The following is a 201,824-nucleotide window of genomic DNA, read 5'->3' as shown; positions in this document are numbered from 1 at the left end:
GTCCGCCACCGGGACCTGTGTAAAGTCCACCACCGGGACCTGTGTATCTATCTCTTGGCCATTTATTCATAATCTATCATTTGTGAAGTTCTTTTCTTGCTATCCAAAAAGCATTGTTAGGTTTTATTATAAGTATGTCAACAGGACCTCCAACGGTTTTTCCTCGTTGTTGAAATTTCATCGTATCTATGGTTGTTTGAATTGCGTATTTTGCAAAATCAATAGCATCTTGTATCGTAAAATGATTAAAAGGAATAGGATAATCGGGCAGAACTGCCCCTTCTTTTGTACACATTGTAGTCAATACCCTGCCAAGTACATCTATCTCTCCATCCCATATTGCTCCTTGAATATTGGTATCAATGGTTTCTATTTTATCTATGGCGGTCAAAACCCTGTATAATTTCTGTTCATATGCCTTTTCTGAATTTATATACCCTCCTATTATAAAGTGTGTGTCGATCGTTGGGCACAATGCTTTAAAATATGGGGTTATTGCGTCTTTAATTGTTTCAACGTTGCCATCTTTATACTCATTTATAAAACTTTCTATATACCCAGCGATGGGCTTGTTATTTATGCTAGCTTGACCACAAGTAGATATTCCAACTCCTTTGGGAGTTAAAAAAGTTTTATATGAAGAATCACTATAATGAACCCCATTGTTTTGAACAATGGTTCCATCTTCCTTTCTGATGGTGGTACAGAATGTTGTTCTGCTATCGCTAGCCATTATAATACCTTCACCTAAATGTAATGCTATGATTAGTGACATCCTATGTAATATTATTCATTTGGCAAAGATAGCGATTTTGCATCATATAATATCAAAATCATAAAAAAATATGGCGAAAAAAATTGAAACTAAATTATTACAGTAATATGTTTTTCAAAAAATAATATTACCTTTGCATTTAGGAAAAGCGTTCTTTTGAAATAGTGCAAAATGAGGCGAAATACAGAATCTCGCAGGTTTCTAAATCGTTACCTGTCAAGAAATCGATCTCCGCAAGCTGTTAATTTTCAAAGAGAAAAATAATCTGTAATGTCTTATGAAATGGAAGGTAATATTTTTATTTATACCGCACAAATCCGCAATCTCTTTTAAGTAAGAATTAAGTTTTTGATTGCTCAGTACAGGCAGCAACTGACCTTTGGGGAGCTGACCTTCATATTTCTGGAGTATCGCCTGCGGTATCTTCAGCAGCGGTACGTTTACCGGAGTATCTGTTTTATGACGGTGCGTCATGATCCACGGCTTCCCGTCAAACGAGATTCTGATGTCGCTTGCCTTCAGTTCCTTCACGTCCACATATGACAATCCCGTGTAACAGGAGAACAGGAACACGTCCCGTACCTGTTCCAGTCTTTTAGTCGGAAACTTCTTCTTCATTATCTTTTGCAGTTCCGCATCCGTCAGATAACCTCTGTCCACACGTTTCAGTCTGATTTTATAATTTGAAAACGGGTCAGTATAAATCCAACCGTTGTTTTTGGCGATGATTACAATCATCTTGAACGTCTGCATGAATTTTGCCGTAGTATTCTCATTGCATTTGCTTTCCGTTCTCAGATAGTTCTCGAAGTCCGTAATGAACATGTGGCCGATTTCCTTCAGTGATATATCCGAAATATTGTATTTCACTTTCATAAATTCCTCCAGCCTTCGGTAGCAGCGGTCATACTTCGCGAGGGTGGCAGGCGTCTTGCTGATGCCGACCAGTTTTCTTGCATCCTCATTGTGTTTCTTGAAAAGTTCCAGCAGTGTTCTTTGTTTCGCCGTTATTCCCAAAAACGCATTGCGTATTTTTTCTACCGTTACGAATGACTCATGCACTTCAATATCCCGGTAGTGGTTTTTCAGCGAAGCACGGATGTCCTCCAATGTTTCATTCAACTGGCGGGCTTTTTGTGTATTTCCTTTCGCCTTGCCCAATGTGGTATCCCATTTATCAGGTTCTATATCCAGCTTTGAGCTGAATTGAGAAATTTCACCGTTAAGCGACAGACGAATCATAATACCCGCTTTTCCTTCCTTGTTCAGATAGTTCTTTCTTAGATAGAACAGAATCTTAAATGTACTCTTACTCATATCCTTTTTTTATTTAGCTCCGTTACAGTGGGTGTAATGACTTCCCTCTGCAAAGGAATAATTAATAATTGGGTTACAAGCAGACATTTGAACGTCAATGAGCGACAAATCAAGGACTTACATCGAAAATCGTTACAGAAGATTTTCCCGATTTTCCTGTAACGATTTTGTAACGGAACTTTGTCTGAAGTGGGCATTTGAATGTCTTTCGGTTGTCCACCGGATAAATAGAAAAAGTCCCGTAAAACGTTGATTTTACGGGACTTGTCTTAATTTGACTACCTAATGTCTTAGGTTTCAGCGGAGAGACAGGCTCTCGAACTTATACTTTCACAGAATATCATAAAACTGCAAACGACTGATAATCAAGTGTAAATTACAATATAGAGTAAAAGTAAATGTTTCTAAATGTCTTTTGCTATCTCAATAATTGGGTGTATATTTGGGTGTAGAATTTCAAACGCACCCAATTATGAATATCAAGCGCAACATCATTTTTGCATTGGAGAGCCGGAAAAAGAACGGTGTGCCAATCGTAGAGAACGTACCCATCCGTATGCGTGTCATCTTTGCCAGCCAACGCATCGAGTTTACAACGGGCTACCGGATTGACGTAGCCAAATGGGATGCAGATAAGCAGCGGGTAAAGAACGGATGTACCAACAAGCTAAAGCAAAGTGCAGCCGAAATCAATACGGACTTGCTGAAATACTATGCCGAAATCCAGAATATTTTCAAGGAATTTGAGGTGCAGGAGGTCATGCCAACGACCCAACAGTTGAAGGAAGCTTTCAACATGAGAATGAAAGACACCAGCGAAGAACAGCCGGAAGAAGCCCCTGTCAGCTTTTGGGAGGTGTTCGATGAGTTTGTAAAAGAGTGCGGTAACCAGAATAACTGGACGGCATCCACCTATGAAAAATTTGCAGCAGTGAGGAACCACCTCAAAGAGTTCAAGGAGGATGCAACGTTCAACTATTTCAACGAGTTTGGATTGAACGAATACGTCAACTTCCTGCGTGACACCAAGGATATGAGAAACAGCACCATCGGCAAGCAAATGGGATTCCTCAAATGGTTCCTGCGCTGGAGCTTCAAGAAAGGACATCATCAGAACATTGCATACGATACGTTCAAACCGAAACTGAAAACCACCTCGAAAAAAGTAATCTTCCTGACTTGGGATGAACTGAACAAGCTGAAAGACTACCAGATACCCAAGGATAAGCAATACCTGGAACGTGTGCGTGATGTTTTCCTGTTCTGCTGCTTTACGAGTTTGCGGTATTCGGATGTTCGCAATCTGAAAAGAAGCGATGTGAAGTCCGACCACATCGAAATAACCACAGTCAAGACTGCCGACAGCCTGACGATTGAACTGAACAAATACAGCAAAGCCATACTGGACAAATACAAGGACATCCATTTCGAGAATTACATGGCTCTGCCCGTCATCAGCAACCAGAAGATGAACGATTACCTGAAAGAGCTGGGCGAACTGGCAGAAATCAACGAGCCTGTACGGGAAACCTACTACAAGGGAAATGAACGTATTGATGAAGTCACACCCAAATACGCTTTGCTCAGTACCCATGCAGGAAGAAGGACATTCATCTGCAATGCGCTGGCTCTCGGAATCCCGGCACAGGTGGTCATGAAATGGACGGGACACAGCGACTACAAAGCTATGAAACCCTACATTGACATAGCGGATGATATTAAGGCAAATGCCATGAACAAGTTTAATCAACTATAAAAGTATCAAACAGTTTCATAGATAGTTACCAATGACTATATTTGTAGAAATTATCATCACAATATGAGCAACAAGGAATCCAACATAGAGAAAACGAATTTTGATGCATTCATACAAGCGGTCGGTTCGGAAATAGAACAGGCACAAGTAAGGCTGATTGTTGCAGCCAATGCACAAATGCTGTTCCATTACTGGAAGATAGGCAATTACATCCTTTATCACCAGCAGCTGCACGGATGGGGAAGCAAAATCATCAAGCAGTTGGCAAAGGCTATCCGACTGCATTACCCTGAAAAGAAAGGCTATTCGGAACGTAACCTTACCTATATGTGCCAGTTTGCAAAAGCATATCCTTTAAGAGCGTTGCAAAGTTTCATAGAAACAGATGCAAGCCTGTCTGTCCCAACCATACAGAGTGTGACCAATGAAGTATTAAAACTGAATGACAAGCAATTTACGCAGGAACTTACTGCGCAAATACAATCGATTGATTGTCAATCATTAGCAATTACGCAGGAAGTTCCTGCGCAATTTGAAGATGTGGGAAAAACCGTGTCTGCCATTTACAGGATGGGAATCAGGGAAATAGAAGAAGTTTTCTTGACCTCTCCTATAGCCAAAATAAACTGGACAAGCCAAATGACTATACTTGACAGTTCGCTACCTTTAGGTCTAAGCTACTGGTACATGAAGCAGTCTGTGGAAATGGGATGGAGCAGCAATGTATTGAAAATGCAAATTGACAGTGATTTGTATAGCCGACAAATCAGCAACAACAAGGTAAACAATTTCACGACCACACTTCCGGCTCCACAAAGCGACCTTGCCAATTACCTACTCAAAGACCCGTACATCTTTGATTTGGCAGGAGCCAAAGAAAAAGCAGACGAAAGGGATATTGAAGAACAGCTGGTGAAACACGTTACCCGCTACCTGTTGGAAATGGGCAACGGTTTTGCCTTCGTTGCCCGGCAGAAGCACTTCCAAGTCGGAAACAGCGATTTCTTTGCCGACCTGATTCTATATTCCATTCCGTTGCACGCATATATCGTGGTAGAATTAAAGGCTACCCCATTCAAACCGGAGTATGCAGGACAACTGAACTTCTACATCAATGTGGTGGATGATAAACTGAGGGGAGAGAATGACAACAAGACTATCGGGTTGTTGCTATGCAAGGGAAAAGACGAAGTTGTGGCACAATACGCATTGACAGGCTATGACCAGCCCATCGGCATCAGCGATTACCAATTGAGCAAAGCGATTCCCGAGAAACTGAAATCAGCGTTGCCCAGCGTGGAAGAAGTGGAAGAAGAACTGGCCTCTTTCCTTGACAAAGACAATAACACTCAAAAATAGTTGCGTCCATGAAAGATGTAATTACAACGCTGATTCCCCGATACGGAGAATTGAACAGAATATATAAAGACTGGTTTGATAATAAAGGTTTCTCTTTTGAAAAGCAGAAATTCATTACCAAGTTCTATCTGGACTACAATGATGTAACGGTTCTTGAAACAGCCATTCTTGAACTGGTGTTTCATCTTCCACAGGAGCAATACACACTGATTCTGAATAGCCTGAAAAAGGAAGTATGCGAAAACATAAGTTATTACAAGAAAGGATGTATGCCGGATGAACAGACCGTTTACAATATCTGCTTCCGAGTTTCAGAAATCTATAAAGAAGCCATAGAAGAACAGCAATACAAGACGACCAAGCTCCATGCTCCGCTAAACGAAGCATACCACCGATACGATTCCATAGGTTATCGGGAACACACTGCAGAGGATGAAAAGCGTGCGGAAATGGAATATGAACGGTGCAAAGATGAATACGAGGAGAAAAAAAACAAGCTGACCGAACTCTACGATCTGCAAAAACAGACCAGAGAGAAAGCCCTGCAATATGCAAAAAGCCGTTTCAATGAAATCTATCGGCTGGGCTGCCACCTCAAAGAGACACTGGCGAAATATGTATTTGATGAAACAAACGAGCCGGAAGAGCCAGCCGAACAAGAACCAAATGCCCCCAACATACAGGAAGAAGTGCTGGGAACGAAACAGACTGAGTATTTCAATATGGAACTGCTTTCGCTCATTCATGTAACCTGCGTGGGAGAACAGTTCGAGAATATTTCCGAACATGATTTCTATACCTGCATGAACCTGCTACCAAGCGACACCAAACCCCAAATCAGACCGAGAGAAAAAATACGTACCTGCTATCTGATATTCCTGATGAGCGAAAAACTGCCCAAACAGGACAGGGAGAATTGGAAGAGGAATATCCTGAAAATATTGGATATTGAGGAAAGCTACTACAAGTCAAAGTACAAAGAGCCTGTTTCCGATTTCCCCAGTGACAGCAACCGGAAATTTGCCAAAGAAATGGATGGTATATTCCGATAATCTGTGATATGCCCTGACATTTTACGAAACAACCACTTTTACCACTCAAATTAAATTTTTGAGTGGTATTTTTATTATCTTATATTCAGATAAATAACAAGATATTCCATTTATATCAACCACATCCTTACCACTTACAACCCTACCTAATTTTGCATCGTTCGAGAACAGAGATAACAGCCAGTGCGCAGGGCTGATTGTTAAACGACTAAATAGATTGAACGATGAAAAATCTTCAAGAATTATTATCAAAACCCGTCTGGCAGATGACAGGTGAAGAGTTCATATTCCTAAGTAAGCACGCTTCCCGTCAAACGGAAACGCAGCCACAGCCCATTACAGACACAGAAAGAAAATATGTGTACGGAATACTGGGCATAGCCAAACTGTTCGGGTGCAGCCTACCCACCGCCAACCGTATCAAGAAAAGCGGAAAGATTGACAAGGCAATCACTCAGATAGGACGTAAGATTATCGTGGATGTTGAGCTTGCCCTTGAACTGGCTGGAAAGAAAACAGGAGGACGGAAATAACGGGAGGCATGGCTATGGACTATATGAAAGAGACTAAGGAAATATCGGCTGAAGAAGCCATAATCCTTTGGCAAGCCTCACGTTTGAGCCTGTCGAAAAGTTATGAGAAAGCACCTGAAATCCTTAAAGTACATGATTCTGTCATTGGGACATTGGGTAATTTCAGCGCATCCATCGGCAAAGCCAAAAGTAAAAAAACGTTCAATGTATCGGCTATCGTAGCCGCTGCATTGAAGAACGGCACAGTGCTGCGGTATGTGGCTGAACTGCCTGAAGATAAGCGGAAAGTGCTTTATGTTGATACAGAGCAAAGCCCTTACCATTGTCTGAAAGTCATGACGCGCATTTTGCGAATGGCTGGTTTGCCAGATGATAGGGACAATGAGAATCTTGAATTTCTTGCCTTAAGAAAATACACGCCTGAGCAGCGTATCAGGATTGTGGAACAGGCTATTTACAATACACCCGAAATCGGTCTTGTAATTATAGACGGCATACGGGATATGGTGTATGACATCAACAGCCCCAGTGAATCAACACGCATCATATCCAAGCTGATGCAGTGGACGGACGACAGGCAGATACATATCCATACGATACTGCATCAGAACAAAGGGGATGAGAACGCAAGAGGGCACATTGGTACGGAGTTGAACAACAAGGCGGAAACCGTATTGCAGGTAGAAAAGGACAAGGGCAACGGTGACATCAGCCATGTTTCAGCCATTCACATCCGGGCAATGGACTTTGAGCCTTTCGCATTCCGTATCAACGACAAAGCCCTTCCCGAACTCATTGAGGGATACAAACCTGAAACAAAGAAGCCGGGAAGACCCGAAGAAGAGAAGTTCGACCCTTACAGGCATATCACCGAGCAGCAGCACCGTATCGCATTGGAAGCCGTTTTCGGGCTGAAAGAGGAATACGGCTACAAGGAACTGGAAGATGCCTTAATCAAGACCTATATGTCAGTGGGTGTAAAGCTGAACCATAAAAAGGCGGTATCGCTCATCACCATGCTCCGCAACAAACGGATGATAGTGCAGGAGACAGGCAGAAAATACACATTCATGCCTGACTTCCACTATTAGCCCATTTCCCTGCAATCACTTCACTTTATTCTCGGGGTGTATATATTAGGAATATAGTGAAGTGCTTGGGGAATGGGACTAAATCACTTCACTTTATTACCGTATCCTATATATACGAGAATTTAGTGAAGTGATTATAGACCGTACTTCCTAAAAAGGTACGGGCAAAAAGAAAAATAAACCAATTCACCAACTACTAAAACAATCATTTTATGGATATACAGACAGCCAAGCAAATCAGAATAGCGGATTATCTGCATAGTTTAGGATATTCTCCCGTCAAGCAACAAGGTGTCAATCTGTGGTATAAATCACCGTTAAGGGAAGAAGCCGAAGCCTCGTTCAAGGTAAATACCGAACGTGAACAATGGTATGACTTCGGTTTGGGTAAAGGTGGTGGTATCATAGAACTGGCTGCACACCTGTACGCTACCGACCATGTACCTTACATCTTGAAACGGATAGCAGAGCAGACACCGCACGTGCGCCCGGTATCTTTCTCTTTTGGAAAGCAAAACTCTTCCGAGCCGAGCTTCCAACAGTTGGAGATTGTTCCGCTGTCATCTACTGCCCTGCTTGCCTACTTACAAGGTAGAGGAATTAACATAAAACTGGCGAAAAGAGAATGTAGTGAAGCACGTTTCACTCACAACGGCAAGCGGTACTTTGCCATCGCCTTTCCCAATGGTTCGTGTGGATATGAAATCCGCAACCGCTATTTCAAGGGCTGCATCGCCCCAAAGGAAATCTCCCACATCAGGCAGTCGGGAAAAGCGAGGAATACCTGTTATGTGTTCGAGGGATTTATGGACTACCTCTCCTTTTTGACATTGAGACAAGAGAGCTGCCCAAATTATCCGGAATTGGACGGGCAGGACTACATTGTATTGAACTCCGTATCGAATGTAAACAAGGCTCTCTATCCGTTGGGCAATTACGAACGCATCCACTGCTTTTTCGACAACGACCATGCAGGACTGGAAGCACTCCGGCAAATCCGCATGGAATACGGCAGAGAGCGGTACATCCGGGACGCTTCGCAGATTTACAGAGGATGCAAGGACTTGAACGAATACTTACAGAAACAGATTGAAAGAAAAAGGCAGCTCCAGTCCGCCAAAGGGGTGCGCAGCCAATCACCGGAAAAGAAGAACGGCTTCCAGTTATAGCCCACTATAACTACACGCTTCGCTTTCGTAGTTGTGGGCTCTCCCGAGGGGATTAGGGCTTTGCCCTAATGACCCACTCAGGGCGTTTCACCCCTGAGAACCCCGAGCAAAGAGTGACCCTCTCTTTACAATCTCCGCTTATGGGTTACCCCTAAGAACCCCTCTGCGAAAGCGAGCAAAGTAAATCAATTGTAAACAAAGGAAAGAAGCTATGGCAACAAAATCAAGCATACATATCAAGCCTTGCAACATCGCATCGAGCGAGGCACACAACCGAAGGACTGCCGAGTATATGCGTAATATCGGGGAGTCCAGAATCTATGTCGTTCCCGAACTTTCCACCGATAACGAACAGTGGATAAATCCCGACTTCGGCACTCCCGAACTGCGAACTCATTATGACAATATCAAGCAAATGGTCAAGGAAAAGACCGGACGTGCCATGCAGGAAAAGGAAAGGGAACGCAAGGGAAAGAATGGAAAGATTATCAAGGTGGCGGGATGCTCACCCATCCGTGAAGGAGTATTGCTTATCAGACCGGACACCACACTGGCTGATGTACGCAAATTCGGTGAAGAGTGCCAAAGACGCTGGGGCATCACTCCGCTACAGATTTTCCTGCATAAAGACGAAGGGCATTGGCTGAACGGTCAGCCGGAAGCAGAAGACAAGGAGAGCTTCCAAGTCGGTAACAGATGGTTCAAACCAAATTATCATGCTCATGTCGTATTCGACTGGATGAACCATGAAACTGGAAAGAGCCGAAAGCTCAATGACGAGGATATGGCAACCATGCAGACCCTTGCTTCCGATATTCTCCTGATGGAACGTGGACAGGCAAAAGCTGTCACAGGTAAAGAGCATCTGGAACGAAATGATTTCATCATTGAGAAGCAGAAAGCCGAACTGCAACGTATAGAGGAAACCAAGCGACACAAGGAACAACAAGTAAGCCTTGCCGAACAGGAACTCAAACAGGTAAAAGCAGAGATACGCACGGACAAACTAAAGAAAACAGCCACCAATGCTGCTACCGCCATAGCAAGCGGTGTAGGTTCTCTTTTCGGAAGCGGTAAGCTGAAAGAACTGGAACATCACATCGAGCAGCTACATCAGGAAATTACCAAACGGGACAAAGCTACTGATGAATTAAAAATTCAGATACAACAAATACAGGAACAGCATAGCAGACAAATTCGTAATCTTCAAAGAATACATAATCAAGAACTTGAAGGCAAAGACAAGGAAATATCACGATTGAGCACCTTGCTTGAAAAAGCCCACAAATGGTTTCCCATGTTCAAAGAGATGTTGAGAATGGAAAAATTATGCGCTGTTATCGGGTTTACCAAAGACATGATAGAAAACCTCTTGACAAAGAAAGAATCCATACAATGTAGTGGCAAAATTTATTCCGAAGAACACAGGTGGAAATTTGACATCAAGAATGATATTTTTAGGGTTGAGAAACATCCGATGGATAGTGGTAAGCTTATGCTGACCATAAACCGACAACCCATAGTACAATGGTTTAAGGAACAATGGGAAAAGTTACAGCAGAATCTACGTAACTCGGTGCAGAGAGAGCAAAAATCCAGAGGATTTAGAATATAGAATAGCCTATTATTAATAAAATCAAGTATCTATGCATCCAAACAGATTGTTTTTATTACAGAATCAAAATCCTAAGAATTTATAAAAAATGAAGCCTAAAGAAGTTTTGGAAAAATGGATAGATTGCTTTAACAAAGCAGATGCTTATCATATAGCAGAGCTGTATGCTACTAATGCAGTAAATCATCAAGTCGCAAACGACCCAATAATAGGTAAAGAATCAATCTACAAAATGTTTGTGAATGAATTTGCCACTGCTAAAATGGTTTGTATGGTGGAAAATATTTTTGAAGATGGCGAATGGGCTATCATGGAATGGAAAGACTCTCTTGGACTTCGTGGATGCGGATTTTTTCATGTAAAAGATAACAAAATCGTCTTTCAAAGAGGGTATTGGGATAAACTTTCATTCTTGAAGCAACACAATCTTCCAATTGAATAAGTACTATCAGAATACGGACTGGGAAATTGAAATACCCAGTCCGAGTTATATAATGAATTTTACTTGTTAAACTATTTAAAGTCAGTTGGATAACAAACCATACCTTTCACATTCTCAGTAGCTCCAGGTATTAATTCAGCCACCATGCAATATTCATGAGAGACTTCGAAAGGAAATTCAATTCCTAAATCGATAGCCTTGCGATAGCCAAATCGAGGATAATACTCTTTATGCCCCAATACGACTGCTGTGCCGTAACCCAAAAGTGCTGCCCTCTGATGGGCTTACTGAATCAACATCCCCCCCAATTCCCTTACGCTGGAATTCCGGCAAGACTGCCAATGGAGCTACACTCAGGGATGTGACAGACTGGGTGTCACTGTCTATCTTTACTTCTGTAAGTAAGATATACCAGACAATTTGTTTTTCTGTCATTTTCTTGTTCTTATCTAATTGTTAGGCTCATTGTTGTTATACATTGTTTAATTATAGATAAATCGTGAATATCCTTCTCTCTTAAATCGTAGCCCGAATGGAATACTTGTTGCCCTTTTGCAGAAATGCAAGGGATGCTTCTGCCTTCAAAGACTGCTGTTCCAAAATAGTCCGGTTGAAATTCATACCAGCCTCCATCCAAGTCGGCTTGTTTGGAAGTGCCGTCCGCATTCAAGACAAAAGGATGGATATCAATATAGCCTAATTCTTTGCTATACAGTTCCATACGGGTGGGCAACCAATTTGTTTCAATTTGATATCCTCTCTCCTGCAAAAGATCAAGGAGTTGGTCTGTATAATTGGCATCAAAATCAATGTCAATATCTCTATGCAAGCGGGTTTGCTGTCCGTACAAGACATCCACTCCCCAGCCTCCATCCAACCAAAACTGCATGTCCAGGCTTTCCAACAAGTCCAAAACTTGAAATAACTCTGTAATCGTAGTGTGTTCTTTCTTTGTCATATAATAATTCTTTAATAAATAATACTATGCGTAATTATCCAACTGCTTGATTGAAGAAATAAAATTTGCACCCACTCCAATCAGAAAGATAACCCATCCGCTGATCATAAAGACGGATGTGATACCCCATGCTTCCACCCAATATCCTGAAGCTACGATACCCAGCATTGATGGAAAGGTACTCAAACTAAAGATGAGAGAAAAAGTCCGTCCAAGCATGTCCGAAGCCAAGTTCTGCTGAATAATAGCGATGAAAAGCGCATGGTAAATGGAATAGGCTATGCCTCCTGTAAATGTTAGGCAAACAAAACCTATAAATGCGCTTGATGGTAAATAACTGGCGCTAATCAGATACAATCCCAATATCACATAAGCCGTATGCATCACTAATGTTTGCTTGCTTTTCAAAGCCTTACAGGCAAGTACTAAACCGCCCAACAATGCCCCTGAGCCCCAACCCATTTCCACAACTCCCATTTGCAAAATGTTTCCGTTGAAATGCAGAAGCGTCATAAAAGGAAATAACGTAAAAACAGGCATAAGGACAAAAGTCACCAGCGTAAAGCATACGAATAAAGGCAAAATGCCCATTGTACGCCGCAAGGTATGCCAACATTCCGTCAGTTCTTTTTTGAAATCTGGAAGAACTTTCGTTTTTTGAAGAGAAGGAATCTGGACACAAAGTAAGGTCAGACAAGCAGCAACAGCTCCGATCACATCTATGAGCAGAATATACTGTATGGGAAGCCAAACAACGAGGCTTGCCCCTACAACGGGAGCTATCACCTCACTGAAGGATTGAATGGAATGGTACAAACCTGATACCCTGACAAGATGGTGCTTGGGAACCAGTAGAGGGATGCTTGCCTGTAAAGCAGGTGCATGAAACGTACTGCCTATTGAACGACAAGCAGTCAATAGATAAAAAAAAGAAAGGTCTTTATAACCCTTGGTTATCACAATAAAAAGACATAGGGTACAGAACGCGATGAACAAGTCCGAATAAAACATCGTTTTCTTTCGATTCCATCTGTCAACATAGACCCCGGCAAACAAGCCTAATACAAATTGTGGTAAAAATCCAGCTAAAATAGCCAGAGATAAAGCTGTCGGGGATTTAAATTCGTTGCTAATCCAAAAAATAATGGAGAAGCCAACAATCGTACTTGTTAAAATAGATATGAGTTGGCCTATTCCTATCACGGCCAAAGTTGATTTCCAATGATTCATTGTGCTAATATTTCATGCGTTTATAGATAAGTACTTTCGTACATTAAGCAAAACGAAATTCTATCCACACAAAAAACTTGTATTATAATCCACTCCTGACGTTGGAATACAATAACAAATACTTTCAGGACGATGTAAAGTCCTGAAAAATCAAACTAAATGGATAGATAAATATTAGTCTTTTCTCATCGGATTCTTTTAATATCGCTACTCTTTTATTATGTAGTGGTTGTATTATCTTAAATAAAACAAAAACACCCGACTTTACATTCTTGGGTGTAAAACTGGGTGTTTGTTTTACAATTTGCTGATTTTCAGCGTTTGTTGCGGAGAGACAGGGATTCGAACCCCGGGTGCCTCGCAGCACAACGGTTTTCAAGACCGCCGCAATCGACCACTCTGCCACCTCTCCAAAACTTCTTTTTCAGAAGTGCTTTTCTTTTAAAGCGGTGCAAAGATACAAATCATTTTTTATTCTACAAACTTTTCTGCACAAAAACAGAGCAATTATACCAAAATTCTTGTTTATACCCACTACGGAACGAACATAACGGCATTTAGGCTATTTGTTGAAATTTATCAAGGGCAAGACAGAATTTTATAACTTACTGGCTATCAGTATATTTACAAAGAGCCACATTCAGTATACGATTGAACCCTATTCAGTATACGACTGAATGGCATTCACTATACGACTGAATTAGGTTCAGAATACGACTGTTCCTTAAACCTACATCATTTGTAAATAATGCAGATTATTATTCGGTTCTTGTTTCAATTCATAAACCACATATAAAGAAAGTATTAACATCTCTACTCCCCCGGACATTCACTACCTAATAATAGTTATTTTATGCTGTTCAACATAAAAAGAGAAGTATCTCTTATAAAATTACGGAATTTATTCAGTATTTTTGCACGCTCTAAAGGATAACATTATCTAACCTACTAACAAAAACAAATTTTATGGAATTGAACAAAACCTTTACCAATGGGCTTTGGAATAAAGAAATCAATGTCAGTGATTTCGTCAGTAAAAACATCGCACCCTATACCGGGGATGCATCTTTCTTGCAGGGACCTACCGAACGTACCAAACGTATCTGGGACATCTGTCTGAAGGCTCTCGAAGAAGAAAGGAACAACAATGGCGTCCGTTCACTGGACAATACCACCGTATCTACCATCACTTCTCATAAAGCCGGGTATATTGATAAGGACAATGAACTTATTGTCGGTTTGCAGACTGATGAACTGTTGAAACGATCCATCAAACCTTTCGGAGGCATCAACGTGGTAGCAAAAGCATGCCGTGAAAACGGAGTGGAAGTGGACGATAAAGTAAAAGACATCTTCACCCATTACCGCAAAACACATAACGACGGCGTATTCGATGTATATACCGAAGAAATCCGTTCCTTCCGCTCACTGGGATTCCTTACCGGATTGCCCGACAACTATGCCCGCGGACGTATCATCGGCGACTACCGCCGATTGGCTCTCTACGGCATCGACCGTCTGATTGAAGCCAAGCAGGAGGACTTGCGCAACCTCACCGGCCCGATGACCGAAGCACGCATCCGTCTACGCGAAGAAGTGGCAGAACAAATCAAAGCTTTGAAGGACATCAAGGTTATGGGCGAATATTACGGACTCGACCTCAGCCATCCGGCTACATCAGCTCAAGAGGCCGTGCAATGGGTATACATGGCATATCTTGCTGCCATCAAAGAGCAGGACGGAGCAGCCATGTCACTGGGTAACGTATCTTCGTTCCTCGACATTTTCATCGAATACGATTTGGCTCACGGCAAGATTGACGAGACGTTTGCACAGGAACTGATAGACCAGTTCGTCATCAAACTACGTATGGTACGCCATCTGCGCATGCAGTCGTACAATGATATCTTTGCCGGCGACCCGACTTGGGTGACCGAAGCCATCGGCGGACGCTTCAACGACGGACGCGTGAAGGTCACCAAGACTTCTTTCCGCTTTTTGCAGACGCTATACAACCTCGGTCCTTCTCCGGAACCGAACTTGACCGTATTGTGGAGTCCCGAACTGCCGGAAGGCTTCAAGGATTTCTGCGCCAAAGTTTCTGTAGATACCAGCTCCATCCAGTACGAAAACGACAACCTGATGCGCGAAGTGCGCAACTGCGACGATTACGGCATTGCCTGCTGTGTATCCTACCAAGCCATCGGCAAGCAAATCCAGTTCTTCGGCGCACGTGCCAACCTTGCCAAGGCCCTGCTGCTTGCCATCAACGGTGGCCGTTGCGAAAACACCGGAACTGTCATGGTGAAAGGTATTCCCGTATTGACCGGCGAGACACTGAAGTTTGAGGAAGTTATGGCCAACTACAAGAAGGTACTGACTGAAATAGCCCGTGTCTACAACGAGGCCATGAATATCATCCACTACATGCATGATAAGTATTATTATGAGAAAGCCCAGATGGCATTCATCGATACCGACCCACGCATCAATCTGGCATACGGTGTTGCCGGCCTTTCCATCGCCATAGACTCACTGTCCGCCATCAAATATGCCAAAGTCACTGCACGCCGCAACGAAATCGGCCTGACCGAAGGTTTCGACACTGAAGGCTCATTCCCCTGCTTCGGCAATAATGACGACCGTGTGGACCACCTGGGAGTAGACCTCGTTTACTATTTCAGCGAAGAACTGAAAAAGCTGCCTGTCTACAAGAATGCCCGTCCCACCCTTTCCTTGCTGACTATCACCTCCAACGTGATGTACGGCAAGAAGACCGGTGCCACTCCGGACGGACGCGCCAAAGGTGTTGCCTTTGCTCCGGGTGCCAACCCAATGCACGGACGTGACAAGAACGGTGCCATCGCTTCCTTGAGCTCCGTAGCCAAATTGCGCTACCGCGACTCGCAGGACGGCATCAGCAATACGTTCTCCATTGTTCCTAAATCACTGGGCCCGACACCGGAAGAACGTGTAGAGAACCTGGTAACCATGATGGACGGCTACTTCACCAAAGGTGCCCACCATTTGAACGTAAACGTACTGAACCGCGAAATGCTGGAAGATGCCATGGAACATCCTGAAAAGTATCCGCAACTCACCATCCGCGTTTCCGGCTATGCCGTGAACTTCGTGAAGTTGAGCCGCGAGCATCAGTTGGAAGTCATCAGCCGTTCATTCCACGAAAGAATGTAATATGATAAATGTACACTCCTACGAAAGTATGGGAACATTCGACGGGCCGGGTCTCCGGCTCGTCGTTTTCCTGCAAGGATGTCCGTTCCGTTGTCTGTATTGTGCCAATCCGGATACGATTGATGTAAAAGGAGGCACCCCCACCCCCCCGGAAGAAATCCTGCACATGGCTGTCAGCCAAAAAGTATTCTTCGGAAAAAAAGGAGGCATTACCTTCTCCGGCGGCGAGCCTACCCTGCAAGCAGAAGCGCTGATTCCTCTTTTCAAGGAGCTGAAGGCGAACGGCATCCATATCTGCCTGGACAGTAACGGAGGCATCTGGAATGAAAAGGTGGAAGAGCTCTTTAGCCTGACTGACCTCGTGCTGCTGGACATCAAGCAATTCAATCCCGAACGCCACCGTACGCTGACGGGACGGAGCAACGAACAGACACTCCGCACCGCTGCCTGGCTCGAAGAACATGAACGCCCCTTCTGGCTGCGCTATGTACTGGTCCCCGGTTACAGCGATTCGGAAGAAGACATCCGCCTGCTGGGTGAAAGTCTCGGCAAATACCGGCAGATACAACGGGTGGAAATACTTCCTTACCACCGTCTGGGTGTTCACAAATACGAAGCCATGGGATGGGATTACAAATTGAAAGAAGTGAAGGAAAATGCTCCGGAACAACTGGAACGGGCAGAAAAACTGTTCAAAGAGTATTTCACGAATGTGATAACCAACTAAAACAGAAAAGCAAGGCTGTCCGGATATGATTCCAGACAGCCTTGCTTTTCATTTATAGGGTAAGAATCCTATTCTTTCAAGTTATAGGTAATCTGCTGTACATCATCACTACTGCCACCCACCATAAAGACGAAATCACCAGGTTCTACCATATAATTCATCTCATTGTCATAGAATCCCAGTGCATCGTCAGTTATCTGAAAAGCTACAGTTTTGCTTTCACCCGCATTCAGATGAATTTTCCTGAAGCCCTTCAACTCCTTTATCGGGCGCGTAACAGACGCTACCTTATCCTGCACATACAACTGGACTACTTCCTCTCCTGCACACTTACCGGTATTAGTCACTTTTACCGACACCTCCGTATGGACGCCTGCATCCTTGCCCGGCAGCAGTTTCAAATCAGAATATCCAAAATCCGTATACGAAAGCCCATATCCGAAAGGATAGGCAGGCTCAGTAGAAGCATCGATATAGGATGCCTTATAAGTCTGTTGCAATGCGGTAGGACGACCGGTACTCTTATTCTGGTAATAAATGGGAATCTGCCCTACGTGTGCAGGAAATGTCATGGGCAATTTAGCCGAAGGATTATACTCTCCCCACAACACATTGCATATGGCATTGCCGGCCTCACTCCCCAGCCACCAAGTACACAGTACCGCATCAGCATGTTCCCTTATCTCATTGAAGATTACCGGACGCCCACACATGACAAGAGCAATGACAGGTTTTCCAGTCTTTGCCAGTTCCGACACCAGCTTCTGCTGCCCCTCGGGTATGGCTATATTCACTTTGGAAGCCTTCTCGCCACTCTGACCGAATCTCTCGCCTACCGCCACAACAATGACATCCGAAGCCTCAGCAGCCTGCAATGCTTCCTGCAATCCGGTCAATTGATTGCTCTTCATATCATAGCCTTCAGCATAGCTCACCTCCAGTCCTTTCCGGACCAATGCATCATATAAGGTCACCACTTTGTTCCGGTCCGTAGTGGCAGCCCAAGCACCTGCCATATCGTACTGGGATTTTGAGAGTCCTCCTATCAAGGCTATCTTCCTCGTCTGTGCCGTCAACGGAAGTACGGATTCCCTATTCTCCAGCAATACAACGGAACGCTCGGCCATACGGAGCGAAGCATTGCGGACTTCGGGTGCATTGAGTATTCTGGCTGCTCTTTCCGGATTACAGTAGCGAAAAGGGTCCTCAAACAATCCCAACTCATATTTCTTCTCCAATATACGCCGTACTGCATCATCAAGCACACTCTCCTTTACTTTCCCTTCTTGAACAAGCTCCTTCAGATAAGTCAAGTAGCAGGTACTTACCATCTCCATGTCCAGACCAGCATTCAGCGCTTTGGCTGCGGCATCTTTCTTGTCAACAGCATAACGGTGGTTCACTAATTCCTCTACCGAATTATAATCGGACACAACAAATCCCTTAAATCCCCACTGCTCTCTCAATAGCCGGTTGAGCAAGAAATCATTGGCAGTACAAGGAATATTATTAAAATCATTGAAAGCACTCATCACGGTAGCTGCTCCTGCCTTTATGGCCGCCTTATAGGGAGGCATATAAAAATTGGCAAAGTGGCCCATTGACATATCCACACTATTATACTCCTTTCCTGCTATCGGTGCACCATATCCGGCAAAATGTTTCATACATGCCATGACAGTCGTCGTGTCTGCCAAATCGTCTCCTTGCAAGCCTCTGACACGCGCCTCCGCTACCCGAGAACCATAATAAGGGTCCTCACCGGCCCCTTCCATGACGCGTCCCCAACGTGCGTCCCACGAAATATCCACCATCGGGGCAAAAACCCAGTTCAAACCATCGGCGGCACTTTCCAAAGCATTGTAGCGTGCAGCTTCCTCAATCATGGCCAAATCGAAACTTGCAGCCTCGGCAAGCGGAAGCGGAAATCCGGTACGATAGCCGTGGATAACATCCAGTCCGAAAATTAAAGGAATGCGCAAACGCGATTGCAAAGCAAGCTCTTGATAACGGCGTATATCCTTTACTCCTATCACATTCAGCATAGAGCCTATTCTGCCTTGCCGGACATACTCTTCTTTAGGAATATTTCCACCGTCGGGTCCGGTAAAATTCCCTCGGTAGGTGCATTGTGCAAGCTGGCCTATCTTTTCATCCAGCGTCATCTGCTTCATCAAGCTTGAGATGAATTTCTCCTTCTCCGTAGTTTGTGCCGAGGTAAAGGTGTTACCAAGTCCCCACAGACAAACCATCAGTATTATTATCTTTTTCATACTGCCATTCTTGTTTTGATATTTATTTTATCATAAAACAACAGTTGCCTTCAATGGTAAATCAGCTGAAGAAGGACCTGCCAGAATCTCAAAAGTCCCCTTTTCCACTACAAACCGATGTGATTCCACATCATAGTAGGCAAAGGCTTCCTCATCCAGCAATATCCGGATGCGCTTGGTTTCCCCCTTCTTCAAGTAAACCTTATCGTAGCCTTTCAACTCCTTCAATGGACGCGGAACAGAACATTCCACATCCCGCACATATACCTGAGCCGCTTCTGCAGCATCCATCTTTCCAGTATTCTTGATGTCAAAGCTTACCGTAACCCGGTTTCCACCCGTCTTCTCAACACTCAGATTACTGTATTCAAAACTACTGTATGACAGTCCATACCCGAAAGGATAGAGCGGCTGTTTTCCATTCCGGTCATATCCCCTATAACCTACGAAAACACCTTCGGCATACTGCACCCGTTTATGAGGTACATTGCGATTGTCATAATAATTACCATATACCGGATTATCTTCCCATTTTTCCTCGATGCTGACTGGCAGTTTGCCACTTGGCGAAAGCTTGCCCGTAATGATTTCGGCAAGGGCCTTTCCACCCTCCTGCCCCGGATACCATGCCATCAAAATAGCTTGTACATTCTGCCCCCAATTGCGGAAATCTATTCCACCTCCGGCATTCACCACCACAGTCACATTATCATGAAGTGAAGCCACTTTATTAATGAGATATTCCTGCCCGTATGACAATGCAAACGGACGGTCGAACCCTTCACCTTCTGTACTGCTGTTGAACCCGGCACATACAATAACATTCCTGGCATGCTTCAGTGAAGAGGCCAAACGCTCCTCATCCATCATTCCTGCCTGGAAACTGACAGTCGCCTCACCCACATTATCAAAATATTCAATACGCAGCCGGTATATCTCCCCTGCACTGACCTGCATAAATGCACTGCGGGTACTGAATGAATGGTTCCCCCAATCTCCGGTAATCAGCTTATCGTTTACAAACAGACGGTATCCATCATCGCCAGCCAGCTGGAACTTTACAGTTCCATCCTTGTCAGCCTTGTAAACTCCCGTCCAACGGGCAGAAAACTGATCTACCGGCATGCCGTCGAACGGTGCACCGTATTTCCAGGCATAGTCTATGGCAGGCTCTATGGCAGCCTGAAAAAGTTCTCCGGTAAGATTACGAGTATTATAATATTCGCTCTTAAAACCGTTTTGCGTAAAACTGTCATCCGTATAAATCTGTTGGGACATATCCTTATAAAGAAGGCTGTCAGACAGCAGTTCTATCTGTCTGCCGCCCTTCAACTGAACCATACCGTCATAGAGCGACACTACCGAATAAGGAGTGACAAATCCGCTTCCCCCTCCTGTGGGAATAATATCGGCATTAGGCCCGATTACCAATGTTCTACCGTTCCGGTAAGGCAACGTACCGTTATCATTTTTCAATAACACTACTCCTTCCCTCGCCAAGTCAAGTGCAACTTCCTTAGACTGTGCATTGTCTTTATCGATAGATTTATCTTCTCTCGGAGTATCAAGTGCTCCAAAAGCAATCAATGTCTGGAGTATATGCCGGACTTTGGCGTCAATGGTCTCTTCCTTCACGATACCATTCTCTATTGCCGGAATAAGAATTTCCCTGGTCATGAATTTACCGACGGGCATTTCCAAATCCAACCCTCCATTAGCGGCTCCCACACCGGAATATACAGATGTCCAGTCAGACATCAGGATACCTTTAAATCCCCACTGCTTGCGTAATACATCAATGTTCAGCCAGCTGTTTTCGGTGGCATGTACCCCGTTCAGCGGATTATAGCTATCCATAACCGCCCCTACTCCTGCTTCCTGCACAGCTTTTCGGAACGCGGGAAAATAAATTTCCTGCAGCGTGCGTTCATCCACATCTGAGCTGGCATGATGTCTGCTCCACTCCTGGTTATTGGCCGCAAAATGCTTCACCGTAGCCATAACTCCCTCTTCCTGCACTCCCAAGATATATTCTTTAGCAGTTTCGCCCGTCAAATAAGGGTCTTCACCAAAATACTCATAGTTTCGCCCGCATAGAGGAGAGCGGTAGATATTGACTCCAGGCCCCAACAGAATACTTACCCCACGGGCCTTTGCATCCCGGGCCAAACCATGTCCCAGCTCTCTAGCCAACTTACGGTTCCATGTCGAAGCCGACAAGATGCCACAAGGATACAAGGTACTTTGAGTATTGTTACGTATGCCTTGCGGACCATCGGCCATCCTGATTTCGGGTATGCCAAGCCGGGGTACAGCCCGGATATAAAAAGATTTGGGACCGGAAATGTAATCGATTTTTTCTTCCAGCGTCATTTGAGAAACCAACTCCCTGGCACGCTGCTCCACCTGGGGAGTAATACACACTTGTGCTTTTGCCGTGATTGCACAACAAAGCAATAGCCCGCTTAAGGCTACTTTCTTTTTAATCTTCATTTTGTCTATTTTACTACGTGTTTGTTATATTGCCGGGCATGTCCCGACCTACTTTCTTTCTTCTCAATCAATAAAAAACCGTGTCCCTTCATCCACCAACGAAGAAACACGGCCGAAAGTTATTAAGAAAATTCTGAATCTACAAGAAAGTGGACAAAAACATGTCTGTCCTGCTATCAATAAGTAAGACGTATACCGGCCTGCAACGTAAAGCTACACGGGTTCTCCTTGCGTATAGTCTGTATCGACGAACCGTCATCAAAGAAATAGGATACTCCCGGTTCCACATACAGGCCCACCCTATTGCTTATGTTATACTGGGCACCGACAGCACCCATGACAGAAAGCTGTACCGGTTTCACAGTCTCACTCTCAGTACCAATCTTGCCATACACACATTTTTCAATGGCACCCCCCGCCGAAACGTACATCGTAAAGTTCTTTGCATCCACAAAGTTCCAGTTGGCCCGTACCGGAATGCCAATATAATGCAGCTTCTGGCTTATCTTTTCCGAGCTGCCCTCATACCTTACGTCAGAAGCAAGATAGGTATACGTCAGCCCGCTTTCCACAGAGAAACCCTTCGCCAAGTTTTTCCGCACCGAAACACCGAAACTGAGCGGTTGTTTATGGTCTATATCCGCAATTTTCTTTTCGCGTCTTTGCAGATAGGGCATACCATCCTTAAAAACCAGTTCCTGCCCGTCGGGAATAGTAACAATGCCATTGGCCGTAGAGGATAAATCTACGTTACCGCCATAAATAGGACTTCCAGGCATGTAGTCCGACATCACATTCGCTTCCCCTTCATTCGCCAATGAAAAACCTCCCGTATTTCCTACGGACAAGCCAACCGCCCATCCTTTAGTATCCCTACCAGAACTGTTTCTTTCCGGAAGATGCAGTTTGTCCCGGCCTGACGGACGATAGCGGTCTTTCCTTGTTCTCTCCGGTTCCTCTGCCTGCATTGCGGTCGCATGGTCCGTATCTTCCATTACCGGCTCTTCCGCCTGCTGCCCAATACCGCCAGCCTCACCTGCAGTTTCAACCAGCAACATTTCCTCCTGCCGCTCATCGTCAACCGATATTCTGATATGTTGTGCAACCAAAGGGCGACTTGCCTCCCTATTGGGTGCCGATGCATTTCCATGTGCCCGATAGGCAGGCTCTATGGGATTAGTCCGTACAGCAGGTACCGTCTGTTCCGGCAAGACATCCGGAGCCACAGCCAAAGCAGGCACTGACGTATGCCGCATTTCATTCCCTACCGGACTCTGCAACAGCCACAGACTGACGGACGATACTGCCACCAGCAGCACAGCTGCCGCAGCCACCGCCCAGCGACGGAAAGGTATCATCCTATGCGGTCCGGTTATCGGAGCTCCGGAAACGGACAATTCCTTCTCCAACCGCTCCCATCCGGCAACCGGCAGCGGTTCGGAATAGTCTTCCAGCTTGTCCTTTATCTTTTTCAACCACAATTCATCTTCCATACGTTCCTTCATTTAATCATTTCTTTTCATCCACTCACGTACTTTTGCCGCTAAAGTCGCTTTAGCACGCGTCAACTGCGAGGCAGAGGATTTTTCATTAATTCCCAATAGTCGAGCAATCTCCTTATGGGATTTCTCTTCAAAAATATATAAGTTGAATACGGTACGATAGCCGGCAGGCAATTCACTGATAAACTGCATCAGTACCTTTTGAGGAATGACATCTATTGACGAACCTTCCGGTTCCTCATAAGCTTCGGGTGCATTCTCCAAGGCCGATGACTGATTCATCACATCATTTTTCCGCAAATACTGCAACACCGTATTCACCATTACGCGTTCCATCCATGCCCGCAGAGAACCCTCTCCCCGCCAAGTGAACTTATCGAAAGAATCAAAAAGTTTCAGAAAACCGTCATGCATCAGGTCTTGGGCAGTCTCCCGGTCACCTGCATAACGGAGGCATACGCTGAGCATGCGTCCCGCATAGCGCTCATACAGTTCTTTGCGGGCAAGATTGTCTCCTTGCCTACAGCGTTCTGCCAATTCCTGTTCTTCCATTCTCTCTTTTAACACGTGTTTACCCTATAAATGCAATCAGCGCAAAAATACTGCATCAGGCAGAGAAGAAAATCATACTTTCATTTCTTTAACAGTATACTACGCAGTATTTAGCTTTTCACCGCATTTTCTGAATACAAAAATAAGTTTTAAACAGAAAAGAGCTAAAACCTACCACTTATGAAGAAACTGAGAATGACATTGGCAGCATCCATGCTTTTATTCCTGACTGCCATTGTATTGCAATCATGCCTGGACGATTGGGATGACAAATATGACACTTTGTTCGCCGTAGGTACGGTAAAGGTCATCGAAGGAAAAGACTACTATTTCTCACTGGACGAAGGCAGTAAACTATATCCCAGTGACACAACCTATGTTCACGACTATGCCGTAATAGACGGCCAGAGGGCTTTCATCTACTTCCGCGAACTGGAAGAGAAACTTCCAGGCTACGAATATAATGCCCAAATAAAGCACATCGAAAACATTCTGACCAAAGACATCTACTCCATGCCTGCCGAAAAGGCAGACAGTATCGGAGACGACAACATCAACGCCACGGATTTATGGATTACGGGCGAGTATCTGAACATCAAATATCAATTCTACCACAGCAACAACGAAGATAAGAAGCACATGCTGAACCTGGTCATCAATGAAGCATCCACCGGCGAAAACGACAAACCGGATTACGTCAATCTCGAATTCCGCCACAATGCCTACAATGACAGCCAGCTCACGCTGGGCACCGGACTGGCCTCCTTCAAGCTGGACAATATAGCGGAACAACTGAAAGAGAAAAAAGGGCTGAACATCCGTGTCAAAAGTCTATATGACGGTGAACGGTTCATGACCATAGACATTAAAAAAGAAAACAACTAAATCTCCTGAAAACACATCTTTCAACATCTCAATGAGAAGCGGAGTGACATTTCAATATGTTGCTCCGCTTTATTTTTCCATATCCCGCTTAAATTCATCTTTTTCTTTGTCTATCCACCGGGAAACCCCTACATTTGTAAGAATTTTCACAATAGCAAACATTAAAACGGTCCAAAGGATATGAAATACATACTGGGAACAGTAATTGCAATACTCTGCTCGTTCACCTGCACAGACACCCTATATGGAAAATCTCCCGCAACAGACGTCGACGATATTCTGATAATCAACACTTATACAGAAGCCAATCCCTGGAGTAATGATTTCATCACCTCCATTGTGAACATGGCATCACAGAACAGCCACATCGGAGTATACACCGCACACATGAAAATGCTGACACTTGACGAGGAAAATAAACTGGAGACATTCAAAGAGAGCTTGTTCAAGAGTTACAAGAACCCTAAACTTATCGTGCTTATCGGATGCGGAAGTTTCATCATGTGCGATGAACTGAACCGGCAGTGGCCCGATATCCCCATGATATTATGTGGTGAGAGGGATTATACCGGTCCTAAGGAAACAATGATACGCGAGCACGCCCTGCCCCGCACAGAGCGTATTCCCATCAGTGACCTACAGAAGAAGTACAATCTGACCTTAATGCAATCCAGTGTATACCTGAACGAGAACCTGCAACTCATGAAGCAACTCATCCCCAAAATGGATAAGGTCATGTATATAGGGGATGAAACATACATCTGCCAGCAGAACGACTATGACTTGTCCGAGATTATCCGTGAAAAGTATCCGGAGTTGGATTACCAGTTCCTTAGTGCGAAAGACATCCGAACGGACAGCCTTTTCAATATACTGAACCACGTGAATCCCCATACTACCGGAGTCATCTTTTCATCCTGGCTGTACAAGAGCTCTCCCCATGACAATATCATGAGGAGTAATTCCCACCGGGTCATCTCTACCGCCCCCATCCCTTTGTTTTCGCTAAGGGCCATCGGTATTGAAGAAGAAGGGGGGATTGTAGGCGGCTACATTTACAACAAAGAGAAATATAATGCCCGGCTACTAGAAACCATCCACAAGATATTGGATGGTACCCCGGCACGCAACATCCCGTTATACTATCCCGACGACGGAGCCCCCGTATTCAACTATAAATCCCTTCTGCAGCGTGACCTGAATCCGAAGCTATGCCCCAAGGGTACCATATTCTACAACATGCCTCCCACCTTCTGGGAGAAGTACGAATATGTCATTATCAGTATCACTGCCGCAATCATAACTCTGCTGTTCTTTTTCCAATATCTCCGCCTACAGTCACTGAGTAGAATCAAAAGATTACAACAGCAACAACTGGACAGCAATCTCAAATACCGAAATCTGATAAACAACATGCCCATCCTATACATGTATGAGAAACTTATAAAAGATGAAAAAGGGCGCATTACTGACACCTTATATATAGATGTCAACAATTTCTTCGAAGACAGATTTATCATGCGCAAAGAGGCTGTCGGCAAGCGGGGAAGCGAATTATTTCCCGAATCCATGAACGAGTTCCTCCATTTCATGAATATTGCATTGAAGGAGAAACGTTCCGTAACTTTCCCCTATTATTACAAGAAGATAGACACTTTCTACGACATTGTAGTCAAGGCAAGCGACAATGGCGAATACATGCACGTCTTCTGCGTTGACAGCACCGAGTTGCACCACACCCAAATACAGTTGAGGTCGACAAACCGGAAACTTTCCATGGCACTCGACGTTGCCAACATCGTACCATGGAAATGGAACCTCCGGACACACACCATACTCTGCGATGTCAACAAGCCGATAGAGCTCAGCAATAATGCCGGTATCATGGACGATGAACAGCTGTCCGTACCCGACAGCCAGTATTTCTCCAAAATACACAAGGAAGACCTGGAAAAAGTGAAACAAGCCTATACAGACCTGATTGAGGGACGTATCCAGAAAGTCAAGGAGGAATACCGCGTCATCAATCATGCCGACAGACACAAACACTTCGACTGGGTGGAGGCCCAGGCCGCCGTAGAAACCTACGACGAGAACAATAAGCCGCTGACCCTGGTGGGCTCTTCGCTGGTTATCACCGAACGGAAAAAGATGGAGACGGAACTGGTTTCCGCCAAGAACCGTGCGGAAGAGTCGAATAAACTGAAATCCGCATTCCTCGCCAACATGAGCCATGAAATCCGTACGCCGCTCAATGCCATTGTGGGATTCTCCGGAATATTGGCTTCCACCGAAGAGGAGGAAGAAAAACAAGAATACGTCAGCATCATTGAGAACAACAATACTTTGCTGCTGCAACTCATCAGTGACATTCTGGACTTGTCAAAGATAGAAGCAGGCACAATGGAATTCATTGATACGGATTTTGAATTGAACAAAGTGATGAGAGAGCTGGAAAGTTCGCTCTGCCTGAAGCTATCGCCCGAAAAGAATGTCACCCTCTCCTTTGAGCCCGGACTGCCCGAATGCCACATTCATTCCGAGCGTAACCGCTTGTCTCAACTCGTCATCAATCTGGTGACCAATGCCATCAAGTTTACCCAAGAAGGCAGTATCCGTTTTGGCTACAAGCTGCAAGACGACAAGATGCTTTATTTCTACGTATCCGATACGGGATGCGGTATCCCCGAAGACAAACAAGAGAGCATATTCGGCCGCTTTGTCAAGCTCAATAATTTTGCCCAAGGCACCGGACTGGGATTATCCATCTGCCAGATGTTGGTACAGCACATGGGAGGCAATATCGGACTGACTTCCAAGCCCGGCGAAGGCTCTACCTTCTGGTTCACCCTCCCCTATGTGCCGGCAAGCCGCATCCGGCAGGCAGAAAGCAAGACCGAACCTATAAAAGTAAAAAAGCAGAAAATCACCGTCTTGGTTGCCGAAGACCATGACAGCAACTTCCGGTTGATTGAGTCCATCCTACGAAAAGACTACAATCTGATACATGCGTGGAATGGTCAGGAAGCCGTGAATATGTTCAGGGAATACGACCCGCAGCTTATTTTGATGGACATCAACATGCCGGTGATGAATGGTTACGAAGCGACCAGGGAAATACGCAAATACTCTACACAAGTCCCCATCATAGCCGTCACCGCCTTTGCCTATGCTTCTGATGAACAGCAGGTCATGGAAAACGGCTTCGACGCATATATGGCTAAACCTATCAATGCCAATCAGCTGAGGACACAAATATCAGCTATACTGAAGCAGCATATTATCTTTATGTAAAAAACATCCGGACGGAAGAAGCATGCCAACGTCCGGATGGCGAGTATCAGAATTCATTGTTCAGGCAAGTCAGCCTCAACGAACCGTTGAACGCTTCGGCAGACAATCGCGTCCTGACCTGCACCTGCACGCTGCTCTTCGGCTGGACATCAAAATAATTGTCGCTATACACACTTTCATTGTCAGCAACGGACAAGCATACAGCACGGGCAAACTTGTCTGCCGATACCGTCACTTCATATCCGCCTTCAATGGAACGGACTTCAGTCTGCAAATCCACCTTCGGATAATCCATATCCTTCTGCTTGCCCAGACAGTAGTTATTATGGTACACCCTGCCCGATTTGTCCGTATAGTCTACGCGGACATATACTGTTCCTCTATTCGCCCCCTCCAGCAGCTTGGCAAGCGGTGCGGAAAAACAGACACGGCTGTCATTACCGGAGATGCCGACAGACTTGCCCCAGTGATGAACCACGGTTCCGTCGAACTGGCAGACCTGGAGTTGCAGCCGGCCGGAAGTATTCTCCAAGCGGTCGGACACTGCATATACTTTCAAATCATCCCCCTCCACTACCGGAGAAATCAAGATGTCATCATAGGCCTTGCGGACATAATAGTGCTGCGCCTTCCAGCGTCCGTAATAGTCACGGCTCGCCCAGGAAGCTACGGGCCAACAGTCATTGTGCTGCCAGAAAAGTGTCCCCATATTATACGGCATCTGGCGGCGGTGCGACTCGATGGCCGTCTTGATGGCATCTCCCTGCAGCACATGATTCATATAAAGGAATGCCCGGAAATCACGCGGTTTTTTATATTCATTCAACAGGTAAGTCTCAATCAGCCCGTTGGCATGGTCGCCACCACGCTGATGGGACATCATCACCTCGGAACGTATATCCCAGTCTTCGGGGTAAGGAGCATAGCGCTTGACGGACTCGAACTCTGGAAAAGACTGAAAGCCGTACTCGCTGAAAAAGCGGGATTTCTCGCTGTCATAATCAGAAATGGGTGCTTTACCATGCCAGACACTCCAATAGTGACGGTCCCCGTCAGTAGTACCGGACATCTCTCCCTCGAATGCGAACGGAGAAGAAGGCCAATAGAAGGTTCCGGGTGCATACTCCCTGACCACCCCGGGTAAGGTGACATGATACTGCTGCCGGTACTGTGCCCAAATCTTGTCGGCATATTCCTTGTTCTGCCGTTCTATCTCACGCTTCCAGCCCCAGCCCAGCCAGGCATCCTGGCATTCATTATTTCCACACCACAAAGCAATGCAAGCATGATTGCGCAAACGTTTCACATTGTCCACCGCCTCCTGATGGATATTATCGAGCAGGGCGCCTTCTGCCGGATACATGCTGCAGGCAAACATAAAGTCCTGCCAAATCATAATTCCATGCTCATCACACAAATCATAGAAGACATCGTTCTCATAGATACCTCCGCCCCAGACACGCAACATATTCATGTTTACACCGGCGGCATCGAGAATCGTCCTTTTATAATTCTCGGGAGTGACGCGCGGCAGGAAGTTATCCAAAGGGATGTAATTGGCTCCTTTGGCAAAAACCGGACGCCCGTTCAGCTCTATATAGAAAGTATGCCCGTCCTTATCCGGCTGATGCACCACCTTCAAAGAGCGTATGCCCACCCTTTCGGTTTTAGAGTCCAACAATTCCCCGCCTGCAATGATATCCGTACGGAAACGGTAAAGGAAAGGCTCCCCCAGTCCATTACTCCACCACAGCTTCGGCTTGTGAAGGACAAAATCAACGGTCACCCGATTGGTGCCTCGCTTCAAATCCGCTTGCCACTCGCCAAGCACTCTTCCGGTAGCCTCGTCTGTTATCGTGACCAGCACTCCGTCCATATCCTTATCGGCATCCAGCTCCACATGTCCGGCAATCACGGCCCTGCCTGCACCGACTTCCTTCTGCTCGATAAACACATCGTTGATTCTCAAATCGCTCCAAGCCCTGATATACACCGGACGCCAGATGCCGGAGGTAACCAGACGCGGCCCCCAGTCCCAGCCATAATGATAACCTGCCTTACGGGCAAAAATGCTTATCTTCTTGTTGAACAAGCCCCCGTTTTCAGACTGGTCATTGGATGCCGGATACTGGTAGGGAAGTGCATCCCATTTGGGGACGTCTATCTTTACCGGCGAATGGAAGTACACCTTCAATATATTATTCTCCTCCCTGATGTACTGCCTGACGGGGATAGACCAGCGGCGAAACATATTGTTCGCTTTCAGTATACATTCATCATTCAAATAAACGTCAGCGTAAGTATCCAGCCCCTCGAACACAAGCTCCATATTCTCTTTCCGCATCATGTCGGCAGCAAGAGTAAAGCAAGTTTCATAAACCCAGTCTTCCTTGTCAATCCATTGCAATCCCCGTTCGTTCAACCGGAAAAACGGGTCTTCAATAATCTTGTTCTGCAGTAAGTCCGTGTGGACTACTCCCGGAACTGTAGCCGGATACCAATTGGTCAGTCTCGCCTGCCGGAATTTCCAGCCTTCATGAAGGTTCTTTACCGCTGTTTTTAGTTTCATACGAGTGTGTTTCATAGTTTTCTTTGACTACTCTAAATTACGGATAGACAAAAATACGACATTCAAAGGATACTTTATAATATCTTCTTAACGAAACATGATACAATCCCGTACACACCTACCGGGTCAGCGTCGCTGCACATCTGCTGCAGTGTGACTGCAAACGTGTTGCAGCGCTACTGCATATATGCTGCAGTGACACTGCATATGTGTTGCAGCGCCACTGCAAAGCTGAATGCAGTAGCACTGCAAAAAGCATGCACTTGCTTTGCAGTGGCAATGCATTATCCCATCGCCTTATTATGAAAGGAGATGTCATCCAGCTTTCATTATCTATAATTAATTTACAAAGACATAGTTTCCAAGTCTTTCAAAGCAAACGGAGTACAAGCAAAAAAGGTCTACAAATCATAGATTTGTAGACCTTTACCCGCTAGTTTTCCATCTTATTCAGAACTGTTGCGGAGAGAGGGGGATTCGAACCCCCGATACCCTTTAGGGGTATACACGCTTTCCAGGCGTGCCTCTTCAACCACTCGAGCACCTCTCCTTGTTCGGGGCGCAAAAGTAAGGGAAGTTTTTGGAATTACCAAATGTTCGGGCAAATAATATTAAAAGTCCGTTCAAGCAACCAATGCCGGAACGGACTTTCAACACTCAATAAAACATACTTATCATTACCGTGATCTGACTTCCCGTCTCATAAATATGACATACGAAAGAGCAAAACAGATGACAGTAGCTGCAATCAGTCCGGTGAGCTGCGGCCACACCACCAAAAGACTCTGTCCCAATGGCAGCGGACTGGGAATGGCCCCCTGAACCTGCTCCATAGTAAGCGGCCCCAAACTTCTGACGGAAGGCATCAGCAGCGTTGTGGTCGCCTCATTGAACAGTTCGCTAGGTGCCAGACGCATCAGACCGAGAATAAATTTCTGGTAACTGACTATCTGATAAGGAGATGCCAGCTGCGAAGGGCTCAATGCCTTGGCAACCAGATTGACAATCATCGTATAGAACACGCTGAAAAACAACCATACCGCCACCGAAGCCAATGCCGAGGTGGCCGCCTGACGGAAGCAAAGCGAAAACAGAATGGCCAGATTCAGCCAGAATGCCACATAGAACACACTGATTATGAGAAAGAATACAATCCTCCAAAATTCTTCTGCTGTGGGAGGAATGCCTATCGCTATCAACCCGCAGCCCATTACGAGGAATCCCAGTACAAACAGCATGATACCTATCACAATCAATGCAGCCACGAACTTGGCATTGATAATGCAATCACGATGAACAGGCTGTGACAGCATACGGCTCAACGTCCCCTTGTTCTGTTCCGAATTTATAGCATCGAATCCCAGCGCAATCCCCAACAACGGCCCCAGAAAGTTGATAAACTGCACAAAAGAAGGCAATGTGCCATCCGAGGCTGTGAACAACTTCAAGAAAAGGAACGAACCGTCCGGGTCATTGGGCTTGATGGCGGCACCTATGTTGGTAAGCGAGGTATAGAGTGAGCCCATGCACGTAAGCAAAATGATTCCCATCAAGATAATGAACCGCCAACTTTTCACATGGTCGGATATTTCCTTGTTGACGACTACCCGAAAAGGATAATTGACTTTATTCATGCCTTTCTCCTCCTTCCTCCATATAATGGTTATAAATATCAGATAATTCCTGATGCTTGTCCTTCAAATCAGACATATCAATCAAGGTGACCAGCTTCCCACTGTTGAACAGTCCCACGCGGTCGCAAACTTTCTGCACCTGGTCCAGGTGGTGGGAAGAGAACAAGACGGTCAGTCCCTCCTTCCGGCTCAACTGCCTAATGAGCTCGATGAACTCCTGAACACCGGCAGGGTCTATTCCCGAAGTAGGTTCATCCAGGATTATAATTTCCGGATTTTTGATAAGCACGTCTGCCAGCCCCAATCGCTGGCGCATACCGCGCGAATATTTCCCGGTCTTCTTTTTCATCTGTCCGGCAAGCCCCACATGCTCCATCAGCTCCAGCGCCTTGACTTTCGCTTCGGCATCCGAAATGCCATTGAGACGCGCAGTATATATAAGGTTTTCCGGACCGGTCATGTCATCATAAAACCCCACATCTTCGGGCAGATAGCCTATTTTCCGCTTTACCTCGATAGGATGCCTGGTAGAGTCGATACCGCAAATCTCCACAGAGCCGGAAGTGGGTTCCGTCAGTCCCAGCATCATCAGGATGGTAGTTGACTTGCCGGCGCCGTTTGGCCCCAATAATCCGAAAATCTCCCCTTTACGGATAGTCAGGCAAATGCGGTCTACGGCAGTGAAGCGCCCATACTGCTTGGTCAAGTCTGTCAATGCAATCACTCGCTCGTCCATGCTCACCTCCTTCCATATTTACGGAACAGATAGCATACGGCACCTATGGCAACGATTATTATCAAAACGCCCACCCATCCCCATATCATCGGGGTTTTCACGGCAATGCGGAATTGGGCGTCTGTATTCACTTCAGGAGTTTTGGCCGTCATGGTAGCCACATAATCTCCGGGCAATGCCTTTTTGGATGCTTTCATGGTAGCTACGACATTGGCCGTTTCCCCCGCCTTCAGCATATCAATCTTCGAAGGCTCAAAAGACACTTCCCAGTCCACGGGCTTATTGGCAGAAAGCTGGATATCTTTCAACAATGAAGAACCGGTATTCCGGACCACCAACTCGATACGCTTCACATCTCCTGCTGTGATTTCGGTACTCAACAATCCTCTGGGCGTGGACAATTCCATCTCGTAGGAACCCGTGACAACAACTTCCAGCTCCAAGTCGGCAGAAGTCGTACCAGTAGCCGCACGTACCGGAATCTTGTAATTGCCGGCTTCCACATTGGCGGGAGGGACAATCTCTATACTCACATTCTGGCTGCTGTTCGCTTCCACCTGGGCAGAAGTGGCCTGCTTATAGTTAGGCTTGAACACGACACTCCAGCCTCTGGGGGCATTGGCCATCAGCGCATACAGCTGCTGGTCGGCCGTCTGGTTTTTCAAAGTGGCATTGAAGGTAAAGGTGGACTTGGAATTGCCCTGCATATTGGGCTGGTCGGTAGTGAACTCGGTCTGGTAAGTTCCTTTCTGGGCCACGATCACCTCCAGCGGCAGTTTGGTTTCTCCGGCAAATACTGTGAAATGATAACTTCCTTTATTTACTTTTAGAGGAACTTCCACTTTCAAATTGAACGTTTTCTTTTCCTTGGACAGTACAGAAAGCTGGCTGAGGGTCCAGCCGCCTGACTTGATTTCATGCTTCCAACTGCCCGGCAATCCGCTGACCGAGAGATTTGCATTTGTAACCCCGTCCGTGTTGTTAATCAAATCAATGCTGTAATCAATGGACGCTCCGGGCGTCACGGAAATTTTTGTGTAAGGAGTGTACAGAATTATGCTTCCAGATTCATCGGCATGTACACGATTTAAGGGAAAGGCTCCCAACAAAATAACTAACAATAAAATACAATTTGTTCTCATAGTCATAAAAAAGTTCTTATGGTTGTTTAATTATGAATATTTTCCAAATTTGTGTGTTGCAAAAATAAAAGATAGCTATATTAGTAGCTGTTAAAAGAAACAAAAGAATATAATTGCGGACACGATATACCCTGCGATGACCTGCTTTTCTTATCTTTGCGATTCCTATTGATACAAACGAATACCATACCGACATGAGAATCCTTGAAATACGCTTACAGAACCAGCAACTGTCCACTCCACTCTTCGGCCACCCGAAAGAACTGATCTCCTGGATGGGCGCCATGCAGGCACAAGACTATACAATGGTGAAATGGGCCGTAGGTATGCGGCTGAAGTCACCGGGAATTCAAGCCGTGGAAAAAGCCCTGCATCAAGGGGAAATACTGAGAACCCACGTAATGCGTCCCACATGGCACCTGGTAGCAGCAGAAGACATTCGTTGGATGCTGAAACTCTCTGCACAACGCATCAAATCTGCCAATGATTCTTATGCAAAAGGACATGGTCTGGAAATCACGGAACAGCAATATGACAGAAGCTACACCATACTTGGGAATATCCTCAGCGGGAAGCGAAGCCTGACGAAACAAGAGATTGCGGAACATTTTGAACGTTCGGGACTGCTTGCAGACAACTACCACATGACCCGCTTTATGTCGCGTGCCGAAGTCGAAGGAATTGTGTGCAGCGGAGAATGCCATGGACGGCAACACACCTATGCCCTTCTGGACGAAAGAGTTCCACCTACCCCCGAACTGACGAAAGAAGAAGCGCTGGCCCGCCTGGCTACAGCCTATTTCCGCAGCCATGCCCCTGCTACCCTGCAAGACTTCTCCTGGTGGTCTGGTTTGCCTTTAACGGAAGCAAGGCAAGCCATTTCTCTGATAGAACCGGAACTGATGTCCGAACAATGGAACAGCCAGACATGGTACATCCATGACTCCTGCCGGACATCTGGAAAGGCGACCGGTAACCTGCACCTTCTTCCCTCCTACGATGAATACCTGATAGGATACAAGGACCGGACGGACGTCCTACCCAAAGAGGACTATTCCAAAGCTTTCACCAACAACGGATTGTTCTTTCCGGTACTTCTCTATAAGGGGCATGTAGTAGGAAATTGGAACAAGGCGTCCAAGAAAAAAGAAATCTTCCCGGAGCATTCGCTTTTCCGGAAAGACATCTGCCTGAAAGAGGAGTTGCTGAACCAGGCTAAAGAAAAGTACGTCCGGTTCCTAACACATTAAAGGCGGTCATCGAAGATTTTCATTGAAGAATCTCTCTATTTTGCCGAATGGAATTACCTCTATATTGTCATACAAGTCTACATGGTTTGCACCGGGAATAATCAGCAGTTCCTTATTATCACCCTGCAACTTTTTAAAAGCATCTTCACTGAAATAACGTGAATGGGCCTTCTCACCGTGCAGCATCAACACTGCACTACGGATTTCATCACTATATGAAAGGATAGGCATATTGATGAACGAAAGCGGTGAAGTCTTGTTCCATCCGTGGTTAGAGTTGAGTGACCGCTTATGATAGCCGCGCGGTGTTTTATAATAGGCATGGTAGTCCTTCACAAATTGTGGAGCATCGGCAGGCAACGGGTCTACTACACCTCCTCCAAGAGCAAATGTACCGTTTCTATAATCCTCCGTACGCTGAGCATTAAGCTGGCGCCGCAATTCATGCCGTGCATCGGCATTCATAGAATCGAAATAACCGTTAGCATTGACCCGGCTCATGTCGTACATGGTTGCCGTAACTGTAGCCTTGATGCGAGTATCGATAGCCGCTGCATTAAGCGCCATGCCTCCCCATCCACAAATACCGAGAATGCCGATGCGCTCTGCATCTACATCGTCACGGGTGGAAAGATAATCGACCGCTGCACTGAAATCTTCCGTATTGATGTCCGGCGAAGCCACATAACGGGGCTGGCCGCTACTTTCTCCCGTATAGGATGGATCGAAAGCAATCGTCAGGAATCCACGTTCTGCCAATGTCTGCGCATACAAGCCCGAAGCTTGTTCCTTCACGGCACCAAATGGGCCACTGATGGCAATGGCAGGCAATTTACCCGTCACATTCTTGGGTACATACAAATCGGCGGCAAGTGTAATGCCGTAACGGTTGTGGAAAGTTATCTTTTTATGGTCTACTTTATCACTCTGTGGGAATGTCTTGTCCCACTCTTGAGTCAGATTCAAATTCTCTTCCATAAATTTATTATCATTATTAGGATTATTTTCTGTTGCAGACAAATGTCCTGCAGCACAAAGGCTAATAACCATCGCCGCACATATGTTTTTTACCATGTTCTTCATCTCTACTTCTTTAAGTTTCGGTTGGAAATTCATTTCTTAATCCATTGCTTGACAGTTTCCCGGCTCGCTCCATTCAGCAGCCTGCCTTTTCCCCAGTTTATGCCGGGGTAATTCGTCTGCAATTCCTTTTCTGCATTAGAAATACTGCTGCTTCCCGAAGTGGCGAATGGAATAACCGTTTTACCTGCAAAATCACCGCTTTCTATAAATGTATTGATGATTCTTGGAGCCAAATTCCACCAAATAGGAAAACCTATATAAATGGTATCATACTCCGCGAGACTTCCCAATTTAGAATACAATGCAGGACGTGATTTGGAATCCGACATCTCCACACTGCTGCGCGAAGCTTTGTCGTGCCAGTCCAAATCAGCAGCCGTGTACTTTTTCGCAGGCTGTATTTCGTAGAGGGTCCCATCAACAGCTTCTGCCACCAACTTGGCAGCCCTTGCCGTTGTTCCCGTTGCCGAGAAATAAGCTACCAGTGTCTTACCACCTTTTTTCTGTGCGTTAACAGTAATAGACAACAGCATAACTGCCATCATAAACAACACCAATCTTTTCATACGATATATTATTTAGTTGAAACATATAAATCCAATTGTTATAGCGATACAAAAGTAGCGGGTATTATTATTACATAGGTATCCAGATTACTGATTATATAACCCGAATTACTGATAGATGTCCGAGAAGAGAAATAAAAAATCCCGTAAAATCAAGGTTTTACGGGATTTGTCATACTTTGATCCATGATATGAAGCAAGGTCATCCGGTCATAGTTATCCACGCTCTGGAACAGGCCAAGCCCCTTCTCATTGTCCGGCAGCCGGGCATAATTCTCCCACGTGAGTGAAAGGTCATACACCTCTGTCTGTACGCTTTTAAGAGCCGATTTATCAAGGAAGGCATCCGGTGGAATCTTCTCCAATAGCAACAGGGTATCGTTATCATCATAACAGAGGTTTATCTTCCCCGCCATCAGCGAAGGCCATCCCCGAAGTTCATACACGGTCAGCGACTTTCCTTCAAAGTCCGGCTCAAAGAAACATCTCTCGATATTCTCCTCCATAAAGGCCCCATATTGGTGGTTCCCTTCATAGTTCCGGCTGAAAAGAAGCCCCCTTATCCGTTTCAACGCCCGTATAGAACTTGTTCCCGTGCCTCAAATCATCCAGCATATCAGCCACCACTACGGGTGATAACTTTATTTCCTCCCACATTTCCGGAGTGAGCCGGCGGGTATAGGTATCATCCTTCGAGAACGGTTCTGTTTCATTTCACAGGCAATACACCACTTCCGACAGACGCTGGAATCTCTGTAACATAATCCCATGACTACATATACACTGCCGTCTTTTAGCGTTCCATTCTGTTCATTTTCCATATATCAAAGAGTTAAATGTTCATACTCTGTTTTTTCTTTTTAAACGGTATCCTCGTCTTCACTTCCGGCGGCGGAAACCGGGCATTATCCGGTCGCGCAACCGGCGGCGAGACAATCCATCGCTCATTGAGAAGCGGCGCACAGACCAGTCGCAAGTCTCCCAGCCTGTTGAACTTTCTCAGTGTGGGTGCCATGTCGCACCGCTTCGTGCAAATCCCGTATCGGAATATATCCGGTGAGGCGGTCTTGCAGTCCCCGATTTCCGCCCGAAATTTCGCGTCCAACGGTGCCACCTCATGGAGTCTTAATTCCTTTGGTTTTCGTTTCTCGTCCAAAAAGTGTACGGTCAAATCGTTCAAAAACTCTTCATGCGTTCCGACAGCCAACATATCAGCAAGCGGCTACGGCTGCATATCATGTGTGAAATCCACGAGGCTATCTGCCGCCTTCGCTATGGCGGCGAGCCCGTGGACTGACCTGCCAACCCCACACCTGAATATCCATCTTAAAAAAGTCGGGCAATCCCTATGCGGCTGCCCGGATTTTCAATATTTTTCCATACCTCTTTCACTCAATATGATTGTCTATTCATGCCAGTTCTACACATAGTCCAACACGATGGTCGAGGAAGAGAGGCCGCTCCGCATGACCATCTTATCCACCGTGATCGGAGTAATCACGTAATCATATTGACAATAGTGTGGAACCCACCCTAAGCATTCACCCTACCTGATGTAACGACCAGTATCAAGTCGATAGTACTCTCTCTGTTTTTTATCAACTCATCAACGGCTTCCCACACTTCCTCCCCCATGGCACCGATAATCGGATAGGCTTTCTTTCGGATGCGTTCCCATTGCTACTTTGCGGTATTCACTAGGGCTTACACCATAATGTTTCCTGAATACTTCCCTGAAATATTTTGCATCACTGAATCCGGTTGCATCCGCAACTTCTATTATCGTGCACCTTTCCTGGATTAGCAGGTTTGCCGCATGTTGCAGGCGGATGGAACGGATGTAGTCGGCCGGTGCGTATCCTGTCAATGTCTTGAGCTTGTTGAAGAAACTCGAACGGCTCATGTGCTGGATTTCACAGAGGGTGTCCACGTTGAAATCAGGACTGGTAATATGTTCCATAACACATTCTCTCACGGTGGCAATGAATTTCCAGTCCAATGCGTTACTGCATCCTTCAGGTAACGGGCCGGTACCAGATTTTAGTCCGGCATATGTTTTTCGGAGCAATATCCGGTTGCGCAGTATGCTCCTGATGTTCGCCTTGAGCACATTCACACTGAACGGCTTGGTTATATATGCATCGGCTCCCTTGTCCAACCCCTTGAGCATATTTTTCTCATCGCTGAGTGCCGTCAGCAGGATGACCGGAATATGAGAGGTTTCAATGTCCGACTTGATGGCTACACATAGTTCATCACCGCCCATCTCCGGCATCATGACATCCGAAAGGATCAGGTCCGGGTTATATTCCCTTGCCACGACCAACGCGTCGCGTCCGTTTGTGCATGATTGGACGTGGTAGTCCTGTCCCAAGAGTCTCTCAATGTATCCCCGCAAGTCATCGTTGTCCTCCACTACAAGAATACGTGATGAACTTTTGCCATTTTTCATCGTTTCCATCCGCAGTTCGGCAGAACACGTTTCCGGTTGTGGCGGGGCTGCATCTTCCGTCTTTGCCACTGTTATGAAACGTGCCTTGCGCAAATGCCTGTTTCCCATGGGGAATGTAACACGTACACAGGTACCTTCCCCTTCCGTGCTTGATATAATGATCCTTCCCTTATGCAAACGTACCAGTTTGCAGACCAGCATCAGGCCGATTCCGCTTCCCGGCACTTTCTGATTAACGGCATTGCTGCCCCTGAAAAACCTTCCGCCCAGATATTTCCTCTCCCCGGCGGGAATTCCAATCCCCGTATCACTTACCTCTATGCTCCATGTATTCTGTTCAGTGTAGGCACAAACATGGACATTACCATTTCGGGGGGTATATTTCAAGGCATTTGACAATAGATTCTTCAGTATAGAATCCATTTTGTCCCTGTCAAACCAGACATTCATAAAAGGGAACTTACTTTCACATGAGAGGTTGACGTTTTTCTGTGACGCATATGTCCGGAAAGTTTCGCAAGTACTTTCCAGGTAGCTGTGCAGCTCATATTCGCCAACATACAATTGTGAGGTGTAAACGTCCGCCCTTTCGAAATTGATCAGGTCGGTAACCAATTGCAGGAGGTTATTCACGCTTCTCAAGGCCACTCCCACGTTATCCGTCCCTTCCTCTTTTACCTGCTGCCTTTCCACCACTTCTTCCAAAGGAGCTTTTATCAGGGTGAGGGGAGTACGGATATCATGGGCGGTATTTATGAAGAAGCGTGTCTTTTCCTCCGATAGCCTTTTTTGTCTGCGCAACATGACGATCCTGACTGCTATTGTAACGGCTGATATGGCAAGAAGTGCATATCCCGCTATGGCCCATGCGCTCGCCCATGGTGGACGGGCGACAACCACTTCAATACTTTTCTCCTCATAAACTTTGTATTTTTCTTCGTTGGATATGGCACAGATACGCAGGATGTACTTGCCTGGGGAAAGACCGGTGACCTGTATCTGCCCGTCCTGCAACGGGTGGCTCCAGCCGTTATAGGCGCCTTCCAATTTCCATGAGTACAGAATGTTTGAAGGATAATCATAGTTGATGGATATTGCTTCCAGGGAGAAGCTGCTCTGGTCATAAGCCAGTTCAAGTTTGTAATTACCGTCAATATCCTTTTTTAACGGTGACCCTTCCTCACCGGGATAGACCGGACATGAAGAGACTGCAAAATCCCTCAGGAGCATCTGTGAGAACTGTGGAACGGGAATCTGCAAGTCAACCGGGAATATGACGATGCCATCATTGCTTCCGAACACAAGACTGTCCCCATACTGGGTTGCAGCGCCGGCATTGAAGCATACGCTCATCAATCCTTGTTCCGCCGTCCAGTTTTGGAAAGTCCGGTCTTCACACAGGAAAGTAACTATGCTGTTTTCCGTACCGAGCAGCAAGCTGCCATCCGGTCTTGGAATGACAATATAAATGTTATCAGAAACAAGGGCACAGTTTTCCATGTGGTACTGATGTATAAATTTATCGTTTGCACCGTCATATACAAGCAGTCCCGCTCCTCTGGTCCCCACATATAGTGTGCTGTCCGCAGCCTGATACAAAGTACTGACATGGACTGTCTCGACCGGGAAATCTATGCGGCGGTAATCTCCCCGGAGCTTGTCCAACAGGTATAATCCCATAGTTGTACCTACCCAGATGTGTTCCGCGTCCTTTTCCAGTATGGCGGTAATGGACCCCAGTCCCGGGTAGAGTCGTATGTCACCGCTTTCAGGGTTGATGCGTTTGAGATTACAGTATCCGCCTGACCATATATCCCCTCCGGAGTCCTTTATTATGTCACTGATATATTGGTCAGGGCTTATTCCTGCCAGGGAGGAAGGTGAGATGTATTCCACCGTGCCTTTCTTCTTGTCAATCCTGTATATACCTGATGTATACCCACCTGCCCAGATAATGCCGGGTAATACCTCACAGAGGCTCAGGAAGATATTATTGTCATCGCCTTTCAAGTGCTCGGAACTGCTAAGGAAGGAAGTCCACTGACCGGTTGCGCTGTGAAGCAGGCTGATCCCGTTGCTGGTGGCGAACCACAGGTCACCCTCGCCGTCCCGGACTACATCATGGACCTGGTTATTGGCCAGCGAACTGTTGTTGCCCGGTGAATGCTTGAGCCATTTGTAACTTCTGTAATGGTCGTTGCGTATTGTAATCCCGGTAGGATAATTGGCCATCCATATCCGTCCGTCTCCATCCACATAAATATCATTGATGTTGTTCCCGTTCATACCGTTATAATTGCTGTAGTCGGCGGTTATATAAGGCCGGGCGGAGAGAGAATCAACGTCAATCTTGTATACTCCCCTGCCTCCCGTGGCTACCAGCAGTTGCCGCTTTCCAAAGGGGGTGATTCGTTTGATTGCCACGTTCTGTAGCGGACCGTCCGCGATGATGGTTGAAGTCGTGTTCATTCCGTATGCTATAATTCCTTCCTTGAAGGTTCCTATGAACAGTTTCTTTGAATCTTGGTGGAAATAAAGCTCACTTACCGGTATACAGATACTGTCAGTATATGTTCCGACCACAGTTTCCAGGACACCTTCCTTTTCTATGGTTTGCAGTAACCCGTTTGATGTCCCTATAAAAAAGTTTGTACTGTCGGTCTGCGTGATTGCAGTAATATCGTTCGAGGCAGGGGAGTCTATTCTGTCCGTAGTGCCTGCGCGGGTATCATAGCGTATAATACTGTCACCATGGCAGAGCCAGATACGGTCATTACTGTCCATATAGGTACAATTGACGGTGCCTGATGTTACGTCATCCCGCAGGCCGTTAAGCTTGTAGGTCATAACAAAACGGTCACGGGCGGTGTCGTACCGGAATATGCGTCCTTTTCTACCCACAACCCACAGCCTGTGCCTGCTGTCGGTATATAGCCAGTTCAGGTTGATTTGCGGCGCCACCTCCATACTTCCGTCAAAGACGGCATAATGTTTAATCTTGCTTCCGTCATAACGGTCTATCCCTTCCTGGGTAAGGAACCACATGTACCCGTGCCCGCCTTTCTGGATGCGGAAAATTCTCCGGTTGCTTAGTCCGTCCTCTATGCCCAGGTATTTATAAATTTGACCCTTGCAAGTAGTAAAAGTGGCTATTAGTAAAGGGAACAGAAAAAGCACCCTCTTTAAAATCTGAAAGTATGTCATTTGTAGTAAAAGTGTGTTAAGTTAAATGTTACCCGCAAAAATAATAAAAATAGTTTAAATTTAAAAAGGCAATGCAAGTTAGTCATTGCCTTTTATAATGCGGATATCAGTTGGCCCGATTTCAGAAAAGATATAACATGCTTAAAAATGACATCAACCTGTCATACTGTTTGGGGGACCGAACTTCTTACTTGATTTAATGAAATACTGTCAGATATCCACCCTTTCTTGGGTCTTCCTGCTACCGTAGGCACCTGCAATACAGCACAATACCGCTCCGGAGAGAATTGCAAGGAACGAAATCAGTGCGGACCTCGCTGCGGCATCCGTTGCCTTATCGGCAGCCACGAGTGCCTCATGCTTGATTTCTTTCCATTCCTGTGCAGCTTTCTTCAGGGTCACCTCCAGTTTGTCTATCTGTTTGCCGGCTTCCATACGTGCATTTTCCAGCAGGTTCATATATTGGTCAATAGTTTTATTTGCTTCTGCTTTTGACATATTGGTGTTGTTTGCTATAGCTTTAGCCAAATCATTCCGGTCTATATTTTTGCTGATATTTTCTGTACGTTGTTTCAATCGGTCAAGGAAACTGTCAATGCTCTCATCCGCTTGTTGTGGGGAACGTACTATTTTTTTTACGGACGCTTCCAGGTCATCCTTCACTTCCGCCAGTTGCTTCTGCAGGTAATCCGGCTGAAGTTCCTTCACGTCGCTTTTTAGAAGTGCGGTACGGATATTCTGCGGTATATTCCCTTCTTTCAGGGTTGCATTAAAATCGATTTCTCCGAACAGTTCCTTTGCGTCTTCTGATAATGCAGCAACTCCGTTTCCAACGGTATCACCTGTTCCAGACAAAACGCTGCCCGTAACGGACGAGACCGCTCCAAGAGTATTCACCGTCATTTTTGCCGCACCGACAGCCAGAAAAATTCCCAGTACCACAGCCACAATCAGTGTGGTCGCCCAGACCAGAAATCCGTGTATCATTCCGTCCATACCGGCCAGTTTCCCGGCCACAAAGCCTCCTGCAGCCATGCCGGCAACCAGAATGATAGCGGATCCGATTCCAACAGCAGTGCCGATGCCCGCAACCGGGTGATCTGATAATGGATCAAACATAAACAAACCAATACTTGAATTTAAAATAGACAGTAACACGGATATTGCCAATACAGTCATGACACCGCCGAAAACACTGCCCCAGGACACTCTACCCTTCAGTCCTGCGAAACTTAATTTTTTCATAATTGTCAGGTTTTTAATTAATACTATGATTTGTATCTCTATAAAAAAACAGCATTGAAAGAATATTTGTTTGATGAATATTTGTCATTTCAACAGATATTTGTGTTAAAAAACGCATGTATATATAAAGTTATATTTGATGCCGTTATATATAAATCCAAGAATTTGCACCTTATATATCTATGATGTGCTTTCACTGCCAATACAGGCTTCTGGTACCATCCGACTTCTTAAATAGATGTTAAATCCATTTCTATTTTTCGAACCATCCTTTTTAACGGGCTGTTTTTTAAACAAAGGTTATGACAAAGTAATTCATTAGATTATGCACAGTCATAACTACACAACAGACAGTACAACGTGTGTGACATATTTATTGTATCACTATTAATTTATTTAATTATGAAAAAATCTATCTTTGTTTTAGCACTAAGCATGAGTATTCTTACCATGCATGCGCAAAATGACCGTACGGCCCTTGAAGGCACACGCCCTGGTGACAACTGGTCTATTGAACTGAAAGCTGGTGCTGTAACCCCTTTGACTCACAGCTCCTTCTTAAAAAATGCCCGACCGGCCTTCGGATTCGGAATCGGAAAACAACTTACTCCTATATTCGGTCTAGGTATTCAAGGTATGGGATATGTAAATACCTCAGCCAGCAAAACTGCATTTGATGCTTCCGAAGTGAGCTTACTCGGTAAAGTCAACCTGATGAATCTCTTTGGAGGTTATATGGGCGAACCACGCATTTTTGAAATCGAGACTCTGACAGGTATCGGCTGGCTACATTACTATCAGAATGGCCCCGGTGATACAAATTCCTGGTCTACACGCCTTGGTCTAAACTTGAACTTCAACCTAGGTGAGGAAAAAGCATGGACACTCGGTATCAAACCAGCTATCGTATATGATATGCAAGGAGACTTCAGCAAAACTAAAAGCCGTTTCAACGCCAACAATGCCACTTTTGAACTGACTGCCGGACTGACCTACCATTTCATGTGTAGCAACGGCTCACATCATTTCACAACAGTGAAGCCTTACGACCCAGTAGAAGTAGGCGAGCTAAATAATGCAGTCAACCGTCTGCGATCACAACTGAGCGACAAGGACATGCAACTGAGCAATGCCGTACAACAGGCCAACAACTTACAAAAGGAGCTGGCAGATTGCAGAACCCAAGCTGCCAACATAGAAACCGTGGTAAAAACCAACCGCATTCCAGAATCCATCATTACCTTCAGACAAGGAAAGTCCGTGGTTGATGCTTCCCAACTGCCTAATGTGGAACGTGTAGCCATTTACATGAAAAAACATCCTGAAGCTAAAGTCGTCATCAAAGGATATGCCTCTCCCGAAGGTAACCTCGCTTTCAATGAGAAACTGGCAAAAGCACGTGCTCAAGCTGTGAAGTCCATACTTGTAAAAAAATACAAGATTAACGACACCCGCATTACCGCCGAAGGACAAGGAATCGGTGATATGTTCTCCGAACCGGACTGGAACCGTGTCAGCATTTGTACTATCGAAGAAGGCAAATAATCTACTACCGTAAACGGAAAGCAAATTTCAATAAAACGGCTTTCCCATTTCTCACTCCCCCCCTTACTTCACTCCTGTTTCTCAACAGGAAGAAAGTAAGGGGGAATTAACAAAATATATTATGGACTTACATTCAGGTTTACCCTATTGGATCGTCAGAAATTCCCTATTGGACTATTTCCACCCTTTGGAGGATGATCTGTCAACAGATATCGTCATCGTAGGTTCGGGTATAACAGGCGCTTTGATGGCACACGAATTGTGTCGTGCCGGAATAGAATGTTGCGTGATTGACAAACGCAGCATCGCAACCGGAAGCTCTGCTGCAAGTACCGCTTTACTACAATATGAAATAGACGTACCCCTCTGCCGGATGGCAAAAATCATCAGCGAAGAAAACGCCACAACTGCCTATCATGCATGCCTGCAATCCATTTCTGATATAAAGAAAGTACTAAAGGAAACAGGTGTCGATGCCGGATTTGAGCAATTGTCCAGCATCTTTTATGCCAGCAGCTCGGCAGACAACAAACTTCTGGAACAAGAATACGAAATACGGCAAAAGCATGAATTGCCGGTCAATCTGCTCAAGAAACAAGAAATCAGAAAACGATATAAGGTGAAAGTGCCCGGCAATGCCCTGGTGAATGAAACATCCGCACAGATGGATGCCTACAGAGCTGCAACCGGACTGCTCACCTATCATATGAAGGAGAACGATCTGAAGGTCTTTACCCATACCAACATAAAAAAGTGCACTGAAACATCTGATGGCTGTATCATGATAACAGACAAAGGAAATAAAATTAAGTGCGGATATGCAATCGTAGCCACCGGATTTGAGGCCGGACAATTCCTTCCCCAGAAAATTATGGATTTGACTTCTACTTATGCACTCATATCACATCCGGTAGCCCCCGAATATCTCTGGCCGGAACATTGCCTGATCTGGGAAACAGCCGATCCATATCTTTATATCCGTACCACCGACGGAAACCGTATTATTGTAGGTGGTGAGGATGAAAAGTTCAGCGATCCAGAACACCGTGACTCACTACTCAGAAAGAAAATCCGTATCTTGGAGAGAAAAATCAGAAAACTATTCCCCGATATCCCTTTCAAAACAGAAATGGCATGGTGCGGTACCTTCAGTAGCACCAAAGACGGGCTACCTTTCATCGGCAATTGGCCCGGCAAGGAACGAATATTTTTCGATCTGGGATATGGCGGAAACGGAATCACTTTCAGCATGATCGGAGCGCAAATAATTTGTCATAAGCTGCAAGATATTAAAGATGAACGTAGTCACGTTTTCGGCTATGATAGAATCGAAAAATATTGGTAAGACAGACAAGAAGAAAAGACCTCTCTCTCTGTGCATTCTTTTAGGTACGGATTTCACGGTTTTAATTTACCCCGCGTAATCCGTGCCTAAAATATTATCATAATGACAAGTCTCATATACTTTTGACATTACCTTTGTATACTCCTATACAAACATCCCAAAACAAAAATAAATCGGTCACTTCTATCAACCAACACATTTTTATTTTGGGATATTCCTATCTATTCAGCATAAACAGCTATGTGACCATCAATACCTTTCAAGACCGGTCCCCAGCCACTGTGCCATACGAGGCTTACCATAAAAGTAATAGAACAACAATCCTACCCAACTGGTCAAAACTACCAGGATAATGGCTATTAACCTTCTTTCCGCCGGCGCATGAATACGCCATATCTCTAGAGCAGCTTTGATAGTTAAGACCAATCCTATAATCCATATTACAAATCCAATCATAATTCTTCTTTATATAAGATATTACTACTAACAGAATGATATATAAAAAAATCAATCAAGTTTTTTACTTGCTTCTTTTTTTACATCTTCATACCCTTCCTTTATTTCTGTCTTGGCCTTTTCAGCTCCTTGTTTGACATCTTTCTTCGCATCTTTCAATGCGTCCTTTACAGCATCAGCGCCATCTTGAACTTTATCGGCTACCTTATCCACTACAACTTTTCCGGTATCCGCCACTTTTTCCTTAGCTTCATCTAACAGGTCTTCCGTCTGACCGGTTATCTTATGAAAAACGTTACATACTTTTTCCTTCAATTTCTTGGCTTTTGAAGTACGTGAGAAACGATAAGCCAGAGTACCGATGACCGTACCTATTCCCAGGCCGATCCATAAACTAGAATTTCTATTTTCCATAATTAAGTTGGTTTTAAACGATTAAAATAATTAAAGTTCAATTTTCTTTCTGTTATAAGACAGAGAAGCGATCCCGATAACAATGTACCATAAAAAATACATAAACTATTTTTTAAAGTAACACACTCAGTTCTGAGATTTACATGTAAATATATAGATAGATATATCATCCGCTTATTTCCAATATAAAGGCATATCCTGCGATCCTTTATTTTATTATCACTTTACCTACCTGCGGGAACTTGAAAAGAAATAAACTATTGCCCCGATGACAGAACTGGCTATTAGCCTGACCCGCAAATCAAAACTTAGACTTTTCATGGCTGTAGATTTTAATAATGAAACAATCCTGATATTTTATCCTTTCGTAACAATGCAGGTTCAGTCAGTTACGACAATGTAATATACCACTTGCTCCTTTCTCTACAAACTGGCAATTCAAATGTAACCAACTTTAATCCCTGCCATATACTAAAAACACAGCATTAAAAAAAATGGTTCGAGGCATAAAAACGGAATTAACATCATTTTTTGCTTTATAAAAAATTGAGAAAAGCGCTCGTATATTAACATCAAAAGTCTTTGTATATGTAACAATATATAGCAAACAAATGTAAGCAAACGTTTGTTATTTCCATTAAAAGGAGATCATTCTTCTTTTAAATAAATATTTTATTAACTAAATGCCTTAATTATGAAAAAATTATTCTTGCTGGCCATGATTGCATTGGCATCTGTGGGCATAAATGCCCAAACAGTTAAAGGTGAAGGCTCTTTGATGGGCAACATCGGTTATCAAACGAACTATGAGAGGTTCGGTTTGGGAGTACAAGGACGTTACGCGATAGCGAATAATCTCCGGATTGCTCCGGATGTAACGTTCTACTTTCCTAAAGACAAAGTTACCGGACTGGATGTAAGCGTGAATTTCCATTATGTATTCAACTTTAAAGAAGACGGCCAAGGATTTTCGGTCTATCCCCTTGCAGGTATCGGCATGCAGAACAACTTCTATGGCAAAAAGAGTGTTGAGATAGACGGGAAAGAAATGGAAATGGACCGGAGCAACTCTACCAAATTCGCTTTCAATTTGGGAGGAGGTATCACATTACCCATCTCCGAACGGAGTTATCTGAATGCAGAAGCCAGGTTTATGTTTGCCAAAGATGACAATGTGGCAATCATGCTGGGATATGGATACAGATTCTAAAAAGCCAGCACGCTGATAATCTAATTGTTTTTCAAATAATAAACACCTTTATCAGGCATTTACAGTGTCATTTTACCGTTAAGTAAAATGACACTGTATCTTAAGTAACACATCGCTCACGCTCTATATTACCTGCTCTTCCATTACACAAATTCAATGCAGAATGACGGGGTCCTGGTCTACCCCATAATCTTCCGGTTTATAATATCTATCTTTGGAAGGAGTCGCCAAAAAACAACTATTTCCCAACACATCACAAATAGCAGGATACACTTTTCCTCGGGGCGTTCTCAACAGTAAGATACAATATTCGTCCTTAACAACATATCCCAGCTGGAAGGAAGTTCTATCCGGGCTTTTAAGCATCCTGCTATGTATTTCGGGTTCCCCTCCTGCAAAGAGCAAATCCAGTTCTGCCACACCATCTTTTGCCAAATCCAACTTTAACAGATTACGATACGGAGAAGCGAACACGGCTCCCAAAACGTACCACTGCAAGCTATCCACTGCCTGTAGACCACCTGCTGCCTGCTCCGGTGCGGACAGCGCATCACATCTTTTTTCCCTTATGCGTTGCATCAGGGAGAAATCGAAAGGACTTAACAAGTGAGAATTTCTCATTGCACAATTCACAAACGAAAAATTCCCCTCCACATCATTCTTTATAGCCTCAGGACTGACATCAAAGATCTTATAACCCTGCTTTGCCACTTCGATGATACAGTTCGACATCTTCGCTTGAAACGGAGTCGCCGCCTTATGGTCCCGATAGAGGAAAGAAGTCCCGAAATCCGGCAAATAGGAATAGAAGATGTTCTTGTCCAGCACCAACGTAGGATTCCTGTCTGCCGCAACCACAATACCACGGTCCACCGTGTCATAATACACCTCGTTGAAAATGAAAAAGCCATCCGCTTCTACACGTATCCCTTCCGTAGAGCGGAAACCTTTCACCCCCAAGTCCAGACCGCCAGTGGTGTGCATGGAGAGAATATGCAGGTTATTCAAAATATGTCCCGCCGACTTTGTCACGAGTCCATACTTCGTGCTATATATGAAAGTATTGGAGATCTTACAGTCACAGCAGGCCTGATCTATATAAATACCATATACCTCTTCGTTGGACGAAATGCCTTGTATGGTCACATTGTCTATTTTGGTGTCACTGCTTCCCGTTCCTCTGAAGTCGTCGGTAACGCTGATGCGGATATGTGTGTTGCGCCCCTTAAACAGACTGATATACTTCAGGGAGACCAGCTGTTTTAAACCGTTGACCATAATTCCGTTGTCCACGTTAGAACAGTCGAACATCCCTCCTTCGATATAAGAGAAGCGCCGGTGAGTAACGTCGGGCGTTGTCATCTCCGAATAACCCACCTTCAACAGTGCTTCCATCGGTAAATCGGTCTTTATCAGCGCATTCTTATCAAAGAGGATGTTCACGTTCTTCGTATAGTCGTAGGGAAGGACAACGGGTTCCGACAGATTATATATGCCGGCGGGGAAATACAATGTCTTCCCGTAACTTCTCGTTACAAGTTCATTCAGTTCAGGGCCTATCACAGCCCCATCGTTCCGAATGCCATGCTTAATGACAGAAACAATGTCACTTCCCTGCCCCGCTCGCTTTCCCGCCCGGAGCGGCAGGAAAGTATACAGAAGAAAGCCACAAAGAATAATCAAACCATATTTCTTTTCTTTCATAATTCCATTTTTTTTATTTAAAAACTACTCTGCTTTGAACACCTTCGTCTGGACATCACGGCTGTTAGGACCGACCATCACTTGAAACTCACCCGGATCATACCCGTATTGCAAGTCCGAATGGTAGCATTTCAAGTCCTCTTCTGTCAACGTGAACACCACTTCCCGCTTTTCCCCCTTCTTCAAGAAGATGCGCCGGAAAGCTTTCAGTTCCTTGACGGGACGTGCCACCTCAGCCATCACATCACGCAGATAGAGCTGTACGATTTCCGTACCGTCACAAGTACCGGAATTGGTGACCTCCACAGAAACCGCCAGTTCTCCGTTCTTGGGAAGGCATTCCGAACCAAGCCGCATATCGCCATACTCAAAAGTCGTATAGCTCAGCCCGAACCCGAAAGGATAAAGCGGTTCATTACTTTGGTCAATATAGTTACTCTGGTAGCGGTTGAACACCCCATCTTGCGGATCGGGGCGACTGGCACTCAAATGGTTATAGTATAACGGCATCTGTCCTACGGCACGTGGGAAACTGGTAGTGAGCTTTCCGGCAGGCACGGCGTGCCCAAACAATACGTCAGCTATGGCATCGCCCGCCTCACTGCCCGCAAACCATACGTTCAGTATAGCAGGAACATGTGCCGTTTCCCAATTAAGCACCAACGGACGTCCCGTAAACAATAACAGCACCACCGGCTTTCCCGTCTTCACCAGTTCTTTCAGTAACGCTTGTTGCGCATCCGGCAGTTCCAGTTCCGTACGTGAGGCCGATTCACCCGACATATCCGCACACTCACCCAAAGCGGCAACAATCACATCCGCACGGGCAGCCACCTGCAACGCCTCCCGAAGTAATTTCCCATTGTCTCCACGCTCCAAAGGACGGAAGCCGACGGCGCCTTTCTCCATTTCCTCCTCGTAATAGATATTGCTGCCTTTGGCATGAAAGACTTCGCCCCTGCCCTTCATCGCGTCGCGCATCCCATCGAGCAGGGAACGGTGGTCGGAAGGAACACAAGTCAGACTCCACATGCCGCACATATTGTTGCGGGCATCGGCCATAGGTCCTATCAGCGCTATCTTCTTATCCATAGAAAGAGGCAGCAGACTTCCCTCGTTCTTCATCAGCACGAAGGTTTCACGTGCCACCTCACGCGCTTCCTTGCGGTGCTCGGGCGTAAAGATTTCCTTCTCCGCACGTACCGTGTCGCAGTATTTGTAGGGGTCGTCAAAAAGTCCCATTCTATACTTAGTCTCAAGCACCCTACGGCAGGCACGGTCAATATCAGCTTCAGAAATGAGTCCTTCCTCCAATGCCGACTCCAAAGTATCCAGAAAACCGGCGGTGACCATATCCATGTCCGTTCCCGCCTTCAGAGCAAGCACGGAAGCCTCTTTCTTGTCGGCCACGCCGTAAGTTTTCATCTCTCCGATGGAATAATAATCGGTAACGACCATACCGCCAAATCCCCACTCGTTACGAAGAAGATCGGTCAGCAGCCACTTATTGGCAGTGGCAGGAATACCATCCACAAGGTTGAACGCACTCATCACGCTCCCCACACCCGCCTCAACGGCTGCTTTATAGGGAGCCAGATAATTGTTGTACATGCTCAATCTGCTCATGTCCACCGTATTATAATCACGTCCCGCCTCGGAAGCACCATACAGTGCAAAATGCTTGACACAGGCCAGTATTTCATTATTAGCCTTCATAGCATCGCCCTGATAGCCATGTACGTATGCCCTCGCCATCAAAGCGCCCAAGTAGGGGTCTTCACCGTTCCCCTCGGCAATGCGTCCCCAACGGGCATCGCGGCAGATATCCACCATCGGACTGAAATTCCAGCAGATTCCGTCGGCACTGGCCTCAGTAGCCGCCACGCGTGTCATCCGTCGGATGGCGACAGTGTCCCAGCTACACGACATGGCAAGCGGTATGGGAAATATTGTCTCATAACCGTGTATGACATCCGCTCCTACAATCAAGGGAATCTTCAAACGGGTTTCCTCCACGGCAATACGTTGCATCTCTCTGATTTTCCGTACTCCCTTCACATTGAAGAAGCCCGTGATTTCCTGCTTCCGTATCATTTCCGTGAGTTCGCCGTTCATCACCGTACCAGTCACTAAATCGCCTCCCGAGGGCAGGTTCAACTGGCCCAGTTTCTCCCGTACAGTCATCCGGTCCATCAGTCCGGTCACAAAACCGTCCATCTCCGTGCTATCCTTTCCCCCAAACGAAGAACAAGCCTGCAGGAAGCATGCAAGCAGTACAACTGCAAAATATCCAACTTTCATATTTCTAATATTTTAATGGTTCACCTCTTCCAGATACAATATCCGACTGGCATAATCACTCATTTTATCTGCATCCACCCTATGTTCTCCGGGAATCTCCAGTCCGTGACTCATCAGGAAAGAGCCACTCAGTACCTTTCCTTCAAAGGAGAGAGGGACATTGTCAATGCGGTTCAGCTCACGAATACGGTATTGTTTCCCCACATCCAATCCCGCCATCCTGACACGCGGCAACTGCCGGTTGACAAACTGTTCCAGCTTCCACCAATAGAAGACGGCTTTCGACTTATCTTCGCTGGCATACAACAATGAGGCTACCCCCTGACCGTCATACGGTGACATCAGCCGATAAAGTTCACCAAACTGCACCACCGGACGAATCTCTTTGTAAGCAGCAATCGCCTCACGGCAAAGATTTTTCTCTTCATCCGTCATATTCCGGGGTTGTATCTCCATACCGAGCCTTCCGCTCATTGCCACATCAATGCGATATTTCAAGGGCAAGCTGCGATGCGTCTGATGGTTGGGCGCAGCGCTGATATGCGCTCCCATAGCGATAGCAGGAAAGAAATAGGACGTTCCCCACTGGATATAAATGCGTTGCAAGGCATCTGTATTATCGCTGGTCCAGAATTCATCAAAATAGGGTAAATAGCCGTAATTGACGCGACCGCCTCCACTGGCACACGCCTGAATCGTCACATCAGGATATTTTCTACGGATGCGTCGGCACACATCCTCAAATCCCTGATGATAAAGAATACTCAGATGGCTTTGCTCGTCCTTGTCCAAATGGACAGAACCGTGGTTCAGCACCGGCATATTGGCATCCCACTTGATATATTCTATTTCCGGATAGCGGGCCAGCAAGGTATCCACCGTATAAAAAATGAAATCCCGCACCTGGGGGTTGGTAAGGTCAAGTACTGCCTGCGTGCCACCGCGCGCCGTAATGAAGTCTTGTCCGGGGACTTTCATCACCCAGTCGGGATGCTTCTCGTATAGTTCGCTGCGTGTGTTAATCATTTCGGGTTCAATCCAGATGCCGAAACCAATATTATGTTTCGCGGCATCACGCAATAGTCCGGCAATGCCGTCAGGCAGTTTCTTCGGGTTCACCACCCAGTCCCCCAGCCCGGCGTTGTCAATATCACGCGGATGCTTGTCGCCAAACCAGCCATCATCCATCACAAAGAGTTCGCCTCCCATCAAGGCTATGTCTGCCATCATCTGCTCCATATCCTTCTGATTAATGTCGAAGTAAACACCTTCCCAACTGTTCAACAGTATCTTGCGAAGTTTGTCTCCATTGGCCAGTTTATGGTTCCGTCCCCATTTATGGAAATTACGGCTTGCGCCGCCCAATCCCTCTTCCGAATAGGTGAGCGCCAACGGGGGAGTACGGAATACCTCGCCTTTTTTCAGCCTGAAGGAAGCACCTTCCTCATCCATACCGGCAAAGAAGTGGTGATAATCGCCGTCATCCGTATTGATTTTCAGCCTATAGTCACCGGTATAGCAAAGGGCTGCGCCGATAGTACGCCCTGTGTTTTCCTGTGGTTTCCCGTCCAGCGAAAACATTACTTCGGCATGGGCAGTATGCGAATTGCGTACGCCATCGATATTCTTTATCAGCCTGATGCCGGGTTTTAAAGGTTCCTGAAGCAACCTTGCCTCGTTTCCCCACCCGCCGTAGAGGCTGGAAAGCCACACATCGCCTCTGCGGAGAGGAAGATAAGACGAAGCAAATTGAAGGAGCGTTACCGGAGTCTTCTCCGAATGGCTGAATTCAGTCCAGGTTTCAATCACATCCACATCCCGATATGCCTTGTAGCAGAGATTGACGTAGAAGGGATAAACACAATCCTTCAGTTTCACAAGGGTGAGCACAGCATCCGGCTCTTGCCTCACTTCCACATCCTGCACATAAAGCCGGGTGGCTATCACCCCATCGGCATGTCTGACACGGAGAGCGGATTCACCGGGCCATCCGATTCCATAAGAAGGATAAGCAACATGATGGCACGTACCTGCCACATTCATCTGCCGCAAATCATCCTCCGATAATCCGGTTCCGTAGTAGAGATACCTTAGTTCGCCTCCTACCGGAGCATCAAGCACCAATGCGAAGGAAGGGGTGGACACAACAATCTGCCCGGCGGCAGCGGGCAGTGCAGCCAACAACAGTCCTGCCAGACAGAGCCACAAAATATTTTTCAAATTTTCCATACCAATAATCTATAAACCAATTCATATCAATCAAGTCCCGAACAATGCGGCTCCCTGGCGTCACATTCAAGAAAGCATCATCGCAAAGTGTCGAATATCGCCTCGGCTATCTTTCGCATGCCTCGGTCGTCAGGGTGGGCAATAATAAACTCCTTGGTCACGGTATAAGGCTTTCCTTCCACATCATAGAGGGTATCGCCCACCTTGGGACGCGAATCATACAGACGGTCTATCCAGTCAATCGGAATAAAGGAAATACCGTGGGTACGGGCGGCATGAATAATGGCACGCTCCTTCTCGGCATCTTCCCAAAAGCAACCGGTGATGACCACCCTGCCCGCTTTCTGTTTGCAATATTCCACCAGGCGGAGAATGCCCGGACGGAACGCCTGCTTATCCTGCACATTCTCACCCAGACGAATCACGACAAGGTCTTTGCCGCGAACAGCCGAACCTATCAATGAATCAATATCGCACGTCAGATTGCGTTCCCAGTAAGCGATGTTGAGCGGGGTAACCACCGTGCCGGGATGTTCTGCGCAGAGCAGCTTCTGCAACTGGTGGCAATAGTCGTTCTCTTCCTTCGAAGCTGCCATGCCCCACTCCGAGAACCATTCGATATCAGCCTTATATTCATGCCGTGTAATGGAATTTCCCAGGCAAAGCACTTTAAGGGAAGCGCCGCCCGGTTTAGACTTCTTATTGTTTTCTCCCGAAGCGGGAAGACAGATTACGGCCATGATACAGGCCAGTAACAAATGTTTCATACTCTTGCTTGATAAAAATTAAAATTCATTCACCGTCTCTTTACCGTCCAGCCAGGCAGCCATGTTCAGCACCAGCAAGTTCCAGTTCTGGAAGCCCTTGTTGAGGATGGGCTCGCCGTTGTCGGGCATGTAATATTCGTGCAACGCACCGAAACGCTCATAGTCGCGTCCCAGCAGCAACACGGTCTTCTCCGCCAACTCCCGGGCATCTTCCGTATAGCCGTAGCGGAGCAGTCCCCGGAAAACAAAGTAGTTGACGCATATCCATACCGGTCCTTGCCAGGAAGAAGGATTGCCGCTGGCACGCACGTCGTACATTTTCTCCAATGGAGAAAGGGAACGCACACCTGCCGCCGCATTGAACAAACGGGAATCGCGATATTGCCGTTCCACGATTTCGCGCGCCTGCTCGGGAGTGGCAATTCCGGCCCACAACGCCATGAAGCCGCTCCACACACTGAAACGTTGTATCAGGCAGTCGTAAGTACGGGGTTGTCCGGTGTGGTAATGAAAGCCCGGCGTAGCGGGCTTTTCCACCGGAAGCAGGTTAAGGTCTACACTGTAGTAGAAGCCGTCGCGAGGGTCCCAGCAATGCTTGCGGATATCTTCTTTCAGTTCCTCCGCTTCGCGGGTGAACCGATTTTCCAGATCGGGCATGCGGAGCTGTCTTGCCAGATAAGCCATGGCAAGCAGTTCCCTATACATCAAGGCATTGAGGAAGATGGAGCCCGAGCTTCCGTGAGGACGGTAGAAGGTACTCGGGTCATTGTCCACGCCAATCATTTCATCGTTTTCCCAATAGAGCAATCCGGTGGCCTTGTGGCGATGGTAATTGAGGTACTTGCCCACAAACGTCTGCAAGTTATAAAACCCCTCACGCAGCCATTCGGCATCACCGCCCGTCTGCTCCACTACAAAAGCAGCATGCTGCGCCAGGACGGGTTTGTGCATATTGGTCTTCCAGGGATTGATTTTCTGCAGCAACTGCCAGCGCTCTTCCGTATTGTCAAAGATGCAAATGGGAATCCACCCGTCGCCTCCGCCATAGCTGAGGAAGTTGAGAATACAGCCTTTCTCGTAGGCAATCAGTTCCTCACGGTCGTCACTGGTGCCGTTTTCCACGATGATTTGCCGCAGGGCTATGTCGCTCAGCCATGAATCCCAGTCCCACAACTGGTTGGCATACTGCCCGCTGCCGGGCACAAGGAAAGGATACTTCAATGCACCGACCGGTTGCCGGTACATGCCCTTCATATTCTTATAAATATGCTGCCGACATATCGCTTTGTATTTTTTCAGGTTGTCGGCATTCCTTTCGGGTAATTGCGCCGTCAATGAAACGCTGACCACAAGCCCGAAGCACAAAAACAGTATCTTCTTCATATATTTCAAAACACCTATTGATTTTTCATCTTAATCCCTTCTTCTCCAAGGCTGCAATCAACTCGGCAGGCACGTCCGTCTGAATCATCCTCACAGTGGGAAATATGTCAAACAGTTCGTCAAGTTGCCTGTCATCCAGTGCATATTCGGGTATGGCCTGGTCGAGCACCCACAGCAGGCAGACGGAGGGAATCATGCCCAACTCTACCGAATCGCCCAAAGAGGGGCTTCTGCCTTCGGTGGCATACGATGTCTGTACGAAGAACGTACGCGGCAATCCCTCCAGCAACTTGTGCCCTCCTACCCAAGGATAGACGTTGGCATCCTCCACCACACCGAGCACCTCACGGGTACCCTCTTCCACGCCACTGTAGAAGAATACGGCTTCCATCATACCCGTCCGGCACACCACGTCCGCCACTTTCCCGAAGATACCTTGTCCGGTACATTTGTCGATGTCTACATACGCCCGTCCGCGTACGGCGGTCAGATACTCTTCCAATGTGGGCATCTTCTCATCGGTGGGTTTTCCGGCACGGTCTTTCAGGTTGTACTGCAGGATTTCGTCATAGGTCATGTCGGCAATCCGGCCTTGTCCGGTGGTAGTGGCGTCGATGGTCTCGTCGTGACATACCACGAGAACACCATCTTTTGTATGCCTGACGTCGCACTCCAGAATTTCAGCGCCGGCGGCCACGGCAGCCTCTATCGCACTGAGAGAATTCTCGGGAATGGTCTTGTCCTGCGTATGCGCCCGGTGGGCCATGACCCACACCTTCTTGTACGAGGGGTCTTTGAACCGCCGCATGGCAACGCTGAGCGCCGGCAAGTCGCAGACATGTATACCGGCAGTCAATGTTCCGGTTGCCGTCTGCGCCTTGATGGTGTAATCCCCCTCCTTGGCATAGGCGTGCGTCAGGAGTCCGTCGTTCCTGCCCGTTTCCACGGTTCCGTCTCCGAAATCCACCGTCATCTCCATGTCCGGAGCAACGTTGTCCAGCTTTATCTTTACTACCTCATGCAACATGGTATACTCACTGACCGATATGCGGGGTGTTTGTGTCTCTACTTCCTTTTTCGCTCCCTGGCAAGCCGTCAGAAGAACCAGCAGAAGGCCGATGCACAGATTCATTTTCTTGTTATAGCTCATATTTTATCTCTATAAAGGAATTTCTACCTGTTTTTCCATCAATATTTCCGGTAAGGTTCCGTCATCATGTGCAGGGTTTGCGGAATCCATACCTTGTAGCGGCCTTTCGGGGCCCAGTCGTTGCCCGCAGAGGCAAAGTCACAGAAGCGCACGGGCTTGGCCGTCTTGTTGGCGGCATCTTCCAGGTCGGTGCCCAGCACAGCGGGAACTTCCAACGTAATCCAGGCAAATGAGCCGGACATATTTTCGTGTACTGCGGCCTGCACCACACCCCGCTCATCGCTCCGGATGACGGCACACTCATCCACATCGCCGTCGTCGAAACGGCTGTCGCGGGCAAATACCAGCGGACCGCGCACCACTGCCTGGTGGTTATGATTCTTCACTACTTTGGTTTGAAGGTCGAATTCCAATGTCACTTCATCGCCCCGCTTCCACATACGGTCCAGGCAGAGATAACCGCCCCGGTGCAGCACTTCCTGCTCTTGCCCGTTGACAAAGGCCTTCGCCCCGTCTACCTGCGAAGGGATGCGCAAGGAGAGTTTAAAGCGTTCGTCCCTCTGCGGTTCCACTCCGATGCTTACCTTTCCGTTTACGGGATAACCGGTCTCTACTTTCAGGGCCACTGCATTTTTCCTGCCCGTCTTCACCGTAGCTTCCATCGGCACATAGAGATTGAGGAATACACCGTCTTCTTTTGTCGCCACCGCCATCTTCGGAATCAGGGCGAATCCCCGGGGACCATTGGCGTTGCAGCAGTTGATGTGCATGCCGCATTGCTCCTCACCCGGCTGTCTGCGTCCTTCCAACGGACTGTACTTGGAAATCTGTCCTCCGTCGTGTTTCATCGAGGCGAACAAGGCATTGTACATCGTCCGTTCAAACTCCTCGACGTAGAGCGGATTGCCCGTGTCGCGCCACAAACGGCTGCAGAACTGCATGTAGGTGAACGTCACGCAAGTCTCCATCGTATGATAAGCCGGCAGAGTCTGCTTGTCCTTGCCTCCATACCAGCACTCGAAGGCCGCACCCGAACCGGCAATGTTTATCTCGTCGCGCCGGATACTCCCGGCCGTACGCTCGGCGGCTTCCTTGTAAAGAGGGTCGTCCAGCACACGCCCCAGTTCTATCAGACCTTCGTAGCAGGACATCATCTCGTAAGCCTTCTGCCCGTTTTCGAACGACCACCACGATGCCGGATAAGCCGAACGTTGCGATACCGGCACATCTTTCAGCGCTTTGGCTATGAGTTGCGAACTGCCCTCCCGCTCGATGCCCGCCACGATGCTTTTGGCAAAGTCGAGGTAACGTCTCTCGCGGGTAATGTCATACAGATAGACCACCGGTTCCAGAATGGAACAACTTGCCATACCAAAGTAATTGCCGGTACGGGCAATGTCGATGTGCTGTTCGTGCAACTGCTTCATCAGGTAATCCACCGAACGCATAGCGGTCTGCAATGCCGCCTTGTCGCCGGTCAGGCGATAGTATGCCACCAAGGCAAGTGCCGAATATTTCCTGCCCCAGATGTCCCAGTTGGTCAGCCGGGCTTCGGGGCTGTAGTTACCTATGTAGCCTTCCGGAGTCTGGGTCTGCATGAAACTCCGCACGCCAGTCTTTATCTGCTCCAGCAACGCAGGGTCCTTGCAATACTCGTAAGACGAAATGGCCCCCAGCAGCCACTTGCCAAAGAATTCGGACTGCCACAGGCTTGTCTCCCCGCGATGACGGAAAGGCTCTACCAGATGCTCCACATCCTGCGATTTCACCCGCTGCTCGATGCAGGTATGAATGCGTCCGCCTACAAAACCGCCAATGCGGATGTCCTCTACCCTGCTCTCCTGCCCCAAAACCGGCAAAGAGCCCCAGGCACACAGTCCTAACAACAATACTCTATAATTCATCGTATATCCATATTTTGATAATATCCATAAAAAACATGCAAGTGCAAACAGTATTTTTTGTCCGAATTTATATACACGCAATCCAACATTCCGCAAACAGCTAAGCATCAACCATTTACGGATCATCCTATCTCAGTCGTATACTTAGGGTATCTCAGTCGTATAGTGAGATACCCTAAGTATACGACTGAGGTACCCTCATTATACGACCTTGCCTGAAAACAATCCATCTTGTAATCTTTTTATACCTTATTCCCCAAAAAGACGAAGTGCATAAAAAAAGACAAATCTCCCCCCGCAATCTTTTCCGGAGAACAGAATACGGAAGGAGATTCTTAGTGTTTGCATCCAATCATCATCCTGCTTTATCAATATCCGGGGTTTTGTTCAATCACACCGCCCGACTCGGTAATCACCTTCGGTGGAATGGGGAACAATACCATGTGGTCCTTGGCTGCGGTACATCCGCGATTTCTGGCAAACTCAATGTATTTACCGAAGCGTATCAGGTCCTGACGGCGCCAGCCTTCCATAAAGAGCTCGCGCCCTCTTTCCATCAGCAGGAATTCTTTAAACTTCTCCTTGCTGGATTGTATATCTGCCGGAATGGTATGCGTGACGCCCACACGGTCGGTAATCTGTTTCAGATAGCCCAGTGCCTTGTCCGTAGGTCCGTTCAGCTCGTTCTCTATTTCGGCCAGAGAGAGGAGTACGTCCGCATAACGGAAAGCCACGATATGCGTATTGCCATTGGAATACTTCTCGGAGTCGTTACACAGATATTTCACCGGAACAGCCCCCTGCTGGATACGGTCATCACTTGCGCCACCTCCCCCGGGACGGGTATAAAGCGTGCCGTCTGCGCTCTTGTAAGAGTCAAATATCACCTCCAAGCGTGCATCTGCCTTGTCGTACGTATCGTAGAACTCCCACGGCATCAGGTAACCTCCCCAACGGTTTGCACCGGATTTATATTCAAAGTCCTTTCCAAAGGTGATACAGTTGGGCGGGAAAGCATAGAAGAAATATTCATTGCCGGCAAGCTCGCCACTCGGAACAGCCCACACCGTCTCATCGTTCATTTCATTGATAAAGATATCCTTATAATCATCAGACAGTTTGTAGCCCATCGTCTTCATACTCTCGGCATAAGGCAAAGCCTTGTCATACTGATGGTCATTCATATATGCCTTCATCAGCAGCATGGTGGCAAGCCCCTTGTTCACACGCCCCCAATTGCCCGTACCGTTGGTCTTGTCATAGAGGTATGGAAGCGATTCCTGCAAATCGCTCACCATCCGGTTGAAATAGGTCTCTTTCGTGGGACGTGGCGTATAACCGATATTGCTCAATTCTTCCGGTTCGAGTACACAAGATACCGGACCGTACAAGTCATAGAAACAGAACATCAGCCATGCACGCAATGTCTTCGCCTCGGCTATCTTGGTAGCCTTTGCCGCTTCGGGCAGACCACCCACCTTCTCCAGCTGGTCGAGAATGAAGGTGCATCGCGTAATGTTACGGCTAATGGTATAAGTCATGAACGTGTCCCAGGCACCTGCCCAGTTGAAATCGTATAAGCGGTTGCCCTGATGGCGGCATTCGTCCGAAGTAAATTCCGAATAAGCCCACCAGCCATCGCCTGCCGCATAGATAGGCATGGCCCAGCCACCGTTTGAATCGTCCCACATACCGCCTGAATTGGCCTTGAAATTAGCATACATCCCTACCACCAACGCATCAATATCTTCTACCGTTTGCGGAAAGTTTGCATTTGTCAGGCTCGAAAATACTTTTTGGTCCAAGTCGCATGAATGGAGCATCACACCCATGCACAAGGCAACCGCCCAACTGATTATCTTTTTTGTTTTCATCTCTTCTTGGTATTTTTAGTTTAGAAATTAATGTTAACACCCAATACGACTGTAAACGGAATGGGGAACGGTGCAAAGTTGGTTCCCATTTCCGGATCCAGACCATCGTAGTTGGTCAGCATCAGCGTGTTCTGCAAATCCACGAATACAGAAGCATCCGAAGCAATCTTATTTCTCTTCAGGAATTTCTCAGGCAGCATATAGGTCAGCTTGATATCCTTGAAGCGCCAGAAATGTACGTTCTTCAGTGTAAAGTCGTGCATGCCGGTCTTATTGTTTCCGCCCGTCACATCTTGTGCAATACCGGGATACCAGCCGGTAGGATTGTAGGAAGTCCATCTGTCCTTTACGCGTACACTGGTGTTATCGTCGCCGATGCCTCTGAAGTGCCATGCATCGTGTGATTTTCTGCCCAATACACCATACGTGTCAATATCCAGCATCCAGTTTTTGAAGCGCAGGCTGGCACCCAGACCGAAATTGGCCTTCGGATCCCACGTACCCAATTTCACGATGTCATTATCATCCATCACGCCGTCTCCGTTTACGTCCACATACCTCAGATTACCCGGTTTGGCATCCGGCTGGAGCACCTTGCCATTCGAAGTATAGGCTTGCACCTCTTCCAAAGAGTGGAAAATCCCATTGGTTTTCCAGCCGTAAATCGGACTAAGGTCATCTTTTTCCTTCAGCCATGGGCTGATAGCCACTTCCGGATTACGTTCCACCCACTTGGAACGGTTATGCGCCATATTGGCATACGCCGTCAGCGTCCAGTCTTTCTTATCGATGAGGGTACCTTTCAATGACACCTCAATACCTTGGCTTCGGGTAGAACCTACATTCTTGGCAATATTCGTCACCATACCGGTCACGGGAAGCGGAGTGAAATTGAGCAAATCCTTGGCTGTACGCACGTAGTAGTCCACACTACCGGTCAAGCGGTCATCGAAGAAACCGAAGTCGAGTCCGGCATTTATGGTAATGTCCGTTTCCCACTTCAAATCCGGATTACCTTGCTGTTTCTGAATGATACCCTTATGATAAACTCCACCGAAGTAGTAATAGTCACCGTTAATGGCATTGCCATACGTAGTCAGCGAATAAGTACCGCCGGTCAGGATGCTTTCGTTACCGGATGTACCGTAACCGGCTCTCAACTTCAGGAAGCTCAAAGCGTTAAAGTCTTTCATGAATTTCTCCTCAGAGATAATCCATGCAGCGGAAGCACCGGGAAACCATCCCCACTTGTGGTTGTCGGCAAATACGGAAGAGCCGTCGTTACGGAGCGTAACGCCCAGTATATAGCGGTTCTTGAAGGTATAGTTCAAACGGCCGAAGAAAGAGAGCTTGTTGCGCCAGGTCTTCCACGAGCCCAGATTGCTTCTTTCAAGGTCGGCCGTAGAGCCGATGTTGTTATTCTCGTACACATCCGTAGGAAAGTTGTAGCCCATCACGTTGTGCGCCTTGGAAGTGGTGATGTAGTATCCCGTACCCACCACTGCATTCAGGTGATGATTCTTGGCGATGTCCTTGTCGAAAGTCAGGTATTCTTCTATTCCGTAGTTGTCGTTGAACGAATCGGAGAAACCACCGTAGTTCTTTTCTATCTGTGCCGGCAACTTAGCCTTAGATGAGCCGAAAATCTCGCGGTTCTCGTCTGTCTTGTCCACGCTCAACTGCACGTTTGCCTTGAGCCACGGCAGGAATTTCACTTCCAGATTGGGCGAGAACATCAGGCGCTTTGTCACAGTCTGGTTCTTGATGTGGAACCAAACGGCCGGATTAGGCGTCAGCGGAGAGATGGAAGTGGTCGTATTTCCGTTTTCATCGTATAGCGGCATGTTCGACGGGAAGTAAATGGCAGCGTTGGTCTGCACCGCCTCATTGGCATTCGAATGGGTACCCGCATCTCCCGCCGACGGATTGTTTGCCGACAAATGGGAGTACATGCTTGCCACGCTCAGCTTGACGTTCTTATTGAAGTTGGCCTCAAAGTTGAGACGGCCGCTGAAACGTTTCATGTCACTGACCTTCAGAATGGAATTCTGGTCGTAGTAGTTGAACGAAGCATAAAGCCTGAACTTCTCCGAACCGGCATTGATAGCCACATTGTGATTATGGATAAGTCCGGTACGCGTAATCTCGTCCACATGGTCGTAAGTCTGCGCATTGCGTATTTCCTCGGCCGTAAATGCCTCTGCCCACCCCGAAGCGGGAGCCGGTTCCGTACCGTAAGGGAAGTAGTTGCCGCGATAGAGGAACTGCTCCATTCTGGAAAGGTTGACGTTGGTCATGTATTCCTGAGCATTGAGTACGTCATAATATTTGCTCAGCCCCTGCACTGAAAAAGAGCCATTGTAAGAGATGCGGGGCTTTCCGGCCTGTCCTTTCTTGGTGGTAATCAGAATCACACCGTTGGCAGCAGACGAACCGTAAATGGCGGCAGCACTGGCATCCTTCATCACATCGATGGAAAGGATGTCATTGGGATTCAACGTAGCGAGCGGACTTCGGTCGGCACCGTCGCGCAAGCTCAGCTGGTTGGGACCTCCGTTGGAAGCCTTGTTTCCAGTGCTGCTTATCACTACCCCGTCAATGACGTAAAGCGGAGAATTCGAACCGTTGGGCGAAAGGTTTCCACGAATGTTCACGCTCATTCCCGCACCGGGCTGTGCAGAGTTTTGCGTAATGGTAAGACCGGCCACCTTGCCTTGCAGCAGATTGTCGGCACTCACCGCATTGGGCGCTTCAAGCTCCTCGGACTTTACGGAAGAGATGGCACCCGTCACCGAGCGCTTCAATTGTGAACCATATCCCACAACCACCACTTCTTCCAGCAACTCGGCATCGTCCTGAAGAACGACGGTATATTCCGACTTCGAGTCTACCGGAAAAGCGTAGGTCTTGAAACCGATAAACGACACCTCTATCACCTGCCCTGCTCCGGCAGAAATCGTAAAGCGTCCGTCTATATCCGTTATCACACCCGACGTAGTGCCTTTCACTATCACGTTGGCACCAATGACCGGTTCACCGGTCTTGTCTTTCACCACTCCAGTCACATTTCTTTTTTGTTGTACAACTTCCGTTCCATCTGCTGGAGGATTTACGGCTTCTGCGTGTAAGCCCTGAACCGAACCGAATGAGAACAGACCTACCATTCCCACCATCTGGAGAAAACGGCGGCCACGGTATGTTCCGTTCAGGATTGTGCTTACCAAAAGCGTTTCATGCTTTTTCATAATACGAATGTATTTAAGAATTAATTAAAAAAATTTTGCTGCAAACTTACCTGCAAAAAAGATTAAAAAAGGATAATTGCTCTTCAAAAAAGGCAAATATCCGCTCATTCATGCGTTTTGAACAGTTTGTTTTCATCCTTCACCACCTTCACCTTTTCCCTCAACCTGCCTATCCACAAGCTTTTCCGGTGAAACCGGTTTTACCCTATGCCGCTTTCCCGATGAAACCTCTTTTCTTCGCACTTCCAATTCCCGACAACTCCAAAAACATCTGCAGTTCAAATCTGTTTCACTATAATATAACTATGTATAAATCAACAGATAATTACTGCAAAATTCTGCAATAGTTTTGCAGTAACACTGCAACAGTTTTGCAGTGGCGCTGCAACTAACTTGCAGTAGCGCTGCAACTAACTTGCAGTAGCGCTGCAACCAATTTGCAATGATGCTGCAAATCGGTTACAGTGAAGTTCGCCGCCGGCAATTGACAACTCCCGAAACATAAACGCGAGAGCGAACACAGAATTAAACCGGTTTCACCGGAAAAGCCTATGAATAGAGGGATTGAAGGAAAAGGTGAAGGAAGTGAAGAATAAAAAAAACGCTTTTATTCCATTTGGTTTACTCAAGTTTCACAAGCTCACTTCCGTAGCAGACTACGAATACCTTGTCAACATAAGAAGTCGGGCTTGCGAAACTTAAAGGCAGGCTATCGTTTGCATTTTACTAAAAAAGCAATCCGAAAACGGGATTAAAAGACACCCCCTATTTACCGGTACGTTGAACCACCTCCTGATACAACCGGTCGAAAGCAGGTTTCAGATGGCAGCTTCCGGTCTTTACACCCGGCTGGAATCCGTTCTGGTTGTAAGTGGCGTCTATTTTCTTCATCAATACCTGGAGGGCCTTGGCATGAGAAGCGGCTTTCTCCAGTTCCGTCTTTTTGCCGTCACACTGTGCCGCCAACATGCACAGCACTTCTCTTCCATATTCACCCAGCAACTTAAACTGCATCAGCCAAGGGGTTATTTCCTTGATTAATGCCGGATTTTCATCGGAAGCCAGCAGCAGGTCGGCAGAAGCAATCATACGTTCGCATTCCTCGGTTACAGCCGATGCAGCGGCGACCTCCCGCTTTCCTTCGCGGCAATAAGCATCCAGCAACCGTTCCAAAGCAGGACGAATCTGTTCTGACTCTTCACGACGGAAATCATGTTCGTTCCCGCCAAGGTCGGAATTGTGTGAGGCAAAGACCTGAAGAGCTGCGGCATGGCCGGGCATCAGGTACCGGACAGCTCTTCTCCACGATGCATCACTCTTGTAGGCATCCATGTTCCAAGCATAATCGGCTATACTGAAAAGGGCGATTTTTGAAGCCTCGGCATGTTCCATAGGGTTGGATATAAAAGCACTTATATCGTCATCGATATCTGTCCCATTGCCATAGACAGCCCCCAGCAAAAGGCGGTCGCGCACATAGTCGGACACGGGGAAATTCCACCAAATGAATGCTTTGCGCTTCAACAGCGGATTGACAAACTGCATCGTAGGCTTATCAATACAAGCCACCACTTTATCGCCCGTCCACAAGATGCCTATGTCCGGATGAAGCTTGCCGCCCAGCGTCGCGAGATAACCTCCCTCGAGCTTAGTCCACAGACGGTTGTACTCCGTAGGACACATCAGCAACGGAGCAACATCCCCTTTCACTTTGACGAAGTTATGATAAATATCATTCAACAGCTCCACCTGCTTCTCCGCCGATGTCCCTTCGCCGGAAATATCATCAAAGAAAACGGCAAAGGCCCTTATCCCCAAACGATACATGCTTTCGAACTTTTCCATCAACAAATCACGGTCTTCCGTATTCCAGCGAATGTCCTTTCCCGGATGGATAGCCCAATAGAAAAGCACTTCGTTCCGCCGCGCACATTCCACCAGTTCTTTCAGCTGTTCGGCTTCCTGAGCAGGATAGGGCTTGCGCCAGTTGGGCGAACTGTGGTAAGGGTCGTCCTTAGGACCGTAAATATAGATATTCATCTTGTTGCGCCCATAGAAATCAAGCTGCGACAAGCGTGCTTCCCGGCTCCAGGGAACGCCATAGAAACCTTCCACCACACCACGGTAGGGTACGTCGGGATAATCCGTCACCTCCACCAACGGCAGTTTGGGCAATGCAATCAGTTGGACCAGCGTCTGCACACCGTAAAAAACCCCTCTACGGTCGGCACCGGCAACAACAATACCTTCCTTGTCTATCTTCAGATAATAACCCTCTGCCTGTTTAGGGATACGTGCAGCATACTTCCTCACAGACTTATCCCCCTTCATACCGATACAAACGGAAAAATCGGCAGTCACCGCAGCATCCGGAAAAAGACCGGCCAACAACTGCTCCGCCGCACTTCCCCGCAAAGTGGCTCCTACCTGCAAACTATATCTTGCAGGGATAAAAACAGAATCCTCACTTCCCACATATTTCTGCGGAGTGGGCTGGAGGTGAAAACCCTGCGCATCGGCTTCCGCCCATGAACAGAGAAACAAGATGCACAAAAGCAATACCATGTTTTTCATCAATACCATATTTTTTTAAGATTCATACTCACAGCAGAAGCACACGCAACTGCCGGATGCAAAATAAGGGCATTTTCCATGGAAAAAAGAAGAAATTCCGACCGAAAAAGGAGAATTTCCGCATCCATAAGGCAACTTCCGTGCCGATTTCAATCATCATTCGCATGTGGCGTCCCCGACGGCTTGCGCAACAGCGTATCCTGCCTTTGCGGACATCCCAGTATCGGAATACCGTCTTTGTCCCACTCCACCTTCTGCATACAGACTTCATACTTCTCTAAAGAAATGAACATATCTTCCAAGTCCTTACGCACCTTATACAGATAGTAATACTCCGTCTCGTCCGGCGAGGGTATGAAACAGACGATGCTGGGAGCATAGAGTTTATCGGTGGTGTTCGAGCTGAATACCGGAACCGGGCACTTCTTCCATGAAGCGGAATCAAGCAAATCGGCAGAAGCATCGGCCATCAGCATGCCTTCACAATAATAAGGGGTCCAACGGCCACTGGCAGCATAATAGAGCAGAATCTTGTCTTGACGAAGCGACCTGAACACCTGAGGACACTCATTCACATAAATCGGATAAGCCGTGCGGTTGCCGTCAATACCTACCCACTGGCACTCCCACTCATATTCGGGCCTCGATATCAGCACGCGCTCCGAAGACAAAGTCCAGGGATTCTCCATTTCGGCAATATAGATACACTGGTTTTCTTCATAAACCCTGCGGGAAGGCCAGCCGCACCACACCAGATACAAACGGCCGTCCTGCTGGAATACCGTAGAGAACATGGCCACATGATTCTCCTTATCGGTGTCAATGCGCCCTTTCAGCCTGAACGTACCCTTCAGCGGATCGGGCGAATCATTCTCCAGCACATAGATACAACGATTATCCAGGTTATTGTCATTCCCGGTGAAATAAACATACCATTTGGAATCAATGTAGTGCAATTCGGCATCATCTATGTTTCCGACAGAAGGATCGGCAGAACTCCACACATTCTTGAATTCTTTCTCCTTGAGCAAAGTGGCATCCTCAGCCGCACGCAGGTATATACCCGACATCCACCCCTGGATGCAATAATACATACCGTGATGAAACAAGACATGACACCCCAGAAAACCGGTAGAAATAGGATTGACATAGCACTGCAAAGAGTCTACTCCGTCCACGTTTTCAGAACGCTTTCCCGAATGGCAGGAACTGAACCACCCGACAAGCAAACAAAGAAAAGCACACTTGATTCTCATCATACGGAAATCATTTAATTTAAGGTATATATACTCAAACAGAAATATCCTGCGACTATTTCCGTTTGGCTCCAAATCTTCCAAAGCCATCGCAAAGTAATGGATTTTATTCTTAAGAAAAAGCAGCTGAAACAAAATTCGCCTTTTTTGGTCAGTTTTTATCCTTTCATAAAGACGAATTGGAGCACCTTTGCCCAAATTCCGCACGACAGACGGAAACAACTATAATTTATAAACAACAGATTGTTATGAGAATGAAAAAATTGGCGTTAGCATGTGCTTTGGCATTAGGCCTGCAAGCCCCCTCCCTCGCCCAATGGAAACCGGCAGGCGACAGAATAAAGACGGAATGGGGAGAGAAACTGGACCCTGCCAACGTTCTGCCGGAATATCCGCGCCCGATGATGGAACGAAAAGAATGGAAAAACCTGAACGGACTGTGGGACTATGCCATCCGCCCGTGTGGAGAAGCAGAACCGAAAACCTACGACGGCGAGATATTGGTGCCCTTCGCCGTAGAATCATCGCTATCAGGAGTAGGCGTGCACTTGGAAGACAGTCAGGAATTGTGGTATACACGGCAATTTGAAGTACCTGCCGGATGGAAAGGGAAAAGAGTACTGCTGCATTTCGGTGCCGTAGACTGGAGAGCCCATGTGTGGGTGAACAACACCAGCGTAGGCAAGCACGAAGGCGGTTATACCCCTTTCTGCTTCGACATCACCGATGCACTGCAAAAAGGAAGCAACAAACTGACCGTACGTGTATGGGACCCCACCAACAATGGTCCGCAACCCGTAGGAAAACAAGCCAACCGCCCGCAAGGCATCTGGTATACAGCCGTCTCAGGCATCTGGCAGACTGTGTGGCTCGAACCGGTAAACGAAAACCATATAGCCTCTATGAAAATCACACCCGACATCGACCTCAACCGGCTGCGGATTGAAGCCCGGACCGGTGAAGGCGAATGGAAAAAAGGATGCCGTCTGGAAGCGGAAGTATATGACAACGGCAAACTTGTAGCCTCGGGAGCAGCCATCCGTGGGGAGGCCATAGACATCACCATACCCGGAGAAGTAAAGCTGTGGTCGCCCGACACACCTTTCTTATATACACTCAAAGTACGTCTGAAACAAAACAGCACGGAAACGGATGCGGTGGACAGCTATGCAGCCATGAGAAAGTTCTCGTCCAAGCGCGACGCAAGCGGTGTGATGAGAATGCAACTGAACAACCGCGACCTGTTCCAGTTCGGCCCGCTGGACCAGGGCTGGTGGCCCGACGGCCTCTATACCGCCCCCACGGACGAGGCTCTGATTTACGACATACAGAAGACGAAAGACTTCGGCTTCAACATGATTCGCAAGCATGTAAAAGTGGAACCCGCACGCTGGTACGCACACTGTGACCGGATAGGCATCATCGTATGGCAAGACATGCCCAACGGCGACAAAATGCACGAATGGAACCAACGTGACTACTTCACCGGTGCCGACCTGACCCGCACTCCGCAATCGGAAGCCATTTACTTCAAGGAATGGAAAGAGATTATGGATTACCTCTACTCCTACCCCTGCATCGGCGTATGGGTACCCTTCAATGAGGGATGGGGACAGTTTAAAACAGAAGAAACAGCCAACCTGACCAAACAATATGACGGCACCCGACTGGTGAACGCTGCCAGCGGTGGCAACCATTATACATGCGGTGACATGCTGGACATACACAGCTATCCGGGTCCCGAACCGTTTCTGTATGATGCCCGACGGGCCAACGTGATAGGAGAATACGGCGGTATAGGCTATGTAGTGAAAGGGCACGTATGGGAGGCCGACCGCAACTGGGGATATATCCGGTTCAATACCTCAAAAGAAGTAACCGACGAATACGTGAAATATGCGCAAGAATTGAAGAAACTCGCCCTGAAAGGTTTCACCGGTGCGGTATATACACAGACCTCGGACGTAGAAATCGAAGTGAACGGCCTGATGACGTATGACCGTAAAGTAATTAAAGTGGACGAAAAGCGTATCAGGGAAATCAACCTGGAAATTTGCAATTCTCTCAAATAAATTCTATTTTCGCCATCACTATGAAAAGACTGTTTCTCATATTGTGCTTTCTTATCGGAATATCCGGTTATCCGGCCACTGCTGCCGAAATATTATCGGTAAGGAGGCTCAATGTGGAAAACGGTCTTTCATACAATACCGCCACTTGTTGCCTGCAAGACAGCTACGGCTTCATCTGGATCGGTACGGAAAACGGCCTGAACCGCTACGACGGCTGCAACAATCGGATATACCGCAGCAGCAACCATAAGCACTCCTTGGGCAACAGCCACATAAAAACACTTGCAGAACTAGACCAAGAGTTGTGGGTAGGAACCGAAAACGGCATCTATATCTACCGCCATGCCTCGGATGATTTCTCACACTTCGACATCACCACACAATTCGGCGTCATCATCAGCAGCGAAATACGAAAAATAGTCAAGACACACAACGGCCTCATGTGGATAGCCACCATAGGCCAAGGGCTCTTTATCTACAATCCCCAAACAAACACAATGAAACAGGATTGCGTATGGAACTCCTTCATCAACGACATCTGCGAAGACGAGGACGGCCGTGTCTATGTACTTTCGCGCCAGAAAGGATTGATGATATATGATGAAGACGGAAACCGGAAACCCGCCGACACCCCCTTGGCCGAAATTGCCGAAGGCACCGGAATAAACTTCCTGCAATGTATCGGCGGCAACCTCTGGTTCAACCAAGGCAGCAAGCTGTACTGCTACCAGAAACTGCTGGGAAAAACCGAAGTGTATGAAACAAACGGAAAACGGTTCGGAACCATCTTCTGCCTCATCAAGTATAGAGAGAAAAGCCTGCTGATAGGAACAGACAAAGGAATTTTTGCCCTGCAACTGCCACAATGCACCTTCGAAGAAATCAATCTGCCCACCAGCTTCCTGAACATCAAGCAACCGCATATCAATGACCTTATGTGCGACAACGAGGGCAACTTCTGGATAATGACCAACTACAATGGAGTGGAAATCATCAACAACCAGCTGAAACGCTTTGAATTTTATACCATTCCCACCACAAACACACAACCGGAAACCGGAAGGACTGAAATAAGAGCCTTCTATGAAGACAATCAGAAGAAAATATGGCTGGGCACCGATAAAGGCTTGTGGATATTCGACCCTGCCAGCAAGAACCTCGAAGAATACCGACCTGAAAACATGCCGCCACACCGGCCTGACATCTGCTGCCTGCTGCCAAGCAAGGAAGATCTGTGGATAGGTACTTACAAAGAGGGCATCTACAGACTGAACATGAACACCGGAAAATGGAAAAACTACCGCCACTCACAACAAACGCCACATACAATACCCAGCAACGACGTATTAAGTCTGTATCAAGGACATGATGGAACCATATACGTAGGCACAAATATCGGCCTATGCCGATACCGTGCAGAAACTGACAATTTTCTGCCTATCATCCAAGTGGGGGCAATGACAGCGGTAACGGACATTCTGGAAGATTCACATCAACACCTCTGGATAGCCACCTCAAACAGCGGGGTTTTCAAGATGATAAACCTCAATGCGGAAAGCACTGTGTGGAATCATTATAAAAAGACAAATCAGAATACCAACAGCATTATCAGCAATTCCATCACAAGTCTGTTCGAAGACAAAGACGACCGGATGTGGTTCGGCACCAATGAATCGGGCATATGCCGTTTTTCCGAAGCAACCGGACATTTCTCAACCCTTCTTCCCGGCAGCCGGACACCGCTGACCGGCAACATGGCATGTGCCATCAGGCAAGACCACGACGGAGATTTATGGGTGTCGAGCAATAACGGTATTTACCAGATTCCCCAAGATAACCGAAAAGATATCAGGCAGTTCACGATGAACGATGGCCTGCAAAGCAATCAATTCCTGCCCAAGGCATCGCTGCTCTCTTCAGACAACAAACTCTATTTCGGCGGTATCAACGGATTCAATATCCTGACCCCCGAAGACATTAAGAACAATCCATATATTCCTCCCGTATACATCATGGAGATAGGCTTCCCCCACATGAGCGACAAGGAGGGACAAACCGACTTTGGCAATGCACTCTATATGCGGAAAGAAATACGGTTGCCGTACGAATACAACACTTTTTCCCTACGGTTCGTGGCCCTCAGCTATGAAGAGCCGCTTAAAAACCAGTACAAATACCGCCTGAAGGGTGCCGACAAAGAATGGATTGCCAATACCTCCAGCCACTCGGCGTCCTACACTCACCTGCCGCCCGGAGAATATGAATTCCAAGTGAAAGGAGCCAATAATGACGGCTTGTGGAACGACCGGACGGCTTCGCTGCGCATCATCATCACTCCCCCGTGGTGGCTGAGCATACCGGCCTACATAACTTATGCGCTGGCACTCTTTTTCATCATCGGATATATCACCTATCGCTGGAGGATGCACGTCAAACGCAAGTACCATCAAATGATGGAAGACTTCCGCATCACACAAGACAAGGAAATCTACAAACAGAAGATAAGTTTCTTCATCAATCTGGTACATGAAATACGTACCCCACTCAGTCTGATATGCCTGCCACTAGAGAAATTGCGCGACGGGAAGATAGAGGAACATGGCAAACATCTCACCCTGATTGAGAAAAACGTCAGCTATCTGCTCGAAATCACCAACCAGCTTCTTGATTTTCAAAAGATAGAGAACAAAAAAATGAAGCTCGACCTGAAAAGACATGATATAAATGCAATCATAAAAGACATCGCCGAACAATTTAAAGATGCGGCATCCATCAAAGGCCTTGAGCTCTCCGTCAGCCTACCTGCACCCGAAATGGAAGCCATAGTTGACAATGACATCATCCGTAAAATCATGGTCAACCTGATGAGCAATGCACTGAAGTATGCCGCATCAATGATTGAACTGAGCCTGAAGGAATCTGACGGGCACATTGTCATTTGTGTCAGCAACGACGGTCCCCGGATTCCCGAAGGACAAAAGGAAAAGATATTCCAAATCTTCTATCAAATACCGGATGATAAAAAACAAATGCCAGGAACCGGTATCGGACTTGCTTTCTCCAAATCACTGGCAGAATCCCACCAAGGCACTCTGTCCGTAGAGAACCTGCCGTCGAGCGGATGTTCGTTCATCCTCTCACTACCCCTGAAGAGAGCTACGGAAAAACTTCCGGAAACGGAAAGCCATCCGGAAAGCGAAGGGTTTGAACCGGACCTGCCCCAGACAAAGAACAAACGCCACACCGTGCTGATTGTAGAAGACAACATCGAATTGCAGAATGAAATACGGGAAGCACTGGAACAATGGTATAAGGTATATACTGCCGGCAACGGAAAGGAAGCGCTGGAAAAACTTGAAACGAATGATGCCACAGACGTTATCGTCAGCGACGTCATGATGCCCGAGATGGACGGTATAGAGATGTGCCGCCACATCAAGACGAACCTTACTTACTCACACATCCCCATCATCCTATTGACAGCCAAGACCAATCTGGAATCAAAGACAGAAGGCATGGAGAACGGTGCGGAGGTATATATGGAAAAGCCGTTCAGCATCAAGCAACTGCACAACCAGATAGAAAATCTGCTGAAATTGCGTTTGGCCTTCCACGAGCTGATGCTCCGTTCGGCAGGAACCACACACGAAACGCCTATATCGGAATATATTCAGTCCGAATGCGACATCACCTTCATGAAAGAGGTGGATACTGCCCTTACAAAACATCTGGACGAGGAAAGTTTCTCCGTAGACAATCTGGCCGATGCCATGAATATGAGCCGCACGAATTTCTACCGGAAATTAAAAATGCTGACCGGAATGGCTCCCAATATCTATATCAAGAACTTCAGGCTCAACCAGGCAGCCGAACTGCTTGCCCAGAACATGCGCATCAACGAAGTGATGTTGCGCGTAGGATTCATGGCCCCATCCTACTTTGCCAAATGCTTCAAAGCCAAATTCGGCAAACTGCCCAAAGAATATCAAAACACCATCAACAAGCAAGAATGAGGAATCTGCTTGTGAAAAAACAAATATACATTGATATGAAACCACTATCACAGAAGCTCCGGAAAACCGGCTTATCCCTCCTTTGGGGCACAACAGTGTGGCTGTTCTGGAGGATAGTCTATCCGGGCCACCTCCAATACCACGAGCAATACCAACTTTTTTTGTTCGACATGGAATATTGGAAAGAAAGAATCGCCATCCCCGGCGGAATGGCCGACTATATAAGCGAATTCCTGGTGCAGTTTTATTATCATACGTGGATGGGTGCCACTATGCTGGCACTCTTGTTCATAGGGCTGCAACTCCTGACATGGAAATTAGCAAAAAGACAAGGAACACCGGAAGTGTATTACCCGTTGAGTTTCCTACCGGCAATAGCCGTATGGCACTTTATGTGTGACGAAAACGCCATGTTGTCGTTTGTGGTGGCCCTGCTGATGACATTGGTTGCCAACTATTTCTACACCTTCCTGCACACCAAATGGAAACGTGCGATGTACGTGCTGGTATGTTTCCCTGTCCTTCTTTGGATGGCGGGAGCAACACATCTCATCTTTATGGGCTGGATTATCATCAGCGAACTGCACACCTGCTTCAAAAAAAGGAAATTCCTCCAAGGAATCGGAATCGTGGTAGGGATGTTCGCATTGAAAGCCACCTGCACGCTATTGATAAGCATGCAAGTGCAGAACCCCATCTACCAGCTAAGCGGATTTCTCGGCTACTACCGTTTCCCTGCGGTGATTCCCCGGATGGAAATGACAATCATCCTTCTGTTCACCGTGCTCCCCTATCTGCTGGCCCGGCTCCCCCGGACGCACAAGCATGTATCTCTATATATGGCCTTACAGAGCATGGCATTAGTAGCAATAAGTTATCCCTATATTCTTTCAAGCTGCAATTTTGATAAGGAAGAGGCAATGGAGTACAATCAATTGGCAAGAAACCGGCAGTGGAACCAAATCATAGGAAAAGCGGAAAACAAGTCCCCGGTTTCCCCGCTCAGCGTAACTTGCCTGAATCTGGCTCTGAGCAAGACCGGACAACTGGGCAACCGAATGTTCGAGTTCTACCAGAATGGGACGGAAGGCCTGATAGCCAAGTTCCAGCGAAACTTCGTCACTCCGCTTCCTACGGGCGAAGTATTATACCATCTGGGGATGATTAACGACGCACAGCGTTTTGCCTTCGAAGCCATGGAAGCCATTCCCAACTTCCGCAAAAGCGGGCGCTGCCTCAAACGGCTGGCCGAAACAAACCTGATTAACGGACAGTATGAAGTGGCGGCCAAATACCTGCGTATTTTAAGCAAGACACTGTTTTATAAAGACTGGGCAAAAAACACGATGACCTATCTATACAATGAAGAGAAAATCGACGCACACCCGGAATGGGGACGGTTGAGACAAATGCGGTATACAGAGAACTTCCTGTCCGGAAGCCACGAAACGGATATCCTGCTGGCACGCTTGTATGAACAAAACCCGCAGAACCGGACGGCTCTTGAATACCTGCTGGCATATACACTGCAAAAACGCGACCTGAAAGGCTTCATGAATTACTATCCTTCAGACGCAAATATCAATCATGAACCCATTCCGCGCAGTTACCAGGAAGCGCTGGCATATATATGGGGACAGACTCACAAGGATTTCCGGGACATACCTTGGAAACTGTCTCCGCAAGTAATGCAGGATTGCAAAGATTTCATGCGGATTTACACATCACAACCGAATGGGCGGCAAATACTGCAAACTCTGTATACCGGCACATTCTGGCATTATCTGTTATTTCAAAAATAGGATAAAGAATGAAGAAGCATTTGATTTGCATACTATCGGTATGGTTGCTGACAACCTGCAGCCATCCGGTAAACAATCCGGAGAAGACGGAAGAATGGCCGGAAATCTATCCCGACTACATAGGAGTGACAATACCCGCCACCATTGCTCCGATGAATTTCGACTACATCGGCGGAAAACACGACCGCATAGACGTAATCGTAACGGGAAGCAAATTCGGAGAAATACACGTAAATGCCCGGACAGCCTCCTTTCCGGAGGACGAATGGCACAAACTCCTGGAATCCAACAAGGGAGACAGTCTGTTGTTTACAGTATCTGTCAAGAACGAAAACAAATGGAAGCAGTACCGCCCTTTCTCCATGTATGTCAGTGACGCTCCCATAGACTATGGAGTGGTATACCGCAAAGTCATTCCGGGATATGAAGTATATAGCAAAATGGGTATTTACGAACGGAACCTTTCATCCTTTGAAGAACGCGTTTTGCTGGAAAATGCGATGGTACCGGGCATGTGCCTGAACTGCCATGCCTTCAACCGGACAAATCCCGGTCACCTAAGTCTGCATATACGCGGACAGCACGGTGCAACCCTCATGCAGATAGAGGGAAACCGCGAACTTCTGGATACCAAGACAGATTCCACACTCTCCGCTTGTGTCTATCCCTATTGGCATCCGGAAGGAAAATACATAGCCTATTCGGTAAACCGGACCACACAGTCCTTCCACACAGCCAAGGTTGAACGCATCGAAGTGATGGACATGGCCTCGGACATATTAGTATACCAACCGGAAACGCACGAACTGCTGCTTTCTCCCCTACTGCAGAAAAAAGAAGTTTTTGAAACCTTCCCCGCATTCTCGGCAGATGGAAAGAAACTGTATTTCTGCTCGGCAGCGGGTAAACCGATGCCCGAGAAATACGATGAGATACGCTATAGCCTTTGCTGCATAGACTTCAATCCGGACAACGGCACGTTCGGTGAACGGGTAGACACGCTGATAAATGCAGAAGACCTGAAAAAGAGCGTTTCCTTTCCACGTCCTTCATACGACGGGAAATACATCATGTTCACATTATCCGACTATGGGAACTTCTCCATCTGGCACAAGGAAGCAGACCTATGGCTGCTGAACCTGCAGGACGGTACCATGCACGCCATTGAAGAAGCAAACAGCACCAATACGGAAAGCTACCACAGCTGGAGCAGCAACTCACGCTGGTTCATATTCAGCAGCCGACGTGACGACGGGCTATATACCCGCCTCTATCTGGCATACATAGAACCGGACGGCCGCGTATGCAAACCTTTCATGTTGCCTCAGGAGAAACCGCTGGAATATTACGACCGGCTGATTTACTCTTACAATGTACCAGAGTTTACAAACAAACCGATACAGCCGGAACCCCGTAAGATAGAAAATGAAATCGTATCAAATAAGCGTGTAAAGGTAAAAATACGTAAATAGCGGTATTACCATTATTGACTGGAATGCAAAACAAGGGCCTCCAGTTGTCAAGCCTCACGTACTTCAACTACTTTCGTTGCTACCGCATATTCATCTGGGAAAATTTTGCTTCCCATTTCATTAGCCCATGCTTTAGTGAACTCTGCACCTGCGTAGACAATAATAGCAGAATAATAAATCCATGTAATAAAAACAACCATGAATGCCGCTGCACCATAGATAGTTCCTACATTCGCAATTCCGATGTAAAAGGATATTCCCCATTGCCCTACCAACAATAATAGCGTTGTCACTACAGCTCCAATAAAAACATCCTTACTTTTTATTTTTGCATCAGGCAGAACCTTAAAAATCAATACAAAAATAATAACTGTAACACCTATGTTTAATATTTGTCCCACAACTTTCACAATAAACCCTGCCACTTCCGGATAGCTGGCCATAAACTTATTGCTCAAGTCTCCAATAATATTGGTTATACTAAATGTTATCAGAAGCACGAAAGCAAATACCAAAATTATCGAGAATGAAAGTAACCGATTCTGAATATATTTCAGCCAACTCTTCTTTGGCACGGCCTTTATTCCCCAAATCGAATTTAAGGAACTTTGTATTTCTGCAAAAATGGTAGTAGCACCAAATATAGAAATTCCCAGGCTAACAATAGCTGCAGATGCGGAAGAGTCCGTTCTTTCTGCATTTTCTATAATTAAGCGAAGTGCCCCAATTACCTCCGCTCCCACTATCGGTTCCCACTGAATATACAACTGATTAGCCAAATCCATATGCAAAGCTACCCCAATAGTAACTAAAAGAGAAAGAAAGGGGATAATTGAAAATAGTGTCGCATAAGCTAACGATCCGCTTAATCTAGTGACACTATCATCAATAAACCCTTGTCCGGTATCCTTTACAATCTTGATTAATAAGGATAGGCTTAACTTTTTCTTTCCTATGAATTGTTCCGTCATCTCATGCTTTTTTTACCCAAACAGCAAGATTACGCGCATCCACAGAGAACTCTCCATTTCCTTCTTTATCCAAAGTTACTTCATCCGGAATACTTCCGGTAATTTCGCACCACACTTCACCCGCATGTTCTTTCCCTAAACACATCGTTTTACTTCCCGCTTCATCATTCGAGATTAAAAATACCAAGCCTGAGTTAACATGTTCCCCATCTCCTGTACGAATAAAGCCTACGGTTGATGGATGGTCGAAATAATCAACTTGATCACCATACGCATACTTTTTCCTTGCATTCAATAGAATATCTATAATTTTAGTATGTGGCGATTTTTCTCCTTTCACCCCATAATAATCACCATAGAACAAACAGGGATAACCATCCTTCAGCAGAAAAATAAGACCATATGCCAATGGCTTGAACCAATCTTCAACCTGTGATTCCAAAGAACTTCCATGCTGCGAATCATGATTATCAACAAAAGTCACAGCAAGTTCACAATGGTGCTCCACTAAAGTATTCTTCAGAATATTCCGTAAATCATAATCTTTTCCTTCTTGTGATGCCTGAAACATATTATAATGTAACGGAACATCAAACAAGTTAACTTTATGCCCTACTGCTTCCAGATAATTATCCAATGTTTCCAAGTCACCGTTCCAATATTCTCCCACAGCATAGAAGTCATCACCTCTCTCACTTCTTACCGTATCCAGAAACTGTGCAACGAACTGATCTTTCATATGCTTAATTGCATCCAAACGCATTCCATCAAGATCAAGTTCATTTGAAACCCATTTGCCCCAACGATTCAGTTCGGCGACAACCTCAGGGTGATCTAGGTCAATATCATTACATAAAAGAAAATCGTAATTGCCATTCTCTCCATCTACACCATCACTCCAGGCTTTTCCTTCTCCTTGAATCTGAAATATACCACTTCGCTTTCGAGCATCATCAAATCCAGTCCCGGAAAAATGATAATAATGCCACTTAAAATCCGAATATTTATCTTTACGTCCATGAAAGCTATATCCGGTCCATCCTTGTATTTCATAAGATTTCCCCAAAGCTTTATTTCTTTGATCAGGATCTACTTCCACCACCATAAACTTTTCCGTAAAATCACCACCTGCTTTATGATTCAAAACGACATCCAGATATACAGCAATCTTATTTTTGTGAAGTTCATCAATCATCTCCTTCAATTCATCTTTCGTCCCGTATTTAGTCCTCACAGTTCCTTTTTGTTCAAACTCACCCAAATCATACAAATCATAAGTAGCATATCCTTCATCCTGCTGTTCATCTGCTTTATATGCAGGTGGTATCCAGATCGCTGTCACACCAATTTCATGTAGATGCGACGCATCCTCTTTCAACTGTTTCCACAACTTTCCGTCATTCGTAAGATTCCACTCAAAATACTGCATCATTACTCCATTTTCCATAACTATTTAATTTAAAATTGATGAGTAACTTAACAAAATAAATAATAAGATGGTTCCCACTATAAATGTAAATTATAGTTTAGTAAGAAAAAAGTATAACACAACATCACATTAAGCATTATAAAAACGCCTCCAAGGTTTTTAACCATCTCCAATAGAGTAATAAAAATTATCTTAATGTTTCTTTTCATATATATAATTTACTTGATTATGAATAGGATTTTTCCTTTATCCGTTTGTTTTTACATCATCCAAAATCAAGGATATTCCATAAAATGTTTAATTAAAAAATTTCCAGTTATGTTAGAAAGAGAAATCTGGGGAAATACTTTAGAAGACTGGGGTATTTCCATACTTATTATTTTAGGAACAATTGTTTTGATGAAGTTAATATCATTCTTCAGCAGAAAAGTACTCAATCCATTTATCACCCGTACCAATAATCGGCTGGATGATATAATTTATTATTCTTTAGAATCGCCCGTCAAGTTTGCAATTATGTTATTAGGTATTTGGATAGCTATTCACAGGCTTGTTTCTCCGGATAGTTTTGTAAAAGTAATAGATAATGCTTACAAGATACTGATTATTCTGGATATCACATGGATATTTGCCCGATTATCCAGTAGTTTATTGCAAATCTACTGGGGACGACAATCGGATGGACAAAACAACAAAATGATGCCCATTATCAGACGGACAATACTGGTCATTGTGTGGATAATCGGTCTTGTAATGGCCTTAAGTAATATTGGAGTCAATATTGGTGCATTATTAGGTACTCTGGGTATTGGAGGTATCGCATTTGCCTTAGCAGCCCAAGACACTGTAAAAAATGTGTTCGGCGCTTTCACTATATTGACAGATAAGCCTTTCAACATAGGTGATACGATTCGCGTGGATAATATCGAAGGTACTGTGATTGATGTTGGAGTTCGAAGTACAAAAATCATGGACTACAATAAACGTATCATCACTTTCCCTAATTATAAAGTTACAGATGCTTCTATCATAAATATCTCTTCCGAACCGATGCGTCGAGTCGTCTTGAAACTTGGATTGACATACAACACAACATCCGAAAAAATGAAAGAAGCTTTAAATATACTGAAAGCCATTCCTAAAAGAATAGAAAATGTATCTTCCAAACCATCAGATACCACAGCTGTTTTTACAGAATACACAGACTCTGCACTGAATATCATGTACATATATTTTATAGAAAAACAGGGAGATATTTTAATGGTAACTTCAAATGTAAATATGGAGATTCTAGACTCATTCAATAAAGCAGGCATTGATTTCGCATTCCCAACACGAACGATTTACGTTGAAAAGGATGAATTGGCTGATTTGGCAAAAGAGAAAAAATAGTACGCACACTTTATCCTCAAATCACCCCACTAATATAAATCCAATGTAACAAAAAAAATCCCGACGGTATATAATGATTTCTATACCGCCGGGATAATACAGATACTTTTTCAATTCTATCACACTCATACCACACCAATACTCAACCCATATCTACCTTATTTACAATCATCTGAAAAAGACTCAAGTACCTTTTTCGCCATTTCAACCCGTTTCTTTAAATACATGCAGACAGTTTCCCATCGATAATAAGGAAAACGGGAAGTTGAAACAGGAAGTGTCATTTCTTTTTCATTCAAAAGAAATGACACCCATATTTCTCGAGCCTTGTCATGATAAAAAATCCACTGTACATTAGCAGCCATCGGAGCAATCTCATAATCTTTCCAATATTTAGATACAGAATCAGGAACAACAACTTTAACATCCGTTCCTTCTATACCCATTAATGCTACAAAAGGAATAACTGTCTCTGCATGAGCAAAACGAAAGTTCGCCCTGGTATCCGACTTGCCCTTTATCACTTCATCAGCTGAATGAATAAATTCTGATAGCAGAGGCCATGCAATTGCAACAGGCAACATTCGCCCAATCGGCGAAGAACTTTTACTCATATATTGTCGCAAATTCTGAGTCTGCCAGTAATTATCCCATTCACCTATTGTGAAAAGACCATCCAAATTTATCGGAGTACCTGTATCTGGTAGTATGGCAGCAATGGAGAATAAAGCCATGACAAATTCCTCTGCCTCCTTATCTGTTTCCTGTCCTGATTCCAGAAAGAAGTTTTCCATAACAGAAGCAGAAGAAATCTTTCGTCGCACAAAAGTCTCGTATATAGGACGCCAATCACCATTTTCTTTATAATCAACATAAGATTGGTTTAAATCGAAGAAACGAAGAATATCATTATATTGCTTCCCTTCATTGCGTTGTATGTGTAAAGAAGAATTAAACTCTACCATACAAGCAAGAAATGCATCCATACTATGTATACAACGGGGAACATATGTCGCAATTGCCTGCACTTTGACAGAATCACTGAATAACTGTGGATAGCGTTCTATCATACGTCTGGCAATACCCCGTTGTTCCTCCTCTCCCACTACTGATAACTTCCCCCATTGTCCGTCAAAAGTTTCCGATAGATTCTGTATTGTAGAAAGCAAGGTTACCCCTCCTGATGTTAGCCTATTTTCCCGCTGAGCCAATTCCAGAATCTCCTTCACTCTATTCAAAGCCTTTCCTGAAGTTGGAAAACGCGCTCCATGTCTTCCCAAATGGTTAACATAAAACGGAACCATACTATCCTGAAAAAAAACAAACGAGTCTTTCACAATAGGATACGGCATGGCTGTCCCCGCGTATTGTTGTATCCTATCCTGTCCCCATAAGATGGAAACGGGGCAAAACATAAAAATTCCAATTAACAATAATCCTTTCATATCATAAATCTTATATGTGTAGATTATAACGATGAAAGAAGGATTATGTTTACTTATAAACGACTCTGAGAGAATTCAATACCATAGTATGAAGGCATCTTCGGTTGTTATACATCTTCAGCCAACGGCCATCAGAAAGAACGATATATGGAGTTATATCATTTATTATCAAAATATTAAGCCACAACTTTTATCTATTACAAGTTTGAAATATTGACTGCACGGCATAGTTACTTAGCAATAAAACACTACATGGGATAAACATATAAATAGTACTAATATAGCCAGCCAGCCTATTATTAAAATGAAAATTGTTGTTAAATCCTTTTTTTACACCCAAACCATTTTCTTACACAACATGTTTTTTTTCAAAACGGGACCGATGGTTTTCCGTCTGATATGATTCCTCAAACCATCTGTCCCAACAATATTATTTTAACTAAAACTTAATATTATGTATTTTATTTGGTACATTATCATTGGAATCGTTGCCGGACTCATAGCCGGCAAGATTATGAGAGGAGGCGGTTTCGGACTTCTCATTAACCTACTCGTAGGTATTGTAGGTGGCGTATTGGGTGGCTGGGTATTCGGCTTGTTGGGAATTACTACCACAGGCCTTCTGGGTAGCCTTTTCACCTCTGTTATCGGTGCAGTCCTATTATTGTGGATCATATCCTTCTTTCGTCATCCCAAGAGAACTGATATTTAAATTTTTATTAACCTAAACCCTTTTTGATTATGGAAACTAGTAAATCTAACTTTTTGATTGGGCTGGCAATAGGTTCGGCCATCGGAGCACTTGCTCAACGTTTTTCACGTACGGCAAAAGCCAAGATGCTAAAAAAGAAAATTCATAATGCCATGGCAAAGATTGCCGATCGCGCTGAAAGCCTTACAGAAACCGTGAGAGACAAAGCACTGGATGCAAGTACCAAAACCGCCGACAAGGTTGCAGATGCGACCTTTGACGTTGCCGAAAAGGCTGACACTCTGAAAAGTAAAGTCCATGCAGCTGCTTTAGAAGCCAAAAAATAGGCTACTATAACAAACAACTAAAATTACGGGATGTATTTTCAATGCTTCCCGATCCATTTCACCTGAATTAATGATTAATGAATATGAAATGGAACAATAAATGCCAATATACTCCCGCATCCCTGCGGGAAAAGAGTTATGAAGAACTGTACACGCTATGCCTGTCCGCCTATACAGAGGGCCGTACGGATGAGAGGAATAAAAGCTTGGAAGCGTATAGACTCAGGTGCAGCTGTCTGTTCGGAAACAAATGTATGGACTCTTCCCTTTCCGTGGGAGTGCGGAAAAGGATATGCGACGGAAATTGTCATTATATAAAGAAATATATGTCTGAACTGGACAAACTGGAGGAATAAAATTCATTTTCTCCGATCCTTTCTCATTTATATCTCTACCGACAACTTTACCCTCTTGACTTGATTGGACAAACCTCTTCCGGTCTGTACATACGGCCCGGCAAGGATATTCCTATCTTTAATATACAGATGTACATCTAAAATTAACCTGAATTATTAACTTAAAAATGAATCTGTTATGTTTTACCATGTAAAAGATCTTCAGTTCAATGCCCGTGTATCACAGCCGGATCCTCGTTTTGCTCGTGTGATGCTTGAGGCATTCGGAGGGGCCAACGGTGAGTTGAAATCCGCTCTACAGTACTTTGTACAGGCATTCAGTTGCCATAACCCCTACCCTGACAAATATGACATGCTCATGGATATTGCCACTGAGGAATTCGGCCATCTTGAAATCGTAGGTGCAACCATCCAGATGCTCCTCGGACCAGTAAACGGAGAAATGAAGGATGTATTGGAAGATACTCCTCTGCGTACCATGATGGGAGGAAAAGCAGGCAAAGAGGATCTTATCCACCAAGCCTTCACCAATCCTGCGTTTCTGGTAACAGCTCCCGGTAGTCCCGTACTGACCGATAGCAACGGGAACCCATGGTGTGCCACCTATGTATCGGCCAATGCTGACCTGACAGTGGACCTGCGTTCCAACATGGCGGGTGAAGCACGTGCCAAGATAGGTTACGAAAACCTTATCCCACTTACGGATGACCCACTTGTAAAAGAAACGCTCACATTCCTTATGACTCGCGAAGTGACCCATTTTCAACAGTTTGAGGCCGCTCTGGAAACTATTCAGCCTAACTTTCCTCCGGGAGTATTCCAAACATCCCCCCGATACAGTAACCTTTATTTTAATGATTCCAAAGGAAAGGAAGCCCGCGGACCATGGAACGAAGGCAAAAGTACGAGGCTCAAAGAAGAATGGCAATATATTGAGAATCCACTGGAGGAAGTCAGAAGTACTGACGGACTACTTCAACGTAAACCTAAAGGCACCAAACGTACGGAAAAGGAAGTACGCCAGACAGATGAAAAACTAGCCAAGGAACGGAGCAGCGAGATACTCTCCCATATCCCTAAAGGAGAAATGCGTTGGTGTGAATATGGAAATGCTAAGAACGGAAACAAATAAGACTTCCAGTTCTACTATTGTTTAACTTAAAAACTAAATTTTATGACAACAAAGAACGAAAAAAAACAGATGGAAGCAAAGGGTGGCAAAAAGTGTACCCAAAGCAAAGCTAAAGAAAGTAAGCCTGCTGCTTCAAACAAAAAATCGGAAAAGAAATAACTTGATCTTCCGACAGTATGAAGTCTAAATCTTCATCCCGGTGGAGAACTGGTTTCTCCACCGGAAATCCTAAAGCATATTGTATAACAAGCAAAAATAGAGAACTATATGAAAAAGATAATGTTTATCACACTGACAATTTTATTTGCACTGTCCGCATCATCCTGTCGGGACAAAAAAGAACAGAACCGGACAGAACAGCAGATTGAAAATGCAAAAGAAAACGTAAATGACGCATTAGACAAGGCCTCTAACAAAATAGAGGATGGTGCCGACAAAGTTAAAGATGCCTGGAAAGAAACCAAGAAAGACGTGCAACAAGGTACAGAAAAGGTAAAAAAAGAAATAAAAAAGGATTATAACAAAGCTAAAGATGAAGTAAAAAAGCAGCTTGATTAAGACTGCCATATAAGCCTTTATATCTCGATTTACTATCTCTCATTTAATTTATACAGGTATGAATATTCTTGCTATTTGGGTCGTTGGAATAGTTCTGACTATAAGATGCGCCTGGGAAATAGGTTGCCTGAGAATACCGAAAGAAAAAAAACTTATGGCAATCCTGCTGGTAGTCCTTACAAGCTGGATAGGAGCATTCCTCTATACTTTCTTCTTTAAAGAGAAGGTAGGAGCATGGCTAGACAGGTAATGACGAAAACCAAATTGGTAAGATATTCGGGTGTTTAAAGTTCTAATAAGAAAAGGACAGTGCGTGATGCATAGTCCTTTTGAAAATATGGCAAAAAAAGAATACTTGGATATGTTTATTTGATACAGTTTTAAGTTGTTATTTGACTGTAAACAGATTAAAAAGAATACACATGAAGTGTACACTGCGGGGGCGTAAAATAAACTGTGTCATGCGGCGTTTTCTTCCAAGCTCATCGGTCGGGGATCGGCCAGCGCCAAGGGGGTGCACCAGCACTCCCGACGAGCGTAAAGTTACAACAATTTAAATCTGTCTCCAAACTTTATCGCTAATTGTTGTGCGATGGCCGCCCAGTTGGCTATGGGCATGGTCCATTTCTTACGTATGTTGCGGTAAGCGAGATAAACCAACTTTTCAAGGGCGGTGTCGTTAGGGAACACGCCCTTGTTTTTTGTCACTTTCCGCACTTGGCGGTGATAGCCCTCGACTGTATTCGTGGTATAAATCATACGTCGTATATCCGACGTAAACTGGAAGTATTCAGTAAGCCTTTCCCAGTTATCCTGCCAAGACTTGATAACGATAGGGTATTTCTCACCCCATTTTTCTTCCAGATTAAGAAGTCCTGTCGCAGCGGATTCCTTATTTACCGCACCATAGACATGTTTCAGATCCCTCATGAACTCTTTTTGGTGCTTGCTGCCGACATACTTGACGGAGTTACGTATCTGATGGAAAATACAGAGCTGGACAATAGTATCAGGAAACACACTTTGGATAGCATCTGGGAAGCCTTTCAATCCGTCAACACAAGCTATGAGTATGTCACAGACACCACGGGTCTGCAAGTCTGTCAATACATTCAGCCAGAAGTTAGCGCCCTCATTCTTAGAGATATACATCCCTAACAGATCCTTATGTCCCTCGCTGTTCAGAGCCAGTACATTGTAAATCGCACGGGTTACGGCACAGCCTCTCTCGTCCATTACCTTATAATGGATGGCATCCATCCAGACTATCGGATAAACGCTCTCTAGGCTACGGGAACGCCATGCCTTTATTTCCGGAAGTACACGATCGGTGATGGCGCTAATCGTCTCGGCAGACACACGATTACCCAAGTTCTCCTCCATCCAGTCACTTATCTCACGTGTGCTGTTTCCCAAAGCATAAAGTCCGATGATGCGCTCTGCAACACCTTCCGCAAGAATGGTTTCACGCTTCTTTTCCAGAACCTTTCCTTTTGCCGCACTCCAGAATTCCGGAAGAATTGTTTTCTTCACTGAAGCATCAACCCGCACTCCATTCACTGTAATTCTCATCATCATCGGAGCCTCACCGTTCCGATTCAATTTCGTCCTACGAATGTAGAACAATAGACAAAATGTTGTTCTTTCCATCTTACTTGTTTTTTAATCACAAAACTAAATTTCCAGGAGCAACAAGTCAAGATGCAAAACACTGATAAACAATGAATTATTTACTTAATAGGTGTACCTGACATTGAAGGCAAACAGGTACACCGAATAGTACACCGAAAGAATGCTTTGATATGCTTATTTTTGCTATGCACCAAAAACAAAAAATCCCCGTAAAGTATTAATTTACAGAGATTTTCTTTGTTTTGCAATTCTTTCCAGCGGAGAGGGAGGGATTCGAACCCCCGGTGCCTCGCAGCACAACGGTTTTCAAGACCGCCGCAATCGACCACTCTGCCACCTCTCCTAAAACTTCCTTTTCGGGAAGTGCTTTCCTCTTTAAAGCGGTGCAAAGGTACAAATCATTTTTAATTCTGCAAACTTCCTTTCTCTTTTTTCATGAATTAATAGTACTTTTGCACCATGATATATCCGCAGAACTTTGAACAGAAAATAGGTTTCGACCAAATACGCCAATTGCTGAAAGAAAAATGCCTCAGTACACTTGGCGAAGAACGGGTGATGGACATGGCATTCTCCGACCACTTTGGAGAGGTAGAGGAGCGTTTGGACCAAGTCACTGAATTTGTACGCATACTCCAAGAAGAAGACAACTTCCCGGCACAATACTTTTTTGATGTACGCCCGTCACTGAAACGCATACGTGTGGAAGGCATGTATCTAGATGAACAAGAACTCTTTGACCTACGCCGTTCACTAGAAACCATACGTGATATTGTACGCTTCCTACAGAAAAGCGACGATGATGAGGAAGAGGGCGCTTCCCCCTACCCTTGTCTGAAAAGACTGGCAGGAGACATCACCGTTTTCCCACAGCTCATAGCAAAAATAAACGGCATCCTCTCTCCTTACGGAAAAATCAAGGACAATGCCTCTACAGAGTTGGCACGCATCCGCCGGGAACTGGCAAGTACTATGGGAAGTATCTCCCGCTCACTGAACAGTATTCTACGAAATGCCCAGTCCGAGGGCGTTGTGGACAAAGACGTAACGCCCACCATGCGTGACGGCCGTCTGGTCATTCCCGTTGCACCGGCACTGAAACGGAAAATACGCGGTATTGTACACGACGAGTCGGCCAGTGGTAAAACCGTATTCATCGAGCCTGCCGAAGTAGTGGAAGCCAACAATCGCATACGAGAACTTGAAGGTGACGAACGCAGAGAAATTATCCGCATCCTGACGGACTTCTCCAACCAGCTGCGCCCCTCCATCTCCGACGTACTGCTATCATACGAGTTCCTTGCCGAAATAGACTTCATACGTGCCAAAGCATTGTTTGCCGAGCAAATATCCGGACTCAAACCGGCTCTCGAAAACAAGCAACTACTGGACTGGACAATGGCGGTACACCCACTCTTGCAACTTTCTCTCGCCAAACATGGCAAAAAAGTCGTACCGCTTGACATCGAACTGAATGAAAAGCAACGTATCCTCATTATCTCCGGTCCGAACGCAGGCGGCAAGTCCGTCTGCCTAAAGACAGTAGGCTTATTACAATACATGCTGCAATCCGGACTACTCATCCCGATGCACGAACGCAGTCATGCCGGAATATTCAGCAGTATATTCATCGACATCGGTGACGAGCAGTCCATTGAAGATGATTTGAGTACCTACTCCTCCCACCTTATGAACATGAAAATCATGATGAAAAGCTGCAATGAACGGAGCCTCATCCTGATTGATGAATTCGGTGGTGGAACGGAGCCCCAGATAGGAGGCGCCATCGCCGAAGCCGTATTGAAACGCTTCAACCAAAAACAGACGTTCGGTGTCATCACCACACACTATCAGAACCTGAAGCATTTTGCCGAAGACCATGAAGGTGTAGTAAACGGCGCCATGCTCTATGACCGCCATCTGATGCAAGCACTGTTCCAGTTGCAGATAGGCAATCCGGGCAGTTCGTTCGCTGTAGAGATTGCCCGCAAAATAGGTCTGCCGGAAGATGTCATCGCCGATGCCTCGGAAATTGTGGGCAGTGAATACATCAATGCCGATAAGTACCTGCAAGACATTGTGCGCGACAAACGCTATTGGGAAGGCAAACGCCAGACAATACGCCAGCGTGAAAAGCACATGGAAGAGACTATCGAGCGCTATCAAACCGAAATCGAAGATTTGCAGAAATCCCGGAAGGAGATTCTGCGCAAAGCGAAGGAAGAAGTGGAGCAACTGATGCAGGAAGCCAATGCACGCATCGAGAACACCATACGCTCCATCAAAGAAGCCCAAGCAGAAAAAGAAAAAACACGCCAGGCCCGCCAGGAGTTGACGAACTTCCGTGAATCAATGGAAGCGCTTGCCAACAAGGAACTGGAAGAAAAAATCGCCCGCAAAATGGAAAAGCTGAAAGAGAAGCAGAACCGGAAAAAGGAAAAGAAAGCGGGCAAAGGAAAAGAGAACGGACTGTCTGCCCAGGCTTTGGCAGAACAGCAGGCGCGGAAAGAGGCAGAACGCCTTGCAGCCATCACCCCCGGCTGCAACGTCAGAATAAAGGGCCAAACCTCTGTGGGCGAAGTAATGGAAGTGAATGGCAAGAATGCGGTCATCGCGTTCGGCAGCATCAAGACTACCGTAAAGCTGGACAGGCTGGAACGTACCAACGCGCAGCCTAAACAAGCTGATGTGTCCACCAAAAGCACTTTCATCAGCGCCCAGACCCAGGACAGCATGTACGAGAAGAAACTGCATTTCAAACAAGACATTGATGTCCGCGGCATGCGTGGCGACGAAGCCTTGCAAGCCGTTACCTATTTCATTGATGACGCCATCCTTGTCGGCATGTCACGCGTGCGTATCCTTCACGGAACGGGAACAGGCATCCTGCGCATGCTTATCCGTCAATATCTGGAAACTGTCCCCGGAGTGCGCCACTTTGCCGACGAACATATACAGTTCGGCGGAGCAGGCATCACCGTTGTGGACTTGAGTTAATGGATAATTGACAGTTGATAATTGATAGTTAAAGCTAAATCATAAATCTGAAATATATGAAATCAATCAAAGAACTCTACCGTATCGGTACCGGTCCATCCAGCAGCCACACCATGGGACCGCGCAAGGCAGCTCAGATATTCCTGGAAAGGCATCCCGAAGCAGCCGCATTCCAAGTAACCCTATACGGAAGCCTCGCCGCTACCGGCAAGGGACACATGACCAATGTTGCCATCACCGAGACACTGCAACCCGCAGCACCGGTAGAAATAATCTGGGAACCCAAAATATTCCTGCCCTTCCATCCCAACGGCATGAAATTCGTTTCTTTGGACAGCGAAGGCAAGGAGACCGACCAATGGACTGTATTCAGTGTCGGCGGCGGTGCCCTGGCAGAAGAGAATGACGGAGCATCATCCGTAAACACCCCGGATGTATACGAAATGAACAGTATGACCGAAATACTACAATGGTGTGAACGTACCGGAAAAAGTTACTGGGAGTACGTCAAGGAATGCGAGGAAAGCGACATTTGGGATTACCTGCAGGAGGTATGGAAAACCATGCAGGCTGCCGTAAAACGGGGATTGGATAGTGAAGGAGTCTTGCCCGGCCCTCTGAATCTGCGCCGAAAGGCTTCTACCTATTATATACGTGCCAGTGGCTACAAGGCTTCCCTCCAGTCGCGCGGACTGGTATTTGCCTATGCCTTGGCAGTAAGTGAAGAAAATGCGTCAGGTGGGGTCATTGTCACTGCACCTACCTGCGGTTCGTGTGGCATTGTACCGGCAGTGCTCTATCATCTGCAAAAAAGCCGGGAGTTCAGCGACACACGCATACTTCGTGCCCTTGCCACAGCTGGACTGATAGGAAACATCGTGAAGACCAACGCTTCCATTTCGGGAGCGGAAGCCGGATGCCAGGCAGAGGTAGGTGTAGCATGTTCCATGGCATCAGCCGCAGCCAACCAATTGTTTGGAGGCAGTCCGGCACAAATAGAATATGCCGCCGAAATGGGATTGGAGCATCATTTGGGTATGACCTGCGACCCAGTTTGCGGACTGGTACAAATCCCGTGCATCGAACGTAATGCCTACGCCGCCGCACGCGCCTTGGATGCCAACCTTTACTCCTCCTTCACCGACGGCATGCACCGCGTGTCATTCGACAAAGTGGTGGAAGTCATGAAAGAAACCGGAAACGACCTGCCCTCCCTCTACAAAGAAACCAGCGAAGGAGGACTGGCGAAGGATTATAAGCCGATGTAGTTAAGGATAAGGGATTAAGGATTAAGGGATTAAGTTTTCAATATGATTGCACAACACTAATGTCCTTAATCCCTTATCCTTAACTCTTCTCTAATCAAGTTTTACCGGCCAATGCGTATCATCCCTATTACCGCTCACATCTTTTGTCTGTAGCAAGCCGCCTTCTTCCGAATAGAACAATTGATACTCTGCATTTCCCTTTTCAACTTCAATGACAAACTGCATAGGCACTACCGGATACTCCAAAAGAACAATCTCCTCTATCTTCCAACCGGCATACTCACTGGCGCTGAAAGAGGTCTGTACTGTTCCCGGAAGATTATTCCAAAGCAATTCGGTTTCCGTCAGTTGCCATTCCGCCTGATTATTGAACCATACATCCTTTTCCTGCCCATCCACTTTACAATCTGCAACGAAATAGCCCCCTTTCTGTTCCCATTCCACATGGATTGCGGAAGGGTATTTGGACTTCAATGCTTGTGACATTGCTTCGGGCACTTTGACATCATCCTTGTCGTCATCATCACTGCATGCACCAAGTGCCAAGGCGGCGATGAACATCATCGCCAACATTTGAATCTTCATTCTCATCATTTCTCTATAAAGTTTAGGTTAATAGTTACTGGAGAATCAATCGTCCATGCTGACGAACTTTCCCTTTTTGTTGAACTTCAAAGAGTAGTCATTACCCAATTCAATTTCCACACCGGTACGTCCGCGTTCGATTTTAGTAATAATCTCTCTCGGGAAGTTAGCCTTCACATACTCCTTTACCGGAACCGGAATCAATGCTTCGGGAACAGCGGACTTCTTGCAATCCACTTCCAACCAATTTCCTTTCTTGTCGAAGTCTATTTCCGTACGGTCTGTCAACAGCACTTCATATTTTTTAGTCTGCAATATTTCACTTTCAATCTTGATGTGTGAAATGTGCGGTTTCGAGAAATACTGGTTGATAAAATTGCGTGCCGTCAGCGGAAGCTGCTTGGTATCCTGAGTGATGACATCACCGGCAAAGGCAAACTGAACAGCTACAAGAGCCAACACAAGAATAGACAATACTTTCTTCATAATCGTTATTTTTTAATGTTACTAATAAATTTCATATTATTCACACTGCAAATAACGGTAGAGAATTAGGAAAGATTTGGGAATAACCGCAGTTAACAGTAAATTTTACTTTCTTTAACCAGACGGAAGGTATGCATACCGTCCTGCCATTCATACGTGAGCTTCAATGAAGACGACAACGCAATGGAACGCGCTATGGCAAGCCCCAGTCCGGTGGAGTCCTTCTTGCCATCCATGCCATGATAGAAACGCCGGAACAACTTCTCTCCATCCAAAGGAACATCACCCGTATTCTTTATGACCAGCGAAGTTGGAGTGGTAAGTACCTGCAACTCTCCCTCTTCCCTATTGTGCAGCAACGAATTCTTCACCAGATTGGAAACCAGTATTTGCGCCAGCGAATGGTTGCAACGGATAATAAAAGGCTGCTCCTCCCGTTTTCGTATCAGTCTCACCTGCTTATGTTCATAGATATCCATCAAGTCGGGCAAGAGTTCATCCAATATCTCATCCACCGAGACATCCTCCATCTCGGTATACTGCCCGTTCTCTATACGGGAAAGCAACAGCAGGGACTTGTTCAGTCTTACGGCACGCCCCAGCGTGGCATATATCTCGTCCAGCTGCTCCATTTGCTGTTCCGTCATCCCTTCACTCTCAGCCAGCAGTTCCACTTTTCCCCTCACGATGGCAAGCGGTGTCTGCAACTCATGCGAGGCATTCTCGATGAACTGCTTCTGCTCCTCGTATGCCTTGTAGCTGCGGTTACCCATATCCAATGCAGCATCGCTCAGCTGGCGGAACTCCCGTATCTTCGTCGGGTTGTCCAATGGAGGCACCTCCTTGCCGGGCTGAATGCAGTGCAGCCAGTCAAGCAACCTATGTAACGGACGGAACACTCCCTTCAGCACCAACTGGATGCCGATGGAAGTACAGATGAGAAACAACAGGAACAGCGCTCCCAGATACCAAAGCATAGCCTCCACCATGTCATCCCGCTCCAAAATGGAAATCATCAGTTTCAACTCATAATATTGCCCGTCGGGCATACGGAAAGCGGTACACATGACACGTACCGGTTCGTCTTCATCCTCCAGTTCGATATAAACCGTAGCATCATAGAACACTTGTCTGTAATGCCGCCCTTCCTCTTCGGATATAGGAGTGAACTTATAGAAAGACATCAACGAGCCTTCCGTTTCGAGTATCGAGGGGTCGTGAAGCGCACTCTCCATCAATATCTCACCGTAATTCTCCAACGTATCGTCCGTCTCATCCACCACCTCGTCAATGATTGCGTAATAGAACAGCACACCCCACACTGCCATCAACAGAAACAGCAGCAATGCAAGTTTGCGGTAGGTGTAGCTCAGCAGCTTCATAGTTCGGAGAGTTTGTAGCCGAATCCATAGACAGCCTTTAATTCTATGGTAGCCTCAGCTTGTTTCAATTTCTTACGCAGATTCTTCACTTGCGAGTAGATAAAATCCAACGAATCCGCCTGGTCTATATTGTCTCCCCACACCGACTCGGCAAGGCTCATTTTATTGATGACCCGGCCGGGGTTGACTACAAAATAATAGAGCAGGTCGAACTCCTTGCGGTTCAGCTGCAAGGGTTTTCCGTTTATCTCTACCTGCCGTTTGTCGGGGTAGAGCAAAAGATTTCCAAGGGTGACGGTCACATCTCCCTTCGCCTGCCGCCGACGTATCAATGACTTGACACGTGCATTGAGTTCTGCCAGATGGAAAGGCTTTGTAAGGTAATCGTCGGCTCCCAGTTCCAGCCCGTCCACCTTGTCGTCCAGCGAGTCTTTGGCCGAGATAATAAGCACACTGTCACTGCGGTGCAGCCGTTTCAGCTCACGCAGCAAGTCCAGACCGCTCCCGCCAGGCAACATGATATCCAGCAAAATGCAGTCGTAATCGTAGTCATTGATTTTATCCAATGCCGAAAAATAGTCGGCAGCGGTCTCTACAACAAACTTTTCTTTCAAGAGCGAAGTGCGGATGGTTTCCCGCAAATCTTGCTCATCTTCTACAATCAGGATTTTCATACCGGCAAAGATGGTCTATAAAACTGGAAACAATCTGGAAAACTATCCACTAATCAATGCTGTCTGTCTGATAGTCCTCCATCAGTTCTTCTTTTGCCATGGAGATTTTCCCGTCAGCCGTAATGGTCAGTCTGATGGGAACATAAAGGTCGGATTGCGGATAGCAGACGCTCGCCGCGTATATGATTCCTTGCGGAGTGGTCTTGTCATAGACCAGCCCCTCAAGAATGGAGTACTTCATGAACTTGGCATCCACCAACGAAGCAAAATTATCTTTGGTGAACACTTTATCCACCACCTGCTTCCCGCCGCACGTGATGCGCAAGGTGATACGGTTATCCACAAATTTCTCCCCCTGCTCGTTTTTCACTATCGGCAGAGATTCATCCGGCCGGCGCACTACAGAAGACTGATACTCTTTTCCCTTATACGTAAAGGATGTTTTTACATCAGACACCTGCATGCGCTGTGGGCCGGCAATTTCTGTACTATCCTGCATCAATACCTGCGTACCGTCTTTCTTATTCTTGTCTTGCGACGAACAAGCAGTGAAGAAAATGACCGATGCACACACTAAAATATAGACTATATTCTTCATCGTTCTGTTTTTTAGTAGTTGACCGGACAAAAATAGTACAAATTGAATGCAATAGAAAATTTATTTTCTTTTAGATTCCATTTTTGCTTTTCTATCCTGCACTTTCTTGCTGTATGCAGCATATTGTTCTTCCGTCATAATCTTCTGGAGTTGTGAATCATAAGCAATACGGGCAGTCTTCATCTCTTCACGCTTCTTTTCCATCTCCGCTTTTTTCTGCGCGCGTTGCTCATCCGTCAATTGATGGCGCTTGCCATCTCTCTTATGATGCTTGTGTGCTTTGGCACGATGCATCGGCATATCTCCCATTTTCTCAACCAATGCCAGATTTGCCTCCAGCAGTTGTTGTTTCTGCGTATCGTTCAAGGAGTACTCTTTCACCATCCGTTCCGTCATGCGCTCGGCACGGACTTTCGGTTCGGGCATTTTATCACTGTGGCGGGCATGTTGTGCCATTGCCATGCCACCCATCAGGAAGGCGGCCATCCATATCAGAACTATTCTTTTCATCATTTTTCTCTTTTTTTAATTAATACCTTATGTTAGTTATACCTATTGTGTTGCAACGTATCTATGACAAAAACAAAAGCGGGAAGTTTAACCGCAACTTCCCGCTTTAACATAATAAATGAGGTTGAAAAGAATATTAAGGTTCGTCCAGATACTGTACGATAAGACTCACCTGCTTCGGCATGAATGTCCGTGTCCTTACATTGTACCCGGTATGCGCCAAGGCTTCATACAGTTCGTGATTCCGTTTTATCCACCGCGTCAGGGTGCGGATGGCGCAACGTGCAGTAGCATTGGGGCAATAGAGGCATGCCAAATCTTTCTTTTTATAAGTCGTGATACGAAAGCCATTTTCTGTTTCCATAGCAGTTTGTCTGATTTTTAAATGATTGATGTAAAGATACGATATTCAAAAGGCGAAGTCAAGTATTTCAAGGAGAATATGAACCTTTTTCTGAGAAAGTTCATATTCTCCTTATTTACAGAATGTTTATCCTAACGGATTTTCTCCCTGATCGCCATCGGAACCGCCGCCATCCGGATTTGGTTTGGAGCTACCCCCGCCAGAAACGGTGCCGTTGCCCGACCAATCCATCTTCTCTACGCTGGCGCGGGTCAGCATGTCCCTAAAGTAGAAGCCCGGGGTGAAGATAATCTTGCGGCGATAAATCGTGCTTGCCTTCACATCTTCCAGCTTGTCCTGGCTCTTGGCATTGATGCCGGGACGGAAACAGCCGAACTCACCCAGCTGTACTGAAAATCCCTTGTTGATATCCATATTCAAGGTGTCGATCAATCCGTCCAGCACCAACTTCACCACACCGCGAGGCGCCATGCCTATCTTGGAAACCTCGTCGCATAAATCCTTAAAACCTACCACACCCAAAGTTTTCATCTGCGCCACGTACTTTTCCGTTTTTGTCTCGTCAAAACCGAATACTCTCTTTTTTACTTCATAATTCAAAGCCATAGTTTTTTAATTTTAAGTTGATTAATAAAAGTCGGTCTTGTTCGCTCGTCAGTCTGCAAAACCAGTTTCTTTGTGACCACGATGCAAAGATACAACGGGCAGAAAACGGGGTGGTGCTTTAACGGAGGTTTAAGGAGGTTTTCGTAGGATAAAAAAGGATATTGGAGAAAAAGAAAGGAACTGATAGACAATGACTAAGAAATTTTATTCCTTAATCATACATTGTTTTTATCCTTTACGGCATCTTTAATTGACAGCGTAAAAAAGTTCAAGTTCTTTTCTCTCTGAATTTGCGCTTGCAAACTCCAAACTCTTTTTTCCCAAAAATGGATAGTGGTAGTTTCGTGAGCCGACAGGACATAGGGCAATGCACCTTCCACATGAAATACATTGACCTTCATCTGTCTTTATGGGGTTCTCCGACGCAATGGCACGTGTCGGGCACTCTTCCTGAATAGGACGGCACGCCTACGACCAACAATTCATCGCGTCCCAATCTCAAACCGGGGGATTAAAACATTACTCGTAATGTCATGTTGGATATTATCGGCGTGCAGCTGCTTGACGATACCCTGCACGATGGCTTTGGTAGTAAATGTAGCACTGAAAAAAACAGAATGGACTTTATGTATCTCCATAAATCTTAATTTATCCGATTAAATTTCTAATAACCGTAAATTTATTGGTATCCGTTCAAGGTCAGGCAGAAGAAGTCACTGTCATCATACGGATAATCGTATTCGATGGGGAGTTCTTCTTTCTCTATTTTCTTGAATCCGGCTTTCTCATAAAACAGATGTGCTCTGTCCGTATTCTTGGGGGTGTCGAGAATGATTTACCTCCAGCTTTTTCAATATGCGGGATAACAGCCCTTTATCCATATTGAGCTCACGGGATATGTCCTTTGCATTTCGATTCGGATGCAAATACACATCTTGAATTTTACCTCTTTCTGGCATACACCACACTCGGCCCCATCCCATGCCTCATCAGCACCCCTTCTTCTATAAACCTATTCAAATCGACAACCGCCTGCTTATAACTACGTCCTGCCAGCCGTGCATACTGGGAGCGATTGATGCAGGGATACTGCTGCAAATACTCATCCAGCAACTGCCAGCGCTGCTCCACGCCCAACGCCTCATCGGCAGACGAAGCAGGCGCCGATGCCGATTGCGGACAACGCTCCAACTGCATCTTACCTTTCAAATCCTTATAGAACTCCCTGCCCAGACGGAAATTCAACCCGCGCAAAGCGATGGAGGCAGCACGAAGCTCTTTCTTGTCCGTCGCCTGGCGGGTACAACTCAAAGAGGGGGTGAAGTAACCCAGTTCGCCCAGCTCCACCGTCCAGCCATTGGCAAGGCAGTCGCGCAACTCATCCATAAAGCCTGCCATCGCTCCTTCCAGCAGGCTGCGGCTGAGGCCGGTGAAAAGATGTACACGCTCGATAAATTCCTTGCGGTCGATGGTGCCCTTGGGGACAAAGCGGGCATAAAGGGATTGTTGCTCGCCGGTCTGGCGGACGTCGGGTTTCTCGAAAAGGTCGTAATACGCACTCATATATATTCTGTTTTTAAATGGTTCTGCAATTCCGTTTTTTCTTCTTCCCTGGCATTAAGGAGAAGAAATGCTATTCTTTAATCGTTCCACCATGGAGAAAATATCATTCTACCACGGAAGAAAAATCGTTCCACCATGGTGGAACGATTTTTCCCACACGATGGAACGATTTAATAGTAGCATACAAATATACTAATCGAAAGGAGGGAAAGCAAGAAAATTCCCATAAAAAACATATCTTTACGCCGGAAATGAAACATATAAAAAATACACACCAAACTCACTTTAGAGTCATGAAGAAAATATATCCCAAAGAATGGTTGGAACTGCATCCTTACAAGCAGACAAACAGCGTTGACCAGTACTACGTCGGCATTGCAAACGAAATCCACAAAAGACTTTACTCTTCAACGATAGCCGACGCCTTCGAAGAAGAGGAAAACATACGCTATACAAGCCTCTGCCTCGCCGCATGGTTTGAGGACGTCATCTCCCAGACCGGCATCTGGCAGGCATTCACTGCCGAGTGCCGGAAGCGATACGGAACCTATCTGCCCTTCTACCCCATCAAAGGCGATTATTTTCCGGATGAAATCAATCTGGAGGACATACGCTTTCTGCTTTGGCACCATATACAATATCTGTGCCGGGGAATAAGCGCCATCAACCCCGAGAATCCCGGAATAGAGCAGACTGCACAAAAGATATACGGACTGCTTGCAGAGGAATACGAAACCGCTCCCGAAAATGAAAGGATGCAGGCATTTCTATACCACTCTGCCATGGGAGAAGAAGACTTCTTCCGCTACCGGGAGATACTGGATTGGTTTCACTACCAATGCTACTTCAACATCGAAAATGTCGCCCAATACCGGGACGAAGCTGAACGGTTGCTGGATGATGAAAAGATTACTCCCGAAATGGCAGAGACCCTCATATATGCCACACGCACCTCACTGACGTTCAAAGGGCGCCGCAACCTGCTGTCGCTGACCTCACCGGAATGGCTGGCTCTCGTCGGAAAAGCCCATCCCGAACATCAGCTTTGGGGCAAGGTGAAGGCACGGGAAAACAGTTGCTATCTGCTGGAGAAAGAAGACGATGAATTTCTGTACGTCAAAGATTTGTGCAGTGAGGACGAAGGCGAATTCAAGATAACCAAGAAGTCCTTGAACCTTTCGGCCATCCGTAGCCGAGAGGTAGGGAAAAGCACCCTTATCTGCGAACTGATTTATTTTGGCAACACATGGTGGCAGTGCGGCATGCTTCTCGAAAACAAGTACGACCAGAAAATGGCAGAATATGTGGACGACTTGACGAAACAGAAAGAAAAGACGAATGAAAAGGCTACATTCCATGATTTCATAAAAGCATCCGGCGGGAAATCTTTTGTATTCTGCCAATCGCAAGAGGAGATTTCTGATTTTCTGCTGAACAAGATGGGATACGGCTTGAAAGAAGACCTGGACATACCACGCATACATACAGAAACCGGAGCCATGCTGATGGCCAACCCGCACACCGGCCTACATATCCAATTCAAGCTGTGCGAATGCATCAAATCTCCGGACAACCCCTATTATAATAAAGAGGAAGCAGAGAAAAACGCCATTATGTTCATCGTCAACCCCGACGTTATCCCTTACCAACTGAGTTGCATCCTGCAAGACGAAGGCATGCTTCCGGATGCTTATCTGAACAGTTTGCAAGGAAAAGAATACGGACAAGAGTTCATACGCAAGAATGCACACTTCCTGACTGATTATTTCCATTATCGGTGTCGGGAGAAGGACTTTGATTAGTTGAAAATGGAAAATTTTCAACTTTCCATTTTCAATTACCAATTGTCATAGTGCTTTCCAGAACTTCTGGAAATCCTTATACCGTCCGTAGCACACTAACTGGTCGCCGGCTTGTATCTGGTCATTTTCCGGCAGTTCGTTCAGTACATTGTGTTGCACATACGAGACGCCCAGGCAATTCTTCAAAGTCTCGGCACGTTTCAAGGCGAGCATCTTCAGGCCAAACTCCTTATCGAGATTCAATTCATTGGCATAATAGCCAATGAACTTGTCCGGAACGGTGAACTTGACTACATAATAATCCGGTGCCACGCGGAATGTCTCCATATCGGCACCGAATTCCAGCAACTGTACCAGTCCGCGTGCGGCATCCTCCTCGGGAGTAAGAATGCGTTCCAGCTCAAAAGCCTCGAGCACGGAACGGTGGACAGTGTCAATGGCACGGGCATAGATATGCTGCACCTTCTTCTGCTTCAGCAAAGCCACTACACGGATGGATGCACCGAAATTCTCGCCGATGGCAACAATCACCACATCCACACTGTTCAGCGGCAATACGGACAAGGCCTGCTCGTCCGTAGCGTCGATGACAAAGGCTGTGGCAATCTTTTCCTTCAGACTATCCACCCGGCCAGCGCTCACGTCCGCACCTATCACTTCGTGCCCCAGTGCAGAAAGCTCTTCTGCCAGCACGTGACCATAATTCCCTAAACCGATAATAATATACTTCATCTCATTTAATTGATAATAATCTGACCACTCGGATACTGATACTTCGTATGCTTCTTCTGCTTGATGATGCCAAGCATCAGCGTAATCAGTCCCACACGCCCCACAAACATCAGCAGTGCCACCAGCAGCTTGCTGTCGTCTCCCAACCGCGGGGTAAGGTTCAAACTGGACCCCACCGTGCTCAATGCCGACACACACTCGAAGGTAATGGCCAAAAGCGACGTACCCGGCTCCAGCATACTGATGATGAAAACAAACAGCAACAAGACGCCGAACGACATCACCACCGTGGCATTGGAACGACGGATGGAATCGTGTGACAGCTCACGGCCAAACACCTCTACCCGTTCCGTGCCGCGCAACACAGCCACCAGATTCAGCACCACTACCGCAAAGGCATTTACCTTGATACCGCCTGCCGTAGACTGTGAACCGCCTCCCACCCACATCAGGAACAGATATATAAGCAATGTCTGTACCCCCAAGCCTGCCAAGTCCACACTGGTAAAGCCTGCCGTACGGGGACACGTGGCATTGAAAAACGCCTGCGTCCACTTGTCTGCCACCGACATGCCGGCGAAGGAGGCATTCCACTCAAAGACAGCAATGCCCACCGTGCCCAGCACCAGCAGCAGGAAGGTGACTATCAGTACAATCTTTGTATTTAGGTTGTACAGATGGTAAAAACGCTTGCCGTCCCAATGCCACGTACGCAGAAAGTGCCACAGACGACGCAGATGGTAAAGAATAATATCCTTGAAATTCACCAGTATGGGGAAACCGATACCCCCCAGAATAATCAGCAGAGATATATAGATGAAGAACGGGTTGTGCCCCGTCATCACCAACGGATTGCCCAGATTTCCGGGCAACGTGGAGAATCCCGCATTGCAGAAAGCGGAAATGGCATGAAAAGCGGAAAAAGCCAGCTCTTCTTGAAGGTCCATCCCCATCGTCCCGTGGATGTCTCCCCAGATAGCAAGCATCCCTATTCCTTCAATCACCAGCGTAAAGGCCAGAATATAGACCAGGGTGGAGAGCAAGGAATTCAAGGAATTGGAACTCACCATGTCGCGCACCACCAACTGATTGTACAACGAGGTATTACCCATGAAGAACATGGCAAAGAAGCTCGTCAGTGTCATCACTCCCAGACCGCCTATCTGAATCAGCAGAATGATTACCACAAAACCGGTCGGGGTAAAAGTGGATGCCACATCGACAGACGTCAGCCCCGTGACACACACCGCACTGGTGGATATGAACAGCGAGTCGACCCACGATATGCCGTTCACCGTGCAGCGCGGCAACATCAACAGCCCCGTGCCTATCATTATGATTATCAGGAAACTTGCAGCCAAAATAAGCGAAGGGTTCGTACGCCGCCCCAGCAACCGTACCAGCCCGTTGGAAAGGCTGAAAAAGGAAAACACCAGCAGCAGGACAAGATGATAGGCCTTGCCATGCAGAAATTCCCAGAACTGCAAGATGGCGCCCTCCTCCTCCGGACGATGGAAAATGACCGGGATAAGAGTCAGATAGAGCAGAATGGTCAGTATCCAGGTGAGCTTACTGAAGGTGCGCCGGGTATCCTTGTATTCCAGCAAAATGCGAAGGGTGACATCTACCAGAAAAACAATCCACACCCCATGGTACAAGCGTTGGAGCTGATGCGCCTCGACCTCTGAAATCGTAAAGCCATGCTCATAGACCACGCCGACAATCAGCAGGATGGAGGCCAAATAAGTGATGGAAGTCATTACTCCCACTGTCATCCGTACGTAAGGGTGAATCCATTTATTTTGATACAAAAGGAATTTATGATAAATCTTCATAAATGCATCGATTAATGAAACGCGGCAAACTTAGACAAATATACCTTGATATACAAAAAACAAAAGGAAAAAGAAATTGGTTCAAAAATAATAGCTACATTTGGGCATTGAATTATTAATAATTTTAACCACTATGAGCAACAAAAAGAAAAGATTCATTCTCCCGGAAGAGGAAATCCCACAGTACTGGTATAACATACAAGCCGATATGGTGAACAAGCCCATGCCACCGCTTCACCCCGGCACCAAGCAACCGCTGAAAGCAGAAGACTTGTATCCTATCTTTGCCGAGGAACTCTGCCGCCAGGAACTGAATCAGACCGACACGTGGATTGAAATCCCCGAAGAGGTCCGCGAAATGTACAAATACTACCGCAGCACTCCGCTGGTGCGCGCTTATGGATTGGAGAAAGCGCTCGGCACACCGGCACATATCTACTTCAAGAACGAGAGCGTCAGCCCGATGGGCTCGCACAAGCTGAACTCCGCCATCCCACAGGCATACTATTGCAAGCAGGAGGGAGTGACTAACGTGACCACCGAAACCGGTGCCGGACAATGGGGAGCTTCCCTGGCATATGCCGCCCGCCTCTTCGGACTGGAAGCCGCTGTCTATCAGGTAAAAATCAGTTACGAGCAAAAGCCCTACCGCCGCAGCATCATGCAGACATTCGGTGCGCAGGTTACCCCGTCTCCCTCCATGTCTACCCGCGCCGGAAAAGATATACTGACCGCCCATCCCAACTATCAGGGCTCACTGGGAACAGCCATTTCCGAAGCCATAGAGCTGGCACAGACCACTCCCAACTGCAAATATACCCTCGGCTCCGTATTGAGCCACGTGGCCCTGCACCAGACCGTCATCGGACTGGAAGCCGAAAAGCAGATGGAAATGGCGGGTGAATATCCCGACACCGTCATCGCCTGCTTCGGAGGAGGTTCCAACTTTGGCGGTATCGCCTTCCCCTTCATGCGCCACAACATCCTCGAAGGAAAGAAAACACGCTTTGTCGCCGCCGAACCTGCTTCATGTCCGAAGCTGACACGCGGCAAATTCCAATACGACTTCGGCGACGAGGCCGGATACACTCCGTTGCTGCCCATGTTTACACTGGGACACAACTTTGCCCCTGCCAATATCCATGCCGGCGGCCTACGCTATCACGGTGCAGGTGTCATCGTATCACAACTGCTGAAAGACGGTTATATGGAAGCGGTGGACATCAAGCAGCTCGAATCATTCGACGCCGGTTGTCTGTTTGCGCAAGCAGAGGGCATCATCCCCGCCCCCGAGTCCTGCCATGCCATTGCCGCCACCATCCGCGAAGCAAACAAATGCAAGGAAACGGGTGAAGAGAAGGTGATTCTGTTCAACCTTTCCGGTCACGGACTTATCGACATGGCATCCTACGACAAGTATTTGTCCGGCGATTTAGTGAATTACGAGCTGACGGATGCCGACATCCAGAAGAATCTGGACGAGATAGGCAATCTGGCTTAATAGATATTCGCCATACTGACAAGCGGTTCATAGAGTTTCTCTATGTCCTGCGAGTCCATCTCAATCTGTACCTGGTCCCCCGGAATCAAACGAGTTCCTGCGGGGACCAGATTTTTTCCATCCCGATGTACATTGATAATGACGCAACGCTCCGGCAGGGACAGTTCGTCCACCAGTTTCCCGTCCAGATAAGAATCCGTCATAATCTCCACTGAAAGCGTATAGCGTTTCTCTTCTTTAAAATCGGGAGCATGAATCATATCTTCATAGAGGGAGACGTTGGAAGGCTTCATTTGCAGAAGTTCCGTAAAATAGTAGGTCAACCCACCAACAACCACCGAAGGGTAAAAGACCTCAAAATGCCCCGTAATCTCCGTAATCAGCACAATGGCCGTGAGCGGTGTACGGACCACGGCCACCAGAAAAGCCGACATGGAAACAAGCATGATATAACTGACATTCTCTTGCCCGATGACACCGTACCTCACTCCTACCAGACCGACAATCTGTCCCAACAACCCTCCCGTAACCAGCGTCGGAATGAAACTGCCGCCCGGCAATCCGGAAGAGACAGAGAAAACTGAAAAGACAAAATGCAACAACATGACGGCCGTCACCCACATAATCTGCGTACTGCCATTCTGTGCCTGGGCCAGCAGAAACTGCTCCCCGCCTCCGGTCAGATTGACCTGCATCAGCGAAATGATGTAGGCCACCAGCACCAGATATAACATCTTGACATACGCCGGAGAATTGACTTTGGCATACACATGCCTGAAAGCATTCATGGTGGAGGAGTAGAACTTCCCGCATACGGAGACAATCACCGCCAATATCAAGAAATACTTCACCTGGACAAAGAAGGCGAAAACCGGTTCCGTTACCTCTATCAGATGGTAAGGATTCACGGGAAAGACCATGCTTGCCACGGCTCCTGCCACAACACCCGCCAGCAAGGTAGTGATGGCCGTCTTAGGGGCATCGAAGCGTTCAATGGATTCTATTACAATGAGCGAGGAAGCCAGTGGCGCTGCAAAAGCCGCAGCGAGCCCCGCTCCCGCTCCGGCTGCCAGCAACTGTTTCTGTTCGCCTTTCAGGATATGGGTCCAGCGGGATACCAGGCTACCCACATAGGAGCCTATCTGCACGGAAGGCCCTTCGCGCCCCAAAGACAGCCCCGCCGAGAAGGACAAAATGCCCCCTACGAACTTGGATACCATCTCGATGAAAGGATGCCGGTAAGTGATGCGCCCGTTAATCACGCCGCGTGTCTGCGGAATACCTCCCCCGCCGATAAGCGGCATTTTCCCCACGAGCCACATGACGAAGACGAGAATGCCCCAAGAAAACAGAAAGAGTGGAATGTGCCAGTACCAGGCCGGATGCGAAGCGAAAAAAACACTGCGGAGGTGGAACAGATAATAGAGAAGATAGTGATAGGGCACAGCGACCAGTCCCGTCAGCAAACCGACGAACATGCTGACGAAATACAACCGGGCATCCACCAGCTTCAACTTCCAGATGTGCCAGCCGCGTACTGTTTTCCAGTTCTTGACCCTCGTCCAAAGACGTTCTGCCTTATCCCATAGTTCCATAACAAAACAACTCCCGTTAACTTGCGCTTTACAACAACAAGCAACGGGAGTTGTTTTATACAGAAACATTATTTACCAAAATCTGTTCTTTGCAGGATTATACTCAAATCCCACGAGCTTCAATTTTCGTACAATGTCCTCTTTCTCTACGTTCATATCCTCGCAGAGCGCGTCCAGCGAAGGATAGAAATCACGCAGTTTCATGTTGATGAAGCTGTACAGCATCACCGGGTCCTCAGGTAATCTCATAGTTACAATCTTTAAATTTAAACTAATACCGGAGACAAAATTACAATAAATCTCTGGAAAAGACGAATAAAAAGGGACAAATGTCTTCGTAATGCCTGTCAATAAGGCGTTTGCGAAGACAAATGAGGACAGGCGAAAAATCGAGGTAACGTAAAGGAAAGCGGATTTATGAAGAAGAACGGTCTCCAAATCATTACCCGCCGAATGGTGATTTTTAACACACCGTGTTGTATTTGGCAGCTTGTGGCACAGGTTGGCATATCAAGGTCTAACTCGTTGAGTAATAACTTTGCAAACAAAAAACGAGTATGGCAAGAAGCACATTCAAGGTTCTGTTCTACGTGAACGGCAGCAAGGAGAAAAACGGTATTGTCCCCATCATGGGACGAGTGACAATCAACGGGACTGTGGCGCAGTTCAGTTGTAAGCAGAACATCCCGAAAACGCTTTGGGACGTGAAAGGAAACAAGGCGAAAGGCAAGAGCCGCGAGGCACGAGACATCAACCTTGCCCTTGACAACATCAAGGCGCAAATCATCAAACATTACCAGCGCATTTCAGACCGCGAGGCATTTGTTACGGCTGAGATGGTGCGCAACGCCTATCAGGGAATCGGCAGCGAGTATGAGACGCTGCTAAAAGCATTCGACCGTGAGAACGAAGTGTTCAAGAAACGGGTAGGCAAAGACAGGGTAATGGCTACCTATCGGGCACGTGTACGGGCAAGAAACCATGTAGCCGCCTTTATCAAGTCGTTTTACAGACGCAGCGATATGTCCATGTTGGAACTTACTCCCGATTTCATCAAGGAGTTCGCCGCATACCTCTCGACTGAAGCCGGATTGCGGAACGGTTCGATATGGGCAAACTGTATGTGGCTGAAAGGCGTGGTCATGAAAGCGCATTATAACGGGTTGATACCGCGCAATCCTTTCATCCAGTTTCATATCAGCCCCAATGTGAAAGAACGGGAATATCTGACGGAGGATGAACTGAAAGCGGTCATGACACATGAGTTTGCAGACAGCAAGCTCGCATACATCCGTGACATTTTCATCTTTGCCAGTTTCACCGCCTTGTCATTCGTGGACATTCAGGAACTGACGAATGACAACATCGTGGAGGTGAACGGCGAGAAGTGGATATTGTCCAAACGCCACAAGACAAAAGTCGCCTTCCAAGTGAAGCTGCTGGATATACCCTTGCAGATAGTCGAACGCTACCGACCGATGCAGAAAGACAATCGTATATTCCCCGGCTTGAACTATTGGTCTATCTGCAAACCGTTGAAACGGATGATAAGGGAATGTGGCATAACCAAGTCAATATCATTTCATTGCAGTCGTCATGGCTTCGCAACATTAGCTTTGAGCAAGGGGATGCCCATTGAAAGCGTAAGCCGTGTGTTGGGACATACGAATATAGTCACGACCCAACTCTACGCAAAGATAACCACGCAGAAGCTCGACAACGACCTGACCATGTTCGGCGACAAACTGAGTAAGACGTTTAACGGAATAACGATGTCATGAGTATGAGAAGAAACAGCATAACAGTGAATGAATCCGGCAATATCATCATGCCGGAGAATGTCTCAAACATTTGGATGAGCGAGCCGGAATTGGTGGAACTGTTCGGAGTAATTGCTCCGACACTTCGTTCTGCCATCAGAAACATCTATAACAGTGGAGCATTAAAAGAATACGAGGTACAGAAGTATGTTCGGCAGGAGAACGGGTATCATGCCGATGTGTTCAGCTTTCCGATGATAGTCGCACTTGCTTTCCGCATTGACAGCTTCGGTGCGGAACAGGTGCGCAATGCCATATTTAAAAGGCTGTACTTGCGAAAAGAGAAAACAAATATCTTCTTTTCGCTGGGTATAAATGGTTGGGATATGTCTAATTATCAGGCATAAGTTCTAATGATATGACGACATGAAGTAGTGAGACCTATGCGTATTCCCATTGCCAACAATGTATTTATACGAGTATGTGAATAGGTGTATTGCCATTCATACGTACGATTACGACAAACCCGAAGAAAAATCCATTAGAATGGCATTTCTTCGGGCTTTTGTTGTATGTCATAAAGCCAAATCCAAGAAAATCTTACGTGAGGTATGCGTGAGTTGTTAATCCGTTCTGCGCTAATTGCCGAGTTTTGCACTGATTAAACAAAAAAATGAAGTGCTAATGAAACAAGGCAACTTTGAAAATGAGGAGTTTATCCGTGTGGGTACTACCCTCTACAAGTTAGTGAACCAGCCCCGTCTGAACGGAGGCTATGTGAAGAAGCGCATCGTGTGGAACAACGAAACACTGCGGCAGGACTACGGCAAGGACTATCTCGCCACCGTGCCGAAGTACGACGGCTTCTGCACCGTCCCCGACCATGTGGACTACCGTCCCGTGGTGGACAAGTTCCTGAACCTCTACGAGCCGATAGGACACCGTCCGCAACAAGGCGAGTTTCCCTGTATCCGGTCATTGGTGCGCCATATCTTCGGTGAACAGTATGAATTGGGCATGGACTATCTTCAATTGCTCTACCTGCAACCCGTGCAGAAACTGCCTATCCTGCTGTTGGTATCAGAAGAACGCAACACGGGCAAGAGTACATTCCTGAACTTCCTGAAAGCTGTGTTTCAAAACAATGTCACTTTCAATACCAACGAGGACTTCCGCAGCCAGTTCAATTCCGACTGGGCAGGAAAACTGCTCATCGTGGTGGACGAGGTATTGCTCAACCGCAGGGAGGACAGCGAGCGGTTGAAGAACCTCAGTACAACTCTATCCTATAAAGTGGAAGCCAAAGGCAAAGACCGTGACGAGATAGCGTTCTTTGCCAAGTTCGTGCTATGCTCCAACAACGAGTATCTGCCTGTTATCATTGATGCAGGTGAAACACGCTATTGGGTGCGCAAGATAGACCGTCTGCAATCCGATGACACAGACTTCCTGCAAAAGCTGAAAGCTGAGATACCTGCCTTTCTGTATTACCTGCAATACAGACAACTTTCCACCGAAAAGGAAAGCCGTATGTGGTTTGCGCCCTCTTTGCTGCATACCGAAGCCTTGCAGAAGATTATCCGCAGCAACCGCAACCGATTGGAGATAGAGATGTGCGAACTTATCCTTGACATTATGGAAAGTGTCGGCACGGACACATTCTCGTTCTGCCACAACGACATTCTTCTTTTGCTGGTACATTCGCAGGTAAAGGTGGAGAAGCACCAAGTCAGAAAGGTATTGCAGGAATGTTGGAAACTTACTCCTGCCTCTAACGGGCTTACATATACCACTTACCAATTCAATTACAATCGGGAGTGCCGATATGAGCCGATAAAAAGAGTCGGTCGTTTCTACACCGTCACAAGGGAACAACTTGAATCCCTGTAATACTATTCTTTTTTTGTTGAATTGATGAATAATGATATAACCATACTGATAATAAACAGCATACACTCTCAACAAATTCTCAACAATCGAAAAGAAAAGTTGAGAGGGAAACAGCATCAGTTTGTTGGATTCTCTATTTGTGAGTGGTTTGTTGAGAAGATGTTGAGAATATAAAGCATTAACGTATAGGACAATACATATCTCATTCATCAAATCAACGTTTTTACAGTCATCATCAAATCCATAGAAATTATATCATGAACATCCAAGAAGCAAAACAAATCAAAATTGCGGACTATCTGCAAAGTTTGGGTTATTCGCCCGTAAAGCAACAGGGAAACTGCCTGTGGTATAAATCCCCGTTCCGTCAGGAAACGGAAGCCTCGTTCAAGGTGAACACCGACCGCAACCTGTGGTTCGATTATGGACTGGGAAGAGGTGGTAACATCATCGCACTTGCAGGGGTACTGTACGCATCCGACCATGTGCCTTATCTGCTTGGCAAGATAGCGGAACAGGCACCACACATCCGTCCCATATCTTTCTCTTTTCGCCAGCAGGCATCCGAACCGAGTTTCCAACATTTGGAGGTGGGCGAACTCACCCATCCGGCATTGCTCCGATACTTGCAGGAACGGGGCATAAACATCGCTTTGGCAAAGGCGCAATGTAAAGAGCTCCACTTCACCCATAACGGCAAGCCCTATTTCGCCATCGGTTTTCCGAATGTGGCGGGAGGATTTGAAGTGCGTAACCGTTTTTTCAAAGGCTGTGTCGCACCCAAAGACATCAGCCATATTCGGCAACAGGGAGAAGCGAGAGAGAAATGCCTTGTATTCGAGGGCATGATGGACTATCTTTCATTCCTCACGTTGCGGAAGAGGAACTGCTCGAACTTGCCCGACCTTGACAGGCAGGATTACGTCATCCTCAATTCGACCGCCAATGTTTCCAAAGCTATAGATGTGCTGCACGGGTATGGACGTATCCACTGCATGCTCGACAATGACGAGGCGGGAAGAAAGGCGTATCGGGAATTGGAAAGGAAGTTCGCCGGACGCATCCGCGACTTCTCCGACAACTACAAAGGGCATAAAGACCTGAACGATTACCTGCGTGGAATCCGGCAGAAATTAGCCGTTAGTCCACCGCCAAGAACTATCGTAAAACCCAAGAAGAAAGGGTTGGGATTATGACATCCCGAATGAGAAAAACGGGAGATGCCCGAAACTCATTCCTTAAGGATTGGGAGGTAGCAAGTTTGTGTTTCGGGTGTACCGAAACCGCTTGCCACCCACCATCCAAATTGCAGGAGGTGGCATCCCGTCGGTCTATACAGTTGAATCAGTAACCGAATTAAAAGGAATAAAATATGGAACAGACAAAGGAACACAAGGAACGCAACAAGGGAGGTCGCCCCAAGAAGGAAGCAACCGAGAAACTGAAATACCGTATCGCAGTGAAAATGACGGCAGCCGACTACTTCCGCCTGCTGACACGATCGCATGAGGCGGGCGTATCACCAAGCGAGTACATGAGGGAATGTTTCCGTAACGGTCATGTGAAAGAACGGCTGTCGGAGGAACATGCCGGATACATCCGCCAACTCTGCGGCATGGCTAACAATCTCAACCAGCTTGCGCGTAAGGCAAACGCCGGAGGCTTCCACGATGAACGGTGGGACTGCAAGGTGGCAGTGGCAAGGATTCATGAACTTATAACCAAGATAGGGATATGATGGCGAAAATCGTAAAAGGAAGCGACTTCAAGGGTGCGGTGGATTACATCATCGACAAGAAGAAGGATACGCAGATAGTAGCAAGCGAAGGCTTGTTTATGGAAAATCTGGAAACTATCGCCATGAGTTTCAATGCCCAGTCACGGATGAACGATAAGGTGACAAAACCTGTCGGACATATCGCGTTGAGTTTTTCCAAAGAGGATGAGTTACGGCTGACGAACCGTATCATGGCAGGCATCGCGCTTGAATATATGGAACGGATGGGAATCAAGAATACGCAGTTCTTCATCGCCCAGCATTTCGACAAGGAGCATCCGCACGTGCATATTGCTTTCAACCGCATAGACAACAACGGCAATACCATATCGGACAGGCACGAGCGTCTGCGCAGTACCCGCATCTGCAAGGAATTGACCTTGAAATACGGCTTGCATATGGCTGGCGGAAAGGACAATGTCAAACGCAACCGCCTGAAAGAGCCAGACAGGACGAAATATGCGCTTTACGACATCATCAAAATGGAAGTCGGCAGATGCGGCAACTGGAACGTGCTTATCGCCAACCTGAAACGGCAGGGAGTGGAAGTACATTTCAAGCATAAGGGGCAGACCAGCGAGGTGCAGGGTGTTGTATTCTCCATGAATGGCTACCATTTCAACGGCTCCAAAGTGGACAGGCGTTTCAGTTATTCCAAGATTGACGCGGCTTTGCAGCACAACAGATGCAGGGAACGTATGGGAATAACAGCCGGAATATATGAAACGGCTACACCAAGCGCACCGTCCGGCACGGCACAAAGCGAGTTGTTCAACGGCTCTTGGGGATTGCTAAAAAGCAGTGGCTCATCTTATAACGCTGCTGATGCGGAAGCCAATCAGGAAATGGTGGATATACTTCGCAGAAGGAAGAAAGTTAAGCGCAAGAGAGGTGTTGGGTTCTAATATTCTGTACTAATCCAATTCTCACGACACTTGCGCTCTATATTCATTCGGAGTGTAACCTACCTCTTTCTTGAACAGTCGGGTAAAATGTTGCGGGTACTGAAAACCGAGATTATAGGCGATTTCATTAACGGTGTCGTCTGTAGATGCAAGTTCCGTCTTGGCTATTTCAATAGACTTGTCATGAATGAAATGCAGGGCGGTTGAACCTGTTTCTTTTTTCAATAAATCACTGAAATAGTTGGGCGAGAGGCAGAGCTTGTCTGCACAATACTGTACAGTGGGCAAGCCTATCCGTTTAGCAGCCCCATCATGGAAGTATTCGTCAAGCAACCGCTCAAATCTTGCGAGGATGTCTCGGTTTTGGTTGTCGCGTGTGATGAACTGACGGTCATAGAAACGTGTGCAGTAATCAAGGAACGTCTTGATGCTGTCTGTGATGAGGTTCTTGCTGTGACGGTGTATCGGATGGTTCAATTCATATTGAATCTTGTGGAAGCAATCCATGATGATTTGCCGTTCTTCCACACTAAGGTGCAATGCCTCGTTTGTCTCGTAGGAAAAGAACGAATATTCACGCATTATCCGCCCGAGAGGTGTATTCCGCAGCAGGTCGGGATGGAACATAAGCAGGTAGCCATCTGGTTGGAACTGCATGCCGTCATCTTCCGCACCGAACACCTGTCCGGGCGCGATAAATATCAGTGTGCATAATTATTCCTAAGTCTGTGAAACCGGAACGCATGAAGCAGAATCTCGACATATTAGACTTCACCCTGTCGGCCGACGACATGGCACGGATAAAGACGCTGGATACCGACAAGCCTTTCTTACTCGGCTCGCACGAAGATCCAGAAATCGTAAAATGGTTCATGCAGTACAAAAACGCCTGAACATCAACAACCATATTTCGATAGCCGCTATCGACTATATTAAGAAGTTATTCGTATATGCCTTTATTGTAATCCGTCATGTACTGAGTAAATGTTTTGCCTGTTTGCTGTTTGAAGAAGCGCATGAGATGGCTCGGATCAGAGAAATTGAAATCATCCGCCATTTCACTGACAGTGCGGTTGGAGAATAGCAATTCGTTCTTCAGTTCCTCAAGCAGACGTTGTTTTATCAAATGGGTAGCTGATACTCCGAATTGGGCTTTTACTGAGTTATTGAGTGTGATGCGACTGACATGAAGCATGTCTGCATATTCCTGCACCCGCTGGTGGGTGCGGATATTCTGTTCCAACAAGTCCTTGAACCGAAAAGCGAAATTGTTTTTAGCAATTTCAGCGGGCAAGCAATAGGCGGCAGCGTATGTACGATTGATAATCAGCAAAAGATAATATAGTAAGGAAACAATGATATTGTACGTATCGGACACTGGATTCATCAGCTCATACTTAATCTTTCCGAGCAGCCGCATATATTCCTTCATTTCGTCATGTGTGGCATTGATGTAAGGCGGCGTATCTGTCTGGTAACAATACAAAAGGCGAAAAACGAAGAACTTGTCGGCGATAAAAGTACGCATGAAATCTTCGCGGAATATAAGGAACGTGTAATCCAACGCCGTCTCATCTACATGCCACTCTTGTTGCTGATGGGGTGAAAGCAGGAGAACCATGCCGTCGCGCAGTTCAATCTTGCGGAAGTTCAGTAGCAAATATCCGTTTGCCTTACGGAAAAAGTAGAAGCTGAAGAAGTCTGTCTTAAACCGCTTGTTTTCTGTCAGCACAAGTCCGATGTCCTTGTTTATGGCAGTATTGATGTAAAAATCCACGCCGCAGCGTGTCTTGTTGAACGGTACGCTGACCAGTCGATCAGGGTTGATTATCTCGTCCATATCCTTGTCGTTTTTGCAAAGATAATAATTTCATTTATCAAAATGGCATAATTACCGTTTTTTCAGGCATAGATGTTTCGCCGGATTCTTCCGAACTTTGCACCCGTAATCAATAACAAGACATATAGTCATGAAAAAGACATCTACAGTACAATTGGTGCGCAATGCCACCTTGAAAATCAGGTATGCGGGACACACCATGCTAATTGACCCCGTTTTAGCCGACAAAGGCACTTTGATATCGGCCCTCGGTGTGAATAAAACACCGAGGGTACACCTCACCATTCCTATTCAGGATATTATCGGAGGCGTGGACATGGTGCTCCTGACCCACAATCACATCGACCATTACGAGCCGAGTGTCCCCACACATTTGCCCAAAGAAATTCCTTTCTACGTTCAGCCCCAGGACGCGGACGCCATCAGAAACGACGGATTTACAAATGTGATACCCATCGAAGAAATAAAAACAATAGACGGCATATCCATTTACCGCACGACCGGACATCATGGTTTCGGGCAGATCGGGCAGATGATGGGACCTGTATCAGGTTATGTGCTAAAAGCCGAGGGCTTCCCGACCGTTTATATAATGGGTGACTGCCGATGGGAAGCATGTATCCGAGACACCGTGGAACGGTTCAATCCTGACTATATCGTGGTAAACTCCGGAGGTGCAATCTTTCCCGAATTTTCCAAAACGGACGGTCCTATCATCCCCGACGAGAACGAAGTGATGCAGATACTTGACGAATTGCCTTCGCATATCAAGCTGATAGCCGTACACATGGATGCCATCGACCATTGCCAGACCACCCGTGCAATTCTGCGCAATGAGGCAACGCATCACGAAGCCGACATGAGCCGGCTGATTATCCCGGAGGACGGAGAAACAGTTGTGTTATGAGTGTCTGCATTAAATCCCTGATAAAAAACATGAACATAGTGGTAGGGTGCACTATAGGATGCCCTTACTGCTATGCCCGTAACAACTGCCGCCGTTTCCACATTACCGACGACTTTTCCGTGCCTGAATACATGGAACGAAAACTGCGCATCATCGATACGTCCCGTCCTCATGTGTGGCTCATGACAGGAATGAGCGATTTCTCCGATTGGAAGCCTGAATGGAACGCAGAAATTTTCGAGCGGATCAGCAGCAATCCCCAGCACGCCTATATCTTTCTGACGAAGCGCCCTGACAAAATCAGTTTCTCCTCTGACGACGAGAACGTATGGATGGGCGTGACCGTTACGCGCAGTTCCGAGAAAAGGAGGATTGATGATTTGAAAAAGAATATCAAAGCACGACACTACCATGTCACGTTTGAACCTCTCTTCGATGATATCGGCGAGATTGATTTCGAGGGAATTGACTGGATTGTCATAGGCACAGAGACCGGAAACCGAAAAGGAAAGTCATATTCGCGCCCCGAATGGGTGCTTAGCATTGCAGAACAGGCAAAGGCTCATGGCATACCGGTGTTCATGAAAGAGGATTTGCTGCCGATTATGGGCGACGAAAGAATGATTCAGGAATTGCCGGAACAATTTACCAGACGAATACAATGAATATGGATACAATAAAGGAAATAGATGTAAAGAGTGTAATGACCAAATCCTCTCTGCCGGTGGGAGGATATTCGGTCAACCCTTATGTAGGGTGTCCCCACGCCTGCAGGTATTGCTACGCATCGTTCATGAAACGGTTCACCGGGCACACCGAGCCGTGGGGTACGTTTTTAGATGTAAAAAACTGGAAGCCGATAACGAATCCTCATAAATACGACGGTGAACGTGTTGTAATAGGGTCTGTGACGGACGGTTACAATCCGTATGAAGAAGAATTCCACCGTACCCGAAGGCTGCTCGAAGAGCTGCGAGGAAGCGATGCCGAGATTATGATATGCACAAAGTCCGATCTTGTCCTTCGCGATCTCGACCTGTTGAAGAGTTTTCCCAAAGTGACTGTGTCATGGTCTGTCAATACGCTCGACGAGCAGTTCTGCGCAGATATGGACAACGCCGTAAGCATTGAACGCCGTCTGAAAGCGATGCGTCAGACATACGAGGCAGGTATCCGCACCGTATGCTTCGTCTCGCCCATATTCCCCAGAATAACAGACGTAAAGGCAATAATAGAGGAGGTAAAAGATTATGCTGATTTAATCTGGCTTGAAAACCTGAATTTACGCGGGCAGTTCAAAGGCGGGATAATGACGTATATCCGTGAGAAGTATCCTGACCTCATACCGCTTTACGAGGAAATTTACAATAAAAAAAGGCTTGAATACTGGCAGGCATTGGAGCAGGACATTTCAAATTACGCCAAGGAGCAGGGCTTCCCGTATCGTATAAACGATCTGCCATACGGACGCTCGGAAAAAGGCAAACCTGTCATCGTAAACTACTTCTACCACGAAAAAATACGATTGACAAAATGAGGCTATGCCGGACTGATGCAGAAAAGTTGTAGCGCGGATAAAAGCACCATGTATGTGGATAATATCCGGCAATCTTCCGAGCGTATGCGGGAGATGCTCAACACGCTGCTGGATTTCTTCCGTCTGGACAACGGCAAGGAGCAACCCAACCTTTCCCCTTGCAGGATTTCCGCAATCACGCATATTCTTGAAACGGAGTTCATGCCCATTGCCATGAACAAGGGGCTGACTTTGATAGTGGAGAGCCACACCGATGCGGTGGTTTTGACCGACAAGGAACGTATCCTGCAAATCGGCAACAACTTGTTGTCAAACGCCATCAAGTTCACGGATAACGGTAGTGTATCATTGGCAGCGGATTATGATAACGGTTTGCTGAAACTTATCGTTGAAGATACCGGTACGGGCATGACCGAAGATGAGCAACAACGAGTATTCGGTGCATTTGAACGTCTTTCAAATGCCGCCGCAAAAGACGGCTTCGGATTAGGATTGTCCATCGTGCAGCGTATTGTGGCGATGCTCGGTGGAACTATACGCTTGGAAAGCGAGAAAGGCAAAGGGAGCCGCTTCACGGTGGAAATTCCCATGCAGACAGCCGAGGAACTGCCGGAACAGACAATTCAAGCGCAAATGCGCCATAATCATATCTGCCATGATGTGATTGCCATCGACAATGACGAGGTACTTCTCCTTATGTTGAAAGAAATGTATGCCCATGAAGGGATGCACTGCGATACCTGTACCAATGTTTCGGTACTGATGGAGCTGATACGAAAAAAGGAATACAGCCTGCTTCTGACGGATCTGAATATGCCTGAGATAAGCGGTTTTGAACTGCTGGAACTGTTGCGCTCATCCAATGTAGGCAACTCGAAGAGTATTCCCATAGTCGTGACAACCGCTTCGGGCAGTTGCAGCAAGGAGGAACTTATAGGGCGTGGATTTGCCGGATGCCTGTTCAAGCCGTTCTCCATATCCGAACTGATGGAGATTACGGATAAATGCGCATTAAGCAGCATATTGGATGAAAAGCCGGATTTTTCCACTCTGCTATCTTATGGCAATGAATCCGTCATGCTGGACAAACTGATAGCGGAAACCGAAAAGGAAATGCAGGCGGTCAAGGATGCAGAACAGCGTAAAGACCTCCAAGAACTGGACACACTTACACACCATCTGCGAAGTTCATGGCAGATTCTCCGTGCCGACCAGCCATTGAGGGAACTTTACGCCCAACTTCATGGAAGTGCCACTCCAGATGACGAAGCGATATGCAAAGCGGTGACCGGCTGTGCTGGATAAAGGTGCTGAAATTATCCGGCAGGCAAAAGAAGAAAGGAAAAATACGAAAATGGATAAAACAAGAATCATCGTGGTGGAGGACAATATCGTGTATTGCGAGTTTGTCTGCAACCTGCTGGCACGGGAAGGATTCCGTACCGTGCAGGCTTACCACCTCTCGACCGCGAAGAAACTTCTGCAACAAGCCTCAGACGGGGACATCGTGGTTTCTGACCTACGACTACCCGACGGTGACGGCATCGACCTATTACGATGGATGCGCAAGGAAGGCATGACACAACCGTTAATCATCATGACCAACTATGCCGAAGTGCATACGGCAGTCGAAAGTATGAAACTCGGCTCGCTGGACTATATCCCCAAGCAGCTTGTGGAGGATAAACTTATGCCTCTGCTTCATACCATCCTGAAAGAACGGAGTATCGGACGAAATCGTATGCCCGTTTTTGCCCGTGACAGTTCCGCCTTTCAGAAAATCATGCAACAGATAAGATTAGTTGCCCCTACTGATATGAGCGTGCTGATATTCGGAGAGAACGGCACGGGCAAGGAGCATATCGCCCACCATCTGCATGATAAGAGCAAAAGGGCAGGGAAACCGTTTGTGCCTGTGGACTGCGGTTCACTCTCCAAAGACCTTGCGCCCTCGGCATTCTTCGGACATGTCAAAGGCGCGTTTACGGGTGCGGACAGCACAAAGAAAGGATACTTCAATGAGGCAGAGGGTGGCACATTGTTCTTGGATGAGGTAGGCAATCTCGCATTGGAAACCCAGCAGATGTTACTCCGTGCCATACAGGAACGGAGATACCGCCCTATAGGTGACAAGACGGACAAGAGCTTCAATGTCCGCATCATCGCCGCCACCAACGAGGATCTGGAGAAAGCGGTCATTGAAAAACGTTTCCGACAGGATTTGCTGTACCGTTTGCACGACTTCGAGATAACTGTTCCGCCCTTGCGTGACTGTCAGGAGGACATCATGCCGTTGGCGGAGTTCTTCCGTGAGATTGCCAACAATGAATTGGAATGTAGCGTGACTGGGTTCGATGCGGAAGCCCGTAAGACATTGCTGACCCATCCGTGGCCGGGTAATGTCCGTGAGCTTCGGCAGAAGATAATGGGCGCGGTGTTGCAGGCACAGACGGGAGTTGTCATGAAAGAGCATCTGGAACTTGCCGTAACGAAACCGACCTCACCTGTCAGCTTCGCCTTGCGAAACGATGCGGAGGACAAGGAACGCATCTTACGCGCGTTGAAGCAGGCAAACGGAAACCGCAAGGTTGCCGCCGAATTGCTCGGAATCGGACGTACAACGCTGTATAGCAAGTTGGAAGAGTATGGATTAAAGTATAAATTTCAGCAATCATAGCCCGCAACTTGCCGAAAATAGAAGTAACGGTTAAACCGGATTATTCAGCGAAGATAAAAAACGTCCTGTGATAAAAATCATGGGACATTTTGATGTGTATCCGATTTTTATTGCTACTTTTATACCAAGACGAGAGACATTGACAGCAACTCACAGCAGAACGTAGAAATAGACAGGGTTGCCAAATCATTACCTCATTTTTACCTTATCCTCAGAACTGCTTGCTAATAAAGTGGTTATAAAAATCTTCCAGAATTACAATAAAAAAACAAAATAGAGATAATTTTAGTGTAGAATATACAACCTACCCACCGCAAACGATTGAGGGCCATGTTTACGGAGCTTCCGTCTGCTCTATCTTCAGGGAGACCTTCTCGATAATCTTTCCAAGCTCCTCTTCCAGCGGAATCACATTGAAGTCGCCCCAGAAATCGGCGTCATACTTGAAGTCGGTTTCAGAGAAGACGGTATGCACCGGCAACCGTTCCGCACGCGGGAAGCGCGTCACGTTCTCCCCGTCAATCCGGCAGGTCACCATCTCGAACCAGGTATACAGAGTGGGATTACTGAAGAGCATGCGTTTTCTCTTCATCTTGAAGTAAAGGTCGCCACGGATGTGGTGGACATAATAGGTACCGTTCCAGGGTTTGTATGAGACGGTATAGACAAGTTTCTCCGTTGTCAGCCTGATTTTCGGAGCCTGGCGTATCACGAAAAGCCGTGTGGCGGCCTTCACATACCGGGGATGAATTTCGAAGCGGGCACGCAGCAAGGCGCTGTTCTCCGAGTCTATATAGAGTTCTCCGCAGAACAAAGGCTCCTTTACCCCACGTTTCTGCTCAAAATAGACGACGTTGGCAGTACGGTCGTCCACCGATACGATGTCGCCCGAAGTATAGGTATAAAGTTCCTCGCCGGATTCCAGCAAGAGGAAGTCTGGAAGATTCTTCATGATGTCCAACTGCAGACATGCCTCCACCCCGGAGCTGATTTTGGCAAGCACACTGTCCGTCTGCTCCCGGTTATCTATCTTGCTCATCTTGAGCAGTTTCACCTGGTCTTTCTGTCCGGGTTCCATCGTCGGTGATTTGTAGACCTTGAAAACGGCCTCCGTCAGGCTCTGGAACTTGTTCTTCAGTTGTACACCTTCCCGGTAGAAGGTGGTCAGATAGACCGGAGAAGTGGAGCAGTTCCTATCCCGGTGCTCTATCATCTCGCGAAGCAGCTTTGTAGGCTCCACCAAGCGGATAAGCACTTCTTGCAAGGAAATGACTTTCGGCTCAAGGCTCAGGACATTGCTGCGTCCTTCCAAAGCAGAGGCTTCCACCGTTTGCCCCACATAACCCAGATGGGAGAAGGAGAGCATGCAGCGCCTCAACGAGTCGGGCAGGTTGAGCCGGAATTCACCGTTCTGGTTGGTAATGTTACCCAGTGAGGTTCCTTGTGCGATGACCGACGCACTGACGACGGGCTCTCCCGTCTCCTTGTCCAGCAGGATTCCGGCAATGGTGGAATATGCCGGTCGGGGCGGCAGGGGTACCGTTTCTTCCATACTCTTCCTTTCTGCCGCCCGTGTTATCAATATATGGTTGCCTAATACCTTCAATTCGAGGTTCCGGCTGCCGGTTATCCTATGAATGGCCTGCCTCACGGAACACTCCTGCTTCCTGACCCTCACCACTGAGTCGTTATGGATGACCTTACTATCATAGATAAACAGATAGCCGGACTGCTCCGAGACTTTCCCCAACAGCGCATAAACCGTTCCCTTCATTCCAGGCAGCCGGACGATGCGGTCCAGCACATCGCCTCCGTCCGCTCTTGCACTGCCTGCCAGAAAGAAAATGAAGAGTGGCAAATGGAGAATGAAGCATTTCATTGAATTCATCGTTCCGACAATATCAGTCTATTGCCCTGACGTGTACACTTCAAGTCGAACGTCCAGCATATCAGCTCGGCCACAGACTCCGGGGAGTTATTCGAAAAATCGACCGTCAGCCGCCGTTTGCCCAGGGTTGGCGACGAGGCTTCTATCTGCCAGCCGGCAGACTCCTTATTGATGGCACGCAGCACATCCTCCAGGCGCTCGTCCTTGAAACGGATGTTGCTGGTGTAGCGGTCAAAGAGCTCCGGATTCTCCGTCTCGCTGACGAGCAGACTGCCCCCCTGCAAGATAACCGTTTCTCCCGCCTCTACAAAGACCGTCTGTTCCTCTTGTTTCAGCAGCACCTTCACCTTCCCGCGCTTCACGGACAAGCTGAAGGGAACCCCTTCATTGCTCCTGACATTGAAAGCCGTGCCCAGTACCTCCACACGCACTCTCGCCGTCTCAATCGTAAAAGCCTGCTCGGGTTTCTTTGCCACATCGAAGAAGGCTTCACCCTGCAGGTTCACTTCCCGCTTGTCTTCCGCAAAATGTTCGGGATACTTCAGCGTGCTTTCCTGCACCAGATATACCACCGAACCGTCTTCAAGGGTCTTGACCAGTGTGGGCTTCTCCCGGTTCTCCTCCGTCAGCAAGCTACGGCTGTCCCCACCTTGTTCCGGTACGGCCCACCATGCGGCAAAACATACGATTCCGGCAATCACGGCTGCCGAAACGCTCCCCCACTTGAGGTAAAGCCTGCGGTGCGTTGCCGAAGCGTGTTCCGCATCTGCCGGCAGCAGGCAGTCCGTTTCGAAGCGGGCATAAAGCCGTACCCATGCCTCGTCGGTCCTTGTCTTCTTTTTATCTACTTCCATCATTGTGTCCGGATATAATTATCAATTTCATTTCGTAAGGTTCGGAGTACCTTGGTCATTTCCGCTTCCACCGTCTTGACGGACAACGAAAGCGACAAGGCAATCTCTGCATATTTCTTCCCCTCCATGCGGTGCATCCTGAAAATCTGCTGCCGGCGCCGGGGCTGCTTGTCGAGCGTATGCCGGATGAGGGTCTGAAGTTCCTCGTATTCCAAATGCGCGTGGGGGTCGGACGAATAGCCCGGCCCGGACTCCGTACGGACAGATGCCCGATAGCGCTCCTTGACCTCCTGATGCTCACAAAACTGCACGGCTTCATTCCTCACAGAACGGTAGAGATAGCTTTTCACGGACTGGAATACTTGTAACCGCTCCCGGTTCTTCCACAGCACGTAGAACAGCTCCTCCACAATTTCCTCGGCAGACGCCGTATCACCCGTGATGCCCGCAGCATACCAGCAAAGAGGGGAATAATACCGGCGGAAGATTCCTTCGAACGCCTTTATATCGCCCTCCTTTATTCTGGCCAGTATCATCAGTTCGTCCAGCATACACGGTGTTTTTTCTCGGTTGCTCCAAATATAAGGAAAACTATCAGATAATCAATTGGATTGTTTCCGCAATTTACTGACTGCATTCTCCAGGGATTCCGTAGGTTCTATGATATTGTAGTTCCTCCAGAAGTCTTCGTTCCAGTACTCATCCACCAGGTCGTAGAATACCTGCTTCCGTTTGAAGGTATTCTTGTTGGAGATGCCGGAGAGAGGGCTTTCCGTCCTGTCGGTCACCACCATTTCGGAGAAAGCGGTGTAGCTGGAGGAGAACAGTCTTTTTTTCCAGTCGCATTTAAAGCGGATGACATTCCGTATATAGTTCAAGTAAGTCTTGGTCCCCTGCTGCTTGTAGGTCACCAGATAGGCGACTTCCTGCGGGCGGAACCGCAAGCCGACGGGCTTCTTATGCAGAATGGCCTCCACTGCCTTCACCCGGTTTGCCATGTCCAGGCCAAACTCGGCACGTGTAAAGGAAAGCCGTTCGTAGTCTATATACAGTTTCCCGATGAACAAGGCATACATCAGACTGACCCGCGGACGAAAGCTGACTACATACTGCATGCGGTTATCCAGATTGACGGGGTCCTCCATACGGAATTCATAATAGTCCAGATTGTCCGTGCTCAACAGCGCATCGCCATTCTTCACAATGTCCAGATAAAGGGACAGATTAGGGCCTCCCACCACTTTCACAGCCAGCGTGTCACTCTGCTTTTGGCTCAGCAGGCGGCGGCCCTTCTGCAGCTGCACCTTGTCGCGGTCCACATCGCGAGAGTTATAATCCGTCTTATAGACATCCATCACTGCCTCGGACACGCTGATATAGCGGCGACGCTTCTGCACGGTTTCCCGATAGAAGGCGGTCAGCATGTTGTCATTGCCAGCATAGTTTACTGGAATTTTCTTGATGGCCTCTTCCACTATGACGCGGGGATTATTGCCATAGACCACAATCTCGCTCAAAAGATTGGGGGCCGGTATCATCCAGATGGTCAGCTCGCCCGTTTTTTCAAGTTCTTCCAGAGAGAGGTGTGTAGTGAGATAGCCGATATGGGAGACTTCCAGTCCACGGAAAGCTTCCGCTTCCGCTACTTTCAAGGAGAATGTGCCGTCGGCATTGGTCACCGTTCCGATATTGTTGCCGACAACAGAGACGTTCACGTTTTCGAGTTTCTTCCTGCTGTCCTTGTTCTTGACCGTACCGGTGATGACGAGCTCGTTCACTGCCGCGTCCTGCGCCATCAACGGGGTGATACCCGAAGATAAGAATGCAAACAAACACCCAAGTGTAAATCCTACAAAGTTTTTCATAAGGCATGTTTTTAAGGGGTTTCTATTAATAAGAGCGGTGAGAAAGATAAAACCCTATGGAATGGAGAGAAAAACACCAAAAAAGTAGTACGTTGATAATCAGAGAGAAATTTTGCCAAGACATTGCCATAGGTTTGGCAAAACTTTGCCATGCCTATGGCAAAAGTTTGCCAACGCGGTGGCAAAGTCTTGCCAATAGTAAGGCAAAACCTTGTCAAACTGTTGGCAATAGCTTAGTTGAATTGTTGGGGCTTCCGCTGGCTCAGAATAACGTAGATGATGACCGGCGCACCGATAATGGGCGTGACGGCATTCAAGGGGATAATACCCGCTTCGCCGGGCAAGACGCAAATCAGATTGCAAAGCAGTGCCACTGCACCGCCACTCAGGATGGTGACCGGCAATAGGGAATTGTGATTGGTTGTCCCCAATATCATGCGGGCCACATGCGGCACGGCCAGGCCGATAAAGGCGACCGGACCACAGAAGGCGGTGGTGACAGCCGTCAAGAGCCCGGTGATAATCAAAAGCCAGTTGCGCACACGGCGGATATTTACACCTAGATTTTCGGCATAGCGCTCTCCCAGCAACAAGGCGTTCAGGGGCTTTATCAACAATAATGAGCCGAACAGTCCCACAATGGTGACCAGCGCAAAGGCCGGCATCTGCTGTAGGGAAACTCCACCGAAGTTGCCCAGCCCCCATATCATATAGGACTGCACCCCCTCTGCCGTAGCAAAGAAGTTCAGCAGGGCAATGGCTGAAGAAGCGATGTAGCCTATCATGATACCCGTTATCAGCAGCATGATATTGCTCTTTATCAGCGTGGAAAAGAAAAGGATAAGTACCATAATCAGCATGGCTCCGATAAATGCGCCAAGCAGTACGGAGAAGAAGCCGGACAGACTGAACACCCCTGCCGTGATGCTGCCGCCAAACAGCAGCATGACGAAGGCCACTCCCAGACTTGCCCCGGCGTTGATGCCCAGAATGGATGGTCCTGCCAGCGGATTCTTGAAAGCCGTCTGCAACATCAGTCCGCAGACAGCCAATGCGCCACCGCAAAGCAGCGCCGTCAGCGCTTGGGGCAAACGGGATTCCCAAAGGATGAAGCTCCAGCTTGCCTTCTCCCCCTCTCCACCGAGCAGGATACGGAAAACATCGGCAGGCGGAATCGAAACCGACCCCACCAGCAGATTGCCCGCAAAAAGCAATAAGATTACTACTCCCAACCCGATACCATATTTCCAGCCTTTACTCATAGTTACATTATTTAGCACACAGAGACACGGAGGCACAGAGTTTTCTATTACTTTCACAAAAGTTCCGTATCTCTGTGTTCATCACTCCTTCAGTCTGCAAAAATAGCGCAAGCCTCCCAAATCTCCTATTTCGGGATGCAGAATCTGTATCAGGTCGGATAACAAATAATCGGGACGGAACGGAGTCTCCTCGTAGAAAGGAACTTTCGCCGTATTACAACCATAGACATTCCGGGTCTTGAAAGCCTTGAAACCGGTGTAGCCGATATAATCCGCCTCCAAATCAGCATAGCTCATGTCGCGGTCACGGTTGTACTTCACCAGCCAGACGTCGGCATCGCCCGCCTTGTCGAAAACGGTCTCGAAAGCCAGAGGAACAGAGCCGCTGTGGGTATCATCGGCAAAGGCGTAACGCCCGCAAGCATCCTGAAAAAGCCTTCCTATGGTGCTACGCCCTCCCGGCACGTACCATGCCGAGCCGCTTTTCAACTCACTGACAACGGAGAACGAGGTGGATGAAAGTTGCGCACGCATCTTGAGGCGTTGGTAACAACTGTCCACCTCAGCAAAAAGGTTGTCGGCTTGTGGCGCAACCCCGAAGAGCAATCCGTAGAAACGCATCCACTCGGCACGTCCCAAAGCGGAGGTTTCCATGTAGTCGGCACATTCGATGATGGGAATATCCAGTTTCTCGATACGGCCATAACCGCCACTGTTCTCGAACGGAGACAGAAGGATGGCATCGGGATGCAGGTCGATGATGCGCTCCATATCGGGATTCATACCGTCGCCACAATCGGCGATGGTGCCCCGGCGGCAGGCTTCGTGAACGGTGGGCAGTTTGATGTACTTCAAGTCGCAGACACCGCCGATGCTACCAAACACACCCAGATTATCCATCAGTCCGCAGTGGACGGAAGAGTAGATGACTGATTTGGAGAGCGGGGTACGTACCACAGTACCTGCCGGAAGATGTGCCGGGAGTTCGCGGTTTTTCGGAACCAGTATATAGGTATGTAGCGTGTGCAACGTATCCCAAGGATTGCGCAAGGTGGCAAGGGTATAGCCGGGATAGGACATTAAGGTAAGATTCTCTGCATAACGTAAGGGAATGGTGTCACCGTTGGCCAAAGCAGAGGCAGTCTTGCTCCTTCCCCCACAGGAGGAAAGAAACAGGACTGCGAACAGACAGATAAGTAAACTATTTCTTTTCATTGATATTAATTGAAGAAGATAGCAGAATTAGGATTCATACCTCCTGCATCGAACTGCTCTATAAAGGTACCGTCTTTCTTGAAACGATAAATGGTGCCGTTCGTGGTATATTCAGAAGTACCAATATAGAAATCACCGTTATTATCATTTACTTCCAACATATAAATCGTAGAAGTTTTCAACTTTTCCGGTATATCCTTCAAGAAAGAAGCTTCATCCATCTTTCCAGTCTTTATATTATAAGTAAAAAAAGAAGCGGTAGGATTGGTGTAATTTGAATAAGTCAAATAGAGAATATCATCAGTAGCACACATACGGGTGGCACTGCCTAATTCCGTCACCTTATTGTTGGCAGCAGGGTCTATCATCTGTAATGAATAGCCAATATCAACATAATTACCCCATGAAATCAAAAAAACCTTATCATCCTCTTCAACCAAAGCATTGGGGTTCAAACCTACCGTCAACGTCTCTTTCAACTTGAAAGTACGCAAATCTATCACCTTTACGTCATTGTGATAAGTGCTCCAATCAGCAGTACAGCTATTCGCCACATAAAGCATATCCTCGCAGATTGCCACACCTTCCAGATTGTCGCCAAGTCCGGTCAATTTATCCACTACCTCCAACGTTTTCGCATTGATTTTAGCTACAGCTCCTCCGTAGAAGGAAGCATAGATATATCCATCCTCAGCATCGATATAACGAATGCCTGCACTGAGGTCGTTGTCGTCTACAAACGAAACACGTTTCAACTCCACACCCGCAGCATTCAGCTTAGTCAGATAATTGGAACCACTTACAGCTATATATATTTCATCTTCATACTCAATCATACTCTGACCAAGGTCACCCAACTTGGCGTTGTTTTGAGTCTGGTAAATATCACTGATGAAATCCGCATCCTTATTGGGTGCATAAAAGGCAAGTCTTGCGTTATTAGCTCCCCAACCACCCTCATTCAGAATATAGACACGCGCCTGCGGCAGTGTCACCTTCGACCCGCCGTCATCCAGAGAATCGTCATCGTCGTCACTACAAGATGCCAAAGAGGCACCCAAAGCAAGCATGCAGAGCATACCGAATAATAAACTTCTTACTTTCATAATTACAGTTGTTATTGTTTATAATTAGTTTTTGTTGTTCATAAATAGATTATTCAAAACTTGAAAGTACCCGTCAACCGCCACGAACGACCCGGCATAGGATAATATTTTATCACGTCATACTGTTCATCGGTCAGATTTATAATCTCGGCCTGCAACAGAAGCCGGCAACCGCCCAAAGCAAACTCATGAGAGAGGCTCATCGTATGCTCCAGATAGCCCTCAATCTCATTCTCCGGAATGTTCTGCGACAAATAGTAACGCTTTCCCACTCCTACCGCCGAGTAGCCCACATTCACCCACGGCGTTTCTACAATGGCAGACGCGTTTCCGCTATGAAGAGGAGTATAAGGCAATTGGTCCTTATAGTTCTTCGCGTCGGAATCGGTCAAGTCAATGGCCTTTTGCCATGTATATCCGCCCGACATAATCAGTCTTATTTTCTCCGTCAATGGAACGGTTGCCGCCAAAGTGGCATCCACACCTGCGGCATGCACCTTACCGTAGTTCGCCATCTTCCACGCATAGGTGGTGGGAAAAGCCACAATCTTATCCGTCACATCATTATAGTAACCGTCGAGCGTAACGGAGATATAGTCGAACACAGACAATCCGGATTTGCTCCATGTGATACCGACATTATATTCGTCTGCCTTCTCGGGTCGCAGATTACGGTTGCCCAGCCGGTAGTAATAGAGGTCGTTGAAAGTGGGCAGACGGAACGTACTCTTATACATCAACCGGAAATACAGCGACTCGTCCTGCCAAGGCTGCATACTGACTGATAAAGAGGGGGCAAAGCGATGGAAGTCATCGGGGACCGTACCTTTCTCGGCATGCTCCGAAGTGGCGGTATGCACCAGCGAGGCCGTGGCCGTGAACCATCCTTGCCGGTAGCGTGCATTGAAGGCACTGATGGAAGTATATCTTGTGGGGAAAGGACATTCCGGCAAACTGTTGCGCAACTTGTTTATCACCCCGTCCTGCGCCAACGAAAGGGTCAAAGCTTCCAAAGGACGGTAGAGAACGGTCGCGGAAATATAATATTCGTCTTGCCGGTGATTTTCCCGATAATATCCGTCGGTATATTCCTTGCCCTCATCCTTATATTTGTTCCAGCCATGATTATACTTTGCCTGTGCCTGCAAACTCCACCGGGGCGAAAAATGCTTCCTATAACGTGCCTGCACAAAAGTATTCTCATCCCAAAGCGTTTCATCGGAAAGGGGATTATAGAGCGTAACCGCCCCTGGAAGTCCCCGGCGGGAATAGAAGTAATAACCCTTCACATCCAGTTCGCTGTCATCCTTGAAAGTATGATAAAAGGTAGCTTCGCCCTGCCAGGAATAGATGCCGGAGTTGTTACGTTTCTCTTCCGTCACGTATTTCCCATTGACCAGCGTGAAAGGGTAATTACCGTCTGCCCTCATATAACCGGCATCTACCGCCACGCGTGTACGGCAGCCCAGTTTCTGCCACCAGCGCAGCGAGGGGCTGACCATGCCGAACGACCCTCCGCGCACCCGTGCCTGAAAAGCGGCATTGCGCCCGTCATCAAAATGAGGTTTTTCCGTCTCTATGCCCAGCACACCGGCCGACGCATACAAGCGGGCGGACTGCAACAAGTCCTCCGACTGCCCGATGGCGAGCGAAAGCATGGAAACATTGTCCAGCGAAAAACGCCCGATATCTATCTGCCCTGCCTGACAATTACTCACCGCCACCCCGTCATAACTGACAGCTGTATGGGCTGCTCCCATATTGCGTATGGAAACCGTTTTCAGTCCTCCAATGCCTCCATAGTCCTTTACATTGGCTCCGGCAAAACGGCGTACAGCATCTGCCATATTCTGTATTCCCAGCTGGCTGATATCCTGCCGTGACATCGTCTGTATGGGTACGGCAGAAGTCACTTTATTGGGCGACCTGCGTGCTGTCACTGTCACTTTCTCTATCTGATGCACTTTCCCCGTAATCGTATCTCCCCCCACCTCCTGGGCAGAGAGCCGGAGTATACTTGCACCCAATGAAACAGCACAGACCAGTAATACCTTAGTCCTTCCTGACATAGAATAAATGAAGATTATCTTAAACCATTTGCGCACTGCCCACTTTCCTCGAATGGACAATTTTTCGACTTTGTTTTGCAGGTCTTCTGACTCGTTCCCGGTACATCGCCTTCCCGTTCTTCCCGAAGAACAGTGGCACAAGTATGATACACCGAGCATGGAACTCACAGCAGCGGGACTGTTCGGGACTTTCACCCGATTCCCTTTTCATCCGCTTCTCCGGATAGAGAACGCGGAACAAAACGTGGACAAAGATAGGATAAATAAAAGAAGTTTCAGTAAACAATAAAACGAATATTACCGTTTTAACAGTCATTTTTTTAACTTTGTAACATAATAACCCCAAAATCGAGTTGCCATGAAATATAAGTTATTGGTTCTTGATGTAGATGGAACGCTACTCAATGATGAAAGAGAAATTAGTAAAAGGACATTAGCTGCTCTGCTAAAGGTCCAGCAAATGGGAGTGCGCATAGTTTTGGCATCCGGTAGGCCGACTTATGGATTGATGCCACTGGCCAAAACCCTCGAACTCGGCAATTATGGAGGGTTTGTTCTCTCCTATAACGGTTGCCAGATAATAAAAGCACAGAACGGAGAAATATTGTTTGAACGACGCATCAATCCGGAAATGCTGCCTTATCTGGAAAAGAAAGCCCGCAAGAACGGCTTTGCCATCTTCACCTACCACGATGATACCCTCATTACGGATAGTCCGGACAATGAATATATAAAGAATGAAGCCCTGCTAAACAATTTGAAGATAATCAAGGAAGATGAATTCTCTACTGCCATAGACTTCGCACCTTGCAAGTGCATGCTGGTGAGTGACAAGGAAAAAGCTCTGATAGGGCTGGAACAACATTGGGAAAAACGCCTGGCAGGTACTCTGGATGCTTTCCGTTCCGAGCCTTACTTTTTAGAGGTGGTGCCCTGCGGAGTCAATAAAGCGAATACGTTAGGCGCCCTATTAGAGCATTTGGGAGTAACACGGGAAGAAGTCATTGCCGTTGGAGATGGCGTATGCGATGTGACCATGCTCCAATTGGCCGGCATGGGGGTAGCTATGGGACATTCACAAGATTCTGTAAAGGTCTGTGCAGACTATGTGACCGCATCGAATGAAGAAGATGGAGTGGCCCTGGCCGTAGAAAAACTAATATTGGCAGAAGTGCGTGCAGCAGAGGTGCCTCTTGATTTACTGAACGAACGGGCACGACACGCATTGATGGGAAACTTGGGCATTCAATACACATACGCTTCGGATGAGCGCGTAGAAGCAACCATGCCGGTCGACTACCGTACCCGCCAACCCTTCGGCATTCTGCATGGCGGTGCCACCCTTGCCTTGGCAGAAACCGTTGCCGGGCTCGGCTCCATGATTATCTGCGAACCTGATGAGATTGTCGTGGGAATGCAAGTCAGCGGAAATCATATTTCTTCTGCACACGAAGGAGATACCGTAAGGGCAGTGGCAACCATCGTTCATAAAGGGCGTTCATCCCATGTGTGGAATGTGGACGTATTTACTTCCACCAATAAACTGGTTTCCTCTATACGGGTAGTGAATAGTGTTATAAAGAAAAGATAAAATAACTGTTATAAACTACGTAATGTAAATGCATGAAAATCAAAAGGGAACGAGGGGGTTAACCAATTCCTCGGTTTTATCCTTACTTTTGTAAACTATATTAGAGAGTTATCCCGAACAACAAAAAGAAAACGATGCAGATACGCAACAATACATTGATAACGGAATGTTCAGCTTATGATTTCAAGGAAATGTTGGAACGTAAGAAAGTGAAGTCATGGCTTAAATCCGTGTCGGCTTTTGCCAATACGGAAGCATCTTCTTTCTTCACTACATTCTATAATCTGAATTGGGGAAAGAACGAAAGAATACCCGTAGAAGAAGTGGCCGAAAGGGTAAACAGTCCCCTCAAAAAGTATCCTGCAAACGAAGAAAGTTCGGTCGAAAAGTTCGGTGTAAATGCGAAAATGTTCGGTGTAAACGACAAAAGTTCGGAGACAAGGTTCGGAGAGAGCACAGATGCCCCTAAAAACATAGGAAAGACAGCACAGAAGATTATCGATTTCGTCATTTCCGATCCTCCTATGTCAGCCGAAACTATGGCTTACAAGATTGGTATAAGTTCTCGTGCCGTAGAAAAACAAATTGCAAAATTGCGGTCTATGGGTATCTTATCTCGTGAAGGTGCGGACTTTGGTGGCTATTGGCGCATTGTCATTAATCCTCAAACTGAAAAATAAGTATATAAGATTGACTTGAAATTCAAAAACACAAGAGGCGTGCAACTTAATGGATTACACGCCTCTTTTTTCTATAAAATCACCTATTGCAACTTACTTCACTTCCTCAAAGTCAACAGCATCTCTGTATGAGCAACTTGCGTGAACGTGTTGCAAATATAGTGCAAATCCGAAAATAAGCATCCATAAGCAACACACGCTCTTGCACACAAAAGTACGATTTTTATCCATAAATAACGAGATGTAAACGCATAAAAATCAAAAAAGAACAGAAAACTATCCCCTTTATTCTATTTGTGAATGATGTATTATGACAAGCTTGCTATTTATAAATCTAAAATCTCCAAAAGACTAATTCGTCCAAAATAAAATGTTCGTCCCTCCTCTCTTTTATGGCAATAAGCTCGAATATAGTTTTCGCCCCAACCTTCAGTATCAAGTTGTATATCACTGATAGTACGAATACTGGTTTCAGCTTTTGTTTGCATTTGAATCAACTTGTTTGTTTCAGGATCCATAGTAACAAAACTTCGAGCTGGTTTCGTATATTCCATTCTGACATATTTATGATTAGGGATTATAATATTCATCATATTAGCCACGGTCTGAATTCCTAATTCACTAGCTGACAACCTTAATGTGTAATATCTGCTTTTCAGATGAATATCTTCCATCTTTGATATATCAAAACTACGAATCATATTTTTTACATAACAATATCCAGCAATAGCATTTTCTTTGTATTTGGTAGGTTTGACTATAGTCTTATCTTTTTCATATTGGAATACAATATATTTATTTGTTCGAATTGCTATATCTATAATATTTTGTGAAAGCGTAGAAATGCTATTTTTTTCTGACAAAGCAATAGGTTTATCATCAACAACCTCTTTTTCGACCTCTTCGTCTTGGATAAGTGCAAAATCAGTTTCTTGTATTATCGGTATATAACCAAACTGTCCAATACCCAAATATTGTTCTCTGTAGTTTTGAGCTGACCAATTTAAAGCAAGTTCTTTTGTCCATTGCAGAACTGGTTCTATACGTTTAGTCACCACTAGGCCTAAAGGTATATTAAATTGTGGATAAATGCTTTTAATGACATCTGCGATAAAACGGCAACATCCATCTGGATTTTGATGTATTTGTATTTCTGCAAAACGTATGACAATCCATCCTCTATTTTTAAATTCATTATTTCGATTTATATCAGCAAATCGAAAATGCGTTGGTTTCCTATTTTTTATATCATTGATTCCCTCATAAGGTTCATCTATCTCTATATCAAGAAAAATATTGATCCCGTCTTTTTCATTCAAAAGCGAAATATCAGGTTCATATCGATTCTTTTTAGTTAGTACATATCGGTCATCATAAATTTTAAAAGTTTCCTTAAAATATTTTCGTATGTATTGCAAGAAATCATCTTCTTTATATCCTTTTCTACCAGTCCTTCCTTTTTGAGGAAATTTGATTACGCAGCCAGATTTTGAAGGCATTATGACATACGGATAGTTTAAAGGTTCTGTTTGCGTAAATATATTTATAGGATTGTAACCTATATATTTAGGTTTTGAAAATTTAGAGTAATCTTCTTTTGCAATAAGCTCAAGAGCCATTGAAGACATTATCGATGGGGCATTTACATCCTTCTCTTTTACAATTGAAAATGATGTTTCTCTTGAATTATTTTTTAATTCATTAGCAAACGGAATAATTTCCGATTTAACAATTTCTTTCGACTTTTTAATTTGAGATGATAATTGTACTAAATCTTCACTTAATTTGTTACCGAGACAAGGTTTTGGAACAGATATCTGTATCGGTTTTTCTTTTGACACATTTGAGGATGATTGAATAATCCCATCACCTTCTACCTTATTTCTTCTCTCCTTGATTATTTTAAGCAGAAAAAGTATGATAATAAATATAAAAACTACAGCAATTATTATCCAAGTAACAAATTGTTCATTACCTGTTTGATTTATTCCTACTGATATAGTATCCATAATGAATGATTGATATGTTTGTTTGCAAAGATAATTATTTTCAATAAACAACATTGCTATATATTTAAGTAATTGAGTTTTTAGCTCACATATCATTCTTATAAGAATATTTTTACCAAAGCAATTTTTTTAAATGTTTTTAGATATTCCCTCTAAAAAATGATTTTCTTTATTTTATTGAAACGACACACACTTTTTTAGTAAATCTGCAATACACAAGAATGATGCACCAATCAGGAAATCCATCTACCCCATCGTTGTACTTCCAAAACCGAATGTTGAGTTTTACAGGCTTGATTTCCACACTTATGCAAAATCCGTTCATTGTCGGTTGCCAACTATCCATTTCTCGCCGTTCACCTCTATGATTTCATCCGTTGTCAGTTCTTTCATATCCACGAAACTGAGTGCAGTGAAGCAGGCAAACACGAATAAGTCTCGAACAAATGCAAGCGATGGATTTCAAACTCATGTGTCATGATGACCTTTATCTCATCTTCTGTCAGATACTCACGTTCTTTTACGTTCAGACTGATATGGAACTCTGCAAACGGATTTCTCGGTATCAGCCCGTTATAATGCGCACGCATCACCACACTTTTCAGCCACATATAGTTGAGCCATATCGTGGCGTTCTTCAAATTATGTTCGGTTGTAAGATAAGCAGCAAACTCCTTGATAAAGTCAGGCGTAAGTTCCAACATGACCATATCATTTCGCTTATAGAATGCCTTGATGAAAGCTGCGACATTATTTCTTGCCCTTAGCATTACCTTGTACATTCTAATGGTGCGGTCTTTACCCGCTCGTTTCATGAAGTTGGCGCAATCTTTATCGAAGGCTTTGAGCAGTGTTTCATAGTCGCTACCCATACCTTGATAGGCATTGCCCATTTCTGAGGTTATATACGCTTCACGGTCGGATATGCACTAGTAGTGCTTGATGATTTGTGCCTTGATATTATCCAAGACAAGATTAATCTCTCTGGCTTCCTTGCATTTCCCTTTAGCCTTGTTCCCTTTAGCATCCAAAGTTCTTTCGGGATGTTACATTGCAACTGAACTGCGATACAGTTCCATTAATTGTTACCCTTCTTATGATAGGGACAATTCCTTTTTTCTCTTTGCTGCCGTTCGCATAGAACAGTACCTTGAATGTGCTTCTGCTCATACTCGTTTTCTATTTCAAAACTAATAATCAACGAGTTAGACCTTAATAGACAAACCTAAGCGAGGCGGAGCAATCGTCACGGTAACTGTTAAAACTGACCTTCGGGCGGGTAATGATTTGAAAACCTAACTGCTTCTGTATTCCACTTTTCTTTGCGTTTTACCTTTTTCTCCGTGGCTTCGTCTGTCACCGCAAACGCTTTATTAATAAGCCATTCAGTGCCATTTCTCCCTTTTTATTCATTTATTCCTGAGATTTTTCGTATGTTTGTACATCATATTGGGAGATTATACCCAAACTACAATAAGGAAACTATGCAGATACATACCAATACATTGATAGCGGAATGCTCAGCTTACGATTTCAAAGAAATGTTGGAACGCAAGAAAGTAAAGTCGTGGCTCAAATCCGTGTCGGCTTTTGCCAATACGGATGGTGGCAGTTTGTTCTATGGAGTGAACGATGACGGAGTAATTGTTGGTTTGGAGAATCCACAAGCCGATGCTGATTTTATCAGTGAAATGATAAAGGCACGACTTGACCCTGTGCCGGAAGTTCAACTTATTCCGATAGAGCACGAAGGACATACCTTACTTGAAGTGAAAGTAAAAGCTGGAACACTTACACCTTATTATTATTATCAAGATGGAACACGTACCGCATATGTACGAGTTGGCAATGAAAGCGTGGAGTGCAATTCGCAACAACTTCTTTCATTGGTGTTGAAAGGCACACACATGACATGGGATTCATTGCCTACCCAAGTGAATGCCAGCAAACATTCTTTCATCATCCTTGCCAATACTTTCCATGAGCAAACTCATCAGGAATGGAATGACAAATATTTGGAATCATTCGGACTGGTTACTCCTGACGGTAAACTAACCAATGCCGGACTATTGTTTGTAGATAATTGCACCGTATTCCAATCTCGCATCTTCTGTACCCGTTGGACGGGACTCTACAAGGATGATGCTATCAGTTCCGTGGAACATCGGGCTAATCTTGTGTTGCTCTTAAAATATGGTATGGACTTCTTCAAGAACTATACTATGAGTGGCTGGGTGAAGATGCCCAACTATCGCCTTAATCTACCCGACTACTCTGACCGTGCCATCTTTGAAGGATTGGTAAATCACCTTATTCATAGAGATTATACCGTTATGGGTGGTGAAGTACACATTGACATCTATGATGACCGAGTAGAATTAGTATCACCCGGTGCGATGCTTGACGGTACGCAAATCCAAGACCGTGACATATACAAAGTGCCGTCCATGCGTCGTAACCCTGTTATTGCGGATATGTTTACGCAATTGGACTATATGGAGAAACGTGGCTCTGGTTTACGAAAAATGCGGGAACTCACAGAGAAACTGCCCAATTTCCTGCCTGGCAAAGAACCACAATATCAAACGGAAGCGACTTCTTTCTACACCACGTTCTATAATTTGAACTGGGGTGAGAACGGAAAAATACCTGTTGAGGAAGTAGCCGACAGAGTAAATGGTTCGGTCGAAAAGTTCGGTGTAAACGAAGAAAGTTCGGTCGAAAAGTTCGGTGTAAATGCAGATAAGTTAGGAAACACATCGAAAACGCCGAAGAAGATCAATAAAACCGCACAAAAAATTATTGATCTTGTTATTTCCGACCCATCAATCACAGCCGATAATATGGCTAATAAGGTTGGTGTAACTAAACGCGCTATAGAGAAAAACATCAAGAGCCTTAGGGATATGGGAATTTTGGCTCATGAAGGTTCTGATAAGGCTGGCTATTGGCGTATTGTTATTAATCCTCAAACTGAGCAATAAACCTATGGGAACACCTTTCATACCACTCGGTGCAATAATTGCCGTTTTGATTATCGCCTTTTTGTTTGCCTCTTTACCGCAGGTAAACCATAAAACACGATACAGAGTACTTTATGCAATAGCCATTATTATGCTATTAGCTGTTATCCCTATTAGTGAGTATATGGCTGGTGACACACAAAACTCAAGTAACAATTATCTGCTTGTCCTAATATTCGATATTGCAGTAGGATATTTCTGTATGTACATTGCTGCTTTGCTGAAATTCAACGTTCTTAAACGAAAAAACCAGGCACTGGAAAATGCCTTAACAGAAAAAGAACAAGAAAAAGTATCTATTTTACTGGAACACCAAAATGAAAAACAACAAGCACTTCAAAGAGAAGAACTTGAATGGTTAGCTGAAAAAATCAAAATGTTCACTGAAGAAGAACAGAAATCCATTCTTGCAAGCGCTTACGCATTTGCAGAACATGACCTAATAGTAGCTCCTTCAATAGTCATACAACAAGACACTTGTAGCCAACAAGAGCTTATGTATTTTATCTGCTCTGCTTTTTTCAACATGGGCAAGAAGCGCAATGACATTGTCAGTTTCTTATTTCAAGTCTTTCCTCTCTATTTTCCTGCTGGAGAAAGTGCATTGGCTAAAAAGATGCCGGGATTGGAAAAAGTTAAGGAAAGAAGGGAAAAGGAAAATCAATCTAAGTAAATTTTCCAACATACATCATTGAAGTATATTCCAATATAAAGTTGCTTTTCAACACATATTTGTTAGAAAACTATTATGAATAGAAAAAAGTCTCGATTATAATGATTACCTTTGTATTTAAAACATGTCATAGAACGTATGAATAAAGACATAAATCGTTTAAAGGTGGTTCTTGCAGAAAAGAAACGCACCAATAAATGGCTAGCAGAGCAGTTGGGAAAAGATCCGGGGACTGTTTCGAAATGGTGTACTAACACCATGCAGCCGAACTTGGAAACATTGGTCAAGATTGCTGAATGTTTAGATGTAGATGTGAAAGATTTACTTTGGTCAATAAAAGAATAAAATAACTAATGAACATATTTTCATTTTTTGCAGGTGCTGGTTTTTTGGATTTAGGATTCGAATTACAAGGTGATTATAATATTGTTTTCGTAAATGAATTTCACGAAGCTTTTGATCGTATTTATCGTTATGCAAGACAAAATATGGGATTGCAGGAACCCAAATACGGTCATCATATAGAAGATATAACTGAATATATTGATGGAGAGCATGGAGACAGGCTTCAAAGACTTATAGATTGGGTAGAAGAATCGAAAGAAGAAGAACTTACCGGTTTTATTGGAGGCCCTCCATGTCCCGATTTTTCTGTAGCAGGAAAAAATAGAGGACGTGATGGAGAAAATGGTAAGCTATCTGGAACGTATGCGCAACTAATTTGTACAGCACTCCCGGATTTTTTCCTTTTTGAAAATGTAAAAGGACTATATAGAACTGCAAGACATAGACAGTTTTTTGAAGAATTGAAACAGCAATTTAGAGCACATGGATATTCTCTAACAGAACAACTTGTCAACTCCTTGGAATTTGGAGCGGCACAAGATAGAGATAGAATTATATTAATAGGATTTCACCAAGATGCTGTTAATAGGCTACATCTTCAAGCGGATAACGGGGTCTTAATGAATTTTCCTTGGGAAGCGCATAAAAGATATAACTTGAAAGAAATAAAGAATCTTCCCTGGCCCAATAAATCTCCCTATCAAGAAAATACTCCTATGCTTATGCCTAATGGTATTATAGAAGACTTGACCATACAACATTGGTGGACGGAAAATGATGTGACACATCATCCCAATGCCAATATGTATTTCCAACCACGTGCGGGAATCGTAAGATTTAGGACAAAAGAAGAAGGCGATGTGGAAAAGAAATGTTATAAACGCCTACACAGATGGCGATATTCACCAACAGCCGCTTATGGGAATAATGAGGTTCATATACATCCTTTCCTGCCTCGAAGAATATCTGTAGCGGAATCATTGGCTATTCAATCATTGCCCGCAAATTTTATTCTACCACAAGATGTATCACTAACAGATGCCTTTAAAACAGTTGGGAACGGAGTTCCTTTCGTTTTAGCTAACGGCATAGCAAACTCTATTAATGACTATATTAATCACATAAATAATTAGTTTATGGCTTTGACTTTAGAACACTTCTTAAACTTAATCGATGAATTACCCAAAGGGGTTAATTTGGATTATGTAAAAGCTGGAACAAACAAAATCCAGCTTGACAGTGTTGATCATGTTGAAAAATACATATCAGCAACAAAAGTTGATACGGAAAAAGGTTCTACAAAAAGTGCCAATATAACAACGGAAAATCTCCGCATGTTTGTAAATAAGGTTGTTGAAAACAAGCCTTTACATATAGAATCTGTTTGGAATGGTTCAGGAAGTGCCCGTTCTGCATGGGAGGGCTTATTTGCTCACACATCGGAATTTTATACTCATTTTTCCAAAGGAAGAAAACATTTGGTATGGATTCCGACACATCCTCACACAGCAGGAGAAATAACACCTTTAACAAAAGAATTACTTGAATATCTATCTACCAATAAGAGTTCAACAGACGAGCGAGTATATAAATATATAGACATCATTACCGCCATCAAGACCAAGCCTTTCCTTTTGTTAGCTGGCATATCCGGTACAGGTAAAAGCCGTATTGTCCGTGAACTAGCCCGTGCATATTGGTACGAAAATTCCGCTGAATACAAGGCTCAGAAGCCAAAAAACTTTGAGATGATTCAGGTAAAACCTAATTGGCATGACTCTACGGAATTAATGGGATATGTGAGTCGTGTCAGCGGAAGTCCCATATATGTAATTGGCGATTTCTTAAGATTCATCACACGGGCTTGGGAAAACCTGGACACTCCTTATTTCCTTTGCTTGGATGAGATGAACCTTGCTCCTGTGGAACAATACTTTGCGGAATTTCTCAGCATAATAGAATCTCGTAAAAGCAGTGAAGACGGTACGATTGTAACAGACCCTATACTGAAGAAAAGCACAGAAGATTGGTATCGAGTATTGACTGCCGAACTGACAGGAGATAATGAAGCATTAAGGAATCGCTTTTTGGAAGAAGGCATCACCATTCCACAAAATCTAATTGTAGTGGGTACGGTAAATATGGATGAAACAACCTTCTCTTTCTCCCGAAAGGTACTCGACCGCGCTATGACAATAGAAATGAATGAAGTGGATTTGTATGCTGGTCTAGACAGCAGGTACGAACGAATTGGCAAACTGAGTAGCGACATGCTGATCGGTACAGCCGTAGAAGGTGTGGATGTGTACGCAGACAACGAAGAAGTCTGCAATAAGGTATTGACCTATTTACAAGCTGTGAATGACGTCCTCAATGGCACACCATTCAAAATCGCCTACCGTACGCGAAACGAATTCTTACTTTATGTGGTAAACAATTTGCCATACAACATGGATGAAAACGGAAATGAGTTCAGTGAGGATGAAGTCATAGCAACAGCATTGGATGAAATAACCAGTATGAAAATATTGTCGCGTATTGAAGGAGACGATACAAAAGTCAAGCATTCACTTCTTGAAAAATTGATTACCACTATCGAAACGCAGTTGCTGGTATTGACTGGAGAAGATAAGAAAATAGAATCTATTTCCATAGCCAAACTGAAAGAAATGCAAGGACGACTGTCATCCGGTTATACAAGTTTCTGGAGCTAAAAACTATCAGACATCTGCAAGAAACGATGGAACTGCTTACCATAAGACATCAGGATTTTGAAATGATTGTCGAATGTACAAAGTTCGATGATATTTGGCGCAAGGCTAAGAATAATGTGGGAGAAGAAGGCTTACACTCTACTTACTCTTGGTCAGAGGGAGTAGCATCTGTTACTTTAAGCAACCATATCGGAGAAAGAGTTGCGATTGAGGACAACCAACAAGCCCCTGCCGTGTTTTTTGATAATGTCGATTATCCTATTTGGATTGAATTCAAGGACTATGTGAAAAAAGCACAGTTCGGTTCCATTCTTCAAAATGAAAATGAGAAATTTACTTTTCGCAGACAGATATTAGCCGGTTTCTTGAACTATAGCAATGAGGTTGGGCGCAGTGAAATACAGTTCATATATCAAGTAGGGGCAGAGACCCGTGAGTTTGTTTTCTCTTTTGAAGTGTTAAGCACAAAACTCAATTATCACGAGCATTGGAGAACTATTATCGAGGATATTGAACAGGAATACAGGATGCTTTCACTTGATTATATGCGAAGAACCTTTCATGGTTTTTCGCCCGATACAAACGGAGAAACCCCTGAAATAATCTGGTGGAGCGTATTTGCCAATGAACAACAGAAATTCATAAAGGCTTGTAAAAATATCATTGACCGCCCACGGCATCGGCTACATGGAAAGGATGCTTACAAACGTGCTGACAAGCTGACATTTATTCCCTCTTACATAGAAAACGAATTGGCAGAACACAGAAATGACTGCGCTCATTTATACCGTGTAGAGGAACATGTATGGACAAACGATACACAGGAAAACAGGTTTCTGAAATTTGCTCTTGGACAAATTGCTGACAAATATGAAGTCTTGAAGAAGCGTATAGAAGCTGTGAAGAATGCTTCCGATGTGATGAAGGATGATATGCAAGCCACATTAACGGCACTTAAACATCTGCAACGAAATTCCTTTTTCCGCACTGTAGGAAATTACAAAGGAATGAATCAAGAGAGTTTGGTTCTGCAAAAAGCTACCGGATATAGTCAAGTATATCGCACATGGAATCTACTTCAACGCTCCTATTCACTGAATGATGGCATATATCGCTTGCAGACCAAAGATATAGCAACGCTTTATGAAATTTGGTGCTTTATAGAAGTAAGCCATATAGTAAAAGAAAAACTGCATTTGTCCAATGAAGACATAGACCACAGAAACCGTATGGAAATGAATGGTCTGTTTACATGGGATTTGGGCAAGGGAGAACATTCGCGCATCCTTTTCAAAAAAGATGATGTAGAACTGGCGGAGCTAATCTATAATCCAAAAAGTTCGGAACGCGAAAATAATTCTGTCGGTATAACTGACCTAGTAGTACCAACTGTTCCCCAAAAACCGGATATTGTATTGCAGCTTACAAAAAACGATTTGCAAGAAGGAATGAAAATGACTTACCTGTTTGATGCGAAATATCGTATTGATGGAAAGGATAAAAATGGAGTAGATGTTCCACCCGAAGATGCAATCAACCAAATGCATAGATACCGTGATGCCATCTATTATAAAGATTGTCAATCAAACGCTTTGAAAAAAGAAGTGATAGGTGGTTATATCCTGTTCCCAGGTGATGGTGAGCCTACTGATGTTGCCGTATCTAAGTTCCGTAAGACTATAGATGAGGTAAATATTGGAGCATTCCCACTTCGTCCCAAGGACACACATAACCGATTGCTTTTAGAGCAATTCATAGAAGAACTTATTCAAAATAAATCGCATGAAACCATATCGAAAGTGATACCACAGAAGGGCGCGTTATTGCAAGTGCCTAATCGCCTTCTTGTAGGTTTGGTTGGAAATAGTTCACGACCCGGATATACACAAAGTTTCCTTGACGGTAATGCCATTTTGTACTATACAGGACCAAAGTTCCCGACAACCATTTCATTGCATGACCTTCATTACTTTGTACCTTATATAAAAGGTGAAGGCGTTCGTGATTTATATGAAATTATCCGTATAAGAACCATAACGAGTAAAGAGGCAAAACAAGCCGAAAGTGAAGATATAACAGATGATATGCGTTTAGCATTCGAATTGCGTTTCAGCCGTAAGCTATTTGAGGATTATCGACAGATAGATACTCATAAGATGATTAATTATACTTTTATTGACACTACATTTGACGAGACAGAAAAGTGGTTGATAGTAAATGAGTCATAGCTATCTTTCACTAACAAATGTAATGGCATATTATACAGTTAACAAATAGATATTTACATAAATACAAAATCCTATTATTGCAATTTATGATACAAAAAATAAAAATTGATTGGAGAAATTGTTATGGTATTAAGGAGCTCAACCAAGAATTCAAGTTTACTCCTGGTAAACAAATACATTTAATCTATGCTCCAAATGGTTCAATGAAAACATCTTTTGCTAAAACTATGCGCTATTTATCAGGGCAGTCCAAAGAGAAACCATGTGACAAGCTACACGATAAAGACAAATCGAGTTTCATCCTAAAAGTGGACGGTTTAGATGTGTCTAAGGAAAATATATTCGTAGTTAATGGAGATGATGATATTGATTGTTCAAAGTCGTTTGTGAATTTCCTTGCAAGCTCAGAATTAAAAAACAGGTATGATTCTATATATCAACAATTGTCAGAGAAGAAGGAACTCCTCATAAGTAAATTAAAAAGTGCCTCTTTAAGTTCCGACTGTGAAAAAGAGATATTCGGTACTTTCAAACAAAATGATGCAGACACTATCTTTAGCATACTTGAGCGTTTAAACAGTGAAGTCAAATCAGGTTTACCAAAGTTTGAATTTAAGTATAATGATGTATTTGACACCAAAGAGAATGTTAAGAAATTTATAGAATCTAATAAAGATAACCTGAATATATATATCGACAATTACAATAGACTTTTAGGGAATTCCAAACTATTCCGAACTGTGGCCGGTCATACATTTGGAACGTATCATGTTACGCAATTACAACAGTATGTTTCTGATGGTTCATTTTTCGGTGTTAATCATAAAATTGTACTTCAGGACGATACGGAATTATCGTCCGAGACAGAGTTGCAAGAACTTATTAATAGTGAACAACAACGTCTTTTAAAGGATGAAAATTTAAAGAAAGCTTTTGATAAAATCACAAAAGCAATTGACAAAAATGTCGAATTGAGAGGTTTTAAATCTGTTTTGAACAATCATCCTGAATGGATACCTGAAATCATCAACTACGAAGTATTCCGAAAAAAAGTTTGGTTAGGGTATTTATCAGACAATGAGATAAAACCTCTGTTTGATGCTTATATACAAGTTTATAATGAAAATAAAGAGGCACTACAGCAAGTCTTAGAAGAGGCCAGCTCGCAGCAAGAAAGATGGGAACAAATTATAGCCCTTTATAATGCACGTTTTCATGTACCAATAAAAGTTTCTATAGCCAATCAAAAGGATATTATACTAAAACAAGAAGCAGCGAAACTACAGTTTTCTTACGTTGAAACTTCAAGTGCAGAAACAACTGTGGAGAAAGACGTGCTGGAGAAAATCCTTAGTCGAGGCGAAAAACGCGCTTTCATTATCCTGCAATTTCTCTTTGAAATGGAAGCACGTAAGACTATGGATCATGATACAATTTTAGTTATGGATGATATAGCTGATTCATTTGATTATCAAAACAAATATGCGATAGTAGAATATATTAAAGACATTGCTGCAGACAATAGCAATAAGTTCTATATGCTCGTGTTGACTCATAACTATGATTTCTATAGAACATTGTCGTCCCGTCTTAGTCTATTCCAACCAAATCTATGGATGGCAGAACGCTTAGCTAATGGAAAGGTAATCATCAACCAAGGTCAGTATAAAGGTAATATATATACTAATGCTTTTATCGAGCATGATAATGATGATAAAATATTTATAAGCATGATTCCTTTTGTTAGAAATCTGATAGAATATACTAAAGGGGAAAATGATGATTACAAAACATTAACAGAATGCCTTCATAAAAAAGCAAATACACGAACTATTACAATTGAGCAGTTGATAAATATTATGACTGATTTTACACAAGGTAAAGGTATGAAACGCCCTAAATCAACAGATAAAATTTACGACTTGATTATGCAAACCGCAGATAGCATCATAACCGAAGCCAATCCTAATCAAGTGCTAATTGAAAATAAAGTGTGCTTATCTATTGCCATAAGACACCTGGCGGAAAATTATATGTACGACAAAATGATAGCAAAAGGTAAAAGTGAAGAAGATTTAGCTGTAACAGGTAGTCAAACGGGGAGGTGGACAAGTCTATTTAAAAAAGTCTGTCCGAGAGATGCTCATTATGGTATTATAGAGCGTGTTAATATGATGACTCCTGAACTAATTCATGTAAACAGTTTTATGTTTGAGCCTCTCATAGATATGTCTATATATCATTTAATTCAACTGTATAAAGACTGTAAAGAACAACTCAAATAAACGAAATGGCTGATGTACTGACCAAAGAACAACGACGCCGTAACATGGCTGCTATACATGGAAAGAATACGAAACCCGAAATATTGGTACGGAAATTTCTTTTTAGCCGTGGTTTTCGCTATCGGCTGAATCATCCACGTCTTCCCGGTCATCCTGATATAGTACTTCGCAAATACCGAACTGTTATTTTTGTGAATGGCTGTTTTTGGCATGGTCATGATAATTGCAGATACTTTCGCCTACCTAAAACAAACATTGACTTTTGGCAAAAGAAAATAGAACGAAACAAAGAGCGTGATAAAAAAGAGCAATGCCAGCTTGCTGCTATGGGCTGGCATTGCATTACAATTTGGGAATGTCAACTAAAACCTAAAGTCCGCATACAAACACTTGAATCATTAGCATATACATTGAATCATATTTTTCTTGAAGACCGAAAAATCAAAACATATCAAATAGTAGAAAATGACAATAATTTCATGGTCGCTGAACCGGAAGTGTCATATGGTAAAATAGACAAATAATAATCTATAAAAACTTCTTATTCCGCATCAGGCTTAGATTTTACATAAGTAATTTCCACTAAATGCTGATATTGTTCCTTCATTGCCCGATACATCGAATAATACGCAAAGCCCTCTTCTTTATACTTCATGCTACTAGCAGAAACAGCAACAGCCCATATAATAATAACGGCAATAATGGACACTATATGCCGGAGTTTTATATGATAGCCACATATAAACAACCCACTGATATTAGGCGGAATAATAGTTACAGGGCTTTTCAATGCATTGATTTTTGCCAATATCTCATCCTGCCGTTTCAATATACACCTAATATTAGTTTCGATAGTCATACGATTCTGATTGTAATCGCAAACGTGCCGATAAAGATATTCAAGAAGTTTGGACTTCTGCTTGAATAAATCAATGAGTTTTGGAAACCATAGCGAAAACGGCAATGTGTTGGGCTGCTGTTGCCAGATATGTTTCTTGACCACAGACAAGGCTTCGTTCCAGCAAGTACAGAAACTTTTGGCAATTCCATTATAAATAGCCTTTTCATTGAAATCCGCTTTTACAGATTGTTCCGGTTTAGGAACAGTGGTGTTCTGTTTTTCAATACATTCTTTCAGTTCGTTGATACTTTGGCGCAAATTCGCAAGATTTGCAGCTACTACATCTTCTTTCATTATCTTCTACGTTTTGAGGTTTTATAAAAAGGTTCGTTTCTTTCGTTGTCTTTGTTTTTATCGTCTCGCCATCCTTGTTCATTGTTGGCTCCTCCACCTCCACTGGTAGTTATGGCTTGATGGGGTTGAATAATCAGTTCCGCTACCACATTACCCAATGTAGCACAAAGGCTGTTAAAACTCAAATCACGGTCAAGTTTAGAACCAGCCATACTATACTCATCCTGACTGAATGATATACCACGAATTTTATCAGAATTCTCAGCGTGATTAAAACGCATATCTATACCCAAACCTTTGAGAATGCAAAAAAAGTCATTCCACGAATGAGAATTTGCTCGTGCATCAAGAACTGAAGAACGGAGATTATATTTCCGTAATTGATGAGGACGCAAACGGCTCTTATTTCTGGCTTTGCTATTTTTAGGAGCAAAGTAAAGTCCATACTCTTTAGTTAAAGCACGACAGACTTTTGCATTGCGTATTCTTTCATTGCTGTCAGAAATGAGATTACCTTCATTGTCTATCCGATTAAATACCAAATGACAATGAGGATGTTTCGTATCGTGATGCCGGGCTATGATATATTGAGTATTGCGAATCCCCATTTGTTCCATCCATTTCTTGGCAATCTCCACCATAAGCGCATCCCCTTCTTCATTATCAGGAAAACGGCTAATATCTTGCGAAGAGAAAGCAAGTGATACGTGCTTCACAGGACTCTTTACTTTCGGGCGCATGGATGCTTGAAGGCAAAAAGAATCGGCAATCAACTTATTGCTAATGGCACATACTCCTTCGTGCGCCAAAAGTGTAGCGCATTTCTTCTTGTTCTTTTGATCGTTGGCATAGTTTACAATACCTCCGAAATCAACTCTTGTTTTAATCTTCGCTATCATGACAGGTATTCTTTACTTGGGTGATAATTCTACTAATTTCCGAGATAATCGAAAAACACTGTTGTTTGACTGTTTCCAATCCATAGATGTGCATCTGATGTGCAATCTGATTGACATTATTGGCGATACCGGAAAGGTCACGAATTGCCGATACCATTTCCGGACTAATACGCTGACAGACCTGACAATCCATTGCTGCCTGATGGCAAAATTCATTGACAGACAGTCTTGCCTGTTCCGCTTTAGATTGGATATAAATGTAGTCGTTCTCAGTAAACATTACCCGAAAACATTTGGTACGTTTCTGATAGCTCGCCAACTTTGGGCGGCCACCAAGTTTCTTTTCTTTTATACTCATATTGATTTTCGATATTGATAAATTGTTTTTTTGAGAGTGGCTGTTCTATCCGCTTGCCGCATAGGTTTTAGTGACACTAAAACACAAACTTGCCACTCAAAAAATCTTCCTATATTTCCCCTGCTCTATCCGGCATAGCTTGCCATCTTTAATAAAGGCTTCTATCCACTTGTTTGCCGTACTTCCATTCTCGCCCAAAGTTAAAACCGCCGCATCATAATCTTTCTTTGTGAAAGTGTCAGGCAACATATTATAAAGGATGTTCCTTCGTGCATAAACGCCTGTCTCTTGCGAATCGGCATTGAATCGTTTTGACTGATTTCCTGACAAATTCTGATAAATGAATACGGCATGATAAAGCAGGGTGTCGCAGATACTCATGGCTATGGAATAGTCAAACTCATGGCAAACCAATTGTACAGTCTCGTCAGAAGAAGATTTGTGAATCACATTATCCAAATGTCGGACAGAGGTCAACACCATCATTATACGATAAGCAATCAGTCCCATCCGTCTGACTACTCCTTGCATCTTGTTATCCACTTCGTCACAACATTCCTCATTCACACGACTGAGATATTCAATAAACTGTTCCTGCAAATCAGAGGGAAGAGAAAAGGAATAATTACCCTGCCGTACAAATTCCTCATGCAAATGACAGAATTTATCTCCCAACAGTTTGAACATGGCATTCTTGGATTGGGAAATGTCGCTTGTGGCAAACACATTTCTTATACCTCGTTTGAAGCGGATAATATAGAAACAAAAGCGACTCATCAATCCGTTCTCTGCATCAGGTATCAATCTTCTTACCTGTTCTGGAGTTCCAGCCAAAGCTACCGATACTCTCGGATTGGCTACTTCACAATACTCTCTATCCTTACGCCTACTCAAACTTACCAATTCATGATGGAATGCCTTTCGCAACACATCGGAGTAATTGCCGTAGTCCGATTTCAAAGTCTGACTTAACGTGTCGCCCTCCGATTCAAACAGCAGCCCGATTCCGTCATTATCTCCTAATATCTTCAAGAAAGAGCTTGCGCTACTATTGGCTGGAATCACGAGCATACGCATGGGCGGTTCAGTTGGCATAGCCATTCCATCGGTTTTCTTACCTTTAATATATGTGTTCATTGCTTCTTTATATTCCTGTTCCAATCGTTTGGAAAGTTCATGCAAATGGCGGTTGATGGGGGCTACCAATTCACGGCATAGAGTCAATGCTCCTTTTCCCATACCGGCATCCGCTACAACAAACAGATAGAGGTTGGGATAAACAATGCGTTCATCGTACACGCCACAAACATTATGAAAGCATACCGACAAACACACAATAGCCCCGATTAATATCGTATCACGGTCATCTACCGAAATGGAATTATTGACAACCTCATTTAGAAAAGGAGGAAGATGCTCAAACACACATTCAGGAAATGTAGGAAGTTCTTCTTCTGATTTTATCCATTTACCCGTTTTACCATTTTGGATATTTGGCAAAATGGATAAATGCTCTTTGAAGAACGGAGCCAATGAGATTCCAGCTTGATTTGCCAAATGGAAGAAAGAACGGATAGTAATGCCTTGCCCTTTGGAGTGCAGACAATGCGTGTATTGTTTATCCGTTTCTTCCTTTTGATAGGTAGGGTAAAACCTGCTGATGCGGTGGTAATACTCCCGCCCGTTCTCTCCCAATCCATCCACAAGCGCAAAGCCCAACTCCACCCAATCTTTATAATGAGGGGCTATATCAATGGCACACTGTTCTATCTCCCGAACAACACTTTCCACATCATCCTCCACCTTATTATATATAGGGGCAATACTTGGTGTATGTGCCTGTTGTATTTCAGAAGGGACATTCTCCCAATCTTGGGCGGAAAATATTTTCTTCGACATCATCTTTGTATTTAGGGTTAATATATGCTTGTGGGTCGTAGGGTAAGAAGCATGAACGAGCCACATCACTGCCGGACATATCCACCAATGGCAAACCTGTCGCTTTGATACAGTTGGTAACAGCCTTGAAGTACCGGGAATGTTCCCAGCCTTTCAAATCAACAGGTATTATCCACTTCAATCCATTACCGGATGGACTGACAAATAACAGTTCTGTATCAAAATACTCATGGTTAAGTAATTGTTGCTTTAACCTCCCTATGTTATCCACATGATCGAAATCCAAACACATCAATCCTGAGTGCATAATCAGTTCCTTTTCATTCCGTTTTCGGAATAATCCCGAAAAAGTACAATAGTCAAAATGGGTGGCTTTGTACCTTTTGGCTTCGGGAGAGGACTGCATCTGCCGCAGGTTCTCGGTTTGTGGTTGGGCATAATGTCCGATGACATAACGATACACATCCACAATACCTATAGCCCTCATCGGTTCGATGTTTTGAATGGGCTTGCGAAAGAATGAAAAGCAATAGTCGGTCGTTTCCATCATCTGATAATCTTTTTAGATTCGACAAATCGTCTGGCTTCTTCCATTAAGTCATCTTGGGTCTTGTGCGATTTGTTCTTCAGCCAATCGTCAATCTCTGATTGCAGGAAAGCCAAAGCCTTGTTTATTTTATGTACGGGAATCTGTTTGGTTGACACCCATCCATAAACCGTTTGTTTGGCAGGATGTGATGGCAGATAAGCACAAAGCTCATCTATATCCATCCACTTGGGTGAGTTACTTGCCTGTTTATGCTGCAAGGCATTCACTTTAGATTGCAGTACTTCTACGGACTCAATCAGGTAGGACAACGCATTCGGCATTTCCTCCAATGAATTTACTTTATAGGCCATTTTTTCTTCGTATTAAAATTTATGCCGCAAAAGTATAGGGATGCTTATAGGTGCTAAATAGGTGCTTGACCGCCACCAATCAACCGCTCATTTACCACTGACAGATTTAAGTTTCATTAATACGAAAATTTATTGGGCAACATAATAAATGGGGAATAAACGACTGTTTGGACTAACACATTCTTTACTGAACACCTCTATACTACAAAATACCCCTCAAAAAGTTGATGCTTCATGAGGGGTAAACGGTGGTAAGTATATGATTGGTATTACATAAGTCGTTGGTGCTCAATGGTGGATATAACCACCACAACCTATAAATCCAAATTTTCTATATGCAGTGTATTGGCGGCTTTCTCTTTTTGTTCGTTTACGATATGCGTATAAATCTGCGTGGTTTTGACGTTAGTATGTCCCATCAAAGACTTGATGGTGTATATGTCAACGCCATTTTCCAGCAACAGCGAAGCATAGCTATGCCGCCCACAATGGAAGGTGATGTGCTTCTTGATACCGGATGCTTCTATCCAGACTTTCAACGGGCGAGAAATCCAAGAGGCATCAGTCAATCCTTCAAAAACAAGTGCTTCATCATCGTCTGGACGTATGCCGCATAGTTGAAGTGCCTGTTGAATGACTGGCTTGTAATCGGGCCTTTTTGTCTTTTGCTGAATTACTACTGCTTGCCATGTACCTTTGCTTGTTTGCTGAATTTGTTTCCATTTCAAAGTTTGAATATCACTATGCCGCAATCCAGTGAGAATAGAGAACAAGAACGCACGTTTCAAAACATCATCCTTGCAAGGAGTATCAACCAACATTTGCACTTCATTCATGGTAAGCGCAACACGAGGCTTCTCTATGTTTGTTATTCCCTTTACTTTCGCGCTTATATCAACGGTCAGATATTCATCAATGAACGCCTGTTTCAGTCCGGCTTTAAGTATGGAAAAATAGGTTGATGCCGTGTTTTGTGAGATAGTACCTTTCTTATTCCCTCCCATTGGAGCACGGAGAAGGAACATCTTTATATCTTCAAGCAGTTTAACGGAAATCGCCTTGAATGGAATTGGTTGCCCTTGTGAATACATTTTCAATAATTCACCTACACGCCTCCAGTTGACTATAATCGAATCGGAACTATTGGGATGACGTGTGCTTATAATACGATTGAAATACTTGATAAAATCCTGTTCGCTCCGCTCATTCTGTGCAGCGATTTCGTTTTCCTTATCAGTGTATAGGATGGCACTATCGTATTCATGCTGCCGTAACTTCCGCACATTGTCGGCATAGATGCAAGCCTCTTGGTCTATCGTTGAACGGCATTGGATAATTCCATTCAAATCACGTTTAGGCTTATAGTTGAATGTTCCATCCGGCAAGATTCGTGCTATGGATGACTTATCCCAAATGGGTGTGGATATAGTTCTGTTGATAGATTCCACCACACGGCTTGCCCGTTTAGAACCTCGCTTATACACTGGGTATGACTCTATAATCAGATACCACTCTTCTTTATAATTCGACCTTCTGAGTTTGACGGTCACTTTGGTATTGGGTAATGCTTTCTTCATAACGACTTATACAATTTATCAATTTCAGATTTGGGAACATAAACATAGTTACCGATTTGGCGTGTAGGAATAGAATGACGGCGTATGTGCTTAAACACACTGCTGTCATTGATATGGAACTTCTTTGCGATCTCTCCGATGGTGTAACAATCTTTGGGTTCAAAGGACAATGCCTCCTTTTTTCTCTTTCTACTCCCTGCCTTTGTTTTGAAGTGTTCATCCATATACTGCCGACTAAGGCGTATCAGACGCTGACCAAAATTGTATGACGGTATCAAGCCTTGCCGTATCATACGATAAAGAACGTCTTTACTAATTCCGTAAATCAGCATAGCTTCCTTTACGGTTAGATACCCCTTACTGGATGGTATTCGTCTAATCAGTGCTTGGCGTATCGCTTCTTTCTCTTTTGCGATTTGTCTTTTCTTATACGCCCTCTTGGAACAAGCAGGGCAACAATACTTCGACACTAATGTCGGAGGAGTAAAGATTTTACCGCACTCCTCGCAACTTCTTTGAATGATGTAATTTCCTCTTGGCATATTCTTCTCGTTTTAAATGGTTTATATCAATTTAAGTTGTACCTTATCGCCAAATAAGACGTGTCGCAAACATGTCGCAAATAAGAGATAAAAAAGCCCATAGAAAACACATAGCAACCATGAGCCCTATAAACGCAAAAAGCGTGCAACTCATTGAGCTGCACGCTTTTGCTTATTGTTTATTATCTGTTTCCTTATCGGAATCATTTGACTTCCTCAAAATCAGCATCCTGCACATTATCGCCATGCTTTGTATTATCCTGAGCACCGCCTTGTTGACCTGCATTCATATCAGGACCAGCCTGTGCACCACCCTGAGCACCGCTCTGGGCATACATTTCAGCACTTGCAGCCTGGAATGCCGTATTCAGTTCGGCCATGGCAGAATCTACGGTAGCCAGGTCTTGAGCCTTATGGGCATCTTTCAGCTTCTGCAAAGCAGCTTCAATCGGAGCCTTCTTGTCGGCAGGAAGCTTGTCGCCGAGTTCCTTCAACTGATTTTCGGTTTGGAAAATCATAGAGTCGGCCTGGTTCAACTTGTCTACTTTCTCACGCTCTTTCTTATCTGCTTCGGCATTGGCTTCGGCTTCGGCTTTCATCTTTTCGATTTCTTCCTTGCTCAAACCGCTGGAAGCTTCGATACGGATAGCCTGTTCCTTACCGGTAGCCTTATCTTTGGCAGACACCTTCAAGATACCGTTGGCGTCGATATCGAATGTCACCTCAATCTGAGGAATACCGCGACGTGCCGGAGCAATACCTGTCAGGTTGAACTGGCCGATTGACTTGTTCTGTGCAGCCATCGGACGCTCACCCTGCAATACATGGATGGTAACCTCCGTCTGGTTGTCGGCAGCAGTAGAGAATGTCTCGCTCTTCTTGCAGGGGATGGTAGTGTTGGCATCAATCAGCTTCGTCATCACACCACCCATAGTCTCGATACCCATAGACAGCGGAGTAACATCCAGCAACACAACGCCCTTAATTTCGTCCGTCAAAACGGCACCCTGCACGGCAGCACCTACGGCCACCACCTCATCCGGATTCACACCCTTGGAAGGAACTTTACCGAAGAAGTCTTCTACCAACTTCTGTACAGCCGGGATACGTGAAGAACCACCTACAAGGATTACTTCATCGATGTCCGCATTGTTCAGACCAGCATCGCTCATAGCCTTCTTACAAGGTTCCAAACAAGCTTGAATCAAGTTGTGAGCCAGAGCCTCGAACTTGGCACGGGTCAACGTCTTCACCAAGTGCTTGGGCACACCGCCTACCGGCATGATGTACGGCAAGTTGATTTCAGTGCTTGTAGAAGAGGACAGTTCAATCTTAGCCTTTTCAGCAGCTTCCTTCAGACGTTGCATAGCCATCGGGTCTTGAGTCAGGTCGGCACCTTCGTCGTTCTTGAACTCCTGAACCAGCCAGTCGATGATTACCTGGTCGAAATCATCACCACCCAGGTGAGTGTCACCGTTGGTTGACAATACTTCGAACACACCGCCACCGAATTCGAGGATAGAGATATCGAATGTACCACCACCAAGGTCGAATACGGCAACCTTCATGTCCTTGTGAGACTTGTCAATACCGTAAGCAAGAGCTGCGGCAGTCGGCTCGTTCACAATACGCTTCACTTCAAGACCTGCAATCTGACCGGCTTCCTTCGTAGCCTGGCGTTGGGAGTCTGAGAAGTATGCGGGGACGGTAATTACAGCTTCTGTCACTTCTTGTCCCAGATAATCCTCGGCAGTCTTTTTCATCTTCTGCAGAATCATTGCAGAGATTTCCTGCGGGGTATAGAGACGTCCGTCGATGTCTACACGCGGAGTATTGTTGTCACCCTTTACTACTTTATAAGGCATACGGCCGATTTCTTTCTGTACCTGGTCCCAGTTTTCGCCCATGAAACGTTTGATGGAGAAAACCGTACGGGTGGGGTTCGTGATAGCCTGACGCTTGGCAGGATCACCGATTTTACGTTCGCCACCATCAACAAATGCTACTACTGAAGGAGTGGTGCGCTTGCCTTCACTGTTTGCAATTACTACAGGTTCGTTACCTTCGAATACTGCAACGCAAGAGTTTGTTGTTCCTAAGTCAATACCAATAATTTTTCCCATGATCGTTATTTTTTTATTTGTTATTATTCTGTTTCGACGTCCGCCTCAGTGGCAGACGCCAATAAAAAGACAAACGTTGTGCCAAATTGTTCAGAGCAGCCGCAGATTTATACTTGTGGCAGTTTATCTGTCAGTTTGGCAGAATTAAAATCATTTTTTCTGTCGGAAATTACCATTTGTTAATTTCCATTCCATTCAAAAGCTCTACTTTTGTCGCCCGAATCAGAGATGATAAAACATGAACAACATTAATCATTTTCCTTGCATACCTTTAACCGTTCCTCCATGGAGGAAATATTGTTCCACCGTGGAGAAAATATCATTCCACCACGAGGGAAATATCGTTCCACCATGGTGGAACGATTAAGGATTAGTTAACATTGGGCTTAATCGCAGCAACGGAAATGATTGGTTTTCACATATAAAGAAATAAATAAGATGAGTATGGAAAAGATGAGAGACAGTATCGACTTCAAGAACACGGACATCAAGACATTGTTCCGCAAACTATTGCTCCCTACTGTACTGGGGATGATTTTCTCCGCACTATTCGTTATCACCGACGGCATCTTTGTCGGAAAAGGAATTGGCAGTGATGCTTTGGCGGCGGTCAACATTGTGGCACCGCTATGGTTGTTCTCTACGGGTGTGGGACTTATGTTCGGAGTCGGTGCCTCTGTGGTGGCCTCCATTCATCTGTCACACGGGAAAGTCAAGGTGGCACGTATCAACATCACACAGTCTGTAGTCATATCTTCCTTGTTGCTGATGTGCACCTCCACCCTATTCTGTTCATTTGCCCCGCAGGTGGTAAAGCTGCTCGGAGGGTCCGAACGGCTCACGCCATTGGCTGTGGAATACATGCTTTGGTTTGTGCCTTTCTCTCTGTTCACGGCATTGCTCAATTCGGGTATGTTTTTTCTGAGGCTGGACGGTTCGCCCAACTTCGCCATGATGTGCAATGTGGTGGCTGCCGTTCTGAACATCCTATTGGATTATCTGTTCATCTTCCCCTTTGGCTGGGGAATGTTCGGTGCTGCACTGGCAAGTGCCATAGGTACCACGGTAGGTGCATTGATGATAGTATTCTATCTGATGCGCCGCCGGTGCGCACTGCGCTTCCACCCCATTAAGATGAGCCGGAAAAGCATGCAACTGATGCGCCGCAACATTGGCTATATGTGCCGATTGGGTTCCTCCGCCTTCTTGTGCGAGGTGGCGATTGCCTGCATGATGTTTGTCGGCAACCAGGTGTTCATCCATTATTTGAAGGAAGACGGAGTGGCGGCATTCAGCATTGCCTGCTATTTCTTTCCTATTATATTTATGGTATATAATGCCATTGCGCAGTCGGCGCAGCCGATTATCAGTTATAACTACGGCCTGAACGAGAGCCAACGTGTCTGCCGCGCCTACTTGCTGGCACTGAAAACGGCCATAGGCTGCGGTGTATGTTTTGCCCTGGTCACAATATTCTGCAGTCCTGAAATTGTCGGTATGTTCATAGACCGCAGTTATCCGGCTTATGACATAGCGGTAAAAGGGTTGCCTTTGTATGCCACCGGCTTCGTGTTCTTTGCCGTCAACATCGTATCCATCGGCTATTTCCAGAGTGTGGAGCGTGCCAAGTATGCCACAGTTATCACCCTGCTGCGTGGTTTTATCCTGCTGACAGCCTGCTTTTTCGGACTGCCCCTGCTATTGGGAGACCGGGGAATCTGGCTTGCCACTCCTCTTGCAGAAATGCTGACAACCCTCTTTATCCTCGTGATTTACATATCCGGGAAAAAGGAACATAAAGAAAAATCCGTATCTTTAGACAAGATGGGCTGCACCCCAACATAACTTTTTCATGCAAGCATAAAAGTCCTGTCTTCGGTTTACACTATCTTTGCAGCATGGAAACTATGATAAAGAAATTCTGCAAGAAGTATAAACTACCGGAAAACACTTTGCACGAACTTCTGTCACACATGGCAGAAGTTCGTTTCAGCAAGGGAGAACTCATTATCAGCGAAGGGGAAAGGAACAGCAACTTCTATCTTTTGAAGAAAGGCATCTGGCGCGCCTACTACCTGACAGACGGCACGGAAAACTCCCTTTGGTTCGCCGCACCGGGCGACACAGCTTTCTCATCGTGGGGATATGTGGACAGCGAGGTTTCCCTCATCAACATCGAATCGGTGAATGAAAGCATCGCCTATTGTATCAGTAAGCCTGAGCTGGAAGCCCTTTTTTCGCATTCCATAGACATGGCCAACTTCGGCAGAAGAATCTTTGAGCGGGAAATTCTGTCGGTAGACAGTTCCACAGTAGCCTACGGCACCCCTCCCACTGCCAAAGAAAGGTACATGACGCTGATGGAAGAGAATCCGGAACTGCTGCAGGATGTACCGCTCAAGTATCTGGCTTCTTATCTCTACATCACTCCGCAATCCCTGAGCCGGATACGCGCAGGATTAAAGAAAAAGTAAAAGACCTTTTTATGTCAAGATGCAAAAAAGGCTCTTAGCAGATTATTTCTGTAAGAGCCTTTTTTATTTCAACCTATCTTGTCAGTTCTTCACCAACACCATCACCAGGTTATTGTCAGCATCGTACAGCCCGATGCCTCCGCCTGCCAGCTTGCCAAAAGACTGAACGGAATTCAAGGCTTTCAGCACACGGCCTTCCACCTCCATATCAGGGCATGCCATCATGGTACTGATAACTTGCGGGAAAGAGATTGCCGACGGGTTTTCATCATCAACCTGGAAAGCGCCGTTAATCAGATTGCAACCCGCATTGCCGTGCAAGCGCTTTTCTGCAATATTAAATTCAATGAACGGCTGCTTCTCCATTCCGTCGGGAATAGCCTCGCCCGCAGCCTCACTAATTATCCACTTTCCTTCCAAATCAGACAACTTGGAAACGGATTCTTTCTTCTGCAACACGACTATGGGACGATTGGAAGCACCGCATAAAGCTATATTTTCCTTTCCCAGCTTCTTATACTTTTTCACTTTGTTCAAAGCCGACAACACATTATTTTCTACAGTCATATCCGGACAAGCCATACGGGTACTTGCCAAAGCGCCAAGGTCAATCGTGCCGGGCTTGGCATTCACGTCAAACGAACCCATCATACGGTTGCAACCACTGTTGCCAAATACTTTTCCAGTCTTTGTGTCAAAACCGATATAGGGAAATTCCTGACCCGGAGCAGGGACTACGGCAGTACCATTCACTTCAATAATATTCCACTCACCGCTGATGGAAGAAAGAGTTGCAGCATTTTTGGTTGATGCACAAGAAGACAAGCCCATCAACACGCTTGCCATGCATAGGGAAACAAATACTTTTTTCATTGTTATTCGTTGTTTAAGTTAATTTATTCAAGGGGCAAATATATAGAAAATAACCCAAATGCAAGTAATTTGTTTAATATTTGAAGCATTTGCCCCAAAGTATTTAGCAGGATTTTAATGTTTATCTAAGAATTAACCCTTATATTTGCTCTCCGTATTTTTTATAAACCTAATATAATAATATAGTACAAAGAAATGGGTAAAGTTCTTATTATCGGTGCAGGCGGTGTAGGTACCGTTGTTGCGCACAAAGTGGCTCAAAATCCTGATGTGTTTACAGAAATCATGATAGCCAGCCGCACCAAGTCCAAATGTGACGCTGTTGTCAAGGCAATCGGTAACCCGAACATCAAAACCGCCCAGGTAGATGCCGACAGCGTGGACGAACTGGTAGCACTCTTCAATAGTTTCAAACCCGAAATCGTCATCAACGTAGCCCTCCCCTACCAAGACCTCACCATCATGGAGGCTTGTCTGCAAAGTGGAGTCAACTATCTGGATACCGCCAATTATGAGCCGAAAGATGTTGCCCACTTTGAATACAGTTGGCAATGGGCCTATAAGAAACGCTTCGAAGATGCCGGACTGACCGCCATCCTCGGTTGCGGTTTCGACCCGGGAGTGAGCGGCATCTATACTGCATACGCCGCCAAACATCATTTTGACGAAATACAATATCTGGACATCGTAGACTGCAATGCCGGAAATCATCATAAAGCATTCGCCACCAACTTCAATCCGGAAATCAATATCCGTGAGATTACACAGAACGGCCGCTATTATGAAAACGGAGAATGGGTGACAACCAAGCCGCTGGAAATCCACAAAGACCTGACTTATCCGAACATCGGTCCGCGCGACTCCTACCTGCTTTATCACGAAGAACTGGAGTCTCTGGTGAAGAATTTCCCCACCATCAAGCGTGCACGCTTCTGGATGACGTTTGGACAAGAGTATCTAACCCACCTGCGCGTTATCCAGAACATCGGCATGGCACGCATAGACGAAGTGGAATATAACGGCATGAAGATTGTTCCGCTGCAATTCCTGAAAGCCGTCCTCCCCAACCCGCAAGACCTGGGCGAAAACTACGAAGGCGAAACATCCATCGGTTGCCGCATCCGCGGACTAAAGGATGGCAAAGAGCGTACCTACTATGTATATAACAACTGTAGCCACCAGGAGGCCTACAAGGAAACCGGTATGCAGGGCGTAAGCTATACCACCGGTGTGCCCGCCATGATTGGTGCCATGATGTTCCTCAAGGGATTGTGGAAAAAACCGGGTGTATGGAATGTTGAAGAATTCAATCCGGACCCATTCATGGAACAGCTCAACAAACAAGGCCTGCCTTGGCATGAGATTATCGACGGAGACTTGGAAGTTTGAAATTAATGATTAAACATTAATCATTATCCACTAATCATTAAACATTAACAAAGTGAATATAGGAGATAAAGCACCCGAAGTATTGGGTATCAACGAAAAAGGTGTAGAAATCCGCTTGAGCGACTATAAGGGAAAGAAGATTGTACTTTACTTCTACCCCAAAGACATGACATCCGGCTGCACGGCACAAGCCTGCAACCTGCGGGATAATTATGCCGACCTGCGCAAAGCCGGTTATGAAGTCATCGGCGTCAGTGTGGACAGCGAAAAGTCACACCAGAAATTTATTGAGAAAAACAATCTGCCTTTTACCCTGATTGCAGACACCGACAAGAAGCTGGTAGAACAATTCGGAGTATGGGGCGAAAAAAGCATGTATGGCCGCAAATATATGGGAACGTTCCGCACAACTTTCATCATTAATGAAGAAGGTATTGTAGAGCGTATCATCACTCCGAAAGAAGTGAAGACCAAAGACCATGCGGCACAAATTTTATAATCATTAAACATTAACAACGTGGCAAAAAAAGACGAACTGAATTTTGAAAATGGCAGCAATCTGGCATCGGGCGAAAAACTGAAAGCCTTGCAGGCTGCCATGGACAAGATAGAAAAGAGCTTTGGTAAAGGCTCTATCATGAAAATGGGCGACGAAAGCGTCGAACAAGTAGAAGTTATTCCCACAGGTTCCATCGGCCTCAATGTGGCTCTTGGCGTGGGAGGATATCCCCGCGGACGTATCATCGAGATTTACGGCCCGGAATCTTCCGGTAAGACAACCCTTGCCATTCATGCCATCGCTGAAGCGCAAAAGGCAGGAGGCATTGCCGCATTCATTGATGCAGAACATGCTTTCGACCGCTTCTATGCAGCAAAACTGGGTGTGGATGTGGACAATCTGCTGATATCACAGCCGGACAATGGCGAACAAGCACTGGAAATCGCAGAGCAACTGATCCGTTCCTCCGCTATTGACATCATTGTAGTGGACTCTGTGGCTGCCTTAACCCCGAAAGCTGAAATTGAAGGCGATATGGGTGACAACAAAGTAGGTCTGCAAGCCCGACTCATGTCACAAGCCTTGCGTAAACTGACGGCAGCTGTCAGCAAAACACGCACCACTTGTATCTTCATCAACCAGTTGCGCGAAAAAATCGGTGTCATGTTCGGCAATCCCGAAACAACTACCGGCGGTAATGCACTGAAGTTCTATGCCTCCGTACGTCTTGACATCCGTGGAAGCCAAGCCATCAAGAACGGCGATGAAGTAATCGGCAAGCAGACCAAAGTGAAAGTTGTGAAGAACAAGGTAGCTCCTCCTTTCCGTAGAGCGGAATTCGACATCATGTTCGGTGAAGGCATCTCCCGTGCAGGCGAAATCATTGACTTGGGTGCAGAGCTTGGCATCATCAAGAAAAGCGGTTCATGGTTCAGCTATAACGAGACGAAAATTGCCCAGGGACGCGACGCCGCCAAGCAGGTCATCCTTGACAATCCGGAACTGGCAGAAGAGCTGGAAGGGCTTATCTTTGCAGAATTGAGAAAAGACAAATAACAAAAAAACTTGCCAATAGAAAAACAAAACATTCTATTGGCAAGTTTCCCTAAAAAGGTTACCGCTTCCTATTCCATTTTTTCCAAACGTTCTTCCAAAGCCTCCATGCTTTTTTCAAAACGTTTCCATGTATCGGTATCCATTTGTTCTTTCAGATACTTGTTGTCTTTCAGTTTAGCTACATTTTCCAGCCCTTTCAATGCCAGTTCTTGCGAATGCTTCAATTCTCCAAGCCAATCGCGGTTCTTCAGCTTCTCTATCTCCGCCCAGTTTATATCCGGAAGCTGTATATTCACATTGTTCCCATTCCAGCTGGTATTCTGATACATCATGATATTCTGTATATCCTTCAAAGTCATATCACCTTCCAAATAAACAAATTTCAGAGTGGCTGCACCATCTACAATCATAATCAGCTCCTTCACCTTTTCCCCTTTACGGCTCATGTAGAATTCAGAACTGGAGACTGTTCCCTTCTGCTTCATCAGCAATTCATATCTGGAAGACTGCACCAAAGAACGAAGATCCTTACGCATTTCTTTCTTTACATTATTATCCATTGTAGAAAGTACCTGCACAGAGTTCAACTGTCCGGACACTTTCCCAATATAAACATCTTTAGTAAACAAGTTGGGATTCGTTTCTATCATTGCCTTGGATATGTAGACGGACGACACGCCTTTCATATCTCCATACTTGTTGAATAGGTTCTTCTGTGCCTGGCAAAGCAAAGGCAACATCAGCAGTACACCTGCCAAAATAATTTTCATTGTTTTCATATCAGATTATTGTTGAATTTCTTTTCTTACTTCCTGGTTCACCTTCGTTACGTCTATCCGCGTTTCCTCTATCTGCTCAATTCCCTTGTTCAGATTCGCAGACACCTCGATTAAAGTGGCCTGCAATGCCTTATAAGCAGCTTCCGGATCAGAGAAAGTGTCCTGAGGTGTAGGAGGACGCATATCCTCTCCCATGTTCGTAATGCCATAACCTACACCTACAAGAACCAGAATGGTGGCAGCAATACCTCCTATCCAGCGCCAATTACGTTTGGCCTTGTTCCGGTGGAAAAAACGTTGTTCCTCTTCAGCCTTTTCATCAATCATCCGGCTCAGTTTATCCTCCAATCCGGCGGGAACATTATCCACCACTTTCCCGGGAAAAAAGCTGAGAAAGAGTTTCTTGTCCTTCTGCAAGTGCTCGGGCACTTCTTCGGTTCTGAAAGCTTCCTTCAACAACTCTTCTTCCTGCTCGTTGGTATTCCCTTCATAAAATTCGGCGAGCAGCCTTTCAATTTCCTCGACTGTCATAGTTACTCCATTTATTAAATTCCTCACGTATCTTTTTTCTTGCCCGGGACAACAGTACACGGACATTGGTAGCATTCAATCCCGTGACCTGCTCTATCTCTTCATAAGAACATCCCTTGACATCACGCAACGTTACTATTTTCTGCTGTTGCACCGGCAGATGGGCAATGATGTGCCTTACCTGCTGCGCTTCATCCCTCACTTCAAAGTTATCTGCTTGAGACATATTATGCACTTCGGCCAACTCCACACTCTGTCTGCTCAAAGTATACTTTCCCGAACGAAGCAAATCAAAGCACATATTTTTCACCAGAGTAACGCTGAATGCTTCCGGATTACTGATAATGGCCAGTCCTTCCCGCTTGTCCCACAACTTCAGATAAGCTTCCTGCACCAAATCTTCAGCATCGGCAGCATTCTCCAATAGTCTATAAGCTATGCAGTACAACTTGCGATGATATGGCAGAAACTCTTTTTTAAAACTTTCAGCGTCCATGGGCTATTTATCAATAGTAGATTCCTGTTTATACCCTTCAGACGTAGGAGGAAAGGATTTTGTTACACGGCCAGGAAGAAAAAATGGAAAAAAAATGAAAACACCAATAGCACCAGCCCAAGAGTGCGTTTATTTCAAGACATCAGCAATCCGCTTTTTAAGATTCAATTTTGCAATGTCTTCAGGCTTCAGCTCAAGCTCCACCAACACCTTCGCTGTGGAGAGTCTGTATTCCTGCTCTAACGTATCATAATTTATCTGTTCCTTATGAATGGAATACAACAAAGCAAAATCGTAGTTCAAGGCACGTGAGACATTATACAACGTATCCGTATCAATACTTTTTCTCGTAAGCATATAGTCTACACTTTGAGGCTTAACTTTCAGTCTTCGTGCAAGTTCCGCCTTGGTAACCTGCTGTTCAAGCATCACGTTCTTGATTATCTCTCCGATGTATATATTACTTTTTTCCATTTATATGAAGGTACAAATTAATCATTCATATTATAAGGAACACCAATACCAATTTGTCTGTATGTATCGTTCTTTTTATTCATAATTCGTTTGTTTTATCAAATATTTTATGATACTTTTGCAACATATTCATATAAACAAACAAATAATATCTGCTATCATGAATTTACTGACATGTATTCTCATAGCCATCCCTATCGGCATTATTTTTATTATGCTATGGATATACAATGACTACCGGAAATATAAGAAGAAAAATAAGCTGGCCATTTTGCTGTTTCTCCTATTTCCAACCACTTTATCTGCACAATACGTTGATGCGGGATGCCAAGTATCCTTTAAATGGCTGGAGAACCAAAAAGGAAAATTAGAGTATACAAAAGATGGGGTTGCTTATAAGTTTATTCCAAACGACTCCCAATGGGAAATTATAATTTGCAACAACTCTTCAGAAGATATCCGAATAAACTGGGAAAATATGCAATTCATTGTGGACGGAAGAACCTCAGAAGTCAAATACCCCATACTGGCAGAAGCGGAAACTCCCTTTGCAATTATAAAAAGCCAGGCAGAAACAAGCCAAAAGATTGGTGTGACAACTTATACGGCAAATAACTCTCAAATATACAACAAGAAAGATATTCGGAAAGGAAGGAATTCCTCCATTACCATTATCCTTCCCATATCTATCGGTAAGCACCCTCAATTCTTCACCTCTTTCGACTTTATCATCAAAAAAGTGAACTAACTATGACTTCTCAAGATATAAAAAAACAGCTGAAAGAACCACATTTCTGGAACATTGTATTAACTGGTCAGCACGCCGAACCGAGGACAAAAGCAATGCTGGAAGCAAAAGGTATCATAACCTGGCTTCCACTTGCTCCGGTCCGGCGTCAATGGGGAAGGATATTAAAAGAAATACACACCCCGGTTATCCCGAGATGTGTATTCGTCTATATATCCAATGAGGAAAGAAATACGTTGCAAAAATCCTACCGACTTCTTCCACCGGAAGTTATACTTCAAGAACTGCCGGACCGATGCAATCAGAACAAGTAGATATATGCCAACGTGCTCACACTAATCACTATCCACAACAAGGTGCCTTGTATCAAGGGCTTGATGCCTACTGCCTTCAGTACATCACGTGACAGAGAGGCACCGATAAAGAACAGAGTGATAGTCAGCGTCTTGCGAGCCAAAGAATTGATTCCCTCCCCAATCATGGCACCCGTTTCGGTAGTGCCCAGCACATAAGTATTGAAAATCATAGCCAGCACAAAGAAGAAGATGAACCAGGGAATACTGATTTTCTGTCCCTTACTCTTAAAGATGAACGAAGTTACCAGAGCCAAAGGAATAATCCATAAGGCACGTGTCAGCTTTATAGTCGTTGCCACCTTCAGGGCCTCCTCGCCATATGCGGCACCTGCCCCCACTACCGAACTCGTATCATGTATGGCAATGGCCGCCCATGTGCCGAACTCATGCTGGCTCATGTTCAAAGCGTGGCCTATCATCGGAAAAACAAACAATGCAATGGCATTCAATATAAAAATGGTGCCCAATGCCACAGACATCTCGCTATCCTTTGCCTTCAACACCGGCCCCACAGCCGCAATGGCACTGCCTCCGCAGATAGCCGTACCGGAACTGATAAGATAGGAAGTGTCACGGTCCACTTTCAGGAACTTACGTCCTATGAGCCAGCCGATGAGCAATGTCCCCACTACAGAAATAATCGTGAACTCCATTCCTTCCTTGCCCGAAGCCAGAGAAGCCTGCAGATTCATTCCAAATCCTAACCCTACAACAGAGTATTGCAACAGGTACTTTGAAGTCTTCTTATTGAACTTCGGATGTGCCTGCCCACACAGCAACGCAAAGGCCAACCCCAAGAACAACGCCAACGGCGGAGTGACCCATGCCGAATAGGCATGCATACCGGGCACATAATCCAGCAGCAGAAAGAAGGAGAGGACAACCAGAAGAGATACATAAATAAATTTATTATTACTTTGAAGAAAAGGCATATTAATGCTTTTAGCCAAAACTCGATTTGAAGCCATACTGTTTATTTTACTATTATTACTAATGTTTATTCCTTAATTTTCCGGATGCAAAGGTAGTTCTATTTTAGTACACCCGCCAATCGTTTCTACTTATAGACTATAACTTATTGTTATCGGGACATAAACATATAGTTCATAAAGGCTTGTGACAACCCTCCTTCCTGCCCTTGCAACTGGACAAAGCAGAAGTCGCGAAGCATGGGCATATCCTTTATCTCGACCACGCGGAAAGTGCCTGCCGCCAGTTCCTTGCAGATGGAACGGATAGACACGATTCCCATGCAATCGGAGTTTTCAAGAAAGAGCTTGATGCTTTCGGTACTACCCAGATACATCAGTACATGGAGTGAGGAAAGCTTGACGCCGTGCTTCTGGAGTGAGCGTTCTATCACGTCCAGCGTACCCGAACCGCGCTCACGAAGCACTAAAGGAATAGCGGGCAAATCCTGGGGAGTAATCTCTTCGGGCAATTGTAAACGGCTTTTGGAATGGACTACCGCTACCAGTTCATCCTCAAGAAAAGTAGTATACTTCAGATTGGGAAGGCGGAAAACCCCTTCCACCAATCCCAAGTCAATGCGGTGTTCCTGCAAAGCGGCTTCTATTTCCCGGGAATTTCCATTGAGCAAGGACAAGTTGACCTGCGGAAACTTGCCGATAAAACTGCCCAGCAACGGAGGAAGCACATACTGCGCAATGGTAGTGCTGGCTCCCAACTTGAGTTCTCCAATATATTCGTTATGTAACAAGTGCATTTCATATTCCAGCCGTTTATAGTCCTCCAATATCCGTTCGCAATGCTCCAAAAGCAGCCGGCCTGACTCGGTCAAACTGATTTTACTTCCCTGCCGGTCGAAAAGCCTCGTCTGATAAGTGGCCTCCAGCTCCTGGATATGCTTGGTTATAGCCGGCTGACTTACAAACAACTCTTGCGAAGCCTTTGTAAAACTCAAGTTCTTGGCAACAGACTGAAACACTTTTAAACGGAAATCACTCATATACTTCTTATATCTTATAACTCGTCAGACTTGATGCCGAAAGCATGCGCCAAAGAATAAAACACCGGCTCCAGGCGGCAATACACCGGGCTCAGAGGTTCCTCCGTAATGAAGTACACAGCTTTGCCCCGTTCTTCCTCATTCTTGTCTTTGAAGAAACCCGCCAGCTTCTCCTCCACTCCATTACCATATACCTGATGGAAAGGCAACAGCATCAAACACTTCACATCCGCAGAATCAAGCGCCAGGTTCATCAGGTCAAGAAACAACTCTTCGGTAGAGACTAAACCGGAAGAGGTGACGGAAGAAAATGCAAATTCGCCCAGCGGCGTACGGCATGCCTGGTGATTCAGTTTATTCACATCGGATGGTTCACAACACTTCAGCACGTCCGCTGCCGGAGTATGCACCAGCAACACTTCCACCTCATTTTCTTGTTCTCTCAAGCCGGCGTCCAATGCCAGATAGCTCAACCATGCCGGCAGGTCAACATCGGGTAGCTTCCGTCCCAACTTACCTTCCAAAAAGTTCTTTGCACCATATACCACTTCATTCAGAAATGCAACATCTATCAATATCACATTTGCCGGAAACTTTATCTTATCCTCCATTATCTTCTATTTTAATACGTGATTATACATAATGCTCCTCTGCAAGCGGAGCTCCAAAAACCTACCACACAGAAAGCACAAAACTTTGAAGCAGTAAAAGTACGACAAATTTATCAATAACTTGTATCATCCCAAACAATTAATCTATATCTCCGAAGCGGAAAGAGAATATCCTTCCTCCGCAACACGGGAACCTTGGAGCTGGAACACGAAGACTTAGCTACTAAAACATATAGGCCCTCACTACATGAGATGTGCATCTCGTACTACATGAGATGTACACCTCGTACTACATGAGATGCACATCTCATGCATGACATCCTTATTTGCCCTTCTCTTTAACCAATAGAGTTTAATACGAAAAGGAACTTTGCTCCAACTTCTTATCTAAAGAAGTAGAAAGAAACAAAACGACTGATTTACAGACAATTTGTCATTTTACATATTTTATATGCAGACAATTTGTCCGAAATGTGCCAATGGCAAATCTTTTGCGCCTTCCCAAGTGTTATGAAACTGATAAAATAGAAAGGAGAACAAAATATGAACTTTAACAACTTTACCATTAAAGCGCAAGAAGCAGTGCAGGAGGCTGTGAACCTGGTACAAAGCCGTGGACAGCAGGCCATCGAGCCCGTGCATGTACTTCAAAGCGTGATGAAAGTAGGTGAAAATGTCACCAACTTCATCTTCCAGAAGCTGGGCATGAACGGTCAGCAGATAGCACTTGTACTGGACAAGCAAATTGATTCTCTGCCCAAGGTATCCGGCGGAGAGCCATACCTGAGCCGTGAAACGAACGAAGTGTTCCAGAAGGCCACCCAATATTCCAAGGAAATGGGTGATGAATTCGTCTCCCTGGAACCGGTACTGCTGGCTTTGCTGAATGTGAAAAGCACTGCATCCACCATTCTGAAAGATGCCGGGATGACGGAACGCGAACTGCGGGAAGCCATCAACGAACTGCGAAAAGGAGAAAAAGTAACTTCACAATCCAGCGAAGACACTTACCAGTCATTGGAAAAGTATGCCATCAATCTGAACGAAGCAGCCCGCAGCGGCAAACTGGATCCCGTCATCGGCCGTGACGAAGAGATACGGCGTGTCCTGCAGATTCTGAGCCGGCGTACCAAGAACAACCCGATTCTTATCGGTGAACCGGGTACCGGTAAAACGGCCATCGTAGAGGGACTTGCCCACCGTATCTTGCGTGGAGACGTCCCCGAGAACTTGAAGAACAAACAAGTCTACTCCCTGGATATGGGTGCACTGGTGGCCGGCGCCAAGTACAAAGGCGAATTTGAAGAACGTCTGAAGGCCGTTATCAACGAAGTTAAGAAGTCCGAAGGAGACATCATCCTCTTCATTGATGAAATCCATACCCTGGTGGGTGCCGGCAAGGGGGAAGGCGCCATGGATGCCGCCAACATCTTGAAACCCGCCTTGGCACGCGGTGAACTGAGGAGCATCGGGGCCACTACCCTCGATGAATATCAGAAGTATTTCGAAAAGGACAAAGCGTTGGAGCGCCGCTTCCAGATTGTCATGGTGAACGAACCGGACACGCTGAGCACCATCTCCATTCTGCGTGGTCTGAAGGAACGTTATGAGAACCATCACCACGTACGGATTAAGGACGATGCCATCATCGCCGCCGTAGAGTTGAGCAACCGTTACATCACCGACCGTTTCTTGCCGGACAAGGCTATCGACCTGATGGACGAAGCCGCTGCCAAGCTACGTATGGAGGTCGATTCCGTACCGGAAGAGCTGGACGAGATTTCGCGTAAGATAAAGCAGCTGGAGATTGAACGTGAAGCCATCAAGCGCGAAAACGACAAGCCCAAACTGGAACAAATCGGCAAAGAACTTGCCGAGCTGAAGGAGCAGGAAAACTCGTACAAGGCGAAATGGCAAAGTGAAAAGACCCTTGTCAACAAAATCCAGCAGAATAAGGTGGAAATAGAGAACCTGAAGTTCGAGGCCGACAAGGCAGAACGGGAAGGCGACTATGGCCGGGTGGCCGAAATCCGTTACGGCAAACTGCAAGCGCTGAACCAGGAGATTGAAGAAACGCAGCAAAAACTGCACGAGATGCAGGGTGACAAGGCCATGATTAAAGAGGAAGTGGACGCTGAAGACATCGCCGACGTAGTATCCCGCTGGACCGGCATACCGGTAAGCAAGATGCTGCAAAGCGAAAAGGACAAACTGTTGCATCTGGAGGCGGAACTGCACCAGCGGGTTATCGGGCAGGACGAAGCCATCGAGGCCGTATCCGATGCCGTACGCCGCAGCCGTGCCGGACTGCAAGACCCGAAACGTCCTATCGGCTCATTCCTTTTCCTGGGAACCACCGGTGTAGGTAAGACGGAATTAGCAAAGGCGCTGGCGGAGTTCCTCTTTGACGACGAGACGATGATGACCCGTATCGACATGAGCGAGTATCAGGAGAAACACAGCGTTTCCCGTCTGGTAGGAGCGCCTCCGGGATATGTGGGCTACGATGAAGGCGGACAACTGACAGAAGCCGTAAGGCGGAAACCGTATTCTGTCGTCCTATTCGACGAAATCGAGAAAGCTCATCCGGACGTATTCAACATCTTGCTGCAAGTGCTGGATGACGGACGTCTGACGGACAACAAAGGGCGTACGGTCAACTTCAAAAATACGATTATCATCATGACCTCCAACATGGGCAGCGGCTATATCCAAAGCCAGATGGAGAAGCTCAACAGTAGCAATAAGGAGCAAATCGTAGAGGAAACCAAAAAGGAAGTGATGAATATGCTGAAAAAGACCATCCGCCCGGAATTCCTGAACCGTATCGACGAAACCATCATGTTCCTGCCACTGACAGAGCCCGAAATCAAGCAAATTGTGGTGCTCCAAATCAAGAGTGTGCAGAAGATGCTTTCCGGTAACGGCGTGGAACTTGTTCTGACAAATGCCGCCATAGACTTCCTTGCCAATGCAGGTTATGACCCTGAATTCGGCGCCCGTCCGGTGAAACGTGCCATACAGCACTATTTGCTGAACGATTTGTCGAAGAAGCTGCTGGCTCAGGAAGTAGACCGCAGCAAGCCTATTACAGTGGATGCCAATACCACTGACGACGGACTGGTTTTCAGAAATTAAAAGCAACCCGTATCCCCCAATAAAAGAGGCGATTCCCGACTATTGAGAATCGCCTCTTTTATTTTGTATTTCAATCCTTCTCCGATTACTCGGCCTTGCTTTCCTCCTTCGTTTCTGCCGCAGGAGTTTCTTCAAAATCCGTCATACCGCTTGCCACCAGCAAATTATACCAAACAATCAATTTCTTGATGTCGGACGGATATACGCGGTCGCGATCGAAGGTAGGCAATACCTCTGCCAGGTAAGCACGCAAATCGTCGGCAGTAGCTTTCTTCAAATCCAGCACTACGGCAGCACCATTTTCCTTTTTCTTCATGGAAAGAAACACTTCCTTCAAAGGAACATCTTCCGTATCTGTATACATGGCGATATCGCCCAAAGAAATAATCTTCTCATTACCATAAGCAGGGAAACGCTTCTTGTCTGCAAGCGACTCTACAATCAACATATTTTTTCCCTGAGAAACAAGCTTATACAATCCCGGTTTACCGGAAATGGACAAAATAGTCTTCAACATAATATATTCTGTTTTGATGATTAGTAGTTATTTTTTTCGGGGGGCAAAGATAATGTAAGCCGAAGACAATACAAAATAAGCTTGCTTATTTTTATTGTTAAGGAGATGCCTATTTGCGTAACAGATAGTGCATTTTTTCAGATAGCGAACCGATTAGCTCTAAAACTTGCGGAATCAATGGGGTTTCGCCATCATTTACAATGACAAAATCTGCATATTTACGCTTTTCTTCGTCATTCATCTGGCTACGGATACGCTTTTCTATCAATTCGCGCGAGGAAGCATCCCGCCGGACGGCACGTAAAATGCGCACCTCTTCGGGCGCATAGACCATAACAATAGCATCCACTTCACCCGCAAACCCCGCTTCGACCAGAATGGCCGATTCTATACCGACAATGGGAAAAGCGGTGCGGCATTGTGTCCACCGCCTGAAATCCTCCTTTACACGAGGATGCACAATACAGTTGATTTCTTTGGCATGCTCCGGACTACCGAAAAGATAAGACGCCAACAAAGGCTTGTTCAGCGTGCCACCGGCATACACTTCCGCACCAAGCAAAGCTGACAATTCCTCGCGGATCAATGAATCGGATGCCATCAGCCTTTTCGTTTCCAAGTCCGAGATATAGACGGGAACACCCAGCACTTCCAACAGCCGGGATACCATACTCTTTCCGCTACCGATACCACCGGTTATACCTATCTTAATCGCCATAATCAGGAGAAACTTGCTCTATCAGAAAATCCACTTGTGCCGGATTGAAGCGTACCTGGCTCACCCCTTTCGGCAGATTCTTAATCTTTACCGTATACTTGTCGGAACCCAGACGGAGCAGTTCCTCATAGGACACGTAAATATGAAAATCATCAGCGTTAATCTGCCTGAAATGACTCAGACCAACCTGAAACGTGACCTGCACCTTGGAAGGGAAAGCGCGCAGCACCTTGTCGGCAGGAAAGTTAACGCCACGCAACGGCACCTCCACTGTCTTTTCCGTATAAATATCCACCGGAAGCATCATCTCAATGGAAGAAGGCACAAACTTCACACCTTTCTGGATACGCAGGGGGACTTGCTGCCTCAAGGTATCCGATATATCTTCCAGCTTCACCGGTTGCGTATAGGCAACAGCAATCGTATCCAGCACGCCTTGCGGCGCATACACCAATACGGAATCGGGACTGAATATCGTATCCGAAAGATAATACTCACGTCCGGCACTCAGCGTGCCGCGCAGCTTCACCGGCACCAGTTTGGAGGCTCCCGTCGAATAGATGTACTCCAATGTATCCGGCTTCATGGAAAGCAGGCGGGTAGAGGCATTCAGCTGGTTCAGCACTTTCTTTTCAAACTGCGAGGGATATATCCTTACTTGATTATCCACGCCCTTATAATCGGCATAATCGAGAATAACGGGATAAAAGCTCTTTCCCAACATATAGTTGAGCAGTACCGTTCCCTTATCCTTTACCTTGATACGGAGTTCTGAAGCAGGTTCAGAGGTAATCACCACATTATTGGGCACTCCCTTCAGCCGCACCGGTATAGAAAAGTCCGCCTCATAGTCGTTGTTCAAGGTCTGCAAGAGCCAGAAGCCACCGGCTACAAAGAAAAAAAACAAAAAAATGAAGAACTCCCTGCTTTTATCGCTAAGCAGAAAGTCCTTCACTTCTCTTGATATCTTCAGATATGTACGTTGTATGTTCCTACGTTCAAACATAGGCTCACATTTCTATTATTTAGATGCCTGACTGCTGTTCGCATCAGCAGCTGCAGCAAAAATAGAATTCTTGTCTATACGAATCTTAACGTTAGAAGCGATTTCAAGCACCACATCATTGTCGTTGATTTCCTTGATAACACCATGGATACCACCAGCTGTGATTACTTTCTGATTCACTTGAAGCGATTTACGGAAGTTTGCTATTTCCTTTTGCTTCTTGTTTTGAGGACGAATCATAAAGAAATACATAATAACGAACATGGCTATCAGCATAATCCACATCATGCTACCACCACCGGCAGGGCCTGCAGCGGGAGCCTGCAGGAAGAATACAGTCATTAAGTTCATAAATACTCAGTTTTGGTTTCTATTATTAAACAAAGGTATTAGTTTTTCGTTAACTTACCTTCTTTTTTTAATTGATTAACTATTCCATCCAATGTACCGTTCACGAAGCTGCCACTTTTGGCCGTGCTGTAAACTTTGGCAATATCGACATATTCGTTCAACGAAACACTCACCGGAATGTTCGGGAAACTTAATATTTCGGCCAAGGCACACTGCATGATAACAACGTCCATAAAGGCTACACGGTCCAAGTCCCAATTACGCGTATTCTCGCTGATGAGGTGACGGTAATAGTCACAGTTCAAGATGGCACGGCGGAACAAACGGCGTGCAAATTCCTGGTCTTCCTCATCCTTGAACTCTGGTAGAAGTTCCTGATTGGCACCATTCTTCTCTTCAAAGCGCTTGATGGTTTTCAGTACGAAAGTATCCACAATCTCCTTGTCGTCATTCCAGTAGAGGCTCTGGTCTTCGAGCACATTGTCCAAGGCTTCGTTGTTGAAGACAAAAGTCTTATACAGCTTTCTCCACAATTCACGGTCGTATTCGTAAGAATTGTCCGAAGAAGCCATATATTCCTTATATATATCTGATTCCACAATTTTCTCATACAATCCCTTGACAAAGTCTTCATCATTGGCCCACGTGCGCTTTTGGTTGGCAATGAATTCCGTCAATTGTTTGTTCACTTCCAACTGGGCTATGAACTTGTTTTCCACAAATTTCATGTTGGGATACAGCTCCTCGGCAGTGGGAGCCAGCTTAGCTTTTGCCGCATCAATACGTTTTTGTGCGTAGTTCGTCAAAGCTATCATCAGCATCAGCAGGTAGTTGTAGAGGTCGTATGCCTTTGAAAGGCTAAAGAACAATTCTTTCTCCGCTGAGTCTAAATTTTTACTGCCATTCTGATAATAAGCATATACAATCTGTATAATCTTAAGACGAATAAGAACTCTGTTGATCATAATTCTAAAGTAAATACTAGTGTTTTAACAAGGCGCAAAAGTAGGCATTTTTAATGAGTTTACATAAATAAATCACATTTTTTAATGCAGATATTGATTATCCGGTCTTTTTCTTTTGACAGTTTAAAAAAAATCGTCAATTTTGAGCCCGATAAAGAGCTAAAAGCTACGAGATACAAGTTTTAAGGTGATAATATCAAAATTGAGACCTATTATAATATGGAAGACTTTAAGAAGAAAAACGCAGCGGACATGAACGACAAGGAGATTGTATTCTCCCAATCCATCAAAGCAGGTAAGCGCATCTACTATTTAGACGTCAAGAAAAACAGAAAAGACGAAATGTTTCTCGCCATCACGGAAAGCAAGAAGATTGTGATGGGCGAAGGAGACGACTCGCAGGTAAGTTTCGAAAAGCACAAAATCTTTCTATACAAAGAGGATTTTGAAAAGTTCATGAACGGACTTCAGCAAGCCATCGGCTTCATCCAGGAACAGCAAGGCTGCTATACAAGACATACCACTGACGAAGAGGCTGAAAGTCCCGAAACGGGAAAAGAAGAACTGCCGAAAGAGGAAAAAGCGTCTTCATTGGAAGGAGAAATCAAGATAGACATTGAATTTTAAGTTATAACCTTTTGATAATTCAAAAAGAAGCTGTACTTTTGCACCGCTTTTTTGCAACATCGTGTGGCAAGCCACATCGTGTGATGGTGAATTAAGCAAAAAATTTACTTAATTTAGAGTAACACAAAAATTTTTAAAATGAAATCAATTGAAGTAAAAGGAACTGCAAGAACTATTGCAGAACGTTCTTCGGAACAAGCAAGAGCTTTGAAAGCTATTCGTAAAAACAACGGTGTACCTTGCGTACTTTATGGTGCAGGTGAAAATGTTCACTTCACTGTACCTGCAGAGGGTCTGCGTAACTTGGTTTACACTCCGCACATCTACGTAGTTGACTTGGTGATTGATGGCAAGAAAGTAAACGCTATCATGAAAGATATCCAATTCCACCCCGTAAAGGATACTATCCTGCACGTTGACTTCTATCAAATTGACGAGGCTAAGCCTATCGTTATGGAAGTTCCGGTACAGATGGAAGGTTTGGCAGAAGGTGTTAAGGCCGGTGGTAAGCTGGTACTCCAGATGCGTAAGCTGAAAGTAAGAGCTTTGTATAACGTAATTCCTGAAAGACTGATTATCAACGTTGCCCACTTGGGACTTGGTAAGACTGTTAAAGTTGGCGAATTGCAATACGAAGGATTGGAATTGCTGAATGCCAAAGAAGCTGTTGTATGCGCCGTTAAGCTGACTCGTGCTGCAAGAGGTGCCGCTGCTGCTGCAGGCAACTAATCGATTCTTTCCAAGAAAGACTAAATATTCGGGAACGCGGATTAACGCAGCCAACGCAGATTTCATACTGATTTCCGCGGAAAGTTGCGATAATCCGCGTTCTTTTTACGGCTCACGAGAGTGTATAATTCACCACAGATTACACAGATTAACACAGAATGAATTTAATGTACCGATAATCAAAGATGTCTATCTGTGCAAATCTGTGTAATCTGTGGTGAATACTAGTTTTAACACCCTCATAAACAGGAAGCACAGACTATGAAATATTTAATTGTAGGATTGGGCAATATCGGCCCCGAATATCACGAAACCCGCCATAACATCGGATTCATGGCAGTAGATGCTCTGGCAAAAGCAGCGGGTGCCACTTTTACCGACGGACGTTATGGCTTCACCACAACGCTGTCAGTCAAGGGACGCCAACTGTTACTGCTGAAGCCTTCCACCTTTATGAATCTCAGCGGCAACGCCGTGCGCTACTGGATGCAAAAAGAAAACATTCCATTGGAGAATGTGTTGGTAGTGGTAGATGACCTGGCACTGCCTTTCGGCACACTGCGCCTGAAAGGTAAAGGAAGCGATGCGGGACATAACGGCCTTAAGCATATTGCAGCAACACTGGGCACTCAGAATTATGCACGCCTGCGTTTCGGCATCGGCAATGATTTTCCCCGTGGTGGACAGATTGACTATGTGCTGGGACATTTTACCGATGAAGATTGGAAAACAATGGGCGAGAGATTGGAAACAGCCGGAGAAATCATCAAAAGTTTCTGTCTGGCGGGAATAGATATCACCATGAATCAATATAACAAGAAATGAACGAAGCCAGAATTGACAAATGGATGTGGGCCGTACGCATCTTCAAGACACGTACCATAGCCGCCGAAGCCTGCAAAAAAGGACGCATCAGCATCAATGGCGCACTGGCAAAGGCTGCCCGTACGGTGAAACCGGGAGACGTCATCCAGGTGCGCAAGCCCCCCGTCACCTATTCCTTCAAAGTTCTGCAGCCCATCGAAAAGCGTGTCGGCGCAAAGTTAGTGGCCGAAATGATGGAGAATGTAACGACTCCGGAACAGTATGAACTGCTGGAGATGAGCCGTGTCAGCGGTTTCGTCAACCGTGCCAAAGGTACCGGACGGCCAACGAAAAAAGACCGCCGGAGTCTGGAAGAATTTACAGAACCGGAATTTCTGGATGATTTCGACTTTGAATTCGATTTTGAGGAAGAGTAAAATAAGGGAAAGATTATGAGCGAGAGAATAATTAAATGGGGATTCATCGGTTGCGGAGAAGTGACCAAATACAAAAGCGGACCGGCATTCCAGAAAATAGAGAACTCCGAAGTAGTGGCCGTCATGAGCCGAAATGGCGACAAGGCCAAGACCTACGCCAAGGAAAGAGGGATTCCTAAATGGTACGACGATGCCCAGGAGCTGATTGACGACGAAGAGGTGAACGCCGTGTACATTGCCACTCCTCCTTCTTCACATGCTACGTACGCCATCATGTCCATGAAGGCAGGTAAACCGGTCTACATAGAGAAGCCGATGGCCGTTACCTACGAAGAGTGCTGCCGCATCAACCGCATTTCCAAAGAAACGGGTGTTCCATGTTTTGTTGCGTATTACCGCCGCTATCTGCCCTACTTCCTGAAGGTAAAGTCACTGGTAGAGGAGGGACATATTGGCAATGTCATCAACATTCAAATCCGCTTCGCCCAGCCTCCCCGCGACCTCGACCATAACAAGGAAAACCTACCGTGGCGCGTGCAACCGGACATTGCCGGCGGAGGATACTTCTATGACCTTGCGCCCCACCAGATAGACTTGCTGCAGGAAATCTTCGGATGTATCCTCGAAGCCAGCGGCTACAAGAGCAACCGTGGCAGACTATATCCTGCCGAAGACACTCTAAGCGCATGTTTCCAGTTTGACAGCGGACTAGTAGGCAGCGGCTCCTGGTGTTTTGTCGCCCACGAATCCGCCCGCGAAGACCGTATAGAAATCATTGGAGACAAAGGCATGATTTGTTTCTCCGTATTCACCTATGACCCCATTGCGCTGCACACAGAAAGAGGGCGTGAGGAAATCATTGTCGAAAATCCCACCTACGTCCAGCAACCGCTTATACAGGCAGTAGTAGACCACCTGCTGGGCAAGTCAGTCTGCGGCTGTGACGGTGAAAGCGCCACTCTGACTAACTGGGTAATGGACAAAATACTGAACAAACTCTGATTAGCGTTCATGGGGTAGACCTTACCCCATGTCGAAACCTTCACATTTCCGGCCGACCAGCTTGTACACATCGGCACTCTCGCCTACAATCCATACCACATCTCCCTCCACAAAAGGTTCATGCGGGTCGGGAGCATGCAAGGTCTCCCCTCCCCGCTCCACACCGGCAATCAGGCAGTGATATTTCTCGCGTATCCCTGCTTCTTTCAGGGTCTTGTTCAGGAAAGGGGACTGCCCGTCCACACAGAACTGGCGTAGAATCATCTCACTCTTCTCTATCACATCCGCATTCATGGCAGACACCTTATCCATCTCCTGGCCGAAGATGTTCAATTCCTCATCCGTGGCAATTACTTGTATCTTGTCCTGCGGGAAAAGGCGGACAGACGCTCCGGGAATATTAATCCGTTTCTTGCCCCGAAGGATAGAGACCACATGGATACCGTATTTCTTTCCAAAATTCAGCTCCGCCAATGTCTTGCCCACCCATGCCGACTCGCCGGGGATTTCAAAATCCGTCAGGTGCAGGTCGCGCGACAGCAGACGTCCCGCATACTCTGGTTTCTTCTCTCCCATATACTCGGCACGCATGTCGCGGTACCGCAGATTCTGGAAGAATGTCCTCTCTATCATGATGGACTGCTTCTTCAACTGGCGGGAGAGTATCATCAGGGTCACCAGCAGCACCGCCACTCCAAACACCAGACCGACGGACATCTTGAACAAACCGGCTATAACGAACATGACAAACGAAACACCCAGCAGCAGACGCAGTACAATGGTAGCCACCAACGGCGCCCGGTTTCCACGGTTATCTTTCCATAAAGTCACGAACTCCTCCGAATGATTCTTTTTAATCATGATAGCACGCAGAAACGGAGCTATACACAGAATGATGATAAAGGCAGCCAACAAAGAGCCCCATACCCCGGGCAGACTGTCGTGCACTAAAGGCACCAGAAAACGGAACGCCAAAGCTATCACCGCCACGCAAATGATGGAATACACCACCGTAATCCTGACTAGTGCAAATATCAGTTTCTTCCACAGACTTTCATGGTTCATCGTCTGCGAACCTGAAGCATAACGGGTCAAGAACTTTCTCCATTTTTCCGGCAAATGCGTATCCACAAGATTGGAAGCGGGGTCTGCCAAACGAATCATATAAGGAGTGAGGAAAGTGGTGATGACAGACACCGCCACCACAATAGGATATAAGAAATGGCTGGTGACATGCAGCGACACGCCCAGCGAAGCTATGATAAAGGCAAACTCACCGATTTGCGTCAAGCTGAAACCGCACTGCATGGCTGTCTTTAGCGGTTGCCCCGCCAGCAGCACACCCAGCGTCCCGAAAAGGGATTGCCCGAGGATAACCGCTAAAGTAATCACGACAATAGGTCCCGCATACTCCACAATCATGGCTGGGTCTACCATCATGCCGACCGATACGAAGAAGATGGCGCCAAACAAGTCCTTGACCGGCTTCACCAGCCGTTCTATGCTCTCTGCCTCTACCGTTTCGGCAAGAATGGAACCCATGATGAAGGCACCGAAAGCAGCCGAGAACCCCGTATGTGCAGCCATCACCACCATGCCGAAACAGAGTCCGAGAGAGACTATCAGCAAGGTTTCCTCGCTCATCAGCTTCCGGCACCGCTTCAGCAATCCGGGGATGAGATAAATACCCACCACGAACCAAAGTATCAGGAAGAACAGCAGTTTGGCAATGCTCCCCAGCATCTCCGTACCCTCGAAGTTATGGCTGACTGCCATCGTGGAGAGCATCACCATCAATACGATGGCAAGAATATCCTCCAGGATAAGCACACTGAGCACCAGCCCCGTGAACTGTTTCTTGCGCATCCCCAAATCATCAAACGCCTTATAGATAATGGTAGTGGACGACATGGCAATCATACCGCCCAGGAAGATACAGTCCATCCGTTGCCAGCCGAACCCGGTACCTACCGCCACTCCCAACAATATCATACAAAAGATGATGGTACACGCAGCAATAATCGCCGCGCCTCCCACCTTCACAATCTTCTTGAAGCTGAATTCCAATCCCAGTGCAAACAGCAGGAAGATAACGCCTATATCCGCCCAGGTCTGTATATTAGCCGTGTCCATCACCGACGGTGTATAGGCCATGTGAGGGCTGGCAAGGAATCCTGCGACTACATATCCTAACACCAGCGGTTGCTTCAATTTCTTAAAAAGCAGGGTCATAATCCCCGCACAAATCAATATCAGAGCTAAATCAGCTATCAAAGGGGCTAAATGTGACATAACACTACTTATCTATTAATCAGAGATATATAACTGCAAAACTATGCAATACATCTGCAGTGGCTCTGCAAAAGCCTTGCAGCGTCACTGCAACTGCTTTGCAGCAGCACTGCAAAAGGTATGCAGTAACTTTGCAGCAGTTGTCTGCACGATTCTACAACACTCCTTTCGAGCTTGGCAGTTCAAAGTGATAAATATCCCTCTTCACCGCCATCTTCAGCGCACGTGCCAACGCCTTGAAGATGCCCTCTATCTTATGATGTTCGTTCTGTCCTTCGGCTTTTACATTAAGATTCATCCGGGCAGCATCGCTCAAGGACTTGAAGAAATGCAGGAACATTTCCGTCGGCATATCTCCTACCTTCTCGCGCTTGAACTCGGCATCCCATACCAGCCACGGGCGTCCGCCAAAGTCAAGGCACACTTGGCAAAGACAATCGTCCATAGGAAGGGCATAGCCATAGCGTTCAATGCCCCGCTTGCTTCCTAAGGCCTGATAAAGGCAGTCGCCCAGAGCAAGGGCGGTATCTTCGATGGTGTGATGCTCGTCCACTTCGAGGTCGCCTTTCACACGGATGGTGAGGTCCATGCCGCCGTGCTTGCCTATCTGTTCCAACATGTGGTCGAAGAAGCCCAGTCCGGTCGCGATGTCACAATGCCCGTTACCATCCAGATTCAAGGATACGTATATATCTGTCTCCTTGGTAGTACGACGTACTTCCGCCGTACGCTCACCGGCAAAGAGGAATTCGGCAACCTTATCCCAATCCCTGGTGGCGAGGGCGCAGTAATCTTCAAGTCCGTCACAAGCGGCACCGCCACCTTCGGAAACGGGTTTCAATGACGCCGTGTCATCTTGCAGAAGAATGGCGCGGCAGCCCAGATTCTTTGCCAGTTCCACATCCGTAGGCCGGTCGCCAATGACGAAACTGTGGGACAAATCGTAGTCCGGGTTATCGAGGTATTTGGTAAGCATTCCGGTACGCGGCTTGCGAGTCGGTGCATTGTCGTCGGGCATGCTGCGGTCTATACAGATGTCGTCGAAGGTGATGCCTTCGCCTTCCAATGTCTTCATCATCAGGTTGTGTGCCGGCCAAAAGGTCTCTTCCGGAAAGGAAGTTGTGCCGAGCCCATCCTGATTGGTCACCATTACAAAATCAAAATCCAGCTTGCTGCGGATGAAGCCAAGATTGCGCATCACTTTCGGATAGAACTCCAGCTTCTCCAGGGAGTCCAGCTGATAATCAATGGGCGGCTCAATGACTAAAGTCCCGTCACGGTCTATAAAAAGTAGTTTCTTCATTTTAAAGGATATTTTTTTGAGGGAATAAAGGGAGTTATCGGGAGTTAGAAGGAGTTAGAGGCCGATAGTTCTGCTTGCATAAGCATTACTTGTATAAAACAGCAGTATCGGCCTCTAACTCCCTTTTACTCCCTTTAACTCCTTCTACATATATTCCTTCAGCGCTTCAATCAATTTTTCATTCTCCCCTCTCGTTCCTACCGTCACTCGCAGGCAATTTCCGCAGAGTGACACGGAGTTACGGTTGCGGACAATGATACCCTTGCCTACCAGATAATTGTAAATCTTCACGGCATCCGTCACACGAGCTAGGAAGAAATTGGCATGGGAAGGGAACATCTTCACCGTACATGGCAGTGCGGCGAACTCGGCTTCCAGATTCTCCCGTTCTTCTTTCAGTGTCTTCACCCAACGTTCTATTTCATAATAGCGGTGAAGCATTTCCACTGCCTGCTTCTGTGTCAACTGGTTCACGTTATAGGGATATTTTATCTTACTGAGGATGCCGATAATATCCGGTGAGGCAAATGCCATACCCAGACGGATGGCAGCACATCCCCATGCTTTGGAGAAGGTTTGCAGTACAATGAGATTCGGATACCGATTCAAATTTTCGAGGAAGGAAGGTGCTTCGGAGAAGTCATTGTATGCCTCATCCAGTATCACCAACCCATCAAACTGGCGAATCAGCGTTTCAATCTCGCTACGGAGCAGGTCATTGCCGGTAGGATTGTTGGGAGAGCAGATAAAAATCAGTTTGGTATGCTCATCCGCAGCAGCCAAAAGCTTGTCGGCAGAGAACTGGAAATCCTCATCGAGCAGCACCTTGCGGTACTCCACATCATTAACGTCGGCACAGACTTGATACATGCCGTAGGTAGGGTCGATAGCCACTACATTGTCCACACGGGGTTCACAAAAAGCACGGAACACCAAATCGATAGCTTCGTCACTGCCATTCCCTAAGAAGATGGAATCGGGACTCACCTTTTTAATTTTAGACAATTCTGTCTTTAACTCCCGCTGCATGGGGTCGGGATAACGGTTGTGCGGCATGTTATAAGGATTCTCGTTTGCATCGAGAAAAACGGATGCCGCAGCACCATTATATTCATCACGTGCTGAAGAATAAGGCTTCAGACGCCAGATATTCGGACGGGTAAGTTCTTGTAATGTTTTCACCATGTTATTTATGATTTGACAATTTACGATTAAAATTACTTTAAGCCATCAGCTCTCAATTTTCAACTTTCAATTTCCATTTCCATTTTCCAACTGCCCCAGTCTCACACTCACAGCATTCTTATGCGCATCCAGCTGTTCATTGGCAGCCATCAGCTCGATGGCAGGGCCGATGATATTTAATCCTTCCGGCTTTATCTCCTGAAAAGTTATCTTGCGGATAAAGCTGTCGAGGCTGACACCGCTGTATGCTTTGGCATAGCCGTTTGTCGGCAGGGTATGGTTTGTGCCCGAAGCATAATCTCCCGCACTCTCCGGAGTAAGAGAACCCAGGAATACGGAACCGGCATTCACGATACGTTCTGCCACGGAAAGATAATCCTCGGTTTCTATGATAAGATGTTCGGGAGCATACGCGTTGGTCAATTCAATGGCTTCTGTCATGCTGTCCACTACAATCAGTTTGCTATTGGCAAGAGACTTTTCGGCAATCTCTTTACGTGGCAGTAAGGCCAGTTGGCGTTCCACTTCCACCTTTACAGCTTGTTGCAATTCGACAGAGGTCGTAATTAATATAGCCTGACTGTCCACTCCGTGTTCTGCCTGGCTCAACAAGTCGGCGGCGACAAAAATCGGATTAGCTGTTTCGTCAGCCAAAACTTCTACTTCCGAAGGTCCTGCCGGCATATCTATCGCCACATCACGCAAGCTCACAAGCTGTTTGGCAGCCGTGACATACTGATTTCCCGGACCGAATATCTTGTAAACCTTAGGCACACTTTCCGTTCCGTATGCCATAGCGGCAATGGCTTGTATGCCGCCAGCTTTGAAAATCCGGTTGACACCTGCCACTTTTGCGGCAAACAACACAGCGGGATGTACCTTTCCGTCACGTCCCGGAGGGGTGCAGAGAACAATCTCCTTGCATCCGGCAATCCTGGCGGGAACGGCCAGCATCAGTACCGTAGAAAACAGCGGAGCCGTTCCTCCGGGGATATACAATCCCACCTTTTCTATGGCAACCGCTTTCTGCCAGCAGGTCACCCCCGGCTGAGTCTGCACTTTCTTGCCCTCAAAGCGTTGTGCGGCGTGGAAAGTCTCGATGTTCTGCTTTGCCAGGCGAATAGCTGCTTTCAAGTCTTCACTCACCAGGTTTTCCGCTTCCTGCTGTTCCTCTTCCGACACTGCCAGCGAGGCCAACACCACTTTATCAAATTTTTCTTCATAATCCAGCACAGCACGGTCTCCCTCCTCCTTCACACGGTCAATAACACTCCGCACCGTATCAAACAGATTCTCCGTATTCATCACCGGACGTTTCAGAATCTCTTGCCACTGGGATTTATCGGGATTACTAATCAATATCATAATGACATGTTTTTAAAGATTTATGCATAAACCATGATATTATTGGAGGTGTGTCAAAACTCTCTGAAGACTTTCTTTTAGGCGCTGATTACGCGGATTTCACGGATTTATTTTACCGAATCCGCGCTATTTCGCGTAATTCGCACCTAATGTCGTAACATAAAGAAAGCGTTTATATACTTTTGACACATCCTCGAGGCTTTAAATTATCATTTTCTCAATCGGCAGCACCAGAATGCCTTCCGCCCCCAATGCCTTCAACTTTCCGATAATCTCCCAGAAACACTTCTCGTCGAGTACGGTATGTACTGAGCACCAGCCTTCTTGTGCCAAAGGCATCACCGTGGGGCTCTTCATGCCCGGAAGTACAGAGACAATCTCATCCAGTTTCTCTTTCGGGGCATTCATCAGCACATACTTCTTATCTTCGGCTGTCTTCACAGCATCCATACGGAACAACAGCTCCCTCAATATCCCTTGCTTTTCCTCGCTCAGGTTCCTGTTACCAATCAGCAGGGCTTCGGACTTCATCACAACCTCCACTTCCTTCAGGCGGTTGCTCACCAGCGTAGAACCGGAACTTACAATATCGAAAATGGCATCTGCCAGACCGATGCCCGGCGCCACTTCTACCGACCCCGTAATGACGTGTATCTCCGCATTCACCCCATTCTCTTTCAAAAAGCCGGAAAGGATACCCGGATAAGATGTCGCAATCTTCTTTCCGTGAAACCACTTCACCCCCGGATACTCAATATCCTTCGGCATGGCAAGAGACAGACGGCATTTGCTGAATCCCAGACGCTTGATTATCTCTGCATCCTCATTCTTCTCAACAAATTCATTCTCACCCACAATTCCTATATCAGCCACTCCGGTAGCCACAGACTGCGGAATGTCGTCATCCCTCAGAAACAACACTTCAAGAGGAAAGTTTGACGACTGCACCAACAACGAGCGCTTCATGGCACTCAACTTTATATCCGATTCTCCCAAAAACGACATGGTCTCGTCATACAGACGACCCTTAGCTTGTACTGCAATTCTTAACATAAGGTTATTTACTATTTTACGATTTACTATTTACTATTTTGAATGAGATGACAGAAAACAAAACGAGGCTTACCAATATTCGGCAAGCCTCGTCTGTTATGTCATCTGTTGTACATATACACTCATACGCCCACCGAGTTATTCGTTAGGATGATGATGGTGATGATGTGCAACGATATTCTTCATATTTTTTGGATTTTAATGCGACAAAAGTAAACTAAAAGTTTGAAACTCCAAAAGATTTATCACAAAAAGTTTATTTTTTCTTTCAAATTCATCTTAGTTCACCACAAATTACACAGATTTGCACAGATTATTTTTATTCCAATCTATGCAAATCTGTGTAATCTGTGGTGAAACAATTAAATCAACGGCAATATTTCCTCCTGCTCTACTTCGCAGCTATGGAAATGCATTTCCGCTTCCGCCTTCTCCTTCGGAAAGGTAAAGTAGGTGCAAGTGGCTTCTGTGCAAAGTTCGCCCATGCTATTATACAGGCGTGCTTCTATGATAGCAATATTCCGCTTCTGCTCGCGAAGCGAAGCCCGCAGCACCACATGCGTGTCGTTGGTCGATATGGATTTGCGGAAGCGGGTTTCCATTTTCGATGTCACCCCGCCGGTCTGCAGCTTGCGGAACACGACCCAGCCGCAGATTTCATCCAGCAATACGGACTGGATGCCTCCATGCAACGTATTCAGCCACCCTTGATACTCCGGACGCGGCTTCCAGATGCTCACCACCTCGTCACCGTCCTCATAAAACTCCATTCTCACACCGGCTTCATTGTCAGGAGAGCAACCGAAACAGTTGTAGCCCTCCATATCTTTCCACGGATTGATAATCTTCTTCATATCGTATTCTTCTTTATCTGGTTTTGATTCATAAAGTCTCTCAATAAGACGTTCAATATTAGTCATTCCGATTGAGAACTACAAATTATTGATGCCTTTTTCAGAGAAAAATTAGCGGGATACTGTTCAAAAACCGGTTATTTTATTTAGCTTTGTATAAATGAGAGAGAACAACAAGATGCAAAGAGGGGCCTTTTTCTGCTTATGGATATTATTTACATTCTCATTGTTTGCGCAAAACAAGGAGAACGGTTCTGTCGCATGCGACAGCATCGTATATAAAAATACCTTCAGAAAAGCATTGAAGAAATTCCTCAACTTCAGCGACTTCGACACTACCTATATCAGTCCCAACCGATACAACTACGCCCTGATGCTCGACCATTTCACCAATTACGAGTATTACTCCGTGGGCAATAACGACCAGCGGCTCCGTTTCTCGCCTAACCCTCACAACAAGATAGGCGCTTACTTCGGATGGCGTTGGATATTCCTGGGATGGGCTGTCGATACGGACTGGCTCTACGGAAAGAAAAGCAAGAAAAAGCGCGGTACGGAGTTTGATCTCAGTCTTTACAGTTCCAAACTGGGAGTCGACATTTTCTATCGCAGCACCGGAAACGACTATAAGATACACAAGGTATCCGGCTTTTCCGACGAGATTCCCTCCAATTATTCCGAAGATTTCAACGGATTGAAAGTAAAGATGAAGGGATTAAATCTGTATTACATTTTCAACAATCGACGTTTCTCCTATCCAGCCGCCTTCAGCCAGTCCACCAACCAGCGCTGCAATGCAGGTTCTTTCATTGCCGGATTCTCCGTATCCACCCACAATCTGAACTTCGACTATACCAAGCTGCCCGAAATCATTCAGGAAACCATGAACCCGGGTATGAAGGTGAAACATATCAAATACACGAACATCAGCCTCAACGCCGGCTATGCCTACAATTGGGTGTTTGCCCGCAACTGCCTCGCATGCCTGTCGTTCAATCCGGCTGTCGCCTACAAGACATCACGCATAGAGAAGACAGAAGAGCGGGAAGCGGACGACTGGTACAAGAATTTCAATATCGACTTCATTCTGCGTGCAGGTGTGGTATACAACAACAGCAAATACTTCGTGGGTACCTCATTCGTAGGACGGACATACGACTACTACAAAAACAGTTTCTCCCTGAACAACGGGTTCGGCACCCTCCAAATATATGCCGGATTCAACTTTTATCTGAAAAAGGAGTACCGGAAGAACAAAAAGTAAAAAAAGGCTTTCAGCCCTCATCTCCCCTCAAAAGCTATAAACACACTCCACCCCTACTATATCCTTCCGCTTATCCTTCTCCCATTGCCTGCAATAGAAGATGTCCGCCTCCCAGCGCTCGGACAAGGGCAACGTAATACCCCCACGATAGCGCATCCGCTTTACTCCGAAGTGCTCTGTCTTATTCAAACCATTATACATCTCGGCCGAAGCATACGGTTCCAGCTTGCACTTCGGAATGTCATAGGCAAACTTCGCACGCGAGCGCAAGCGGAACTCATCTCTATGCCCATCGAACGTATGCTGAAAGCGCTCACGCAAGGACAGTTTCACCCTTTGCACACGGGCAGACAGAGTGCCTTCCAAACGGTAGCGGTGCCGGAACTTCCAGCCATCTGCCCCCCGATTGCGGTAATGCGTCTCATACCCAGCTCCAAGCTTCAGGAAAGGCAACAGCTTATAGCTTCCCCCCACCTTCAGCCCCCACCGGTCTGTCTTTCCCAAATCATCCTTTGTACGCCACTCCAGCCCACCGGAAACAGTAAATGCCGGCTTCAACTTATATTCGAAACCGGCATTCGCCCAAGTGGCAAAATCCTTCTCCTGCGCCCGCAGGGAAAAAGACGAAACAACCCATAGAACTATCGGCAAAACAAGTACTTTCGTGCATGAAGATATATTACTTACCATACGCTTATTCTGTTAAAGTGTCAAAGGTAAGGATAAATTCTGTAACAATTCTGTAATACTACAAATCTTGTCTGCACATTTCCGATTTTTCAATGATACTTAAAAAACAGAAACCGAGATACAAAAAACAACTCAAAGTTGCCATATATGTATGGCATCATATATATATATTTGTAGCATGAAAAAACACCCTTATAAGCGTTTCATAGATTATTTATTTGGGGTGATTCATTTATGTGAAATCTCTTTCAAATACTCCTCCACCTTTCCGAAGAAGGAGGTCAAATGAGAACCGTCGACAAAAGCATGGTTCACATAAATGGAAAGAGGAAATACCAGACGGCCTTCACGAGATACGGCCTTGCCGGCAGTCATCAACGGATAACTGCAACCGTTGCCTGCTTCGGCAAGTGTATAGGTTATCGAGGTGAAATACATTTTGGGAACCGCACTCAGATGGACCACATCGTAATCGCCTTGCTCGGCAAGAATCTTTTCGGCTCCATAAGGGTCACCGTCCTCGGGCATGTTTGTTATCAAGGCGTAGGCTTCGGCATAGAAACGTTCAAAGTCTTCGTAATAGGGAATGCGCATGGTATAGAATGTTTTCCCAGGAACGGCTATCGGAGAAATGATGTCCACCCGGTCGTGAAAAACAACCCGGCCTTCCTTGTCGGTACGGTAACGGAGTTCATCGACTTCATTGGCCGAACGCACCACAGCATACAGATAATAAAGGAAAAAGGAGCGCTTTGCAGCCCGGGCTGCAGCACTGGCTTCCGTGCAGTCAATCTCTGTGGTGACGGAATACCAGGAATTTACAAAATTGCGGAAAAAGCCGTAGTTATCCCGGCGTTCCCAAGCATCAATGTCTATAATGTGTTTCATACAAAAAGGGGATTTAGTGAAAAAAGGATGCCTTTTTACAAGCATCCTTTTTCCAATTCTATTTATTTCTCTTTCTTATAATTCTCCAGTCCTGTCTGCAGGAACTCGATATACTTAGGTATATCCTCGTCGTAGGAGTAGGACTTGTTGAGCGGCTTGCCTTCATTGTCAATCAGCACATAGAAGGGCTGCGCATTGGCGCCGAACTTGACGCGCTGCAGATAACTCCACTTGTCGCCTACGGTACGCAGCGTACGTTCCGTACCGTTCTCCACAATCTTCACGGGAGAAGGAAGCGGCGTCTTGTTGTCGACGTAGAGCGTGATAAGTACATAGTCGTTGTTGATAATGTCACTCACCTTCGGGTTTGTCCATACGGCAAGCTCCATCTTACGGCAGTTCACGCAACCGTAACCGGTGAAGTCGAGCATCACGGGCTTGCCATGCTGGCGGGCATACTCCATACCAAGGTCGTAATCATCGAACTTGGCATGCACCTCATTATTGTAAAGATTGAAATCCTGCGTCTGCATGGGCGGTGCAAAAGCACTGACAGCCTTCAGCGGAGCTCCCCACAAACCGGGAACCATATACACCGCAAATGCCAGTGAGGCCAACGCCATGAAGAAACGGGGTACACTAACTTTCGTATCGTCATCATCGTGCGGGAACTTGATTTTGCCCAGCAAGTAGAAACCAAGCAGTGCAAAAAGTACAATCCACAAAGCAAGGAACGTTTCACGGTCGAGGATGCGCCAACCGTAAGCTAAATCGGCTACCGAAAGGAACTTCAGGGCAAAAGCCAGCTCCAGGAAGCCAAGCGTCACCTTGATGATATTCATCCATCCACCGGATTTGGGCATGGACTTCAACCAGGACGGGAACAGGGCAAACAGCGTGAAAGGCAATGCCAAAGCTATGGCAAAGCCCAGCATGCCGATGGCGGGAGCCACCACGCTGCCCGTCGTGGAAACCTGCACCAGCAGGAATCCGATAATGGGTCCCGTGCAGGAGAAAGATACCAGCGACAAGGTAAATGCCATCAGGAAGATGCTGAGCAAACCGCTTGTCGCCTCGGCCTTGCTGTCTACAGCCGTACTCCACTTGGAGGGCAACGTTATCTCGAACGCTCCGAAGAAGGAAGCCGCAAACACCACCAGCATCAGGCAGAAAAGGATATTGAATACTGCATTCGTAGAGAGTGCGTTCAGTGCGCTGGCTCCGAAAACAAGCGTGATTGCCAGTCCGAGCGTCACATAAATCACCACGATGGAAGCGCCATACGTCCACGCATCGCGGATGCCCTTCTTCTTGTCCTTGCTGCGTTTCAGGAAGAAGCTGACCGTCATCGGGATGATGGGCCATACACAGGGGGTGAAGAGCGCCAGCAGTCCACCGGCAAATCCCGTAATGAAAATATAAATCCAGGACATGTCTTCCTGCGAAGTGGTTTCGCCCAAAGAATTCAGTTCACTGATGACCGGCTTCCATAGGTCCACCTTGTCCGCCACCTTGATTTCCGTCGGCCCGTCCGCACCGCCGATGGCAGCCACGGGAGCCGTGCCGGAGACAGTCTCCTGCTTTGCGGGCTGTTCTTCGGCTTTCGTTTCAGCGGCAGCGGCGGCAGCTTCTTTGGCAGCCCCTTCTGCCTTGCCGGAGAACTTGAAAGGAACTTGTGTGGGCGGCAGGCAGTTTTCATCGTTGCAAGCGCCATATTCCAGATAGCCTTCTATCTGATAAGCGCCACCCGTCAACTTCAGCTTCTGCACAAATTGCGCCGTATTCTCAAAATAGCGCACCTTCATTTCGAACAACTTGTCGAAAGTAGAGATTTCCTTGCCTACGGGCTTCAGTTTGCCCACCACTTCCGCTCCGGAGATTTTCTCCACATTGAAAGTCGCCGAGATAGGACCGCCATCGCCCAGGTCGGTGGAATAGACATGCCAGCCCTTGTCAATAGCAGCCGTAAAAACAGCCTCCGCTTCGCCGGTAGCCAGAGTTTTCAGTTCGGAATTGAACTTGACGGGGTCTTGTATCTGTGCCTGCACCGCCACAGCGAAGAGCAACAGAACGAAAGGGAACAGTAATTTCTTCATGTTCTCTGATTTAATTTTTAATTTTCAATTATCTCGTAGTCCACGCAGGCACGGCTCTCTTTCACAGCAGCGATAAGCTTGCCGGCAGCTACATGGTCGGGATGGGTAGCATAGTATTTCACGTCATCCAACGTATCGAACTCACTGTAAAGAGCGATGCTCCAAGCCTCGGCAGGATTGATGTTCAATCCGACTTCAATCTTGCGGATAACGGATATTTTAGCCGGAAGCGCTTCGATAGCTGCCTTGAAACTGTTCATCGCAGCCAACTTTTCGTCAGCCGGTGCCTCATCTTTTAACTTAAATAATACAATGTGCTTTACCATAACTTTGCCATTTAAATGATTTATCACTATATTTGTCAGCCTAAGCGGCTGTTTTAACAACTGCAAAAATACTGGTTTTGTTTCAAATATACACTTAAACGGATGTTAATAATAGGAATTGCAGGCGGAACCGGCTCGGGAAAGACCACCGTCGTACGTAAAATTATCGAAAGCCTACCGGCTGGTGAAGTGGTATTGTTGCCACAAGACTCTTACTACAAGGACAGCAGCCATGTGCCCGTGGAAGAACGGCAGAACATCAACTTCGACCACCCCGACGCTTTCGAGTGGAGCCTTCTTTCCAGGCATGTCGCCATGCTGCGCGAAGGAAGAAGCATAGAACAGCCCACCTACTCATACCTGACGTGTACCCGGCAGCCCGAAACCATCCATATCGAGCCCCGGGAAGTCATCATCATTGAAGGCATCCTTGCCTTGTGCGACAAGAAGCTGCGAAGCATGATGGACCTGAAGATATTTGTAGACGCCGACCCCGACGAACGCCTGATTCGTGTAATCCAGCGCGATGTAGTGGAACGCGGACGCACGGCCGAAGCCGTCATGGAACGCTATACACGTATACTGAAACCCATGCACCAGCAATTCATAGAGCCCTGCAAACGATACGCCGACCTCATTGTGCCGGAAGGCGGAAACAACCAGGTGGCCATTGATATATTGACCATGTACATCAAGAAGCACTTGGGGAGTTAATTTGTAATGGAGAATTGATAATGGAGGATTAAGAACGCACTAAACCCTATGAGATATGAACAGCCTGTTTTCTTTCGCCAGACATAAATCATCCATTATCAATTCTCCCGTCCCAATTATCTTGCTGTTGTTGTTGTGCTGCATCGCAGGATGCCGTGGAGGACATCCTGCCGAAAAAGAAGAAGCGGATGACCTGCAACAGATAAAGGACAGCGGAGAACTGGTCGTATTGACACTGTACAGCTCCACTTCCTACTTCATCTACCGTGGCCAGGACATGGGATTCCAGTATGAGCTGAGCGAACAGTTTGCCAAGAGCCTGGGAGTGAAGCTGAGAATAGAGGTAGCCCGGAATGTGCACGAACTCATAGAGAAGTTGCAGGCAGGCAAGGGAGACCTCATTGCCTACAACCTTCCCATCACCAAGGAATGGAAAGACAGCCTGCTTTATTGCGGCGAAGAGGTCATCACGCACCAAGTCATCGTGCAACGTAACGGCGGACGCACCAAACCACTGAAAGACGTAACGGAACTCATCGGGAAAGATGTATATGTGAAGCCCGGAAAATATTATGAACGGCTGGTCAATCTGGACGAAGAGCTCGGAGGAGGTATCCACATCCATAAAGTGACCAACGACAGTATCAGTGCAGAAGACCTCATCACCCAGGTGGCACAAGGGAAAATCCCCTATACCGTAGCAGACAATGACGTGGCACAGCTTAATACGACCTATTACCCCAACCTGAATATCGGACTCTCCATCAGCTTTGACCAGCGTGCATCGTGGGCAGTCCGGAAAGACTGTCCGCAACTGGCAGCCGCCGCCAACAAATGGCACGAGGAGAATATGACTTCACCTGCCTATACGGCAAGTATGAAACGATATTTTGAAATCGGCAAGGCCATTCCCCACTCTCCTATCCTCTCCCTGCGCGAAGGAAAAATTTCCCATTACGATGATTTGTTCAAGAAATATGCTCCCAAGATAGACTGGGACTGGCGCCTGCTGGCGTCTCTGGCATATACTGAGTCCAACTTCGACTCCACCGCCGTATCCTGGGCCGGTGCCAGGGGGCTGATGCAACTGATGCCTGCCACAGCCAGGGCTATGGGGCTACCCGAAGGAAAGGAACAGAACCCTGAAGAGAGTATAAAGGCTGCCGTGAAATACATAGGCGCCACAGCCAAAAGTTTTTCCAAGATACCCCAGGAAGAACGCATCAACTTTGTGCTGGCATCTTATAATTCCGGTATCGGCCATGTGCTGGATGCCATGGCACTGGCCGAAAAATACGGCAAAAACAAATATGTCTGGCGTGATAATGTAGAAAACTTCATTCTGCTAAAAAGCAATGAGGAATACTTCACCGACCCCGTCTGCAAAAACGGCTATTTCCGTGGCATTGAAACTTATAACTTCGTAAGGGATATTACGTCACGCTTCGAGCAATACAAGAAGAAGATAAAAAAATAGGGATTAAGGATTAATCCCTAATCCTTATTTTCCTTCCTATTTAAAACAGATTCAGTTTGTTCTTTCTCGCTTCTTCCAGGGAAACGGTTGTCACTTGTTTCTCCCGGTTCTTTTCGCACAACTGCCGATACTTCTCATGCAGTTCTTCTTCCAGCTCCTCCTTTGTCTTAGGATTCATCAGCTTGGCTGCTACTGTAGCATTCTGTGAAGCGTCCTTCAGATGGATTACGGGAGCATGATAGACCGGAGCAATTTTCAGAGCTGTGTGAAGCGGTGAAGTCGTGGCACCACCTATCAGCAGAGGAACGTCCAGACCTGCCTTTTCCAGCTCAATGGCTACATGCACCATTTCATCCAGCGAAGGGGTTATCAAGCCACTCAATCCTATCATGTCTACCTTTTCCTCTATGGCATGCTGTACAATGGTTTCGGCAGGCACCATGACGCCAAGGTCCACTATATCGTACCCGTTGCAGGCCATTACTACCGAGACTATATTTTTGCCAATGTCGTGCACATCACCTTTCACTGTAGCCAGTAGTACCTTCCCGGCAGCAGTCGCACCTTCTTCTTTCTCCGACTCGATTACGGGCTGGAGGATGGCAACCGCCCTCTTCATGGTGCGCGCCGTCTTCACTACTTGCGGCAGGAACATCTTGCCTGCCCCAAACAAGTCGCCGACATGATTCATGCCTGCCATCAACGGACCTTCAATGATGGAAACAGCCTTGGGATACAGCTTCAGCGCTTCGGCAAGGTCTTCTTCCAGATAATCGCCGATACCCTTTGTCAAGGCGTACTTCAACCGTTCTTCCACAGGAGTCCCCTCTCTCCAGGCAAGTTGGGAATGGGCGGCAGCCTGCCGCTCTCCTCCAGAAGTTTTTGCCGCCTCTGCTTCCGCTTTCAAGCGTTCGGCAGTTTCTATCAGGCGCTCGGCAGCATCGGGACGACGGTTCAAGACCACATCCTCTATGCGCTCCAATATATCAGCGGGAATATCGGTGTAAAGAACGGAGGCAGCCGGATTGACGATACCCATATCCATGCCCTCGCGGATGGCATAGTAAAGGAATACGGCATGCATCGCCTCGCGAATGTAATTATTGCCGCGGAAAGAGAAGGAAAGGTTACTCACTCCTCCACTGACATGCGCACCGGGCAGATTCTTCCGTATCCATCCGGCGGCACGGATAAAGTCTACAGCATAATTGTTGTGCTCGTCCATACCGGTTGCCACGGCAAGTACATTCGGGTCGAAAATTATATCATGGGGATTGAAACCTATCTTGTCCACCAAAAGACGGTATGCCCGTTCGCAGACCTCAATCTTACGTTCGTACGTGTCTGCCTGCCCTTTTTCATCAAAAGCCATCACCACGGCTGCCGCACCATATTGCTTTATGGTACGCGCATGCTCCAGGAATTTATCTTCCCCCTCCTTCAAGGAGATGGAGTTGACGATGGACTTGCCTTGCAAGCATTTCAATCCGGCCACAATCACTTCCCACTTAGAGGAGTCTATCATGACGGGAACACGGGCAATCTCCGGTTCCGAAGCTATCAGATGGAGGAAAGTCGTCATCTCCACTTGAGCATCCAGCAGTCCGTCGTCCATATTTATATCGATGACCTGCGCACCGTCTTCCACCTGCTGGCGGGCAATGCTGAGCGCCTCGTCATATTTCTTTTCATTAATCAGACGCAAGAATTTGCGCGAACCCGCAACATTACAGCGTTCACCCACATTCACGAAGTTATTTTCCGGCTTCACTTCCAGAAGTTCAAGCCCGGAGAGACAAAGATTTTCCGGTCTGGGAACCGGCTGATGGGGCGTTGCACCGGCAATCAGCGAGGAGTACTCGGCAATGTAGGCATCTGTCGTTCCGCAACAACCACCGATAATATTCACCAATCCCTCATGGATATACTCTTTTACTTCATGTGCCATATCGGCAGGAGTCTGGTCGTATGTGCCCAAACTGTTGGGCAGTCCGGCGTTGGGATAAGCACTGATATAATAAGGTGCACGGGCAGCAAGCTGCTCCAGGAAAGGTTTCAGCTGGCGGGCGCCAAAGGAGCAGTTCAGCCCAACTGAAAAAATATCGGCATGCTGCACGGAGGCGAGAAAAGCATCCAAAGTTTGTCCCGACAGAGTACGCCCTCCAATATCAGAAACAGTCACAGAGAGCATCAAGGGTACATGAACTCCTACAGTTTCCATCGCCTGCCCGGCGGCAAAAATAGCAGCCTTGGCATTCAGCGTATCAAAAATGGTTTCTATCAGCAAAGCATCCACACCACCTTCGAGCAATGCTTCCATCTGCTCACGGTAGGCATCGGCCAGTTCATCGTAGCTCAAGGCACGAAAAGCCGGATTGTTCACATCGGGACTCATAGAGCAGGTCTTGTTCGTCGGTCCTACGGAGCCTGCCACAAAACGGGGTTTGTCGGGAGTAAGAGAAGTAAACTCATCTGCCACTTTGCGTGCCAGGCGCACTGCGGCAAGATTCATCTCACGCACATAGTCCTGCACATGATAATCGGCCATACTGAGGCGGGTGGAACTGAATGTATTTGTTTCGATAATATCCGCACCTGCCGCCAGATACTTGCGGTGAATGTCTTGTATCACATCGGGGCGTGTCAGACAAAGCAGGTCATTGTTACCTTTCATCTGTCCGGGAATCTGCGAGAAGCGTTCACCCCGAAAATCTTCCTCTGTCAAGTTGTATTGCTGTATCATGGTGCCCATTGCACCATCCAGAATAAGGATGCGCTCACGCACCAAACTACCAAGTTTACTCATATTATCTTTTAAACATACGCGCCATATCGCGTTTGTCATCTTTTTCCTTCAGTGATTCGCGCTTATCATATTGCTTCTTACCTTTGGCAAGTGCCACCACAAGTTTGGCCAGCCCTTTTTCATTGATAAACAAGCGCACGGGAACAATGGTGAAACCCGGATCTTTCGTGCCGCGCATCAGTTTTTCAAGTTCCTTCTTATTCAACAAAAGCTTGCGCTCCCTGCGTGCATTGTGATTGTTGTACGAACCATAGAAGTATTCGGCCACATGCATGTTCTTCACCCACAATTCGCCGTTGGCAAAGTAACAGAACGTATCGACTAAGCTTGCTTTCCCCAACCGGATGGACTTGATTTCTGTGCCCGTAAGCACAATGCCAGCCGTATAGGTGTCCGTCAGTTCGTAATCGAACGTAGCACGCTTATTCTTTATATTTACAGGAGCTTGTTTCATAACATTTATCAGTTTAGCACTACCGTCAGCTTATTGAATATCCATTCAATGGCCACCGGACAAGCTATTAACAAAATAGAAGAAAGAATGGTGAAACGCAAACGGTCTTTTTCCGCTATCTGCATCACCTTTTTGCTTCCTTCCCACACAACATACACGATATAGAATTGGAGCAACAGAGCCATAATGCCAAAATCAGGCAATATGCCGATAACAATCCTCAGCATGAACACCACTACCAGTGCATAACCTGCAAACTGTTGCGCCAAAGGAATATCACTGTCCTGCATAAACATGCGGACACGCAACCCATTGATGAGATAGGCTGCCAAAAAATATCCTCCAAACAAGGATACAGCCACCGCACAGCATTGTGTCATGGCATATTGAAAGCTTTGCGGCCCGTCCCATCCCATCTTCATCAAAGAGCCGATGAAAACGGACAACCCGCATAAACCAATCATAGGATAGACAAAAGTAGTAAATACTTTTCGTCTATCCTCTAAACTAATTTCCTCCCAGGCACGAGCCGGAGAGGAAATCAGTAGTATTGCTATATGAAATAAATCTTTGTAATTCAATATCAATTTATTGATTAGTAGACGCAATTTTGTATTCTACAGTATATTCCGTATAGTTTTCCGGTATTTCTGTATTGCTATTATTTCCACTTTCATGCGACTTAATAACTAATTTAGTAGGAAGATTTCCTGCTTTTTCTTTAAACCTTTCTAAAGCATTTTTTATATCATACCCATACCAATTAGAATAATAAACATCTGTCTTATCATCAGCACCCTTATCATGACGCAGATAGAAAACAAGGTCTGTGGCCCCTGCTTCAATTTCATCCAGTACACAAGCTAAAGCAAATTTATGCATCTTAAACTTATCGTTGTCATTTTGCAGTCTCCAAGCTATAGGAGTTACAAGTATATCCTTGTTATACAAAAATGGCTGAACTGACCCATTTTCCAATTTCAAAGTTATCACCGGTGCTGTTTCCGGCGCATCAACAACCAAGCTTTCTGCTGTCATTGATACGACAGCGTTTGCAAAAGAAATAGGCTGAAAATTCTTCAAAGTGAAGTTGGTAGTTTTAGATTTTTCATTCGTCTCAGGTTCTATGCTCTTTCCTAAGATGATTCCCATTCGAGAATCTGAAATCTTCAAACTTGAATTTGCCTCAAATTGAGTAACAGAAGCCGGTGTAGGTTGATAAGTGTTACCCGCAGCATCTTCAAAAGAGAGTAATCCCATATAGTTATTCACTAAAACCATGCCATAAATGTCATCATACTCTCCGTCATCTGAATTCAGACACGAAGTAAACGAAATGCCCATCAACAATGTCAAGGCAACCATCAAGAATTTTAATTGTTTCATCTTTCCTATAAATATTAGAGTTTGCAAATTTAGATAAAAGAATTGAGTAATATAGTACTCTCCTCGTTTTTTCATTGTTTTTAAGATTAAATGAAAGATTAATCTAAATACTGCATGTCACAGTGATATTTAACATTTATATCAGTTAATCCACACTACACAATCTTGGCAAACAGCTCCAAATGCTCATCCACATAGCCGGCAACCAAAGCTGTATATTCCTCCTCTTTTTCCAAAAATTCATCTTCCAGTTCATCGAAAGCCTCATATTGCTCGTACATTGCCATAAATTCCTCGTCTGTGCGTTCGCGTTCCAAGTCGTCACGATGGCTATCGTATATTTTCTTGGCAGCATAAACCAACTTGCTCAAATCGCCCACTCCCCACAAACGCATCACTTTGGCAAACGGATTGTCGAAAATATAACCGCCATAACCATTTTGAATCAGTTGGCAGAAGCCCCCTTCCATCACTTCATCACGGAATATCTGATAGGCCAACAATGAATGCTGTTCACCGGTAAGCAAAGACATCGTCCCGGCAGTCATTTCTCCGCCTATTTCTTTCTTATAAGCACCGGTGAATACGCCGATGAATGCATCCATCCCTTCACCGGCAGCCTGGCGCAATGCCACATCTGTAACTTCTATCATAGTTTGTATTTTATTTAATGTGCCACAAAGGTAAGACTTTGCAGCCATAGTCAAACACGGACTCCCCTTTATTTTCTTCGCCTTGCCAACCAGTTGGCAGGATTTTGCCTTACCATTGGCAAGACTTTGCCACCGCGTTGGCAAAACTTTGCCATAGGCATGGCAAAATCCTGCCAAGACGCAAGCAAGGGGTTGGCAAAATTACTTCCTGATTAACAAGCACATACCTTATTGATTCACAAACCCTATCAGAGACGAGAAAAAACAGTCAACTGCAAACTCCACTTTACATTCCGCAGAAATTCAGCTTCTTATTACTTCTTTTTAATAAAAAAGTCAAATTGAACAGTTGGCAGAAACGGGGAAAACAACTAACTTTGCACCCGACTAATAAAAGTGGACTACGTTTTTTTTAATTATATCACTTAAAAAAAGAGCTAATTATGACTTATTCACACGAAGTGGAACACATGTGTGTTGTGAAGAAAGGTCCTAACCACGGACCGGCTCCTATTCCCGAAGAAGGTAAATGGGTAAAAGCTAAAGAAATTGTTGACATCTCTGGTCTGACACACGGTATTGGCTGGTGTGCTCCTCAGCAAGGTGCATGTAAATTAACCCTCAATGTAAAGGAAGGCGTTATCCAGGAAGCTTTGGTTGAGACTATCGGTTGCTCCGGTATGACTCATTCTGCTGCTATGGCATCAGAAATCCTCCCGGGAAAGACTATCCTCGAAGCATTGAATACTGACCTCGTTTGCGACGCTATCAACACAGCTATGCGCGAACTCTTCCTGCAAATTGTTTACGGTCGTACTCAGTCTGCTTTCTCTGAAGGCGGTTTGATGATTGGAGCTGGCTTGGAAGACTTGGGCAAAGGTCTGCGCAGCCAGGTAGGCACATTATACGGAACGTTGGCTAAGGGTTCTCGTTACTTGGAAATGGCAGAAGGTTACATCAAGACTATCGCTTTGGACAAGAACGACGAAATCTGCGGTTACGAATTTGTTCATCTGGGCAAGTTTATGGATGAAATCAAGAAAGGTACAGACGCCAATGAAGCATTGAAGAAAGTTACCGGTACATACGGCCGCTTCACTGAAGAGCAAGGTGCAGTTAAACACATTGACCCACGTCACGAATAATATAAGGAGGAAAGACATATGATTAGAGAAGTAAAATTTGAAAGCCAAGACCGTCGTATCAAGCAGATTCTTGCTGCATTGAACGCAAACGGTATCAAAGACATCGAAGAAGCCAATGCTATCTGCGAAGCTCATGGTCTCGATCCTTATAAGACTTGTGAAGAAACTCAGCCCATCTGTTTCGAAAATGCAAAATGGGCATACGTTGTAGGTTGCGCCATCGCCATTAAGAAGGGCTGCAAGAACGCTGCTGAAGCTGCTGAAGCTATCGGTATCGGTCTGCAGGCATTTTGTATTCCGGGTTCTGTAGCTGACGACCGCAAGGTTGGTATCGGTCATGGTAACTTGGCAGCCATGTTGCTGCGTGAAGAAACCAAATGTTTCGCTTTCTTGGCAGGTCACGAGTCATTCGCTGCTGCCGAAGGTGCTATCAAGATTGCCGCTAAAGCAGACAAAGTACGTAAAGAGCCTCTGCGTTGCATCCTGAACGGTCTCGGCAAGGACGCTGCACAGATTATCTCTCGTATCAACGGCTTTACATACGTTCAGACTCAATTCGATTACTATACAGGTGAACTGAAAGTAGTTCGTGAAATCGCATACAGCGACGGTCCCCGTGCCAAAGTAAAATGCTACGGTGCAGACGATGTTCGCGAAGGTGTGGCTATCATGTGGAAAGAAGGCGTGGATGTATCCATCACTGGTAACTCTACGAATCCGACCCGCTTCCAGCACCCGGTTGCCGGTACTTATAAGAAAGAACGCGTATTGGCTGGCAAGCCGTACTTCTCAGTGGCATCCGGTGGTGGTACTGGTCGTACTCTGCACCCGGACAACATGGCTGCCGGACCGGCTTCTTACGGTATGACCGACACAATGGGTCGTATGCACTCAGACGCTCAGTTCGCTGGTTCTTCATCAGTTCCTGCTCACGTGGAAATGATGGGATTCCTCGGCATCGGTAACAACCCGATGGTAGGATGTACAGTGGCTTGTGCGGTTGACGTGGCTCAAGCTTTGAGCAAGTAATCATCTGATATACAGATTATATGTGAAGAGCTTTCCTTAGGGAAGGCTCTTCTTGTTTTAACAGACTTCCACGCTATCCTTGCTCTACTCACCTTTGCCTATCATCCTTTAATATCATCACTTTATCAATTGTGACGGTGTACTATATTATACTCTATAAATTCTCTATAAATTGCCACATTATTGCTAATTCTGTGACGTACTTGTGACGGGGTATCTATACCGTCACAACAAAGCAAGACATTCATAAGTCACTATGTATCAACTAATATCAAAATCATATTAAACACCTCCTATCTTATATTATTAATGGCATGTGACGAAATTACTTCAATCATACAACTTTATACTATTTGCTTTACACCTCTACCTTCAAATTCAAGAACATTTAGTTTACATTAGTTTCCCCTCTGTAATATGGTTAACTTCGTATCAG

At 45.8% G+C, this 201,824-nt stretch carries 164 protein-coding genes, 3 tRNA genes, 4 pseudogenes and 1 riboswitch; of the genes and pseudogenes, 71 read left to right on the top strand and 100 right to left on the bottom strand.

Annotation, left to right across the window (positions count from 1 at the left end):
• Nucleotides 1-76: 76 nt before the first annotated feature.
• Complete coding sequence (locus tag DW800_RS02725; protein WP_119957752.1) at nucleotides 77-775, bottom strand: hypothetical protein; 699 nt, start codon at nucleotides 773-775, stop codon at nucleotides 77-79.
• Between the two features lie 216 nt (nucleotides 776-991).
• Nucleotides 992-2,092: a site-specific integrase gene (locus tag DW800_RS02720; RefSeq protein WP_243634893.1), complete on the bottom strand. Its 1,101-nt coding sequence runs from the start codon at nucleotides 2,090-2,092 to the stop codon at nucleotides 992-994.
• A gap of 472 nt (nucleotides 2,093-2,564) precedes the next feature.
• Here DW800_RS02720 and DW800_RS02715 point away from each other — a divergent pair, with 472 nt between their 5' ends.
• From DW800_RS02715 to DW800_RS02680, 8 genes are all read left to right on the top strand, one after another.
• Nucleotides 2,565-3,848 carry a site-specific integrase gene (locus DW800_RS02715; protein WP_004308773.1) on the top strand — a complete coding sequence of 428 codons (1,284 nt, stop codon included), beginning with the start codon at nucleotides 2,565-2,567 and terminating at the stop codon, nucleotides 3,846-3,848.
• 63 nt (nucleotides 3,849-3,911) lie between these two features.
• Nucleotides 3,912-5,207 (top strand): YhcG family protein, encoded by a 1,296-nt coding sequence (locus DW800_RS02710; protein ID WP_004308774.1) that lies wholly within the window; start codon nucleotides 3,912-3,914, stop codon nucleotides 5,205-5,207.
• A gap of 8 nt (nucleotides 5,208-5,215) precedes the next feature.
• Entirely contained in the window at nucleotides 5,216-6,259 is a 1,044-nt protein-coding gene (locus DW800_RS02705; protein ID WP_004308775.1) for a hypothetical protein, read from the top strand.
• Nucleotides 6,260-6,483: 224 nt separating this feature from the next.
• Complete coding sequence (locus DW800_RS02700; protein WP_004308776.1) at nucleotides 6,484-6,792, top strand: DUF3853 family protein; 309 nt, start codon at nucleotides 6,484-6,486, stop codon at nucleotides 6,790-6,792.
• A gap of 14 nt (nucleotides 6,793-6,806) precedes the next feature.
• On the top strand, nucleotides 6,807-7,883 hold the full coding sequence (locus DW800_RS02695) for an AAA family ATPase (protein ID WP_008766855.1): 1,077 nt from the start codon (nucleotides 6,807-6,809) through the stop codon (nucleotides 7,881-7,883).
• A 212-nt stretch (nucleotides 7,884-8,095) separates the two neighbouring features.
• Nucleotides 8,096-9,052: a toprim domain-containing protein gene (locus DW800_RS02690; protein ID WP_004308778.1), complete on the top strand. Its 957-nt coding sequence runs from the start codon at nucleotides 8,096-8,098 to the stop codon at nucleotides 9,050-9,052.
• A 211-nt stretch (nucleotides 9,053-9,263) separates the two neighbouring features.
• Nucleotides 9,264-10,667, top strand: coding sequence for a mobilization protein (locus DW800_RS02685; RefSeq protein WP_117463694.1), 1,404 nt, complete (start codon nucleotides 9,264-9,266; stop codon nucleotides 10,665-10,667).
• Nucleotides 10,668-10,755: 88 nt separating this feature from the next.
• Nucleotides 10,756-11,109 (top strand): nuclear transport factor 2 family protein, encoded by a 354-nt coding sequence (locus DW800_RS02680; protein WP_117463697.1) that lies wholly within the window; start codon nucleotides 10,756-10,758, stop codon nucleotides 11,107-11,109.
• Between the two features lie 445 nt (nucleotides 11,110-11,554).
• Here DW800_RS02680 and lnu(AN2) read toward each other — a convergent pair whose 3' ends face one another.
• The 3 genes from lnu(AN2) to DW800_RS02655 all read right to left on the bottom strand — a co-directional run bounded on the left by lnu(AN2) (nucleotide 11,555) and on the right by DW800_RS02655 (nucleotide 13,709).
• Nucleotides 11,555-12,067 carry a lincosamide nucleotidyltransferase Lnu(AN2) gene (lnu(AN2), locus tag DW800_RS02670; RefSeq protein WP_009038171.1) on the bottom strand — a complete coding sequence of 171 codons (513 nt, stop codon included), beginning with the start codon at nucleotides 12,065-12,067 and terminating at the stop codon, nucleotides 11,555-11,557.
• Between the two features lie 24 nt (nucleotides 12,068-12,091).
• Nucleotides 12,092-13,297 (bottom strand): macrolide efflux MFS transporter Mef(En2), encoded by a 1,206-nt coding sequence (mef(En2), locus tag DW800_RS02665; protein WP_005786079.1) that lies wholly within the window; start codon nucleotides 13,295-13,297, stop codon nucleotides 12,092-12,094.
• Nucleotides 13,298-13,624: 327 nt separating this feature from the next.
• Nucleotides 13,625-13,709 (bottom strand) — tRNA-Ser (locus DW800_RS02655).
• Nucleotides 13,710-14,263: 554 nt separating this feature from the next.
• Here DW800_RS02655 and pflB point away from each other — a divergent pair.
• Together pflB and pflA are read left to right on the top strand one after the other, a co-directional pair.
• Entirely contained in the window at nucleotides 14,264-16,492 is a 2,229-nt protein-coding gene (gene pflB / locus DW800_RS02650; protein WP_005832491.1) for a formate C-acetyltransferase, read from the top strand.
• Nucleotide 16,493: 1 nt separating this feature from the next.
• Nucleotides 16,494-17,219, top strand: a complete 726-nt coding sequence (gene pflA, locus DW800_RS02645) for a pyruvate formate-lyase-activating protein (RefSeq protein ID WP_117703180.1) — start codon at nucleotides 16,494-16,496, stop codon at nucleotides 17,217-17,219.
• Between the two features lie 68 nt (nucleotides 17,220-17,287).
• Here pflA and DW800_RS02640 read toward each other — a convergent pair whose 3' ends face one another.
• From DW800_RS02640 to DW800_RS02625, 4 genes are all read right to left on the bottom strand, one after another.
• On the bottom strand, nucleotides 17,288-19,492 hold the full coding sequence (locus tag DW800_RS02640; protein ID WP_117703181.1) for a glycoside hydrolase family 3 N-terminal domain-containing protein: 2,205 nt from the start codon (nucleotides 19,490-19,492) through the stop codon (nucleotides 17,288-17,290).
• A gap of 30 nt (nucleotides 19,493-19,522) precedes the next feature.
• Nucleotides 19,523-21,985 (bottom strand): beta-glucosidase, encoded by a 2,463-nt coding sequence (locus DW800_RS02635; protein ID WP_117703182.1) that lies wholly within the window; start codon nucleotides 21,983-21,985, stop codon nucleotides 19,523-19,525.
• A gap of 176 nt (nucleotides 21,986-22,161) precedes the next feature.
• Complete coding sequence (locus DW800_RS02630; RefSeq protein ID WP_117703183.1) at nucleotides 22,162-23,490, bottom strand: porin family protein; 1,329 nt, start codon at nucleotides 23,488-23,490, stop codon at nucleotides 22,162-22,164.
• Nucleotides 23,491-24,039, bottom strand: a complete 549-nt coding sequence (locus DW800_RS02625; protein WP_005831669.1) for an RNA polymerase sigma factor — start codon at nucleotides 24,037-24,039, stop codon at nucleotides 23,491-23,493.
• A gap of 180 nt (nucleotides 24,040-24,219) precedes the next feature.
• Here DW800_RS02625 and DW800_RS02620 point away from each other — a divergent pair, with 180 nt between their 5' ends.
• Entirely contained in the window at nucleotides 24,220-24,924 is a 705-nt protein-coding gene (locus DW800_RS02620) for a NigD-like protein (RefSeq protein WP_005832500.1), read from the top strand.
• Nucleotides 24,925-25,104: 180 nt separating this feature from the next.
• Entirely contained in the window at nucleotides 25,105-28,218 is a 3,114-nt protein-coding gene (locus DW800_RS02615; RefSeq protein WP_117703184.1) for an ATP-binding protein, read from the top strand.
• Nucleotides 28,219-28,264: 46 nt separating this feature from the next.
• On the opposite strand, the gene DW800_RS02610 is transcribed toward DW800_RS02615, so the two are convergent.
• The 5 genes from DW800_RS02610 to DW800_RS02590 form a co-directional block, all read right to left on the bottom strand.
• Entirely contained in the window at nucleotides 28,265-30,802 is a 2,538-nt protein-coding gene (locus tag DW800_RS02610) for a beta-mannosidase (RefSeq protein ID WP_057281715.1), read from the bottom strand.
• A 447-nt stretch (nucleotides 30,803-31,249) separates the two neighbouring features.
• A tRNA-Ser gene (locus tag DW800_RS02605) sits at nucleotides 31,250-31,337 on the bottom strand.
• 127 nt (nucleotides 31,338-31,464) lie between these two features.
• Nucleotides 31,465-32,421 (bottom strand): ABC transporter permease, encoded by a 957-nt coding sequence (locus tag DW800_RS02600; RefSeq protein ID WP_005831677.1) that lies wholly within the window; start codon nucleotides 32,419-32,421, stop codon nucleotides 31,465-31,467.
• Nucleotides 32,414-33,157, bottom strand: coding sequence for an ABC transporter ATP-binding protein (locus DW800_RS02595; RefSeq protein WP_035457716.1), 744 nt, complete (start codon nucleotides 33,155-33,157; stop codon nucleotides 32,414-32,416). Before DW800_RS02595 ends, DW800_RS02600 begins: the two co-directional genes overlap by 8 nt.
• A gap of 2 nt (nucleotides 33,158-33,159) precedes the next feature.
• Complete coding sequence (locus tag DW800_RS02590; protein ID WP_016272729.1) at nucleotides 33,160-34,305, bottom strand: NEW3 domain-containing protein; 1,146 nt, start codon at nucleotides 34,303-34,305, stop codon at nucleotides 33,160-33,162.
• A 188-nt stretch (nucleotides 34,306-34,493) separates the two neighbouring features.
• Here DW800_RS02590 and DW800_RS02580 point away from each other — a divergent pair, with 188 nt between their 5' ends.
• The gene (locus DW800_RS02580; protein WP_117703187.1) at nucleotides 34,494-35,549 is read left to right on the top strand and encodes a winged helix DNA-binding domain-containing protein; all 1,056 of its coding nucleotides are present in this window, start codon (nucleotides 34,494-34,496) and stop codon (nucleotides 35,547-35,549) included.
• A gap of 6 nt (nucleotides 35,550-35,555) precedes the next feature.
• On the opposite strand, the gene DW800_RS02575 is transcribed toward DW800_RS02580, so the two are convergent.
• The 5 genes and pseudogenes from DW800_RS02575 to DW800_RS02545 all read right to left on the bottom strand — a co-directional run bounded on the left by DW800_RS02575 (nucleotide 35,556) and on the right by DW800_RS02545 (nucleotide 44,099).
• Nucleotides 35,556-36,632, bottom strand: coding sequence for an alpha/beta hydrolase (locus tag DW800_RS02575; RefSeq protein WP_035457791.1), 1,077 nt, complete (start codon nucleotides 36,630-36,632; stop codon nucleotides 35,556-35,558).
• 29 nt (nucleotides 36,633-36,661) lie between these two features.
• Nucleotides 36,662-37,198: a flavodoxin gene (locus DW800_RS02570; protein WP_016272732.1), complete on the bottom strand. Its 537-nt coding sequence runs from the start codon at nucleotides 37,196-37,198 to the stop codon at nucleotides 36,662-36,664.
• 179 nt (nucleotides 37,199-37,377) lie between these two features.
• A pseudogene (locus DW800_RS02565) lies at nucleotides 37,378-37,855 on the bottom strand (DUF6047 family protein); the annotation flags it as partial.
• A 949-nt stretch (nucleotides 37,856-38,804) separates the two neighbouring features.
• Nucleotides 38,805-42,854: an ATP-binding protein gene (locus tag DW800_RS02550; protein ID WP_057281712.1), complete on the bottom strand. Its 4,050-nt coding sequence runs from the start codon at nucleotides 42,852-42,854 to the stop codon at nucleotides 38,805-38,807.
• A 210-nt stretch (nucleotides 42,855-43,064) separates the two neighbouring features.
• Complete coding sequence (locus DW800_RS02545) at nucleotides 43,065-44,099, bottom strand: hypothetical protein (RefSeq protein WP_044469184.1); 1,035 nt, start codon at nucleotides 44,097-44,099, stop codon at nucleotides 43,065-43,067.
• A 402-nt stretch (nucleotides 44,100-44,501) separates the two neighbouring features.
• Here DW800_RS02545 and DW800_RS02540 point away from each other — a divergent pair, with 402 nt between their 5' ends.
• Nucleotides 44,502-45,644 carry an OmpA family protein gene (locus DW800_RS02540; RefSeq protein ID WP_016272741.1) on the top strand — a complete coding sequence of 381 codons (1,143 nt, stop codon included), beginning with the start codon at nucleotides 44,502-44,504 and terminating at the stop codon, nucleotides 45,642-45,644.
• A 121-nt stretch (nucleotides 45,645-45,765) separates the two neighbouring features.
• The gene (locus tag DW800_RS02535; RefSeq protein ID WP_044468546.1) at nucleotides 45,766-46,989 is read left to right on the top strand and encodes an NAD(P)/FAD-dependent oxidoreductase; all 1,224 of its coding nucleotides are present in this window, start codon (nucleotides 45,766-45,768) and stop codon (nucleotides 46,987-46,989) included.
• Nucleotides 46,990-47,238: 249 nt separating this feature from the next.
• On the opposite strand, the gene DW800_RS19865 is transcribed toward DW800_RS02535, so the two are convergent.
• Both DW800_RS19865 and DW800_RS02525 read right to left on the bottom strand, forming a co-directional pair.
• On the bottom strand, nucleotides 47,239-47,445 hold the full coding sequence (locus DW800_RS19865; RefSeq protein WP_007665878.1) for a hypothetical protein: 207 nt from the start codon (nucleotides 47,443-47,445) through the stop codon (nucleotides 47,239-47,241).
• Nucleotides 47,446-47,496: 51 nt separating this feature from the next.
• Complete coding sequence (locus DW800_RS02525; RefSeq protein ID WP_016278370.1) at nucleotides 47,497-47,859, bottom strand: YtxH domain-containing protein; 363 nt, start codon at nucleotides 47,857-47,859, stop codon at nucleotides 47,497-47,499.
• Nucleotides 47,860-48,553: 694 nt separating this feature from the next.
• Between DW800_RS02525 and DW800_RS02520 the strand changes: the two genes are divergently transcribed.
• Nucleotides 48,554-49,069 carry an outer membrane protein gene (locus tag DW800_RS02520; RefSeq protein ID WP_016272745.1) on the top strand — a complete coding sequence of 172 codons (516 nt, stop codon included), beginning with the start codon at nucleotides 48,554-48,556 and terminating at the stop codon, nucleotides 49,067-49,069.
• Nucleotides 49,070-49,222: 153 nt separating this feature from the next.
• Here DW800_RS02520 and DW800_RS02515 read toward each other — a convergent pair whose 3' ends face one another.
• The 11 genes from DW800_RS02515 to DW800_RS02460 form a co-directional block, all read right to left on the bottom strand.
• Nucleotides 49,223-50,773 carry a right-handed parallel beta-helix repeat-containing protein gene (locus DW800_RS02515; RefSeq protein WP_057281711.1) on the bottom strand — a complete coding sequence of 517 codons (1,551 nt, stop codon included), beginning with the start codon at nucleotides 50,771-50,773 and terminating at the stop codon, nucleotides 49,223-49,225.
• A 24-nt stretch (nucleotides 50,774-50,797) separates the two neighbouring features.
• Nucleotides 50,798-53,074 (bottom strand): beta-glucosidase BglX, encoded by a 2,277-nt coding sequence (gene bglX / locus DW800_RS02510; protein ID WP_057281710.1) that lies wholly within the window; start codon nucleotides 53,072-53,074, stop codon nucleotides 50,798-50,800.
• A gap of 12 nt (nucleotides 53,075-53,086) precedes the next feature.
• Nucleotides 53,087-55,303: an alpha-galactosidase gene (locus tag DW800_RS02505; RefSeq protein WP_057281709.1), complete on the bottom strand. Its 2,217-nt coding sequence runs from the start codon at nucleotides 55,301-55,303 to the stop codon at nucleotides 53,087-53,089.
• 77 nt (nucleotides 55,304-55,380) lie between these two features.
• Nucleotides 55,381-56,070, bottom strand: a complete 690-nt coding sequence (locus tag DW800_RS02500) for an SGNH/GDSL hydrolase family protein (protein ID WP_057281708.1) — start codon at nucleotides 56,068-56,070, stop codon at nucleotides 55,381-55,383.
• Between the two features lie 18 nt (nucleotides 56,071-56,088).
• A complete protein-coding gene (locus tag DW800_RS02495; protein ID WP_057281735.1) occupies nucleotides 56,089-57,453 on the bottom strand; it encodes an MGH1-like glycoside hydrolase domain-containing protein in 1,365 nt (454 codons plus the stop codon).
• Between the two features lie 25 nt (nucleotides 57,454-57,478).
• Nucleotides 57,479-58,603, bottom strand: coding sequence for a glycerophosphodiester phosphodiesterase family protein (locus DW800_RS02490; protein WP_044467517.1), 1,125 nt, complete (start codon nucleotides 58,601-58,603; stop codon nucleotides 57,479-57,481).
• 38 nt (nucleotides 58,604-58,641) lie between these two features.
• Nucleotides 58,642-60,507: a beta-L-arabinofuranosidase domain-containing protein gene (locus DW800_RS02485; protein ID WP_057281707.1), complete on the bottom strand. Its 1,866-nt coding sequence runs from the start codon at nucleotides 60,505-60,507 to the stop codon at nucleotides 58,642-58,644.
• A gap of 368 nt (nucleotides 60,508-60,875) precedes the next feature.
• Nucleotides 60,876-62,381: a RagB/SusD family nutrient uptake outer membrane protein gene (locus tag DW800_RS02480; protein WP_016272753.1), complete on the bottom strand. Its 1,506-nt coding sequence runs from the start codon at nucleotides 62,379-62,381 to the stop codon at nucleotides 60,876-60,878.
• Nucleotides 62,382-62,401: 20 nt separating this feature from the next.
• A complete protein-coding gene (locus DW800_RS02475) occupies nucleotides 62,402-65,626 on the bottom strand; it encodes a SusC/RagA family TonB-linked outer membrane protein (RefSeq protein WP_057281706.1) in 3,225 nt (1,074 codons plus the stop codon).
• Between the two features lie 765 nt (nucleotides 65,627-66,391).
• Nucleotides 66,392-68,209 carry a beta-N-acetylhexosaminidase family protein gene (locus tag DW800_RS02465; RefSeq protein ID WP_227224268.1) on the bottom strand — a complete coding sequence of 606 codons (1,818 nt, stop codon included), beginning with the start codon at nucleotides 68,207-68,209 and terminating at the stop codon, nucleotides 66,392-66,394.
• A gap of 140 nt (nucleotides 68,210-68,349) precedes the next feature.
• A complete protein-coding gene (locus tag DW800_RS02460) occupies nucleotides 68,350-69,459 on the bottom strand; it encodes a glycoside hydrolase family 43 protein (protein ID WP_016272757.1) in 1,110 nt (369 codons plus the stop codon).
• 251 nt (nucleotides 69,460-69,710) lie between these two features.
• Between DW800_RS02460 and DW800_RS02455 the strand changes: the two genes are divergently transcribed.
• The 4 genes from DW800_RS02455 to DW800_RS02440 are packed head-to-tail and all read left to right on the top strand — an operon-like array spanning nucleotide 69,711 to nucleotide 78,815.
• On the top strand, nucleotides 69,711-71,528 hold the full coding sequence (locus DW800_RS02455; RefSeq protein WP_035457718.1) for a glycoside hydrolase family 2 protein: 1,818 nt from the start codon (nucleotides 69,711-69,713) through the stop codon (nucleotides 71,526-71,528).
• 20 nt (nucleotides 71,529-71,548) lie between these two features.
• Nucleotides 71,549-75,541, top strand: a complete 3,993-nt coding sequence (locus tag DW800_RS02450; RefSeq protein ID WP_064774941.1) for a hybrid sensor histidine kinase/response regulator transcription factor — start codon at nucleotides 71,549-71,551, stop codon at nucleotides 75,539-75,541.
• A gap of 35 nt (nucleotides 75,542-75,576) precedes the next feature.
• The gene (locus DW800_RS02445) at nucleotides 75,577-77,343 is read left to right on the top strand and encodes a DUF6057 family protein (RefSeq protein ID WP_016272760.1); all 1,767 of its coding nucleotides are present in this window, start codon (nucleotides 75,577-75,579) and stop codon (nucleotides 77,341-77,343) included.
• A gap of 8 nt (nucleotides 77,344-77,351) precedes the next feature.
• A complete protein-coding gene (locus DW800_RS02440; protein ID WP_016272761.1) occupies nucleotides 77,352-78,815 on the top strand; it encodes a TolB family protein in 1,464 nt (487 codons plus the stop codon).
• 47 nt (nucleotides 78,816-78,862) lie between these two features.
• Here the strand turns inward: DW800_RS02440 and DW800_RS02435 are convergent, their stop codons facing one another.
• Together DW800_RS02435 and DW800_RS02430 are read right to left on the bottom strand one after the other, a co-directional pair.
• Nucleotides 78,863-79,786 (bottom strand): YihY/virulence factor BrkB family protein, encoded by a 924-nt coding sequence (locus DW800_RS02435; RefSeq protein ID WP_117749002.1) that lies wholly within the window; start codon nucleotides 79,784-79,786, stop codon nucleotides 78,863-78,865.
• Nucleotide 79,787: 1 nt separating this feature from the next.
• On the bottom strand, nucleotides 79,788-81,233 hold the full coding sequence (locus DW800_RS02430; protein WP_044469252.1) for an alpha-amylase: 1,446 nt from the start codon (nucleotides 81,231-81,233) through the stop codon (nucleotides 79,788-79,790).
• 300 nt (nucleotides 81,234-81,533) lie between these two features.
• Here DW800_RS02430 and DW800_RS02425 point away from each other — a divergent pair, with 300 nt between their 5' ends.
• Nucleotides 81,534-82,607, top strand: a complete 1,074-nt coding sequence (locus DW800_RS02425; RefSeq protein ID WP_016272765.1) for a mechanosensitive ion channel family protein — start codon at nucleotides 81,534-81,536, stop codon at nucleotides 82,605-82,607.
• 158 nt (nucleotides 82,608-82,765) lie between these two features.
• Here the strand turns inward: DW800_RS02425 and DW800_RS02420 are convergent, their stop codons facing one another.
• Nucleotides 82,766-84,052, bottom strand: coding sequence for a histidine-type phosphatase (locus DW800_RS02420; protein ID WP_057281702.1), 1,287 nt, complete (start codon nucleotides 84,050-84,052; stop codon nucleotides 82,766-82,768).
• A gap of 454 nt (nucleotides 84,053-84,506) precedes the next feature.
• Between DW800_RS02420 and DW800_RS02415 the strand changes: the two genes are divergently transcribed.
• From DW800_RS02415 to DW800_RS19860, 6 genes are all read left to right on the top strand, one after another.
• Complete coding sequence (locus DW800_RS02415; RefSeq protein ID WP_007665893.1) at nucleotides 84,507-84,764, top strand: GlsB/YeaQ/YmgE family stress response membrane protein; 258 nt, start codon at nucleotides 84,507-84,509, stop codon at nucleotides 84,762-84,764.
• A 29-nt stretch (nucleotides 84,765-84,793) separates the two neighbouring features.
• Nucleotides 84,794-85,090, top strand: coding sequence for a YtxH domain-containing protein (locus DW800_RS02410; protein WP_016272767.1), 297 nt, complete (start codon nucleotides 84,794-84,796; stop codon nucleotides 85,088-85,090).
• Between the two features lie 83 nt (nucleotides 85,091-85,173).
• Nucleotides 85,174-85,446 carry a hypothetical protein gene (locus tag DW800_RS02405; protein ID WP_016272768.1) on the top strand — a complete coding sequence of 91 codons (273 nt, stop codon included), beginning with the start codon at nucleotides 85,174-85,176 and terminating at the stop codon, nucleotides 85,444-85,446.
• A 178-nt stretch (nucleotides 85,447-85,624) separates the two neighbouring features.
• Nucleotides 85,625-86,578: a manganese catalase family protein gene (locus DW800_RS02400; RefSeq protein ID WP_007665899.1), complete on the top strand. Its 954-nt coding sequence runs from the start codon at nucleotides 85,625-85,627 to the stop codon at nucleotides 86,576-86,578.
• Nucleotides 86,579-86,845: 267 nt separating this feature from the next.
• Complete coding sequence (locus DW800_RS02395) at nucleotides 86,846-87,136, top strand: hypothetical protein (RefSeq protein WP_016272770.1); 291 nt, start codon at nucleotides 86,846-86,848, stop codon at nucleotides 87,134-87,136.
• 58 nt (nucleotides 87,137-87,194) lie between these two features.
• The gene (locus DW800_RS19860) at nucleotides 87,195-87,386 is read left to right on the top strand and encodes a hypothetical protein (protein WP_016278380.1); all 192 of its coding nucleotides are present in this window, start codon (nucleotides 87,195-87,197) and stop codon (nucleotides 87,384-87,386) included.
• A gap of 293 nt (nucleotides 87,387-87,679) precedes the next feature.
• Here DW800_RS19860 and DW800_RS02380 read toward each other — a convergent pair whose 3' ends face one another.
• Nucleotides 87,680-88,786, bottom strand: a complete 1,107-nt coding sequence (locus tag DW800_RS02380) for an IS256 family transposase (protein WP_119957751.1) — start codon at nucleotides 88,784-88,786, stop codon at nucleotides 87,680-87,682.
• A 240-nt stretch (nucleotides 88,787-89,026) separates the two neighbouring features.
• A tRNA-Ser gene (locus DW800_RS02375) sits at nucleotides 89,027-89,111 on the bottom strand.
• Nucleotides 89,112-89,227: 116 nt separating this feature from the next.
• On the opposite strand from DW800_RS02375, the gene DW800_RS02370 reads away from it, so the two are divergent.
• Both DW800_RS02370 and DW800_RS02365 read left to right on the top strand, forming a co-directional pair.
• Entirely contained in the window at nucleotides 89,228-91,765 is a 2,538-nt protein-coding gene (locus DW800_RS02370; protein WP_005831691.1) for an endonuclease MutS2, read from the top strand.
• A 56-nt stretch (nucleotides 91,766-91,821) separates the two neighbouring features.
• The gene (locus DW800_RS02365) at nucleotides 91,822-93,033 is read left to right on the top strand and encodes an L-serine ammonia-lyase (protein WP_005831694.1); all 1,212 of its coding nucleotides are present in this window, start codon (nucleotides 91,822-91,824) and stop codon (nucleotides 93,031-93,033) included.
• 90 nt (nucleotides 93,034-93,123) lie between these two features.
• Here the strand turns inward: DW800_RS02365 and DW800_RS02360 are convergent, their stop codons facing one another.
• From DW800_RS02360 to DW800_RS02305, 10 genes are all read right to left on the bottom strand, one after another.
• Complete coding sequence (locus DW800_RS02360; RefSeq protein ID WP_005831695.1) at nucleotides 93,124-93,627, bottom strand: PepSY-like domain-containing protein; 504 nt, start codon at nucleotides 93,625-93,627, stop codon at nucleotides 93,124-93,126.
• Nucleotides 93,628-93,663: 36 nt separating this feature from the next.
• Nucleotides 93,664-94,104 carry a PepSY-like domain-containing protein gene (locus tag DW800_RS02355; protein ID WP_005831697.1) on the bottom strand — a complete coding sequence of 147 codons (441 nt, stop codon included), beginning with the start codon at nucleotides 94,102-94,104 and terminating at the stop codon, nucleotides 93,664-93,666.
• 92 nt (nucleotides 94,105-94,196) lie between these two features.
• Nucleotides 94,197-95,486 (bottom strand): sensor histidine kinase, encoded by a 1,290-nt coding sequence (locus DW800_RS02350; protein WP_117748961.1) that lies wholly within the window; start codon nucleotides 95,484-95,486, stop codon nucleotides 94,197-94,199.
• Complete coding sequence (locus tag DW800_RS02345; RefSeq protein ID WP_005832639.1) at nucleotides 95,483-96,160, bottom strand: response regulator transcription factor; 678 nt, start codon at nucleotides 96,158-96,160, stop codon at nucleotides 95,483-95,485. Before DW800_RS02345 ends, DW800_RS02350 begins: the two co-directional genes overlap by 4 nt.
• 49 nt (nucleotides 96,161-96,209) lie before the next feature.
• The gene (locus DW800_RS02340; protein ID WP_005831701.1) at nucleotides 96,210-96,758 is read right to left on the bottom strand and encodes a DUF4738 domain-containing protein; all 549 of its coding nucleotides are present in this window, start codon (nucleotides 96,756-96,758) and stop codon (nucleotides 96,210-96,212) included.
• A gap of 60 nt (nucleotides 96,759-96,818) precedes the next feature.
• Nucleotides 96,819-97,268, bottom strand: coding sequence for a DUF4890 domain-containing protein (locus tag DW800_RS02335; RefSeq protein ID WP_016272777.1), 450 nt, complete (start codon nucleotides 97,266-97,268; stop codon nucleotides 96,819-96,821).
• A gap of 136 nt (nucleotides 97,269-97,404) precedes the next feature.
• A complete protein-coding gene (locus tag DW800_RS02330) occupies nucleotides 97,405-97,632 on the bottom strand; it encodes a DUF4248 domain-containing protein (protein ID WP_005831704.1) in 228 nt (75 codons plus the stop codon).
• Nucleotides 97,633-97,758: 126 nt separating this feature from the next.
• Nucleotides 97,759-98,238, bottom strand: a complete 480-nt coding sequence (locus DW800_RS02325; protein WP_087331939.1) for an HU family DNA-binding protein — start codon at nucleotides 98,236-98,238, stop codon at nucleotides 97,759-97,761.
• Nucleotides 98,239-98,484: 246 nt separating this feature from the next.
• The gene (locus DW800_RS20100; RefSeq protein WP_349824525.1) at nucleotides 98,485-98,625 is read right to left on the bottom strand and encodes a hypothetical protein; all 141 of its coding nucleotides are present in this window, start codon (nucleotides 98,623-98,625) and stop codon (nucleotides 98,485-98,487) included.
• A 555-nt stretch (nucleotides 98,626-99,180) separates the two neighbouring features.
• On the bottom strand, nucleotides 99,181-99,801 hold the full coding sequence (locus DW800_RS02305; protein ID WP_005832650.1) for a DsbA family protein: 621 nt from the start codon (nucleotides 99,799-99,801) through the stop codon (nucleotides 99,181-99,183).
• A 293-nt stretch (nucleotides 99,802-100,094) separates the two neighbouring features.
• On the opposite strand from DW800_RS02305, the gene DW800_RS02300 reads away from it, so the two are divergent.
• Entirely contained in the window at nucleotides 100,095-101,603 is a 1,509-nt protein-coding gene (locus tag DW800_RS02300; RefSeq protein ID WP_243634892.1) for a DUF3843 family protein, read from the top strand.
• A gap of 45 nt (nucleotides 101,604-101,648) precedes the next feature.
• On the opposite strand, the gene DW800_RS02295 is transcribed toward DW800_RS02300, so the two are convergent.
• Both DW800_RS02295 and DW800_RS02290 read right to left on the bottom strand, forming a co-directional pair.
• Entirely contained in the window at nucleotides 101,649-102,335 is a 687-nt protein-coding gene (locus tag DW800_RS02295) for a potassium channel family protein (protein ID WP_119957749.1), read from the bottom strand.
• Nucleotides 102,336-102,340: 5 nt separating this feature from the next.
• Nucleotides 102,341-104,170, bottom strand: a complete 1,830-nt coding sequence (locus DW800_RS02290; RefSeq protein ID WP_119957748.1) for a TrkH family potassium uptake protein — start codon at nucleotides 104,168-104,170, stop codon at nucleotides 102,341-102,343.
• A 133-nt stretch (nucleotides 104,171-104,303) separates the two neighbouring features.
• Here DW800_RS02290 and DW800_RS02285 point away from each other — a divergent pair, with 133 nt between their 5' ends.
• Nucleotides 104,304-105,671, top strand: coding sequence for a TrpB-like pyridoxal phosphate-dependent enzyme (locus tag DW800_RS02285; RefSeq protein WP_005831725.1), 1,368 nt, complete (start codon nucleotides 104,304-104,306; stop codon nucleotides 105,669-105,671).
• Here the strand turns inward: DW800_RS02285 and DW800_RS02280 are convergent.
• Nucleotides 105,668-107,266 (bottom strand): ClC family H(+)/Cl(-) exchange transporter, encoded by a 1,599-nt coding sequence (locus DW800_RS02280; protein ID WP_005831727.1) that lies wholly within the window; start codon nucleotides 107,264-107,266, stop codon nucleotides 105,668-105,670. The two genes, DW800_RS02285 and DW800_RS02280, sit on opposite strands and share 4 nt — an antisense overlap.
• A 72-nt stretch (nucleotides 107,267-107,338) precedes the next feature.
• The gene (locus tag DW800_RS02275) at nucleotides 107,339-107,515 is read right to left on the bottom strand and encodes a DUF4250 domain-containing protein (protein WP_005832662.1); all 177 of its coding nucleotides are present in this window, start codon (nucleotides 107,513-107,515) and stop codon (nucleotides 107,339-107,341) included.
• Nucleotides 107,516-107,823: 308 nt separating this feature from the next.
• Here DW800_RS02275 and DW800_RS02270 point away from each other — a divergent pair, with 308 nt between their 5' ends.
• The 6 genes from DW800_RS02270 to DW800_RS02245 all read left to right on the top strand — a co-directional run bounded on the left by DW800_RS02270 (nucleotide 107,824) and on the right by DW800_RS02245 (nucleotide 113,598).
• Nucleotides 107,824-109,047, top strand: coding sequence for a site-specific integrase (locus tag DW800_RS02270; RefSeq protein ID WP_005775881.1), 1,224 nt, complete (start codon nucleotides 107,824-107,826; stop codon nucleotides 109,045-109,047).
• Nucleotides 109,044-109,433, top strand: a complete 390-nt coding sequence (locus DW800_RS02265) for a hypothetical protein (RefSeq protein ID WP_004328110.1) — start codon at nucleotides 109,044-109,046, stop codon at nucleotides 109,431-109,433. The genes DW800_RS02270 and DW800_RS02265 overlap by 4 nt, the downstream gene beginning before the upstream one ends.
• A gap of 277 nt (nucleotides 109,434-109,710) precedes the next feature.
• Nucleotides 109,711-110,916 (top strand): primase-helicase family protein, encoded by a 1,206-nt coding sequence (locus DW800_RS02260; protein ID WP_004328112.1) that lies wholly within the window; start codon nucleotides 109,711-109,713, stop codon nucleotides 110,914-110,916.
• Nucleotides 110,917-111,173: 257 nt separating this feature from the next.
• Complete coding sequence (locus tag DW800_RS02255; RefSeq protein ID WP_005775883.1) at nucleotides 111,174-112,112, top strand: toprim domain-containing protein; 939 nt, start codon at nucleotides 111,174-111,176, stop codon at nucleotides 112,110-112,112.
• 176 nt (nucleotides 112,113-112,288) lie between these two features.
• Nucleotides 112,289-112,654 carry a MobC family plasmid mobilization relaxosome protein gene (locus DW800_RS02250; protein WP_004329306.1) on the top strand — a complete coding sequence of 122 codons (366 nt, stop codon included), beginning with the start codon at nucleotides 112,289-112,291 and terminating at the stop codon, nucleotides 112,652-112,654.
• Nucleotides 112,651-113,598, top strand: a complete 948-nt coding sequence (locus tag DW800_RS02245) for a relaxase/mobilization nuclease domain-containing protein (RefSeq protein WP_004329305.1) — start codon at nucleotides 112,651-112,653, stop codon at nucleotides 113,596-113,598. Before DW800_RS02250 ends, DW800_RS02245 begins: the two co-directional genes overlap by 4 nt.
• 21 nt (nucleotides 113,599-113,619) lie before the next feature.
• Here DW800_RS02245 and DW800_RS02240 read toward each other — a convergent pair whose 3' ends face one another.
• Complete coding sequence (locus DW800_RS02240; RefSeq protein WP_004329304.1) at nucleotides 113,620-114,279, bottom strand: helix-turn-helix domain-containing protein; 660 nt, start codon at nucleotides 114,277-114,279, stop codon at nucleotides 113,620-113,622.
• Nucleotides 114,280-114,341: 62 nt separating this feature from the next.
• Here DW800_RS02240 and DW800_RS19550 point away from each other — a divergent pair, with 62 nt between their 5' ends.
• On the top strand, nucleotides 114,342-114,491 hold the full coding sequence (locus tag DW800_RS19550) for a hypothetical protein (protein ID WP_004329303.1): 150 nt from the start codon (nucleotides 114,342-114,344) through the stop codon (nucleotides 114,489-114,491).
• A 47-nt stretch (nucleotides 114,492-114,538) separates the two neighbouring features.
• Here the strand turns inward: DW800_RS19550 and DW800_RS02235 are convergent, their stop codons facing one another.
• Entirely contained in the window at nucleotides 114,539-115,438 is a 900-nt protein-coding gene (locus tag DW800_RS02235) for a helix-turn-helix domain-containing protein (RefSeq protein ID WP_004329302.1), read from the bottom strand.
• 130 nt (nucleotides 115,439-115,568) lie between these two features.
• Between DW800_RS02235 and DW800_RS02230 the strand changes: the two genes are divergently transcribed.
• From DW800_RS02230 to DW800_RS02210, 5 genes and pseudogenes are all read left to right on the top strand, one after another.
• Complete coding sequence (locus tag DW800_RS02230) at nucleotides 115,569-116,345, top strand: MBL fold metallo-hydrolase (protein ID WP_004329300.1); 777 nt, start codon at nucleotides 115,569-115,571, stop codon at nucleotides 116,343-116,345.
• Complete coding sequence (locus DW800_RS02225; RefSeq protein WP_004329299.1) at nucleotides 116,342-117,010, top strand: radical SAM mobile pair protein A; 669 nt, start codon at nucleotides 116,342-116,344, stop codon at nucleotides 117,008-117,010. Before DW800_RS02230 ends, DW800_RS02225 begins: the two co-directional genes overlap by 4 nt.
• Nucleotides 117,007-117,882, top strand: a complete 876-nt coding sequence (locus tag DW800_RS02220; RefSeq protein ID WP_004329298.1) for a radical SAM mobile pair protein B — start codon at nucleotides 117,007-117,009, stop codon at nucleotides 117,880-117,882. The genes DW800_RS02225 and DW800_RS02220 overlap by 4 nt, the downstream gene beginning before the upstream one ends.
• A pseudogene (locus DW800_RS02215) lies at nucleotides 117,883-119,244 on the top strand (hybrid sensor histidine kinase/response regulator); the annotation flags it as partial.
• The gene (locus DW800_RS02210) at nucleotides 119,237-120,559 is read left to right on the top strand and encodes a sigma-54-dependent transcriptional regulator (protein WP_005775887.1); all 1,323 of its coding nucleotides are present in this window, start codon (nucleotides 119,237-119,239) and stop codon (nucleotides 120,557-120,559) included. The pseudogene DW800_RS02215 and the gene DW800_RS02210, both read left to right, overlap by 8 nt.
• Before the next feature lie 334 nt (nucleotides 120,560-120,893).
• On the opposite strand, the gene DW800_RS02205 is transcribed toward DW800_RS02210, so the two are convergent.
• From DW800_RS02205 to DW800_RS02170, 8 genes are all read right to left on the bottom strand, one after another.
• Nucleotides 120,894-122,447, bottom strand: a complete 1,554-nt coding sequence (locus DW800_RS02205) for a carboxypeptidase-like regulatory domain-containing protein (RefSeq protein ID WP_117703194.1) — start codon at nucleotides 122,445-122,447, stop codon at nucleotides 120,894-120,896.
• Nucleotides 122,444-123,304, bottom strand: coding sequence for a FecR family protein (locus DW800_RS02200; RefSeq protein ID WP_117703195.1), 861 nt, complete (start codon nucleotides 123,302-123,304; stop codon nucleotides 122,444-122,446). Before DW800_RS02200 ends, DW800_RS02205 begins: the two co-directional genes overlap by 4 nt.
• Nucleotides 123,301-123,852, bottom strand: a complete 552-nt coding sequence (locus DW800_RS02195) for an RNA polymerase sigma-70 factor (RefSeq protein ID WP_009038152.1) — start codon at nucleotides 123,850-123,852, stop codon at nucleotides 123,301-123,303. The genes DW800_RS02200 and DW800_RS02195 overlap by 4 nt, the downstream gene beginning before the upstream one ends.
• A gap of 51 nt (nucleotides 123,853-123,903) precedes the next feature.
• Nucleotides 123,904-125,166, bottom strand: a complete 1,263-nt coding sequence (locus DW800_RS02190; RefSeq protein WP_119957747.1) for a carboxypeptidase-like regulatory domain-containing protein — start codon at nucleotides 125,164-125,166, stop codon at nucleotides 123,904-123,906.
• A gap of 233 nt (nucleotides 125,167-125,399) precedes the next feature.
• Nucleotides 125,400-126,428: an iron ABC transporter permease gene (locus DW800_RS02185; RefSeq protein WP_057097802.1), complete on the bottom strand. Its 1,029-nt coding sequence runs from the start codon at nucleotides 126,426-126,428 to the stop codon at nucleotides 125,400-125,402.
• An 81-nt stretch (nucleotides 126,429-126,509) separates the two neighbouring features.
• Nucleotides 126,510-127,643 carry an ABC transporter substrate-binding protein gene (locus DW800_RS02180; protein ID WP_117703197.1) on the bottom strand — a complete coding sequence of 378 codons (1,134 nt, stop codon included), beginning with the start codon at nucleotides 127,641-127,643 and terminating at the stop codon, nucleotides 126,510-126,512.
• Between the two features lie 5 nt (nucleotides 127,644-127,648).
• A complete protein-coding gene (locus DW800_RS02175) occupies nucleotides 127,649-128,749 on the bottom strand; it encodes a YncE family protein (RefSeq protein ID WP_005832675.1) in 1,101 nt (366 codons plus the stop codon).
• Between the two features lie 53 nt (nucleotides 128,750-128,802).
• Nucleotides 128,803-130,818, bottom strand: coding sequence for a TonB-dependent receptor plug domain-containing protein (locus tag DW800_RS02170; RefSeq protein WP_117703243.1), 2,016 nt, complete (start codon nucleotides 130,816-130,818; stop codon nucleotides 128,803-128,805).
• 58 nt (nucleotides 130,819-130,876) lie between these two features.
• Nucleotides 130,877-131,076: riboswitch (cobalamin riboswitch) on the bottom strand.
• Nucleotides 131,077-131,176: 100 nt separating this feature from the next.
• Here DW800_RS02170 and DW800_RS02165 point away from each other — a divergent pair.
• Nucleotides 131,177-132,409, top strand: a complete 1,233-nt coding sequence (locus DW800_RS02165; RefSeq protein ID WP_005831746.1) for a Cof-type HAD-IIB family hydrolase — start codon at nucleotides 131,177-131,179, stop codon at nucleotides 132,407-132,409.
• Nucleotides 132,410-132,654: 245 nt separating this feature from the next.
• Nucleotides 132,655-133,089, top strand: a pseudogene (locus tag DW800_RS02160) (HTH domain-containing protein); the annotation flags it as partial.
• A 326-nt stretch (nucleotides 133,090-133,415) separates the two neighbouring features.
• Here the strand turns inward: DW800_RS02160 and DW800_RS02155 are convergent.
• Both DW800_RS02155 and DW800_RS02150 read right to left on the bottom strand, forming a co-directional pair.
• Nucleotides 133,416-135,098: a hypothetical protein gene (locus DW800_RS02155; RefSeq protein ID WP_133303825.1), complete on the bottom strand. Its 1,683-nt coding sequence runs from the start codon at nucleotides 135,096-135,098 to the stop codon at nucleotides 133,416-133,418.
• Nucleotides 135,099-135,425: 327 nt separating this feature from the next.
• A pseudogene (locus DW800_RS02150) lies at nucleotides 135,426-136,268 on the bottom strand (phage integrase SAM-like domain-containing protein); the annotation flags it as partial.
• A gap of 314 nt (nucleotides 136,269-136,582) precedes the next feature.
• Between DW800_RS02150 and DW800_RS02145 the strand changes: the two are divergent.
• The 8 genes from DW800_RS02145 to DW800_RS02110 all read left to right on the top strand — a co-directional run bounded on the left by DW800_RS02145 (nucleotide 136,583) and on the right by DW800_RS02110 (nucleotide 146,890).
• Nucleotides 136,583-138,082, top strand: a complete 1,500-nt coding sequence (locus DW800_RS02145; protein WP_032595111.1) for an RNA-binding domain-containing protein — start codon at nucleotides 136,583-136,585, stop codon at nucleotides 138,080-138,082.
• 4 nt (nucleotides 138,083-138,086) lie between these two features.
• On the top strand, nucleotides 138,087-138,794 hold the full coding sequence (locus tag DW800_RS02140) for a hypothetical protein (protein WP_099146268.1): 708 nt from the start codon (nucleotides 138,087-138,089) through the stop codon (nucleotides 138,792-138,794).
• Nucleotides 138,795-138,932: 138 nt separating this feature from the next.
• Entirely contained in the window at nucleotides 138,933-139,139 is a 207-nt protein-coding gene (locus DW800_RS02135) for a helix-turn-helix transcriptional regulator (protein WP_032595260.1), read from the top strand.
• An 8-nt stretch (nucleotides 139,140-139,147) separates the two neighbouring features.
• Nucleotides 139,148-140,272, top strand: coding sequence for a DNA cytosine methyltransferase (locus DW800_RS02130; protein WP_032595259.1), 1,125 nt, complete (start codon nucleotides 139,148-139,150; stop codon nucleotides 140,270-140,272).
• Between the two features lie 3 nt (nucleotides 140,273-140,275).
• Nucleotides 140,276-141,853: an McrB family protein gene (locus tag DW800_RS02125; RefSeq protein ID WP_227073472.1), complete on the top strand. Its 1,578-nt coding sequence runs from the start codon at nucleotides 140,276-140,278 to the stop codon at nucleotides 141,851-141,853.
• Nucleotides 141,854-141,879: 26 nt separating this feature from the next.
• Nucleotides 141,880-144,081: a DUF2357 domain-containing protein gene (locus DW800_RS02120; RefSeq protein ID WP_119957745.1), complete on the top strand. Its 2,202-nt coding sequence runs from the start codon at nucleotides 141,880-141,882 to the stop codon at nucleotides 144,079-144,081.
• 86 nt (nucleotides 144,082-144,167) lie between these two features.
• On the top strand, nucleotides 144,168-146,366 hold the full coding sequence (locus tag DW800_RS02115; protein ID WP_117976705.1) for a hypothetical protein: 2,199 nt from the start codon (nucleotides 144,168-144,170) through the stop codon (nucleotides 146,364-146,366).
• A gap of 5 nt (nucleotides 146,367-146,371) precedes the next feature.
• Entirely contained in the window at nucleotides 146,372-146,890 is a 519-nt protein-coding gene (locus tag DW800_RS02110; protein WP_099146266.1) for a very short patch repair endonuclease, read from the top strand.
• Between the two features lie 17 nt (nucleotides 146,891-146,907).
• Here the strand turns inward: DW800_RS02110 and DW800_RS02105 are convergent, their stop codons facing one another.
• From DW800_RS02105 to dnaK, 9 genes are all read right to left on the bottom strand, one after another.
• Nucleotides 146,908-147,561 carry a hypothetical protein gene (locus DW800_RS02105; RefSeq protein ID WP_032593655.1) on the bottom strand — a complete coding sequence of 218 codons (654 nt, stop codon included), beginning with the start codon at nucleotides 147,559-147,561 and terminating at the stop codon, nucleotides 146,908-146,910.
• Entirely contained in the window at nucleotides 147,561-148,460 is a 900-nt protein-coding gene (locus tag DW800_RS02100; RefSeq protein ID WP_117976701.1) for a relaxase/mobilization nuclease domain-containing protein, read from the bottom strand. Before DW800_RS02100 ends, DW800_RS02105 begins: the two co-directional genes overlap by 1 nt.
• Entirely contained in the window at nucleotides 148,444-148,818 is a 375-nt protein-coding gene (locus tag DW800_RS02095) for a MobC family plasmid mobilization relaxosome protein (protein WP_177606446.1), read from the bottom strand. Before DW800_RS02095 ends, DW800_RS02100 begins: the two co-directional genes overlap by 17 nt.
• Nucleotides 148,819-148,914: 96 nt before the next feature.
• A complete protein-coding gene (locus DW800_RS02090) occupies nucleotides 148,915-150,717 on the bottom strand; it encodes a DUF3987 domain-containing protein (RefSeq protein ID WP_119957744.1) in 1,803 nt (600 codons plus the stop codon).
• Nucleotides 150,668-151,267, bottom strand: a complete 600-nt coding sequence (locus DW800_RS02085) for a BT4734/BF3469 family protein (RefSeq protein ID WP_004313940.1) — start codon at nucleotides 151,265-151,267, stop codon at nucleotides 150,668-150,670. The genes DW800_RS02090 and DW800_RS02085 overlap by 50 nt, the downstream gene beginning before the upstream one ends.
• Nucleotides 151,264-151,617 carry a methylation-associated defense system helix-turn-helix domain-containing protein MAD1 gene (gene mads1, locus DW800_RS02080; protein WP_004313943.1) on the bottom strand — a complete coding sequence of 118 codons (354 nt, stop codon included), beginning with the start codon at nucleotides 151,615-151,617 and terminating at the stop codon, nucleotides 151,264-151,266. The genes DW800_RS02085 and mads1 overlap by 4 nt, the downstream gene beginning before the upstream one ends.
• 314 nt (nucleotides 151,618-151,931) lie before the next feature.
• Nucleotides 151,932-153,194, bottom strand: coding sequence for a site-specific integrase (locus DW800_RS02075; protein WP_005818825.1), 1,263 nt, complete (start codon nucleotides 153,192-153,194; stop codon nucleotides 151,932-151,934).
• A complete protein-coding gene (locus tag DW800_RS02070; RefSeq protein ID WP_117740245.1) occupies nucleotides 153,191-153,736 on the bottom strand; it encodes a helix-turn-helix domain-containing protein in 546 nt (181 codons plus the stop codon). Before DW800_RS02070 ends, DW800_RS02075 begins: the two co-directional genes overlap by 4 nt.
• 203 nt (nucleotides 153,737-153,939) lie before the next feature.
• Nucleotides 153,940-155,859 (bottom strand): molecular chaperone DnaK, encoded by a 1,920-nt coding sequence (gene dnaK, locus DW800_RS02060; RefSeq protein ID WP_005831748.1) that lies wholly within the window; start codon nucleotides 155,857-155,859, stop codon nucleotides 153,940-153,942.
• A gap of 444 nt (nucleotides 155,860-156,303) precedes the next feature.
• Here dnaK and DW800_RS02055 point away from each other — a divergent pair, with 444 nt between their 5' ends.
• Both DW800_RS02055 and DW800_RS02050 read left to right on the top strand, forming a co-directional pair.
• Nucleotides 156,304-157,704 carry an MATE family efflux transporter gene (locus tag DW800_RS02055; RefSeq protein WP_034526101.1) on the top strand — a complete coding sequence of 467 codons (1,401 nt, stop codon included), beginning with the start codon at nucleotides 156,304-156,306 and terminating at the stop codon, nucleotides 157,702-157,704.
• Between the two features lie 53 nt (nucleotides 157,705-157,757).
• Nucleotides 157,758-158,333, top strand: coding sequence for a Crp/Fnr family transcriptional regulator (locus DW800_RS02050; protein ID WP_005831755.1), 576 nt, complete (start codon nucleotides 157,758-157,760; stop codon nucleotides 158,331-158,333).
• Between the two features lie 81 nt (nucleotides 158,334-158,414).
• On the opposite strand, the gene DW800_RS02045 is transcribed toward DW800_RS02050, so the two are convergent.
• Nucleotides 158,415-159,206, bottom strand: coding sequence for an META domain-containing protein (locus DW800_RS02045; RefSeq protein ID WP_005831757.1), 792 nt, complete (start codon nucleotides 159,204-159,206; stop codon nucleotides 158,415-158,417).
• 195 nt (nucleotides 159,207-159,401) lie between these two features.
• Here DW800_RS02045 and DW800_RS02040 point away from each other — a divergent pair, with 195 nt between their 5' ends.
• From DW800_RS02040 to recA, 3 genes are read left to right on the top strand one after another with little or no spacing between them, the layout of a single operon-like run.
• Nucleotides 159,402-160,595, top strand: coding sequence for a saccharopine dehydrogenase family protein (locus tag DW800_RS02040; protein ID WP_005831761.1), 1,194 nt, complete (start codon nucleotides 159,402-159,404; stop codon nucleotides 160,593-160,595).
• 52 nt (nucleotides 160,596-160,647) lie between these two features.
• Nucleotides 160,648-161,094 carry a thioredoxin-dependent thiol peroxidase gene (gene bcp / locus DW800_RS02035; RefSeq protein ID WP_005831763.1) on the top strand — a complete coding sequence of 149 codons (447 nt, stop codon included), beginning with the start codon at nucleotides 160,648-160,650 and terminating at the stop codon, nucleotides 161,092-161,094.
• An 18-nt stretch (nucleotides 161,095-161,112) separates the two neighbouring features.
• Nucleotides 161,113-162,150 carry a recombinase RecA gene (gene recA / locus DW800_RS02030; protein ID WP_005831765.1) on the top strand — a complete coding sequence of 346 codons (1,038 nt, stop codon included), beginning with the start codon at nucleotides 161,113-161,115 and terminating at the stop codon, nucleotides 162,148-162,150.
• Nucleotides 162,151-162,218: 68 nt separating this feature from the next.
• Here recA and DW800_RS02025 read toward each other — a convergent pair whose 3' ends face one another.
• The 4 genes from DW800_RS02025 to DW800_RS02010 all read right to left on the bottom strand — a co-directional run bounded on the left by DW800_RS02025 (nucleotide 162,219) and on the right by DW800_RS02010 (nucleotide 164,430).
• Nucleotides 162,219-162,929 (bottom strand): DUF4252 domain-containing protein, encoded by a 711-nt coding sequence (locus DW800_RS02025; protein ID WP_005831766.1) that lies wholly within the window; start codon nucleotides 162,927-162,929, stop codon nucleotides 162,219-162,221.
• A 6-nt stretch (nucleotides 162,930-162,935) separates the two neighbouring features.
• On the bottom strand, nucleotides 162,936-163,460 hold the full coding sequence (locus tag DW800_RS02020) for a hypothetical protein (protein ID WP_005831768.1): 525 nt from the start codon (nucleotides 163,458-163,460) through the stop codon (nucleotides 162,936-162,938).
• On the bottom strand, nucleotides 163,441-163,956 hold the full coding sequence (locus DW800_RS02015) for an RNA polymerase sigma factor (RefSeq protein WP_005831770.1): 516 nt from the start codon (nucleotides 163,954-163,956) through the stop codon (nucleotides 163,441-163,443). The genes DW800_RS02020 and DW800_RS02015 overlap by 20 nt, the downstream gene beginning before the upstream one ends.
• Before the next feature lie 129 nt (nucleotides 163,957-164,085).
• Nucleotides 164,086-164,430 carry a helix-turn-helix domain-containing protein gene (locus DW800_RS02010; protein ID WP_005831772.1) on the bottom strand — a complete coding sequence of 115 codons (345 nt, stop codon included), beginning with the start codon at nucleotides 164,428-164,430 and terminating at the stop codon, nucleotides 164,086-164,088.
• 160 nt (nucleotides 164,431-164,590) lie between these two features.
• On the opposite strand from DW800_RS02010, the gene DW800_RS02005 reads away from it, so the two are divergent.
• Nucleotides 164,591-165,178 carry a hypothetical protein gene (locus tag DW800_RS02005; RefSeq protein WP_119957743.1) on the top strand — a complete coding sequence of 196 codons (588 nt, stop codon included), beginning with the start codon at nucleotides 164,591-164,593 and terminating at the stop codon, nucleotides 165,176-165,178.
• 2 nt (nucleotides 165,179-165,180) lie between these two features.
• Nucleotides 165,181-165,492: a transcription termination/antitermination NusG family protein gene (locus DW800_RS02000; protein WP_005831778.1), complete on the top strand. Its 312-nt coding sequence runs from the start codon at nucleotides 165,181-165,183 to the stop codon at nucleotides 165,490-165,492.
• Here the strand turns inward: DW800_RS02000 and DW800_RS01995 are convergent.
• From DW800_RS01995 to DW800_RS01985, 3 genes are all read right to left on the bottom strand, one after another.
• On the bottom strand, nucleotides 165,480-166,502 hold the full coding sequence (locus DW800_RS01995; protein ID WP_009038126.1) for a YeiH family protein: 1,023 nt from the start codon (nucleotides 166,500-166,502) through the stop codon (nucleotides 165,480-165,482). The two genes, DW800_RS02000 and DW800_RS01995, sit on opposite strands and share 13 nt — an antisense overlap.
• 113 nt (nucleotides 166,503-166,615) lie before the next feature.
• Entirely contained in the window at nucleotides 166,616-167,503 is an 888-nt protein-coding gene (locus tag DW800_RS01990) for a LysR family transcriptional regulator (RefSeq protein ID WP_035448955.1), read from the bottom strand.
• 14 nt (nucleotides 167,504-167,517) lie between these two features.
• Nucleotides 167,518-168,114: a DUF6621 family protein gene (locus tag DW800_RS01985; RefSeq protein ID WP_025836268.1), complete on the bottom strand. Its 597-nt coding sequence runs from the start codon at nucleotides 168,112-168,114 to the stop codon at nucleotides 167,518-167,520.
• Nucleotides 168,115-168,657: 543 nt separating this feature from the next.
• Here DW800_RS01985 and clpB point away from each other — a divergent pair.
• Entirely contained in the window at nucleotides 168,658-171,252 is a 2,595-nt protein-coding gene (gene clpB, locus DW800_RS01980) for an ATP-dependent chaperone ClpB (RefSeq protein ID WP_005832699.1), read from the top strand.
• Between the two features lie 85 nt (nucleotides 171,253-171,337).
• On the opposite strand, the gene DW800_RS01975 is transcribed toward clpB, so the two are convergent.
• The 5 genes from DW800_RS01975 to nusB all read right to left on the bottom strand — a co-directional run bounded on the left by DW800_RS01975 (nucleotide 171,338) and on the right by nusB (nucleotide 174,809).
• Nucleotides 171,338-171,769, bottom strand: a complete 432-nt coding sequence (locus tag DW800_RS01975) for a DUF5606 domain-containing protein (RefSeq protein ID WP_005832700.1) — start codon at nucleotides 171,767-171,769, stop codon at nucleotides 171,338-171,340.
• Between the two features lie 109 nt (nucleotides 171,770-171,878).
• A complete protein-coding gene (gene coaE, locus DW800_RS01970) occupies nucleotides 171,879-172,487 on the bottom strand; it encodes a dephospho-CoA kinase (RefSeq protein ID WP_044469102.1) in 609 nt (202 codons plus the stop codon).
• Nucleotides 172,477-173,493 (bottom strand): YbbR-like domain-containing protein, encoded by a 1,017-nt coding sequence (locus tag DW800_RS01965; protein WP_005831792.1) that lies wholly within the window; start codon nucleotides 173,491-173,493, stop codon nucleotides 172,477-172,479. The genes coaE and DW800_RS01965 overlap by 11 nt, the downstream gene beginning before the upstream one ends.
• A gap of 15 nt (nucleotides 173,494-173,508) precedes the next feature.
• Nucleotides 173,509-173,844 carry a preprotein translocase subunit YajC gene (yajC, locus tag DW800_RS01960; protein WP_005831794.1) on the bottom strand — a complete coding sequence of 112 codons (336 nt, stop codon included), beginning with the start codon at nucleotides 173,842-173,844 and terminating at the stop codon, nucleotides 173,509-173,511.
• A gap of 38 nt (nucleotides 173,845-173,882) precedes the next feature.
• The gene (gene nusB, locus DW800_RS01955; protein ID WP_005831796.1) at nucleotides 173,883-174,809 is read right to left on the bottom strand and encodes a transcription antitermination factor NusB; all 927 of its coding nucleotides are present in this window, start codon (nucleotides 174,807-174,809) and stop codon (nucleotides 173,883-173,885) included.
• Nucleotides 174,810-175,028: 219 nt separating this feature from the next.
• On the opposite strand from nusB, the gene DW800_RS01950 reads away from it, so the two are divergent.
• The 5 genes from DW800_RS01950 to DW800_RS01930 all read left to right on the top strand — a co-directional run bounded on the left by DW800_RS01950 (nucleotide 175,029) and on the right by DW800_RS01930 (nucleotide 178,408).
• A complete protein-coding gene (locus DW800_RS01950; RefSeq protein WP_005831798.1) occupies nucleotides 175,029-175,436 on the top strand; it encodes a PUR family DNA/RNA-binding protein in 408 nt (135 codons plus the stop codon).
• Between the two features lie 138 nt (nucleotides 175,437-175,574).
• A complete protein-coding gene (locus DW800_RS01945; RefSeq protein WP_005831799.1) occupies nucleotides 175,575-176,165 on the top strand; it encodes a 50S ribosomal protein L25/general stress protein Ctc in 591 nt (196 codons plus the stop codon).
• A 261-nt stretch (nucleotides 176,166-176,426) separates the two neighbouring features.
• On the top strand, nucleotides 176,427-176,990 hold the full coding sequence (pth, locus tag DW800_RS01940; protein ID WP_022401979.1) for an aminoacyl-tRNA hydrolase: 564 nt from the start codon (nucleotides 176,427-176,429) through the stop codon (nucleotides 176,988-176,990).
• Entirely contained in the window at nucleotides 176,987-177,406 is a 420-nt protein-coding gene (locus DW800_RS01935; protein WP_005831803.1) for an RNA-binding S4 domain-containing protein, read from the top strand. Before pth ends, DW800_RS01935 begins: the two co-directional genes overlap by 4 nt.
• 15 nt (nucleotides 177,407-177,421) lie before the next feature.
• Entirely contained in the window at nucleotides 177,422-178,408 is a 987-nt protein-coding gene (locus tag DW800_RS01930) for a Gfo/Idh/MocA family protein (protein ID WP_035448963.1), read from the top strand.
• A 21-nt stretch (nucleotides 178,409-178,429) separates the two neighbouring features.
• Here the strand turns inward: DW800_RS01930 and DW800_RS01925 are convergent, their stop codons facing one another.
• The 6 genes from DW800_RS01925 to DW800_RS01900 form a co-directional block, all read right to left on the bottom strand.
• Complete coding sequence (locus tag DW800_RS01925) at nucleotides 178,430-180,700, bottom strand: cation:proton antiporter (RefSeq protein WP_119957742.1); 2,271 nt, start codon at nucleotides 180,698-180,700, stop codon at nucleotides 178,430-178,432.
• 154 nt (nucleotides 180,701-180,854) lie between these two features.
• Nucleotides 180,855-182,003 (bottom strand): bifunctional histidinol-phosphatase/imidazoleglycerol-phosphate dehydratase HisB, encoded by a 1,149-nt coding sequence (gene hisB, locus DW800_RS01920; RefSeq protein WP_119957741.1) that lies wholly within the window; start codon nucleotides 182,001-182,003, stop codon nucleotides 180,855-180,857.
• 144 nt (nucleotides 182,004-182,147) lie between these two features.
• Entirely contained in the window at nucleotides 182,148-183,188 is a 1,041-nt protein-coding gene (gene hisC, locus DW800_RS01915) for a histidinol-phosphate transaminase (RefSeq protein ID WP_119957740.1), read from the bottom strand.
• A gap of 66 nt (nucleotides 183,189-183,254) precedes the next feature.
• Nucleotides 183,255-184,553 (bottom strand): histidinol dehydrogenase, encoded by a 1,299-nt coding sequence (gene hisD / locus DW800_RS01910; protein WP_008665399.1) that lies wholly within the window; start codon nucleotides 184,551-184,553, stop codon nucleotides 183,255-183,257.
• 201 nt (nucleotides 184,554-184,754) lie between these two features.
• Nucleotides 184,755-185,606, bottom strand: coding sequence for an ATP phosphoribosyltransferase (gene hisG / locus DW800_RS01905; protein ID WP_008665397.1), 852 nt, complete (start codon nucleotides 185,604-185,606; stop codon nucleotides 184,755-184,757).
• 362 nt (nucleotides 185,607-185,968) lie between these two features.
• The gene (locus tag DW800_RS01900) at nucleotides 185,969-186,460 is read right to left on the bottom strand and encodes a PaaI family thioesterase (protein WP_005832726.1); all 492 of its coding nucleotides are present in this window, start codon (nucleotides 186,458-186,460) and stop codon (nucleotides 185,969-185,971) included.
• A gap of 160 nt (nucleotides 186,461-186,620) precedes the next feature.
• Between DW800_RS01900 and DW800_RS01895 the strand changes: the two genes are divergently transcribed.
• Complete coding sequence (locus DW800_RS01895) at nucleotides 186,621-187,724, top strand: DUF4421 domain-containing protein (RefSeq protein WP_371413538.1); 1,104 nt, start codon at nucleotides 186,621-186,623, stop codon at nucleotides 187,722-187,724.
• 27 nt (nucleotides 187,725-187,751) lie between these two features.
• On the opposite strand, the gene DW800_RS01890 is transcribed toward DW800_RS01895, so the two are convergent.
• From DW800_RS01890 to DW800_RS01875, 4 genes are all read right to left on the bottom strand, one after another.
• On the bottom strand, nucleotides 187,752-188,414 hold the full coding sequence (locus DW800_RS01890; RefSeq protein ID WP_005831821.1) for a DUF2490 domain-containing protein: 663 nt from the start codon (nucleotides 188,412-188,414) through the stop codon (nucleotides 187,752-187,754).
• A gap of 228 nt (nucleotides 188,415-188,642) precedes the next feature.
• Entirely contained in the window at nucleotides 188,643-189,302 is a 660-nt protein-coding gene (locus DW800_RS01885; RefSeq protein WP_057252311.1) for a CatA-like O-acetyltransferase, read from the bottom strand.
• Nucleotides 189,303-189,364: 62 nt separating this feature from the next.
• The gene (locus DW800_RS01880) at nucleotides 189,365-191,398 is read right to left on the bottom strand and encodes a protein-disulfide reductase DsbD family protein (RefSeq protein ID WP_119957739.1); all 2,034 of its coding nucleotides are present in this window, start codon (nucleotides 191,396-191,398) and stop codon (nucleotides 189,365-189,367) included.
• A gap of 17 nt (nucleotides 191,399-191,415) precedes the next feature.
• Nucleotides 191,416-191,724 (bottom strand): Dabb family protein, encoded by a 309-nt coding sequence (locus tag DW800_RS01875; protein ID WP_008665385.1) that lies wholly within the window; start codon nucleotides 191,722-191,724, stop codon nucleotides 191,416-191,418.
• Nucleotides 191,725-191,826: 102 nt separating this feature from the next.
• Here DW800_RS01875 and udk point away from each other — a divergent pair, with 102 nt between their 5' ends.
• Both udk and DW800_RS01865 read left to right on the top strand, forming a co-directional pair.
• The gene (udk, locus tag DW800_RS01870) at nucleotides 191,827-192,438 is read left to right on the top strand and encodes a uridine kinase (RefSeq protein WP_005831829.1); all 612 of its coding nucleotides are present in this window, start codon (nucleotides 191,827-191,829) and stop codon (nucleotides 192,436-192,438) included.
• A 55-nt stretch (nucleotides 192,439-192,493) separates the two neighbouring features.
• On the top strand, nucleotides 192,494-193,915 hold the full coding sequence (locus DW800_RS01865; protein ID WP_172679961.1) for a transglycosylase SLT domain-containing protein: 1,422 nt from the start codon (nucleotides 192,494-192,496) through the stop codon (nucleotides 193,913-193,915).
• Between the two features lie 40 nt (nucleotides 193,916-193,955).
• On the opposite strand, the gene metH is transcribed toward DW800_RS01865, so the two are convergent.
• From metH to DW800_RS01840, 5 genes are all read right to left on the bottom strand, one after another.
• Nucleotides 193,956-196,721, bottom strand: a complete 2,766-nt coding sequence (gene metH, locus DW800_RS01860) for a methionine synthase (RefSeq protein WP_119957738.1) — start codon at nucleotides 196,719-196,721, stop codon at nucleotides 193,956-193,958.
• Between the two features lies 1 nt (nucleotide 196,722).
• A complete protein-coding gene (gene smpB / locus DW800_RS01855) occupies nucleotides 196,723-197,175 on the bottom strand; it encodes an SsrA-binding protein (RefSeq protein ID WP_005831836.1) in 453 nt (150 codons plus the stop codon).
• Between the two features lie 8 nt (nucleotides 197,176-197,183).
• Nucleotides 197,184-197,756, bottom strand: a complete 573-nt coding sequence (locus DW800_RS01850; RefSeq protein WP_119957829.1) for a Yip1 family protein — start codon at nucleotides 197,754-197,756, stop codon at nucleotides 197,184-197,186.
• A 7-nt stretch (nucleotides 197,757-197,763) separates the two neighbouring features.
• Entirely contained in the window at nucleotides 197,764-198,636 is an 873-nt protein-coding gene (locus tag DW800_RS01845) for a hypothetical protein (protein WP_022401972.1), read from the bottom strand.
• A gap of 80 nt (nucleotides 198,637-198,716) precedes the next feature.
• Nucleotides 198,717-199,214 (bottom strand): DMP19 family protein, encoded by a 498-nt coding sequence (locus tag DW800_RS01840; protein ID WP_008665373.1) that lies wholly within the window; start codon nucleotides 199,212-199,214, stop codon nucleotides 198,717-198,719.
• A 443-nt stretch (nucleotides 199,215-199,657) separates the two neighbouring features.
• Between DW800_RS01840 and DW800_RS01835 the strand changes: the two genes are divergently transcribed.
• Nucleotides 199,658-200,359, top strand: a complete 702-nt coding sequence (locus DW800_RS01835) for an iron-sulfur cluster assembly scaffold protein (protein ID WP_005831848.1) — start codon at nucleotides 199,658-199,660, stop codon at nucleotides 200,357-200,359.
• 18 nt (nucleotides 200,360-200,377) lie between these two features.
• A complete protein-coding gene (locus tag DW800_RS01830) occupies nucleotides 200,378-201,388 on the top strand; it encodes a GGGtGRT protein (RefSeq protein ID WP_005831851.1) in 1,011 nt (336 codons plus the stop codon).
• Nucleotides 201,389-201,824: the final 436 nt, after the last annotated feature.

It is taken from the genome of Bacteroides sp. AM32-11AC, assembly GCF_003603515.1.
GTDB classification, from domain to species: Bacteria; Bacteroidota; Bacteroidia; order Bacteroidales; family Bacteroidaceae; genus Bacteroides; species Bacteroides uniformis.
This window is presented reverse-complemented; position numbering and strand designations above follow the sequence as displayed.

Coding starts and splice junctions, on each gene's coding strand:
- DW800_RS02725 (WP_119957752.1), bottom strand. CDS start 775: ATGTCACTAATCATAGCATTACATTTAGGTGAAGGTATTATAATGGCT.
- DW800_RS02720 (WP_243634893.1), bottom strand. CDS start 2,092: ATGAGTAAGAGTACATTTAAGATTCTGTTCTATCTAAGAAAGAACTAT.
- DW800_RS02715 (WP_004308773.1), top strand. CDS start 2,565: ATGAATATCAAGCGCAACATCATTTTTGCATTGGAGAGCCGGAAAAAG.
- DW800_RS02710 (WP_004308774.1), top strand. CDS start 3,912: ATGAGCAACAAGGAATCCAACATAGAGAAAACGAATTTTGATGCATTC.
- DW800_RS02705 (WP_004308775.1), top strand. CDS start 5,216: ATGAAAGATGTAATTACAACGCTGATTCCCCGATACGGAGAATTGAAC.
- DW800_RS02700 (WP_004308776.1), top strand. CDS start 6,484: ATGAAAAATCTTCAAGAATTATTATCAAAACCCGTCTGGCAGATGACA.
- DW800_RS02695 (WP_008766855.1), top strand. CDS start 6,807: ATGGACTATATGAAAGAGACTAAGGAAATATCGGCTGAAGAAGCCATA.
- DW800_RS02690 (WP_004308778.1), top strand. CDS start 8,096: ATGGATATACAGACAGCCAAGCAAATCAGAATAGCGGATTATCTGCAT.
- DW800_RS02685 (WP_117463694.1), top strand. CDS start 9,264: ATGGCAACAAAATCAAGCATACATATCAAGCCTTGCAACATCGCATCG.
- DW800_RS02680 (WP_117463697.1), top strand. CDS start 10,756: ATGAAGCCTAAAGAAGTTTTGGAAAAATGGATAGATTGCTTTAACAAA.
- pflB (WP_005832491.1), top strand. CDS start 14,264: ATGGAATTGAACAAAACCTTTACCAATGGGCTTTGGAATAAAGAAATC.
- pflA (WP_117703180.1), top strand. CDS start 16,494: ATGATAAATGTACACTCCTACGAAAGTATGGGAACATTCGACGGGCCG.
- DW800_RS02640 (WP_117703181.1), bottom strand. CDS start 19,492: ATGAAAAAGATAATAATACTGATGGTTTGTCTGTGGGGACTTGGTAAC.
- DW800_RS02635 (WP_117703182.1), bottom strand. CDS start 21,985: ATGAAGATTAAAAAGAAAGTAGCCTTAAGCGGGCTATTGCTTTGTTGT.
- DW800_RS02630 (WP_117703183.1), bottom strand. CDS start 23,490: ATGAAGGAACGTATGGAAGATGAATTGTGGTTGAAAAAGATAAAGGAC.
- DW800_RS02625 (WP_005831669.1), bottom strand. CDS start 24,039: ATGGAAGAACAGGAATTGGCAGAACGCTGTAGGCAAGGAGACAATCTT.
- DW800_RS02620 (WP_005832500.1), top strand. CDS start 24,220: ATGAAGAAACTGAGAATGACATTGGCAGCATCCATGCTTTTATTCCTG.
- DW800_RS02615 (WP_117703184.1), top strand. CDS start 25,105: ATGAAATACATACTGGGAACAGTAATTGCAATACTCTGCTCGTTCACC.
- DW800_RS02610 (WP_057281715.1), bottom strand. CDS start 30,802: ATGAAACACACTCGTATGAAACTAAAAACAGCGGTAAAGAACCTTCAT.
- DW800_RS02600 (WP_005831677.1), bottom strand. CDS start 32,421: ATGAATAAAGTCAATTATCCTTTTCGGGTAGTCGTCAACAAGGAAATA.
- DW800_RS02595 (WP_035457716.1), bottom strand. CDS start 33,157: ATGGACGAGCGAGTGATTGCATTGACAGACTTGACCAAGCAGTATGGG.
- DW800_RS02590 (WP_016272729.1), bottom strand. CDS start 34,305: ATGACTATGAGAACAAATTGTATTTTATTGTTAGTTATTTTGTTGGGA.
- DW800_RS02580 (WP_117703187.1), top strand. CDS start 34,494: ATGAGAATCCTTGAAATACGCTTACAGAACCAGCAACTGTCCACTCCA.
- DW800_RS02575 (WP_035457791.1), bottom strand. CDS start 36,632: ATGAAGAACATGGTAAAAAACATATGTGCGGCGATGGTTATTAGCCTT.
- DW800_RS02570 (WP_016272732.1), bottom strand. CDS start 37,198: ATGAAAAGATTGGTGTTGTTTATGATGGCAGTTATGCTGTTGTCTATT.
- DW800_RS02550 (WP_057281712.1), bottom strand. CDS start 42,854: ATGACATACTTTCAGATTTTAAAGAGGGTGCTTTTTCTGTTCCCTTTA.
- DW800_RS02545 (WP_044469184.1), bottom strand. CDS start 44,099: ATGAAAAAATTAAGTTTCGCAGGACTGAAGGGTAGAGTGTCCTGGGGC.
- DW800_RS02540 (WP_016272741.1), top strand. CDS start 44,502: ATGAAAAAATCTATCTTTGTTTTAGCACTAAGCATGAGTATTCTTACC.
- DW800_RS02535 (WP_044468546.1), top strand. CDS start 45,766: ATGGACTTACATTCAGGTTTACCCTATTGGATCGTCAGAAATTCCCTA.
- DW800_RS19865 (WP_007665878.1), bottom strand. CDS start 47,445: ATGATTGGATTTGTAATATGGATTATAGGATTGGTCTTAACTATCAAA.
- DW800_RS02525 (WP_016278370.1), bottom strand. CDS start 47,859: ATGGAAAATAGAAATTCTAGTTTATGGATCGGCCTGGGAATAGGTACG.
- DW800_RS02520 (WP_016272745.1), top strand. CDS start 48,554: ATGAAAAAATTATTCTTGCTGGCCATGATTGCATTGGCATCTGTGGGC.
- DW800_RS02515 (WP_057281711.1), bottom strand. CDS start 50,773: ATGAAAGAAAAGAAATATGGTTTGATTATTCTTTGTGGCTTTCTTCTG.
- bglX (WP_057281710.1), bottom strand. CDS start 53,074: ATGAAAGTTGGATATTTTGCAGTTGTACTGCTTGCATGCTTCCTGCAG.
- DW800_RS02505 (WP_057281709.1), bottom strand. CDS start 55,303: ATGGAAAATTTGAAAAATATTTTGTGGCTCTGTCTGGCAGGACTGTTG.
- DW800_RS02500 (WP_057281708.1), bottom strand. CDS start 56,070: ATGAAACATTTGTTACTGGCCTGTATCATGGCCGTAATCTGTCTTCCC.
- DW800_RS02495 (WP_057281735.1), bottom strand. CDS start 57,453: ATGAAGAAGATACTGTTTTTGTGCTTCGGGCTTGTGGTCAGCGTTTCA.
- DW800_RS02490 (WP_044467517.1), bottom strand. CDS start 58,603: ATGAGCTATAACAAGAAAATGAATCTGTGCATCGGCCTTCTGCTGGTT.
- DW800_RS02485 (WP_057281707.1), bottom strand. CDS start 60,507: ATGAATTATAGAGTATTGTTGTTAGGACTGTGTGCCTGGGGCTCTTTG.
- DW800_RS02480 (WP_016272753.1), bottom strand. CDS start 62,381: ATGAAAACAAAAAAGATAATCAGTTGGGCGGTTGCCTTGTGCATGGGT.
- DW800_RS02475 (WP_057281706.1), bottom strand. CDS start 65,626: ATGAAAAAGCATGAAACGCTTTTGGTAAGCACAATCCTGAACGGAACA.
- DW800_RS02465 (WP_227224268.1), bottom strand. CDS start 68,209: ATGGTATTGATGAAAAACATGGTATTGCTTTTGTGCATCTTGTTTCTC.
- DW800_RS02460 (WP_016272757.1), bottom strand. CDS start 69,459: ATGATGAGAATCAAGTGTGCTTTTCTTTGTTTGCTTGTCGGGTGGTTC.
- DW800_RS02455 (WP_035457718.1), top strand. CDS start 69,711: ATGAAAAAATTGGCGTTAGCATGTGCTTTGGCATTAGGCCTGCAAGCC.
- DW800_RS02450 (WP_064774941.1), top strand. CDS start 71,549: ATGAAAAGACTGTTTCTCATATTGTGCTTTCTTATCGGAATATCCGGT.
- DW800_RS02445 (WP_016272760.1), top strand. CDS start 75,577: ATGAAACCACTATCACAGAAGCTCCGGAAAACCGGCTTATCCCTCCTT.
- DW800_RS02440 (WP_016272761.1), top strand. CDS start 77,352: ATGAAGAAGCATTTGATTTGCATACTATCGGTATGGTTGCTGACAACC.
- DW800_RS02435 (WP_117749002.1), bottom strand. CDS start 79,786: ATGACGGAACAATTCATAGGAAAGAAAAAGTTAAGCCTATCCTTATTA.
- DW800_RS02430 (WP_044469252.1), bottom strand. CDS start 81,233: ATGGAAAATGGAGTAATGATGCAGTATTTTGAGTGGAATCTTACGAAT.
- DW800_RS02425 (WP_016272765.1), top strand. CDS start 81,534: ATGTTAGAAAGAGAAATCTGGGGAAATACTTTAGAAGACTGGGGTATT.
- DW800_RS02420 (WP_057281702.1), bottom strand. CDS start 84,052: ATGAAAGGATTATTGTTAATTGGAATTTTTATGTTTTGCCCCGTTTCC.
- DW800_RS02415 (WP_007665893.1), top strand. CDS start 84,507: ATGTATTTTATTTGGTACATTATCATTGGAATCGTTGCCGGACTCATA.
- DW800_RS02410 (WP_016272767.1), top strand. CDS start 84,794: ATGGAAACTAGTAAATCTAACTTTTTGATTGGGCTGGCAATAGGTTCG.
- DW800_RS02405 (WP_016272768.1), top strand. CDS start 85,174: ATGAAATGGAACAATAAATGCCAATATACTCCCGCATCCCTGCGGGAA.
- DW800_RS02400 (WP_007665899.1), top strand. CDS start 85,625: ATGTTTTACCATGTAAAAGATCTTCAGTTCAATGCCCGTGTATCACAG.
- DW800_RS02395 (WP_016272770.1), top strand. CDS start 86,846: ATGAAAAAGATAATGTTTATCACACTGACAATTTTATTTGCACTGTCC.
- DW800_RS19860 (WP_016278380.1), top strand. CDS start 87,195: ATGAATATTCTTGCTATTTGGGTCGTTGGAATAGTTCTGACTATAAGA.
- DW800_RS02380 (WP_119957751.1), bottom strand. CDS start 88,786: ATGGAAAGAACAACATTTTGTCTATTGTTCTACATTCGTAGGACGAAA.
- DW800_RS02370 (WP_005831691.1), top strand. CDS start 89,228: ATGATATATCCGCAGAACTTTGAACAGAAAATAGGTTTCGACCAAATA.
- DW800_RS02365 (WP_005831694.1), top strand. CDS start 91,822: ATGAAATCAATCAAAGAACTCTACCGTATCGGTACCGGTCCATCCAGC.
- DW800_RS02360 (WP_005831695.1), bottom strand. CDS start 93,627: ATGATGAGAATGAAGATTCAAATGTTGGCGATGATGTTCATCGCCGCC.
- DW800_RS02355 (WP_005831697.1), bottom strand. CDS start 94,104: ATGAAGAAAGTATTGTCTATTCTTGTGTTGGCTCTTGTAGCTGTTCAG.
- DW800_RS02350 (WP_117748961.1), bottom strand. CDS start 95,486: ATGAAGCTGCTGAGCTACACCTACCGCAAACTTGCATTGCTGCTGTTT.
- DW800_RS02345 (WP_005832639.1), bottom strand. CDS start 96,160: ATGAAAATCCTGATTGTAGAAGATGAGCAAGATTTGCGGGAAACCATC.
- DW800_RS02340 (WP_005831701.1), bottom strand. CDS start 96,758: ATGAAGAATATAGTCTATATTTTAGTGTGTGCATCGGTCATTTTCTTC.
- DW800_RS02335 (WP_016272777.1), bottom strand. CDS start 97,268: ATGAAAAGAATAGTTCTGATATGGATGGCCGCCTTCCTGATGGGTGGC.
- DW800_RS02330 (WP_005831704.1), bottom strand. CDS start 97,632: ATGGAAACAGAAAATGGCTTTCGTATCACGACTTATAAAAAGAAAGAT.
- DW800_RS02325 (WP_087331939.1), bottom strand. CDS start 98,238: ATGGCTTTGAATTATGAAGTAAAAAAGAGAGTATTCGGTTTTGACGAG.
- DW800_RS02305 (WP_005832650.1), bottom strand. CDS start 99,801: ATGAGTGCGTATTACGACCTTTTCGAGAAACCCGACGTCCGCCAGACC.
- DW800_RS02300 (WP_243634892.1), top strand. CDS start 100,095: ATGAAGAAAATATATCCCAAAGAATGGTTGGAACTGCATCCTTACAAG.
- DW800_RS02295 (WP_119957749.1), bottom strand. CDS start 102,335: ATGAAGTATATTATTATCGGTTTAGGGAATTATGGTCACGTGCTGGCA.
- DW800_RS02290 (WP_119957748.1), bottom strand. CDS start 104,170: ATGAAGATTTATCATAAATTCCTTTTGTATCAAAATAAATGGATTCAC.
- DW800_RS02285 (WP_005831725.1), top strand. CDS start 104,304: ATGAGCAACAAAAAGAAAAGATTCATTCTCCCGGAAGAGGAAATCCCA.
- DW800_RS02280 (WP_005831727.1), bottom strand. CDS start 107,266: ATGGAACTATGGGATAAGGCAGAACGTCTTTGGACGAGGGTCAAGAAC.
- DW800_RS02275 (WP_005832662.1), bottom strand. CDS start 107,515: ATGAGATTACCTGAGGACCCGGTGATGCTGTACAGCTTCATCAACATG.
- DW800_RS02270 (WP_005775881.1), top strand. CDS start 107,824: ATGGCAAGAAGCACATTCAAGGTTCTGTTCTACGTGAACGGCAGCAAG.
- DW800_RS02265 (WP_004328110.1), top strand. CDS start 109,044: ATGAGTATGAGAAGAAACAGCATAACAGTGAATGAATCCGGCAATATC.
- DW800_RS02260 (WP_004328112.1), top strand. CDS start 109,711: ATGAAACAAGGCAACTTTGAAAATGAGGAGTTTATCCGTGTGGGTACT.
- DW800_RS02255 (WP_005775883.1), top strand. CDS start 111,174: ATGAACATCCAAGAAGCAAAACAAATCAAAATTGCGGACTATCTGCAA.
- DW800_RS02250 (WP_004329306.1), top strand. CDS start 112,289: ATGGAACAGACAAAGGAACACAAGGAACGCAACAAGGGAGGTCGCCCC.
- DW800_RS02245 (WP_004329305.1), top strand. CDS start 112,651: ATGATGGCGAAAATCGTAAAAGGAAGCGACTTCAAGGGTGCGGTGGAT.
- DW800_RS19550 (WP_004329303.1), top strand. CDS start 114,342: ATGAAGCAGAATCTCGACATATTAGACTTCACCCTGTCGGCCGACGAC.
- DW800_RS02235 (WP_004329302.1), bottom strand. CDS start 115,438: ATGGACGAGATAATCAACCCTGATCGACTGGTCAGCGTACCGTTCAAC.
- DW800_RS02230 (WP_004329300.1), top strand. CDS start 115,569: ATGAAAAAGACATCTACAGTACAATTGGTGCGCAATGCCACCTTGAAA.
- DW800_RS02225 (WP_004329299.1), top strand. CDS start 116,342: ATGAGTGTCTGCATTAAATCCCTGATAAAAAACATGAACATAGTGGTA.
- DW800_RS02220 (WP_004329298.1), top strand. CDS start 117,007: ATGAATATGGATACAATAAAGGAAATAGATGTAAAGAGTGTAATGACC.
- DW800_RS02210 (WP_005775887.1), top strand. CDS start 119,237: ATGGATAAAACAAGAATCATCGTGGTGGAGGACAATATCGTGTATTGC.
- DW800_RS02205 (WP_117703194.1), bottom strand. CDS start 122,447: ATGAATTCAATGAAATGCTTCATTCTCCATTTGCCACTCTTCATTTTC.
- DW800_RS02200 (WP_117703195.1), bottom strand. CDS start 123,304: ATGATGGAAGTAGATAAAAAGAAGACAAGGACCGACGAGGCATGGGTA.
- DW800_RS02195 (WP_009038152.1), bottom strand. CDS start 123,852: ATGCTGGACGAACTGATGATACTGGCCAGAATAAAGGAGGGCGATATA.
- DW800_RS02190 (WP_119957747.1), bottom strand. CDS start 125,166: ATGAAAAACTTTGTAGGATTTACACTTGGGTGTTTGTTTGCATTCTTA.
- DW800_RS02185 (WP_057097802.1), bottom strand. CDS start 126,428: ATGAGTAAAGGCTGGAAATATGGTATCGGGTTGGGAGTAGTAATCTTA.
- DW800_RS02180 (WP_117703197.1), bottom strand. CDS start 127,643: ATGAAAAGAAATAGTTTACTTATCTGTCTGTTCGCAGTCCTGTTTCTT.
- DW800_RS02175 (WP_005832675.1), bottom strand. CDS start 128,749: ATGAAAGTAAGAAGTTTATTATTCGGTATGCTCTGCATGCTTGCTTTG.
- DW800_RS02170 (WP_117703243.1), bottom strand. CDS start 130,818: ATGTCAGGAAGGACTAAGGTATTACTGGTCTGTGCTGTTTCATTGGGT.
- DW800_RS02165 (WP_005831746.1), top strand. CDS start 131,177: ATGAAATATAAGTTATTGGTTCTTGATGTAGATGGAACGCTACTCAAT.
- DW800_RS02155 (WP_133303825.1), bottom strand. CDS start 135,098: ATGGATACTATATCAGTAGGAATAAATCAAACAGGTAATGAACAATTT.
- DW800_RS02145 (WP_032595111.1), top strand. CDS start 136,583: ATGCAGATACATACCAATACATTGATAGCGGAATGCTCAGCTTACGAT.
- DW800_RS02140 (WP_099146268.1), top strand. CDS start 138,087: ATGGGAACACCTTTCATACCACTCGGTGCAATAATTGCCGTTTTGATT.
- DW800_RS02135 (WP_032595260.1), top strand. CDS start 138,933: ATGAATAAAGACATAAATCGTTTAAAGGTGGTTCTTGCAGAAAAGAAA.
- DW800_RS02130 (WP_032595259.1), top strand. CDS start 139,148: ATGAACATATTTTCATTTTTTGCAGGTGCTGGTTTTTTGGATTTAGGA.
- DW800_RS02125 (WP_227073472.1), top strand. CDS start 140,276: ATGGCTTTGACTTTAGAACACTTCTTAAACTTAATCGATGAATTACCC.
- DW800_RS02120 (WP_119957745.1), top strand. CDS start 141,880: ATGGAACTGCTTACCATAAGACATCAGGATTTTGAAATGATTGTCGAA.
- DW800_RS02115 (WP_117976705.1), top strand. CDS start 144,168: ATGATACAAAAAATAAAAATTGATTGGAGAAATTGTTATGGTATTAAG.
- DW800_RS02110 (WP_099146266.1), top strand. CDS start 146,372: ATGGCTGATGTACTGACCAAAGAACAACGACGCCGTAACATGGCTGCT.
- DW800_RS02105 (WP_032593655.1), bottom strand. CDS start 147,561: ATGAAAGAAGATGTAGTAGCTGCAAATCTTGCGAATTTGCGCCAAAGT.
- DW800_RS02100 (WP_117976701.1), bottom strand. CDS start 148,460: ATGATAGCGAAGATTAAAACAAGAGTTGATTTCGGAGGTATTGTAAAC.
- DW800_RS02095 (WP_177606446.1), bottom strand. CDS start 148,818: ATGAGTATAAAAGAAAAGAAACTTGGTGGCCGCCCAAAGTTGGCGAGC.
- DW800_RS02090 (WP_119957744.1), bottom strand. CDS start 150,717: ATGTCGAAGAAAATATTTTCCGCCCAAGATTGGGAGAATGTCCCTTCT.
- DW800_RS02085 (WP_004313940.1), bottom strand. CDS start 151,267: ATGATGGAAACGACCGACTATTGCTTTTCATTCTTTCGCAAGCCCATT.
- mads1 (WP_004313943.1), bottom strand. CDS start 151,617: ATGGCCTATAAAGTAAATTCATTGGAGGAAATGCCGAATGCGTTGTCC.
- DW800_RS02075 (WP_005818825.1), bottom strand. CDS start 153,194: ATGAAGAAAGCATTACCCAATACCAAAGTGACCGTCAAACTCAGAAGG.
- DW800_RS02070 (WP_117740245.1), bottom strand. CDS start 153,736: ATGCCAAGAGGAAATTACATCATTCAAAGAAGTTGCGAGGAGTGCGGT.
- dnaK (WP_005831748.1), bottom strand. CDS start 155,859: ATGGGAAAAATTATTGGTATTGACTTAGGAACAACAAACTCTTGCGTT.
- DW800_RS02055 (WP_034526101.1), top strand. CDS start 156,304: ATGGAAAAGATGAGAGACAGTATCGACTTCAAGAACACGGACATCAAG.
- DW800_RS02050 (WP_005831755.1), top strand. CDS start 157,758: ATGGAAACTATGATAAAGAAATTCTGCAAGAAGTATAAACTACCGGAA.
- DW800_RS02045 (WP_005831757.1), bottom strand. CDS start 159,206: ATGAAAAAAGTATTTGTTTCCCTATGCATGGCAAGCGTGTTGATGGGC.
- DW800_RS02040 (WP_005831761.1), top strand. CDS start 159,402: ATGGGTAAAGTTCTTATTATCGGTGCAGGCGGTGTAGGTACCGTTGTT.
- DW800_RS02025 (WP_005831766.1), bottom strand. CDS start 162,929: ATGAAAACAATGAAAATTATTTTGGCAGGTGTACTGCTGATGTTGCCT.
- DW800_RS02020 (WP_005831768.1), bottom strand. CDS start 163,460: ATGACAGTCGAGGAAATTGAAAGGCTGCTCGCCGAATTTTATGAAGGG.
- DW800_RS02015 (WP_005831770.1), bottom strand. CDS start 163,956: ATGGACGCTGAAAGTTTTAAAAAAGAGTTTCTGCCATATCATCGCAAG.
- DW800_RS02010 (WP_005831772.1), bottom strand. CDS start 164,430: ATGGAAAAAAGTAATATATACATCGGAGAGATAATCAAGAACGTGATG.
- DW800_RS02005 (WP_119957743.1), top strand. CDS start 164,591: ATGAATTTACTGACATGTATTCTCATAGCCATCCCTATCGGCATTATT.
- DW800_RS02000 (WP_005831778.1), top strand. CDS start 165,181: ATGACTTCTCAAGATATAAAAAAACAGCTGAAAGAACCACATTTCTGG.
- DW800_RS01995 (WP_009038126.1), bottom strand. CDS start 166,502: ATGGCTTCAAATCGAGTTTTGGCTAAAAGCATTAATATGCCTTTTCTT.
- DW800_RS01990 (WP_035448955.1), bottom strand. CDS start 167,503: ATGAGTGATTTCCGTTTAAAAGTGTTTCAGTCTGTTGCCAAGAACTTG.
- DW800_RS01985 (WP_025836268.1), bottom strand. CDS start 168,114: ATGGAGGATAAGATAAAGTTTCCGGCAAATGTGATATTGATAGATGTT.
- clpB (WP_005832699.1), top strand. CDS start 168,658: ATGAACTTTAACAACTTTACCATTAAAGCGCAAGAAGCAGTGCAGGAG.
- DW800_RS01975 (WP_005832700.1), bottom strand. CDS start 171,769: ATGTTGAAGACTATTTTGTCCATTTCCGGTAAACCGGGATTGTATAAG.
- coaE (WP_044469102.1), bottom strand. CDS start 172,487: ATGGCGATTAAGATAGGTATAACCGGTGGTATCGGTAGCGGAAAGAGT.
- DW800_RS01965 (WP_005831792.1), bottom strand. CDS start 173,493: ATGTTTGAACGTAGGAACATACAACGTACATATCTGAAGATATCAAGA.
- yajC (WP_005831794.1), bottom strand. CDS start 173,844: ATGAACTTAATGACTGTATTCTTCCTGCAGGCTCCCGCTGCAGGCCCT.
- nusB (WP_005831796.1), bottom strand. CDS start 174,809: ATGATCAACAGAGTTCTTATTCGTCTTAAGATTATACAGATTGTATAT.
- DW800_RS01950 (WP_005831798.1), top strand. CDS start 175,029: ATGGAAGACTTTAAGAAGAAAAACGCAGCGGACATGAACGACAAGGAG.
- DW800_RS01945 (WP_005831799.1), top strand. CDS start 175,575: ATGAAATCAATTGAAGTAAAAGGAACTGCAAGAACTATTGCAGAACGT.
- pth (WP_022401979.1), top strand. CDS start 176,427: ATGAAATATTTAATTGTAGGATTGGGCAATATCGGCCCCGAATATCAC.
- DW800_RS01935 (WP_005831803.1), top strand. CDS start 176,987: ATGAACGAAGCCAGAATTGACAAATGGATGTGGGCCGTACGCATCTTC.
- DW800_RS01930 (WP_035448963.1), top strand. CDS start 177,422: ATGAGCGAGAGAATAATTAAATGGGGATTCATCGGTTGCGGAGAAGTG.
- DW800_RS01925 (WP_119957742.1), bottom strand. CDS start 180,700: ATGTCACATTTAGCCCCTTTGATAGCTGATTTAGCTCTGATATTGATT.
- hisB (WP_119957741.1), bottom strand. CDS start 182,003: ATGAAGAAACTACTTTTTATAGACCGTGACGGGACTTTAGTCATTGAG.
- hisC (WP_119957740.1), bottom strand. CDS start 183,188: ATGGTGAAAACATTACAAGAACTTACCCGTCCGAATATCTGGCGTCTG.
- hisD (WP_008665399.1), bottom strand. CDS start 184,553: ATGATATTGATTAGTAATCCCGATAAATCCCAGTGGCAAGAGATTCTG.
- hisG (WP_008665397.1), bottom strand. CDS start 185,606: ATGTTAAGAATTGCAGTACAAGCTAAGGGTCGTCTGTATGACGAGACC.
- DW800_RS01900 (WP_005832726.1), bottom strand. CDS start 186,460: ATGAAGAAGATTATCAATCCGTGGAAAGATATGGAGGGCTACAACTGT.
- DW800_RS01895 (WP_371413538.1), top strand. CDS start 186,621: ATGAGAGAGAACAACAAGATGCAAAGAGGGGCCTTTTTCTGCTTATGG.
- DW800_RS01890 (WP_005831821.1), bottom strand. CDS start 188,414: ATGGTAAGTAATATATCTTCATGCACGAAAGTACTTGTTTTGCCGATA.
- DW800_RS01885 (WP_057252311.1), bottom strand. CDS start 189,302: ATGAAACACATTATAGACATTGATGCTTGGGAACGCCGGGATAACTAC.
- DW800_RS01880 (WP_119957739.1), bottom strand. CDS start 191,398: ATGAAGAAATTACTGTTCCCTTTCGTTCTGTTGCTCTTCGCTGTGGCG.
- DW800_RS01875 (WP_008665385.1), bottom strand. CDS start 191,724: ATGGTAAAGCACATTGTATTATTTAAGTTAAAAGATGAGGCACCGGCT.
- udk (WP_005831829.1), top strand. CDS start 191,827: ATGTTAATAATAGGAATTGCAGGCGGAACCGGCTCGGGAAAGACCACC.
- DW800_RS01865 (WP_172679961.1), top strand. CDS start 192,494: ATGAACAGCCTGTTTTCTTTCGCCAGACATAAATCATCCATTATCAAT.
- metH (WP_119957738.1), bottom strand. CDS start 196,721: ATGAGTAAACTTGGTAGTTTGGTGCGTGAGCGCATCCTTATTCTGGAT.
- smpB (WP_005831836.1), bottom strand. CDS start 197,175: ATGAAACAAGCTCCTGTAAATATAAAGAATAAGCGTGCTACGTTCGAT.
- DW800_RS01845 (WP_022401972.1), bottom strand. CDS start 198,636: ATGAAAAAACGAGGAGAGTACTATATTACTCAATTCTTTTATCTAAAT.
- DW800_RS01840 (WP_008665373.1), bottom strand. CDS start 199,214: ATGATAGAAGTTACAGATGTGGCATTGCGCCAGGCTGCCGGTGAAGGG.
- DW800_RS01835 (WP_005831848.1), top strand. CDS start 199,658: ATGACTTATTCACACGAAGTGGAACACATGTGTGTTGTGAAGAAAGGT.
- DW800_RS01830 (WP_005831851.1), top strand. CDS start 200,378: ATGATTAGAGAAGTAAAATTTGAAAGCCAAGACCGTCGTATCAAGCAG.